Annotated in this window: 230 protein-coding genes, 2 pseudogenes and 1 riboswitch (2 of these 233 cut by a window edge); of the genes and pseudogenes, 94 read left to right on the top strand and 138 right to left on the bottom strand. The window is 70.6% G+C overall.

Going from position 1 to position 225,914, the window contains the following annotated elements:
- From FHR82_RS40815 to rplM, 5 genes are all read right to left on the bottom strand, one after another.
- Positions 1-947 carry the 5' portion of a hypothetical protein gene (locus tag FHR82_RS40815; protein WP_184816012.1) on the bottom strand. It extends 1,087 nt beyond the left edge of the window, so only the first 947 of its 2,034 coding nucleotides appear in the window; it begins with the start codon at positions 945-947; its stop codon lies beyond the left edge, outside the window.
- Entirely contained in the window at positions 944-1,270 is a 327-nt protein-coding gene (locus FHR82_RS40810) for a hypothetical protein (RefSeq protein WP_184816011.1), read from the bottom strand. Before FHR82_RS40810 ends, FHR82_RS40815 begins: the two co-directional genes overlap by 4 nt.
- A 141-nt stretch (positions 1,271-1,411) precedes the next feature.
- The gene (glmM, locus tag FHR82_RS40805) at positions 1,412-2,746 is read right to left on the bottom strand and encodes a phosphoglucosamine mutase (RefSeq protein WP_184816010.1); all 1,335 of its coding nucleotides are present in this window, start codon (positions 2,744-2,746) and stop codon (positions 1,412-1,414) included.
- Between the two features lie 135 nt (positions 2,747-2,881).
- Positions 2,882-3,325, bottom strand: a complete 444-nt coding sequence (rpsI, locus tag FHR82_RS40800) for a 30S ribosomal protein S9 (protein ID WP_184816148.1) — start codon at positions 3,323-3,325, stop codon at positions 2,882-2,884.
- Between the two features lie 82 nt (positions 3,326-3,407).
- Positions 3,408-3,851, bottom strand: a complete 444-nt coding sequence (rplM, locus tag FHR82_RS40795) for a 50S ribosomal protein L13 (protein WP_184816009.1) — start codon at positions 3,849-3,851, stop codon at positions 3,408-3,410.
- Between the two features lie 193 nt (positions 3,852-4,044).
- Between rplM and FHR82_RS40790 the strand changes: the two genes are divergently transcribed.
- Entirely contained in the window at positions 4,045-4,941 is an 897-nt protein-coding gene (locus FHR82_RS40790) for a hypothetical protein (RefSeq protein ID WP_184816008.1), read from the top strand.
- 123 nt (positions 4,942-5,064) lie between these two features.
- Here the strand turns inward: FHR82_RS40790 and FHR82_RS40785 are convergent, their stop codons facing one another.
- From FHR82_RS40785 to eccCa, 5 genes are all read right to left on the bottom strand, one after another.
- On the bottom strand, positions 5,065-5,355 hold the full coding sequence (locus tag FHR82_RS40785; protein ID WP_184816007.1) for a WXG100 family type VII secretion target: 291 nt from the start codon (positions 5,353-5,355) through the stop codon (positions 5,065-5,067).
- A 54-nt stretch (positions 5,356-5,409) separates the two neighbouring features.
- Positions 5,410-5,721 carry a WXG100 family type VII secretion target gene (locus FHR82_RS40780; RefSeq protein WP_184816006.1) on the bottom strand — a complete coding sequence of 104 codons (312 nt, stop codon included), beginning with the start codon at positions 5,719-5,721 and terminating at the stop codon, positions 5,410-5,412.
- 197 nt (positions 5,722-5,918) lie between these two features.
- Positions 5,919-6,554, bottom strand: a complete 636-nt coding sequence (locus tag FHR82_RS40775; protein ID WP_184816005.1) for a hypothetical protein — start codon at positions 6,552-6,554, stop codon at positions 5,919-5,921.
- 18 nt (positions 6,555-6,572) lie between these two features.
- Entirely contained in the window at positions 6,573-8,354 is a 1,782-nt protein-coding gene (locus FHR82_RS40770; protein WP_221464888.1) for a type VII secretion-associated protein, read from the bottom strand.
- Between the two features lie 61 nt (positions 8,355-8,415).
- Positions 8,416-12,420, bottom strand: coding sequence for a type VII secretion protein EccCa (eccCa, locus tag FHR82_RS40765; protein WP_184816003.1), 4,005 nt, complete (start codon positions 12,418-12,420; stop codon positions 8,416-8,418).
- 175 nt (positions 12,421-12,595) lie between these two features.
- Here eccCa and eccD point away from each other — a divergent pair, with 175 nt between their 5' ends.
- Together eccD and mycP are read left to right on the top strand one after the other, a co-directional pair.
- A complete protein-coding gene (eccD, locus tag FHR82_RS40760) occupies positions 12,596-13,966 on the top strand; it encodes a type VII secretion integral membrane protein EccD (protein ID WP_184816002.1) in 1,371 nt (456 codons plus the stop codon).
- A 14-nt stretch (positions 13,967-13,980) separates the two neighbouring features.
- Positions 13,981-15,438: a type VII secretion-associated serine protease mycosin gene (gene mycP, locus FHR82_RS40755; protein ID WP_184816001.1), complete on the top strand. Its 1,458-nt coding sequence runs from the start codon at positions 13,981-13,983 to the stop codon at positions 15,436-15,438.
- 15 nt (positions 15,439-15,453) lie between these two features.
- Here mycP and FHR82_RS40750 read toward each other — a convergent pair whose 3' ends face one another.
- The 6 genes from FHR82_RS40750 to FHR82_RS40725 all read right to left on the bottom strand — a co-directional run bounded on the left by FHR82_RS40750 (position 15,454) and on the right by FHR82_RS40725 (position 21,140).
- Entirely contained in the window at positions 15,454-16,248 is a 795-nt protein-coding gene (locus FHR82_RS40750; RefSeq protein ID WP_184816000.1) for an ESX secretion-associated protein EspG, read from the bottom strand.
- Positions 16,249-16,252: 4 nt separating this feature from the next.
- Positions 16,253-16,606, bottom strand: coding sequence for a hypothetical protein (locus FHR82_RS40745; RefSeq protein ID WP_184815999.1), 354 nt, complete (start codon positions 16,604-16,606; stop codon positions 16,253-16,255).
- 13 nt (positions 16,607-16,619) lie between these two features.
- Positions 16,620-17,918, bottom strand: coding sequence for a WXG100 family type VII secretion target (locus FHR82_RS40740; protein WP_184815998.1), 1,299 nt, complete (start codon positions 17,916-17,918; stop codon positions 16,620-16,622).
- Positions 17,919-18,015: 97 nt separating this feature from the next.
- Complete coding sequence (locus FHR82_RS40735; protein ID WP_184815997.1) at positions 18,016-18,831, bottom strand: ESX secretion-associated protein EspG; 816 nt, start codon at positions 18,829-18,831, stop codon at positions 18,016-18,018.
- Complete coding sequence (locus FHR82_RS40730) at positions 18,831-19,991, bottom strand: hypothetical protein (protein WP_184815996.1); 1,161 nt, start codon at positions 19,989-19,991, stop codon at positions 18,831-18,833. The genes FHR82_RS40735 and FHR82_RS40730 overlap by 1 nt, the downstream gene beginning before the upstream one ends.
- A gap of 18 nt (positions 19,992-20,009) precedes the next feature.
- Entirely contained in the window at positions 20,010-21,140 is a 1,131-nt protein-coding gene (locus FHR82_RS40725; RefSeq protein ID WP_184815995.1) for a PPE domain-containing protein, read from the bottom strand.
- A gap of 103 nt (positions 21,141-21,243) precedes the next feature.
- Here FHR82_RS40725 and FHR82_RS40720 point away from each other — a divergent pair, with 103 nt between their 5' ends.
- The 5 genes from FHR82_RS40720 to FHR82_RS40700 all read left to right on the top strand — a co-directional run bounded on the left by FHR82_RS40720 (position 21,244) and on the right by FHR82_RS40700 (position 25,191).
- On the top strand, positions 21,244-21,882 hold the full coding sequence (locus tag FHR82_RS40720; RefSeq protein ID WP_184815994.1) for a metallophosphoesterase family protein: 639 nt from the start codon (positions 21,244-21,246) through the stop codon (positions 21,880-21,882).
- Positions 21,879-22,724: a ParB N-terminal domain-containing protein gene (locus tag FHR82_RS40715; RefSeq protein WP_184815993.1), complete on the top strand. Its 846-nt coding sequence runs from the start codon at positions 21,879-21,881 to the stop codon at positions 22,722-22,724. Before FHR82_RS40720 ends, FHR82_RS40715 begins: the two co-directional genes overlap by 4 nt.
- Before the next feature lie 135 nt (positions 22,725-22,859).
- Positions 22,860-23,219, top strand: a complete 360-nt coding sequence (locus FHR82_RS40710; protein WP_184815992.1) for a peptidase inhibitor family I36 protein — start codon at positions 22,860-22,862, stop codon at positions 23,217-23,219.
- Positions 23,220-23,342: 123 nt separating this feature from the next.
- Positions 23,343-24,095 (top strand): DUF998 domain-containing protein, encoded by a 753-nt coding sequence (locus FHR82_RS40705; protein ID WP_184815991.1) that lies wholly within the window; start codon positions 23,343-23,345, stop codon positions 24,093-24,095.
- Positions 24,096-24,285: 190 nt separating this feature from the next.
- Complete coding sequence (locus tag FHR82_RS40700; protein ID WP_184815990.1) at positions 24,286-25,191, top strand: DMT family protein; 906 nt, start codon at positions 24,286-24,288, stop codon at positions 25,189-25,191.
- 112 nt (positions 25,192-25,303) lie between these two features.
- On the opposite strand, the gene FHR82_RS40695 is transcribed toward FHR82_RS40700, so the two are convergent.
- The 7 genes from FHR82_RS40695 to FHR82_RS40665 all read right to left on the bottom strand — a co-directional run bounded on the left by FHR82_RS40695 (position 25,304) and on the right by FHR82_RS40665 (position 32,298).
- Complete coding sequence (locus FHR82_RS40695; RefSeq protein ID WP_184815989.1) at positions 25,304-26,485, bottom strand: ABC transporter ATP-binding protein; 1,182 nt, start codon at positions 26,483-26,485, stop codon at positions 25,304-25,306.
- A gap of 6 nt (positions 26,486-26,491) precedes the next feature.
- A complete protein-coding gene (locus FHR82_RS40690) occupies positions 26,492-27,385 on the bottom strand; it encodes a carbohydrate ABC transporter permease (RefSeq protein WP_184815988.1) in 894 nt (297 codons plus the stop codon).
- Entirely contained in the window at positions 27,385-28,362 is a 978-nt protein-coding gene (locus FHR82_RS40685; protein ID WP_311771516.1) for a carbohydrate ABC transporter permease, read from the bottom strand. Before FHR82_RS40685 ends, FHR82_RS40690 begins: the two co-directional genes overlap by 1 nt.
- The gene (locus tag FHR82_RS40680; protein WP_184815987.1) at positions 28,359-29,621 is read right to left on the bottom strand and encodes an ABC transporter substrate-binding protein; all 1,263 of its coding nucleotides are present in this window, start codon (positions 29,619-29,621) and stop codon (positions 28,359-28,361) included. The genes FHR82_RS40685 and FHR82_RS40680 overlap by 4 nt, the downstream gene beginning before the upstream one ends.
- 157 nt (positions 29,622-29,778) lie before the next feature.
- Entirely contained in the window at positions 29,779-30,306 is a 528-nt protein-coding gene (locus FHR82_RS40675) for a YflT domain-containing protein (RefSeq protein WP_184815986.1), read from the bottom strand.
- A 59-nt stretch (positions 30,307-30,365) separates the two neighbouring features.
- Complete coding sequence (locus tag FHR82_RS40670; RefSeq protein WP_184815985.1) at positions 30,366-31,049, bottom strand: hypothetical protein; 684 nt, start codon at positions 31,047-31,049, stop codon at positions 30,366-30,368.
- 55 nt (positions 31,050-31,104) lie between these two features.
- Positions 31,105-32,298, bottom strand: coding sequence for an acyl-CoA dehydrogenase family protein (locus tag FHR82_RS40665; RefSeq protein ID WP_184815984.1), 1,194 nt, complete (start codon positions 32,296-32,298; stop codon positions 31,105-31,107).
- A 150-nt stretch (positions 32,299-32,448) separates the two neighbouring features.
- Here FHR82_RS40665 and FHR82_RS40660 point away from each other — a divergent pair, with 150 nt between their 5' ends.
- A complete protein-coding gene (locus FHR82_RS40660) occupies positions 32,449-32,697 on the top strand; it encodes a hypothetical protein (protein ID WP_184815983.1) in 249 nt (82 codons plus the stop codon).
- A gap of 45 nt (positions 32,698-32,742) precedes the next feature.
- On the opposite strand, the gene FHR82_RS40655 is transcribed toward FHR82_RS40660, so the two are convergent.
- The 4 genes from FHR82_RS40655 to FHR82_RS40640 form a co-directional block, all read right to left on the bottom strand.
- Positions 32,743-33,660, bottom strand: coding sequence for a hypothetical protein (locus tag FHR82_RS40655; protein ID WP_184815982.1), 918 nt, complete (start codon positions 33,658-33,660; stop codon positions 32,743-32,745).
- A gap of 10 nt (positions 33,661-33,670) precedes the next feature.
- The gene (locus FHR82_RS40650; RefSeq protein WP_184815981.1) at positions 33,671-34,444 is read right to left on the bottom strand and encodes a slipin family protein; all 774 of its coding nucleotides are present in this window, start codon (positions 34,442-34,444) and stop codon (positions 33,671-33,673) included.
- A 433-nt stretch (positions 34,445-34,877) separates the two neighbouring features.
- The gene (locus tag FHR82_RS40645; RefSeq protein ID WP_184815980.1) at positions 34,878-35,723 is read right to left on the bottom strand and encodes an HpcH/HpaI aldolase/citrate lyase family protein; all 846 of its coding nucleotides are present in this window, start codon (positions 35,721-35,723) and stop codon (positions 34,878-34,880) included.
- The gene (locus tag FHR82_RS40640) at positions 35,720-36,778 is read right to left on the bottom strand and encodes an HpcH/HpaI aldolase/citrate lyase family protein (protein ID WP_184815979.1); all 1,059 of its coding nucleotides are present in this window, start codon (positions 36,776-36,778) and stop codon (positions 35,720-35,722) included. The genes FHR82_RS40645 and FHR82_RS40640 overlap by 4 nt, the downstream gene beginning before the upstream one ends.
- A gap of 92 nt (positions 36,779-36,870) precedes the next feature.
- Between FHR82_RS40640 and FHR82_RS40635 the strand changes: the two genes are divergently transcribed.
- The 4 genes from FHR82_RS40635 to FHR82_RS40620 are packed head-to-tail and all read left to right on the top strand — an operon-like array spanning position 36,871 to position 41,271.
- The gene (locus FHR82_RS40635) at positions 36,871-37,713 is read left to right on the top strand and encodes an aminoglycoside phosphotransferase family protein (protein WP_184815978.1); all 843 of its coding nucleotides are present in this window, start codon (positions 36,871-36,873) and stop codon (positions 37,711-37,713) included.
- Between the two features lie 19 nt (positions 37,714-37,732).
- Positions 37,733-39,478 carry a serine/threonine-protein kinase gene (locus FHR82_RS40630; protein ID WP_184815977.1) on the top strand — a complete coding sequence of 582 codons (1,746 nt, stop codon included), beginning with the start codon at positions 37,733-37,735 and terminating at the stop codon, positions 39,476-39,478.
- 19 nt (positions 39,479-39,497) lie between these two features.
- Entirely contained in the window at positions 39,498-40,763 is a 1,266-nt protein-coding gene (locus FHR82_RS40625; protein ID WP_184815976.1) for a magnesium transporter MgtE N-terminal domain-containing protein, read from the top strand.
- Entirely contained in the window at positions 40,756-41,271 is a 516-nt protein-coding gene (locus tag FHR82_RS40620) for a DUF1003 domain-containing protein (protein ID WP_184815975.1), read from the top strand. Before FHR82_RS40625 ends, FHR82_RS40620 begins: the two co-directional genes overlap by 8 nt.
- A 46-nt stretch (positions 41,272-41,317) precedes the next feature.
- Here FHR82_RS40620 and FHR82_RS40615 read toward each other — a convergent pair whose 3' ends face one another.
- The gene (locus FHR82_RS40615) at positions 41,318-41,776 is read right to left on the bottom strand and encodes a MarR family winged helix-turn-helix transcriptional regulator (protein ID WP_311771515.1); all 459 of its coding nucleotides are present in this window, start codon (positions 41,774-41,776) and stop codon (positions 41,318-41,320) included.
- 37 nt (positions 41,777-41,813) lie between these two features.
- Here FHR82_RS40615 and FHR82_RS40610 point away from each other — a divergent pair, with 37 nt between their 5' ends.
- Positions 41,814-42,941 carry an Mrp/NBP35 family ATP-binding protein gene (locus FHR82_RS40610; RefSeq protein WP_184815974.1) on the top strand — a complete coding sequence of 376 codons (1,128 nt, stop codon included), beginning with the start codon at positions 41,814-41,816 and terminating at the stop codon, positions 42,939-42,941.
- Between the two features lie 767 nt (positions 42,942-43,708).
- Here the strand turns inward: FHR82_RS40610 and tatB are convergent.
- Genes tatB through sigE form a run of 4 tightly spaced genes read right to left on the bottom strand, consistent with a single transcriptional unit; the run spans position 43,709 to position 46,914 of the window.
- Positions 43,709-44,095, bottom strand: a complete 387-nt coding sequence (gene tatB, locus FHR82_RS40605; RefSeq protein WP_184815973.1) for a Sec-independent protein translocase protein TatB — start codon at positions 44,093-44,095, stop codon at positions 43,709-43,711.
- A 54-nt stretch (positions 44,096-44,149) separates the two neighbouring features.
- Entirely contained in the window at positions 44,150-45,691 is a 1,542-nt protein-coding gene (locus FHR82_RS40600; RefSeq protein WP_184815972.1) for a trypsin-like peptidase domain-containing protein, read from the bottom strand.
- A gap of 42 nt (positions 45,692-45,733) precedes the next feature.
- A complete protein-coding gene (locus tag FHR82_RS40595; protein ID WP_311771514.1) occupies positions 45,734-46,330 on the bottom strand; it encodes an anti-sigma factor family protein in 597 nt (198 codons plus the stop codon).
- Positions 46,327-46,914: an RNA polymerase sigma factor SigE gene (gene sigE / locus FHR82_RS40590; RefSeq protein WP_184815971.1), complete on the bottom strand. Its 588-nt coding sequence runs from the start codon at positions 46,912-46,914 to the stop codon at positions 46,327-46,329. The genes FHR82_RS40595 and sigE overlap by 4 nt, the downstream gene beginning before the upstream one ends.
- A gap of 296 nt (positions 46,915-47,210) precedes the next feature.
- On the opposite strand from sigE, the gene FHR82_RS40585 reads away from it, so the two are divergent.
- Entirely contained in the window at positions 47,211-47,786 is a 576-nt protein-coding gene (locus FHR82_RS40585) for an O-methyltransferase (RefSeq protein ID WP_184816145.1), read from the top strand.
- Between the two features lie 248 nt (positions 47,787-48,034).
- On the opposite strand, the gene glgC is transcribed toward FHR82_RS40585, so the two are convergent.
- Positions 48,035-49,255: a glucose-1-phosphate adenylyltransferase gene (gene glgC / locus FHR82_RS40580; RefSeq protein WP_184815970.1), complete on the bottom strand. Its 1,221-nt coding sequence runs from the start codon at positions 49,253-49,255 to the stop codon at positions 48,035-48,037.
- A 48-nt stretch (positions 49,256-49,303) separates the two neighbouring features.
- On the opposite strand from glgC, the gene glgA reads away from it, so the two are divergent.
- From glgA to FHR82_RS40565, 3 genes are all read left to right on the top strand, one after another.
- On the top strand, positions 49,304-50,464 hold the full coding sequence (glgA, locus tag FHR82_RS40575) for a glycogen synthase (RefSeq protein ID WP_184815969.1): 1,161 nt from the start codon (positions 49,304-49,306) through the stop codon (positions 50,462-50,464).
- A gap of 3 nt (positions 50,465-50,467) precedes the next feature.
- Complete coding sequence (locus tag FHR82_RS40570; protein WP_184815968.1) at positions 50,468-51,001, top strand: GNAT family N-acetyltransferase; 534 nt, start codon at positions 50,468-50,470, stop codon at positions 50,999-51,001.
- A 62-nt stretch (positions 51,002-51,063) separates the two neighbouring features.
- The gene (locus FHR82_RS40565; RefSeq protein WP_184815967.1) at positions 51,064-51,507 is read left to right on the top strand and encodes a GtrA family protein; all 444 of its coding nucleotides are present in this window, start codon (positions 51,064-51,066) and stop codon (positions 51,505-51,507) included.
- Between the two features lie 133 nt (positions 51,508-51,640).
- On the opposite strand, the gene FHR82_RS40560 is transcribed toward FHR82_RS40565, so the two are convergent.
- Complete coding sequence (locus tag FHR82_RS40560; RefSeq protein ID WP_184815966.1) at positions 51,641-53,143, bottom strand: leucyl aminopeptidase family protein; 1,503 nt, start codon at positions 53,141-53,143, stop codon at positions 51,641-51,643.
- A gap of 51 nt (positions 53,144-53,194) precedes the next feature.
- Positions 53,195-53,362, bottom strand: a complete 168-nt coding sequence (locus FHR82_RS40555; protein WP_075127418.1) for a DUF3117 domain-containing protein — start codon at positions 53,360-53,362, stop codon at positions 53,195-53,197.
- Between the two features lie 115 nt (positions 53,363-53,477).
- On the opposite strand from FHR82_RS40555, the gene FHR82_RS40550 reads away from it, so the two are divergent.
- Both FHR82_RS40550 and FHR82_RS40545 read left to right on the top strand, forming a co-directional pair.
- On the top strand, positions 53,478-54,344 hold the full coding sequence (locus tag FHR82_RS40550; protein WP_221464885.1) for a PaaX family transcriptional regulator: 867 nt from the start codon (positions 53,478-53,480) through the stop codon (positions 54,342-54,344).
- A 10-nt stretch (positions 54,345-54,354) separates the two neighbouring features.
- Complete coding sequence (locus tag FHR82_RS40545) at positions 54,355-55,134, top strand: enoyl-CoA hydratase-related protein (protein ID WP_221464884.1); 780 nt, start codon at positions 54,355-54,357, stop codon at positions 55,132-55,134.
- A gap of 325 nt (positions 55,135-55,459) precedes the next feature.
- Here FHR82_RS40545 and FHR82_RS46965 read toward each other — a convergent pair whose 3' ends face one another.
- From FHR82_RS46965 to FHR82_RS40525, 4 genes are read right to left on the bottom strand one after another with little or no spacing between them, the layout of a single operon-like run.
- Positions 55,460-55,678, bottom strand: coding sequence for an exodeoxyribonuclease VII small subunit (locus tag FHR82_RS46965; protein ID WP_311771513.1), 219 nt, complete (start codon positions 55,676-55,678; stop codon positions 55,460-55,462).
- Positions 55,675-56,112 (bottom strand): sugar ABC transporter substrate-binding protein, encoded by a 438-nt coding sequence (locus FHR82_RS46960; protein WP_311771512.1) that lies wholly within the window; start codon positions 56,110-56,112, stop codon positions 55,675-55,677. The genes FHR82_RS46965 and FHR82_RS46960 overlap by 4 nt, the downstream gene beginning before the upstream one ends.
- Positions 56,093-57,358, bottom strand: a complete 1,266-nt coding sequence (gene xseA, locus FHR82_RS40530; protein ID WP_184815964.1) for an exodeoxyribonuclease VII large subunit — start codon at positions 57,356-57,358, stop codon at positions 56,093-56,095. Before xseA ends, FHR82_RS46960 begins: the two co-directional genes overlap by 20 nt.
- Positions 57,355-57,966, bottom strand: coding sequence for a lipid droplet-associated protein (locus FHR82_RS40525; protein WP_184815963.1), 612 nt, complete (start codon positions 57,964-57,966; stop codon positions 57,355-57,357). Before FHR82_RS40525 ends, xseA begins: the two co-directional genes overlap by 4 nt.
- A 65-nt stretch (positions 57,967-58,031) precedes the next feature.
- Here FHR82_RS40525 and FHR82_RS40520 point away from each other — a divergent pair, with 65 nt between their 5' ends.
- A complete protein-coding gene (locus tag FHR82_RS40520; protein WP_184815962.1) occupies positions 58,032-59,000 on the top strand; it encodes a 4-hydroxy-3-methylbut-2-enyl diphosphate reductase in 969 nt (322 codons plus the stop codon).
- Between the two features lie 61 nt (positions 59,001-59,061).
- On the opposite strand, the gene FHR82_RS40515 is transcribed toward FHR82_RS40520, so the two are convergent.
- Both FHR82_RS40515 and rmuC read right to left on the bottom strand, forming a co-directional pair.
- A complete protein-coding gene (locus FHR82_RS40515; protein ID WP_184815961.1) occupies positions 59,062-60,012 on the bottom strand; it encodes a DUF6542 domain-containing protein in 951 nt (316 codons plus the stop codon).
- Positions 60,013-60,161: 149 nt separating this feature from the next.
- Positions 60,162-61,154, bottom strand: coding sequence for a DNA recombination protein RmuC (rmuC, locus tag FHR82_RS40510; protein WP_184815960.1), 993 nt, complete (start codon positions 61,152-61,154; stop codon positions 60,162-60,164).
- A gap of 207 nt (positions 61,155-61,361) precedes the next feature.
- On the opposite strand from rmuC, the gene FHR82_RS40505 reads away from it, so the two are divergent.
- Entirely contained in the window at positions 61,362-62,546 is a 1,185-nt protein-coding gene (locus tag FHR82_RS40505; RefSeq protein WP_184815959.1) for an exonuclease SbcCD subunit D, read from the top strand.
- A 100-nt stretch (positions 62,547-62,646) separates the two neighbouring features.
- Positions 62,647-65,931, top strand: coding sequence for an AAA family ATPase (locus FHR82_RS40500; RefSeq protein ID WP_184815958.1), 3,285 nt, complete (start codon positions 62,647-62,649; stop codon positions 65,929-65,931).
- A gap of 3 nt (positions 65,932-65,934) precedes the next feature.
- Here the strand turns inward: FHR82_RS40500 and FHR82_RS40495 are convergent, their stop codons facing one another.
- Genes FHR82_RS40495 through FHR82_RS40485 form a run of 3 tightly spaced genes read right to left on the bottom strand, consistent with a single transcriptional unit; the run spans position 65,935 to position 68,416 of the window.
- Positions 65,935-66,381 carry a GerMN domain-containing protein gene (locus tag FHR82_RS40495; RefSeq protein ID WP_184815957.1) on the bottom strand — a complete coding sequence of 149 codons (447 nt, stop codon included), beginning with the start codon at positions 66,379-66,381 and terminating at the stop codon, positions 65,935-65,937.
- Positions 66,381-67,748, bottom strand: a complete 1,368-nt coding sequence (locus FHR82_RS40490) for an ATP-binding protein (RefSeq protein ID WP_311771511.1) — start codon at positions 67,746-67,748, stop codon at positions 66,381-66,383. Before FHR82_RS40490 ends, FHR82_RS40495 begins: the two co-directional genes overlap by 1 nt.
- Complete coding sequence (locus tag FHR82_RS40485) at positions 67,745-68,416, bottom strand: response regulator (RefSeq protein WP_184815956.1); 672 nt, start codon at positions 68,414-68,416, stop codon at positions 67,745-67,747. The genes FHR82_RS40490 and FHR82_RS40485 overlap by 4 nt, the downstream gene beginning before the upstream one ends.
- Before the next feature lie 112 nt (positions 68,417-68,528).
- On the opposite strand from FHR82_RS40485, the gene FHR82_RS40480 reads away from it, so the two are divergent.
- Positions 68,529-69,074, top strand: coding sequence for a M15 family metallopeptidase domain-containing protein (locus tag FHR82_RS40480; protein ID WP_184815955.1), 546 nt, complete (start codon positions 68,529-68,531; stop codon positions 69,072-69,074).
- On the opposite strand, the gene FHR82_RS40475 is transcribed toward FHR82_RS40480, so the two are convergent.
- From FHR82_RS40475 to FHR82_RS40455, 5 genes are all read right to left on the bottom strand, one after another.
- Positions 69,031-69,588 (bottom strand): nucleoside/nucleotide kinase family protein, encoded by a 558-nt coding sequence (locus FHR82_RS40475; protein WP_260418194.1) that lies wholly within the window; start codon positions 69,586-69,588, stop codon positions 69,031-69,033. The genes FHR82_RS40480 and FHR82_RS40475 overlap by 44 nt on opposite strands.
- Before the next feature lie 47 nt (positions 69,589-69,635).
- Complete coding sequence (locus FHR82_RS40470) at positions 69,636-70,475, bottom strand: PfkB family carbohydrate kinase (protein ID WP_184816140.1); 840 nt, start codon at positions 70,473-70,475, stop codon at positions 69,636-69,638.
- Positions 70,476-70,710: 235 nt separating this feature from the next.
- A complete protein-coding gene (locus tag FHR82_RS40465; protein ID WP_184815953.1) occupies positions 70,711-71,517 on the bottom strand; it encodes an ATP-binding cassette domain-containing protein in 807 nt (268 codons plus the stop codon).
- Positions 71,514-72,482, bottom strand: coding sequence for an ABC transporter permease (locus FHR82_RS40460; protein ID WP_184815952.1), 969 nt, complete (start codon positions 72,480-72,482; stop codon positions 71,514-71,516). The genes FHR82_RS40465 and FHR82_RS40460 overlap by 4 nt, the downstream gene beginning before the upstream one ends.
- A gap of 4 nt (positions 72,483-72,486) precedes the next feature.
- Positions 72,487-73,473: a substrate-binding domain-containing protein gene (locus tag FHR82_RS40455; protein ID WP_184815951.1), complete on the bottom strand. Its 987-nt coding sequence runs from the start codon at positions 73,471-73,473 to the stop codon at positions 72,487-72,489.
- A gap of 77 nt (positions 73,474-73,550) precedes the next feature.
- On the opposite strand from FHR82_RS40455, the pseudogene FHR82_RS40450 reads away from it, so the two are divergent.
- Both FHR82_RS40450 and FHR82_RS40445 read left to right on the top strand, forming a co-directional pair.
- A pseudogene (locus tag FHR82_RS40450) lies at positions 73,551-74,583 on the top strand (LacI family DNA-binding transcriptional regulator).
- A 98-nt stretch (positions 74,584-74,681) separates the two neighbouring features.
- Positions 74,682-75,833 (top strand): polysaccharide lyase family 7 protein, encoded by a 1,152-nt coding sequence (locus FHR82_RS40445; protein ID WP_184815950.1) that lies wholly within the window; start codon positions 74,682-74,684, stop codon positions 75,831-75,833.
- 4 nt (positions 75,834-75,837) lie between these two features.
- Here FHR82_RS40445 and FHR82_RS40440 read toward each other — a convergent pair whose 3' ends face one another.
- Positions 75,838-77,289 carry a DNA-3-methyladenine glycosylase 2 gene (locus FHR82_RS40440; protein ID WP_221464882.1) on the bottom strand — a complete coding sequence of 484 codons (1,452 nt, stop codon included), beginning with the start codon at positions 77,287-77,289 and terminating at the stop codon, positions 75,838-75,840.
- A 96-nt stretch (positions 77,290-77,385) separates the two neighbouring features.
- Positions 77,386-80,604 (bottom strand): S8 family serine peptidase, encoded by a 3,219-nt coding sequence (locus FHR82_RS40435; protein ID WP_184815948.1) that lies wholly within the window; start codon positions 80,602-80,604, stop codon positions 77,386-77,388.
- 211 nt (positions 80,605-80,815) lie between these two features.
- Here FHR82_RS40435 and ychF point away from each other — a divergent pair, with 211 nt between their 5' ends.
- Positions 80,816-81,898: a redox-regulated ATPase YchF gene (ychF, locus tag FHR82_RS40430; RefSeq protein ID WP_184815947.1), complete on the top strand. Its 1,083-nt coding sequence runs from the start codon at positions 80,816-80,818 to the stop codon at positions 81,896-81,898.
- Between the two features lie 173 nt (positions 81,899-82,071).
- Here the strand turns inward: ychF and FHR82_RS40425 are convergent, their stop codons facing one another.
- Positions 82,072-82,290, bottom strand: coding sequence for a hypothetical protein (locus FHR82_RS40425; RefSeq protein WP_184815946.1), 219 nt, complete (start codon positions 82,288-82,290; stop codon positions 82,072-82,074).
- 54 nt (positions 82,291-82,344) lie between these two features.
- Positions 82,345-83,040: an NIPSNAP family protein gene (locus FHR82_RS40420; RefSeq protein WP_184815945.1), complete on the bottom strand. Its 696-nt coding sequence runs from the start codon at positions 83,038-83,040 to the stop codon at positions 82,345-82,347.
- Positions 83,041-83,111: 71 nt separating this feature from the next.
- Between FHR82_RS40420 and FHR82_RS40415 the strand changes: the two genes are divergently transcribed.
- Positions 83,112-84,758 carry an alkaline phosphatase D family protein gene (locus FHR82_RS40415; RefSeq protein ID WP_184815944.1) on the top strand — a complete coding sequence of 549 codons (1,647 nt, stop codon included), beginning with the start codon at positions 83,112-83,114 and terminating at the stop codon, positions 84,756-84,758.
- Here FHR82_RS40415 and FHR82_RS40410 read toward each other — a convergent pair.
- Positions 84,755-85,054 (bottom strand): 4a-hydroxytetrahydrobiopterin dehydratase, encoded by a 300-nt coding sequence (locus FHR82_RS40410; RefSeq protein ID WP_184815943.1) that lies wholly within the window; start codon positions 85,052-85,054, stop codon positions 84,755-84,757. The genes FHR82_RS40415 and FHR82_RS40410 overlap by 4 nt on opposite strands.
- A gap of 47 nt (positions 85,055-85,101) precedes the next feature.
- Positions 85,102-85,214: riboswitch (TPP riboswitch) on the top strand.
- Between FHR82_RS40410 and FHR82_RS40405 the strand changes: the two genes are divergently transcribed.
- The 3 genes from FHR82_RS40405 (at position 85,207) to FHR82_RS40395 (ending at position 88,855) form a co-directional block, all read left to right on the top strand.
- Positions 85,207-86,256, top strand: a complete 1,050-nt coding sequence (locus tag FHR82_RS40405) for a thiamine ABC transporter substrate-binding protein (protein ID WP_225943993.1) — start codon at positions 85,207-85,209, stop codon at positions 86,254-86,256. Its footprint overlaps the riboswitch before it by 8 nt.
- Positions 86,232-87,827, top strand: coding sequence for an ABC transporter permease (locus tag FHR82_RS40400; protein ID WP_311771510.1), 1,596 nt, complete (start codon positions 86,232-86,234; stop codon positions 87,825-87,827). Before FHR82_RS40405 ends, FHR82_RS40400 begins: the two co-directional genes overlap by 25 nt.
- Entirely contained in the window at positions 87,827-88,855 is a 1,029-nt protein-coding gene (locus tag FHR82_RS40395) for an ABC transporter ATP-binding protein (RefSeq protein WP_184815940.1), read from the top strand. The genes FHR82_RS40400 and FHR82_RS40395 overlap by 1 nt, the downstream gene beginning before the upstream one ends.
- Here the strand turns inward: FHR82_RS40395 and FHR82_RS40390 are convergent.
- From FHR82_RS40390 to FHR82_RS40380, 3 genes are read right to left on the bottom strand one after another with little or no spacing between them, the layout of a single operon-like run.
- Entirely contained in the window at positions 88,817-89,689 is an 873-nt protein-coding gene (locus FHR82_RS40390) for an ABC transporter permease subunit (protein WP_184815939.1), read from the bottom strand. The two genes, FHR82_RS40395 and FHR82_RS40390, sit on opposite strands and share 39 nt — an antisense overlap.
- Positions 89,686-90,693, bottom strand: coding sequence for an ABC transporter ATP-binding protein (locus FHR82_RS40385; protein WP_184815938.1), 1,008 nt, complete (start codon positions 90,691-90,693; stop codon positions 89,686-89,688). The genes FHR82_RS40390 and FHR82_RS40385 overlap by 4 nt, the downstream gene beginning before the upstream one ends.
- A 14-nt stretch (positions 90,694-90,707) precedes the next feature.
- Positions 90,708-91,787, bottom strand: a complete 1,080-nt coding sequence (locus tag FHR82_RS40380) for a LolA family protein (protein ID WP_184815937.1) — start codon at positions 91,785-91,787, stop codon at positions 90,708-90,710.
- A 268-nt stretch (positions 91,788-92,055) separates the two neighbouring features.
- Between FHR82_RS40380 and FHR82_RS40375 the strand changes: the two genes are divergently transcribed.
- The 3 genes from FHR82_RS40375 to FHR82_RS47835 are packed head-to-tail and all read left to right on the top strand — an operon-like array spanning position 92,056 to position 94,834.
- Entirely contained in the window at positions 92,056-92,769 is a 714-nt protein-coding gene (locus FHR82_RS40375; protein WP_184815935.1) for a response regulator transcription factor, read from the top strand.
- Complete coding sequence (locus tag FHR82_RS40370) at positions 92,766-94,112, top strand: sensor histidine kinase (RefSeq protein ID WP_311771509.1); 1,347 nt, start codon at positions 92,766-92,768, stop codon at positions 94,110-94,112. Before FHR82_RS40375 ends, FHR82_RS40370 begins: the two co-directional genes overlap by 4 nt.
- Entirely contained in the window at positions 94,094-94,834 is a 741-nt protein-coding gene (locus tag FHR82_RS47835) for a (deoxy)nucleoside triphosphate pyrophosphohydrolase (protein WP_311771508.1), read from the top strand. Before FHR82_RS40370 ends, FHR82_RS47835 begins: the two co-directional genes overlap by 19 nt.
- On the opposite strand, the gene FHR82_RS40360 is transcribed toward FHR82_RS47835, so the two are convergent.
- Genes FHR82_RS40360 through trpS form a run of 3 tightly spaced genes read right to left on the bottom strand, consistent with a single transcriptional unit; the run spans position 94,810 to position 96,956 of the window.
- Positions 94,810-95,325, bottom strand: a complete 516-nt coding sequence (locus tag FHR82_RS40360; protein ID WP_184815933.1) for a GNAT family N-acetyltransferase — start codon at positions 95,323-95,325, stop codon at positions 94,810-94,812. The genes FHR82_RS47835 and FHR82_RS40360 overlap by 25 nt on opposite strands.
- A 6-nt stretch (positions 95,326-95,331) precedes the next feature.
- Entirely contained in the window at positions 95,332-95,931 is a 600-nt protein-coding gene (locus FHR82_RS40355; RefSeq protein WP_184815932.1) for a hypothetical protein, read from the bottom strand.
- A gap of 47 nt (positions 95,932-95,978) precedes the next feature.
- Entirely contained in the window at positions 95,979-96,956 is a 978-nt protein-coding gene (trpS, locus tag FHR82_RS40350; RefSeq protein ID WP_184815931.1) for a tryptophan--tRNA ligase, read from the bottom strand.
- 182 nt (positions 96,957-97,138) lie between these two features.
- Here trpS and FHR82_RS40345 point away from each other — a divergent pair, with 182 nt between their 5' ends.
- Positions 97,139-97,453, top strand: a complete 315-nt coding sequence (locus FHR82_RS40345) for a hypothetical protein (protein WP_184815930.1) — start codon at positions 97,139-97,141, stop codon at positions 97,451-97,453.
- Here FHR82_RS40345 and FHR82_RS40340 read toward each other — a convergent pair.
- The gene (locus FHR82_RS40340) at positions 97,450-97,617 is read right to left on the bottom strand and encodes a hypothetical protein (protein WP_184815929.1); all 168 of its coding nucleotides are present in this window, start codon (positions 97,615-97,617) and stop codon (positions 97,450-97,452) included. The two genes, FHR82_RS40345 and FHR82_RS40340, sit on opposite strands and share 4 nt — an antisense overlap.
- A gap of 143 nt (positions 97,618-97,760) precedes the next feature.
- Between FHR82_RS40340 and typA the strand changes: the two genes are divergently transcribed.
- From typA to dapC, 12 genes are all read left to right on the top strand, one after another.
- Entirely contained in the window at positions 97,761-99,665 is a 1,905-nt protein-coding gene (gene typA / locus FHR82_RS40335) for a translational GTPase TypA (protein ID WP_311771507.1), read from the top strand.
- A 108-nt stretch (positions 99,666-99,773) separates the two neighbouring features.
- Entirely contained in the window at positions 99,774-101,453 is a 1,680-nt protein-coding gene (locus FHR82_RS40330; RefSeq protein WP_184815928.1) for an ABC transporter family substrate-binding protein, read from the top strand.
- A 520-nt stretch (positions 101,454-101,973) separates the two neighbouring features.
- Entirely contained in the window at positions 101,974-103,680 is a 1,707-nt protein-coding gene (locus FHR82_RS40325; RefSeq protein WP_184815926.1) for a peptide ABC transporter substrate-binding protein, read from the top strand.
- A gap of 121 nt (positions 103,681-103,801) precedes the next feature.
- Complete coding sequence (locus FHR82_RS40320; protein WP_184815924.1) at positions 103,802-104,734, top strand: ABC transporter permease; 933 nt, start codon at positions 103,802-103,804, stop codon at positions 104,732-104,734.
- A 13-nt stretch (positions 104,735-104,747) separates the two neighbouring features.
- Positions 104,748-105,704, top strand: a complete 957-nt coding sequence (locus FHR82_RS40315) for an ABC transporter permease (RefSeq protein WP_184815922.1) — start codon at positions 104,748-104,750, stop codon at positions 105,702-105,704.
- Positions 105,705-105,732: 28 nt separating this feature from the next.
- Positions 105,733-106,776, top strand: a complete 1,044-nt coding sequence (locus FHR82_RS40310; protein WP_221464881.1) for an ABC transporter ATP-binding protein — start codon at positions 105,733-105,735, stop codon at positions 106,774-106,776.
- A complete protein-coding gene (locus FHR82_RS40305; protein ID WP_184815921.1) occupies positions 106,773-107,834 on the top strand; it encodes an ABC transporter ATP-binding protein in 1,062 nt (353 codons plus the stop codon). The genes FHR82_RS40310 and FHR82_RS40305 overlap by 4 nt, the downstream gene beginning before the upstream one ends.
- A gap of 64 nt (positions 107,835-107,898) precedes the next feature.
- Entirely contained in the window at positions 107,899-108,849 is a 951-nt protein-coding gene (locus FHR82_RS40300) for an ABC transporter permease (protein WP_184815920.1), read from the top strand.
- On the top strand, positions 108,849-109,691 hold the full coding sequence (mshB, locus tag FHR82_RS40295) for an N-acetyl-1-D-myo-inositol-2-amino-2-deoxy-alpha-D-glucopyranoside deacetylase (RefSeq protein WP_184815918.1): 843 nt from the start codon (positions 108,849-108,851) through the stop codon (positions 109,689-109,691). The genes FHR82_RS40300 and mshB overlap by 1 nt, the downstream gene beginning before the upstream one ends.
- Positions 109,688-110,083 carry a hypothetical protein gene (locus FHR82_RS40290; protein WP_184815916.1) on the top strand — a complete coding sequence of 132 codons (396 nt, stop codon included), beginning with the start codon at positions 109,688-109,690 and terminating at the stop codon, positions 110,081-110,083. Before mshB ends, FHR82_RS40290 begins: the two co-directional genes overlap by 4 nt.
- A gap of 86 nt (positions 110,084-110,169) precedes the next feature.
- A complete protein-coding gene (fdxA, locus tag FHR82_RS40285; protein ID WP_184815915.1) occupies positions 110,170-110,496 on the top strand; it encodes a ferredoxin in 327 nt (108 codons plus the stop codon).
- 163 nt (positions 110,497-110,659) lie between these two features.
- Entirely contained in the window at positions 110,660-111,757 is a 1,098-nt protein-coding gene (dapC, locus tag FHR82_RS40280; RefSeq protein ID WP_184815913.1) for a succinyldiaminopimelate transaminase, read from the top strand.
- Here the strand turns inward: dapC and FHR82_RS40275 are convergent.
- On the bottom strand, positions 111,746-112,552 hold the full coding sequence (locus FHR82_RS40275) for a CHAD domain-containing protein (RefSeq protein WP_184815912.1): 807 nt from the start codon (positions 112,550-112,552) through the stop codon (positions 111,746-111,748). The two genes, dapC and FHR82_RS40275, sit on opposite strands and share 12 nt — an antisense overlap.
- Positions 112,553-112,566: 14 nt before the next feature.
- Positions 112,567-113,538 carry a 2,3,4,5-tetrahydropyridine-2,6-dicarboxylate N-succinyltransferase gene (gene dapD, locus FHR82_RS40270; protein ID WP_221464959.1) on the bottom strand — a complete coding sequence of 324 codons (972 nt, stop codon included), beginning with the start codon at positions 113,536-113,538 and terminating at the stop codon, positions 112,567-112,569.
- 43 nt (positions 113,539-113,581) lie between these two features.
- On the opposite strand from dapD, the gene dapE reads away from it, so the two are divergent.
- From dapE to FHR82_RS40230, 8 genes are all read left to right on the top strand, one after another.
- On the top strand, positions 113,582-114,646 hold the full coding sequence (gene dapE, locus FHR82_RS40265; RefSeq protein ID WP_184815910.1) for a succinyl-diaminopimelate desuccinylase: 1,065 nt from the start codon (positions 113,582-113,584) through the stop codon (positions 114,644-114,646).
- A 126-nt stretch (positions 114,647-114,772) separates the two neighbouring features.
- On the top strand, positions 114,773-115,126 hold the full coding sequence (locus FHR82_RS40260; RefSeq protein WP_184815909.1) for a DUF6235 family protein: 354 nt from the start codon (positions 114,773-114,775) through the stop codon (positions 115,124-115,126).
- 21 nt (positions 115,127-115,147) lie between these two features.
- Positions 115,148-115,705, top strand: a complete 558-nt coding sequence (gene ybiA / locus FHR82_RS40255) for a riboflavin biosynthesis intermediates N-glycosidase (protein WP_184815907.1) — start codon at positions 115,148-115,150, stop codon at positions 115,703-115,705.
- A 10-nt stretch (positions 115,706-115,715) separates the two neighbouring features.
- The gene (locus FHR82_RS40250; protein ID WP_184815906.1) at positions 115,716-116,492 is read left to right on the top strand and encodes an LOG family protein; all 777 of its coding nucleotides are present in this window, start codon (positions 115,716-115,718) and stop codon (positions 116,490-116,492) included.
- 81 nt (positions 116,493-116,573) lie between these two features.
- Entirely contained in the window at positions 116,574-117,443 is an 870-nt protein-coding gene (gene folP, locus FHR82_RS40245) for a dihydropteroate synthase (protein WP_311771505.1), read from the top strand.
- Complete coding sequence (locus tag FHR82_RS40240; RefSeq protein ID WP_184815905.1) at positions 117,443-118,363, top strand: glucosyl-3-phosphoglycerate synthase; 921 nt, start codon at positions 117,443-117,445, stop codon at positions 118,361-118,363. The genes folP and FHR82_RS40240 overlap by 1 nt, the downstream gene beginning before the upstream one ends.
- A 111-nt stretch (positions 118,364-118,474) precedes the next feature.
- Positions 118,475-118,789 (top strand): DivIVA domain-containing protein, encoded by a 315-nt coding sequence (locus FHR82_RS40235; RefSeq protein ID WP_184815904.1) that lies wholly within the window; start codon positions 118,475-118,477, stop codon positions 118,787-118,789.
- Positions 118,786-119,361: a DNA-3-methyladenine glycosylase I gene (locus tag FHR82_RS40230; RefSeq protein WP_184815903.1), complete on the top strand. Its 576-nt coding sequence runs from the start codon at positions 118,786-118,788 to the stop codon at positions 119,359-119,361. Before FHR82_RS40235 ends, FHR82_RS40230 begins: the two co-directional genes overlap by 4 nt.
- Here FHR82_RS40230 and FHR82_RS40225 read toward each other — a convergent pair.
- On the bottom strand, positions 119,350-119,943 hold the full coding sequence (locus FHR82_RS40225) for a DUF4245 domain-containing protein (RefSeq protein WP_184815902.1): 594 nt from the start codon (positions 119,941-119,943) through the stop codon (positions 119,350-119,352). The genes FHR82_RS40230 and FHR82_RS40225 overlap by 12 nt on opposite strands.
- 177 nt (positions 119,944-120,120) lie before the next feature.
- On the opposite strand from FHR82_RS40225, the gene glpX reads away from it, so the two are divergent.
- The 4 genes from glpX to FHR82_RS40205 all read left to right on the top strand — a co-directional run bounded on the left by glpX (position 120,121) and on the right by FHR82_RS40205 (position 123,348).
- Positions 120,121-121,188 (top strand): class II fructose-bisphosphatase, encoded by a 1,068-nt coding sequence (gene glpX / locus FHR82_RS40220; RefSeq protein ID WP_184815901.1) that lies wholly within the window; start codon positions 120,121-120,123, stop codon positions 121,186-121,188.
- 137 nt (positions 121,189-121,325) lie between these two features.
- Positions 121,326-122,093: a S1 family peptidase gene (locus FHR82_RS40215; protein ID WP_184815900.1), complete on the top strand. Its 768-nt coding sequence runs from the start codon at positions 121,326-121,328 to the stop codon at positions 122,091-122,093.
- 106 nt (positions 122,094-122,199) lie between these two features.
- Complete coding sequence (locus FHR82_RS40210; protein WP_184815899.1) at positions 122,200-122,766, top strand: L,D-transpeptidase; 567 nt, start codon at positions 122,200-122,202, stop codon at positions 122,764-122,766.
- Between the two features lie 69 nt (positions 122,767-122,835).
- Positions 122,836-123,348, top strand: a complete 513-nt coding sequence (locus tag FHR82_RS40205; RefSeq protein WP_184815898.1) for a L,D-transpeptidase — start codon at positions 122,836-122,838, stop codon at positions 123,346-123,348.
- On the opposite strand, the gene FHR82_RS40200 is transcribed toward FHR82_RS40205, so the two are convergent.
- Together FHR82_RS40200 and FHR82_RS40195 are read right to left on the bottom strand one after the other, a co-directional pair.
- Positions 123,305-123,682, bottom strand: a complete 378-nt coding sequence (locus tag FHR82_RS40200; RefSeq protein ID WP_311771504.1) for a DUF2784 domain-containing protein — start codon at positions 123,680-123,682, stop codon at positions 123,305-123,307. The genes FHR82_RS40205 and FHR82_RS40200 overlap by 44 nt on opposite strands.
- A gap of 49 nt (positions 123,683-123,731) precedes the next feature.
- A complete protein-coding gene (locus tag FHR82_RS40195) occupies positions 123,732-124,727 on the bottom strand; it encodes an NAD(P)/FAD-dependent oxidoreductase (RefSeq protein WP_184815897.1) in 996 nt (331 codons plus the stop codon).
- Between the two features lie 89 nt (positions 124,728-124,816).
- Here FHR82_RS40195 and FHR82_RS40190 point away from each other — a divergent pair, with 89 nt between their 5' ends.
- Positions 124,817-126,211, top strand: coding sequence for a class II fumarate hydratase (locus FHR82_RS40190; protein WP_184815896.1), 1,395 nt, complete (start codon positions 124,817-124,819; stop codon positions 126,209-126,211).
- A gap of 11 nt (positions 126,212-126,222) precedes the next feature.
- Here the strand turns inward: FHR82_RS40190 and FHR82_RS47830 are convergent, their stop codons facing one another.
- Entirely contained in the window at positions 126,223-127,137 is a 915-nt protein-coding gene (locus FHR82_RS47830) for a DMT family transporter (RefSeq protein WP_311771503.1), read from the bottom strand.
- 47 nt (positions 127,138-127,184) lie between these two features.
- Between FHR82_RS47830 and pdxR the strand changes: the two genes are divergently transcribed.
- The gene (pdxR, locus tag FHR82_RS40180) at positions 127,185-128,585 is read left to right on the top strand and encodes a MocR-like pyridoxine biosynthesis transcription factor PdxR (RefSeq protein WP_184815895.1); all 1,401 of its coding nucleotides are present in this window, start codon (positions 127,185-127,187) and stop codon (positions 128,583-128,585) included.
- Here the strand turns inward: pdxR and FHR82_RS40175 are convergent.
- The gene (locus FHR82_RS40175; protein WP_184815894.1) at positions 128,572-129,591 is read right to left on the bottom strand and encodes a MerR family transcriptional regulator; all 1,020 of its coding nucleotides are present in this window, start codon (positions 129,589-129,591) and stop codon (positions 128,572-128,574) included. The genes pdxR and FHR82_RS40175 overlap by 14 nt on opposite strands.
- A 129-nt stretch (positions 129,592-129,720) precedes the next feature.
- Between FHR82_RS40175 and FHR82_RS40170 the strand changes: the two genes are divergently transcribed.
- Positions 129,721-131,232, top strand: a complete 1,512-nt coding sequence (locus FHR82_RS40170; protein ID WP_184815893.1) for an ATP-dependent DNA ligase — start codon at positions 129,721-129,723, stop codon at positions 131,230-131,232.
- Positions 131,233-131,245: 13 nt separating this feature from the next.
- Positions 131,246-132,718 (top strand): GuaB1 family IMP dehydrogenase-related protein, encoded by a 1,473-nt coding sequence (locus FHR82_RS40165; protein WP_184815892.1) that lies wholly within the window; start codon positions 131,246-131,248, stop codon positions 132,716-132,718.
- Positions 132,719-133,447: 729 nt separating this feature from the next.
- Here the strand turns inward: FHR82_RS40165 and FHR82_RS40160 are convergent.
- The 3 genes from FHR82_RS40160 to FHR82_RS40150 form a co-directional block, all read right to left on the bottom strand.
- A complete protein-coding gene (locus tag FHR82_RS40160) occupies positions 133,448-134,128 on the bottom strand; it encodes a DUF998 domain-containing protein (RefSeq protein WP_184815891.1) in 681 nt (226 codons plus the stop codon).
- A gap of 74 nt (positions 134,129-134,202) precedes the next feature.
- On the bottom strand, positions 134,203-135,453 hold the full coding sequence (phoH2, locus tag FHR82_RS40155) for an RNA 5'-3' helicase PhoH2 (RefSeq protein WP_376706488.1): 1,251 nt from the start codon (positions 135,451-135,453) through the stop codon (positions 134,203-134,205).
- 831 nt (positions 135,454-136,284) lie between these two features.
- A complete protein-coding gene (locus tag FHR82_RS40150) occupies positions 136,285-137,076 on the bottom strand; it encodes an isoprenyl transferase (RefSeq protein ID WP_184815890.1) in 792 nt (263 codons plus the stop codon).
- Between the two features lie 48 nt (positions 137,077-137,124).
- Here FHR82_RS40150 and FHR82_RS40145 point away from each other — a divergent pair, with 48 nt between their 5' ends.
- The 3 genes from FHR82_RS40145 (at position 137,125) to FHR82_RS40135 (ending at position 138,865) form a co-directional block, all read left to right on the top strand.
- Positions 137,125-137,562 (top strand): CoA-binding protein, encoded by a 438-nt coding sequence (locus tag FHR82_RS40145; protein WP_184815889.1) that lies wholly within the window; start codon positions 137,125-137,127, stop codon positions 137,560-137,562.
- 103 nt (positions 137,563-137,665) lie between these two features.
- Positions 137,666-138,292, top strand: a complete 627-nt coding sequence (gene trhA / locus FHR82_RS40140; protein WP_260418187.1) for a PAQR family membrane homeostasis protein TrhA — start codon at positions 137,666-137,668, stop codon at positions 138,290-138,292.
- A gap of 42 nt (positions 138,293-138,334) precedes the next feature.
- Positions 138,335-138,865 (top strand): pyridoxamine 5'-phosphate oxidase family protein, encoded by a 531-nt coding sequence (locus FHR82_RS40135; RefSeq protein ID WP_184815888.1) that lies wholly within the window; start codon positions 138,335-138,337, stop codon positions 138,863-138,865.
- A gap of 14 nt (positions 138,866-138,879) precedes the next feature.
- On the opposite strand, the gene FHR82_RS40130 is transcribed toward FHR82_RS40135, so the two are convergent.
- Positions 138,880-139,731: a LysR family transcriptional regulator gene (locus tag FHR82_RS40130; RefSeq protein WP_184815887.1), complete on the bottom strand. Its 852-nt coding sequence runs from the start codon at positions 139,729-139,731 to the stop codon at positions 138,880-138,882.
- Between the two features lie 73 nt (positions 139,732-139,804).
- Between FHR82_RS40130 and FHR82_RS40125 the strand changes: the two genes are divergently transcribed.
- Complete coding sequence (locus FHR82_RS40125) at positions 139,805-140,953, top strand: MFS transporter (RefSeq protein ID WP_225943994.1); 1,149 nt, start codon at positions 139,805-139,807, stop codon at positions 140,951-140,953.
- On the opposite strand, the gene abmR is transcribed toward FHR82_RS40125, so the two are convergent.
- Positions 140,927-141,529: an ATP-binding transcription factor AbmR gene (gene abmR, locus FHR82_RS40120; protein WP_184815885.1), complete on the bottom strand. Its 603-nt coding sequence runs from the start codon at positions 141,527-141,529 to the stop codon at positions 140,927-140,929. The two genes, FHR82_RS40125 and abmR, sit on opposite strands and share 27 nt — an antisense overlap.
- A gap of 116 nt (positions 141,530-141,645) precedes the next feature.
- Positions 141,646-143,652 carry a thioredoxin domain-containing protein gene (locus FHR82_RS40115; RefSeq protein ID WP_184815884.1) on the bottom strand — a complete coding sequence of 669 codons (2,007 nt, stop codon included), beginning with the start codon at positions 143,650-143,652 and terminating at the stop codon, positions 141,646-141,648.
- 472 nt (positions 143,653-144,124) lie between these two features.
- Between FHR82_RS40115 and FHR82_RS40110 the strand changes: the two genes are divergently transcribed.
- Genes FHR82_RS40110 through FHR82_RS40100 form a run of 3 tightly spaced genes read left to right on the top strand, consistent with a single transcriptional unit; the run spans position 144,125 to position 147,158 of the window.
- Positions 144,125-145,588 carry a serine hydrolase domain-containing protein gene (locus tag FHR82_RS40110; protein WP_184815883.1) on the top strand — a complete coding sequence of 488 codons (1,464 nt, stop codon included), beginning with the start codon at positions 144,125-144,127 and terminating at the stop codon, positions 145,586-145,588.
- Positions 145,585-146,505, top strand: a complete 921-nt coding sequence (locus FHR82_RS40105) for a sensor histidine kinase (protein WP_184815882.1) — start codon at positions 145,585-145,587, stop codon at positions 146,503-146,505. The genes FHR82_RS40110 and FHR82_RS40105 overlap by 4 nt, the downstream gene beginning before the upstream one ends.
- Entirely contained in the window at positions 146,502-147,158 is a 657-nt protein-coding gene (locus FHR82_RS40100; protein WP_184815881.1) for a response regulator, read from the top strand. The genes FHR82_RS40105 and FHR82_RS40100 overlap by 4 nt, the downstream gene beginning before the upstream one ends.
- A 32-nt stretch (positions 147,159-147,190) precedes the next feature.
- Here FHR82_RS40100 and FHR82_RS40095 read toward each other — a convergent pair whose 3' ends face one another.
- Positions 147,191-147,595, bottom strand: coding sequence for a hypothetical protein (locus FHR82_RS40095; RefSeq protein ID WP_184816168.1), 405 nt, complete (start codon positions 147,593-147,595; stop codon positions 147,191-147,193).
- A complete protein-coding gene (mca, locus tag FHR82_RS40090; protein ID WP_184815880.1) occupies positions 147,592-148,473 on the bottom strand; it encodes a mycothiol conjugate amidase Mca in 882 nt (293 codons plus the stop codon). The genes FHR82_RS40095 and mca overlap by 4 nt, the downstream gene beginning before the upstream one ends.
- A gap of 140 nt (positions 148,474-148,613) precedes the next feature.
- On the opposite strand from mca, the gene FHR82_RS40085 reads away from it, so the two are divergent.
- Entirely contained in the window at positions 148,614-149,054 is a 441-nt protein-coding gene (locus tag FHR82_RS40085) for a DUF4307 domain-containing protein (protein ID WP_184815879.1), read from the top strand.
- 177 nt (positions 149,055-149,231) lie between these two features.
- On the top strand, positions 149,232-149,729 hold the full coding sequence (gene greA, locus FHR82_RS40080) for a transcription elongation factor GreA (protein WP_184815878.1): 498 nt from the start codon (positions 149,232-149,234) through the stop codon (positions 149,727-149,729).
- 36 nt (positions 149,730-149,765) lie between these two features.
- On the opposite strand, the gene FHR82_RS40075 is transcribed toward greA, so the two are convergent.
- Positions 149,766-150,251 (bottom strand): Lrp/AsnC family transcriptional regulator, encoded by a 486-nt coding sequence (locus FHR82_RS40075; protein ID WP_184815877.1) that lies wholly within the window; start codon positions 150,249-150,251, stop codon positions 149,766-149,768.
- A 147-nt stretch (positions 150,252-150,398) separates the two neighbouring features.
- Between FHR82_RS40075 and hppD the strand changes: the two genes are divergently transcribed.
- Positions 150,399-151,562 carry a 4-hydroxyphenylpyruvate dioxygenase gene (hppD, locus tag FHR82_RS40070; RefSeq protein WP_184815876.1) on the top strand — a complete coding sequence of 388 codons (1,164 nt, stop codon included), beginning with the start codon at positions 150,399-150,401 and terminating at the stop codon, positions 151,560-151,562.
- A gap of 68 nt (positions 151,563-151,630) precedes the next feature.
- Here the strand turns inward: hppD and FHR82_RS40065 are convergent, their stop codons facing one another.
- From FHR82_RS40065 to FHR82_RS40045, 5 genes are all read right to left on the bottom strand, one after another.
- Positions 151,631-151,900, bottom strand: coding sequence for a hypothetical protein (locus FHR82_RS40065; RefSeq protein WP_225943995.1), 270 nt, complete (start codon positions 151,898-151,900; stop codon positions 151,631-151,633).
- A gap of 79 nt (positions 151,901-151,979) precedes the next feature.
- Positions 151,980-153,137 (bottom strand): cystathionine gamma-synthase, encoded by a 1,158-nt coding sequence (locus FHR82_RS40060; protein WP_184815875.1) that lies wholly within the window; start codon positions 153,135-153,137, stop codon positions 151,980-151,982.
- A gap of 67 nt (positions 153,138-153,204) precedes the next feature.
- Positions 153,205-153,795 (bottom strand): hypothetical protein, encoded by a 591-nt coding sequence (locus FHR82_RS40055; RefSeq protein ID WP_184815874.1) that lies wholly within the window; start codon positions 153,793-153,795, stop codon positions 153,205-153,207.
- Between the two features lie 95 nt (positions 153,796-153,890).
- Positions 153,891-155,186: an MFS transporter gene (locus FHR82_RS40050; protein ID WP_184815873.1), complete on the bottom strand. Its 1,296-nt coding sequence runs from the start codon at positions 155,184-155,186 to the stop codon at positions 153,891-153,893.
- A 174-nt stretch (positions 155,187-155,360) separates the two neighbouring features.
- A complete protein-coding gene (locus FHR82_RS40045) occupies positions 155,361-156,746 on the bottom strand; it encodes a cystathionine beta-synthase (protein WP_184815872.1) in 1,386 nt (461 codons plus the stop codon).
- Positions 156,747-156,942: 196 nt separating this feature from the next.
- On the opposite strand from FHR82_RS40045, the gene FHR82_RS40040 reads away from it, so the two are divergent.
- Positions 156,943-157,788 (top strand): SGNH/GDSL hydrolase family protein, encoded by an 846-nt coding sequence (locus FHR82_RS40040; protein ID WP_184815871.1) that lies wholly within the window; start codon positions 156,943-156,945, stop codon positions 157,786-157,788.
- Positions 157,789-157,801: 13 nt separating this feature from the next.
- Positions 157,802-159,022, top strand: a complete 1,221-nt coding sequence (locus FHR82_RS40035) for an acetyl-CoA C-acetyltransferase (RefSeq protein ID WP_184815870.1) — start codon at positions 157,802-157,804, stop codon at positions 159,020-159,022.
- Here the strand turns inward: FHR82_RS40035 and FHR82_RS40030 are convergent.
- Positions 159,019-160,149 carry a glycosyltransferase family protein gene (locus FHR82_RS40030; protein ID WP_260418186.1) on the bottom strand — a complete coding sequence of 377 codons (1,131 nt, stop codon included), beginning with the start codon at positions 160,147-160,149 and terminating at the stop codon, positions 159,019-159,021. The genes FHR82_RS40035 and FHR82_RS40030 overlap by 4 nt on opposite strands.
- 48 nt (positions 160,150-160,197) lie before the next feature.
- Here FHR82_RS40030 and FHR82_RS40025 point away from each other — a divergent pair, with 48 nt between their 5' ends.
- Positions 160,198-160,719 carry a SigE family RNA polymerase sigma factor gene (locus FHR82_RS40025; RefSeq protein ID WP_184816127.1) on the top strand — a complete coding sequence of 174 codons (522 nt, stop codon included), beginning with the start codon at positions 160,198-160,200 and terminating at the stop codon, positions 160,717-160,719.
- Between the two features lie 3 nt (positions 160,720-160,722).
- Complete coding sequence (locus tag FHR82_RS40020) at positions 160,723-161,082, top strand: hypothetical protein (RefSeq protein WP_184815869.1); 360 nt, start codon at positions 160,723-160,725, stop codon at positions 161,080-161,082.
- Positions 161,083-161,104: 22 nt separating this feature from the next.
- On the opposite strand, the gene FHR82_RS40015 is transcribed toward FHR82_RS40020, so the two are convergent.
- Both FHR82_RS40015 and FHR82_RS40010 read right to left on the bottom strand, forming a co-directional pair.
- Positions 161,105-161,698 carry a histidine phosphatase family protein gene (locus tag FHR82_RS40015; protein WP_184815868.1) on the bottom strand — a complete coding sequence of 198 codons (594 nt, stop codon included), beginning with the start codon at positions 161,696-161,698 and terminating at the stop codon, positions 161,105-161,107.
- Positions 161,695-162,990, bottom strand: a complete 1,296-nt coding sequence (locus FHR82_RS40010; protein WP_184815867.1) for a geranylgeranyl reductase family protein — start codon at positions 162,988-162,990, stop codon at positions 161,695-161,697. Before FHR82_RS40010 ends, FHR82_RS40015 begins: the two co-directional genes overlap by 4 nt.
- A 138-nt stretch (positions 162,991-163,128) precedes the next feature.
- On the opposite strand from FHR82_RS40010, the gene FHR82_RS40005 reads away from it, so the two are divergent.
- A complete protein-coding gene (locus tag FHR82_RS40005; protein WP_184815866.1) occupies positions 163,129-163,800 on the top strand; it encodes a DUF4328 domain-containing protein in 672 nt (223 codons plus the stop codon).
- A gap of 32 nt (positions 163,801-163,832) precedes the next feature.
- On the opposite strand, the gene FHR82_RS40000 is transcribed toward FHR82_RS40005, so the two are convergent.
- The 8 genes from FHR82_RS40000 to FHR82_RS39965 all read right to left on the bottom strand — a co-directional run bounded on the left by FHR82_RS40000 (position 163,833) and on the right by FHR82_RS39965 (position 170,080).
- Positions 163,833-164,525: a demethylmenaquinone methyltransferase gene (locus FHR82_RS40000; protein ID WP_184815865.1), complete on the bottom strand. Its 693-nt coding sequence runs from the start codon at positions 164,523-164,525 to the stop codon at positions 163,833-163,835.
- A 21-nt stretch (positions 164,526-164,546) separates the two neighbouring features.
- On the bottom strand, positions 164,547-165,665 hold the full coding sequence (locus tag FHR82_RS39995; RefSeq protein WP_184815864.1) for a glycosyltransferase family 4 protein: 1,119 nt from the start codon (positions 165,663-165,665) through the stop codon (positions 164,547-164,549).
- A gap of 75 nt (positions 165,666-165,740) precedes the next feature.
- Positions 165,741-166,796 carry a 1,2-phenylacetyl-CoA epoxidase subunit PaaE gene (gene paaE, locus FHR82_RS39990; protein WP_184815863.1) on the bottom strand — a complete coding sequence of 352 codons (1,056 nt, stop codon included), beginning with the start codon at positions 166,794-166,796 and terminating at the stop codon, positions 165,741-165,743.
- Positions 166,797-167,300, bottom strand: coding sequence for a 1,2-phenylacetyl-CoA epoxidase subunit PaaD (paaD, locus tag FHR82_RS39985; protein ID WP_221464923.1), 504 nt, complete (start codon positions 167,298-167,300; stop codon positions 166,797-166,799).
- A gap of 102 nt (positions 167,301-167,402) precedes the next feature.
- On the bottom strand, positions 167,403-168,296 hold the full coding sequence (paaC, locus tag FHR82_RS39980) for a 1,2-phenylacetyl-CoA epoxidase subunit PaaC (protein ID WP_184815861.1): 894 nt from the start codon (positions 168,294-168,296) through the stop codon (positions 167,403-167,405).
- A 73-nt stretch (positions 168,297-168,369) separates the two neighbouring features.
- Positions 168,370-168,657 (bottom strand): 1,2-phenylacetyl-CoA epoxidase subunit PaaB, encoded by a 288-nt coding sequence (gene paaB, locus FHR82_RS39975; protein WP_184815860.1) that lies wholly within the window; start codon positions 168,655-168,657, stop codon positions 168,370-168,372.
- The gene (gene paaA / locus FHR82_RS39970; RefSeq protein WP_184815859.1) at positions 168,654-169,583 is read right to left on the bottom strand and encodes a 1,2-phenylacetyl-CoA epoxidase subunit PaaA; all 930 of its coding nucleotides are present in this window, start codon (positions 169,581-169,583) and stop codon (positions 168,654-168,656) included. Before paaA ends, paaB begins: the two co-directional genes overlap by 4 nt.
- Before the next feature lie 41 nt (positions 169,584-169,624).
- A complete protein-coding gene (locus FHR82_RS39965; protein ID WP_311771501.1) occupies positions 169,625-170,080 on the bottom strand; it encodes a DUF3592 domain-containing protein in 456 nt (151 codons plus the stop codon).
- 221 nt (positions 170,081-170,301) lie between these two features.
- On the opposite strand from FHR82_RS39965, the gene FHR82_RS39960 reads away from it, so the two are divergent.
- Positions 170,302-172,683, top strand: coding sequence for an immune inhibitor A domain-containing protein (locus tag FHR82_RS39960; RefSeq protein ID WP_184815858.1), 2,382 nt, complete (start codon positions 170,302-170,304; stop codon positions 172,681-172,683).
- 138 nt (positions 172,684-172,821) lie between these two features.
- On the top strand, positions 172,822-173,796 hold the full coding sequence (gene add / locus FHR82_RS39955; protein WP_184815857.1) for an adenosine deaminase: 975 nt from the start codon (positions 172,822-172,824) through the stop codon (positions 173,794-173,796).
- 249 nt (positions 173,797-174,045) lie between these two features.
- On the opposite strand, the gene FHR82_RS39950 is transcribed toward add, so the two are convergent.
- From FHR82_RS39950 to FHR82_RS39930, 5 genes are all read right to left on the bottom strand, one after another.
- A complete protein-coding gene (locus FHR82_RS39950) occupies positions 174,046-174,354 on the bottom strand; it encodes a hypothetical protein (RefSeq protein ID WP_184815856.1) in 309 nt (102 codons plus the stop codon).
- Between the two features lie 42 nt (positions 174,355-174,396).
- Complete coding sequence (locus tag FHR82_RS39945; protein WP_311771500.1) at positions 174,397-175,251, bottom strand: aldo/keto reductase; 855 nt, start codon at positions 175,249-175,251, stop codon at positions 174,397-174,399.
- Entirely contained in the window at positions 175,227-175,406 is a 180-nt protein-coding gene (locus FHR82_RS39940; protein ID WP_184815855.1) for a DUF397 domain-containing protein, read from the bottom strand. The genes FHR82_RS39945 and FHR82_RS39940 overlap by 25 nt, the downstream gene beginning before the upstream one ends.
- A 117-nt stretch (positions 175,407-175,523) precedes the next feature.
- A complete protein-coding gene (menD, locus tag FHR82_RS39935; protein WP_184815854.1) occupies positions 175,524-177,209 on the bottom strand; it encodes a 2-succinyl-5-enolpyruvyl-6-hydroxy-3-cyclohexene-1-carboxylic-acid synthase in 1,686 nt (561 codons plus the stop codon).
- Positions 177,210-177,237: 28 nt separating this feature from the next.
- Positions 177,238-178,404, bottom strand: coding sequence for a hypothetical protein (locus tag FHR82_RS39930; protein WP_184815853.1), 1,167 nt, complete (start codon positions 178,402-178,404; stop codon positions 177,238-177,240).
- A 63-nt stretch (positions 178,405-178,467) separates the two neighbouring features.
- Here FHR82_RS39930 and FHR82_RS39925 point away from each other — a divergent pair, with 63 nt between their 5' ends.
- On the top strand, positions 178,468-179,379 hold the full coding sequence (locus FHR82_RS39925; protein ID WP_311771499.1) for a 1,4-dihydroxy-2-naphthoyl-CoA synthase: 912 nt from the start codon (positions 178,468-178,470) through the stop codon (positions 179,377-179,379).
- On the opposite strand, the gene FHR82_RS39920 is transcribed toward FHR82_RS39925, so the two are convergent.
- Complete coding sequence (locus FHR82_RS39920) at positions 179,373-180,257, bottom strand: arylamine N-acetyltransferase family protein (protein ID WP_184815851.1); 885 nt, start codon at positions 180,255-180,257, stop codon at positions 179,373-179,375. The two genes, FHR82_RS39925 and FHR82_RS39920, sit on opposite strands and share 7 nt — an antisense overlap.
- A 29-nt stretch (positions 180,258-180,286) precedes the next feature.
- Here FHR82_RS39920 and menE point away from each other — a divergent pair, with 29 nt between their 5' ends.
- The 4 genes from menE to FHR82_RS39900 are packed head-to-tail and all read left to right on the top strand — an operon-like array spanning position 180,287 to position 183,893.
- Positions 180,287-181,408 (top strand): o-succinylbenzoate--CoA ligase, encoded by a 1,122-nt coding sequence (gene menE / locus FHR82_RS39915; protein ID WP_311771533.1) that lies wholly within the window; start codon positions 180,287-180,289, stop codon positions 181,406-181,408.
- A 43-nt stretch (positions 181,409-181,451) separates the two neighbouring features.
- A complete protein-coding gene (locus tag FHR82_RS39910) occupies positions 181,452-181,751 on the top strand; it encodes a DUF6191 domain-containing protein (protein ID WP_184815849.1) in 300 nt (99 codons plus the stop codon).
- 46 nt (positions 181,752-181,797) lie between these two features.
- Positions 181,798-182,982: a DUF8814 domain-containing protein gene (locus tag FHR82_RS39905; RefSeq protein WP_184815848.1), complete on the top strand. Its 1,185-nt coding sequence runs from the start codon at positions 181,798-181,800 to the stop codon at positions 182,980-182,982.
- A 35-nt stretch (positions 182,983-183,017) separates the two neighbouring features.
- Complete coding sequence (locus FHR82_RS39900) at positions 183,018-183,893, top strand: 1,4-dihydroxy-2-naphthoate polyprenyltransferase (protein ID WP_184815847.1); 876 nt, start codon at positions 183,018-183,020, stop codon at positions 183,891-183,893.
- On the opposite strand, the gene cds1 is transcribed toward FHR82_RS39900, so the two are convergent.
- Genes cds1 through FHR82_RS39885 form a run of 3 tightly spaced genes read right to left on the bottom strand, consistent with a single transcriptional unit; the run spans position 183,879 to position 185,797 of the window.
- Entirely contained in the window at positions 183,879-184,976 is a 1,098-nt protein-coding gene (cds1, locus tag FHR82_RS39895; RefSeq protein ID WP_184815846.1) for an L-cysteine desulfhydrase Cds1, read from the bottom strand. The genes FHR82_RS39900 and cds1 overlap by 15 nt on opposite strands.
- On the bottom strand, positions 184,977-185,306 hold the full coding sequence (locus tag FHR82_RS39890) for a DUF4229 domain-containing protein (RefSeq protein WP_260418185.1): 330 nt from the start codon (positions 185,304-185,306) through the stop codon (positions 184,977-184,979). It abuts the gene before it with no gap.
- Between the two features lie 26 nt (positions 185,307-185,332).
- A complete protein-coding gene (locus FHR82_RS39885; protein ID WP_184815845.1) occupies positions 185,333-185,797 on the bottom strand; it encodes an Lrp/AsnC family transcriptional regulator in 465 nt (154 codons plus the stop codon).
- A 303-nt stretch (positions 185,798-186,100) separates the two neighbouring features.
- Between FHR82_RS39885 and FHR82_RS39880 the strand changes: the two genes are divergently transcribed.
- Positions 186,101-186,316, top strand: a complete 216-nt coding sequence (locus FHR82_RS39880) for a BldC family transcriptional regulator (protein ID WP_184815844.1) — start codon at positions 186,101-186,103, stop codon at positions 186,314-186,316.
- A 77-nt stretch (positions 186,317-186,393) separates the two neighbouring features.
- Positions 186,394-186,627 (top strand): hypothetical protein, encoded by a 234-nt coding sequence (locus tag FHR82_RS39875; RefSeq protein WP_184815843.1) that lies wholly within the window; start codon positions 186,394-186,396, stop codon positions 186,625-186,627.
- Positions 186,628-186,854: 227 nt separating this feature from the next.
- On the opposite strand, the gene FHR82_RS39870 is transcribed toward FHR82_RS39875, so the two are convergent.
- The 20 genes and pseudogenes from FHR82_RS39870 to FHR82_RS39775 all read right to left on the bottom strand — a co-directional run bounded on the left by FHR82_RS39870 (position 186,855) and on the right by FHR82_RS39775 (position 207,185).
- Positions 186,855-188,210: a MinD/ParA family ATP-binding protein gene (locus FHR82_RS39870; protein ID WP_184815842.1), complete on the bottom strand. Its 1,356-nt coding sequence runs from the start codon at positions 188,208-188,210 to the stop codon at positions 186,855-186,857.
- Between the two features lie 220 nt (positions 188,211-188,430).
- Positions 188,431-189,201 carry a hypothetical protein gene (locus FHR82_RS39865; RefSeq protein ID WP_184815841.1) on the bottom strand — a complete coding sequence of 257 codons (771 nt, stop codon included), beginning with the start codon at positions 189,199-189,201 and terminating at the stop codon, positions 188,431-188,433.
- A 102-nt stretch (positions 189,202-189,303) separates the two neighbouring features.
- The gene (gene ccsB / locus FHR82_RS39860) at positions 189,304-190,272 is read right to left on the bottom strand and encodes a c-type cytochrome biogenesis protein CcsB (RefSeq protein WP_184815840.1); all 969 of its coding nucleotides are present in this window, start codon (positions 190,270-190,272) and stop codon (positions 189,304-189,306) included.
- Positions 190,272-191,858, bottom strand: coding sequence for a cytochrome c biogenesis protein ResB (gene resB, locus FHR82_RS39855; protein ID WP_184815839.1), 1,587 nt, complete (start codon positions 191,856-191,858; stop codon positions 190,272-190,274). The genes ccsB and resB overlap by 1 nt, the downstream gene beginning before the upstream one ends.
- A 40-nt stretch (positions 191,859-191,898) precedes the next feature.
- Positions 191,899-192,651: a cytochrome c biogenesis CcdA family protein gene (locus tag FHR82_RS39850; RefSeq protein WP_376706487.1), complete on the bottom strand. Its 753-nt coding sequence runs from the start codon at positions 192,649-192,651 to the stop codon at positions 191,899-191,901.
- A gap of 73 nt (positions 192,652-192,724) precedes the next feature.
- Entirely contained in the window at positions 192,725-193,300 is a 576-nt protein-coding gene (locus FHR82_RS39845) for a TlpA disulfide reductase family protein (protein ID WP_184815838.1), read from the bottom strand.
- Positions 193,297-193,929 (bottom strand): histidine phosphatase family protein, encoded by a 633-nt coding sequence (locus FHR82_RS39840; protein WP_184815837.1) that lies wholly within the window; start codon positions 193,927-193,929, stop codon positions 193,297-193,299. Before FHR82_RS39840 ends, FHR82_RS39845 begins: the two co-directional genes overlap by 4 nt.
- 73 nt (positions 193,930-194,002) lie before the next feature.
- Positions 194,003-195,298 carry a glutamate-1-semialdehyde 2,1-aminomutase gene (gene hemL, locus FHR82_RS39835; RefSeq protein ID WP_184815836.1) on the bottom strand — a complete coding sequence of 432 codons (1,296 nt, stop codon included), beginning with the start codon at positions 195,296-195,298 and terminating at the stop codon, positions 194,003-194,005.
- A 52-nt stretch (positions 195,299-195,350) separates the two neighbouring features.
- Complete coding sequence (locus FHR82_RS39830) at positions 195,351-195,671, bottom strand: hypothetical protein (protein WP_184815835.1); 321 nt, start codon at positions 195,669-195,671, stop codon at positions 195,351-195,353.
- Positions 195,672-195,684: 13 nt separating this feature from the next.
- Positions 195,685-196,242, bottom strand: coding sequence for a hypothetical protein (locus FHR82_RS39825; RefSeq protein WP_184815834.1), 558 nt, complete (start codon positions 196,240-196,242; stop codon positions 195,685-195,687).
- A gap of 4 nt (positions 196,243-196,246) precedes the next feature.
- The gene (gene mce1N, locus FHR82_RS39820) at positions 196,247-196,693 is read right to left on the bottom strand and encodes a transport-regulating membrane protein Mce1N (protein ID WP_184815833.1); all 447 of its coding nucleotides are present in this window, start codon (positions 196,691-196,693) and stop codon (positions 196,247-196,249) included.
- A complete protein-coding gene (locus FHR82_RS39815) occupies positions 196,690-197,415 on the bottom strand; it encodes a hypothetical protein (protein WP_184815832.1) in 726 nt (241 codons plus the stop codon). Before FHR82_RS39815 ends, mce1N begins: the two co-directional genes overlap by 4 nt.
- Positions 197,416-197,444: 29 nt before the next feature.
- A complete protein-coding gene (gene hemB, locus FHR82_RS39810; protein ID WP_184815831.1) occupies positions 197,445-198,416 on the bottom strand; it encodes a porphobilinogen synthase in 972 nt (323 codons plus the stop codon).
- Between the two features lie 63 nt (positions 198,417-198,479).
- Entirely contained in the window at positions 198,480-200,024 is a 1,545-nt protein-coding gene (locus tag FHR82_RS39805) for a bifunctional uroporphyrinogen-III C-methyltransferase/uroporphyrinogen-III synthase (RefSeq protein ID WP_184815830.1), read from the bottom strand.
- Positions 200,025-200,050: 26 nt separating this feature from the next.
- On the bottom strand, positions 200,051-201,016 hold the full coding sequence (hemC, locus tag FHR82_RS39800; RefSeq protein ID WP_184815829.1) for a hydroxymethylbilane synthase: 966 nt from the start codon (positions 201,014-201,016) through the stop codon (positions 200,051-200,053).
- A gap of 260 nt (positions 201,017-201,276) precedes the next feature.
- Positions 201,277-202,548: pseudogene (locus tag FHR82_RS39795) on the bottom strand (glutamyl-tRNA reductase); the annotation flags it as partial.
- A complete protein-coding gene (locus FHR82_RS39790) occupies positions 202,545-203,432 on the bottom strand; it encodes a redox-sensing transcriptional repressor Rex (protein ID WP_184815827.1) in 888 nt (295 codons plus the stop codon). The pseudogene FHR82_RS39795 and the gene FHR82_RS39790, both read right to left, overlap by 4 nt.
- Positions 203,433-203,534: 102 nt before the next feature.
- On the bottom strand, positions 203,535-205,094 hold the full coding sequence (locus FHR82_RS39785) for a molybdopterin-dependent oxidoreductase (protein WP_311771498.1): 1,560 nt from the start codon (positions 205,092-205,094) through the stop codon (positions 203,535-203,537).
- A 347-nt stretch (positions 205,095-205,441) separates the two neighbouring features.
- The gene (locus FHR82_RS39780; protein ID WP_184816122.1) at positions 205,442-205,672 is read right to left on the bottom strand and encodes a glutaredoxin family protein; all 231 of its coding nucleotides are present in this window, start codon (positions 205,670-205,672) and stop codon (positions 205,442-205,444) included.
- Positions 205,673-205,676: 4 nt separating this feature from the next.
- On the bottom strand, positions 205,677-207,185 hold the full coding sequence (locus FHR82_RS39775) for an AMP-binding protein (protein ID WP_184815825.1): 1,509 nt from the start codon (positions 207,183-207,185) through the stop codon (positions 205,677-205,679).
- 179 nt (positions 207,186-207,364) lie between these two features.
- On the opposite strand from FHR82_RS39775, the gene FHR82_RS39770 reads away from it, so the two are divergent.
- The 5 genes from FHR82_RS39770 to FHR82_RS39755 all read left to right on the top strand — a co-directional run bounded on the left by FHR82_RS39770 (position 207,365) and on the right by FHR82_RS39755 (position 210,763).
- Positions 207,365-208,000 (top strand): sigma-70 family RNA polymerase sigma factor, encoded by a 636-nt coding sequence (locus FHR82_RS39770; protein WP_184815824.1) that lies wholly within the window; start codon positions 207,365-207,367, stop codon positions 207,998-208,000.
- 40 nt (positions 208,001-208,040) lie between these two features.
- Positions 208,041-209,201: a DUF5667 domain-containing protein gene (locus FHR82_RS39765; protein WP_184815823.1), complete on the top strand. Its 1,161-nt coding sequence runs from the start codon at positions 208,041-208,043 to the stop codon at positions 209,199-209,201.
- A 147-nt stretch (positions 209,202-209,348) separates the two neighbouring features.
- Positions 209,349-210,254, top strand: coding sequence for an HAD family hydrolase (locus FHR82_RS39760; protein WP_311771497.1), 906 nt, complete (start codon positions 209,349-209,351; stop codon positions 210,252-210,254).
- A 55-nt stretch (positions 210,255-210,309) separates the two neighbouring features.
- Positions 210,310-210,432 (top strand): hypothetical protein, encoded by a 123-nt coding sequence (locus FHR82_RS46945; protein ID WP_260418184.1) that lies wholly within the window; start codon positions 210,310-210,312, stop codon positions 210,430-210,432.
- Positions 210,433-210,436: 4 nt separating this feature from the next.
- Positions 210,437-210,763: a hypothetical protein gene (locus tag FHR82_RS39755; RefSeq protein WP_184815821.1), complete on the top strand. Its 327-nt coding sequence runs from the start codon at positions 210,437-210,439 to the stop codon at positions 210,761-210,763.
- 193 nt (positions 210,764-210,956) lie between these two features.
- Here the strand turns inward: FHR82_RS39755 and FHR82_RS39750 are convergent, their stop codons facing one another.
- The 5 genes from FHR82_RS39750 to proC all read right to left on the bottom strand — a co-directional run bounded on the left by FHR82_RS39750 (position 210,957) and on the right by proC (position 214,458).
- Positions 210,957-211,892 carry a lysophospholipid acyltransferase family protein gene (locus FHR82_RS39750; RefSeq protein WP_184815820.1) on the bottom strand — a complete coding sequence of 312 codons (936 nt, stop codon included), beginning with the start codon at positions 211,890-211,892 and terminating at the stop codon, positions 210,957-210,959.
- 44 nt (positions 211,893-211,936) lie between these two features.
- Positions 211,937-212,860 carry an NAD-dependent epimerase/dehydratase family protein gene (locus FHR82_RS39745; protein WP_184815819.1) on the bottom strand — a complete coding sequence of 308 codons (924 nt, stop codon included), beginning with the start codon at positions 212,858-212,860 and terminating at the stop codon, positions 211,937-211,939.
- 180 nt (positions 212,861-213,040) lie between these two features.
- On the bottom strand, positions 213,041-213,142 hold the full coding sequence (locus FHR82_RS39740; RefSeq protein WP_018684825.1) for a 30S ribosomal protein bS22: 102 nt from the start codon (positions 213,140-213,142) through the stop codon (positions 213,041-213,043).
- A gap of 147 nt (positions 213,143-213,289) precedes the next feature.
- On the bottom strand, positions 213,290-213,508 hold the full coding sequence (locus tag FHR82_RS39735) for a helix-turn-helix domain-containing protein (protein ID WP_184816121.1): 219 nt from the start codon (positions 213,506-213,508) through the stop codon (positions 213,290-213,292).
- 134 nt (positions 213,509-213,642) lie between these two features.
- Positions 213,643-214,458 (bottom strand): pyrroline-5-carboxylate reductase, encoded by an 816-nt coding sequence (gene proC / locus FHR82_RS39730; RefSeq protein ID WP_184815818.1) that lies wholly within the window; start codon positions 214,456-214,458, stop codon positions 213,643-213,645.
- Between the two features lie 33 nt (positions 214,459-214,491).
- Between proC and FHR82_RS45430 the strand changes: the two genes are divergently transcribed.
- On the top strand, positions 214,492-215,181 hold the full coding sequence (locus FHR82_RS45430) for a ribosomal protein L7/L12 (RefSeq protein ID WP_221464874.1): 690 nt from the start codon (positions 214,492-214,494) through the stop codon (positions 215,179-215,181).
- A gap of 163 nt (positions 215,182-215,344) precedes the next feature.
- Here FHR82_RS45430 and FHR82_RS39720 read toward each other — a convergent pair whose 3' ends face one another.
- The 8 genes from FHR82_RS39720 to FHR82_RS39685 form a co-directional block, all read right to left on the bottom strand.
- On the bottom strand, positions 215,345-216,193 hold the full coding sequence (locus FHR82_RS39720) for a thioesterase family protein (RefSeq protein ID WP_184815817.1): 849 nt from the start codon (positions 216,191-216,193) through the stop codon (positions 215,345-215,347).
- Positions 216,194-216,251: 58 nt separating this feature from the next.
- Complete coding sequence (locus FHR82_RS39715) at positions 216,252-217,178, bottom strand: proline dehydrogenase family protein (protein WP_184815816.1); 927 nt, start codon at positions 217,176-217,178, stop codon at positions 216,252-216,254.
- A 134-nt stretch (positions 217,179-217,312) separates the two neighbouring features.
- Complete coding sequence (locus tag FHR82_RS39710; RefSeq protein WP_184815815.1) at positions 217,313-218,092, bottom strand: sugar phosphate isomerase/epimerase family protein; 780 nt, start codon at positions 218,090-218,092, stop codon at positions 217,313-217,315.
- Complete coding sequence (locus tag FHR82_RS39705; protein ID WP_184815814.1) at positions 218,089-219,339, bottom strand: NfeD family protein; 1,251 nt, start codon at positions 219,337-219,339, stop codon at positions 218,089-218,091. The genes FHR82_RS39710 and FHR82_RS39705 overlap by 4 nt, the downstream gene beginning before the upstream one ends.
- Positions 219,340-219,457: 118 nt before the next feature.
- Positions 219,458-220,396, bottom strand: coding sequence for a Ppx/GppA family phosphatase (locus tag FHR82_RS39700; RefSeq protein WP_184815813.1), 939 nt, complete (start codon positions 220,394-220,396; stop codon positions 219,458-219,460).
- A 79-nt stretch (positions 220,397-220,475) separates the two neighbouring features.
- The gene (locus FHR82_RS39695) at positions 220,476-221,162 is read right to left on the bottom strand and encodes a response regulator (RefSeq protein ID WP_184815812.1); all 687 of its coding nucleotides are present in this window, start codon (positions 221,160-221,162) and stop codon (positions 220,476-220,478) included.
- Complete coding sequence (locus tag FHR82_RS39690) at positions 221,159-222,307, bottom strand: sensor histidine kinase (protein WP_184815811.1); 1,149 nt, start codon at positions 222,305-222,307, stop codon at positions 221,159-221,161. Before FHR82_RS39690 ends, FHR82_RS39695 begins: the two co-directional genes overlap by 4 nt.
- Positions 222,308-222,414: 107 nt before the next feature.
- Complete coding sequence (locus FHR82_RS39685) at positions 222,415-223,281, bottom strand: oxidoreductase (protein ID WP_184815810.1); 867 nt, start codon at positions 223,279-223,281, stop codon at positions 222,415-222,417.
- Between the two features lie 95 nt (positions 223,282-223,376).
- Here FHR82_RS39685 and FHR82_RS39680 point away from each other — a divergent pair, with 95 nt between their 5' ends.
- A complete protein-coding gene (locus FHR82_RS39680; protein WP_184815809.1) occupies positions 223,377-224,009 on the top strand; it encodes a helix-turn-helix domain-containing protein in 633 nt (210 codons plus the stop codon).
- Between the two features lie 106 nt (positions 224,010-224,115).
- On the opposite strand, the gene FHR82_RS39675 is transcribed toward FHR82_RS39680, so the two are convergent.
- From FHR82_RS39675 to mshA, 3 genes are all read right to left on the bottom strand, one after another.
- Positions 224,116-224,877 carry a phosphoglyceromutase gene (locus FHR82_RS39675; RefSeq protein ID WP_225943999.1) on the bottom strand — a complete coding sequence of 254 codons (762 nt, stop codon included), beginning with the start codon at positions 224,875-224,877 and terminating at the stop codon, positions 224,116-224,118.
- 397 nt (positions 224,878-225,274) lie between these two features.
- Complete coding sequence (locus tag FHR82_RS39670; RefSeq protein ID WP_184815808.1) at positions 225,275-225,778, bottom strand: type III secretion system chaperone family protein; 504 nt, start codon at positions 225,776-225,778, stop codon at positions 225,275-225,277.
- A 112-nt stretch (positions 225,779-225,890) separates the two neighbouring features.
- On the bottom strand, positions 225,891-225,914 hold the final stretch of the coding sequence (gene mshA / locus FHR82_RS39665) for a D-inositol-3-phosphate glycosyltransferase (protein WP_184816118.1). Its footprint extends 1,257 nt past the window's final position; only the last 24 of its 1,281 coding nucleotides appear in the window; its start codon lies off the right edge, out of view; the stop codon is at positions 225,891-225,893.

Raw genomic sequence — 225,914 nt, 5'->3', positions numbered from 1 at the left:
GGGCCGGGCGAACCGCCGCCTGCTCCCGGGCCGGGGTCGCCGCTCGGCGCTCCGGCCGGGGCCGTCGCGCCCGGCACCGACAGGGTGGAGAAGACCTTGACCTCGGCGATGATCCGGAGGTTCTCCAGTGCCGCGTCGAACGCCTCCCCGACCCTGGTCTTCAACTCGTCCGTCGCGACGTACCAGTTGTGGATCTTGCCGCTGATGTGCGTGCGCTCTTCGTACGCCTCGTCGACGAGGTAGTTGTACTGACCGATCACCACACCCGGGTTTCGGGTGCAGTCCCACTGCGTGACCTGGTCGAACAACCGACGGTTGGTCAGCTTCCCATTGATGACCCCGACCTGTTCGTCGTTGTTGTACAGGCAGTCCGAGATGGCCGTTTGCGAACCGCAGTTCTCGACCAGGAATTCCGCGTCGTTCGCCGACAGGCGCCACCAGTCGTCGGGTTTCGAAACCTTGTCGAAGACCAGGTGCTTCTCGACCGTGTCGTCGCGGTAGGTGGTGAACATCTGCCGGGTGCCGTCGGTGGCGGCCTTCATCCCGGCCGCGGTGGTCTCGACGGCGGCCGCGTAGTCGTCGAGGGTCTTCTCGACCTTCTCGATCTGCAGGCGGAACGCGTCGTACGACTCGCCCTTCCACTCGTGGGCGATGGTGTCCTTGCCACTCTTGATGACCGCCGCGACGTTCCGGATGGCGGCGACGAGACCGTTCAGCCGCGCGACGTCCTTGTCGATCTTCCCCCAGCGGACCGTACAGACCTCGGCGCGCTTGTTGCCCGCGGACGGGTCCAGCTTCAGGTCGAGCTTCTCGTTGTAGGCGGGCACAACCTCGTCGACGACCTTGGTCAGCGGGTCACCGATGAGCTCCCAGGAGTCGCCGTCGTCCCCGACCGCGGCTACCGCGTTGTTCATCGCGGCGACGGCGTTCGGCAGTTCGAACTTCATTCGCCACCTCGGGAGTCGATCTCCACGGCCTGGACGTTCTGCAGCCCCGTGGTGTCGGCCTGGACCGTCAGGTCGGCGCCCTGCGCGATCTGCCCGCCGATCTCGGCGAGGTGCGTGGACAACTTCCCCAGGTCCTCGGCGATCGCCGCCATGTACGTGTCGAAGTCGGTCCCCTGCTCCTCCCAGGCGCGGCCGAAGTCGCCTGCCTTGGCAGAGGTCTGGGCCACCGTGGCCTGGACTTCCGCCATCTGGGCGCCTGCCTGGTTGAAGACCTCCGCGAACGCGCGCATCGCCTCGGGGTTGTACTCGAAGCCGTCAGACATGTGCCGTGACCCCCTCCTGGTCAACGAACCCCCACAGCGCACGCAGACACGGATCGTACGCCTGCGCACACTGCTGGCAACATACCGATCCGATGTTGCGATCGGGGGTGGATTGGGGGATTTGTAGACGGAAAGTGCTGGTCAGACGGCTGCGCTGACGACGCCGACCAAGCGTTGGGCTGCCTTCTCCGCCACCTCGTGGGACGGGGCCTCGACCATGACGCGGACGAGTTGCTCGGTGCCGGACGGGCGAAGCAGGACGCGGCCTGTCTCGCCCAGTTCGGCTTCCACTTCGGCCACCGCTTCGCTGACCGTCGTGGAACTGGTCACCGCTGACTTGTCGGCGACCTTCACGTTCACCAGGACCTGTGGGAGGCGGGTCATGACGCCCGCGAGGTCGGACAGGGGGCGGCCGGTCTCGGCTACCCGGGCCATCAGGCGCAGGGCGGTCAGCAGGCCGTCGCCGGTGGTGGCGTGGGCCGGGAGGACCACGTGGCCGGACTGCTCGCCGCCGAGGGAGAAGTTGTTCTCGCGCAACGCTTCCAGCACGTAGCGGTCGCCGACCGCGGTGGTGCGGAGGTTGACGCCGTGTTCGCGCATCGCCAGGTGCAGACCCAGGTTGCTCATCACCGTCGCGACCAGGGTGTCCTCGACCAGGTCGCCGGACTCCTTCATGGCCAGTGCCAGCACGGCCATGATCTGGTCGCCGTCGACGACGTTGCCCTCGGCGTCGACCGCGAGGCAGCGGTCGGCGTCGCCGTCGTGGGCGATGCCCAGGTCCGCCTTCTCGGACAGCACCGCGTCGCGCAGGACGTCGAGGTGGGTGGAGCCGCAGTCCTGGTTGATGTTCTCGCCGTCGGGCAGCGCGTGGATCGCGATCACCTCGGCGCCCGCTTCGCGGTAGACCCTCGGCGCGGCGGCCCACGCTGCGCCGTTCGCGCAGTCGACCACGACACGCAGGCCGTCGAGGCGGTGCGGGACCGCCTTCAGCAGGTGCTCCAGGTACCGGTCGAGCGCGTCGGCGATGTCGTACACGCGGCCGACACCGGCGCCGGTTGGGCGCGTGAACGCGACACCCATGTGGGACTCGATCTCGTCCTCGATGAGGTCCGGCAGCTTGTGCCCGCCCGCGGCGAACAGCTTGATGCCGTTGTCGGGCATCGGGTTGTGCGAGGCGGAGATCATCACGCCGAGGTCGGCGCCCAGCTCGCCGACGAGGTGCGCGACCGCGGGGGTCGGCAGCACGCCGAGCTGCATGACGTCGGCGCCGGCGGAGGTGAGCCCGGCGGACACGGCGGCCTGCAGCATCTCACCGCTCGCCCTCGGATCCCGGCCGACGACGGCGATCGGGCGGTGCGAGCTGTCGTGCTCGGCCAGCACTCGCGCCGCGGCCGCCGCGACGGACAGTGCCAGCTCAGGGGTCAGATCGGAGTTCGCCAGCCCGCGAACACCGTCGGTACCGAACAGCCGAGCCATCGTTGGCGATTCCTCCAAGTGGGGTCCGGAAAGCAGCGAACGCCGCGCCCGGTGCATCGCACATCCCGGACGCGGCGTTCCACTACAAAGCCAGCGTGTTCGCCGAGCAGGCCAAGCCCACCCGGCCGCTCCGCATCAGCGCTTCGAGTACTGAGGCGCCTTGCGGGCCTTCTTGAGGCCGTACTTCTTGCGCTCCTTGACCCGCGGGTCACGGGTGAGGAAGCCGGCCTTCTTCAGTGCCGAGCGGTCCTCGAGGTCGAGCTCGATGAGCGCACGCGCGATCGCGAGGCGCAGCGCACCGGCCTGACCGGTGATGCCGCCGCCCTTGAGGTTGGCGCGGACGTCGAACGCCTCGGGCTTCTCCAGGATGACCAGGGGCTCACGGATGAGCTGCTGGTGCACCTTGTTGGGGAAGTAGTCCTCGAGGGACTTGCCGTTCAGCGTGAACTTGCCGCTGCCCGGGGTCAGCCGCACGCGGACGACGGCCTCCTTGCGGCGGCCGACGGTCTGGGCGGTCTCACCGCTCACACGCACGGGACGCGGTGCTTCGGTCGCCTCGACCTCGACATCGACCTCCACCTCCACGGGGGCGGTTTCCTCGGTGGTCTCAGGGGTGCTCAATGATCCTCGCTTTGTCCGACTTGATGGCTAGCAAGTCCATTTACCTGCTGACCTTGGCGATCTCGAACGGCTTCGGCTGCTGCGCGGCGTGCGGGTGCTCCGGGCCGGCGTAGACCTTCAGCTTCTTGCCCTGGGCACGGCCGAGCTTGTTCTTCGGCAGCATGCCCTTGACGACCTTCTCGAGCAGCCGCTCAGGCCGGGTGTCCAGCAGATCGCCGAACGACTGCTTGCGCAGACCGCCCGGGTAACCGCTGTGCCGGTACGCGAAGGCCTGGTCACGCTTGTTACCGGTCAGCACGACCTTGTCCGCGTTGACGATGACGACGAAGTCGCCGGTGTCGACATGCGGAGCGAAGGTCGGCTTGTGCTTGCCCCGGAGCAGCGTGGCGACGTTCGAGGCGAGCCGGCCGAGGACAACGTCCTCCGCGTCGATGACATGCCAGGTGCGGGCCACCTCACCTGGCTTCGGGCTGTACGTGCGCACGGATCTACCTCGTCGTCATTTGCGTCAGGGTGCATGTGCGCTCATACGGGCATACGCCCGCGCCGCGCAACAACACAGAAAGATACCCGCCGTCCCGAGCGAGGGTCAAAGCGGCCCCCACACAGCGGGTGGTACCGCGCACTATCGTGCACGTCGACGGCGTGTTCCTGCTGTTCTGCGAGGGGTATGTGAGATGAGGGTCACCAGGGTCACCCGTCGGCTGGCGTGCGTGGTCGTGTGCGCCGCCGTGGCCGCCGGCTGCGCCCAGCCGACGACGGGCAGGCCGGTGGCGGACCGCGCGAGTGCCGAGCAGGCCACCGCGGCGGCCGTGAAGCGCGGCATCGACGCGTTCCAGGACCATTTCACGAACCTCGGCGACGAACACGCCAGGGTCTACAACTACCTCAACTTCGGCGACACGAAGATCACGACCGAGCACGAGTCGTACAAGGTGGGCGACCCGGTCGGGATCCTCCAGAAGCGGCGGTTCGCGGCCGACGGCGACTGGTCGGAGCGGGTCACGCCGCCCGGGTCGAAGGTGGACTTCATCAAGCTCGACGCCGACCACGCGTTCATGGCGCCGACGCCGTGGGTGTCGGTGCCGTCGATCTACGCGGACGGGTTCGAGACGTGCTTCCTGCTGACCGCGTGGGCGGCGTGCAATGTGGACACCTCGATCGGGCAGACGGCCCTGGACGTGCCGGACGAGCAGCCGAGCGAGGCACGGGCCACCGACGACGGTTTCGAGGTGACGACGGGTGCGCTGCTCGGCGTGATGCTCGACGAGGGCATCGTGTCGGTCCCGGAGGACCAGCGTGACGCGCTGACCGAGCGGATGCGCAAGACCGTGGTGCCGGTGACGATCCGGCTCGACCACGCGATGGAGTTCACCGGCCTGGTGGTCCGCGGCACGGTCACCGACGGCGACGCGCCGAAGCTGGAGATCCAGCTGGAGTACGAGGTGCTCGGGGAGGCGGCGGAGTCGGACATCCCCGACGCGCCCGACGCGGCCGAGGTGACCGCCATCACCGGTCAGGCGGCGCTGGACGCGTTCTGGGAGAAGTTCAACGACCGCACGCCGCAGGAGTGACCACTTCCGACAGTGCACACGGAACGACACAGTGCACACGGAAACATCTGGTGCACACAGCGAGTGGGGCCCAGGATTGCTCCCGAGCCCCACTCGCAGTGTTCAGTTGACGAACGGTCGAGCTCACTCCCAGCGGGAGGCGTTCTTCTTCTCGGCGTCGCCGTAGCCCTGGGTGGACTGGACCACCGCGGTCTCGATCCGGGCCAGCGTGCCACGGAGGCTGTCGGCGGCGTCGAACCACTTCTGCTTGGTGACCTGGAAGCCCTCGCTCGCGCCACCGCGCCAGTCCTGCTCCAGGTTGCGGATCTGCGACCCGAGGTCGGTGAGGTTGCCCTCGATCGCCGAAACCTGGCCGCGGATGTCGCCCGCGAGCTGCTCCATCGAGCCGAATGAGACCTTGATGCGATCAGTCATTTCTCTTTCTTTCTCCTGAGTTTGGAAGACGAGGGTGTGCTGTTACTGCCTGGCTCAGCCGTCGAGCGTCGCGGCGATCGCGGAGACGTCAGCAGCCGCTGCGTCTTCCTGCTGCTGGTACAGGGTGGCCGAACCGGTGACCTGCTCCGAGATGGTGCTCAGAGCGGTGTTCAGGTTCGTGAAGTCGTTCTGGTACGCCGTCATCAGGTTGGTGAAGGCCATCGCGGCGGCACCGACCCACTGACCGGCGATGGCGTCGACCGCCTGCGCCAGCTTCCGGCCGTTGTCCATCAGCAGCTCGTTGGTGTCCATCATCTGACCGGCAGCGGTCAGAAGTTCGGCTGAGCCTGTCTCGAAGTCACTCATTAGAAAGAAACCCCCTTCATCGGGTCTTATGGTCGTACAAGCTCTTGGGTTCGTACGCCTCCTGCGACGTAGACCCTGCCACGTTCGGTTCCACGTTGTCGTCATCTGCTCGGAGGTCGTTGCGAGCGTGAACGCGCATCGCGATCGCACAAGGAAATCACTGGGCTGAACGGTGGCCGGACCCGTGCGGGGCGGGGTCAGTCCGACCCTTCGCGGCGACGCTCGGAGAAGGTCTCTGACCTGCTGGTTTCGGGTTCCACGGGCTCGAACACGGCACCCAGCATGCCGTCCGGACGATAGGATTCGACGGTTGCGTCGAGGAGGATTCGCTGTTGCGAAAAGTCCTCGTCGTCGTCACTCGTCCGAGCCGGTCCGGCACTCGGTGAATCGATCCGGCCCATTTTCTCGTCGTCGGCCGGTTCGGCGACCCCGGTTTCGGTTTCGGCCGGTTCCCCGTGCGCGTCGACATCGAACAGGACCCGGTGCTGGGAGAAGTCCTCGTTCTCCCGCACGGGTTCGGCCGCAGGCTCTGGCAGGCGGGCGAGCAGGGCGTCCGGACCGGGCAGCTCATCGACGGGCAAACCGTTGGCAGCGCGGAACTCCACGGCCTGTGCCCTGGCCTGCTCCGACGTGGGTGTGACCTCGCCGCGGCGAACTCCGCGCAGTTTTCCGGTCTTCGCCTGCGCGCCGAGCTCGCCGGTGCTGCGGCGGAACTGCTCCGACGTGGCTCTCGCCTCACGCGCCGCCCGCCGGGCCCTGGTCAACGCAGTGTCGACCTCCGCCATGAAACGCCGTGCGGCCTGGGGGAAACCGCCGCCATCCTGCCCGGTCATGCGGGCAGCGTACCCAGCTCACTCGGTGATGGTCACTGTTCGCACGATCGTCTCGCAGGCGGTGGCCACGGCGTCGGCTCGGGTGCCGCCGTTCGCGCTCTGGCACCCGATGCTCACCTGGGTGCGGCCTTCGAAGAGGACGTACCAGTCGACGGTGGCGTCCTTGTTGGGCAGCGACTGCCGGTAGTGGATCACGTCGCGGCCCGCGAACGTCGCGGCCGCGTCGAACCCGGAGAACGCCGCGCCCGCGGCCTGGAAGTCGCCGCGCAGCTTGTCCACGGCGCGGGCCCGGTCCTGGGTGCTGTCGAACGACAGGCGGATCTCTTCGACGAACACCACGTCGTCGCCGGTCTTCGCCTCGGCGGGCTTGATCTCGGTGCGCAGCTTGGCGGCCTCGCCGCCGGTCTGCACCCAGCCGTCCGGCAACGCGAACTGGTACTCGTACTGGGCGATCACCCTGCTCGGCTGCGTGGTGGCGGCCGACCCCTTCGGGTTGTGTTCCGTCCTGTTGTCGCCGAGCAGGACGACCACCACGCTCGCGACGGCGGCGAGCAGCGCGGCCGTGCCACCCACGACCAGCAGCTGTGTGCGGCGCGAGCTGGGCGGGGCGGGTGGCGGGGGCAGCACGGCGCTCGGCCGCGGCGGTGCGACCGGGCGGTGCGCGGGTGCGAGGCGGCGAGTCTGCTGCTGGTCGCGGGGCACCAGCACCACCCCAGAACCGGGGGTGTCCTGGGTCGCGGTGGGGGCGACCGCGAGCAGCGCGCCGCGCGCCACCACGGTCTCGGGCTGGTCGAGGGTGGTCGGCACGACCCCGCACCGCTGGTGCACGAGCCGCGACACCAGCGGGATCCGGCTCGACCCGCCGACGAGGAAGATGCCGGCGAGGCCGGCGGGGTCGAGGCCGGCCTCGGCGATGGTGGCGGCCGTGAGCCGGGCCGCGCGGTCCACCGGTGCCGTGATCAGCCGTTCCAGGTCGGGCCTGGTGACGTGCACGTCGGGGAACGGCGGCGGCATCGGCACGTCGGTGTAGGTGTGCCGGGACAGGGACTCCTTGGCGCCCTGCACGTCCTGGTGGATGACCCGTCTGCGTCTTCGGTCGGCCAGCTCACGGCCCTCGACGAGGGTGCGCCAGCCGTCCGGGTCGGTGGCCGAGACGACCGAGCCGACGTGGTCGAGCAGCAGCTGGTCGACATCGGCGCCGCCGAACGTGTGGTCGCCCCTGGTGGCCAGCACCTCGTACGCCGGGTGACCACCGCGGACCACGCTGACGTCGACGGTGCCGCCACCGAGGTCGAGCACGGCGAGCGCGGCCCCCCGCCCGCCCTCGGCCGGGAACCGCGCGGCGTGGAACACCGCGGCCGCGACCGGTTCCGGCACGAGCACGATCCGGCCGGCGAGCCCGTTGCCCGCCTGGCGGAGCACCCGCGTGCGGATGCCGCCCCAGTCGGCGGGGTGGGTGAGCACCAACTGGTCGACGGCGCCGCCACCACCGACGCGGCGGGCCTCGTCGACCGCGCGGCGCAGCACGGCCCGGACCACGTCGCGCACCATCACCACGCTCGCGCCGAGCAGCAGCTCGGTCTCGTCGATGCGGCGCTTCGGGTGCGGCTCGTAGCGGGACGGGTCGATCGCGGCCTGCCGGTCCGCCTCCGGCCCGACGAACACGCGTCCGTCCGGCCCCGCGTACACGGCCGAGGGCAGCAGCGGCTGCCCGTCGAACGTCACGACCTGCGGTTCGCGACCCGGAACCGCGATCGCGACACAGGTACTCGACGTGCCGAAGTCGACCGCCACCCGCATTCGCACCCCTGACCGTCACCGCCAGTGCCCAGTCCGGATGGTAGTGCGAACGCGGGGCGCGTCAGTTGTCCGGCTGGATCCAGGCCACCTGCATCAGCTGCTGGCCCGTCTTGCGGCTGACCATGGTGCCCCGGCCCGGCGGCAAGGCCGACGGCTTGACGGTGCCGATCAGCGCGCCCTCGGACTTGTCGCCGCTGCCCTGCAGAGCGGGCTGTGCGATCTCCTTCAGCTTGCCGAGCACCGGGTCGTACATCGCGCGGGACGCACCACCGGTGCGGCGCGCGGCGATGACGTGCAGGCCGACGTCCTTGGCCTGCGGGATGAACTCGGCGAGCGGCTGGAGCGGGTTGTTGCCCTGCGGGCACACCAGGTCGTAGTCGTCGCAGATGATGAACAGCTCCGGGCCCTTCCACCAGGACCGGGTCTTGAGCTGTTCCTGCGTGACGTCCGGGCCGGGAAGCCGTTTCTGCAGCGACTTCCTGATCTCGGAGATGGTGCCGGTGAGCTGGTTCGACGACACCGCGTACGCCAGCAGGTGCTTCGTCTCGATGAAGCCCAGCATCGTGCGCCGGTAGTCGATGAGGACGATGACCGCTTCCTTGGGCGTGTACCGGTCGGTGATGCCCCGGACGATCGTGCGGATCAGGTTCGTCTTGCCGGACTCGCCGTCCATCAGCGCGAAGAAGTGCGGGTCGGAGTCGAAGTCCAGGTACATCGGCGCGAGCTCGTCCTCGTTGACACCGATCGGGACGAGCTTGGTGTCGCGGAACTTGTCCTGCGCGAGCAGCTCCTCGTAGGGCAGCTGGTCGGGCAGCAGCCGCACCTGCGGCGCGCGCCTGCCGCGCCAGCCGTGGTTGATCTTCGCGATGGCGTCCTGGACGCCCTGTGCGACGTCATCGGCACTGCTCGACCCGTCGATGCGCGGCAGGCCGACGAGGAAGTGCAGCTTGTCGCGGGACAGACCGCGGCCGGGATGGCCCTCCGGCACGTTGACCGCGACCCGCCGGTCGACCTCGGACTCGCTCGCGTCACCGAGGCGCAGCTCGAAGCGGGTGCCGAGGAGGTCCTTCATCGCGGGCCGGATCTCCGCCCACCGGTTGGCGGTGACGAGCACGTGCACGCCGTAGGACAGGCCCTGCGCGGCGATGTTCAGCACCTGCGACTCGATGGCCTCGAACTCCTGGCGGAAGTTCAGCCAGCCGTCGACGACGAGGAACACGTCGCCCCACGGGTCCTCCCGCAGCTCACCGCGGCGCTTGCGGTTGCGGAAGTCGGTCATGGAGTCGATCTGGTTGTCGCGGAACAGCTGCTCGCGGGCGCCGACCAGGCCCGCGACCTCGGCGACGATGCGGCGCACCTTGTCCGGGTCGAGACGGCCCGCGACACCACCGACGTGCGGCAGCCCCTGCAGCGTGCCGAGCGTGCCACCGCCGAGGTCGACGCAGTAGAACTGCGCTTCCTCGGCCGTGTGCGTGAGCGCCATCGACATGATCAACGTACGCACGAGCATCGACTTGCCGGACTGCGGACCACCGGCGATCGCCGCGTGCCCGGCGGCTCCGGAGAAGTCGGCCCACAGCAGGTCACGGCGCTGCTCGAACGGCTTGTCGATCAGGCCGAGCGGCGGCTGGAGCCTGCCGTTGCCGAAGAAGCCGGCCGGCGACAGGCCGCGGTCCTCGGTCGGCTGCAGCGGTGGCAGCAACGTGTCGAGCGAGTTCGGGGTCTCCAGCGGGGGCAGCCACACCTCGTGCGCCGGCGGGCCCTGGCCCTGCAGCCGGGACACGATGACGTCCAGCTCGCTGGGCTCGGTCGGCTGGTTCTGCTCCGGCCGCGGTGCTTCCTGGACCTGCTCGACCGGCTTCTCCGGCTCCTTCGGGATCTCGATGTAGTCCGGCACGAACAGCTTCGCGCGCCGGTCACCGGAGACGACCGCGGCCGGGCCGACGGTCTGGATGCCCGCCGGGCGGTACGGCCCGGACACGTAGGACGCCTTGAACCGCACCATCGTCGACGTGTCGAACTTCAGGTAGCCGGAGCCCGGGATCGACGGCAGCTCGAACGCGTCCGGCACGCCGATCGCCGCGCGGGACTCCGCGGCGGAGAAGGTCTTCAGACCGATCCGGTAGGACAGGTGCGAGTCGAGACCACGCAGCTTGCCCTCCTCGAGGCGCTGCGAGGCGAGCAGCATGTGCATCTGGAGCGAGCGGCCCAGCCGGCCGATGGCGACGAACAGGTCGATGAAGTCGGGCTTGGCGCTCAACAGCTCGGAGAACTCGTCGACCACGATGAACAGCGCGGGCAGCGGGTCGAGGTCGGCGCCGTTCTCGCGGGCCTTCTCGTACTCCCACACGTTCTTGAAGTTGCCGCCGTTCTTCAGGGCCTCCTGGCGCCGGTTCATCTCACCGGCGAGCGCGTCCTTCATGCGGTCGACCAGGGTGAGCTGGTCCTGCAGGTTGGTGATCGTCGCGGCGACGTGCGGCGCGGAGTCGAGACCGAGGAACGTCGCGCCACCCTTGAAGTCGACGAGGACGAAGTTGAGCGTCGTCGACGAGTGGGTGGCGAGCATGCCGAGCACGAGCGTGCGCAGGAACTCCGACTTGCCGGAACCGGTCGCGCCGATGCACAGGCCGTGCGGGCCCATGCCCTCCATCGCCGCTTCCTTGATGTCCAGCTCGACGGGCTGGCCGAACTCGCCGACGCCGAACGGCACGCGGTACCGGTCGCGGATCGGCCTCGGCCGCCACGCCTGCTGCACGTCGAAGGTCATCGGGTCGCCCGGGATGCCGAGCAGCTCGAGCAGCGTCGGGTTGGACAGCAGCGGCTCCTCGCCGCCATCATCTGCTGCCGCCGCACCCAATCGGTACGGCGAGAGCTTGCGGGCCAGCGCCTCCGCCTCGGCCACGGTCATCGTGTCCGGGTCGGCGAACCACTCGACACCGCTCGCGGAGCGGGCGCCGAGCCGGTCCTCCTCGACCACGAGCCGCAGGCCGCGGCGGGCGGTGAGGTTGCCGAGGCTGTCGGACAGGTCCATCAGCGTGACGCCGACGAGGCCCTCCTCGAGGATGATCTGCTCCTCGCGGGTCACCTCGCCGTCGTCGATGACGATCACGACCTGCGGCTGGTCGGGCTGCGGCGGCGCGTTGCGGGTGAACCGCTGCCGGTCGCGCAGCTCCTCGTCGAGCCAGTCCTCCACCTGGGCCAGCGAACCGGCCATCATCCGCATCGGGCCGATGCCGTCGACCATCGTGGGGTGCTGGGAGTGGGGCAGCCACTTCGCCCACTCCCACTCGGCCTTCGCACGGCCGGAGGTCACCACGGCGATCAGCACGTCGTCGGGCGTGTGGAACGTCACGAGCTGGGCGAGCAGGGCCCGGGCGAGCCCTCGGGTCAGCTCCTTGTCGCCGGAGAGCCCCACGGCCGCGAAGCCGCGGATCGCGATCTGGATCGGCAGCTCGGGGACGATCGAGTGCGCGCGCACGAACCGGCGCAGCGCCAGCGTGGCGATCGGCTCCAGCTCGTCGACCGGGCCGGTCTGCGGCGGCACGAGCCGGGTCGCGAGGCGCTGGCTGCCGCGGCCCGCGCGCAGGTGGCAGAAGTCGGGGTCGGACTGGCGGCGCTCCCACATGCGGCGGCTGGTGGCCATGGACCACAGCGCCTGCGGGTCGGGGTGCACCCACTCGAGCGCGGAGCGCTGGTCGAGCGAGGCCTCGCGGGCCCGGTCGCGCATCTGGCCGAGGTAGCGCAGGTAGTCCTTGCGGTCCTCGTTCATCTCGGCCTTCTTCTGGCCGCCGCCGCGCCCGCCCTGGCCCATCATCCCGACCATGGAGAACATCATCATCATCGGGAACAGCAGGGTCACCGGGTTGCGGCCGATGGCGCCGCCCGCGGTGAACATCAGCGCCATCATGCCCAGCATCGCGACGACCATCACGACGGGCATGAGCTTCATCAGGATGTTGCCGGGGATCACCCGTGGCACCTCGGGCGGCGGCTCGAGATGGACCTCGCCGCCTGGTTGCCGCGGCGCGGCAAGCCGGGGTGAACGCTTGAACTGAAGCGTGCTCACCGATGTCCCCTCAATCCTGTCGATCCCCAACTTGTCCGAACCCGCGCACACGCCGGGAACGGCAAGGCCATACTAGGGGCCGCCACCGACAGCGATGGGTGGTTATCGAAAGACGAAGAGTCGTGAGCGTTGAGGGGGCTGCGGGGTGGCTACCGGTACGACAGTGTTCAGCCGGGTGACGGTGGTTGCGCCGAGAACACGCATCGACGTCGCCCTGCCAGCCGGGGTCGCGGTGGCAGACCTGCTGCCCATGCTGCTCGAGATGGCCAAGGAGGCCACTCCGGACGGTGGCGCGCGGCACGGCGGCTGGTGCCTGGCGAAGCTGGGCGACTCCCCGCTGGACCCGAGCCGCACGCTCGCGTCGCTCGGCGTGGTCGACGGTGAGCTGCTGCAGCTGCGCAAGCGCGCGGAGAACCCGCCGCCGCCCCTGTACGACGACGTGGTGGACGCGATCGCCGAGTCCTCCCCGGACAGCTACCGGCCGTGGACGAAGCAGACCGCGAACCGCATCGGCTACATCGCGGGCGCGCTGGCGCTGGTCGTCGCGGCCATCACCGTGCTGATGACGGGCCCGCTGTTCGGCGGCTCGCACGTCGGTGCGGCGGTCGCCGCCGGTGCCGCCGCGGTCGTGTGCGTCGCGCTCGGCGCCGTGATCGCCCGCGGCTACCAGGCCGAGACCGCGGGTGTGCTGATCGCCGCGGCGGGCGGGCTGCCCATGGCGTTCGTCGCGGGCCTCTACATCGTGCCCGGCGCGACCGGGCGGGCCAGCCTGCTGCTCGCGTGCGCGCTGGTGCTGATCGTGGCGTCGGCGTCGATCATGCTGATCGGTGCCGGGGTGACCACGTTCGTCGCGGCCGGGTCCGCCGCGCTGATCGGCGTGCTCGCGTTCGCCATCGGCACCCTGATCGCACACCCGGCGGCGGGCATCGCCGCCGGTACCGCGGCCGTGTCGCTCGCCGCGCTGTCGGTGCTGCCCAGGGTCACGATCCAGCTGGCGCGGCTGCCGCTGCCGAACGTGCCGGGCAGCGCGGAGGACCTCAAGGAGGACTCGGGCTTCCCGGACTACCGGTCCATCGAGCGCCGCGCCGGTCTCGCGCACGAGTACATGACCGGCATGATCATCGGGCTCGGCACCGCCGCGGCGATCGCGTCGATCATCACCGCGAGCAAGTCGGACGTGTGGGCCATCAGCATGGCCATCGCGGCGACGCTCGTGCTGCTGCTCCGCGCCCGGACCTACGCCAACGGCAGCCAGGCCATCGCGCTGCTGGCCACCGGCATGCTGTCGGCGGCCGGGATCATGGTCGGCTGGCTGATCGGCGCGGACACCTTCGACCGGCTGCTGTGGGTGTTCGGCACGCTCGTGCTGATCGCGGCCGCCGCGCTCGTGCTCGGCGTGATCTTCCCGGAGCAGCGGTTCTCGCCGCCGCTGCGCAGGACCGTGGAGATCATCGAGGCCATCTGCATCGCGGTGCTCCTGCCACTCGCGCTCGCCGTGATGAACCTCTACGCCACGCTCCGGCACGTGAACATCCTGCGCAACTGAGGAGACCGCCCGTCATGGCCGCTACCCGACGCACTCGGGTCCTGTCCGTGCTCGCCGCCACCTCGCTGGCGCTGGTGACGGCCGCTCCCGCGGCCGCGCAGCCCGCCGGTTCCACCGAACCGTCGAGCCCGCCGTCGGCGGCCGAGGAGCAGGGGCTCGCGACACCGCCGCCGCTCCCGCCGGACTTCCCGACGCCTGCCGACTCCGGTGAGCCGGACCGCGCGTACACGCCGAAGACGCAGTGCGTCGCCTCCAAGGGGTCGACGGCGCCGCTCGAGCACAAGCCGTGGGGCCAGGACCTGCTGCGGTTCGAGGACGTGTCCGACTTCGCCACCGGCAAGGGCCAGAAGGTCGCCGTGATCGACACCGGCGTGTCGCCGCACAACTACTTCCAGAACCGCCTCGAGGGCGGCGGCGACTACGTCATCAAGGCCGACAACGGCCTCAAGGACTGCGACGGCCACGGCACCGAGGTGGCGGGCATCATCGCCGCGAACCCGCAGGACGAGACGATCGGCTTCCGCGGCATCGCGCCCGACGCCGGGATCGTCAGCATCCGCCAGTCCAGCGCCAACTACGAGTTCAAGGACCCGGACACGAACACGAGCGTGTCGGCGGGCAACCTGGGCACGCTCGCGCAGGCGATCGTGCGCGCGGCGAACACGCCGGGCGTCACCGTGATCAACATGTCGGTGGACTCCTGCCGTCCCGCCTCCTTCGGCCCGATCGCCGACCCGGAGCGGCAGGTGCAGGCCGCGCTGCGGTACGCGGTCGAGGAGCGCAACGTCGTGCCGGTCGCGTCGGCGGGCAACCTGCCGGAGGGTGACTGCAAGCAGCAGAACAGCCCGGACCCGAAGAACCCGACGTGGCTCGTGATCCCGCCGTGGTTCTCCGACTACGTGCTGTCGGTGGCGGCGATGACCGAGGACGGCAGCGTCGCGGAGTTCTCCATCACCGGCCCGTGGGTGAGCGTCGCCGCGCCGGGCACGGACATCATCTCGCTCGACCCGGCGAACCCGGCCGGTCTCGCGAACCAGACGGTCGACGAGAAGGGCAACGCGCAGCCGATCCAGGGCACCTCGTTCGCGGCGCCGTACGTGGCCGGGCTGGCCGCGCTGGTGCGGCAGCGGTTCCCCGAGCTGAACGCGAAGCAGGTGATGGACCGGATCAAGGCGACCTCGTCGCACCCGGCCGCCGCCGGCGGACACGACAACCTCGTCGGCTACGGCATGATCAACCCGATCGCGGCGCTGACCGCGTTCATCCCGGCGGAGGAGAACATCGAACCGGACGCGGCGGTCGACGTCCCGTTCGAGATGCCACCGCCGTACGAGCGCAACTGGACCCCGATGCAGGTCGCGATGATCGGGTCCGGCGGCGGTGTCGGAATACTGCTGCTGACGCTGTTCGTGGTCCACACGGTCAAGCGCAACCGCCGCGACGAGGAAGAGCAGCCCCGCTCCCGGATGTAGTGGGCGCCTTGGCTTTCAGCGGGTTTTCAGTGCCAGCTTGCGGACCGCGTCGCGGATTTCCTGGCGGGGCAACGGGTTCACGCTCATCCACTCCGCGTCGCCTGCCAGCCGGTAGCGGCCGCGTTCGGTGTCGAGCCAGCGCAGTTCCTCACCGACGCGCTGCCACTGGTCCTCGGTGTCGTCGCGGCGCGCGACGCCGACCTGACCGTTGCCCAGCACCGGCTGCAGGTGCGACACCATCCGCCGCGACACGCGGTCGTCGATCCCCTGTGCCGCGAGGACCTCGTCGATCTCCTGCGCCAGCAACGGTTCGCCGCGGTCGACGAGCGCGCTGAACGCCGCCTCCAGCGCCCGCCTCGGCAGGCTGAACGGCGCGGTCACCGGGGCCTCCAGCCGGGGCACCAGCCGCACGAGGTCGTCGATCGCCTCGTCCAGTGTCGCGGCCTTCATCGCGATCATGCCGTCGTCCGACGCCAGGTCCTGCGTCACCAGCAGCGCCTCGTCCCGGTGCACCAGCACGGCGGCGGCCAGCAGCACCTCTTCCTTGGCCAGCACCATGTCCAGCACCCCGGTGCACGACCGCAGCAGGAACACGAAGTCCTCGGCGACCCCCAGCGGGCCGTTCTCGTCGGCGAGCCCGCGGGCGGTCAGCTGCTCACGCGCGGACCGGAACAGGGACCGCTGTTCTGCGTCGCTCGTCCCGGATGCCGGGATCTCCAACGGGAAGGGGGCTTCGACCTCGGCGAACACGCACAGCAGGTCCACCTCGACCGGGTGCAGGGGCGTACCCGCGTTGACGCGCAGTTCCATCGGGTCAGGTGTACCGGTGTCTGGTCGCGTTGTCTGCGTCCGTCTGGAGGTACGTGCCGGCGGTGTGTTCTGCCGCGAGCACGAACTCCTCCATGTGCGCGACCGCGACGTTCAGCTGGCCGCGCAGTCCCTTCTCGCTGCCCATGCGGTCGGTGAACTTCTCGGCGAGCTCCTGCCCGGTGGGGCTGGTGCCGAGCATCGGCGCGTAGTCCGGGGTGGACAGGTCCTCGACCTCGCGGGTGATCGCGTCCAGGTGCCTGCGCACCTCGGCGACCGCGTCCGCGAACGCCCGCACCTGGCCGGGGTCCACGGCCCAGCCAGCACCCGACCCGGACGGCTGCGACTCGTCGACGTACATCCGTACCTTCCCCTCAGAGCCCGATCACCGGCGGCGCGGCCTTGAGGTCCGACGCGAAGATGTCCTCCTCGATCGGCACCCTCCTGCGGTGCTCGCCGTCCTCCTCGTCCTCGCCGCGACGGCCGGCCGGACCACCGCCCATGCCACCGCCGAGGGCACCGGTCTTGCTGAACCGGCCGCGACCGCGGTACTCGCGGTCGCCACGGCCACCGACGCCACCCATGCCACCGCCGGGGAAACCCGCACCGCCACGTCCGGCACCGCCACGACCGGCACCCGCGCCACCTCGGCCAGCCGCACCGCCGCGACCACCCGCGAGCGGGCCCACCGCGCCCGCACCGCGACCGCCCATGCCCGGCATCGCGCCGAAGGGACCGGTACCGAGGCCACCGCCCGTGCTGCCGCCACCGCCACCGAAGCCGGGGAGACCGCTGTTGCCCGGCGTGAGCCCGGTCAGGCCCTGCCAGCGGCCTTCCGGTGTGCCGGCGAACGAGGGAGCGGTGACGTTGCCGGGGTCGATCGGCGGACGCGGGATGGTGATGCCGCCGCCGCCCGCCCCGGGTGGCAAGGGCGGGCCGCCCGGCCTGCCGATGCCGTTGTCCGGGTCCGGCAGCGGGCCGGTGCCCGGGTTGCTCCCGTCGGACGGGACGCCGAACTGCGGGGTGGTCTGGTCGATGCCGAGCAGGGCGCCTTCGTAGCGCTGCATGGTCTGCACGGCCTTGCGCTTCATCTTCTTCTTCTTGGACCCGAAGCCGAACACGCTCGCGATGCCGCCGATGGCGGCGCCGAACGCCGCGCCGATCGGCCCGGCCACCATGAACCCGGCCGCCGCGCCGCCACCCGCGGTGCCCAGCCAGTTGTTCTTCGGCATGCCGGGCATGGTGTCCTGCGCGGACCGCAGCGCGCCGCTCGCGTCCATGATCGGACCGGACATCCGCTGCGCGGTCTCGCCGAGCTCACCGATCCAGCGCGCGTTGGTGGTGACCTTGCGGACCGCGTCGTCCGCGGCCGTGCCGGTCCAGAAGTTCATCAGCTTGTCCAGCGCCCGCGACAGGTCGTCGGACGCCTTCGACACCGCGGTGCCGTGCCTGCTCCACTCACCCGCGAGCGCGTTGAGCTGGGCAGGGCTCGACCGCTCGGCCACCATCTTGATCAGTGTCTCGAGGCCGAAGCCGTTCCAGTTCACGCCGCCGTTGACCCACAGGTCGTTCTCCTCGCGCCTGCGCCTGCGCTCGTCCTGCGCATGCTGCGCGGCCTCCTGCGCACGACGCCGCGCTTCCGCGACCTGCTGGAGGATCTGCTCGAAGCCCACGCCCCTGCCCCTCCCACCATCGATTCCGATGGTCACGGTAGCGGATGGCACCGACGGAGAGCAGGCGAACAGGTCTCAACTTTTCGCAGGCAAATACCTAACCGCGAAGTGACCGTGCCAAACCGCGCACCGCGGCCGCGAGGTCGTTCCCGTGCATCGCGTTGACCGACAGCCAGCCGCCATCAGCGCCCTCGCCCGAGCCTTCGACCAGCTGGAACCGGCCGCGCCCGGTGTCCAGCCAGCGCAGCTCCTGCCCGACGCGCTGCCACTGGTTCGCGTAGCCGCCCCTGGTGGCGAGGCCCATCTGCCCGTTGCCCAGCACGGGCTGCAGGTGGGTGACGAGCCTGCGCGCGAGCCGGTCGTCGATGCCGTTCGCGACGAGCAGCTCGTCCCACTCGTCGCGGCCAAGCGGGTCGTTCCCCCGGCTCAGCAGCACCCGGTAGACGCGGTCCAGCGCGGCCTTGGGCAGGGAGAAGGGCGCGGTCAGCGCGGCCCCGTGGTCGGGGATGAGGCGCAGCAGCTCGTCGACGGCGTCGTCGAGGGGCAGCTCCGCCATGCACAGCTTGCCCGCACCGGTCAGCTCCTGGGTGGTGAGGACGGCGAGGTCCTGCCTGGCGAGCAGCACCGCGCCGAGGGTCTCCCCGCCGACGGACAGGACGAGGTCGAGCGTCATCGCGGCGTCCTGCAGCAGGTAGGCGAAGGCCTCGGCCACGCCGAGCGGACCGCGGGCGTCGGCGAGGCCGCGGGCGGCGAGGCTCTCACCGGCCGCGCGCAGCACGGCACGGCGTTCAGTGGTGGTGGCACCGGCCGAGGGCACGCGAAGGGGGAACGGCGGCGCGGACGCCGCCGCCGAACACAAGAGGTCGACCTCCGCCGCGCCCACGGTCACGGCCGACCTGGCGCTGATGATCATCAGCCAGGCTTGCCCCGGCCGTGCCCGGCCGGCTGCTCGTCCTGCCGCTCACCAGGCTTTTCCTCCTGGTCACGGTCCTGGTCACGGTCCTGGTCACGGTCCTGACCGTGGTCCCGGTCGCCCTGGTCCTGGCCGTCCTGCCCTTGAGCAGGGTCGTCCTGATCGTGGCCGCGACCGTCTTCTCCGCGATCCTGGCCACGGTCGTCCCGGCCCTGGTCCTGTGCCTGGTCGTCCTGGCCCTGGCCGCCCTGGTCGCGGTCGGTCTCTTCGCGGTCCTGGCCGTGCTCGTCCTGGCCGTCCTGGTCGTGCCCGTCCTGGTCGTGCCCGTCCTGCTCCTGCCCGTCCTGGCCGTGCCCGCCCTGCTCCTGCCCGTCCTGGCCGTGCCCGTCTTGGTCCTGCTCGTTCGGGTCCTGCTCGTTCTGATCGTGGTCTTCGTCGTGGTCCTCGGCCTGGTCGTCCGCGGGCTCCCCGGGCTCGTCCTGCCCGTGGTCCTGGCCGTGCTCCTGCCCGTGGCCGTGGCCGCCCTGGTCGTAGTGGTCGTCCCAGGGTTCGTCGGCCCACTCGACCTCGAACTTGAACTTGTCGACGTTCTCGACGGCGTTCTCCTCGGACGTCTCGTACGCGCGGGACGCCTCCTCCGCCGTGGCGACGAACCGCTCCATGCGCGCCATCGCCTCGGTGAGCATGGCGCGCAGGCCCTGCTCGGCGTTGAGCCGGTCGTCGAACTTCTTCGCCAGCTGCTGGCCGACGGGGCTGGTGCCGAGCTGCGGGGTCAGTTCCGCGCCCTGCATGCGGTCGACCTTCATCCGCACCGCGTCGAGGTACGAGCGGGCCCGCAGGACCGCGTCGCCGAACGCGCGGATCCGGTACGGGTCGACCTCCCAGCCGCCGGTGGACTTCTCCGCCGGGGCGGCCATGGTGGTCGCCGGCGCGGCCGTGGTCGCGGGCGCCGGGTCCGGCATGGCCGGAGGCGGCGGCGGTGTCGCCACGTCCGGCGCCGGGGTGGTCGCCTCCGGCATCGGTGGTGGCGGTGGTGGCGCGGCCGCGTCACCGGTCACCTGTGCGACCCACGCGTTGCCCTGGTCCCCGTGCGCGATCGGCTGCGTGACGTCGCTCGCCTTGTCCCCCTGTAAGACCGCGAACATGTTCTCCGTGGACATGTGTATCCCCTTGGTTCCCTAGAGACCGATGACCGGCGGTGACGCCTTCTCGCCCGTGTCGAACGGGTCGTCCGCGTCGAAGGGAACTCGTCTGCGGTGAGCCTGGCCCGCCCCCTGGCCGCCCATGCCCATGCCCGCCATCGGGGCCATGGGCCCCATCATCCCGCCGGCCCCCGGCGTCCCACCGGACGCCGGGAGCACACCCGCGGCGCCGGTCGGGAACCCACCGCCACGGGCGCCGCCGCCGAAGCCTGCTGTGTCACCGATGGTGCCGCGGCCGCTGACCGCGCCACCGGGCAGCGCACCGAAGCCGCCGGACGTGCCGGAGCCGCCGTAACCGCCGGACAGGCCGCCGCCACCACTGAAACCGCCGCCACCGCCACCGCCGTCGAACCCGCCGGGGCCGTGCACGGACGAGGTCGTCGTGTCGTTCATGCCGGTCAGCAGCTGCCAGCGCAGGTCCACGCCGGCCGCGATGTTCACGGTGCTGATCCACACGTCGCCATCCGGCGTCACCTCGACGTCGTCGACGCGCGGCCGCAGTTCGGTGCCCCGGCCCTCGAACTGCGGCGTGGCCTGGTCGATCCCGACCGCCGCCTGCTCGAAGCGCTGCATGGTCTCGATCGCGACCCGCTTCAGCTGCTCCTGCTCGGCCTGCGCCTGGAAGGCGCTCTCCGAACCGGCCGCGGTCGCACCGACGGCGGCGCCGAGCGGGCTGCCCTCCGTTACGAGCTGGGCCCGGCCCGCGCCCTCCGGCGCCGAGCCCGGCACCACCGCGGGCGGGGTCGGCGGCAGCTTGGGCATGGCCTCCTGCGCGGACTTCAGCGCGCCCGCCGCCTCCTCGATGGGATCACCCATGTCCTTGGCGGTCACGCCGAGGTCCCCGACCCACTGCGCGTTGAGCGCGACCGCGTAGCGGGCCTTGTCCGCCGACTCGCCGGACCAGAAGTCCATCAGGTCGTCGAGGGCCTCGGCGAGGTAGTCGGCCGCGTCCGTGACACCGTCACCGGTCAGGCGCCAGTCGTCGGCGAGTCTCTCCAACTGGGGCACGCTCGCCTTGTCGACGACCATGTTGACCAGCTGTTCCAGCGTGAACGCCGACCAGTTCACGCCTGCGCTGACGTAGTAGTCCGACCCCTGTTCTGCCATGGAGTTCCCCGTCCCTCTTCCCCGACTTGCAGTTCCTGACTGTAATGGGTCGTGTGCGGCGAGGGCACTAGTCTGATCAGACGCGCGCCGTACGCTCGATGGTGTGCCGAAGCTGCTGACCGTGTCGGACGAGATTGTCGAGTTCCTGTGGACGGAACGGGTAGCGGAACGTTTCGGTTCCGTCGACCTGGTGCTCGCCGCTGGTGACCTGCCATTCGACTACCTCGATTTCCTGGCGTCCGCGCTCGACCGGCCGCTCGTGTTCGTGCCGGGCAACCACGACGCCGACCTGTCCGGGTATTCGCGGCGGCGCGGTCTGTGGTTGGCCTCCGGTTTTCCCGCCCGCTACCCGGGCCCGGACGGTGCCGTGAACGCCGACGGTCGCGTGGTCGAGGCGGCGGGGCTGCGGATCGCCGGGCTCGGCGGGTCCATCCGGTACAACGACGGGCCCAACCAGTGGACGGAACGGCAGCAGGCACGCCGTGCGGCGAAGCTCGTGCGGTCCGCGCGCGGCCGGCCGGTGGACGTGCTGCTGACCCACTCGCCGCCGCTGGGCGTCGGCGACCGGGACGACCCGCCACACCGCGGGTTCGCCTGCCTGCACACGGTGGTCGAACGGCTGAAACCCACGATTTTCGTGCACGGCCACATCCACCCGCACGGGCAGCCCGTTCCTGATCGGTCCATGGGCGAAACCCGGGTGCTGAACACGGTCGGATACCGCATCCTGGACGTGCCATGAACCGAGACACCGGCTTCCCTGTAGCCGACGCCGAGAACGACTTCCTGCGGGCCCGCCGCAGGCAGGTCCTGTCGCGCCTGGCCGCGTGGCTGCGCCGCCAGCCCGACGACGTCAACATCATGCTGCCGTTCGACGAGGTGGTCGCGGCGCTGTCCCGTACCGGGGAACGCCGCCTCGGGCTGCAGGTGATCACATTGGACTCGATCGTCGGCAGTGTGGACCGGCAACGGGAGTTCGACCGGCGGTTCCGGCCGACGTCCGGGCAGGTGCGGGAGCGGTGGCAGCGGCTCGCGCTGGCGCAGCGGCGCGGCGAGTCGATCCCGCCGATCGAGGTGTACCGGGTCGGCGACATGCACTTCGTCGTCGACGGGCACCACCGGGTGTCGGTGGCGCACGCGCTGGGGCTGAAGACGATCGACGCGTACGTCACCGAGGTCATGACCCGGCTGTCGCCCGGCGGGATCCGCTATCGCGGCGACCTGCTGGTGAAGGACTACCGGCGGATCTTCCTCGACCGCGTGCCGCTGATCGGCGAGGCGCGGCGGGCGGTGTCGCTGACCGACCCCTGGGACTACGCGGAACTGGCGGAGTCGGTGGAGGCGTGGGGTTTCCGGCTCATGCAGGACGAGGGGCGCCACCTGGACCGTCCCACCGTCGCACAACGGTGGTACGACGAGGAGTTCGTGCCGGTGGTCCGGATGCTGCGCCAGGCCGGGATGATCGAGACGCAGACCGAGGCCGAGGCGTACATGTGGGTCGCGTGCGAGCGGTACCGGCTCATCAGGACACACCGCTGGGACGACGACGTGATCACCGCGGTGCGGGAAGGCAAACGTCGCTGACTTTGTCAACTCGAGTTTGCCCAATTGTGGACAACTCGACCCTGTGGACAACTTTTTTTGCCATTCGCGGCACCTGGGCGATTCTCGTGGTGCGCCGCATTCCGCTGCGCGCCACACAGAGGGAGCCCACAGGAAATGAAGAAGATCGTCATCCTGATCGCGGTGGTCGCTGGTTTGTTCGCGGGTGCCGCGCCCGCTTTCGCGCAACCCGAACCGGAACCGTGCGAGCGCGGGGAGTTCTGCCTGTGGCCCGGCGAGAGTTATCAGGGTGCGATTCAGCGCATCGCGCTCGAGAACACCAACCCGGGGGAATGCGTGTCGTTGCCGGAGGGAGTCGACGCGCGGTCCTTCGCCAACCGCACCAAACGCCCCATCACCGTCTACCAGGGACGCGACTGCGCGACGGAAGGCGAGTTCGACACCTATCCCGGCGGCGGCACGTTCGTGCCCGCGGCGCCGTACGTGGTGAGAGGGGTGCAGATCTGGGAAAACTGACTCACCGAGTGCACCCGGACGAGTGGCTCGGCTGAATACCTGAGGCCGGTCTCAGCCCTGATGCGGGAACGTGTAAGCGCGTGCGCGCGTTGATCCACGTGGTGATCCGCTAGGGGGTGGGCGATGGACCGCGACCCGAGCACGACCGGGGCCCGGCGGGGTCCCTTGCTGGGCGGGTTCGTGGTCCTGACCGCCATCCTGTCGGTGGTGTCGATCGTCGCGATGGTGCGGTCCCTCGCGACGATGACGTACCTGAACATCCACTTCCGCACCGAGGTGGACCCGTTCTCGCGCGCGGTCAGCTACTACGTGTTCTACGGCGACGGCCGCGAGGAGTTCGCCACGTCGGCGATCGTCCTCGCGGCCGGGACACTGACGACGCTTTCCGGGTTGCGGTCCGCGGGCCTGACCCTCGGTGTACCCGCGACCACGTTCTTCGCGATCTGGTGCACGAGCCTCACGCTGTGCGCGGTCTTCCCGACCGACAACAGCAAGTCGATCACCAGCGTGTCGGGCCTGATCCACCAGATCGCGGGCGCGTCGCTGTTCGTCAGCCTGCCGCTGGCCGGGCTGTCGCTCGCGAAGCGGCTGGTGGCGCAGGTGCACTGGGCCCCGGTGGGGCGTGCGGTGCGGCGCATGGCGGTGGTGGCGATGGCCCTGGCGGCCACGTACCTGGCCACGCGGCTGCCGGACGTCTTCCCAGGTCTGGCGATACCAGGCATGCTGGACGGACGGGGCATCTCCGGCCTCGTGCAGCGCGCGCTGTTCGGGCTGGAGATGCTGATGTTGATGGCGCTCGCGGTCCACCTGTTGCGGGTCACGGTCAGCGCGGCTCGCGAGCGAGGCACAGCAGCACGAGCCGAGGTCGCCGGATGATCGCACTCACCACCCAGGCCGCGATCTCCGGCGCGCCCGAGAACCGCGGCCACCCGGCAGCGCCCCCGACAGGCGCAGAGCGAGGTCACCGCACAGCCGAACCCACCAAGTCCCGGGGCACAGGGAACACCGCCCAGAACCCCCATGACCTGGCGGCGCCCGCCAGGACGGCACGAGCCGAGGTCGGCGGATGATCGCGCTCGCCATCGTGTTCGCGGTGCTCGGCGCGTGTTGCAGCGCGATCGGGGCGCACCTGCAGCACAAGGGTGTGCGGGCGGAGACCAGGGACACCGGCCTGAAGTTGCGGGGCGCGGCCGCGCTCGTGCACAACCGCACGTGGCTGGCCGGGTTCGCGGTGCTGTTCGCGTGCGCGGTCCTGCAGATCCTGGCACTGGCACTGGCGCCGGTGACGATCGTCGCGCCGATCGTGGTGCTCGCGCTGCCCGCGGTGGCCGTGCTGAACGCACGGTCGTCCGGCGAGCGGCTCGACACGACGGCGATCGTCGCGATCGGGGCCAGCACGCTGGGGGTGGCGGTGTTCGTGGCGCTGGCGTCGAGCCGGGCGACGGCCGTGCACTTCCCCAGCCCGGCCGTGCTGCTGGCGTGCCAGATCATCGCGGGCGCGGTGCTGCTGTTCGGCGTGATCGGTGCGACCAGCAGCGGGCTGGCCCGCTGCGTGGCACTGGCGACGGGTGCGGGCGCGGCGTACGGGCTGGTGTCGGTGCTGGTCAGGGACGTGACGTACACGTTCCAGACCGACGGCGTCCGCGACATCCCGCCACTGTCGGTGACGGGTCTGGTGCTGGCGTTCGCGGTGGGTTCGTGGTTCATCCAGCTCGCCTACGCGAGCGGCCCGCCGGACATCGTCGTCGGCTGCCAGACGGTCCTGAGCCCGCTGGTGGCGACGGCCATCGCGATCGGCCTGCTCGACGAGACGGCCGACGCGGGCGGGTGGGCCGGCGCCGGCCTGGTGGCCGGTGCGGGGGTGGCGGTGGTCGGTGTCGCGTTGCTGGCGCGCCACCACCCCGAGGCCACGTCCCGGGCGACCCCGCACTCCGCGGAACGCCGCCTGTTCCGCGCGTCCTCCCGCCGCTGACCAGCCCATTTCGGTTGTCCACGCCGGAAGGCGCGTTCAGGGCACGGCCGACGCCGTGAAAGGCGCGTTCGCGGCACTCGACGACCTGAACGCGCCTTTCACGGCAGCCGGGTCACTCCGCGTACGTCAGGTTCTTGCCCGACGACGGGTCGAACAGCTGGATCTTGTCCGCGTCGAACCAGACCTCCGCCTGTGCGCCTTCCTGCGCGGCGGACGTGGCCGACAGGCGGGTCACCAGCTGCGTGCCGCTCGCCGACACGTCCCCGGTGCCCGCGTCGGCCGCCAGCTCCTCCAGCTCGGCGGACGTGGCCGCCTCACCTTCGACCGTGAAGTACGCGAACTTGTCCGAGCCCATCGACTCCAGCACGTCCACCGTCGCGGTGAAGGTGCTGCCGCCCGACAGGGTGTGCTCGTCCAGCACGTGCGCGTCCTCGAAGTGTTCCGGGCGGATACCCGCGATCACCTCGCGTGGCGCCTTCGCCGACTCCGCCAGCCTGCGGACGCGGTCGGACAGCGTCACCGAGCCCAGGCCCGTCGACAGGCTGCCGTTCTCCAGCGTGCCCGGCATGAAGTTCATCGAGGGCGACCCGATGAAGCCCGCCACGAACAGGTTCGCCGGGTTGTCGTACAGGAACTGCGGCGAACCTATCTGCTGCACCACACCGCCGCGCAGCACCACGACGCGGTCGCCCAGGGTCATGGCCTCGGTCTGGTCGTGCGTCACGTACACCGTCGTCGTCGCCAGCTGCTTCTGCAGCTTCGACACCGAGGTGCGCATCTGCACGCGCAGCTTGGCGTCCAAGTTGGACAGTGGCTCGTCCATCAGGAACGCCTTCGGGCTGCGCACGATCGCCCGGCCCATGGCCACGCGCTGGCGCTGGCCACCGGACAGGTTCGCCGGTTTGCGTTCCAGGTGCTGGGTCAGGTCGAGGATCTTCGCGGCCTCGTCCACCTTCTGCCGGACGATCTTGTCGTCGACCTTCGCCAGCCGCAGCGGGAACGCCATGTTCTCCCGCACGCTCATGTGCGGGTACAGCGCGTAGGACTGGAACACCATCGCGATGTCCCGGTCCTTCGGCGCCTTCTCGTTGACCCGCTGGCCGTCGATGCGCAGCTCGCCCGCGGAGATGTCCTCCAGGCCGGCGATCATGTTGAGCATCGTCGACTTGCCGCAGCCGGACGGGCCGACCAGGATGATGAACTCGCCGTCCTTGATCTGGATGTCCACTTCGGACACGGCGAGGGCACCGTCCGGGTACCGCTTGGTGACTTTGTCCAGAACGATCTCTGCCATATCCCCTCAGCCCTTCACGGCACCGGACGTCAGCCCCGCGACGATGCGGCGCTGGAAGAACAACACGAAGATGATGATCGGGATGGTGATCACCACGGCGGCCGCGGAGATCGTCCCGGTCGGGGCCTCGAACTGCGAGGCACCGGTGAAGAACGACAACGCGGCCGGCACCGTGCGCGACGCCTCCGTCGACGTCAGCGAGATGGCGAACAGGAAGTCGTTCCAGCAGAAGATGAACACGAGGATCGCGGTGGTGAACACACCCGGCGCGGCCAGCGGCGCGATGACCCGGCGGAACGCCTGCGCCGGCGTGGCGCCGTCCATCTTCGCCGCCTTCTCCAGCTCCCACGGGATCTCCCGGAAGAACGCCGACAGCGTGTAGATCGCGAGCGGCAGCGCGAACGTGATGTACGGCAGGATCAGGCCCGGCCACGTGTCGAACAGGCCCAGCTGCCGCTCCATCTCGAACAGCGGCGAGACGAGCGACACCTGCGGGAACATCGCGATCAGCAGCGAGACCCCGACGAGGATCTGCTTTCCGGGGAAGTCCAGCCGCGCGATGGCGTACGCGGCCATCGTGCCGAGCACCACCGCGATCAGCGTCGCGATGATCGCGATGCCGATCGAGTTGACCAGCGCGCGGATGAACTCGTTGGTGGTGAAGATGTCCCGGTAGTTCTGGAACGTCCACTCCGTCGGGAAGAAGCTCTTGTCCGTCTGGGTCTCCGCCGTCTTGAACGACAGCGACAGCGTCCACAGCACCGGGACCAGCGCGTAGACCAGGATCACGATGTCCACGAGGGTCCACCGCAGCTTGCGGCCGGTGAGCTTGCTCGCGGCGGCCTTGCTCTTCTTGCCCTCTGTGGAGGGCGGGACGTAGACGAAGGTGGTGTCGCTCATCAGCGCTTCCCTCCCGGGTCATTTCCGGGCGCCGAAGCGCCGAACAGCTTGATGAAGATGAACGCGATGATCGCCACCGCGATGAAGATCAGCACGGACATGGTCGACCCGATGCCGAGGTTCAACCCCTTGATCAGGTTGTTGTACGTCTGCATCGACACCGACGACGTGTCGTTCGCGCCCTTGGTGAGCACGAAGATGTTGTCGAAGATGCGGAACGCGTCCAGCGTCCGGAACAGCAGCGCCACCAGGATCGCCGGCTTCATCACCGGCAGCATCACCTTCGTGAACCGCTGCCACGCGGTCGCGCCGTCCATCGACGCCGCCTTCAGCAGGTCGTCCGGCACCAGCGCGAGACCCGCCATCAGCAGCAGCGCCATGAACGGCGTGGTCTTCCACACCTCGGCGAGGATGATGATCGCGAGTGCCGAGAACCGGTCGGTCAGCGGCGACTCCGCGTTGAACAACGCGGACAGGTAGCCGGTGTTGGAGTCCCACGCGTAGAACCACGAGAACGCCGCCACCACGGTCACGATCCCGTACGGGATCAACGACACCGTGCGGATGAGTCCCCTGCCGACGAGCGTGCGGTGCATCGCGAGCGCCAGCAGCATGCCGAGCACCAGCTCGATCACCACGGACACCACGGTCAGCCCTGCTGTGACCCCGAACGCGGTCCACCAGTACCCGTCCGACAGCACCGCGGCGTAGTTCTCGAACCACACGAACTCGCGCTGGTCTGGGAACCGCAGGTCGTAGCGCTGCAACGACAACCAGACCGAGTAGATGATCGGCCAGCCCGTCACCGCGAGCATCACGATCGCGGCGGGGGCGCACAGCAGGAGCCCGAGCTTGCGCTCCGCTTTCTTGCCTTCGCTGAGCGCCGCCTTGCCCTTCCGGGGCGGCGGCGCCGCGACCGCGGGTCCACTCTCGACTGTCTGACTCCGAGTCGACGGTTCGTTCGCGAGCTCACTCACGGCAGCACCCCCTTGGATTCCAAGGCTTTCTGCAGTTGGTCACGCAGTTCGGCCGCGGTGGACTCCGGGTCGATGTCCTGTGGTGGGGACAGCACCTTCGACGTGATCGTGGACAGGTTCTGGTACACCACGGTCAACGGCCGGACCGCCGCGTCCTGCAGCTCCTCGACGATCGTCTCCCACATGGGGTACGCCTCGACGAACTCCTTGTCGTCCCCGGCGTAGACCGACTCGATCGTCGGCGGCACACCGTCGTTGATCGCCGAGTAGCGCTGGCTTTCCGCGCTGCGCAGGCACAACGCGGCCTCGAACGACTCCGGCTTGTGCTCCGAGTACGCGCTGACCGCCAGGTTGTAGCCACCGATCGTGACCCGGCCCGGTCCGTCGATGCCCGGGTAGCGCGCCCACTTGAAGTTCTTGGCGCGGTCGGGGTTCCCGTCCTGCATGGCGGCGTAGACGTACGGCCAGTTCAGCTCGAACGCGGCCTTGCTGTCTGGGCTCTCGAAGCCCTGCTGGACCTGCTGTTCCTGCGCGTTGGTCAGCGACGGGTCGGTGATCCCCGAACTGGAGACCTCCTTGAGCAGCTTCAGCGCGTCGACGGCACCGGCGTCCATCACGACGCTCTTGCCGTCGTCGGAGAGGATCTTCCCGCCGTAGGACGCGACCAGCGTGTTGTAGGTGACCACGAGGCCCTCGTACTGCGCGCCGGTGAAGAGGACCTGGTACGGCTTGCCCTCGCCCTTCAGCTGCTTCGCCATGTCGATCATCTCCCGCCAGGTCTTCGGCGGGGTCGGCGTGACCGTGTCGTCGTACCAGAGGAGCTGGACGTTCGTGTTCTTCGTGGCGGCGTACAGCTTTCCGTTCCACTCGGCCGTCGTGAGCGGCCCCTCGAGCACGTCCTGCTCGGCTTGCTGCTTGTCCTGGCCCGTCCACTCCTCGAGCCACTTCGCCTCGGCGAACTCGGGCACCCAGGTGACGTCCAGACCGAGGATGTCGAGGTCGGTGTCGCCAGCGGCGAGGCGGCGCACCATCTGTTCACGCTGGCCGTCGGCGTCCCGCGGCAGCTTGCGGTAGACGATCTCGTAGCGGCCGTTGGCCTCTTCGTTGCACCGGTCGATCACCGACTGGAAGTTCTCTTCCGGCGCGTAGTAGACGTTGATCTGCATGCCGTCGTCCGAGCCGCAGGCCGCGACCGTGGACGCCGTCATCAGCGCGGCCCCGCTTACGGCGAGCATCCGCCAGCGGGCAGTACTGCCCATGTGAACCCTGCCTCCCTATCCCTCCGGCACGGAGAAGGAGGCGTGCGGCACCTCGGCGTGCCAGGGGGATGCGTTTGTCACGGTCCACTGAACCTAGGCCCGATGATCACGGCCCGCAACCTGCATCGGTCACGATCCGATCAACACCTGTAACGGCCTAGTCGGTTGCTCCGGACGGGCGCATCGCGAGCTTCGCCAGCAGGTCACGACCCTTCTCCGCGTTACGCGGCTGGGCGAGGACGTCGTAGCGGCCCGCCACCAACTGGCTCGCCGACGCGATCTCCCTGCCGGTACTGCGCGTGGTCGCATACCCCACCGCGGCGAAGATCAAACCGAAGACGACACCCGCGACGAGGCCGACGAGGATCGGCGCGAACGACATGGTCTGGGAACTGAACAACCCGAGCAGCAGGCCGACGAACAGACCGAACCACGCACCCGACAGCGCCCCGGTGCCGAGGACCTTCGGCCAGCTCAGCCTGCCGATGACCCGCTCGACCAGCATGAGGTCCACCCCGACGATCGTGACCTCCTGCACGGGGAACTCGTTGCCTGCCAGGTACTCGACCGCGCGATGGGCCTCCTGGTACGTGCCGTAGGACCCGATCGGCCACCCGGATGGGGGCGTCGGCACCTTGGGGAGCGCTTGGCTTCCCTTCGCCGAGCCGGAGAACGCGCCACTCACCGTTCGCTCACCTCATGTTCAGCAGTTGACACCATCCTGCCAACAAGGGGCAATCCGTGCTAACCCCGCCCAACCGGAATGTCGGTGACCCGGTGGAACGCGTCCGCGAACTCGCCGTCGACGTGGATCTCGACCGTGTCGTCCTCGCCGTACCTCGTGATGGCGGAGAACTCGCCACGGTTCCACCAGTACAGGTGCCTGCTGATCGGCTTGTGCCCATCGTCGAACGCGCCGCCGGTCATGGCGACCATGGACTCGATGGCGTCGTGCATGCTCTCGTCACGCAGCACGTGGTAGAGCAGGACGGACCGCTCCGGCATCGACACCAGTACGCCGTTGGGGAACTCGGTCTCACCGCTGGCCCTGGCGATCATGGCGGGCAGCACCAACGCGGTGGACGCCGTGTGAACCGAGCCGGTCAGGCAGTGCACCGCTCCGATGACCTCGACGTCCGGCTCCTCGCGAGCCAGGTTCGCGAGTCCTGCCGCGCACAGCCGCTCGTGCCCGTACCGCGCGACCTGTTCGTCGGTGAGGATGCTCACCAGCACGGGGTAGTCGAACACGACGACCTCGAGCGTGCCCGGCACCGTCTCCAGCGCGTACTGCCACCAGTCCGGCCCTGGCCGGAAGCCCTCCATGAGCCGCAGGTACGTCCGTGACAACGCCTGATCCACTGACATCTCGGCGCCGCCGGTGCTGTCGGTTGCCGGGTCGTCGGGGTTGTCGAAACCAAGATCAACCATGCCCCGGCACCGTAGTGGCGGGCCGGGGCACGGGTGGGCTGTTCGGCCCGATCGGTCAGCGGGCCTTGTACTCGCGCAGCAGGCCGCGGCTGATGATCGTCTTCTGGATCTCGCTGGTGCCCTCGCCGATGAGCAGGAACGGCGCCTCGCGCATGAGGCGCTCGATCTCGTACTCCTTGGAGTAGCCGTAGCCGCCGTGGATGCGGAAGCTCTCCTGCGTCACCTCGGCGCAGTACTCCGAGGCGATCAGCTTCGCCATGCCTGCCTCGACGTCGTTGCGTGCGCCGGAGTCCTTGAGCCGCGCCGCGTTCACCATCATCAGGTGCGCCGCCTCGACCTTGGTGGCCATCTCCGCGAGCTTGAACGCGATCGCCTGGTGCTGCGCGATCGGCTTGCCGAACGTGCTGCGCTGCTGGGCGTAGTCGATGGCCAGCTCGAACGCGCGGATCGCGATGCCGCACGCGCGGGCCGCCACGTTCACGCGGCCGACCTCGACGCCGTCCATCATCTGCGCGAAGCCCTTGCCGGGCGCGTCGCCGAGGACCTTGTCGGCGCCGATGCGGTAGCCGTCGAACACGGCCTCCGTGGTGTCGACGCCCTTGTAGCCCATCTTGTCGATCTTGCCGGGGATGGTGAGGCCGGGCGCGACCTCGCCGAAGCCCGCCGGCTTCTCCACCAGGAACGCCGTCAGGTTCTGGTGCGCCTTCTCGGCGCCCTCGTCGGTCTTGACCAGCAGCGCGATGAGGTTGGAGCTGCCGCCGTTCGTCAGCCACATCTTCGCGCCGTCGATGACGTAGTCATCACCGTCGCGCTTGGCGCGGGTCTTGATGGCCGCGACGTCCGAGCCGAGGTCGGGCTCCGACATCGAAAACGACCCGCGCACCTCACCGGTCGCCATCCGTGGCAGCAGGCTCTGCTTCTGGGCGTCCGTGCCGTGCTGTTTCACCATGTGCGCCACGATGAAATGCGTGTTGATCACGCCCGACACGCTCATCCAGCCGCGGGCGATCTGTTCGACCACCAGCGCGTAGGTGAGCAGCGACTCGCCGAGCCCGCCGTACTCCTCCGGGATGGTGAGGCCGAAGAGCCCCATCTCCTTCATCCCGTCGACGATGTCCTGCGGATACGTGTCGCCGTGCTCGAGCGTCTGCGCGTGCGGGATGATCTCCTTGTCCACGAAGTCGCGGACCGTGGCCAGGATTTCCTGCTGGATCTCGGTCAGGCCTGCGGTCTGAGCAAGGCGGGCCATCGTCGGTGCTCCCTCCGAGCGAGGTGGTTACCGGCGAGTATCCACCGGTTAACGCTCGTTCGCCCGACACCTGTGCGCAGTGCCACTACGGGGCCACCAGCGGGACCGTTTCAGTTCGCCGACGCTCGAAGCTCCGGCTCAGCTCACTCGGTGACCGCAGCCGCGGCAGTCGCTGGCGAGGACGTAGACATCGGCGCCGCAGCCCCGGCAGGAGGAGAAACTGCGTTCGAACAGGTCGTCGCGAGGGGGACGGCCGCCGAACAGACGGGGCCCTCTTCGCCCCTCCTTGCCAATGCGATGTTTACCCATGCCCGACACTTCACCTGCGGAGACGGCCGCGAGGCAAGCAAACCGCCGTTATCTGTGCGTTATCTCACCGCAACCTTCGACGATCCGTGACGTCGCCGACCTGCAGAGTAGTAATTCTGACGTTCTGTAGTCAGATCACGACTCGGGAAACAACCGCGAGAACATCTCCGCGAACGCACCCTCTACGCGAATTGCTATACCACCGTCGTCGTCGGCGTGGGTGATTTGTTCGAACTCGCCGTCGTGCCACCAGTAGACGTGCGGGCTGATCGGCCCGACCTCCTCCGCGTAGGCGTTGGCGGCGACCGCGGCCATCGTGTGCAGCGCCTCGACCACGTTCTCGTCGCGCGGCACGTGGTAGAGCAGCTGGTGGCGGAACGGGATGGCGACGAGCACCCCGTTGGGCAGCGACGCCTCACCGGTGGTGCGCAGCACGACCTCCGGCAGCACGAGCGCGGTGGACGCGAAGAACATCGACCCGACGAGGATCTCCACCCCTCGGTGCGTGACCCGGTCGTCGGCCTGTTCCTTGCGCAGGTTCGCGAGGCCCGCGGCCCGCAGCCGGGCCAGCCCGTGCTGGGTGACCTGCTCGTCGTTGAAGGTGGCGACGGAGTCCGGCAGGTCCAGGGCGAGGAGCTCGAGGACACCGGGCAGGGCTTCGCGGCCGTAGGTCCACCACTGGGTGTCCGGCAGCGCGTCGGCCTCGTAGAGCCGCAGGTAGGTGTGGCCGAGGAGGTCCTCGGTGGGCACGTCGAACTGGTCGGGCCCGTCGACCGCGGACAGCAGTCGGCGCAGGTGGTCGTCGACCAGGCGGCCCCAGCGCCTGGCCGGCACGTCCGGGTCGGACAGCCTGCGGGCGAGCGTGCCGAGCCCGAACTGACGGCCGTCGGCGTCCTCGACGTGCCCGGCGTACACGGTGACCTCGTAGCCGGCGCCTGCCATGCTGGTGCGGACCAGGTGACGCAGCCGCTGCGCCTCGCTGACCGTCAGCTCCGGCAGTGTCTCGTCGGCAGGTTCGTCCGGCCTCGGCCTGCCACGGTTGAACAGCCCCACCCACGCAACCCTATGGGTTGTCCTTCTTCTCGGTGGAGGTCGCCCGGTCGAGGAACCGCAGCAGCTCGACGGGGAACGGCAGGACGAGCGTCGAGTTCTTCTCGGCGGCGACCTCCACGACCGTCTCCAGCAGGCGCAGCTGGAGCGCGGCCGGGGTGTCGGCCATGACCCGCGCTGCGTCGGAGAGCTTCTGCGACGCCTGGAACTCGCCGTCGGCGGAGATCACGCGTGCCCGGCGCTCCCGTTCGGCCTCCGCCTGCCGCGACATGGACCGCTTCATCGACTCGGGCAGCGCGACGTCCTTGATCTCGACGCGGTCGATGTGCACGCCCCACTCCAGCGCCGGGCTGTCGATCATCACCTCGAGCCCCTGGTTGAGGCGTTCCCGGTCGGACAGCAGGTCGTCGAGGTCGCTCTTGCCGATGATCGAGCGCAGCGAGGTCTGCGCGACCTGCCCGACCGCGAACCGGTAGTCCTCGACCTTGACCACGGCACTGACCGGGTCCACGACGCGGAAGAACACGACCGCGTCGACCCGCACGGTCACGTTGTCGCGGGTGATGCCCTCCTGCGCGGGCACGGGCATGGTCACGACCTGCATGTTGACCTTCTCCATGCGATCGGCGACCGGCACCAGCACCGCCAGCCCCGGCGACCGGATCCCGGCCCGCACCCGCCCGAACCGGAACACGAGCCCCTGCTCGTACTGCTTGATGACCCGCAGACTGGACGACGCGCCCAGCACGACCACGACGAGGATCAAGAGGATCAGGTAGCCGACCATGGCACCTCCCCGAGGCGTCCCCCTCGCAACCGATGCTACGCCTGGGAAAGGCGAACGAAAGTCCCATTCGCGCGGCGGGGGCCCCCCGGTTTCCACGCTACCGGCGAGCACCGACAACCGGGCTCCGCGAACCCGTCCGGCCGCCGGGTTGTCCACAGCTTCGGCGGTTGTCCACAGGCCGTCGCCGCACGCACCGTTCTCGTCGGTGCCAGCGACTACGCTGGAATTCGGGGGGCCGAGGGCCACCGCCGCCAGGCCGTTGAACACCGCCGGCAGGCCGCTAAACACTGCAGGCAGGCCGCTCAGCACCGCCGGCAGGCCGATGAACACCGCCGACGCGCCGCTGAAACACCGCCGCCAGACCGCTGAACACCGCCGTCAGGCGCCGAGGGGCACCACCGGCAGGCACCGCCGAACACCGCCCCGAACGCCGTCAGCCGCCGCTGATCGCCGCCGCCAGCGCGAGCGTCCGTTCCGCGTTGGCCACATGCAGGTTCTCGATCATCCGGCCGTCCACAGTGGCCACGCCACGGCCCTCGCGCCCGGCCTCCTCGAACGCGGCGATCACCCGGTGCGCGTGCTCGACCTCCGCCGCCGACGGCGCGAAGATCTCGTTGCACGGCTCGACCTGGCCCGGGTGGATCAACGTCTTCCCGTCGAACCCGAAGTCGCGGCCCTGCCGGCATTCCTCGGCGAACCCGGCCGCGTCCCGCACGTCGTTGAACACGCCGTCCAGGATCACCCGCCCGGTCGCCCGTGCCGCCAGCACGCACATCGACAGCGGCCCGAGGAGCGGCCCGCGACCGGGCACCTGCGCCGCCACCAGCTCCTTCGCCAGGTCGTTCGTCCCCAGCACCAGCACGGTCAGCCGGTCGGACGCCGCCGCGATCGCCGAGCAGTTCAGCACCGCCACCGGGGTCTCGATCATCGCCCAGATCGCGGTGTGGTCCGGGGCGTGCGACAGCGCCTTCTCGATCGCGTGCACCTCGTCGACCGAGTTGACCTTCGGCACCACGACCGCCGACGGACCAGCCTCGCCGGCCGCACGCAGATCGTCCGCGTGCCACGGCGTTCCCGCGCCGTTCACGCGAATCGTCACCTCGCGCGTGCCGTAGGACCCGACCGCCGCGCACACCCGTTCCCGCGCCGCGACCTTCGCGTCCGGCGCGACCGCGTCCTCCAGGTCCAGGATCAGCGCGTCCGCGGGCAGTGTCTTCGCCTTCTCCAGCGCGCGCTCGTTCGCGCCCGGCATGTACAGGACCGACCGGCGGGGCCTCATGCGGACGCCTCCTTGTACGCCGCCGCCAGTTCCGGGTCGCGGGCGGCGAGGTCATCGGCGAGCGCCACGATCACCTGGCACTGCTTCACGGTCGCGTCGTCCTGCATCTTCCCGTCCAGCATGACCGCGCCCGTGCCGTCGCCCATCGCCTCGATGACCCGCCGCGCCCACACCACCTCGGACGCCTCCGGCGAGAACACGCGCCGGGCGATCTCGATCTGTTTCGGGTGCAGGCTCCACGCACCGACACAGCCGAGCAGGTACGCGTTGCGGAACTGGTCCTCGCACGCCACCACGTCCCGGATGTCACCGAACGGCCCGTAGTACGGCAGGATCCCCGCCGCCACACACGCGTCGACCATCCGCGCCACCGTGTAGTGCCACAGGTCCTGCTGGTAGGTGGTGCGGCCGTCCTCGATGGAGTCGCCGACCGGGTCCGTCCGCACCAGGTAGCCCGGGTGGCCGCCACCGACGCGGGTCGTCTTCATGCGGCGCGACGCGGCCAGGTCGGCCGGACCGAGGGAGATGCCCTGCATGCGCGGGCTGGCGAGCGCGATCTCCTCGACGTTCGCCACGCCGCTCGCGGTCTCCAGGATCGCGTGCACCAGCAGCGGTTCGGTCAGCCCCGCCCGCGCCTCCAGCTGGGCGAGCAGCCGGTCGACGTAGTGGATGTCCTCCGGCCCCTCGACCTTCGGCACCATGATCACGTCGAGCTTGTCGCCGATCGCCGTGACCAGCGTGAGCAGGTCGTCGAGCACCCACGGCGAGTCGAGGCTGTTGACCCGCGTCCACAGCTGGGTGTCGCCGAAGTCCACCTCGCGCGCGATCCGCACCAGCCCGTTCCGGGCGGCTTCCTTGCGGTCGGCCTGGATGGCGTCCTCGAGGTTGCCGAGCAGCACGTCGGCCTTCCCGGCCATGTCGGGCACCTTGGCCGCCATCTTCTCGTTGCCCGGGTCGAAGAAGTGGATCATCCGGGACGGGCGGAAGGGGATCTGCCGCAGCGGCTCCGGCGCGCCGACGGCGAGCGGGCGGAAGAAGTCCTTCGGTGACCTCATCGAGCCTCCTGACAGTGAAGCTACCTGCGGGTAACCCTAGGGCGTTCGAAACCGGCTCGCCGTGCACGTGTCAGCTACGCCACCCTGGGCGCATGTCCTTGACCGTGCCAGAAAGCTTCGCCGGGCAGTTCGACGACGAGGCCGGCGAGTGGCTGGCCGGGCTGCCCGCGCTCACCGAGTCGTGCCTCGCACGCTGGGACCTGACCGTCGACGGCCCGCTGATGCACGGCGTGTGCGCGCTCGTCGTGCCGGTCCGCCGCCCGTCCGGCGAACCCGCGGTGCTCAAGGTGACCTGGCCGCACGACGAGGCGCGGCACGAGGCGCTCGCGCTGTCCCTGTGGGACGGCGACGGCGCGGTCCGGCTGCTCGCGCACGACGACGACGCGTGGGCGCTGCTCCTGGAGCGGCTCGACCCGGCCACCACGCTGCGGAACGTGCCGATCGACGAGGCGCTGGCCGTGGTCACGGGCCTGATCACGCGGCTCGACCGGCCCGCGCCACCCGGTGTGCGGCACCTGCGGGACAACGCGGCGCGCTGGGTGCGTGAGCTGCCGGCGGAGAACGACGGCAGGGTGCCCGCCGGGCTGGTCGAGCAGGCCGTCGCGTACTGCCGCGAGCTGACGCCCGGAAACCACCTGGTCAACGAGGACCTGCACTACGACAACGTGCTGCGCGGCGAGCGTGAGCCGTGGCTCGTGATCGACCCGAAGCCGATCGCGGGCGACCGCGAGTTCGGGCTGGTCCCGTTGCTGTGGAACCGGTTCGACGACGTGCAGGCCGCGGGCGGGCTCGCGGCGATCGCGGACGCCGCCGGACTGGACCGGGAGCTGGCGCGCAAGTGGACGTTCGTCAGGGCCGTCGACAACTGGCTCGACAGTGGCGAGGACCACTGGCTGGGCGCGGCCTGTGCGCGAATCGCGGCGGCGACGGCCTGATCCCGCTACGTTCCGTCAGGTGTCTGAGTGGACGGTGCCGGGGTACACGCAGCTGACCGTGCTCGGCGAAGGCGGTTTCGGGCGTGTGGTGCTGGCCCGCCACGACGCGACGAGCCGGGTCGTCGCGATCAAGTACCTGCACGTGACCGACGAGGCGTCGCGCGCGCAGTTCCGCCACGAGGCGGCGATCCTGCACCGCGTGGTGAGCCCGCACGTGGCGCGGCTGTACCAGTTCGTGGAGACCGGCGAAGGCGCCGCGATCGTGATGGAGGCCGTGCCCGGGGCGTCGCTCAAGGACATCCTGGCGCGGCACGGGACGCTCACGCCGGAGGCGGCGCTCGCGATACTGAAGGGGTCGCTGCTCGGGCTCGCGGCCGCGCACCAGGCAGGCACCGTGCACCGCGACTACAAGCCGGGCAACGTGCTGGTGCAGCCGAACAACCAGAGCAAGCTGGTGGACTTCGGCATCGCGCTGCTGTCCGGCCACAGTGGACATTCCGGTGGCACGCCCGCGTACATGGCACCCGAGCAGTGGCAGGGCGCACCCGCCACACCGGCGACGGACGTGTATGCGGCGACGTGCGTGTTCTTCTTGTGCGTCACGGGTTTCCGCCCGTTCACCGACACCGACACCGAGCGGCTGCGCCACGCGCACCAGTTCGCCGCGCCGCCGGTCGCCGCGGTGCCGGAGCCGGTGCGGGCGCTGGTGGCACGCGGCATGGCGAAGGACGTGGCGACCCGGCCCGCGAGCGCGGCCGCGTTCGTGGCCGAGCTGGAGTCCGCCGCGGTCGCCGGGTACGGCAAGGACTGGGAGTCGAACGGGTGGCGGCGGCTAGGCGGGTACGCGGGGACCCTGCTGGCGGCGTCGCCGATGGCGTGGCTGGTGTCGTCTACGGGCGTGCTCACGGCGACCGGCGGGACCGCGGCGGCGGGTGCGGGTGCCGCCGGAGCCGCGGGCTCGGCGGTGGCGGCGAAGACGGCGGCAGGGGCACTGGCCGCGAAGGCCGCGGCAGCGGTCGTGGGCGCGGCGGTGGTCGTCGGCGCCACCGTGATCGTGGTGAACACGACCGGCGACGACCCGCCGCCCGCGCAACCGTTCGCGGTGAGCGTCGAGACCGAGCAGGCGAGCTACGACGTGAACATGGACGTGTCCGCGCAGGTCGTCGAGCTGTCCGGGTCACCGCGAGCCGAGGAGCTGAACGCGGCGCTGCGCGCGCCCGTCGACTCGGCGGTGCGCTACGTCCGGGACAGCGTCGCCTCGATCCGGCAGGACCTGCGGGACTCCGGCGACGAGCGGTGGGACGACCCGACGTCGATCGAGGTCACGGCGGACGTGCTGCTGCAGAACGAGAGGTACGTGTCCGTCCGCTACGACAACCTGCCGCGGCTGGGGCAGCTGTCGGACTCGTCGTGGCAGAGCTACCGCACGGTGACCGTGGACCTGGACACCGGCACGGCACTCACCCCGGCCGAGATGTTCCAGCCGGACGGCGCGGGGATGCTCGCCAACCGGTGGATGAAGGTGGAGTCGATCACCGGGTGCCCGGACATCGGGACCGGCGCCACGCGGTTGGACCTGACCGACGAGAACATCGGCAAGGAGGTACTGGTGGCGTTCACCCGTGACCACGCGTCCTTCACCGTCGAGCTGTCGAAGTTCGGCAGCAGGGCCACCGCGTGCGGCACGCAGATCGTCGACATGCCCTACGACGAGCTGACCGACGTGCTCGACCCGGCCCTCGTCGACGGGCTCACAGCAGGGTGAACCGGATAGCCTTGCGCGCGTGGGAGCCGTGAGCAGGGTCTTCGTCGCACAGCTCGCCGGACTGCCGGTCTTCGGACCCGACGGCGAGTCGATCGGCAAGATCCGGGACGTGGTGGTGGTGCTGCGCACCGACCGCGAGCCACCCCGGGTCCTCGGCCCCGTGGTGGAGCTCGCGACCCGGCGCCGGATCTTCGTCCCGATGCTGCGCGTGACGTCGATCGACGCGAACGCGGTGACGCTCGCGACGGGTTCGGTCAACCTGCGCCGGTTCACCCAGCGCCCCAACGAGGTGCTGGTGGTGGGCCAGCTGCTGGACGCGCGGGCGGTGATCGTCGGCACCGGCGCGCACGCGGTCCTGGTGGACGCGGCGATGGAGACCAGCAGGACCCGCGACTGGGTGCTCAGCCGCGTCGCGATCCGCGAACGCACCGGCAGGCTGTCCAGGCGCGGCCCGATCCAGGTGCTGCGGTGGGAGGAGATCGAGGCTCCCGGCGTCACGGACCTCGCGTCGGCGCCCCAGGGCGCGGCGCACCTGTTGAGCGTGTTCGAGGGCATGCGAGCCGCGGACGTGGCGGCGGCCCTGCGGGAGCTGCCCGCGAAACGCAGGTACGAGGTGGCGGACAGCCTCGACGACGAGCGGCTCGCGGACGTGTTCGAGGAGCTGCCGGAACAAGACCAGAAGGAGCTGCTGGCACACCTCGACGAGGAGCGCGCGGCGGACGTCCTGGAGGCGATGGACCCCGACGACGCCGCGGACCTGCTGGCGGAGCTGTCGGAGATGGAGCAGGCGCGGCTGCTGGGCCTGATGGAACGGCAGGAGTCCGACCCGGTCCGGCGCCTGCTGGCGTACTCGGCGGACACGGCGGGCGGCCTGATGACCCCGGAGCCGATCGTGCTGATGCCGGACGCCCCCATCGCCGAGGCGCTGGCGATGGTCCGCAACCCCGACATCACACCCGCGCTGGCCAGCATGGTGTTCGTGTGCCGGCCGCCGTCCGCGACGCCCACGGGCCGCTACCTGGGCTGCGTCCACCTACAACGCTTGTTGCGCGAACCCCCGGGCGAACTGGTGGCCAGCGCCCTGGACACGGACCTGGCGCGCCTGCCCCCGTCGGCGACGCTGAACGAGGTGACCAGGTACTTCGCCGCGTACGACCTGGTGTGCGCCCCGGTCGTCGACGACACCGACCACCTGGTGGGCGCCGTGACCGTGGACGACGTACTGGACCACCTGCTGCCACACGGCTGGCGGGAGTCACCGAACGAGGAGCCAGCGGATGCCTGACCGACGGCTGGACCAACCCCGCCGCCCGGGCTTTCGGGTCTCCATCGACCCAGAGACGTTCGGCCGCCTGTCCGAACGCCTGGCCAGATTCCTGGGGACGGGCAAGTTCCTGTTCTGGCAGACGCTGCTCGTGATCGTGTGGATCACGCTGAACCTGGCGGCGGTGACGCTGCGCTGGGACCCGTACCCGTTCATCCTGCTCAACCTGGCGTTCTCCACCCAGGCGGCGTACGCGGCCCCGCTGATCCTGCTGGCCCAGAACCGCCAGGACAACCGTGACCGGGTGTCACTGGAGGAAGACCGGGCGCGCGCGGCCCGCACGAAGGAGGACACGGAGTTCCTGGCCCGCGAGCTGGCGGCACTGAGGTTGGCGGTAGGCGAGGTCGCCACCCGCGACTACCTCCGCAGCGAACTGGACCGCCTGCGCACCGACCTGAACGCCAAGCCCCGCAAACCCCGCCCGAGCGCGGACACCCTGCGAGAAGACGCCCGCTGGGCGGAGAACTGACCCGCCGGTTCAGCAGGGCGGTGCCCTGAAAGCGTCTTTCAGGGCATCAGCACTGGTCGGCCAGGCGGGAGCACATCGCGCCGAACGAGGCCAGTTCGTCCTCGTTCAGGTGTTCCACGAAGTGGCGGACCACGCCCGCGAGGTGGGTGCGGGCCGCGGCGCGGAGGGTGTCGACACCCTTCGTGGTGAGAACCGCCACGATGCCGCGACCGTCACCGTCGAAGCGTTCGCGGGTGACCATGCCTGCCATCTCTAGCCGGTCCACCAGCCGGGTCACGCCGGAGCGGGACAGCAGCACCGCGTCGGCCAGTTCGGCCATCCGCAGCCTGCGTTCCGGCGCCTCCGCGAGCTGGACCAGCACGTCGTAGCCGCCGAGTGTGATCGGGTGGTCGGCCACCAGTTCCGCTTCGAGCACCCGGGACAGCCGCGCGTGGGCGCGCAGGAATGATCGCCAAGCGTCGAGCTCTTTCCCGGTGGGCATCCGGGTCACCGCAGGCTCCGGCACGAAGACGATGTTACGGAACGGCCCGTAGCATGGTTGCGTGACCACTCCAGATGTCGAGGCCGTGCGTGCCGCGCTGGCCACCGTGCAGGATCCGGAAATCCACAAGCCGATCACCGACCTGGGCATGGTCAAGAACGTGTCGATCGGTGACAACGGCACTGTCCACGTAGAGATCTACCTCACCGTGTCCGGTTGCCCGCTGCGCAACAAGATCACCGAGGACGTGACGAACGCGGCGTCCGGCGTCGACGGTGTGCGGCACGTGACCGTCGAGATGGACGTCATGTCCGACCAGCAGCGCACCGAGCTGCGGCAGAAGCTGCGGGGCTCGTCGGAGGAGCCGAAGATCCCGTTCGCCGAGCCCGGCTCGATGACCCGCGTGTACTGCGTGGCGTCCGGCAAGGGCGGCGTCGGCAAGTCGAGCGTGACGGTGAACCTCGCGGTCGCGATGGCCGAGCGCGGCCTGTCGGTCGGCATCGTCGACGCGGACATCTACGGCCACTCCGTGCCGAGGATGCTCGGCGCCCACGGCAAGCCGACCCGCGTGGAGAAGATGATCCTCCCGCCGGCCGCCAACGGCGTGAAGGTCATCTCGATCGCCATGTTCACCCCGGGCAACACCCCGGTGGTGTGGCGCGGCCCGATGCTGCACCGCGCGCTGCAGCAGTTCCTGGCCGACGTGTTCTGGGGCGACCTCGACGTGCTGCTCCTCGACCTGCCCCCGGGCACCGGGGACATCGCGATCTCGGTGGCGCAACTGCTGCCGAACGCCGAACTGCTGGTCGTGACCACCCCGCAGCAGGCGGCGGCCGAGGTCGCGGAGCGCGCGGGTGCCATCGCCATGCAGACGCGGCAGCGCATCGCGGGCGTGATCGAGAACATGTCGTGGCTGGAGCTCCCGGACGGCTCGCGCATGGACCTGTTCGGCGCGGGCGGCGGCCAGCGGGTCGCGACGTCGCTGACGAAGACCATCGGCGCGGACGTCCCACTGCTCGGCCAGGTCCCACTGGACCCGCGCCTGCGCGAAGCGAGCGACGACGGCAAGCCGATCGTGACGTCGGTCCCGGACTCGGCAGCCGCACAGGAACTGACAAAGATCGCGACGAAACTGTCGAGCCGCGCCCGCGGCCTGGCGGGCCGCATGCTGTCGGTTTCCCCGGCCTGACGTGCGGGTTTGGCCTCCGGCCCCCGGTTTCCAGCCTACGGCAGACCACCGACAATCCCGGCCCTCGCGCACCCCGCGAGGGCCGGTTTGTCCACAGCACACCCGGTTGTCCACAGCTTCCGCTCAGCGCACCGTTTCTGTCGGTCCCCGCGACTACGCTGGATTTCGGGGGGCCGAGGGCCACGTCCGCGCCGGACGCCATCACACGACCGACCTGGCAACGCCCTCCACGAGGACATCCCAACCCGGCTGAGCCGCACAACAGCCCTGCTGACCAGCGGAAACACCTCGCCGTAGCCACTCGCTGAGCGGTTGTCCACAACCTCCGCGCAGCACGCCCGTTTCTGTCGGTCCCCGCGACTACGCTGAATTTCGGGGGGCCGAGGGCCGCGCCGGACCCGCCGGGTGAAGCTGGCGACGCCTTCGGCTGAGCCGCATAAACAGCCCTACTGACCAGCGGAGACATCTCGCCCCCAGCTGCCCCGAGCAATTGTCCACAGCCTCGCTCCAGCGCACCTGTTTTGTCGGTGCCGCGAACTAGGCAGGATTTCGGGGGCCGACGGCCACCCCAACCAGCGACGCCACCCAGTTGTCCACAGCCCATGCCTCGGCGCCCCGTTCTGTCTGCGCGACGGCTTACGCTGGATTCGGGGGCCCGGAGGCCGCCCAACAAGCGACGCCAGCCAGTTGTCCACAGCCCGCGCCTCGGCACGCCGATCCTGTCGGTGCCGCGCTCTACGCTGGAAATCGGGGGCCGGAGGCCGCCCTCAGGTCGCGTCCGGGTCGAAGGACGGCTTGCCCGACGGCGGCTTCGGGTCCTCGCGCGTCGGTGCGGGGGTCGGCGGCGGGGTGTGGCCGTTCGGCTTGGTGCCGCCGTTCGGTGTGTCCACGTCGTCGAACAGGTGCCTCGTCACCGCGCGCCGCGGGTCGAAGTTGCGCAGTTGCTGCAGGTCCTGCAGCGGCTTGCGCAGTTCGTCGAAGTCGTCGCCCATCTCGTTGCGCAGCTGGTCGCGTGCGCCGGTCGCGTACTCGCGGACCTTCCTCACGTTCTGGCCGAGCCACGCCGCCGCGGACGGCAGCCGCTCGGGACCGAGGATGAACAGGCCCGCCACGACCAAGATGAGGATCTCGGCCCAGCCGATGCTGTCGAACACTGTGGCCTACCTCCGAAGCAACGCAAACCCGACGTCGCCATCCAGCGTAGCCGGTCAATCGGACTGCAACGTCACCTGAACTGTCAGCTCTCGCCCATCACGCGCCAGCACGACCGGCACGGTGTCGCCGACCTTGTAGTGGCGCACCGCGACGATCAGCTCCGCCGCGTTCGCGATGGGCCGGTCACCGACCTTCCGGATGACGTCGTTCTGCTTGATACCCGCCTTGGCGGCGGCGCCGCCTTCGCGGACGTTCTGGACCCGGGCGCCCTCGGCCGTCTCCGCCGACACCGACGCGGCGTTCACACCCAGGTCGGCGTGGTTCACCTTGCCGGTCTTGATCAGCGACTCCGCCACCGGTCGCGCGTCGTCGATCGGGATGGCGTAGCCGAGACCGATGCTGCCACCTTCCTCCGACGTCGAGATGATCGACGTGTTGATCCCCACAAGCGCGCCCGTCGAGTCGACCAGCGGGCCGCCCGAGTTGCCGTGGTTGATCGCCGCGTCGGTCTGGATCGCGTCGTACACCGCGGGCACGCCGTCTTCCTCGCCGACCACGATCGGCCGGTTCAGCGCACTGACGATGCCGAGCGTCACCGTGTCGGTCTCGCCCAGCGGCGAGCCGATCGCGAGGACGGTGTCGCCGACCGCGAGGTCCGCGGACTTGCCGAGCTGGATCACCGTGGACACGTCGGAGTCGACCTTCACGACCGCGAGGTCCATCTTCGGGTCCGCCCCGACGAGCTTCGCCTCGGCGCGCTGACCGTCGTTGAACACGACCGTGATCTGCTGGCCTTCGGTCACCGCACCGCCGAGCGTCACGACGTGCTCGTTGGTCAGGATGTAGCCGCCGCTGTCGATCACCGCGCCGGACCCGACGCCCGCGCCCTGTTCGGAGCGCACCTCGATGGTCACGACCGCGGGCCGCACCCGCTGCGCGATGTCGGCGACCGAACCCGGCGGCCGTTCCTTGCCTGCGGTCACCTCGGCGAGCGTGGCGTCGCTCGTGAGCTGGTCGCCCCGGTCGGCGATGAAGTACGCGGCCACCCCGCCGCCGACGCCGATGACCAGCGCGAGCACGGCCAGCAGCACGAGCGCGGACACCTTCACCCGGCGGCCGAACAGCACCTCCGGCAGGCTCAGCAGCTGCGCGGCCGGCCTGGGGGCCGACTCGCCGTCGTCGTCGGTCTTCTCCGGGCCGACGGCAGGCGGGCCGATGACCGCACCGGCCGACGGGTCACGCCACGGGTCATGCGCGGCATCCGCGTCCCACGGGTCGACGCCGTCGGCGCCGTGCTCGTCCGAGGGTGGGCGCTGCAGCAGCTCCTGGTTGCCTTCGGGCCTGCCGAACGCGGACGCCAGTGCCTCGGGCGCGGGTGGCGCGGTCTTCAGCTCACCGAACGTGGGCTGCTGCTGCGGTGAGCGGGGGGAAAACGCCCCATCGACGCCGGACGGGCGGCCGAACGCGGCGGCCGCGCCAGGGTCGACGGGAGGGTGCACAGAAGGGCGTGGCCCGAGCCGGGGCCGGTCGTCACTACCGGGAACGGCACTGCCGTTCGACAGCTGTGCCGGCTCGGGGTTCCACTGGTTGTTCATCGTCGCCAAGCCTGCCGGACGAGCGGTGAAGTCGGCGTTGCGCTAGCGGTTGGTGACGTGCAGCGTCGCGGCATAACCGGCCTGCTGCATGGCACCGCCACCGATCACCGCGGGCCGCTCGCCGTTGGCGGGTGCACGCGGTGGTTCGTCGCCGCTGCTGGACGTGGTGACGAGTGCGAGCGCGCCGAGCACCAGCCCGGACACGACCACACCGGCGCCCTGCGCGGCGCGGCGCCCAGACCTACGCCCGAGGACCGTGCGGCCCTCGCCGAGTTTCGCCGAACTTCCCAACGGCGCGGTGCCCCCGAGCTGCGGGACCCGGTCGGGGCGCTGCACGGCGACCAGCTGGCCGTCCTTGGTCATGGCGAGACCGTCCGGCACCGACGGCATCTCCACCTGGTCGGGGATCGCCATCAGGTTCGCGAGCAGCCCGGCCGGTGCGGAGAACGCGTTGGCGGACTGGACGGCGGAGGCTGCCTGGCGCTGTGCCGTGATCTCGGCAGCGCACGAGGCGCACCTCGCGAGGTGCGACGAGGCGCGGTCATACGCCAACGCCGACAGCTCACCGTCGACGAACGCCACCACAGCGTCCGGGAGCAGATGCTGTTCGGACAGACCCCAACCGCGCTCGTCGGTCACGACCTACCCTCCCGTACCAGTTCGCGGCGGCGCTCCAGCGACGCGCGCAGGGCCTGCCGTCCACGGTGGATCCTGCTGCGAACAGTACCCAACTTCACGCCGAGGGTGGCGCCGATCTCCTCGTAGGAGAGGCCTTCCACGTCACACAGCACGACCGCCGCCCGGAACTCCGGGGGCAGCTCGTCCAGCGCGGCCTGCAGGTCGGGGTCGAGGTGCGTCTCGACATAGACCTGCTCCGGGCTCGGGTCGTCGCCCGCCAGCCGGTCGGTGTCCTCCGGGAGCCCCTCCATGCGCAGCCGGGACCGGCGGCGCGCCATGTCGAGGAACAGGTTCGTGGTGATGCGGTGCAGCCAGCCCTCGAACGTGCCCGGCTTGTAGTTCGCCAGCGACCGGAACACCCGGATGAAGGTCTCCTGGGTGAGGTCCTCGGCGTCGTGCGCGTTGCCGGTCAGTCGGTAGGCGAGCCGGTAGACACGGTCGGCGTGCTCGCGCACCACCTCGTCCCACGACGGGGGCGTCCAGGCGGCTTCGTCAATGGTGACGGGCGCGGCGTCGGCGGTCTGCGGGGCAGTCGTCACTGGCATCGGGCGGTTTGCCACCTCTTCCGGGTCAGTAAACCCACTACCCTTCTCAACGCTTGTCGCGCTCATCCTGTTCCCCATCCCCCGGGACCTGTGTCCTACTGTCACCACGGATCATGTCGGCCGTCGATATGAAGCTAGTGAGAGTCATCTGAGAAGCGCCTGAGAATCGACAGGGGCCTTATCACCCGGTCCTGGGTCGGACAACGCTAATCTCACACTTCGTGGCACCCGATACGCCGACGGTCGACTCGGAAGCGCTGAACGCGTACACCGAGGGCTACCTCACCGAGGACGACATGCTGGCCGCCGCCCGCAGGCGGGGAACGCAGCTGGGCTGCGCCCCCGTCACGCAGGCAGGCGGCGCCGCGCTGCGGTTCCTGGCCGCGGCGACCCAGGCGAAAGCCGTGGTCGAGGTCGGCACCGGCGCCGGCATCAGTGGCCTCTACCTGCTGCGCGGCATGGCGCAGGACGGCGTCCTCACGTCCATCGATGTGGACCCGGAACCCCAGAGCGCGGCGAAACGCGCCTTCCGGGACGCGAAGATCGCTCCCGGCCGCACCCGGTTGATCATGGGACGCGCGCTCGACGTGCTGCCCCGGCTGACCGAGGAGGCGTACGACCTGCTGTTCGTCGACGCGGCGAAGCAGGAGTACCCGGGGTACCACGAGCAGGGCGTGCGACTGCTGCGTCCTGGCGGCGTGATCGCGTTCGCGAGCGTGCTGTGGTCGGGCGGGGTGGCGAACCCGGCCCGCAGGGACGCCGAGACGGTCGCGCTGCGGGAGGTCGCGAGAGCGGTGCGGGACGACGACCGCCTGGTCCCGGTCCTGCTGCCACTGGGCGACGGCCTGCTGGTGGCCGCCAAGACGGGGTGAGGTCGCCGTTCCCTCGACTGCCGGGCTGCCCCTGGTGAGGCCGCTGGGCGACTCCACGAGCTGAGCCAGAACGACTCCGAACCGCTGCCCCGGCTCGCGCGCGCGTTACCCAACCCCCACCCGATCCCGGGGGCGTCCCGCCGTGCCAGTCTACCGGCTGCCGCCGGAAATTTCTCGCGCGTGAGCCCAACTGTGGACAACTACCCCTGCTGTGGACAACTCCGGTAGGCCGGACCGCGGGACCGGAATCACTCGACCCGTTCGCCCTTGCCGAGCACGACCACGCCGCCCGCCGACACGGTCCACCGCTGCCGGTCCGCGTCCAGGTCGATACCGATCTCCGCACCCTCGGCGACCTGCACGTTCTTGTCGAGGATCGCCTTGCGCACCACCGCGCCCTTGCCGATCCGCACGCCCGGCAGCAGCACGCTCCCCTCGACCTGCGCACCGTCCTCGATCACGACGTCCGCGCTGATCACCGAGTCCCGCACCGACGACCCGGACACGATCGACCCCGGCCCGATGATCGACTCGACCGCGCTGCCCGAGTTCACGAACTTCGCGGGCGGCAGCGGCGGGGTCGCCGTCCGGATCGGCCAGCGGTGGTTGTAGAGGTTGAACACCGGGTGCACCGACACCAGGTCCAGGTGCGACTCGTAGTACGCGTCGAGTGTCCCCACGTCGCGCCAGTACCCGCGATCCCGCTCGGTCGCGCCGGGCACCTCGTTGTCGTCGAAGTCGTAGACGCGCGCCTCGCCACGGCCCACCAGCATCGGGATGATGTCGCCGCCCATGTCGTGCATCGACTCGGGGTTGGCTGCGTCCTCCCGCAGCGCGTCGAGGAGCGTCTCCGTGCGGAACACGTAGTTGCCCATCGACGCGAACGTCACGTTCGGGTCGTCCGGCACCGACGGCGGCGACGACGGCTTCTCCAGGAACCGGGTGATCTTCCCGGACGCGTCCGAGTCGATGCAGCCGAACGCCTTCGCCTCGCTGCGCGGCACCCGGATCCCGGCCACCGTCACGCCCGCACCCGCGTCCACGTGCTCGGCCACCATCTGCGACGGGTCCATCCGGTACACGTGGTCGGCGCCGAAGACCACGATGTGGTCCGGTTTCTCGTCGTAGACGAGGTTCAGCGACTGGTAGATCGCGTCCGCGCTGCCCGTGTACCACCGAGGGCCGAGCCGCTGCTGAGCGGGCACCGGGGTGATGTACTGCCCCAGCACGCTGGACAGCCGCCACGTGGTCGAGATGTGCCGGTCGAGCGAATGCGACTTGTACTGGGTGAGCACGCACAACCGGTGGTAGCCGGCGTTCACGAGGTTCGACAGCACGAAGTCGATCAGCCGGTAGTTGCCACCGAACGGCACCGCGGGTTTCGCTCTGTCAGCGGTGAGCGGCCACAGCCGCTTTCCTTCGCCCCCGGCGAGCACGATCGCGAGCACGTGTGGCTGCTGGCCCTTCACGTGGCTGACCCTAACCGCGTTCGTACAGGTACGGCTACCTTGAGCCACGTGCGTATCGGGCTGTTAACTCGAGAATGGCCGCCGGAGGTTTACGGCGGCGCGGGCGTTCACGTCGAGTTCCTCGTGCCGAGGTTGCGTGAACTGATCGATGTCGACGTGCACTGCTTCGGCGGGCCGCGCTCGGGGGAGGGTGTTCATTCCCACAATCCCGCGGCCGGGCTCGAGCGGGCGAACCAGGCGTTGCGGACGTTGTCGGCGGACCTGTCGATCACCGCGGCCGTCGACGGCGTGGACCTCGTGCACTCGCACACGTGGTACGCCAACCACGCGGGGCACCTGGCGAAGATCCTTTACGACGTGCCCCATGTGGTCACGGCGCACTCGCTCGAGCCGCGCAGACCGTGGAAGGCCGAGCAGCTCGGCGGCGGCTACCGGCTGTCGTCGTGGGTGGAGAAGACGGCGTACGAGTCGGCGGACGCGATCATCGCGGTGAGCGAGGGCATGCGCACCGACGTGCTCGACTGCTACCCGGCGCTCGACCCGGAGCGGGTGCGGGTGGTCCGCAACGGCATCGACTCGTCTGCCTACCACCCGGTGACGGAGTCCGACGCCCTGCGGCACTACGGCGTGGACCCGGACCGCCCCATCGTCGTGTTCGTGGGCAGGATCACGCGGCAGAAGGGCGTCGGTCACCTGATCGCGGCCGCGCACCAGATCGACCCCGACGCGCAGCTGGTGCTGTGCGCCGGCGCGCCGGACACGCCGGAGATCGCGGAGGAGACGACCCGGGCGGTGTCGGAGCTGGCGGCGGCGCGGCCGGGCGTGTACTGGATCCAGAAGATGCTGCAGCCCGCGGAGGTGCGGCAGTTCCTGAGCCACGCGACGGTGTTCGTGTGCCCGTCGGTGTACGAGCCGCTGGGCATCGTGAACCTGGAGGCGATGGCGTGCGGCACGGCGGTCGTCGCGTCGGACGTCGGCGGCATCCCGGAGGTCGTGGACGACGGCAGGACAGGTCTGCTGGTGCACTACGACGAGGCGGACACCTCGGCGTTCCGGGTGGGGCTGGCGGACGCGGTGAACAGCCTGCTGGCCGACCCGTACCGGGCGAAGCTGATGGGTGACGCGGGCCGGGAACGGGCGGTCACGGAGTTCTCGTGGGCTTCGGTGGCCGAGCAGACGGTGGCGGTGTACCGGTCGGTGATGGGCTGACCGGTGCGCGCGCAGCTCGGGTCCAGCGGGGTGACGCTGCGGCGCTGGCGCGAGCAGGACGCGCCGGTGCTGCACCGCGTCGTGCAGGAGTCAGTGGCGCACCTGAGGCCGTGGATGGCGTGGGTGGCGGACGGCTACCCGCCGGAGGCCGCCGACGCGTTCGTGGCGAGCACGGTGGCCGACTGGGACAAGGGCGCCGCGTTCAACTACGCGATCTTCGTGTCGGGCCGGCTGGCGGGCGCGGCGAGCCTGATGGCGCGGATCGGTCCTGGTGGGCTGGAGCTGGGTTACTGGTTGCGCCCGGACCACGTGGGCCGTGGTGTGGCGACGCGGGCGGCGTCGCTGCTGGTGGCGGAGGCGTTCCGGAGGGGCGCGCAGCGGGTGGAGATCGTCACGGACGCGGCGAACACGAGAAGTGCGGCGATCCCGAAGCGGCTGGGTTTCACGGTGGTGGACCGGAGGCCGCCGCAGGAGCCGATCACGTCCGGCGAGGACGGTCTGGACGTCATCTGGCGGCTCGACCCTGACCGGGGTTGATCCGGGGAAGCTCAGGGAAGTTCCTGAGAGCCTGTTCAGCGCGGGCGCAATAGTTTCGGTGCATGGCACCTCCGCGCATCAGACTGGCCCGTTTCACGATCGCGTCCGCGATCGCCACGGGGATCAGCCAGATCGTGCTGCTGGCGGTGTACGGCTGGACCAGCGTGGATGCGACGACGGCGAGCACGGTGGCTTTCCTGGCGGGCTCGGTGCCGCACTTCCTGATGGTCCGGTACTGGGCGTGGCCGGCGGGCAAACTGCGCTCCCAGCTGACGACGTACCTGACGGTCACCTTGATCGGCGGTGTGGCGTCGATCGCGCTGACGACGGCCGCGGAGAAACTGGTGCTGCCGCTGTTGCCGAGCGGCTGGCAACCGATTGCGCTGACGCTGAGCTACCTCGCGGCGAGCGGCCCGGTCTTCCTGGCGAAGTTCGCGGTCTTCGACCGCGTGTTCGCGACCCGCACCCGCCGCAACTACCTGCCGACCGCCGCAACGGCAAGCTGACCCAGCTCGCGCGCGCGTTACCCAACCCCCACCCGATCCCGGGGGCGTCCCGCCGTGCCAGTCTACCGGCTGCCGCCGGAAATTTCTCGCGCCCGAGCCCAACTGTGGACAACTACCCCTGCTGTGGACAACTTCAGGCGTGAGCCGCGACCAGCTCCACCAGCGTGCGCGCCGCGAAGCCGGTCGCACCCGCGCTGACCTCGTCGTATGTGCGATCTGCACGCGCGGGGCCCGCGATGTCAAGGTGCGCCCACGGCAACCCGCCCGTGAACTCGCGCAGGAACATCGCCGCCGCGATGCCGCCCGGCCCCGGCGGGCACTGGCGCACGTCCGCGATCTCGCTGCGCACCGCCTCCGCGAACTCGTCCGCCACCGAGCCGACGTCCGACGCCAGCGGCATCCGCCACCAGCGTTCGCCCGCCACCTCGCCCGCAGCCAGGACCTGCGCCGCGATCTCGTCCGTCGATGCGAACAGGCCGCCCGTCCGCAGTCCCAGCGAGATCTTCATCGCGCCGGTCAGGGTCGCCACGTCGACGATCAGGTCCGGTGACAGCCGTTCCACCGCGTACGCGAGCGCGTCCGCCATCACCATGCGGCCCTCGGCGTCGGTGTTCGTCACCTCGGTCGTGCGGCCGCCGTAGTGGCGCACGATGTCGCCCGGCCGGTACGCGGACCCCGACAGGTGGTTCTCCGCGCACGACACCAGCCCGGTCACCCGCACGTTCAGGCCCAGCCGCGCGATCGCCTCCACCGCCGCGATCACCGCCGCGCCACCGGCCATGTCGGTGCGCATCAGGTGCATGCCGTCAGCGGGCTTGACCGAGATGCCACCCGTGTCGAACGTGATGCCCTTGCCGACGAGCACGATGTGCGGCGCCTTCGCGGAGGGCCGCCACGTCATCTCGACGAACCTCGGCGGGCGGACCGAGCCACCACCCACCGCCAGCACCCCGCCGAAGCCCTGCGCGGCGAGCCACTTCTCGTCCCGGACAACGACGTCGGCGACCTTGCCCGCGGTCCGCGTCGCCATGCGTGCGAGCCACGCCGGGTCCTTCACGTTCGACGGCGTGTTCGCGAGGTCCCGCGCCAGCGCGGTCGCCTGCGCGAGCACCGCCGCCCGCCGCACCGGCTCGTCGAGGGCCGGGTCGGACGTCACGAGCCGGATCGTGCGCACCGTCGGCGGCGCCGCCTCCGACGTCACCGCGTACCGGTACCCGCCCAGCCGCAGCCCGCGCACCAGCTCGCTGACCTCGTCCGGCCCGACGGACGACGGCAGCTCCAGCTGCACCGTGCGCTCCGGGGTCCGGCCCGCGTCGGCGTCCTTCGCCATCCAGGCGTTGAGCGCCTTGGTCAGCGCGGCGCCCGCGGTGCGCCACTGCGCCGGGGTGCCGTCCCCGACACCGGCGACCCACCGCACAGACGAACCGGCCGGACCTGGCTGGATCTCACCAGCCTTGCCGGTCAGCGCGACCGCGTCGACCCACTCCCCGGTCAGCTCGTCCCCCCGAGCTGACAGCGACGCGGGTGCCGCCTCTCCCAAGCGGCACACCACGGCGAGCGGGATCGCCCGCCGCGCCGTGGTGGTCACCTCTACGTCGGGAAGTGTCGTCGGTAATGCCGGCACCGAGGATTGCAACGGACCTCCATACTCGACGGATCACCTACCCAGAGAATCCACTCTGGACCGTCAGCCAGCCGCGGCCTTCAACGCGTCACCCAGGGCACTTGCCTCCTCAGCCGACATCTCGACTACGAGGCGTCCACCCCCCTCGAGTGGGACGCGCATCACGATGCCCCGACCCTCCTTGGTCACCTCGAGGGGACCGTCCCCGGTCCGGGGCTTCATGGCCGCCATAGCGTGCTCCCTCCGTCATAGCCTGCCACCTCGGCCGGACTCACCCGGCCAAAGACCCTGACATTCTCCCCTATGGCATCTCGGCGGTGAAATCGAACCGATCACTTGCGTGTCGATGACCGGCCAAGACGCGTGGGGCGCACTGGCGCACGGCCGCCCCGCACTGACAGACTCGAACATCGTGCGAGCCCGGTCCGCGCTGTTCGACGTATACGGCAGCTACCTCAGAGCCAGAGGTGGCTCTGCCGCGATCGCCGCACTCGTGCGCCTGCTCGAGCCGCTGGGCTTCGAACCGCCCGCCATCCGCACGGCCGTGTCCAGAATGGTCCGGCAGGACTGGCTGCGTCCGGTGCGGCTGACCGACGGGCCCGGCTACGCGCTCACGAAACGCGCCGAACGCAGGCTGGACGACGCCGCCGCCCGCATCTACCGCACCCGTCCCTCCACTTGGGACGGCCGCTGGCACGTGCTGGCGCTGGAGGAGCTGCCCACGCGCGGCGCCCGCGACCGGCTCGACTCTTCCCTGCGACTGATCGGTTACGGACCGTTGGGACCCACGACGTGGGTCGCGCCCCGTCCGTCGGCGGAACTGGCGGACATCCTCGCGGCGGAGCGCGTCGCGGGCAGGCTGTTCCACGGCGAGCACGTCGGCGACGACACCGAACTGGCGGCCCGCGCGTGGGACCTGGACACGCTGGGCGCGAACTATGCCGAATTCGTGACCGAATGGCTACCCATCGTGTCCGCAGTGGACGGTTCACAGCCCGCGGAGGCGTTCGCGGCGTCACAGCGGCTGCTGCACGCGTGGCGGAAGTTCCTGTTCCGCGACCCCGGCCTGCCGGAGAAGGTGCTGCCCAGGGACTGGGCTGGCACGGCGGCCGCGGAGTTCTTCGACGAGCACACCGCGCGGCTCGCACCCGCGGCGGAGAGTTTCCTGTCGGAATGCCTCACCCGAGGCACACGCACCAGGTCGAGTGCATGAGGAGGACGTCTTGACGTCGTTGCTGGTCGACGATCGCGAGGGGGTTCGCACGTTCACCCTCAACCGCCCGGAGGCGTACAACTCGCTGACGGTGGAACTGAAGGAGTCGTTGCGCGACGGTCTGGCCGACGCGGCGGCGGACCCGGCGGTGCGGGCGGTGGTGCTGACCGGCGCGGGCAAGGCGTTCTGCGCGGGCCAGGACCTGAAGGAGCACATCGCGGCGCTGCAGGCGAACGACCCGGCGCCGTTCCGGACGGTCGAGGAGCACTACAACCCGATCGTCCGCACCCTCACGACGATGCCCAAGCCGGTGATCGCGGCGGTGAACGGCATGGCGGCGGGCGCGGGCGCGTCGTTCGCGTACGCCTGCGACCTGCGCGTGGCGGCACCGGCAGCGAAGTTCCTGATGGCGTTCGCGACGATCGGCCTGACGGCGGATTCCGGCGCGTCGTGGACGCTGCCGAGGCTGATCGGCTACGGCCGCGCGATGGAACTGATGCTGCTGGCAAAGCCGGTCACGGCGGAGCAGGGCCTGTCGATCGGCATGGTGACCGAGATGGCGGACGACGCACTGGCGACGGCGCAGGAACTGGCGTCGCGCATGGCAACAGGCCCGACGACGGGCTACGGGAAAATCAAGGAAGCGCTGCTGGCAGCGGCAGGCGCGGACCTGGAAACCGCACTGGCGAAGGAAAACGAAGGCCAGTCACTGCTGGGCGGCACAGCGGACCACCGAGAGGCAGTGGACGCGTTCGTAGGAAAACGAACCCCGACTTTCAAAGGCCACTGACGGACCGGCTCCAAGCTTCCTACCGTTAGGAGGTGGCCGACGGCCGCTTCCTCACGCTGTTGGACGACGGCCGGGTGCGCTTTCCTCGTCGATCCGCGTCCTGACCGGCACATCCGAGTGGTGAAGACGAACACCAGCAACCGCCCGGGCGCGAAACCACGTTCAGGTGCACACAACAGAGCCGCCCTGCGATCCCCGGCTCGCGCGCGTTACCCAACCCCCACCCGATCCCGGGGGCGTCCCGCCGTGCCAGTCTATCGGCTGCCGCCGGAAATTTCTCGCGCGCGGGCCCAACTGTGGATAACTGCCCGGGCTGTGGACAACTTCAGCTCGCCGCGTTCTCCGAGTCCGCGGCCGCCAGTGCTGATTCGATGCGTTCCTTCGCGCCTGCCAGGTGGCGGTCGCAGAGTTTCGCCAGTGCCTCGCCGCGTTCCCACAGAGCCAGCGAGTCCTCGAGGGACAGGCCTCCCGCTTCCAGCTTGGCCACCACCTCCGCCAGCTCGTCGCGGGCGGCCTCGTAGTCGAGGGTCGGGTCGTCGCTCACTGGGCGTGGGTCTCCAATCGGCTGTGGGCGTTGACCAGTGCGGCGGCCACCGCCTGGTCGTATCCGACGAACGCCTCGGCGAAGTCCGCGCCGTCGCGTTCGGCGACCGCCTCCTCGATGCGTTCGATCGCGGCGCCCACACGGTGCCGGTGCTCTGAGCCGCGACCCAGCCACCAGCGCATCCCCGTGTAGTCGGACGTCGCCTCGGACAACGCGCGCAACCGTACCGGCAGCGTGCGGCAACCCGGTGCGTCACAGCCGGCGAGGAGTGCGGCCCAGCACTCGGCGGCGGCCGCGTCGGCTTCCTTCGCCCTGCGGGACACGACGTCGGCGGGCGCGCGCAACGCGGGTTCGGTGGCCGTGGCCCTGGCGACCGCGTTCGTGGTCTCGATCGTCAACGGCAGGAAGGTGGGCTCACGATCCAGTCTCGGCACCGCTACCTCCGCTCGCGTCGCCCCAGTCGGACGCGATCGCGTGCACCGCGCCGTCGGCAACGCGGACCCGGAGCCGGGTCCCTTCCGGCGCCTCTGCCGTCGAGCGGAGTACTCGCGGGTTTCCTGCTTCGTCCACCCGCTGCACGACCGCGTACCCGCGCGCAAGCGTGGCGGCTGGTCCCAGCGTCGTCAAGCGGGCCCTGGTGTGGTCGAGGGCCGCCCGTTCGGCTGCCACGAGGGCGGCCACGGCCCGCCGTGATCGCTCCAGGAGCACGCTGACCTGCGCACTCCGTTGTTCCAGCGGCGTGAACGGATCGGCGAGAACCGGCCGGCTGCGCAGCGCGTTCAACAGGTGCCGTTCGCGATCCACCCATCCGTGCAACGCCCGCCGCGCCCGGTCCCGGAGTTGGCGCACCCGCGCGGATTCCTCGGCGATGTCCGGCACGACCCGCTTGCCCGCGTCGGTCGGCGTCGAACACCGGACGTCGGCCACGTGGTCGAGCAGCGGCGTGTCCTGTTCATGCCCGATCGCGCTCAGCACCGGGGTGCGGCAGTCCGACACCGCGCGCAGCAGCATCTCGTCGGAGAACGGCAGCAGGTCCTCGACGCTGCCGCCACCGCGGGCGATCACGATGACGTCCACGTTCTTGTCGCGGTCGAGCGCACCGAGCGCGTCGACGATCTGCGGCACCGCGAACGCCCCCTGCGTGGCGACGTTCTCCACCCGGAACCGCACCGCGGGCCAGCGGACGCGGGCGTTGACCATCACGTCGTGCTCGGCGGCCGACGCGCGGCCGGTGATCAGGCCGACGGTCCGCGGCAGAAAGGGCGGCTTCCGCTTGCGGCGCGGGTCGAACAGACCCTCCGCGGCGAGCAGCTTCCGCAACCGTTCGATCCGCGCGAGTAGTTGGCCGATGCCGACCGCGCGGATCTCGTCGGCCCGCAACGACAGCGTGCCGCGACCGATGAAGAACGCCGGCCGCGCGTGCAGGATCACGCGGGTGCCGTCGGTCAGCGGCGGCTGGTGTTCGCGAAGCATGCCCGTCGGGCAGGTGACGGTCATCGACACGTCCGCGGCCGGGTCCCGCAGCGTGAGGAACGCGGTGCCGGTGCCCGGCCGGTTGGAGATCTGCGTGACCTGACCCTCGACCCACACGTCACCGAGGCGGTTGATCCAGTCGGCGACCTTGCGTGCGACGGTCCGCACCGGCCACGGCTTCTCCGGACTGGTAGCGGGTTCGGTCACGTCTGGTCGCGAACGGTCGCGATCCGCCTGGTCAGCATGCCCACGAACGACGGGCGGTTGCCGTGCGCGCGTTCGTACTCGAGTAGTTCGGCGAGTTCGTCGGCGCTGTACCGCCGCAGGCGGGCCCGCAGCTGCGGCAGCGACAGGTCGTCGTAACCGGTCGCCTCCGGCAGCGCGCGGCCGTCGCTGTCGAGTGCCTCGGCCTCCTCCGCGATCGCCTGCTCTTCCTGCGTCCACGGGTCGGGTGTGGCGAACGTCTCGGCGTCCTCGGTGTGGTGACCGTTACGCCGTTCATCCGCGTCGTCGACCCGGTCGAACGCCGACTCGAACGGCATCGGCTTGCTGAAGTCGAAGCGGTCGTCCTCGACGTCCTCGTCGAAGGTCGCCCATTCCGGCGTCTCCTCGACCGGGCGGAGGCCGGCGAGGACCTCGTCTCCGCGGATCGCCAGCTCGGTGACCTGCTGTTGGACGCGCATGGAGACCTGCAGGGCCTGGCTCGCCACGGTGACCGGCAGTCCGGCGATCTTGGCGGGCAGCGTGCGGGCCTGTTCCACGGCGGTGACGGCGAGGCCGGCCGCAACCCGGATGGGGAGCGGGAGTGACTTCATGTGTCTAGCCTGCACCAGTCCAGCCGATCTGCCTACACAGGTGTCCGGTACGTACGCTGGGTGCCATGACCAAGCGAGTTCTGCTGGCCAAGCCGCGTGGGTACTGCGCAGGGGTAGACCGCGCCGTCGTGACCGTGGAGAAGGCTCTCGAGACCTACGGCGCCCCCGTCTACGTGCGCAAGGAGATCGTCCACAACAAGCACGTGGTCGAGACCCTGACCGAACGCGGCGCCATCTTCGTCGACGAGGCGGACGAGGTGCCGGAGGGCGCGCTCGTGGTGTTCTCCGCGCACGGCGTGTCGCCAGCGGTGCACGAGGAGGCCGCGTCCCGGCAGCTGCGCACCATCGACGCGACGTGCCCGCTGGTGACGAAGGTCCACCAGGAGGCCAAGCGCTTCGCCCGCGACGACTACGACATCCTCCTCATCGGCCACGAGGGCCACGAGGAGGTCGAGGGCACGGCCGGCGAGGCGCCGGAGCACGTGCAGCTCGTCGACACCGCCGAGGACGCCGCGAAGGTCACCGTCCGCGACCCGTCGAAGGTCGTGTGGCTGTCACAGACCACGCTGTCCGTCGACGAGACGATGGTCCGCGTCAACCAGCTCAAGGGCCGCTTCCCCGAGCTGCAGGACCCGCCGAGCGACGACATCTGCTACGCCACCCAGAACCGCCAGGTCGCGGTGAAGGCCATGGCCCCCGAGTGCGACCTGGTGATCGTGGTCGGCTCCCAGAACTCGTCCAACTCGAAGCGGCTCGTTGAGGTGGCGCTCCAGGCGGGCGCGAACGCGTCCTACCTGGTCGACTACGCCCGCGAGGTCGACGAGGCGTGGCTCGACGGCGTCGAGACCGTCGGCGTCACGAGCGGCGCGTCGGTGCCGGACATCCTCGTCATGGACGTGCTGTCGTGGCTCGCCGACCGCGGCTACGGCGAGGTCCAGGAAGTCACCACCGCCAACGAGAAGGTCGCGTTCGCCCTCCCGCGCGAGCTCCGCAAAGCGTTGAAGGACAACGACCTGCAGGACAGCGTCCGCTGATCGGTCGGGGCCGCTCAGCGACAGCGACCATCGCCGCGGCACCGCACACGTGGTGCCGCGGTCAGCGATCCTCCGGCGGACGACGGCGCGGCTGACGCCCTGACGTCCCACCCCGCCCTTCACGGCCACCGTCCCGGCCTGTGTCGCGGCGACCGCGCTCGTCCCGGGACCTGCCACCTTCGGCACCCGGCTCCCGGCGACGCGGCGACGGCTCACCGCCACGGCCCCGGCCGCGACCTGACGCCTCAGCAGGCGGCTCACCCCGGCCACGCTCCGGCCGCCCGGCCGCGGAGTCCCGGCGCCGCGCCTCACGACCGCCCTCGCGGCCCGGCGCGGGCTCCCGCGTGGGACGCGGCGTACGCCCCGGCGTGCGGCGTGCGGCGCGGTCGTCCGGCGGCGGCAGCTCTTCCATCTCCGGCCGGCTGCGACGTGGTGGCGCCGCGGCCCGGTCCTTGCCCGACCGCTCGCGCCCGCGCCCGCCGAGGCCCTGCCCGGGCTCGTCGTCGAGCCCGATGTCGGCCCCGCGCTGCCTCGGCGTGTTCGGGCGCATCTCCGGGTCGGGGTCGCGCTCGCGCCACCACCGGAACAACCCGATGAGGACGACCACACCGGTCGTGATGCCCATCGTCGGGAAGTTGCTCGTCAACGGAAGCGCCACTGACACCAGCAGCTTCATCCCGCCGCCGGACGCCTTGTCGCTCAGCAGCGCCACTGCGCCCACGGCCGTGATCGCGAAGATCAACGGCGGCTGCACCATCGGGCCGAACAGGCTTCTCCTACGCACGAGACACACCGCGCCGACGCAGCCGACCGCGAAGGCACCCTGGTAGATCTTCCCCAGAGTGTCCTGCAGCTGCATGTCGACGAACGCGGCGATCGCCGTCAGACCGAAGGCCAGCAGGACGGCAGCCCACCATGGCAGTCCACGGAACTGCCCGACGATGGGACGGTCGTCCCATGCCAGCTCGGCGTCTACTTCGGGATCGCTCCTGCGATCGCGGGTCGCGGTCACGGCGCACACGTTAGTAGGTTTGTGGACATGTCCGGCCAGCGTTCTGAAAACGGCATCCAGGTTGCCACACCATGATGTGAATCAGGACACAGTCGATCACTATCCGCTGCCGGAGGTCCGCAAACGGGCCTGTATTGAGTTGTGCGTGGTCAACGGTCCAATGGCACCTCCACATCGGGCAGTTCGTCGTACTGCTCGCCCTGTAGTGCGTCACGCGCTGTAGGCGACTGATTCACGGCGACCTCGTCGGACCGCCGCACCGACGGCAGCGGTGTCGGGCTGGCCGCGGCCTCCGTCAACGGCACGACGGCGGTCGCGAACTGGTTCAGTGCGTCCAGCTCACGGCGCCGCGCCTGCAGGAACCGCTGCAGGTGCGTGCTCGACACGTTGACCGCGTCCACCGCGTTCTCCGCCGCCCGGTGCGCGGCGAGGGCCTGCCCCCGCAACGCGTCGATGTCGGCGGCCAGCACCCGCTCACTGGCCGCGAGCATCGCCGCGGACGCGATCACCGCGAACCCCGTCGGCCCGCACACGAAGACCCGGCGGTCCAGCAGCCAGCGCAACAGGTCGGGGTCGGTGTCCAGCGCGGCGACGACCGCCGCGTCGGACGGGACGAACATGATCGTGCCGTAGATCGCGTCCGCCCACCGCTGGTAGCCCTTGCCCGCCAGTTCGGTTGCCCTGGACCGGATGTTGCGCACGTGCACCCGCAACGCGTCCGCGCGCTCCTCCGGGTCGTCCGTCTCGACCGCCTCCACCCAGCAGGCGATCGTCATCTTCGCGTCGACCGGCACGAGCCTGCCGTCACCGACCGACAGCAGCATGTCCGGCCGCACGGACCCGCCGCCCGCGACGTCGGTCTGCAGCGTGAAGTGCAGGCCTTCGCGCAGACCGAGCGACCGCGCGGTCTCCACGAGCACCTGTTCCCCGAGTTCACCCCTGCCGCTGATGGACGCGAACAGGACCTCGTAGCGACGCAGGGCGGCGGCATGGGCGTCCGACCGGTCGCGTTCCTCGCGCACGGCCATCACGGCGTCGTCCAGCCTGCGCTGGCTGTCGTTGTACAGCCGCCGGAACAACGCCGCTCCGCCGACGAGGAGGAGCACCAACACGAACGCGACGGTGCCGAACACCGCTTCCACTGACGTCCCCTTTCCTGGGCCTGCCGGGTGCTGAGAATCATGAACCAGACCACCGACAATTCCGGGGACGCGCGGCGCGGAACTCGCGCCGATCGAGCGAATGGACCATTCGCACGGAGTCACTTTTCGCGTCCTTCCTGGGACCTTCACTCGTCCGAGTGGCGCGCCTGCTGGGCTTTGTCGGTGCCTCCCCCTAACTTGGCTGCCATGCGAGTGCTGCACACCTCCGACTGGCACGTGGGACGAACGTTCCACGGCCGGGACCTGCTCGCCGACCAGGAGTCCGTGCTCAGCGGGCTGGCGGACCTGGTGGCCGACGAGCGGGTCGATGCCGTCGTGGTGTCCGGTGACCTCTACGACCGCGCGGTCCCGTCCGGCGAGGCGGTTTCGGTCTGCACCCGGGTGCTCGACCGGATCCGCCAGGCAGGCGCGCGGTTGGTGATCACGCCGGGGAACCACGATTCGGCACCGCGGCTCGGCGCGTTCGCCGAGTTCGCGGCGGCTGGTGGGTTGCACCTGCGCACCCGGGTGGCCGAACTCGACCGGCCGGTGGTGCTGGAGGACAGGCACGGACCCGTTGCGCTCTACGGGATCCCGTACCTGGAGCCAGAGCCCGCGCGGCACTCGCTGGGCATCGATGCGGCTGGGCATGCCGGTGTGCTGACGGAGGCGATGCGGCGGGTGCGCGCCGATCTCGTCTCACGCGGCGCTGGTGTGCGGTCCATCGTGCTCGCCCACGCGTTCGTCACCGGTGGCGCCCCGAGCGCGTCGGAACGAACGATTTCCGTCGGCGGAGTCGAACAGGTCGCCGGCGCGGTGTTCGACGGCGTCGACTACGTGGCGCTCGGCCACCTCCACGGGCCCCAGCGGCTGGCCGAGCACCTGCGCTACTCCGGTAGTCCGCTCGCGTACTCGTTCTCCGAAGCACGGCACCGCAAATCCGTGTGGCTGGTGGACCTGGACGCGGGCGGGCTCGCCGGGGTCGAGCGGCGGGAACTGCCGGTCCCGCGCGTTCTCGCCACGGTCACGGGGAATCTCGACGAGTTGCTCACGGCTGACGAACACGAGCGGCTCGCCAACTGCTACCTGTCGGTGGAGCTGACCGACCGGGTGCGGCCGACGGACGCGTTGCGCCGCCTGCAGAAGCGGTTCCCCCATGCCGTGCACGTGGACTGGCGACCGGTCAGCGGGTCGCTCGCCACCTCACTGCGCTACGCCACGACCGTGCGAGACCGGTCCGACCACGACGTGGCATGCGACTTCGTCACCGACTGCCGGGGCGCGGAGCCCACCGAGAGCGAGAGCGCACTCCTGCGTGAGGCTTTCGCGGCGGTGGCGAACGACGAGCGCGCGGAACCCGCGCGGCAGCGTGGGAGCAGGGAGGCCGCATGAGCGACACCTGCTTACCGTGGGCCGTCCGTGGCCGGCGCCGAGCATGCGCGGCGCCGGCCGCGGCCGGGACCCCGCCCGCCTCCGACGTGAACGGAGAGCGGTGAGGCTGCATCGGCTGGAGCTGACCGCGTTCGGGCCGTATGCCGGTCGTGAGGTGGTGGACTTCGACCGGCTGGGCGCGGACGGGCTGTTCCTCCTGCACGGCGACACGGGCGCCGGCAAGACGACTCTGCTGGACGCGGTGGCGTTCGCCTTGTTCGGTGCCGTGCCCGGAGTGCGCGACCAGGCGAAGCGCCTGCGGTGCGACTACGCGGAACCGGACGTGGTCACCGAGGTGCGGCTCGAGCTGACCGTGCGCGGGCACCGGCTGTTGCTGGTGCGGAGCCCTGAGTACCTGCGTGCCAAGAAACGAGGTGATGGCACCACAAAACAACATGCGAAGGCGTCGCTGTCGTGGGTCGGTGCCGCGCCGAGCGGGCACGCGCCGGACGGGCTGACCCGCATCGACGAGGTCGCCCGGACGATCGAGCGGCTGCTCGGGATGAGCAAGGAGCAGTTCTTCCAGGTGGTGCTGCTGCCGCAGGGCGAGTTCGCGCGGTTCCTGTGCGCGGACACGGCCGAGCGGGAGAAGCTTCTGGAGAAGCTGTTCGGCACGCAGCATTTCGCGTTGGTCGAGCAGTGGTTCCGGGACCGGCGGACCGAGCGGCACCGGGCGCTGGACGCGGGGCGGCTGCGGTGTGTGCAGCTGGTCGCGCGACTGGCTCAGGTGGTCGGCACCGAACCGCCCGACGACGACGCGGCGGACGAGGCGTGGCTCTCGTCGCTGGTCGCCGCGGCGGAGGCGGGCGCGGAGGAAGCCGTCGCGCGGGAGCTGGCGGCCGCGGTCGAGCGGGATCGGGCCGAGGCCGAGCTGTTGGCGCGGCGGGAGCTGGCTGAGCGGGTACGCCGGAAGGCGGCCGCGGAGGCGGAGCTGGTCGTGTTGTCGGCGGAAGTCGACGCGCGGGCCGCTTGGGCTTCGGAGCTGGCCGCTGCCCGGCGGGCGGCACCGGTGGTCACGGCTCATCGCGAGTCGGAGCGGGTGGCGGTGCTCGCTCGCGCGGCGGAGGACAAGGTGGCCGCGCTGGCCGCCGACGTGCCTGCGCTCGTTGAGCTGCGTGGTCTGGTCGCCGGTTACGGCACCGGCGACCAGACCGCAGGGCTGGGACGGTTCGGGCTCGGCGAGCTCGGGCTGGGCAGGCTCGGGCCGAGCCCGGCCGGGACCATCGGATCGGCCGACGAGGACTCAGCCAGCCCGGGCTCCACCGACGGGGACCCGGCCAACCAGGACTTGATGGGCGAGGGCGCGGTCGGTCGGGGTGTGGTCAGCAGCGACGCGACCGCCGAGAACCCGAGCGGCAAGGACTCGGCCGGCGGGAGCATGGCCGGCGGAGACGCCGTCGGTGAGGGCATGGGCGACGGTCGTTCTGGTGCTGCTGGTGTCGGGGGCTCGCGGGCGGACGGGATTCGGTGGTGGGCCGGGGCGTTGCGGGAGGTTGCCGGGGCGCTTGCCGGGCTCGTCGACGAAGCTCGGGAGCAGCGGGCCGACCAGAAGCGGGTCGACGAGCTTCAGGGGCTTGAGGAGCGTGCGGCTGAGGTCGTCGACTCCTGCGCCGCGCGGCTTGAGCTGGTGCCGGCGGAGCTTGTCGCTGCTCGGGAGGCGCTTGCCGAGGCGGCGCGGGCCGTGGCGGAGCTGCCTGCGCTCGTGACCGCCCGGGAAGAGCTGACCGCGTTGGTCCGGGATGCTCGGCAGGTGCCGGTGGCTCGGCGGGTGGTGGCCGAGCGGACGGCTGCTGTCCAGGCGGCTGTCGACGCTCACCTCGTTGCCCGGGAGTCCACCCTGGACATTCGGGAGCGGCGGTTGGCGGGGATGGCGGCCGAGTTGGCCGGGGAGCTTGCTGACGGGGAACCCTGCCCGGTTTGTGGTTCCGGCGACCACCCGGCGCCTGCTGTCGGGGAGGCCAGTTCGGTGACCGCCGCGGATGAGCGGGCGGCTGTTCGACGGGAGCAGGAGGCCGACGGCGAGCGGCAGAAGGCTGGGCGTCGGTTGGCGGCTGCCGAGCAGGGGCTGGCCACGTTGCTCGATCGGCTGCGGGGGCGGGAGAGCGACGAGCTTGACGACGATCTCCGGGCCGCTGTCGAAGCGCATGAGCATGCTGTCCGGGTCGCCGGTGAGCATCGCGCGCTGCGGGAACGGGTGCTCGGGCTCGAGCAGGAGTCCGACCGGGTGCTCGCTCGGTTGCGGGACGCTGAGAAGGAGGTGATCGGGTACTCGCGAGAACGGGTTGCCCTGCTGGAGCGGATGGGCGCGCGGGCTGAGCGGTTGGCGTCCGCGCGTGGTGGGCATCGGGACGTGGGGGCTCGGCGTGCCTACCTGCTCGACGTGGCTGGGCGGCTGGAAGCGCTCGCGTCGGCTGAAGCGGAACTGGCGGTGGCTCGGGCGCGGGTTCGCGAGCAGCAGGCTGTGGTTGACGACGCGCTTGGTGCCGCCGGGTTTTCCGGCCTCGCCGCGGCGCTTGCCGCGGGTGGGGTGGACAGCGGGAGCATCGAGCGGCGACTCGCGGACGCGGCGGCTCGGGAAGCCGGTGTGCGGCGGGTGCTTGACGATCCCGATCTCGCGGGGGTGGACGCCTCGGTTCGGGTTGAGGTTGGGGTTGCCGCTGACGCCTACTCCGTCGCGCGGGTGGAGATGGAGACGGCCGTCGCCGCGGTCCGGGTGGCTCGGCAGCGGGTGCTTGACGTTGGTGGGCTGGCTGCTCGGTTGCGGGCTGCCTGGACCGAGCTGGGGCCTGTGCTCGCGGAGTTCGCCGAACTGGCGGAACTCACCGACGTGGTGAACGGGCGGGGGCAGAACGCTCGGAAGATGTCACTTCGGGCTTACGTCCTCGCTGCTCGGCTGGAGGAGGTCGCTGTCGCCGCCACGGCTCGGTTGCAGAAGATGAGCGACGGGCGCTTCTCGTTCGTGCACACCGATGTCGCCGATCCCCGCGGAAAGCGGGGTGGGCTTGGGCTGGACGTGCTCGACGCCTATTCCGGGAACGTCCGGCCGGCCAAGACCTTGTCCGGTGGGGAGACCTTCCTCGCGTCGCTCGCGCTGGCGCTCGGGTTGGCCGACGTCGTGGCTTCGGAGACCGGTGGAGCGTTGCTCGACACCTTGTTCGTGGACGAGGGGTTCGGGATGTTGGACGCCGCCACGCTGGACGAGGTCATGGACACACTCGACGAACTCCGTGCCGGGGGGCGGGTTGTCGGGTTGGTGTCGCATGTGGAGGAGCTGCGGCACCGGATTCCCACGCGGTTGCGGGTGCACAAGGCGAGGACCGGGTCACGGGTCGAACTGATCGCCTGATTCTCACGCCCTGAACGGGCACAGCTGTGGGGGCAACGTCTCCGTCGGGTCTGTCAGGGTGACCTCGATGGCCATGTCCTGGTCCTGGCCGAGCGCTGTGCAGACCAGTTGGGACTGTGCCGCCGGTGACAGGTCCTTCAGGGCCGACGAGATGCGTACCGTGATGCCGGTCGTGGACAGGACCGCGGTGATCGGCGACACGTGCGGTGGGACTTCCGTCGTCAGGCCTTCCTCCAGCTCGCGGCTGGTCGGCCCCTCGGCCAGGAGTTCCAGTGGGGTTGTCGGAGTGGGGAAGCGCATCACTCTTGTGAGGGTTTCACCGTCCAGCAGGTACAGGACCGGCCCTTGCGTGAGTTCCTCGGTCGGGGCCGAACCACCTTCGATCGGGACTGACGGGCGGACACCGCACGCGGTGAGTGCCAGCAAGAGCAACAGGAGCAACGGTTTCATCAGGCGCTACCTCTCGGCAGGGTGAGTGTGAAGACCGCGCCTGTCGCGTTGCTCGCGGTGAGGGTGCCGCCGTGCAGGTGTGCGTTCTCCCGCGCTATCGCCAGGCCCAGGCCGCTGCCCGGGGAGCGGGTCCGGGCCGTGTTCGCCTTGTAGAAGCGGCTGAAGACGTGGGGTAGCACTTCCGGTGGCAGGCCTGGGCCTTCGTCGGTGACCTGGATCGTCAGCCAGTGCTCTTCCGCTGTCAGGATCACGCGGACCGGGGCGGCGCCGTGGGTCAGGGCGTTGCCGACCAGGTTCGCGACGATGACGTCCAACCGCCTGGGGTCCAGGCGTGCCGTGATCCCTCCTGGGAGCGTGGTTTCCACCTGGTCCAGCCAGCCTCGGGTGCTGAGCGTGGACATGACCGCCGCGGCCACGTCCACCTCGTCCGTCAGGAGCATCGCGCGGCCGGAGTCGAACCTGGTGATCTCGATCAGGTCGGTCACCAGCCTGGTCAGGTTCTTCGTCTCCTGGCTCACCAGCCTCGCCGCCTGCGCCGCGTCCGGGGGCAGCGACGCGGCTTCCTCGTCCAGCACGTCTGTCACCGCGGTCATCGCGGCGAGGGGGGTGCGCAGTTCGTGGGACACGTCCGCGACGAAGCGGCGGGCCTCCGACTCCATCCGCCGCAGTTCGCCGACGTGGTGTTGCAGTGCACTCGCGGTGTCGTTGAACGTCGCTGACACACCTGCCAGCTCATCCGTGCCGCGGACCGTCAGCCGTGTTGTCAGGTCGCCCGCGCCGAGCCTTGCCGCGGCGCGGCGGAGTTCACGGACCGGGCCCAGCACACCCTCGGCGGCCAACAGGGCCAGCAGTATCGCCCCGCCCAGTGCGACACCGCCGATCAGCCATGCGCGGACTGCCAGGCCATCGATGCTGTTCTCTTCCGGGACCAGGCTTCGGGCCGAGTACACCGCCAGACCCGTGCCACCGATCCTGGTGCCGGTTATCAGTCCGGGTCTCCCCGCGTACTCGATGCGCTGCCACGCCACATGGCCGCGGTCCACCGTCGCACGCAGCTCTGCCGGGACCTGGTCTCGCCGCAGGTCTCCCAGCCACCGGTCGCCGTAGGCCGCGGCCGCCGCATCGGTCCGGTTGGACAGGGCGCCGGCCAACATCATCAGCTGGCTGTCCGTTGGTGGCAGGGTGCGCAGGGGTAGCTGCGCCTGCAGGCCGCTCAGCAGGGACGCGACCGCCGCGTCCTGGGACCGTTGCAGGATCTCGTTGCGTGCCTGCACGTACATGGCGCCCGCCACCGCGACCGCCGTCAGCACCACCAGCGCCACGAACGCGGCGAACAGCCGCGCCCGCAGCCCCCACCAGCGGGTCACAGCGGGCCGAACCGGTACCCGAAGCCGCGCACCGTCTGCACGTACCTCGGGTTCGCCGGGTCGTCCTCGATCTTGGCGCGCAGGCGCTGCACACACGCGTCGACCAGCCGCGAGTCGCCGAGATATCCGTGGTCCCACACCGATTCGAGCAGTTGCTGCCTGCTCAGCACGCGGCCCGGTGACGACGACAGCTCCAGCAGCAGCCGCAGTTCCGTCGGGGTCAGGCTCACCGGTTCACCGGATTTCGTGACGACCAGCGCGGTCCGGTCGACGGTGAGGCCGCCGTACTCGTCGGCCTGCGCGGCCGGACTCGCGTGGGCGCGGCGCAGCACCGCGCGGATCCGGGCTTCGAGGACCCTCGGCTGCACCGGTTTCACCACGTAGTCGTCCGCGCCCGCCTCCAGGCCCGCCACCACGTCCATGTCGTCACTGCGGGCGGTCAGCATGATGATCGGCAGCTCACCGGTGGCGCGGATACGCCTGCACACCTCGAAGCCGTCCATGCCGGGCAGCATCAGGTCCAGCACGACCACGTCCGCCGCCGGCAGCAGCGGCAGGCCCGACTCGCCGGTCGCCGCGGCCCGCACGGTGTGGCCCTGCCTGGTCAGCGCCAGTGTCAGGCCGTCGCGCACGGCCTCGTCGTCCTCGATCAACAGCACCCGGGGCATGGCCACCACGATCGCAGCGCCCGGCGCCGCGCGCCTCCTCGGGGGCGAACTGTTACACGTTCATCGAATTACCGTCGAAGCACGCCGACGTGCGGTCGCCACCGTGGTTGTCATGCGACGAGATGCCCTCTACGCCCGGCTCACCACCCTGCTCGCCCGTTTGCTGCTGCCCGTCGCCGCCCTCCGGCACCGGCGGCGGGGACGGCACGTCGCCGCCCAGTGGGCGCTCGGGCTCCGCTTCCCTCACGAGGACCTGCGCGGCCTCGCCCCCGGGGCCCACGCCGCGTTCACGGCCGCCCGCACCGAGGCGCTGTGGCGGGACCGCCAGCTCATCGGGCTGACCTCCGGGCACCGGGACTCCGCCGTGCAGTGGCGGATGTTCCTCACCGAGATCGCACGCACCGGTTCCGAGGCGGTCGCGCGGCAGCGGGTGCTGCCGCCGGCGGAGTCCGCGCACGTCGTCGGGATCGCCATGGACGTGCGGCCGGTCGAGGGCGCGCGGTGGCTCGAGGCGCACGGGTGGCGGTTCGGGCTGTACCGCCGCTACGACAACGAGTGGTGGCACTTCGAGTACTGGCCGGGTGAGCCGCCGCAGCGGCTGCCGCACGCCGGCGTCAGCCGACCGAACCGAGCACCAGGTCGGCGGCCCGCCGCGTAGCGTTGATCAGGACAGCGTTGCGTTCGTCGGAACCCAGGGTGCGTTCGCGGGCCTCGTCGAGGCTGCGGCCGAACGCCCGGTGCCGCGCGATCAGCCGGTCACGGCGCAACGTCTCGTCCGGTGCCAGGAACCACGTCTCGGTCAACAGTGTCCGCACCTCACGCCACGGGTCCTCGTCCACCAGAAGGTAGTTGCCCTCGGTGACGACGTAGCGGTGTTCGGGGCGGACCGGCACCGCACCCGCGATCGGCTCCTCGATCTCCCGGCGGAACTCCGGCGCGTACACGGTTTCGCCGTCCTGGTCGCGGACCCGCCGCAGCAGGTGCACGTAGCCCGCCGCGTCGAACGTGTCGGGGGCGCCCTTGCGTGCCGCCCGGTCCAGCCGTGCCAGCTCGACCTGCGCGAGGTGGTAGCCATCCATGCCGATCAGCACGGCCTCCGCGCCCAGGGCCGTCACCAGCCGTTCGGCCAGCGTCGACTTGCCGGCGCCGGGTGCCCCGCAGATGCCGATCATCGGGCGGCCCGGCAGCCCGCGGACCCGGGCCACGAGGTCGTCGAACCTCACAACATCAAACCCAGCATCGGTCGCACCCATGCTCTCGCTCCTTCGTGCCGGATCCGCACCGCCGCCGCGCGGTTCGCGTACTCGACCAGTGCGGGCACGTCCGCCGCCCCCGGCGCCCGGCCGAGCCGGGCCACCGCCAGCGCGAACGCGCCGTGCCACACGTCGCCCGCGCCCGCGGTGTCGCGGGCCTCGACCGGCGGGACCGGCACCTCGCCACGCGTCCCGCCCGCCTGCCACGACACCGGGTCGGGGCCGTGCGTCCTGATCACCACCGGGTTGTCCAGCGGCACCCGCGGCTCGAACGCCGACGAGCACGCGCAGACGTCCACATAGGACAACAGCTCGGTCAGCACCGGTTTCCAGCTGCCCGCGTCCAGCACCACGGGGATGCCCCGCGCACGGGCCGCGCGGGCGGCGGCCAGCGCCAGCTCCGGGTGGTGGCCGTCGAGCAGCAGGACGTCGGCGCCCGACAGGTCGGTCGCCGGTGGTGCGGACACGCCCGCCGCGTTGTGTGACACCACGGTTCGCTCGCCGTCGCCCGTCCGCACCGACACCGCGCTCACCGCGGGCGGGGCGGTCCGGTCCGGTAGCACGTCCGCCAGTTCGACCCCGCACGCCGACAGGTCCTCGGCGGCGAGGCGGGCCAGCGGATGCGCACCGAGCACAGTGGACAGCCGGGCCCGGCCTCCGAGCGCGGCGACCGCGACCGCCGCGTTCGCCGCCGGGCCACCCGCCGCGACCTCGACGGACTCGGACTGCACCTTCTGGCCCGGCGCGGGCAGCTCGGCCACCCGCTGGACCAGGTCGACCGTGCACAGGCCGACCGCGACGACCAGGCTCACGGCGCCCCCTCGGGGGCCGGATGCCGCCGCTCCACCGGCTCGTTCCGGGCCGGCGGCCCGGCCTCCGGCCCCCGATCACCATTCTCCCAGGCGGCACCGACAATTCCGCGGGCGCGACGGCCGGCCTGTGGACAACTCGGGAGTCGAGGGTGGCGGCATCGGTGGCCTGCTCGGGGTTGCCGACGGTGGCCACGGGCGCTCACGGCTGGACGGTCCCGTAAGTGCCCAGTCACGAGCGGCCGAGGCCGGTTGTCAGGCCGACCTCCTCGATCGTGCCGTCGTCGCCCATTCGGAGGGCGCCGGTCAGGAGGCCGACGACCGCGTTCATGGAGTGCGTCTTCGGTGACACGACCGCGACCCGCTTGCCGAGGCGGTGCACGTGGACGCGGTCGGCGATCTCGAACACGTGCGGCATGTTGTGGCTGATCAGGACAACCGGCAGCCCTCGGTCGCGGATGCGGTCGATCAGTTCGAGGACCCTGCCGGACTCCTGGACACCGAGCGCCGCGGTGGGCTCGTCCATGATCACCACGCGGGAGCCGAACGCCGCGGCGCGAGCCACCGCGACCGCCTGCCGCTGGCCGCCGGACAGGGTCTCCACCAGCTGGGTCATGGACTTGACGTCGATGCCCAGCTCGTCGAGCACCCGCCGCGCGTCGCGGCGCATGCCCTTCGCGTCCAGGCGGCGGAACAGCGCCCCCAGCGGACCGCTCCGCCGCCGTTCCCTGCCGAGGAACAGGTTCGTGGCGATGTCGAGGGCCGGCGCCAGCGCCAGGTCCTGGTAGACGGTCTCGATGCCGTACCGGCGGGCGTCGAGCGGGCCGTGGAACCTGACCGGCTTGCCCTCCACGAGGATCTGCCCGGCGTCCGGGACCACGGCACCCGACAACGCCTTGATGAGCGTCGACTTGCCTGCCCCGTTGTCGCCGACCACGGCCAGCACCTCGCCCGCCGACAGTTCGAAGTCGGCGCCGTCCATGGCCGTCACGCGGCCGTACCGCTTGACCAGGCCGTGGGCCTCCAGCACTGGTGTCATCGCTGCCTCCCCCGCGAGAACCGGTCGACGGCGACGGCCGCGATCACCAGCGCGCCGGTCGCGACGTCCTGGTACAGGTTGTCGATCCCGGCCTGGGTCAGCCCGGATCTCAGCACCGCCACGATCAGCGCGCCCACCAACGTGCCGAGCACGCTGCCGCGCCCGCCGAACAGGCTCGTGCCGCCGATGACGACCGCGGTGATCGAGTCGAGGTTGCCGAGCTGGAACGCGTTCGGGTCGGCGTTGGGCACGCGGCCGAGTGCCTGCCACGCCGCGATCCCGTAGCAGAGCCCGGCGACCACGTACACCGACAGGACCGTGCGGCGGACGTGGATGCCGGACAGGCGCGCGGCTTCGGGATCGTTGCCGACGGCGTAGACGTGTTTGCCCCACGCGGTCTTCGTCAGCGCGTACCAGAGGCCGACGAACATGGCGAGCATGACCGCCATGCCGTAGGTGACCTCGATCTGCCCGAACAGGTACTGCGTGGTGCCGAGCCACCCGAGCGTCGGGTCGGTGACCGGGAAGCTCTGGCCCTGCGCGTACAGGCGGCTGGCCGCGGTGACGATCGTCAGCAGGCCGAGCGTCACGATGAACGGCGGCAGCCGCAGACCCGTGACGAGACCGCCGGTGACCGCGCCGATCAGCGCCGCCGCGACGATGCCGACGACGAGCGCGATCGGCGCGTCGGTTCCGTTGATCGTCAGTTTCGCGATCAGCAGCGTCGAGAGCACCGCGATCGCCGCGTTGGCGAGGTCGATGCCCGCGGTGAGGATGACCAGAGTCTGGCCGAGCGCGAGCGTGCCGATCACCAGCGACTGCTGGACGACCAGCGACAGGTTGTCGACGTTGAAGAAGGTGTCGGTGGTCAGCCCGAACACGACCACGGCGACCACGAGCGCGATCGCCGGGCCGATGGCCGGGGTGCGGAGGATGAACTCGCTGGGGGAAACGCGGGTCGTCATCCGGTCAGCCCCAGCAGTTCTCGAGACCCCACGCGGTGTCCTCGCTGTCGATGCCGGCGAGCGGCTTGTCCGTGATCACGGCGGTCTCGGTCTCCACGAACCCGGTCGGCTTCTTCCCGGACTTGGCGAACTCCACGGCGAACCGCACGCCCTGTTCCGCCATCTTCTTCGGGAACTGCATGACGGTCACGGCGATCTCACCGCTCTTGACCGCCTCGACGCCGTCACAGGAACCGTCGATCGACCCGATGACCACCCTGTCCGCCAGGCCTTTCGCCTTCAGCGCGCTGTAGGCGCCGCGTGCGGCCGGCTCGTTCAGCGTGTAGATGGAGTTGACGGTCGTCGCGCGCTGCAGCAGGTTCTCGGTCGCCTGCTGCGCCTTGTTCTGTTCGCCGTTGGTGGCCTCGGTGCCGAGGTTCTCCGGCTGCGCGGCCTCGACGAACCCGGCGTGGCGCTGCTCGGACACGGTCGAGCCGGGGGTGCCGTCGAGCAGGATCGACCGCGCGGGCTGGCCGTTCAGCGCGGCCTTCACGTACTGGCCCTGCAGGCGGCCCGCGTTCGTGTTGTCGGTGGCGATCGTGGCGTCGACCGCGTCCTGCGGGTCGGTCTCGGTGTCGAGCGCGATCACGAGCACGCCGCGGTCGCGTGCTTTCTTGATGGCACCGAGGATGCCGGTGGAGTTGTTCGGTGTCACCAGGATCGTCTTCGCGCCCTGCTGGACCAGGTTCTCGATCGCGGCGACCTGGCCGTCGTTGTCACCGTCGAACTTGCCCGCGAGCGCGACGAGTTCGGCGCCGTTCTTGTCGGCCTCCGCCTTCGCGGCGTCCCGCAACGCGACGAAGTACGGGTTGCTGTCGGTCTTGGTGACCAGGCCGATCTTCGTCTTGCCGTCTCCGGTGGACTCCTCGGAGCCGGACTTGGTGCTCGTGCAGCCGACCGCGAGCGCGACGACGGCGAGTGCGGCGAGGAGAGCAGGACCTCGGCGTCCCATGACTACCTCCGTGGCAGGGCTGGTTTGCGGGGAAGTTATTGCGGTCAGTACCGTGACGCAACCGTTTGCGCAAACGCTTGCGCCTTCCTCGATCAAGGAGCCTCCGTGGTCACGATGAAGGACGTCGCCGAACTGGCCGGCGTCTCGATCACCACCGTGTCGCACGTGGTCAACTCCACCAGGTCCGTCGCGCCCGAGACGAAGGCGCGGGTCCTGGCCGCCGTCGAGCGGACCGGGTACACCGGAGACGCTATCGCGCGCTCTCTCGTCACCGGCGGCACCCGCACCCTCGGCGTGGCGATTTCCCTGGTCGCCAACCCGTACTTCGCGGAACTGCTGCGGTCCATCGAGCACGAGATCACCCGATCCGGTTACACGCTGGTGCTCGCCGACACGCACGACGAGCCCGAGGCGGAACAGTCGGCGGTGCGGACGTTGCGGTCGCGGCGCGTGGACGGGTTGATCCTGACGCCGTCGCCGCGGGCGTCCGGGACCGTGCTGCCGGAGCTGAAGTCGCTGGGGATCCCGATCGTGCTCGTGGACCGGCTGACGACCGCGCAGGACGTGGACCAGGTGGGGCCGGAGAACATCTACGCCACGTCCGGGCTGGTGCAGCACCTCGCGTCGGTGGGGCACCGGCGGATCGCGATGATCAGCGGCACCGAGGGGCTGGCGACCACCACCGAGCGGGTGCTCGGGTACCGGCTCGGGCTGGGGCGCGCGAAGCTGACGTGGGACGAGTCGCTGGTGGTGCCCGGTGAGTCGGCCGCCGACCCCGCGGCGCTCGCACTGGGCAAGCTGCTGGAACTGCCGTCGCCGCCCACCGCGGTCGTGGCGGCCAACAACACGATGCTGTCCGGGGTGCTGCACGAGTGCAGGCGGCGTGGGGTGCGGGTGGGCCGGGATCTCGCGGTCGTCGGCTATGACGAGGTCGAGTGGGCCGACCTGGTCGATCCGCCGGTGACGACGGTGGCGCAGCCGATCGCCGAGATGGGGCGCACGGCGGTGCGGATGCTGCTGGAGCGGATCGCCGACCCGTCCCGGAAGCCACAGACCGCACGGCTGGCCACGACGTTGATGCACCGCAACTCGTGTGGGTGCGGCCTGTAGGCGGGGTTGGCAGGATTCGGTCAGGGCGGTGAGGTCGTCGGGGTGGCTTCCGTAGCTTCCGGTGTGACGGACTGTGCCGGACATGGAGGTTCAGGGGTATGAGGCTCATACGAGTTGTGGCCGCCGCGGTTGTGGTGCCTGCCGCGGCCGCGGTGCTCACCGGGGCGGTGGCGCAGGCAGAGCCGGTGGCGGTCCAGTCGGTGGTGGCCAGCGGGGATGACGGCAACGTCCCCGCCAACACGCTCGACGGGGATCTCGGGACGCGCTGGTCGGACGAAGGGGACGGGGTCTGGATCCGGTACGACCTCGGGTCGCAGGTCGACCTCGGGTCGCTGTCCGTCGCCTGGCACAACGGGGACCAGCGCCGGACGACCTTCGCGGTCCAGACGTCCGGGAACGGGTCCGACTGGTCCACTGTGGTCAGCCGGCGGGCCAGCAGTGGCACCACCAGGCAGCCCGAGACGTACGACTTCGCCGACCGCGGCGGCCGGTACCTGCGGATCGTCGGGTACGGGAACACCGTCAACGACTGGACCAGCATCACCGAGGTCGGCATCTTCGGCGCCGACTCCGGCGGCGGCGACTGTGCCTACCCGGCCGACGTGCTCGACCTGACCGCCTGGAAGGTCACCCTGCCGACCGGCGGGGACGAGGACCCGGACGAGATCACGCAACCGCGGCTCGACACCTTCGCCGCCGACCCGTGGTTCGTCGCGACCGACGCGTGCGACGGGGTGCGGTTCCGGGCCGCGGTCAACGGCGTGACCACCGGTGGGTCCAGCTACCCCCGGTCGGAGCTGCGGGAGATGAACGCGGACGGCTCGGACGAGGCGGGCTGGTCCGCCACCGAAGGCACGCACACCATGGTCATCCGGGAGGCGATCACCGCGACGCCCAACGACAAGCCGGACGTGGTCGCCGGGCAGATCCACGACGGTGACGACGACGTCTCGGTCTTCCGGTTGGAAGGCACCAGGCTCTACGTCACCAAGGGCGACACGTCCGACCACAAGCTCGTCGACGACGACTACGTGCTCGGGACGCCGTTCGAAGCCAAGTTCGTCGTGAGCGGCGGCTCGATCAAGGCCTACTACAACGGCGTGCTGCAGACCACGATCAGCGCGAGCTTCCCGGACGGGTACTTCAAGGCGGGGGCCTACACCCAGGCCAACTGCGACCGGTCGGACCCGTGCGCCGACAGCAACTACGGCGAGGTCGTGATCTACGACATCGACGTGACGCACTCCTAGGGCACTAGGACGCCGACCAGAGGTGCATGCCGACGTAGCTGCGCCACGGGCGCCACGCGCCGGCATGCGCCTCCAGGCCTTCCGGTGTCGACGGCAGGCCCAGGTTCGCCGCGCCCTTGCGCAGTGCGACATCGCCGGTCAGCAACACGTCCGGGGAACCCAGCACGCGCATCAGCACGTAACCGGCCGTCCACGGACCGACGCCCGAGAACTCCTGCAGCGTGCGGGAAAGCTCCTCCGGGTCCGCTCCCACGTGCACGTCCAGGTCGCCAGCCGCCAGTGCCGCGTTCACCGTCAGGATGGTGTCGACGCGGCGGCGGGGACCGCGCAGCACCTCCGCGCCCCGCTCGGCGATCGCGGCCGGGTCAGGGAACAGCATCGTCAGGTCACCGTCCGGTGTGGACAGTGGCTCGCCGAGGGCGGCGGTCAGCGTCGACAGTGCGGTGCGGGCGGCCGAGACCGTGATCTGCTGGCCGATCACCGCCCTCGTCACGATCTCCGCGCCGTCCACCGCGCCCGGCAGGCGCAGGCCGGGGTTCTTGCGCACCAACGCTTCCAGTGCCGGGTCCGCACCCAGGACGTCACCGACCGCACCCGGGTCGGCGTCCAGGTCCAGCAGGCGCCGCAGGCGCGACACCGCGCTGCCCAGGTCGCGCATGTCGGTCAGCGACAGGGTGCAGTCGATGTGGCCGTGCGCCGGCGTGAGCCACGCCGTGCCGGTGCCGTGGGCCAGGCGCATCGTACGGCCGTACGCACCGTCCACTATGGACTCTACGCCCGGGATCGCGCGCGCCGCGAGGAAGTCCAGCAGGCCGTCGTAGTCGAACGGCTCCCGGTACGGCAGCCGCAGCGTCACCTTGCCGGGGGCGGTCGGGGTGGCGCGGCGCTTCGCCGCGGTCCGCAGGCCCGTCGGGGTGGTCGCGAACACCGCGCGGATCGTGTCGTTGAACTGGCGGACGCTCGCGAACCCGGCCGCGAACGCGATGTCGGCCTGCGACAGCGTCGTCGTCTCGATCAGCAGGCGGGCCGAGTGGGCCCGGTGCGCCCTCGCCAGCGCCAGCGGGCCCGCGCCCAGCTCCGCGGTCAGGACCCTCGTCAGGTGACGTTCCGAGTAGCCCAGCCTGCAGGCCAGCCCCGGCACGCCTTCGCGCTCGACCACGCCGTCGGTGATCAGGCGCATCGCGCGGCCGGCCAGGTCGGCCCGCAGGTTCCACTCCGGCGAACCCGGCACGGAGTCCGGCAGGCAGCGGCGGCACGCGCGGAAACCGGCCTGCTGCGCGGCCGCTGCGGTGGAGAAGAACACGACGTTGCCGCGTTTCGGCATGGCGGCCGGGCAGGACGGGCGGCAGTAGATGCCCGTGGTCCGCACGGCCAGGATGAACTGGCCGTCGAAGCGCGCGTCGCGCGACGCCGACGCCCGGTAGCCCTGGTCCTCGTCAATCAGCACCTGACCCATGCTGCCAGCGGCGATCCGGCGACGCTCGCGGTATTCGGACATGGCAACGGCCGGCCCCCGCACGAGGGACCGGCCGCCGCCAGGTACTGCGAGGTGTTACGAGGTGACCGCCTGCACGATCACGTCACCGGTACCGACCAGCGCGTTCGTGTCCGTGCGGACCTCGACGTTGCCGAGGAGCACGCGGCCGGCGGCCGGCACCACCATCGGCGTCACCGTGCCGTTGACGGTCCACTCGGCGCCCGCGGCGCGCTCCGCGTTCGCGTCGGTGACGGCGACGGTGCCGAACGACGCGCCGCTGAACACGTCCAGGTAGTCGAACTCCGTGGTGCCCGCGGGCACCGCGAAGCCGTCCACCAGCGCGATCCACACACCCGCTGCCGGGTTGCTCACGGTGACCGCCTCTTCCGAGTCGGCGTCCGCGGCCTGTGCGGTCAGGACACAGCTGCCGCTGGTGCAGTTGTAGAGGAACAGGTCGAGGTCGGCACTGCGATCACTCGTGTTGCCGATCTTGACCCGCAGCTGCTGCGCACCAGCCGTCACCGGGATCTGGAACTGCGAGGAGCCCCCGTCCGCGATCGACGGCCGGTCGACCTTCGCACTGCCCAGGTTCGTGCCGACGGCCCGGCCGCTGAACGGCCCGAAGGCGTTCTTCAGCGTGTAGGACCGCGACACCGGCTGGTTCACCTGCGCCGTCGCGATCGTGTCCGGGTTCGGGGACACGGTCGCGCCCAGCACCGACACCGACAGCGTGTACGGCGCCGCGACGGCGTCCGACGTGCGACGGCCCTCGACCACGATCTCCCACACGCCCGGCGTCGGGTTCGTCGCCGTGCGGCTCGTCGGGCTCTGACCGCCGTTGCAGGCGTTGCCCGGCGGAACCGGCGGGTTGTAGCAGTTCGTGGTCTGCGTGTTGCTCTCGATCGCGACACCGTACGGGTGGTACCGCAGGAAGCGGACCTGGCCCGCGCCCGGCGCCGTGCCGCCGCCCTGCAGGTCGACCTTCAGCGCGGGCGTGCCGGCCGGGACCCGGACGAAGTAGCTCTTGAACTCGTTGCGGCCGATCTCGCCACCGTGCTTGACCTGGAAACCGTTGGCCGAGGTGAAGTCCTCGGCCGCGATCACCGTGTTCAGCGTCTGGTACTCGATGCCGGTCGACATCGGGCTGTCGAGGTTCAGGATCGCCGAGTGCACACCCGCGCCGCGGACGTTCACGTTCACCCGGAACTTGACCGCCGAGTTCAGCGGCAGGGTGATCGTGGGCGCCGAGCTGAACGTGCCGTCGTTGCCGACCCACTTGACCTGGTAGGTCAGCGGGCTCGCCTTGCCGGACGTCCGCTTGAACGTGTACTCGCGGACGAACTTGTCACCGGACTTCACGCCCTCGCGGTCGTGGATGCCGATGCCCACCCCGGGGGTGGTCAGGAAGTCCGACAGCGACGTGCTGATCGGCACCGACGAGGAGATCTCGGTGGTGGCGATGTCCGCCTTCAGCAGGTTCCAGGCCTTCTTGACGTCGATGAGGCCGTTGCCCTGCTCGTAGGCCTGGTAGTTCTTCAGGTACCGGGCCGAGGACTTCATCGCCGTCCGGATCTGCTCCGGGTCGTGCGACACGTTCTTCTGCACGGCCGCGCTCACCAGCAGCGCGGCGGCACCCGCGGCCTGCGGGGACGCCATCGAGGTGCCCTGCAGCATGCCGTAGCCGGGGGGCAGCGCGTAGGTGCCCGCGACCGGGGCGCCGTTCTGCCACGTCGGGACCGACGAGATCGCCGAGCCCGGCGCCACGATGTCCGGCTTGAACCCGCCCGCCTCGGTCGGGCCGCGGCCCGAGAAGGGGTGCAGGTTCTCCTCGTTGACCGTGTCCGAACCGTAGTTGCGCTGCCACGAGGCCTTCGTGATGTACGAGCCGACGCTCATCACCTTGCCGGCCAGCGACGGGCGGCTCACCGTGTTGGAAGCCGGGCCGTCGTTGCCAGCGGAGATGAAGATCTGCACGCCGTACTCGTCGATCAGGCGGTTGTAGAGGATCTCGGTGTCGGACTCGCCGTCGTTGATCGGGTCGAGGCCGCCGACCGACATGTTCAGCACGTCGACGCCCTCGCGGGCGGCGTAGTGCATGCCCTCTTCCATGGCGTGGCGGGTGCAGCCCGCGACGAACAGGCAGACCCGGACCGACACGAGCTTCGCGCCGGGGGCCGCGCCGTTCATGGTGCCGCCGAACAGCTTGTTGGCCGCCACGATGCCCGCGACGTGCGAGCCGTGCGCACCGGACACGATGCCGATGTTCACCGACTGGTTCGCGGCGTCGGTCTGCACGACGAACGGCATCGACTCACGCACCGGCGTGGCCGCGTTGTCGTTGCCGAACTCGTCGGAGTCCTGCTTGACCTTGTAGTCGGTCATCGCCTTCTCGTCGGCGAACGACTTGTCCTGGTCGGTGTCGACCCAGACCGTGTTGGTGGCGGTGTCCCACAGCACGCCGAACGTGCCGATGCTGCCCGCCGGGTTGCCGTCGCGGTTGACGTCGTTGCCGACCTCGCCGCCGAGGCGCGCGTCCCGCTCGTTGAACACGCCGTACCGGTACGTGGCCGGCTGCCCCGGGGCGGGGCTGCGCATGTCGATCCACGTCGGGTCGTTGTCGTTGTTGACGCCGTTCGTGAAACCGGAGTCGGTCGCCGTGATCCAGTCGACGATCTTCTTCTCACCGGTGCTGGTGGTCGCCAGCGACGGGTGGCCGATGTCGACACCCGAGTCGATGATGCCGACGGTCACGCCGCGGCCGTCGAGCTTCGGGTTCTGCTGGACGAACTGCGCGGCGCCGGTGTCACCCGTCGGCATGTAGGCGTTGACGGCCGGGGTCGACGGGCCGGGCGCGGGCTGCGGGTCCGGGTTGTCGATGCCCAGCGGGCGCGGCTCGCCGAAGCCGTACACGCGGTCGAGGTCCAGCGCGATGACCGACGACAGCTTCGCGAACTTCGCGACGTCCTTGGTCGGCACCTCCGCGCGGACGTAGCCGAGCTCGTCGGCGCGGTACTGGATCTTCGCGCCGGCCGCCTCCAGCTGGTCGACGCTCTGCTTCTCCTGTCCGGCTTTCGCGAGCACCAGGATCTGGACCGTCTGCTCGCCCGCCTCGATGGCCGCTGCGATCAGCTCCTGGTCCTGTTTCCCGAGGAGGTCGGCCCCCGAACCAGGTGCCTGCGGTGCCACCGGTGGGGCGGCGGTGGCGGTCGACGGCAGGGCGGTCAGCGAGAGGCCGACGACCGCCGCCGTGAACGCCGCGCCGAGGCCACGCCGGCGCGATTCACGATGGGTCATCCCAGGTCCTTCTTCTGTAATGGGGGTGGTGCCTGATCGAGTCCACAGGTGCTCACGGAGTGTTGTTGAGCTGGTCCGAACTGACTAGCGTCCAAACGGGGTAATCCTCCTTGCGGGGCAACATTTCGTCAGTTATGTCGCTGAGCGTGGCAAATTCGCTACCGACCGGTCTCTTCTATTCACCGGAACGGGAGGCCGTACAGTTGGTCCAGTGAGTTTGACCCTCGGGATCGTCGGGCTGCCCAACGTCGGCAAGTCCACCCTCTTCAACGCCCTGACCAGTAACAACGTGCTCGCGGCGAACTACCCGTTCGCGACGATCGAGCCGAACGTCGGTGTGGTGCCGCTGCCGGAACCGCGGCTGGACGTGCTGGCCACGATGTTCGAGAGCGCGCGCGTGGTGCCCGCCACTGTGTCCTTCGTGGACATCGCGGGTCTGGTGCGCGGCGCGTCGGAGGGGCAGGGCCGCGGGAACCAGTTCCTGGCGAACATCCGTGAGGCGGACGCCATCTGCCAGGTCATCCGGGTGTTCGACGACCCGAACGTGGTCCACGTGGACGGCAAGGTGGACCCGTCCTCGGATATCGAGACAATCAACACGGAGCTCATTCTGGCCGATCTCCAGACGGTGGAGAAAGCACTGCCCCGGCTGGAGAAGGAGGCCCGCACCCGCAAGGAGGCGCGGCCCGCCCTGGAAGCCGCCACCACGGCGCGCGACATCCTCGACAGCGGGCGGACGCTGTTCGCCGCACAGTCCGAAGTGGATGGCGCGCTGCTGCGCGAGCTGTCACTGATGACGACCAAGCCGTTCCTGTACGTGTTCAACGCGGACGAGGCGGTGCTGTCCTCCGCCGAGCGGCGCGAGGAGCTGACCGCGCTGGTGAAGCCCGCCGCCGCGGTGTTCCTGGACGCGAAGGTCGAGGCGGAACTGCTCGAGCTGGACGACGAGGAGTCGGTGCGGGAGCTGCTCGAGTCGATCGGGCAGGAGGAGCCGGGGCTGCACTCACTCGCGCGGGCCGGGTTCGCGACGCTGGGCCTGCAGACCTACCTCACGGCGGGGCCGAAGGAGTCGCGCGCGTGGACCATCCACACGGGATGGACCGCGCCGCAGGCCGCCGGCGTCATCCACACGGACTTCGAGCGCGGGTTCATCAAGGCCGAGATCGTGTCGTACGACGACCTCGTCGAGGCGGGCTCGATGGCGGCCGCGAAGGCGGCGGGCAAGGTCCGCATCGAAGGAAAGGACTACGTCATGGCCGACGGGGACGTGGTGGAGTTCCGCTTCAACGTCTGAGCCACACCACCGGGCACTGTTCGGTGTTCGGTATTGACCGAACACCGAACACGACATCGCTGGTGACCGCCGACAGCGCGGCGCCAGCTCGACCTGAGTGGCCACCTGAAGCAGACCGGACCGGGGTTGTTCGTCGACGCGGACGTCCCGCGGCTCTCAGCGGCTGACGACGGTCAACCAGCCACGCGGCTGCCGTTGCCGGCCTTCATCGCGACGATGGCGGCCGCTCGGACCGCCTCGTGGAGCTGCCAGACGGACTGGGCCGGGAGGTAGAAGCCCTCGCCAGGGGGCGGGACCACCGCGACTCGGCCGTCGGACACCGTCACCACGAGCGTGCGTTCGCGGTCGAGGGCGTCGACCACCGGCACTTCCCACGTCTCCTGCGCACTCATGGCGCGACCTCCTGTCGGGTACTGACCGGAGGGTCGTCCGAATGGGGTTCCCCGTTACCGGATAAGGGAACGGGATGTGGGCGACAGGTGCAGCTGCTCCGGGGGGCGGCTCAGCCGGCTGGTGAGCGCAGGCAGCGTGTCGTGGGTCCAGCGGGTCTCGCGGCCCAGCAGGCGCACGTGTTCCGCCAGGGCGTCGGGGCCCGCGAAGCCGCCCACCCACGCCACCACGTTCGCGTCCTCGCGGATCGGCAGCGCCGGGAAGGTGTTCTCGACGCGCAGTGTGCGCAGCACGGCCAGCGGCGGGGCGCCCGTGTCCGACAGCAACGGCTGGACCGACGACGCGAAGAAGGACAGGAACGCGTCCTCGCCGCCGGCAGGCAGGTGGTAGAGCGTCACCGTGACGAGCGTGGTGTCGCCGCCACGCGTGCGGCCCGACAGGTCGAAGTCGGTCACGGGACGTAGCAGCAGCACGTCGTCCGAGTCGATCATCGTGTCGTTGGCCTTGTCGCGGTGTGCCGCCCAGACCGGGCCGCCGTAGAACGCGGCCAGTGCCTCGCGCCGGGCCGCCATATCGGTGAAGCCGCGCAGCCACACGAACCGGTCCTCGGCGTCCAGGTCGCGGAACTGGCCGAGGACGTGCGCGCCGACCGCGTCCTGGGTCTCCACGAGCTCCCGGTCGAACAGCTCGATCAGATCTTCCCTCCGACCTGGGTGGAGGGTGTACTGCCGGAGCTCGAGAACATCGGCCATCGCCGCTCCCCCTTCGCGGTGGATCACCTGGGCGGGTGTCACCTTATTGGGGCGACGTGTTTGATGTCAGGGTGCCCAGACTGCTCATCGGACCGCTGCTGCGACATGTCGACACGCGCTCCGCCACCCTGTGGGTGGAGACCGACGAACCGTGCACCGTCTCCGTCGGGCAGGCCACCGCGCACACGTTCACCGTGTCCGGCCACCACTATGCGCTGGTCGTGGTCACCGACCTCGAACCAGGCACCGCGACGCCCTACGAGGTGACGCTCGACGGGGAGACGGTGTGGCCGCCCCAGGACTCCGCTTACCCGCCCAGCCGGATCCGCACCTACCCCGAGGGCGGCGACCCCGCGTTCCTGATGGTGTTCGGTTCCTGCCGGATGCCCGAGACCGACGACCCCGGCGAGCAGAAACGCATGGGCACCGACGCGCTCGCGGCGTACGCCCGCCGCATGCTCGCCGAGGACGAGCTCGACTGGCCGGACTCGCTGATGCTGCTCGGCGACCAGGTCTACGCCGACGAGACCACCAAGGGCACCCAGGCCTGGATCGCGCGGCGGCGGTCGCTCGACGAGGCGCCCGGCGTCGAGGTCCGCGACTTCGAGGAGTACACCCGGCTCTACCACGAGGCGTGGACCGCGCCGCTGACCCGCTGGCTCATGTCCACCGTCCCCACCTCGATGATCTTCGACGACCACGACGTGCGGGACGACTGGAACACCTCGCAGACGTGGCGCGACGAGAAGGAACAGACGTCCTGGTGGCCGAAGCGCGAACGGCACGCGCTCGCCACCTACTGGATCTACCAGCAGCTCGGCAACCTCAGCCCGAGCGACCTCGAGACCGACGACCTGTACAAGGCGGTCCTCGAGAAGGGCCGGGACGGGGACGCGGCCGACCTGCTCGACGAGTTCGCCGAGCAGGCCCGCCAGGAGGTCAACGGCGCCAAGGGCACCCGGTGGAGCTACCGGCGCGACTTCGGCAACGTGCGGCTGCTCGTGGTCGACACCCGCTCCGGCCGCATCCTGTCCGGCGGCTCGCGGTCGATGGTCAGCGACCAGGAGTTCGACTGGATCGAGGAGAACGCCACCGGCGATTTCGAGCACCTGCTGATCGGGTCGTCGCTGCCGTGGCTGCTGCCGCACGCGATCAACCACGTCCAGTCGCTGAACGAGATCGCGTGCAGGCGGCCGGGATGGCGCGGGAAGCTCGCGGAGAAGCTGCGGCAGGAGGCCGACCTCGAGCACTGGGCGTCGTTCCGCGCGTCGTCGGACCGGCTGGCGCGGCTGATCGAGCGGATCGCCGACACCGAGACGTCCACGGTGTGCGTGCTCTCCGGTGACGTGCACCACGTGTACGCGGCGAAGGTGCGGTACCCGAAACCCACGACGGCCGCGGTGTGGCAGCTGGTGTGCTCACCGGTGCACAACCGGGCGCCCGCGTTGATGCGGCCCCTGTTCCGGATGGGCTGGTGGCGTCCCCTCGCGGCGGTGCTGAAGTGGTGGATGCTGCGGTCGCCGCACATCGAGCCACCGCCGGTCGAGTGGGACAAGGTCGCCGGGCCGTACTTCGGCAACGCGATCGCGACCCTGCGCATGGCGGGACGCGAGGCACGGATGGTGGTGGAGCGGGCGGAAGGCGGTACGGAACCAGTGCTGAAGCCGCTGGTCACACTACCGCTGACCAGCGGAAACCAACCCTCGCGGAGGAGCTAGCCCTCGCGGATGGCGTCGACGACGCCGTCGATCTCCTCCGCCAGCGACGTGTCGTTGGCGGTGATGCCGCCTTCCGAGTGGGTGACGCAGCGGAACGTGAGGGTGCGCCACCGGATGTCGATGTCCGGGTGGTGGTTGTCGTTCTCCGCGATCTCCGCCACCCGGTTCACCACCTGGATGGCCTGCGAGAAGCTTTCCAGCTCCACCTCGCGGACCAGCGCGCCGTCCCCACGGCGCCACTCCCGCAGCCGACCGAGGGCCTTGCCGACTTCTTCGTCACTGAGCAGCTCGGGCATGTGTCCATGGTGACGCCTCGCGCCGCTGAACGCACGGGTACGCTCGGTCAGATCAACACGGGAGTCCGGTGTGCGCCGGGCTGAGAGGAGGGCTCGCAGCCCTCGACCGTTCGAACCTGATCCGGGTCATGCCGGTGCAGGGAGGAGGCGTCTTGCGGTTACGCACATTTCTGCTGGTCGGCGCGCTGGGTGTGACGCTCGCCGGGTGTTCGCTCAGCAGCGGAGGAGACAGCGGTGGCGGTCAGGGCGAGCGGAAGGTCGTGCTCGTCACCCACGACTCGTTCGCGATGGGCGACGACGTGCTGAAGAAGTTCACCGACGACACCGGCATCACGATCGACGTGCGCAGGGTCGGGGACGCGGGTGCGCTCACCAACCAGCTCGTCCTCACCAAGGGCAGCCCGATCGGCGACGTCGCGTACGGCGTGGACACCACGTTCGCGTCCCGTGCGCTCGACGAGGACGTGTTCGCCGAGTACGCACCGGACGCGCCGTTGCCGGCTGGGCCCGCCGACCACGCGATCGACGACACGAACCGGCTCACCGCCGTGGACATCGGCGACGTGTGCCTGAACATCGACCCGGCCGCGCTCGCCGCCAAGGGCGTGCCGGAGCCGACGGGCTACGCGGACCTCGCCAAGCCCGAGTACAAGGACCTGCTGGTCGTCGAGGACCCGGCCACGTCCTCGCCGGGGCTCGCCTACCTGCTCGGCACCATCGCGCAGCTGGGTGACGGCTGGCAGGACCACTGGCGGGCGCTCAAGGCCAACGGCGTCCAGGTGGTCAGCGGCTGGGAAGAGGCCTACACGCAGGAGTTCTCCGGTTCGTCCGGCAAGGGCCCCCGGCCGATCGTCGTGTCCTACGCGTCGTCGCCGTCCGCCGAACTGGACGAGGCGGGCAACCCGCGCACCAAGGCCGTGCTCGGCACGTGCTTCCGGCAGGTCGAGTACGCGGGCGTGCTGAAGGGCGCCGCGCACGCGGACGACGCGGAGAAGGTCATGGACTTCCTGCTGTCCGACGAGTTCCAGTCGCAGGTGCCGGAGCAGATGTACGTGTACCCGGCCCGCGCCGGGGTCACCCTGCCGGAGGCGTGGCAGAAGGCCGCGCCGCTGCCGACCGCGGCCGCGGAGCTGCCGTCGGAACAGATCCAGCAGAACCGTGAGCGGTGGATCGGCGAGTGGCGCGCGATCGTGCGGGGCTGAGGACCTCACCCCGGGGCCTGGCGCTGATCGCGTTGGTGCCCTTGGGTTTCCTCGCCGTCTTCTTCGTGTGGCCCGTCGTCGCCATCCTGCGGCTCGGGCTGCGCGAAGGAGGCGTGCTCGACACGCTCGCGTCCCCGGACGTGTGGCAGCTCGTCGGGTTCACGGTCGCGCAAGCGGCCGGGGCCACGGCCGTGTCGATCGTCGCCGGGCTGCCGGTGGCGTTCCTGCTCGCCAGGACGAGGCTGCCCGGTCTCGGGCTCGTGCGGGTGATCATCCTCGTGCCGTTCGTGCTGCCCAGCGTGGTCGTGGGCCTGGCGTTCCGGGCGTTGCTGCCCGACGGCGGGGTGTGGGCGATCATCCTGGCCAACGCGTCCTTCAACGTCGCGGTCGTCGCGCGGACCGTCGCCGGGCTCTGGACACACCTCGACCGGCGCGCGGAGGACGCGGCACGGGCGCTGGGCGCGTCGCGGCCGCGCACGTTCACCGGCGTCACCCTGCCCGCGCTGGCACCGGCGATCGGGTCGGCGGCCGCGGTCGTGTTCCTGTTCTGCGCCACCAGTTTCGGCGTCGTGCTGATCCTCGGCGGGGCACGGCTGAAGACCCTCGAGACCGAGATCTACCTGCGGACCGTCGAGCTGCTCGACCTGTCCGGCGCGGCCGCGCTGTCACTGCTGCAGCTCGGTGCGGTCGTCGCGGCCCTGTCGATCGGGGCGGTCATGCGGCGGCGCAGGGAGACCGCGCTGAGACTGCGCGGTCAGGCCGAGTCCGCGCGCAGGCCGGCAGGCGGCGAGTGGTGGGTCGTCGCGGCCGCGTTCGCGGTGGTCGTCGCCTTGCTGGTACCGGTCGCGACCCTGGTCGCGCGGTCGTTCCAGTCCGGGCTCGACGGGTACCGGGCGCTCACCGGCATCGGGTACGAGGGCTCGCTCGACATCTCCGGTTTCGACGCGGCGCGCAACTCGCTCGCCGCCGCCACCGACGCCACGCTGATCGCGGTCACGCTCGGCACGATGGCGAGCGTCGTGCTGGTTTCCCTGGCACGCAACCGGGTCCGTTACGTCGAGGTGGTCGACACCGCGTTCATGCTGCCGCTCGGGGTGTCCGCGGTGACCGTCGGCTTCGGCTACCTGATCACCCTCGACCTGCTGCCGGGCGACCTGCGCACCTCCGCCGCGCTGGTGCCGCTCGCGCAGGCGCTCGTGGTGACACCGCTGGTCATCCGCATCATGCTGCCGGTCCTCCGCTCGATCGACGAACGGCTCCGGCAGGCCGCCGCCACGCTGGGTGCCGGCCCGTGGCGGGTGTGGCGCGAGGTGGACGTGCCGATGGCGGGCCGGTCGCTCGGGACCGCGGCCGCGTTCGGGTTCGTGGTGGCGCTGGGCGAGTTCGGCGCGACGAGCTTCCTCGCCCGCCCGGACACGGCCACGCTGCCGGTCGCGATCGCGCGGCTGGTCTCGCGGCCAGGTGAGCTGAACAACGAGATGGCGTACGCGGCGTGCACGCTGCTGATCGTGGTCACGGTCGCCGTGGTCGCGGTGGTCGAGCGGGTTCGCGTGCCGGTTGGGGAGTTCTGATGCTGGCAGTCGAGGGTCTGACCGTGCACTACGGCGCGCTGGCCGCCGTGGACGACGTCGACGTGACGGTCGCGGACGGTGAGGTGCTGGCGCTGCTCGGGCCGTCCGGGTGCGGCAAGTCGACGCTGCTGCGCGCGGTCGCGGGCCTGGAACCGGCGGCGGGCGGCACGATCCGGTGGGACGACACCGACCTCGCGGACGTGCCAGTGCACCGGCGCGGCTTCGGGCTGGTGTTCCAGGACGGGCAGCTGTTCCCGCACCGCGACGTCGCGGGGAACGTGGCGTTCGGGCTGCGGATGAAGCGGATGACCGGGCGGGCCGAGCGGGTCGCGGAACTCCTCGAACTGGTCGGGCTCGCCGGGTACGAGCGGCGCAAGGTCACCGAGCTGTCCGGTGGTGAGGCGCAGCGGGTCGCGCTCGCGCGGGCACTGGCGCCCCGCCCCCGGCTGCTGCTGCTGGACGAACCCCTGTCCGCGCTGGACCGCGCGCTGCGCGAGCAGCTGGCCATGGACCTCGCCGGGCTGCTGCGGGTGGCCGGCGCGACCGCGCTGGTGGTGACCCACGACCACGACGAGGCGTTCACGCTCGCCGACCGGGTCGCGGTGATGCGGAAGGGCCGCATCGTCCAGACCGGTCCGCCGGAGGAGGTGTGGCGCCGCCCCGAGGGCGAGGCCACCGCCCGCTTCCTCGGCTGCGGCCTGTTCCTGCCCGCGACCGTCACCGACGGCACCGCGACCTGCGAACTCGGGTCGGTCGACCTGCCGTGGGCGCCGGCGGGCGAGGTCACGCTCGGCCTGCGGCCCAACGCGTTGCGGCTGACCGAGAACGGCGAGGGCGGCCCCGCCGGGAAGCTGCTGCGGTCGGTGCACCGCCGCGACCACGTGCGGCTGCAGGTCCGCCTCGACGGGAGCGACCAGGTGGTCGACGCGGTGGCCGCGATCGCGGAGACCCCCGGCGACCGCGTCCACCTGCGGCTGGACCCGGACGGGTTAGCCGTCCTTCGTCGAGATGCGCGCCAGGGCGAGTGAGTAGCCGATCACCAGGTAGCAGACGGCACGCAGGACCGAGTTGACCATCCCGTCCGTCGGCATCGGGTCGCGGATCACGTCGCCGAGGGACTCCCACGCGTCGGTCAGCAGCACCGGGTGCAGCCAGTCCAGCGCCGGGATGTTGCCGAGGATCGTGAACACGATGATGCCGCCGAGCGTGGACGCCAGCACCACCAGCGGGTGGTCGGTGGCCGCCGAGATCGCCAGCGCGACCGCCGCGACCGCCCACACCTGCACGGTCACCAGCGCCGCCAGCAACGCGATCCGGCCGAGCGACTCCCCGAACGGCAGCACGTTGCCCGACATGGTGAGCATGCCGTCGCCGCCGAGGATCGCGAGCCCGGCGACGATCGACACGACCGCGACGATCACCACCGCGAGCAGCGACAGCACCGCCACGCCGAACGCCTTCACCGCGAGCAGCCGCAACCGCCCGACCGGCGCGAGCAGCAACCCGCGCAGCGCACCGGTCTGCGACTCGCCGGCGAGCGCGTCCGCCGACCACATGGCGCCCAGCATCGGCAGCAGCATCGCGAGCGACAGCAACAGCAGGAACACCGGCAGGATCAGCCCGTTGCCCGAGACCAGCGAGGCGACGCTCTCGACGGCCGGGCCGCCGTTGCCGTTCTGGGCCGTCGTGGTCGCCACCGACATGGCGATGGCCGCGATGACCGGTGCCACCGCGAGCACGCCGAGCGCGACGAGCGTGCGCGGCCTGCGGATCATGAACCGCAGCTCGGACCGCAGCAGCCGCCCGACCGGCGCCTTCGTCCGCTGCTCGGTGACGATGGGCGCGTCGACAGCGACGGTCATCGCGCCTCCTCGAAAGTGTCTACTTCGGACAGACCGGCGCCCTGGTCCGCGGACTCGGTGAGCCGCGCGAACAACTCCTCGAGGCCCGTCCGCTGCCTGCGGACCTCGTGCACGGCCACCCCGGCCCGCACCAGCGTCGCGACGACGTCGGGCGCGGTCGTGACCGCGAGGTCCACGTGCACCCCGGACGGCGCCTCCCTGGCCGGGATCCGGTTGTCGCGCAACGCGTCCACGGCCACCTTGACGTCCGGCGTGGACACCAGCAGGCCCGAGTCACCGGCCTCCAGCAGCTCGGTCAGCTCCCCCTGAGCCACGACCGACCCCTGGTGCAGCACGGCGACGTGCGTGCAGGTCGCCTCCACCTCGGCCAGCAGGTGCGACGACACGAGCACGGTCGTGCCCGCCGCGTGCAGGTCGGCGATGACCGCCCGCACCTCGCGCGTGCCTGCCGGGTCGAGGCCGTTGGTCGGCTCGTCCAGGATCACGAACCTGCGCGGGATCAGCAGCGCGGACGCCAGGCCCATCCGCTGCTTCATGCCGAGCGAGTACCCCTTGTACCGCCGGTTCGCCGCCGCCGACAGGCCGACCCGCTCCAGGGCCTGCCCGACCGCACGCGGGATGTCCTTCGACGCGAGCCTCGGCTCGGCGGCCGCGACCCGCATGAGGTTGTCCCGGCCCGACAGGAACGGGTGGAACCCCGGCCCTTCGACGAGCGCCCCGACTTCCGGCAACGCCCAGCCCGCGCCCTCCGGCATCTTGTGGCCGAGCAGCTCCACCGACCCCGCCGTCGGCAGGACCAGGCCGAGCAGCATGCGGATGGTGGTGGTCTTGCCAGAACCGTTCGGGCCGAGCATGCCGAGCACCGCGCCCACCGGCACGTCCAGGTCGACATGATCGACCGCGACCGTCTTCCCGTACACCTTCCGCAGGTTGCGGGTACGGGCGGCCAGGCGGGCGGGGGCCCCCGCGGCGCTCGCCGCGGGGGCCTCCGACTCGATCGTCATGCCGGTGACGGTACTCACCTGACCGTCTTGACGGCGTCCAACACCACCTGCTCCGGCACCGCGCCGACCGCGACCTTGCCGTCCTCGGTGATCACGGCGGTGCCGACACTGGCCGAGATCACGTAGCCGGTGCCGAAGTCACCGTGGACCTCCTTGCCGAACGTGCCGAGCAGCGCGAACATGTCCTGCCCGCCCCGCTCGGACATGCCCTCGGCCGCCGTCAGCGCCTCGGCGGGCACCTTGCCGGTGGCCACGATGTCCCAGCCGCGGCCGACGGTCTTCAGGTCCGCCTGCGACAGCCAGTCGTCGACCGCCTCGCCATGCATCTCCTCCGGCACGTCCTTCTCGGACACGGTCGTCCCGGCGGGCGGCGTGAACTGGAACAGCTTCGGGTCCTGCGCGCCCGAGCTGAACTCGGTGAAGCCCACCTTCACGGCCGGGTCGGACTGGCCGTTCGCGAGGACCTCCAGCTGCAGCGGGATCCGCAGCTCGGAGTCCACCGAAACGCGGATCTCGCGCAGCAGCGTCTTCTCCGTCGGCTTCGGCGCCAGCACCAGCTGGTACACCGGCCGCTCAGCGACCCGCGCGGTGCCGTCCACCGACACCGTCGAGTCCTGCTGCATGGCGGTCACCAGCTCCTTCGCGGCGGCCGCCGGGTCGGCGAACTTGCCCTCCACGGGCTTGTCCGCGACACCGCCCTGGTGCGGCACCTTGGTGACCGACCGCTCCGCCGAGTCCCACACCCACACGGTGGCACCGTCGTCGACGATCGTGGTCTCGCTCCGCCCGCCCGCCAGCGCGAGCCTGCCCTTGCCGGTGCCGTCGGACCACACCTGGATCGAGTCGCCCTCACCGCTGCTCGCCGGCATGCCCGGGATCGGCAGGCCGAGGTTGTTCTCGACCGCCACCGAACCCGTGAGCGCCGGGATCGCGTCGGTGTTCAGCACCGACTCGACCAGCGCCTCCGCGCTGACCGGCGGAAGCGCCGGCGGTGCCTCCCCAGCACCTGCCGGCGTCGCCAGCACCACCAGCCCGACGACCCCCGCGGCAGTGCCCGCTGCCGCGAACGACAACGCGGTCTTCCTGGAGTTCATGAACCCCTCCTCCGTTACATGGGTCGCTTCGTTCCTCCGCTAAGACGCCTTCTTCCCTCCTGCGCGCGGATGCCCCTGGGCTCGTTCCTCGCGCAGGGACCTCCGTGCTCGTCAGTCCAGAAGGCGCCCGCTCCGTCTCTCCGCTCCCATTGCCTGTGACACAGAGGTTGCCCCATGGTTACTGAGATGGGACTGAGAGCGGCCTTCAACCTGAGAGTCCGCTGAGACGGTCCCCCACTGAACAGCGGTTACCGGGCATGCTGTGCGCATGAAGCCGCGCGTGCTGGTGGTCGACGACGAGCTGGGGGTCAGACGGGCGTTGCAGCGCGGGCTGGGGGCGGAGGGCATGGACGTCGTCACCGCCGCCGACGGCCCGTCCGCCCTGGACATCGCGCGCACCGGCGCGTTCGACGTGATCCTCCTGGACATCATGCTGCCGGGGCTGTCCGGCTACCGGGTGCTCCAGGCCCTGCGGGGTGAGGGCGTGACCACCCCGGTCCTGCTGGTGTCGGCGAAGGACGGCGAGATCGACCAGGCCGACGGGCTCGACCTCGGCGCCGACGGGTACGTGGTGAAGCCGTTCTCGTTCGTCGTGCTGGTCGCGCAGGTCCGGGCCGTGCTGCGGCGCGGGCAGGCGGAGGGCGCCGAGCGGCGGCTCAAGGTCGGTGAGCTGACCGTGGACCGGGCCGTGCGCGAGGTGCGGTTCGGCGGTGAGCTGGTGCCGCTGTCGCCGCGCGAGTTCGCGGTGCTGGAGGTGCTGGTCAGCCGCGCCGGCGCGGTCGTGACGAAGGACGAGCTGCTCAGGACCGTGTGGGGGGACGAGCTGGCCGCCACCCGCAACGCCGTCGAGGTCTACGTCGGCTACCTGCGGCGCAAGCTGGACGCGGCGGGCGCGGGTGGCATCGTGCGCACCGTGCGCGGTCACGGCTACCTGGCGTCCTCCATCGAGCTGGACGCCGTCCTGGAGCCCAAGCCGCGGTGAGCGGAGTGTTGGGCCGGGTGTTCGGCCGGCTGTGGCTGCGGCGGTCGCTGCGGTTCCGGATCACCACCGTCGGCACGGCGGTGACGCTCGTCGTGTTCCTCACGCTCGCCGTGGTGACAAGCCGGCTGATCGGGCCGCTGCTGGTCACGGCCGCCGACGCGCAGCTGCGGCCGATCCTGGCCGAGGCCCTCGCCGACGTGCGGTCGGGCGCCCCGGTCGACGCCGGGCCCGTCGGCATGGAGGCACGGGTCCTCGACACCGCAGGCACGCCGGTCGACGGCGACGACCCGCCGCCGCTGTCGCCGGGCGAGCTGCGGGTGCTCAAGGCGGGCGAGCCGGTGCTGCGGCTGTCGGAGGACCCGCCCCGCCGCTGGGTCGGGACGGTCGCGACCGCGCCGGGCGGCGAGCAGCGGCTGGTCGTCGTCGGCACGATCCTCACCGGCTACTGGGCCGCGCAGCACCGGGCGTTCAACTGGCTGGTGGTGGCCGCGCTGATCGGATCGGCCGCGGGCGGGATCGCCACGTGGCTCGGGGTGCGGTCGTCGCTGCGACCGGTGGAACGGATGCGGGCCGCGGCCGCCGGGCTCCCCGCCGGGCGGCGCCTGCCGCTGCCCGGCGCGCACGACGAGCTGCGGTCGCTGGCCGCCGCGCTCAACGGGCTGCTGGCCAGGCGGGACGAGGCGTCGGCGCGGCTGCGCAGGTTCACCGGCGACGCCGCGCACGAGCTGCGCTCGCCGGTCGCGTCGATCCGGGTGCAGGCCGAGGTGGCCGTGGCCAATCCGGACCCGGAGCTGTCGCAGGAGGTGCTCGCGGACGTGGTGGTCGAGTCGGAGCGGCTGTCGCTGCTGGTCGACGGGCTGCTGGCGCTCGCGCGGTCCGACGCGGGCGAGTGGCCCGCCGCGCTGCCCGTGGACGTGGTGGCCGCCGCCCGCTCCGCGATCGACCGGCTCCCCGACGACGCGCCCGTGGTCGGCACCCACCTCGCGCCGGGGGCGTGCTGGGTGGAGGCCGCGCCCGCGGAGGTCGACCTGGTGCTGGACAACCTGCTGCGCAACGCGGCCCGGCACGCCCGCGCCCGCATCACCGTCACCGTCCTGTCCAGGGCGAACACGGTGTGGCTGGTGGTGGACGACGACGGGCACGGCATCGCGCCCGAGCACCGCGAGCGGGTGTTCGACCGGTTCTACCGCGTGCAGGACGACCGGTCCCGCGACTCCGGTGGCGCCGGGCTCGGGCTCGCGCTGGTGGCGGAGGTCGTGCGGCGGCGCGGCGGCACGGTGAAGGTCACCGAGTCGCCGGAGGGCGGCGCGCGGTTCCAGGTGCGGTGGCGGGCGCTGACGTGATCCTCCGGACGACCGCTCTTGTCGACGTGCCGCGGCGGATCGTGTCCGCCGCGCTGCCCGTCGCCGACTTCCCGTCGCTGGGCGGGCACTTCCGGGTCGTCGAGGTCTTGGCGGACGGCTGGTCGGCGGTGGCCGTGCGCGGCCCTCGGGCGTACCGGCTCGACGTGCGGCTGGCCCAGACCCCCGCCGGGACGCTCGTGACGTGCTCGGCCGACTTCCGTGCGCGCGGCGGGATGCTCGCGCACCGGTCGCGGGTGCTCGCGGTGCTGGCGGAGCTGGCCGGTGGGGTGTGCTCGCGCGCGCTCGCGCTGGCCGGCGCGCCGGTGATCGTGGGGACGGCGATCGTGCGCGGCCGGTGCCTGCTGGCGCAGCAGCGGTCATACCCGGCGGACGCGGCCGGGCTGTGGGAGCTGCCCGGCGGGCGGGTCGAGCCCGGTGAGTCCGATGTGGACGCCGTCGCGCGGGAGTGCGCCGAGGAGCTGGGCGTCACGGTCGCGGTCGGTGCGGCGGTCGGCCCGGATGTGGCGCTGCCGAAGGGAAAGCTGCTGCGGATCTACCGCGCCACCCTCGTCGGCGACGCCGAGCCGCACCCGCACGACCACGCCGACCTGCGGTGGCTCACGGCCGGGCAGCTGGGTTCGGTGCCGTGGCTGCCCGCGGACCGGGTGCTCATCCCCGCCCTGCGGCAGCTGCTGCGTCAGAGCACGGCTGTCCGCTCGTAGAGGCTCGTCGGCCACCGCGCGTGCGGCGGATCGGCGACGTGGACGAACCCCGCGCGTTCGTAGTACCGCCGTAGCGCCGGGTTGTCGGCGGCGGTGGCGAGCCGGACGTGGCGAACGCCGCGCGCGGCGGCCTTCGCGGCGACCCAGTCGATGACGCGGTGACCGAGGCGGACGCCGTGCCGTACGACCGCGAGCCGGGAGACGTAGTAGGCCGGTGCCGCGTCCGCGCCCCAGAGCTCGCGGTCCTCCTCCGCGACGACGAGCGTCGCGACCGGCTGCCCGGCCTCCTCGGCCAGGAGCGCTTCACCCGCGTCGATCCGCGCCCGGACGGACCCCGCGGGGAACAGCTCGGGCCACTGCTCGACGCCCCGACCACGCAGCCAGGCCGCGGCCGCCGCCAGCAGGTCCAGCACGACGTCCTCCTCGCCGGGCCGGGCGGGCCGGATCAGCACGTCGCCGGACAGCGCCTCCGGACGGGCGAGGATGGCCATCGGCCGTCACGGCATGAACGCGGCGAACAGGGCGGGCATCAACCCGGCGTTGGGGTGGCGCAACGGCACGGTCAGCACCGGCTTCTCGATGCCGGCCTGGTAGATCCACACCATGCCCTGGTACGGCACGACACGGGTGATCGACTGCCAGGACGCGGAAACCGTCGGCTTGCGGCACACGATGCCGTCCTGGTTCACCTTCACGCTGCCGCCGACCGTGACGGTCTCGCCGCGGCGGACCCGGTCGACGAGGTCGGCGAGCAGCCGCGGCACCAGGTACCGCTCGGCCAGGTTCACGAGGAACGTCCAGACCTCGGGCGGGTCCTCGCTCTTGCCGGGGACGTACTCGTGCACGATGATCCTGCGCCCGACCGGGTACGGGTCCTTGCCCACCTCGAAGCTGTACTCGCTGTGGTGGGACGTCGGGGTCAGCATCCGCTTCGTGGCGGTGTGGGCCGCCCAGAAGGCGACCCACTCCACCTCGTCGAGCGCCATCGAGTGTCGGCCGTAGGTGATCACCCGAGGGTCTGCGTGGAGCTGTTTGCCCCGCAGCCTGGTGTCGAGTACCGGACCCTGATCGGGCTGCGCTGCCTCCGCTGGGCTCATGCGCCGACACTCTAGGTGAGACGGACCCGCTTCTTGAGCGGTTCGCGTCAGCCCACCCCCGCCAGGCGCAGGACCGTGCTCAGCCGGTGGCCGCCGCGTTCCGCCGCCCGTTCGCCGCCGAGCGCGCGGATCCGGTCCAGCTCCGCCGGATCGGCCAGCAGCTCACTGGTGCGTTCCCGCAGTGGCCGCAGCTCCTCGACCACCGCCTCCGCGACGGCGTCCTTCACCTCGCCGTACGACGAGTACCCGGCCACCACCTCGCGCGGGGACTTGCCCTGGCACGCGGCCAGGATCTCCAGCAGGTTCGCGAGACCCGGCTGGTGGTCCGGCCGGTACTCCAGCCGCCCGAGACTGTCGGTCACCGCGCGTTTCACCTTGCGGCGCAACAGGTCCGGCTCATCCAGCACGAACAGCACCCCCGCGGCGTCGCGGGCCGACTTGTCCATCTTGCGCGTCGGGTCGGTCAGGTCCTTGATCCGCGCGCCCGCGGGCGGGGTGACGGCCCTGGGCACCACCAACGCGTCCCCGTACGTGCTGTTGAACCGGCGGGCCAGCACCCGCGCCAGCTCGACGTGCTGGGCCTGGTCGTCGCCGACGGGCACCTCGTCGGCGCCCTGCAGGAGGATGTCGGCGGCCATCAGCACCGGGTAGGTGAACAGGCCGACCCGGACCGGCGTGCCCTCGTGCGTGCGGTCGGCGCTCTTCTCCTTGAACTGCGTCATCCGCGCCGCCTCCCCGAACGCGCACGAGCACTCCAGCACCCACGTCAGCGGCCCCAGCTGGTGCAGCAGGTCGGACTGGACGAACACGGTGTCCGGCTCGATCCCGGCCGCGATGAGGATGGCGAGCAGCTCACGGGTGCGCGACCGCAGCTTCTGCGGGTGGTAGGGCGTGGTCATGCCGTGCAGGTCGGACACGAAGTACAGGTCGTCCGGACCGCCCTCCCGCGTCCAGCGGCGCACGGCCCCCAGGTAGTTGCCGACGTGGGTGGGCCCGGACGGGGTGATGCCGGAGAGGCGGGTCATCGCTCGAACGCTCCTCGAGTTCGCGGCCACCCGCCGGGACCCCTGGAAAAGCAGAAGGCCGCCCGGTCGGGCGGCCTGTGGTCAACGCAACAGGAATTCGGCCGCCGTCAGGCGGCCCACCACATGGATGTTGTGACGTTGCGCATGCTCCCGACTATACGGGCCCGCTACTGTCCGCGGCCATGACCATCGTGATCCGCCTCCTCCAGCAGGTGCTGCTGCTCCTCGCGGTCGGCGCGGCGGTGACGGCCTTCCTGGTGGGCGCCGGCGTCGTCGAGGACGTCGACACCTGTGTGCTGACGCCCGAGGACGGCGACCACGAATCGTGCGGCCAGTACGAGGCGCAGGCCTCCGCGGCGTTCGCGATCGGCTCCTCGGGGGTGGCGGCGGCGCTCGTGGTGGTGGCGCTGAACGGGATGGTCCGGCCGAAGACGCAGGTCCAGGCCCCGCAGTACCCGCAGCAGCCGTCCGGTGCGTACCCGCACCAGCCGCACTAGGCGGCGTGCTTCAGCTCGCGCTTCGCGACCTTCACCTTGGCCCGCTTGAGCGCCAGCACCGGGCACTTCTTGCAGCGGGACTTCGACCGGCAGCACTTCTTCTTGACCTTGCCCGCCTTCGTCCACTTCCGCACGTAGTCCGCGGGCGTCTTCCGCTTGCCCAAAGTCGACTCCAACTCGAGGGGAACCGACTAAGGTTAAGCTAACCTTTGACCGGGCCGCCACTCCGGCCAGCTATCCTCGACATCGCGCGCGCCTTCTCTCGTGCGCAGCCAATGACGCCAGACCATGAATCAGGAGCACGCGCGTGCCCGCCACCGACACGATCACGCCCGCGATCGCCAGGACCGACCTCCGCAACGTCGCGATCGTCGCGCACGTCGACCACGGCAAGACCACGCTCGTCGACGCGATGCTCCGCCAGACCGGCGCCTTCTCGGCCCGCGCCGAACCCGTGGACCGGATCATGGACTCCGGCGACCTGGAACGTGAGAAGGGCATCACGATCCTCGCGAAGAACACCGCCGTGCACCGCGAGACGCCCGACGGGCCGGTCACCATCAACGTGATCGACACCCCTGGTCACGCGGACTTCGGCGGCGAGGTCGAGCGCGGGCTGTCCATGGTGGACGGCGTGGTGCTGCTCGTCGACGCGAGCGAGGGCCCGCTGCCCCAGACCCGCTTCGTGCTCCGCAAGACGCTCGCCGCCGGCCTGCCCGTCCTGCTCGTGGTGAACAAGGTCGACCGGCCGGACGCGCGCATCGAGGAGGTCGTCGCCGAGACGCACGACCTGCTGCTCGACCTCGCCACCGAACTGGACACGATCGACACCAACATCCTCGACCTGCCGGTCGTGTACGCCTCGGCCCGCGCAGGCCGCGCGTCGCTGACCGCGCCCGCCGACGGCGACCTGCCCGACAGCGAGAACCTCGACCCGCTGTTCGACGTGCTGCTCCAGCACGTGCCGCCGCCGTCGGGCGACCCGGAGGCGCCGCTGCGCGCACTGGTCACGAACCTCGACGCGTCCAGCTTCCTCGGCCGCATCGCGCTGTGCCGCGTGCACGCGGGCACCATCAGCAAGGGCCAGCAGGTCGCGTGGTGCCGCGCGGACGGCAGCATCACCAACGTCAAGATCACCGAGCTGCTGATCACGCAGAACCTCGAGCGGATCCCCGCCACCCAGGCGGAGGCAGGCGACATCGTCGCGATCGCGGGCATCCCCGAGATCACCATCGGTGACACGCTCGCCGACCCGGCCAACCCGCAGCCGCTGGAGCGCATCCACGTCGACGAGCCGGCCATCTCGGTCACCATCGGCGTCAACACCTCCCCGCTCGCCGGCCGCGGCGGCGGCACCAAGCTGACCGCGCGGATGCTGAAGAACCGGCTCGACTCCGAGCTGGTCGGCAACGTGTCGGTCCGCGTCCTGCCGACCGAGCGCCCCGACGCCTGGGAGGTCCAGGGCCGAGGCGAGCTGGCACTCGCGATCCTCGTGGAGACCATGCGCCGCGAGGGTTTCGAGCTGACCGTCGGCCGCCCCGAGGTCGTCACCCGGCACGTCGACGGGCAGCTGTGCGAGCCGTTCGAGCGGCTCACCGTGGACGCGCCGGAGGAGCACCTCGGTGCGATCACCCAGCTGCTCGCCGCCCGCAAGGGCCGCCTGGAGCACATGGGCGGGCACGGCACCGGGCGCGTCAAGGTCGAGTACGTCGTCCCGTCGCGCGGCCTGATCGGCTTCCGCACCGACTTCCTCACCGAGACCAGGGGCACCGGCATCGCGAACGCGATCTTCGAGGGCTACTTCCCGTGGGCGGGCCAGATCCGCGGCCGCCACTCCGGGTCGCTGGTCGCGGACCGGACCGGCTCGGTCACCAGCTACGCCATGATCCAGCTGGCCGACCGCGGCACGTTCTTCGTCGAGCCCGGCGCGGACGTGTACCAGGGCATGGTCGTCGGCGAGAACCCGCGCGCCGAGGACCTGGACGTCAACGTCACCAGGGAGAAGAAGCTCACCAACATGCGCTCCTCCACCGGTGACGAGCTTGAGCGCCTCGCCAGGCCGCGCAAGCTGGTGCTCGAGGAGGCGCTCGAGTTCTGCGCCACCGACGAGTGCGTCGAGGTCGCGCCCGACGTGGTGCGGATCCGCAAGGTCATCCTCGACAGCACACAGCGCGGCCGGGCACGGGCCCGCGAGAAGTCACGGGATGCCTGACAGACACCCGATGGGCGCTCCGCATGCTCCGCGCCGGTGCCGGAATGGCGCTCCGCATGCTCCGCGCCGGTGGAACCCACTGGCCCACTGACACGTCGATCCGGAAGGATGGCAGGGTCTCGGGGTGGGGAGGTGAGGCTGTTGCGGAAGCTGCTGGCCGCGTTCGTCGTGCTGGTCGCCATCGCAGGCTGCACCCCGGCGCCCCGCCTGAGCAACGCGCCGATCTCCTCACCTGCGAACACTCCGGTGGACACGGGTGAGGTCGTGGTCGGGGTCGACACGATCGCGGGTGGCTACAACCCGCACAACTTCGCCGACCAGTCCGCCATCACGACCGCGCTCTCGACGCTGCTGCTGCCGTCGGTGTTCCGGCCGGGCCCCGACGGCACGCCGCGGCTGGACCGCACGCTGATGACGTCCGCCGCGGTCACCCGCACCGAGCCCTACACCGTCACCTACCAGATCCGCGCCGACGCGTCCTGGTCCGACGCGGCGCCGATCGCCGCGGAGGACTTCGTGTACCTGCGCGAGCAGATGACGAGCCAGCCCGGCGTGGTGGACTCGGCGGGCTACCGGCTGATCTCCGACATCACCGCCCGCGACGGCGGCAAGGTCGTCGAGGTCGTCTTCGGCAAGCCCTACCCCGGCTGGCGGACGCTGTTCGACAACCTGCTGCCCGCGCACATCCTCAAGGACGCGCCCGGCGGCTGGACCGGCGCGCTGCAGACCAACTTCCCGGCCACCGGCGGCCCGTTCACGGTCAAGACACTCGACAACGACCGCGGCGAGGTCGTGCTGGAGCGAAACGACCGGTACTGGGCGGGCCCCGCGAAGCTCGACCGGATCGTGCTGCGCCGCACCGAACAGGACACGCTGGTCGACGCGCTCGAACAGGGCCACGACCAGATGGCGCTGGTGCGCACCGACTCCGTCGGCGCCGACACCATCGGCGAGCTCGCGCCCGCCGTCACCACCTCCACGGTCGCGCGCCCGTCCGTGACCACCGTCTACCTGCGACCCTCGCAGCGGCTCGCCGACCTGCCGGTGCGCCAGGCGCTGGTCGCGATGATCGACCGCGACCAGCTGGTCACCGTCGGCACCGGCAACGGCCCCGCCGCCCAGCTGCGCGCCGACGCGCAGGTGCTCGCGCCGACCGCACCCGGCTACCAGCCGACCAGGCCCGGCGCCGTCGGCTTCAACACACCGGCGGCGCAGACCCTGCTGACCGGCGCCGGGTACACCAGGACCAGCGCGGGCTGGGCCCGCGACGACAGGCCGCTCGAGCTGGTCATCGGCGCCGCCGAGGAACGGCCGGCCGACGTGCGGATCGCGAAGGACGTGCAGCGCCAGCTCGCGGCGGGCGGTGTGGTCGCCGAGGTCGCGGAGATGCCAGGGCAGGAGCTCTACGAGCGCCTGTACTCGACCGACACCGCCGACGCCATCGACATCGCGGTCACCTCCCGGCCCGCGGGCGGCGACCCGGCCACCACGCTGGCCACCGACTTCGGCTGCGTCACCGACGCCACCCCGCCGGAGCCGGTCAACCCGGTGGGCTACTGCGACCCCGCCGTCCAGCCGACCATCGACGCCGCACTCACCGGCTCACTGTCCGTGACCGAGGCGTTGACCTCCGTGGAGCCCGCGCTGTGGCGCGCGGCGGTCGCGATCCCGCTGTACCAGGAGGCGGATGTGCTCGCCGTGCGCGGCGAACTGTCGGGGGTCACCGCGGGCGCCGGGTTCGCGGGGCCGTTTGCCGGCGCGGCATTCTGGGTGCGTTCGACGAGTTAACGGAAAGCGGCGCGGTTACGGCGCTGTCACATTTGCCGCACACGCTATTCCCGGATTTACCACTTTCACGTTCCCGTTTCACGGCCGGGCGGACGTTCCCAGGTGGACATCCATGTGTAACCGCCCTTTTGAGTCACCACGTCAAATGTTCGCTTCGCAAGCTCCGCTCAACCCCCCGTTCGTTGGTTGCCGGTGACGGTTTTCAGCGCGCCGTAATCACGGCATCGCCCGCCGCCACCACCGTGTCACCCTTTGGTCACGATCAAGGCCAATCCCGTGACGGGACCAGGCGGAGTTCCTACCGTCCTGCAACGGTGCGTCAGCGACAGGACTCCGACGCGTCACAAGATCGACATGACACGTGGTCCGCACCTAACAGGGAGACGATCACGCGGCGGCACGGTGCTTCCCCCGACTGGCCCCCGCCGCGCGGTACCCACCGGCTCCGTGCACGATGTGTCACGACAACACCGGGCGCACGCTCGTCGAGTGCGTGCTCGCTCATGGAGGAACTATCTTGATGAGGAAACAAGCGTGGCTCCGGGCCGCGGCCGGCCTCACGGCTGCCGCGCTGGTGCTCACGGCGTGCTCCCAGAAGTCGAACGAGGGCTCCGGCGACTCGGACGGCGGCGACTCCGCCCCGTCCGCCGGCTGGCCGGAGACGCCGGATGTGGAGATCAAGGACGGCAAGCCGGGCGGCACCTTCCGCTTCGGCATCACCGAGCCGACCGCGATCGACCCCTACAACGGTCAGGAGTCCGAGGGCCTGCTGGTCACCAAGCAGCTGTTCACAGGCTTGGTGCAGGCTGACCCCGACGGCAACATCGAGCCCGGTGTCGCCGACAAGTGGGAAGCGAACGACGACTGCAGCCAGTGGACCTTCGACCTGAAGACGGGCACGAAGTTCCACAACGGTGAAGAGGTCAACTCCGAGTCGTTCAAGCGCGGCTGGGAGCGAGTCTCCGCCAAGGCGTCGGCCTCCGAGGTCGCCTACCACCTGACCGGCATCGAGGGCTTCGACGAGATGCAGGCCGGCACCGCGAACGCGCTGTCCGGCGTGGACGCCTCCGACCCGGCCAAGCTGGTCGTCAAGCTGACCGACCCGAACTGCGAGTGGTACGTCCGCACGGTTCACCCGGTGTTCAGCCCGGTGCCGTCGACCGCGGGCGCGCCCGCGACCAACACCGCGTACGTCGAGGCCCCGATCGGCAACGGCCCGTTCATGATGGACGGCCCGTGGCAGCACGACGTGGGCATCAAGCTCAAGCGTTTCGAGGACTACTCGATCGGTCACAAGGCGTACCTGGACTCCGTCGAGATCACGATCACGGCGAACGGCTCACAGGACGAGTACGCCGGCTACCAGAACGGCACCTTCGACTGGGCTCGCATGCCGACGCCGGTCCTGGAGCAGGCGCGCGCGACCTACGAGCCGCAGAACCAGTGGATCACCCGTAACACCAACGGCATGAACTACCTGCTGGTCATGGGGACGCAGAAGCCGCTCGACGACGTGAAGGCCCGCAAGGCCCTCTCGATGGCGATCGACCGCGACGCGATCATCAACGGTGTGTTCAAGGGCTCGATGACCCCGGCGACGGCGTTCGTGCCGCCGGTGTTCCCGGATGCCTTCCAGGAGGGCCTCTGCGAGGCGTGCACCTTCAACCTCGACGAGGCCAAGAAGCTCGCCAAGGAAGCCGGTCTGGCCGAGGGCACCGAGCTGAACTTCCAGTTCAACGTCGACGCGGGTCACGAGGAGTGGACCGCGGCGATCAAGGACCAGCTCGAGACCAACCTGGGCCTCAAGGTCAACCTGTCCGGTGTCCAGTTCCCCGACCTGCTGAACAACGAGCAGCAGCCGGGCGCCAGCGGCATCTACCGCGCGGCGTGGGGCGCCGACTACCCGACGCCGTCGAACTTCCTGCAGCCGCTGCTCTCGACCGAGGCCATCGGCGCCGGCCCGAGCGAGCCGACCACCGGTGACAACCGCGGCCGCTACAGCAACGAGAAGTTCGACCAGCTCCTCAAGGATGGTTTCGCCACCAAGGACGAGGCCGAGCGGATCAAGAAGTTCCAGGAGGCCGAGAAGATCGCCATCGGTGACGACCAGGCACTGATCCCGCTGTGGTACCGCACCCAGCACCGTCTGGCGAACACGGAGAAGTTCATCAACCTTCGTATGGACTTCAGCGAGAACCCGGACCTCTACGAGATCAGCATCAAGTAACTGAATAACCTGGGTGGCCGTGGTCTGAGTACTCAGACCACGGCCACCATCGGGTTGGGACCTCGATCCCGACCGGGGATGAGGTTTCGGAACGCTACGCTCAGAAAGCCGGCGCTAACCAATGGGGAAGTTCGTAATCCGCAGGCTCGCCCAGGCCGTCATGGTCGTGATCGCGGCGACGATCCTGCTGTTCATCGGCCTTTTCGTGCTCGGGGACCCCTTCGCCTCCAGTGGCGACAAGGTGGTGCCGCCTGAGACACAGGCGATCCTGCGTGAGAAGTTCGGCATGGACCAGTCCCTGCCGATGCAGTACCTGACCTACCTGGGCAACCTGGTCACCGGTGACCTCGGCATCGACCTGAACCAGAGACGCCCGGTGGCCGACATGATCGGCGCGGCCCTGCCGAACACCGCACGACTGGCGCTGATCGCGATCATCATCGACGTCATCATCGGTGTGGTCGCCGGCATCATCGCCGCCGTCTGGCGCTACTCCTTCTGGGACGTCCTGGTCACCATCATCACCACGCTCGCCATCGGCGTGCCGACCTTCGTGATCGGCGTCTGGCTGCGGCAGACCGTCTCCGGCGTCTGGATCTTCCCGCAGGTACCGAGAAGCTTCACCGAACTGGCACCGTGGTACACGGAAGTGCTGCTCCCCGCAGTCACCCTCGCGATCGTCGACGCGGCGTTCATCGCGAGGCTCATGCGTGGCTCCATGCTCGAGGTGCTGCGGATGGACTACATCCGCACCGCCCGCGCCAAGGGCCTCGGCGAGCGCACCGTGATCATGAAGCACGCCTTCCGGAACTCGATCATCCCCGTGGTCACCTACGTCGGCATCAGCATCGGCATCCTGCTGGGCGGCGCGATCATCACCGAGACGCTGTTCCAGTACAACGGCGTCGGGTATCTGCTGTACAGATCGATCCTGCAGAACAACAACCCGGTGATCATGGCCATCGTGACGTTCGCCGTCCTGATATACGTGCTGCTCAGCATGATCGTCGACATCTTGTACGCGTATCTGGATCCACGGATCAGGTTGAGCTGAGCGAGGAACTGACATGACCACCACACCCGACCCGGCCACGGCGGCACAGGCGGTGTTCGTCGAGTCGGCCGAGCACGCCGGCCCCGGCGAGGCACCGGAACCGCAGCAGCAGGGCAAGCAGAAGTCGCACGGCCAGTTCGCCGACATGTGGCGGCGGTTCCGGCGCAACAGGCTCGCCATGGCGGGTCTTGTCGTCGTCGTCATCCTGATCGTCCTGGCGCTGCTGCAGCCGGTCATCTCGCCGTACGACCCGTACGACCAGAACCTGCTGAACACGCTGGCGTCCCCCGGTGGCGACCACCTCATGGGCACCGACGCGCTCGGCCGCGACCTGTTCTCCGGGTTGCTGTACGGCCTGCGGCTCGCGCTGCTCGTCGGCCTGCTCACGATGCTCGGCTCGATGACCCTCGGCGTCACGCTCGGCGCGCTGGCCGGTTACCGCGGCAAGATCGCGGACGGGCTCGTCATGCGGACCACCGACATCTTCCTGGCGTTCCCGTTCCTGATCGGTGCGATCCTCGTGGTCCGCACCTTCGGCACCGGTGTCTTCCAGGTGATCATCGCGCTGGTGATCCTGGGCTGGCCGACCGCGGCCCGGCTGATGCGCGGCCAGATCCTCGCGCTGCGAGAGTCGGAGTACGTCGAGGCGGCGCGCTCGATCGGCGCGTCCGACTGGCGGATCGTGACCCGGCACATCCTGCCGAACGCCATCCAGCCGGTGTTCATCTACTCGTTCACCAGCATCGGTGTCGCGGTGGTCGCCATGGCGTCGCTCGCGTACCTCGGCGTCGGCGTCCCGCCGGACACCCCGGAGTGGGGCCGGATGATCAACATGGGCATCGAGCAGGTTCAGGTGGCAGGCAAGGACTTCCTGTGGATGTTCCCCAGCGCCGCGATCTGCCTGACCACCCTGGTGTTCGCGTTCGTGGCCGACGGCCTGCGCGACTCGCTGGACCCGAAGCTGCGATAGCCAGCCACACGCAAGGAGAACCACCCAGATGACCGGCTCTGCCGACATCGACCTCGACGGGCCACCAGCCCCACTGCTCGAGGTACGTGACCTGCGGGTCCACTTCAAGACCGACTACGGCACCGTCAAGGCCGTCGACGGCGTCTCGTGGAGCGTCAACGAGGGCGAAACCCTCGCGATCGTCGGCGAGTCCGGCTCCGGCAAGTCGGTGTCCGCGATGACGATCCTCGGCCTGGTGCCGTCGCCGCCTGCGACGTTCCCGTCCGGCGACATCTTCCTGCGCGGCCGATCGCTGCTGAAGATGCCGGAGCGCCAGCAGCGCAAGCTGCGGGGCAGCCAGATCGCGATGATCTTCCAGGACCCGCTGACCGCGCTGAACCCGGTGTTCAAGGTCGGCGACCAGATCGCGGAGATGGTGCGCACACACCAGGACGTCTCCAAGCACACCGCCAAGAAGCGGGCGCTGGACCTGCTCGGCGAGGTCGGCATCCCGAACCCGGCGGTGCGGATCAACCAGTACCCGCACGAGTTCTCCGGCGGCATGCGCCAGCGCGCGATGATCGCGATGGCGCTCGCCAACGACCCGCACGTGCTGCTGGCCGACGAGCCGACCACCGCGCTCGACGTGACCGTGCAGGCGCAGATCATGGCGCTGCTGGAGAAGCTGCAGGAGGACCGCAACACCGCGATCGTGCTGATCACGCACGACCTCGGCGTGGTGGCGTCCTACGCGGACCGGATCAACGTCATGTACGCGGGCCGGATCGTCGAGTCGGGCACGGCGGACGAGATCTTCTACTCGCCCCGGCACGCCTACACCTACGGTCTGCTGTCCTCCCTGCCGAGGATGGACCAGTCGCGGCAGGCGAGGCTGCAGCCGATCAAGGGCATCCCGCCGTCACTGGCGAGGGTGCCGCAGGGCTGCCCGTTCCACCCGCGCTGCACGTTCGCGACGGACGCCTGCCTGCCGCAGGTGCCCGAGCTGATGCCGGTGGACGGGGCCGGGCACAGCGCGGCGTGCGTGCACAGTGATCGAGTGGCGATCGCCTATGACGAGAGGGTGACCCAATGACCGCGGCAGCTCCGCAGGGCGGGCTTGGGACGGCCGACGCGGCCCGGCAGCCGATGCTCGAGGTGCGCAACCTCGTCAAGCACTTCCCGATCCGCTCCGGCGTGTTCTTCAAGCGCACGATCGGCCAGGTCAAGGCGGTCGACGGCGTCGACCTGAACGTCTACCGCGGGCAGACGGTCGCGCTGGTCGGCGAGTCCGGCTGCGGCAAGTCGACGACCGCGCGGGCGATCCTGCGCCTGCTGGAGCCGACGGCGGGCGAGGTCGTGCTCGACGGTGTCAACGTGACCGGGCTCGGCAAGCAGGACCTGCGCAAGGCGCGCCGGGACATGCAGATCGTGTTCCAGGACCCGTACGCGTCGCTGAACCCGCGCATGACGATCCGGCAGATCCTCTCCGAGAAGTTCCAGCTGCTCGGACAGGAGGTGAACCGCAAGACCATCAGCGACCTGCTGGACACGGTCGGCCTCGCCGAGGAGTACGCGGACCGCTACCCGCACGAGTTCTCCGGCGGTCAGCGCCAGCGCGTCGGCATCGCCCGCGCGATCGCGATGAACCCGAAGTTCATCGTGCTGGACGAGCCGGTGTCGGCGCTGGACGTGTCGATCCAGGCCCAGATCGTGAACCTGCTGGAGGACCTGCAGGACGAGCTGGGGCTGACGTACCTGTTCATCGCGCACGACCTGTCCGTGGTCCGGCACATCGCCGACCGCGTCGCGGTGATGTACCTCGGCAGCGTGGTGGAGATCGCGGACCGGGACGACCTGTTCGACCGGCCGTACCACCCGTACACCCAGGCCCTGATCTCCGCGGTGCCGATCCCGGACCCGAGGCTGGAGCGGCGGCGCGAACGCATCGTGCTGCGCGGCGACGTGCCGAACCCGGCCAACCCGCCGTCGGGCTGCCGGTTCCGCACCCGCTGCTGGAAGTTCGAGCAGTTGTCCGAGTCCGACCAGCGGCGCTGCATCGAGGAGCCGCCGCCGCTGTACGACGTCGGCGACAACCCTGGGCACCAGGCGTCGTGCCACTTCGCGTCTCTCCGCGAGGTCGTGCGCGCCTGACCGGTCCGGGAAAGGCGCGTCCGGGCGTTCCCGGGCGCGCCTTTCCCGGGCATGAGGGGGCGAGATGGGCAAGTTCCTGGTCCGCAGGGCCGCGCAGGCGATCCTCGTGCTGCTGGTCACCACGTTCGGGTCGCTGGTGGCCGTGACGGAGTGGGGCGACCCGTTCCGGATGATCGGACCGCGGGTGCAGACGCCCGAGGCCAGGGCGATGCTGAACGAGACGTTCGGTCTCGACAAGCCCCTGTTCGTCCGGTACCTCGTCTACATCGGCAACCTGTTCACCGGCGACCTCGGCGTGGACTACGAGCGCAGGCGCCCGGTGGTCGACCTGCTCGCCGAGGCGGCGCCGAACTCGTTCCGCCTCGCGCTCACCGCGCTCGCGATCCAGGTGGTCCTCGGCGTGGTGCTGGGGATCGTCGCCGCGCGCATGCGGCGCACGTTCGTCGACACCGTGATCACGTTCACGTCCATCACGGTCACGGTGATCCCGCTGTTCGTGATCGGCGTGTGGGTCCGCAACGCCTTCTCCGGCAAGTCGATCTTCGGGTGGGACGCCTTCCCGCTGATACCGCGGTCCATCGGCGTGGAGACGACCTGGTTGCAGGAGCTGATCCTGCCCGCGTTCACGCTCGGGGTCGGCGCACTCGCGTTCACGGTGGTGCTGGCCCGCGGCGCGATGATCGAGGTCCTCGACGCCGACTACATCCGCACCGCGCGGGCCAAGGGCCTCTCCGAGCGGAAGGTCGTGTTCAAACACGCCGCCCGCAACGCGCTGATCCCGGTCGCCGAACTGTCGGCGGTGCAACTCGGCGCGCTGATGGGCGGCACGGTCCTCGTCGAGGCGGTGTTCCAGTACAACGGCCTCGGCTACCTGTTCGTGCGGTCCATGACCGAGAACAACCACCCGGTGATGCTGGCCGTCGCCGTGTACTCGGTCGCCTTGTTCGTGATCGTCCTGATGCTCGCCGATATCCTGACCGCCTGGCTGGACCCACGGATACGGATCTTTGACTGATGACCCTCTCCACAGCGCCACGACTCCTGCTCGTGCACGCGCACCCCGACGACGAGAGCCTGTGGACCGGCGGCACCATCGCCCGGTACGCGGCCGCCGGTGTGCAGGTCACGCTGGTCACGTGCACGCTGGGTGAGGAGGGCGAGGTCATCCCGGACAGCCTGAGAGGGCTGGCCACCGACGCCGCCGACCAGCTCGGCGGGTACCGCATCGGCGAGCTGCGGGCCGCGTGCGCCGCACTCGGCGTCTCCGACCACCGCTGGCTCGGCGGGGTGGGCCGCTGGCGCGACTCCGGCATGGCCGGTGTCGGCGCCAACGCCCACCCGAGGGCCTTCGCGGGTGGTGACCTGGCGGAACAGGCCGCCGCGCTGGCCGAGGTGATCGCGGACGTGCGGCCGCAGGTCGTGGTCACCTACGGCCCGGACGGCGGCTACGGCCACCCCGACCACATCCGCGCCCACGAGGTCACGATGGCCGCGTGCGGTGCCGAGGTGGACCGGGTGTTCTTCGCGGTCACGTCGCGGCGCGCCACCGAGGAGGGCGTCGCCGCGCTCGCCGGCCGTGACGGGCTGCCGTTCCGGTTACCGGGGCCCGGCGAGCTGCCGGTCACCGACGACGCGGCGATCACCACCACCATCGACACCGCCGACGTGCTGTCGGTGAAGCTCGCGGCGCTCGCTGCGCACTCGACGCAGGTCAGCGTGTGGCAGGGCCAGGACGGCGCGCAGGCGTACGCGCTGTCCAACGGCATCGCGCAGCCGCTGCCGCCGGCCGAGTTCTACCTCCTCGGCCGCGGCGCGGGGGACGGCGCGGGGACCGACCTGTTCGGCGGGCTCCAGTGACGGTGCGGAACTGGCTGACCCTCGCCGTCCTCGTGGTGGACGCCGCGGTGCTCGCGGTGGTGGAGCTGCTGTTCCTGCCGCTGCGGTTCGACGGCTACGTGCTGCCCAACGCGCTGGGCGGCGTGCCCGTGCCCCTGAGCGCGCTCGTGGCCGCGCTGACGACGCCGTGGCTCGTGTCGGTGGCGGGTAGGCTGTCGCCGAAGCTGCTGGTCGCGGCCGCTCCGCTGCTCGCGTGGATCGTCGTGGTGGCGATCTTCGGCATGTTCGGCCCCGGCGGTGACATGGTGCTGATCTCGGACTGGCGGTCGCTGCTGCTGTTCGCGTGCGGGGCTCTGCCGTCGGCGATCGTGCTGGGCAGAGTGCTCGCCACCACACTCACCGCCCCACAGTGATGCGAGGCGATCGCTGAGAGGGATACTAGCGGCGGCCGGTAACCTCGTGCCTTGCTGGACACGCTGGACATCAAACAGGAGAAGCAGTGACCTACGTGATCGCTGAGCCGTGCGTCGACCTGCTCGACAAGGCATGCATCGAGGAGTGCCCGGTCGACTGCATCTACGAGGGTGACCGGATGCTCTACATCCACCCCGACGAGTGCGTGGACTGCGGCGCGTGTGAGCCGGTGTGCCCGGTGGAGGCCATCTACTACGAGGACGACGTCCCCGACCAGTGGAAGGACTACACCAAGGCCAACGTCGACTTCTTCGACGAGCTCGGCTCGCCGGGCGGCGCGGCCAAGGTGGGCAAGACGCCCAACGACCCGCAGTGGATCAAGGACCTGGCACCCGTCCAGCACGACGAGTGAGCAGGACGCTGCCCTCTGGGCCCGGCCTGCTCGGTGGCTCCGCCACGTTCGCCGGATCGGTCCGCCGTCGTGTCGCGGGGCGGACCCCGGACGCGACGGTGCGTGCTCCTCGCCTCCCCGGCGTGGGCACGCCGGGGTGTGACCGGCGCCGGACTGGTTCGCGATGAGCGGTGCCCTCGAAGCCCGGCTCCCGGACTTTCCGTGGGACACGCTGGCCGAGGCCGGCGCGAAGGCAGGCGCGCATCCGGACGGCCTCGTGGACCTGTCCGTGGGCACGCCGGTCGACCCGGTGCCCCCGGTCATCCAGGAGGCGCTGACCGGCGCCGCGTGGATCCCCGGCTACCCGACCACCCACGGCACCCCCGCCCTGCGCCAGGCCGCAGCCGACGCGCTCGCGCGGCGGTACGGGGTGCTGGTCGATCCGGTCTCGGTGCTGCCCACGATCGGCTCGAAGGAGCTGGTCGCGTGGCTGCCGACGCTGCTCGGCGTCGGCGCGGGCGACCTGGTGGTGCTCCCGTCGCTGGCGTACCCGACGTACGAGGTCGGGGCACGCCTGGCCGGCGCGGACATCCTGCGGACCGACAGCACGGTCGCCGCCGGGCCCGCCAGACCGAAGCTGCTGTGGCTGAACTCCCCGTCCAACCCGACCGGCCGGGTCCTGCCGCCCGAGCACCTGCGCAAGGTCGTCGACTGGGCCCGTGAGCGCGGCACCGTCGTGGTGTCCGACGAGTGCTACCTGGCGCTGGGCTGGGAGTCAGAGCCGGTGTCGGTGCTGCACGAGTCGGTGTCCGGCGGCTCGCACGACGGCCTGCTGGCGGTGCACTCGCTGTCGAAGTCCTCGAACCTCGCCGGGTACCGGGCGGGGTACGTGACCGGCGACCCGGCTCTGGTAGAGCGGTTGCTCGCGGTCCGCAAGCACGCGGGCATGATCGTCCCGCACCCGGTGCAGGCGGCGATGACGGCCGCGCTCACCGACGACGAGCACGTGGCCACGCAGAAGGCCGCCTACGCGGCGCGCAGGGCGGTGCTGCGGCCCGCGCTGGAGTCGGCCGGGTTCACCGTCGACCACTCCGAGGCGGGCCTGTACCTGTGGTCGACCCGCGGCGAGGACGCGTGGACCACCGTGGACTGGCTCGCGGCACGCGGCATCCTGGCCGCGCCCGGCACGTTCTACGGCCCGGCCGGCGACCGGCACGTCCGCGTCGCGCTCACGGCGACCGACGAACGCGTCGAGACCGCCGCGGCGCGCCTACTCGCGTAGCGCCAGCGCCCGCCGGTCCACAGCCAGCCACGCGCTGTACCAGGCCGCGCGCATCTCCAGCTGCTTGACGCGTTCCCGCTCGACGAGCCGGCCCGCCACGAACGCCTCGTCCAGGTCGCCAGGAGTCAGTGCCCGCAGCCGTTCCTCGGCGACACAGGCGTCGTGGAACTCACCCAGCACGTCCTGGAACCTCCTGGTGGCCTTCACGAGCGCCCGCGCCTGCCTGCCGGTCGCCATCTCCGCGACGTACCGCAGCTTCTTCCCGAGGATCCGCAGGTCGTGCAGCTGCTCGTCGGAGGGGTCGGTGCCGATGGCCGCGATCTCGGCGCGCAGCCGGTCGTGCGGCTTCGCGATCTCCGCGACCAGGTCCGCACCGGCCTCGCCACCACCGGACGGCGCGACCGCGGCCAGCTCATCGAGGAGCTTCGCGTACCGCTTCCCCCGCAGGGTCCTGGTCACGCGCCGCAGCGCCTTCTCCCGGTCCTCCACCAGCCCGTGGAGCAGCCGCTCGAACGCCGCCAGCTCGTCCGGCGAGAACCCGGACGTGTCGCCGCGGAACCGCATCAGCAGCACGTCCAGGTCACGCAGCGTGCCGAGCCGCCCGAAGAACCAGCGCAGCCCGGCACGCAGCTCGTCGAACCCGCCGGACGTCTTCAGCACGGCCCGGGCCCGCCGGACGGCGACCCGCAGCTGGTGCACGCCTTCCGGGTCGGTGTCGGCCAGGGCGACCTCGGCGTGGACGCGCAGTTCGGTCAGTTGCTCGTCCAGCCGGGCACGCAGCAGGTCAACGGGCATGCACCCGATGCTAGTTAGTTCGCGTGCAACGCGGCGTTGAGTTCGACGCCGGCCCCGGTCCGCTCCACGACCTCGACAGCACCGGTCGAGGAGTTGCGGCGGAACAGCAGGTTGTCCATTCCGGACAGCTCTCTGGCCTTCACGAGCGTCCCGTCCGGCCGCGTCACCTTCGTCCCGGCCGTGACGTACAGCCCGGCCTCGACGATGCAGTTGTCGCCGAGCGAGATCCCGATGCCCGCGTTCGCGCCGATGAGGCAGCCCGCGCCGAGCGCGATGGTCTCCTTGCCGCCGCCGGACAGCGTGCCCATGATCGACGCGCCACCGCCGACGTCGGACCCGTCACCGACCACGACGCCAGCCGAGATCCGGCCCTCGACCATGGACGCGCCCAGCGTGCCCGCGTTGTAGTTGACGAAGCCCTCGTGCATGACGGTCGTGCCGGTGGCGAGGTGCGCGCCGAGCCGGACCCGGTCCGCGTCGCCGATCCGCACCCCGGCCGGGATCACGTAGTCGACCATCCTGGGGAACTTGTCGACCCCGTACACGGTGACCGGCCCTCGGGCCCGCAGCCGCAGGCGGGTGGCGGAGAAGCCGTCGACGCGGCACGGCCCGTGGTTGGTCCACACGACGTTGGACAGCAGCCCGAAGACGCCGTCGAGGTTGCACCCGTGCGGCTGGACCAGGCGCGCCGACAGCAGGTGCAGGCGCAGGTAGACGTCGTAGGCGTCGGCGGGCGGCGCGGACAGGTCGGTCGTGCCGGTGCGCACCGCGACCACCTCGACGGCCCGGTCGTCGTCCGGGCCGAGCAGCGCCGAAACCCCGGCGCCGAGCTCGTCCGCCGCCTGCTGCTCGGAGAGGCGCTGGGTGCCGGGCACGGCGTTGTCGTCCAGCTTGGGGTTCGGGAACCAGGTGTCGAGCACGGTGCCGTCGTCGGTGACCGTCGCGAGGCCGACGCCGATCGCTCCGGTGGTGTCTGCACTAGTCACGGCCGCAACGGTAGCCGCAGGCGTGCGCGGTAGCGTCTCGGGCGTGCCCGTTGAACTCGATCTTGCCGGTGACCCTGTCGAGCTGACCGCCGCACTGGTGGACATCCCCAGCGTGTCCGAGGACGAGGCGCTGATCGCGGAGTCCGTCGAGACCGCGCTGCGCACCCAGGCGAAGCACCTCGAGGTGATCCGATCCGGCAACTCGGTGCTGGCCCGAACCACGCTCGGCCGCCCGTCGCGGGTGGTCCTGGCCGGCCACCTGGACACCGTGCCGGTCAACGACAACCTGCCGCTGACGCGGACCGACGGGTTCCTGCACGGCCTCGGCACAGTGGACATGAAGAGCGGTGACGCGGTCCTGCTGCACGCCGCCGCGACGCTGCCGGACCCGCGCCACGACGTCACGTTCGTGTTCTACGACTGCGAGGAGATCGAGGCCGACCGCAACGGTCTCGGCCGCATCGAGCGCGACCTGCCGGAGTGGCTGTCCGGCGACCTGGCGATCGTGGGCGAGCCGTCGAACGCCGTGGTGGAGGCGGGCTGCCAGGGCACGATGCGGATCGAGGTCCGCACGACCGGCAGGCGGGCGCACACCGCGCGCGGGTGGATGGGCGACAACGCGATCCACGCGCTGTCCGGCGCCCTGGCGACACTGACCGCCTACGAGGCCCGCACGGTCGACATCGACGGTTGCGTCTACCGGGAGGGCCTGCAGGCGGTGCGCGTCGGCGGCGGCGTGAGCGGCAACGTGGTCCCGGACGCGGCGGTGCTGACCGTCAACCACCGGTTCGCGCCGGACCGCGGCCCGGCGCAGGCGGAGGCCCACCTGCGCGAGGTGTTCGCGGGCTACGACGTGCACGTGACCGACGTGGCGCCCGGTGCGCTGCCCGGTCTGTCGGCGCCCGCCGCGGCGGAGCTGGTGGCCGCCGCCGGTGGTGAGCCGGTCGCGAAGCTGGGCTGGACGGACGTGGCCCGCTTCGCCGCGCTGGGCATGCCCGCGGTGAACTTCGGCCCCGGCGACCCGACGCTGGCCCACACGCAGCAGGAGTTCGTGCCGGTCGCGGACATCACCCGCTGCACGGAGGTGCTGGTCAGCTTCCTGTCCTGACCTCGGATTTCTTCGATCGTGCGGTCCCCGCGTTTTCGCGCTGCCTTTCGTTGACGGTGTTATGCAACGCCGTTATCTTTAGAAGTGTCAGGCAGCGAGCACCTCCGGAAGAAAATGGGTACCGAGATGAGCGACTTCCAGAACCAGCCCGAAGCCTCCGAAAACGACGCTGCTGACGCCGTCGCCAGCACCCCGTTCCAGATGCACTCCGGCGCCGAGATCCTCGCCGAGTGGAGCGAGACCGCCACCCCGACCCGCCGCAACGCCGTCTACGCCGCGCTCTTCTCGATGGTCGACCGGACCCTGTTCCGCACGCACCAGCTCGTCGACGACTACTGGCGGCCTGCCGAGCTCTTCGTCTCCATCAAGGACGACCTCGTGCTCAAGGTCCGCATCAACAGCTTCGACTCGTTCGACGTCATCTACGTCGGCGAGTGGGAGCAGGCGCCCGGTTTCGAATTCGTTCGCCCCCGGCCGTGACCGTGGGCCACCATGTGCCGCATGCGTGCCACCGCTCGTTCCGCGGCCGACGTGGAGAAGGCCATCGCCGCCGGTGAACAGGTCCGTTTCCTGTTCTTCTGGGGCCACCAGGGTCCCGCCTCCGGCAAGGGCTGTCTCAGCCAGTGGTTCCCCTCGCCGTTCACCGAGGACGAGCACACCTTCGCGACCGCGGAGCACTACATGATGTGGCGCAAGGCGGTCATGTTCGACGACCAGCGCACCGCGGCGCGGATCCTCACCGCCGGCCACCCGAAGCAGGCCAAGGACCTCGGCCGCCAGGTCAGGAACTTCGACCAGGCCACCTGGGAAGCCCAGCGCTCCGACATCGTCGTCGACGGCAACACCCTCAAGTTCTCCCAGCACCACGAGATGCGCGCGTTCCTGCTCGGCACCGGAGAACGCGTGCTCGTCGAGGCCAGCCCGCTCGACCGCGTCTGGGGCATCGGCCTGAAGGCGGACGACCCACGCGCCGGGGATCCCGCGAAGTGGCGCGGTCTTAACCTGCTCGGCTTCGCACTGGGTGAAGTGCGCAACGTTCTCGTCGGGGACAACGCATAGAATCGCGCGGATGAGCATCGAGCACGAGGACGAGGACAACGAGCACCCGGCGGAGAAGCAGCGCGGACCGGTGGTGCTGCGCAGGTCACGGCGCGACGAGGCGTCGACGACCGACCAGCGGCTGCTCGACTCCCGGGGCAAGGGCGACTGGGTGCACACCGACCCGTGGCGGGTCCTGCGCATCCAGGCCGAGTTCGTGGAGGGGTTCGGCGCGCTGGCGGAGGTACCGCGCGCGGTGACCGTGTTCGGGTCCGCCCGCACCCAGCGGGACCACGCGGAGTACAAGCTCGGTATGGACATCGGCTCCGCGCTCGCCAAGGCCGGTTACGCCGCGATCACCGGCGGTGGGCCCGGTGCGATGGAAGCGGTCAACCGCGGCTGCTCGGAGGCGGGCGGGCTGTCGATCGGCCTCGGCATCGAACTGCCCTTCGAGCAGGGCCTCAACCCGTGGGTGGACCTCGGCGTCAACTTCCGGTACTTCTTCGCCCGCAAGACGATGTTCATCAAGTACTCGCAGGCGTTCATCTGCCTGCCCGGCGGGTTCGGCACGCTCGACGAGCTCTTCGAGGCGCTGACCCTGGTGCAGACCAAGAAGGTCACCAAGTTCCCGGTCGTCCTCTTCGGACAGTCCTACTGGGAGGGGCTGTACAACTGGCTGCGCGACAGCCTCCTGACCGAGGGCAAGATCGGCGAGAAGGACCTCGCGCTGCTGCACCTCACCGACGACGTCGACGACGCCGTGCGGGTGGTCGAGGAGGCCTACCAGGCCTGGGAAGAGACGCACTGAGGGTGTTTCCCCGAGGTCACCAATTGTGACCTCGGTGTATCGCGTCCGGTTTTCCCCCGCGCCCCGTGGCACCCTTGCGACGTGAGCACTCTTCGCTTCGGTGGCCGGGAAGTCAGCCAGGACCGCGCACTGGTGATGGCGATCGTCAACCGCACCAGGGACTCCTTCTACGACCGGGGCGCCACCTTCGGTGACCGCGAGGCACTCGCCGCGGTGGACCGGGTGGTCGCCGAGGGCGCCGACATCGTCGACGTCGGCGGCGTCCGGGCGGGCGCGCACGGCGAGCACGTCGACGCCGACGAGGAGATCCGCCGGGTCGTGCCGTTCGTCGAGCAGGTCCGCGAGCGCCACCCGCGGCTCGTGATCAGCGTCGACACCTGGCGGCACGAGGTCGGCCGCGCCGCGTGCGCCGCCGGCGCGGACATCGTCAACGACACGTGGGCCGGCGCCGACCCCCGGCTCGCCGAGGTGGCGGCCGAGTTCGGCGCCGGCATCGTGTGCTCCCACACCGGCGGCGCCACCCCGCGCACCGACCCGCACCGCGTCCGGTACCTGGACGTGGTGGCGGAGGTGACCGCGGAACTCGTCGCCCGCGCGGAGCGGATGGTCGCCATCGGCGTACCACGGGAAGGGGTGCTGATCGACCCGACGCACGACTTCGGCAAGAACACCTGGCACGGCCTCGAGCTGCTGCGGCGGCTCGACGAGCTGGTGGGCACCGGCTGGCCGGTGCTGATGGCGTTGTCCAACAAGGACTTCATCGGAGAGACGCTCGGGGCGGACGTGACCGACCGGGTGGACGGCACGCTCGCGGCGACCTCCGTCGCGGCAATGGCCGGCGCACGCGTGTTCCGCGCGCACGAGGTGGCCAGGACCAGGAAGGTAATCGAGATGGTGGCGAGTATCCGGGGCACCCGCCCGCCCGCCCGATGCCTGCGGGCACTGGCGTGATGCACACCGACGCGCGCACGTGGTTCGCGGAGCGGACCTGGCAGAGTCCATCATGGACGGTCGAGGAACTGGTGGCGGCCAAGGGTTCCCGCACCGTCAGCGTCGTGTTGCCGGCACTGGACGAGGAGGCGACGGTCGCCGACGTGATCGCGTCGGTCCGGCCGCTGCTCGGCTCCCTGGTCGACGAGCTGGTCGTGGTCGACTCCGGGTCGACGGACCGCACGGTCGAGGTGTCGCTCGCGGCGGGCGCGCGCGTGGTGCGCCGCTCCGATGTCCTGCCGGAGCTGGAACCCGTGCCCGGCAAGGGCGAGGTCCTGTGGCGTTCCCTGGCCGCGACCACCGGTGACCTGCTGGTGTTCCTCGACTCCGACCTCGTGGACCCGGACCCGGAGTTCGTGCCGAGGCTGCTCGGCCCGATGCTGCTGGAGCCGGACATCCACCTGGTCAAGGGCTTCTACCGGCGGCCGCTGACCTCGGAAGGTGCCTCGGGCTCCGGCGGCGGCCGGGTGACCGAGCTGATGGCGCGGCCGCTGCTGTCGACGCTGCGGCCCGAGCTGACCGGCGTGATCCAGCCGCTCGGCGGCGAGTACGCGGGGACGCGGCAGCTGCTGGAGTCGGTGCCGTTCGCGTCCGGCTACGGCGTGGAGATCGGCCTGCTGCTCGACGCGCACGGCATCGTCGGGCTGAACGGGATCGCGCAGGTCAACCTGGGTGTGCGCAGGCACCGCAACCAGCCGCTGCGCGCGCTGGGCCTGATGGCGCGGCAGATCCTGGGCACGGCACTGGCGCGCTGCGGCATGCTCCCGTCGCACGCGGGTGAGCTGACGCAGTTCGTGCAGGTGGCCGACGAGTGGCTGCCGGACACGTCCGGTGTGGTGGTCGCGGACCGGCCGCCCATGCGTTCGCTGCTCGTGCGCTGATTGTCGGGACGAGGACAATTTGCAGCGAGCCGGCTACCCGACGCACCTGTCGCGTTGCCGTCGCCGGCAATGCTGGGAATTGTCCTCGGCACGTATGACACCATCCCTCGCGTGACAACGGCACTGATCTACCTGGTCGTCATGATGCTCGTGGCGGCCGTGGTGTTCCTGCTGGCCTCGGTCGTCTTCGGGCGGGGAGAGGAGCTGCCCGCGCTGCCGCCGGGCGCCTCACCCACCCGGCTGCCCTCGTCGGGGGTGACGGCCGAGGACGTGCGGAACGTACGGTTCCAGCTCGTGCTCCGCGGCTACAAGATGACCGAGGTCGACTGGGTCCTGCGCCGCCTGTCCGGTGAGCTGGAGGACTTGCGCGCCGAGAACGCCGAGCTGCGCGAACGCGCGGCCCGCGGCGACGTGGACGCACCGTGACCGCCGCACTGCCCGGTGCGGACGGCGTGGCCCGCTGCCCGTGGGGCAACTCGACGGAGGACTACGCGGCCTACCACGACGAGGAGTGGGGCGTCGAGCTGCACGGCGAGACCGCGCTGTACGAGCGGCTGTCGCTTGAGGCGTTCCAGTCGGGGCTGTCGTGGCTGACGATCCTGCGCAAGCGGGAGGGCTTCCGCCGCGCGTTCGCGGGCTTCGAACCGAAGAAGGTCGCCGAGTACGGCCCGGCCGACGTCGAGCGCCTGATGAACGACGTCTCGATAGTCCGCAACCGGGCCAAGATCGACGCGACGATCCGCAACGCGCGGGCCATCGCCGAACTGGACGTGCCGCTGGACGAGCTGCTGTGGTCCTTCGCCCCGCCCCGCAGGCGCCGCCGCCCCAAGCTGACCTCGGAGATCCCGGCGATCACCGACGAGTCGAAGGCCATGGCGAAGGCGCTGAAGAAGCGCGGCTTCGCGTTCGTGGGCCCGACGACGGCGTACGCGCTGATGCAGGCCACGGGCATGGTGGACGACCACCTGGCGAGCTGCTGGCGAGCGTCAACGCGGTAGCGGCGCCGCTTCCTGGGCTGCGGTGGCGAGCTGCCGGAACTCGGCTTCCCGCGCACTGCCGGTGACGAGCATGACCACACCGTCGAGATCGGCGACCCAGGCGTCCTCGTCCCGACGCCCCGGGTAGGTGGTCCAGGTCACGCCACCAACGTCGACGGTCCCGGTGGCCGCGGGCGGTTCTGCCTGCCCGGTCTCCTTGGCGACAACCTCACCCGCGTCCCCACCGGACTGGCTGAGCTGCAGAAACGCCCCCGCGGTGGTCACGTACCCGACCCGCACGACGACGCTGGCGGTGGCCCCGGCCCCGACGGCGGTGGTGGACGTCGAGTTGGGCCGCCACCCGTCGGGCACGTCCGGCTCCCGCACCGCGAACGCCGCCGACCGCGCCGCCCGCTCCAGTTCCCCGGAGGCGTCCGCGCTGGGAGCGGTGTCCGGGTCGACGGTCGGCCCACCGGGACTGAACTCACAGCCCCCGTAGAACGCGAGCACGGCCCCGATGATCAGGAGCAGCACGACGACGGCGCCGATCATGTCGCGCATCCGCAGGCTGGCCCGATCCGGCTTCTGGGGTAGGTCACTCACCGGAACCGCCTCCACTGCTCTCCTGGCACGGCCCCATCGTCGCAAACCCCGCGAGACAACCCTCACGCGCGCTCACCGACCACGGCATCCCGAAGTCTGGGAGGATCGAGGGGTCCGTGACGTGCGCGACTGCGTCTACTGATCGCTCCGCAAGCTCCGCGATTCCGGGAGGACGGCATGACTACCACGACCGAGCCCAGAAGCCAGGAACGCAGGCCGGAGGAGCCGGACCGCAACCTCGCACTGGAGCTGGTCCGGGTCACGGAGGCCGCCGCGATGGCCGCGGGCCGCTGGGTCGGCCGCGGTGACAAGAACGGTGGCGACGGCGCGGCGGTGGACGCCATGCGCAAGCTCGTCGGCACCGTCTCGATGCGCGGCGTCGTGGTCATCGGCGAGGGCGAGAAGGACGAGGCGCCGATGCTCTACAACGGCGAGCACGTCGGCAACGGCGAAGGCCCCGAGTGCGACGTCGCGGTCGACCCGATCGACGGCACCACGCTCATGGCGAAGGGCATGCCGAACGCGATCGCGGTCCTCGCGGCCACCGAGCGCGGCGCCATGTTCGACCCGTCGGCCGTGTTCTACATGGAGAAGCTCGCGGTCGGCCCGGAGGCCGCCGAGGTCATCGACATCACCGCCCCGGTGGCGGAGAACATCCGCCGCGTCGCGAAGGCCAAGCACACCGACGTGTCCGACGTGACCGTGTGCATCCTCGACCGCGCCCGGCACGCCGACCTGGTCAGGGCGGTCCGCGAGGCGGGCGCCCGGATCCACTTCATCTCCGACGGCGACGTCGCGGGCGCCATCTCCGCCGCCCGTCCCAACACCGGTGTCGACATGCTGATCGGCATCGGCGGCACCCCGGAGGGCATCATCACGGCGTGCGCGCTCAAGTGCATGGGCGGCGAGATCCAGGGCCGCCTGTGGCCCAAGGACGACGCGGAGCGCGAGAAGGCGATCGGCGCGGGTCACGACCTCGACCGCGTGCTGCGGACCGAGGATCTGGTAAGTGGTGACAACGCGTTCTTCTGCGCGACCGGCATCACCGACGGCGACCTGCTGCGCGGGGTGCACTACCGCAGCGGCGGCTGCACCACCCAGTCGATCGTGATGCGCTCGAAGTCCGGCACCGTACGGATGATCGATGGCTTCCACCGCCTGGAAAAGCTCCGCAAGTACTCCACAGTGGACTTCGACCGGTTGTCGGAGACCACGACGGAGCATCCCATTCCGCCATTGCCCTAGAACGTCTATAAAGGACCGACCCGACGATGGTAGGGAATTCGGGCCGGTCCTACTTTCGACGGTGCCTGACGTCCGCGTAGGCCAACTACCTTCCGCTGAGTGCCCAGATCGGGCACGGGGCAGTGGAAGGAGAGAGAATGCGGGCACGTTCTCTGGTCGTGGGCCTTCTCACCGGCGCGGCGACGGTACTGGCGGGGATGGGGACGGCGGCAGCCGACGAACCCGGCGTGACGCCGATGATCGTTGGCGGCGGCGACGCCGACCAGACCTACTCGTTCATGGTTTCCCTGCAGGACGGCGGAAGTCACTTCTGCGGCGGTTCGCTGATCAGCGCCGACTGGGTGCTGACCGCGGCGCACTGCGTCGAGGGCACGTCGGCGGAAAGCGTCGGTCTGCGCATCGGCAGCAACGAGTACGCATCGGGTGGCGAGGAGGCGCAGGCCGCCGAGATCATCGTCCACGAGGGCTACGACGGCGTCTCCGCGGGCAACGACATCGCACTGGTCAGGCTGGCCGCACCGGCCACCTCCGCGCCGGTCTCGCTGGCGGGCGACGCACCGGCCGGCACCGCGTCGCGCCTGCTCGGATGGGGCCAGACCTGCCCGGAGCCGGGCGGCTGCGGCGCCCCGGACTTCCTGCAGCAGCTGGACGTGTCCGTGCTCGACGCGGGTGACTGCACCGGCATCGACGGTGCGCTGGAGCTGTGCACCAGCAACCCGGGCGGCAACGCGGGCGCCTGCTACGGCGACTCCGGCGGCCCGCAGATCGTGGGTGACGGCAGCAGCTGGCAGCTGATCGGCGTGACCAGCCGCAGCGGCAACAACGACCCCACGTGCGCGACGGGCCCGTCGATCTACACGGACGCGACCGCCTACGCCGACTGGATCGCCCAGCACACCGGCTGACCATTTGTCCCGAAATGCCGCGTTCGCCCAGGCGAACGCGGCATTTTCGTGTGTCACGGTTGGATCACCACGACAACGTGCCCGTGTCCTGTGACGTCTTCACCACATGCGCACGAGAGTGTTGGCAGGCCTCGCGATCGCGAGCTTAGGGCTGGTGTCGGCGTGTGCGAGCACCCCGACCGCCGCACCCGCACCGACCACCCCACCGGTGACGACGACGCCGACTACGTTGTCGACGGTGCCGTCCGTCCCGATGCCACCACTGCCGAAGGTGGCGGCGGCGAACGAGACGATCGTGAAGGAAGCACCTCCGCCGCCCGCCGGCGTCCCGTGTGACGCGGGCGTCGACGCGTGCATCGACCTGTCGGCCAACAAGTCGTGGCTGCTCGCCGACGGTGTCGTGACCTTCGGCCCGGCCCAGATCACCCACGGCCGCCCCGGCTGGGAAACCCCGCCGGGCACGTTCCACGTGGGCTGGAAGGACATCGACCACAAGTCGAGCCTATTCGACGACGCACCGATGCCGTTCTCGGTGTTCTTCAACGGCGGGATCGCCTTCCACCAGGGCAGCCTGAGCGATCCGTCGCACGGCTGCATCCACCTGTCGTGGGCGGCCGCCGAGGCGTACTACAACGGGCTGGCCGTGGGCGACACCGTGCAGGTGGTGCCGTAGCCGTGCAACCATTTTCCGTGGCGGGTCGTGGGTAAGAGGTGGTTCCCACACACGCCGCGGAAGGTGGACATGAGACGAGGACTGGCCGGCCTGGCGCTACTGGCGGTCGCGCTGCTGTCGGGCTGCGCGACCCAGGCAGCGGCAGGCCCAGTGCCGACCGACCCCAAGCCCACCACGACGACGACCACGACCGCGCCCGTCACCACGACGACCACGGTCACCCCGCCGCCCCCGCCGCCGTGCGCCCCGAACGTGAGCGCCTGCGTGAGCCTGTCGACGAGACAGGCGTGGTTGCTGGCAAACGGCGCCGTGACGCTGGGCCCGGTGCGCATCACCCACGGCGGCACGACGAACCCGACCCCGACCGGCACCTGGCCGGTGGCGTGGAAGGACCAGGAACACACGAGCAGCATCTACGGCGACCCGATGCCGTACTCGGTGTTCTTCGCCCCGGACGGCATCGCCTTCCACGAGGGCCGGTTGGACGAGGACTCCCACGGCTGCATCCGCCTCGAGATGGCCAACGCCCAGGCGTTCTTCACCGCCCTGCCGGTGGGCGCAGTGGTTCAGGTGGTGCCGTAGCCCGGCGGCGACGCCACAGCACGACCGCTCCCGTGTAGGACGCGACCACCACGACGGCCGCGAGCACCCGCGACGCCACCAGGTACTCGTCCGGGTACAGCACCCCGTCCAGGTACTCCGCGATGAACCCGTCCGGGTCGCCGTCGCGCCCGCGCAGCCAGTTCTCCAGCTCCGTCAACGGGCAGACGAACCCGAGGAACGCGATGCCCATGCCCCACAACAGAAACGGCACGTGCACGACCAACGCGCGCGGCCACCGCCACGCGAGGAACGCACCCAGGACGATGTAGGCCAGCACCAGGAAGTGCACGGCCATCACCGCCGTGGCGAGCACTGAGTCCTCCTCCCCGCATGTGGTCCCGACCCAGCGATACCCGCAGGTCCTAACTCACGTCGCTCGAATGGCCAGGGAACAGGTGCGCGTCCGGGTTGAGCGCCACCGCGATGTTGTTCACCGCCGTCGCCGCCTCGCCGAAACCGGTCGCGATCAGCTTCACCTTGCCCGGGTACGCGGCGATGTCACCCGCCGCGTAGATCCGCTCCCGCGCCGTCTTCATCGTGGTGTCGACGGTGACCGCGCGCCGCGTGATCTCCAGGCCCCACGACTCGATCGGGCCGAGGTCGGCGGTGAACCCCAGCGCCGCCACCACGGTCTGCGCGGGCAGCACCACCGGCGCCGGATCGGACGCGACCGCCAGCTCGACCTCGACCAGGCCGGCATCGTCGCCCCGCAGTGCGGTGACCTGAGCGTCGGTGATGATCGGCACGCCCAGCTCCCGCACCTGGCGCACGGTCGCCGCGAACGCACGGAACTTGTTGCGGCGGTGGACGATCGTCACCGACTTCGCGATCGGGTGCAGCGACAGCGCCCAGTCGAACGCCGAGTCGCCACCGCCGACCACCACCACGTGCTGGTCGCGGTGCTCCTCCAGCGCCGGCACGAAGTGCACCATGCCGCGGCCGAGCCACCCGTCGCCCGCGGGCAGCGGGCGCGGCGAGAACTCGCCCATGCCCGCGGTGATCAGGATCGCACCGGCCCGCAGCTCGGCGCCGTCGTCGAGCCCGACGAGGTACCCGCCGTCGTCCAGTTCGGTGACGGTCCGTGCCTTGCGCCCCAGCAGGTAGGCGGGCTTGAACTGGTTCGCCTGCTCCACGAGCGCCGACACCAGGTCGCGGCCGATGATCGACGGGAACCCGGCCACGTCGAAGATCTGCTTCTCCGGGTACATGGCGGTCACCTGACCACCCGCCTCCGGCAGCGAGTCGACGATCGCCGTGGACAGTTCGCGGAAGCCCGCGTAGTAGGCCGCGTACAGGCCGGTCGGACCCGCTCCCACGATCAGCAGGTCAACCTCGGACGGGGTCTCTACGGAACTCATGCGCACCTACCCGGCGTGGTGGGAGAACGTGTCCGGCAACACCACAAGCTACCCGGGCGCACGCCGGGTTGGGCGATCAAACTGGTTACATGACCGAGAATCAGTTCAGGATCGAGCACGACACGATGGGCGAGGTCCGGGTTCCGGCCGACGCGCTCTGGCGGGCCCAGACCCAGCGCGCCGTCGAGAACTTCCCCATCTCGGGCCGCGGCCTGGAGCGCGCACAGATCCGCGCGCTCGGCCTGCTCAAGGGCGCCACCGCGCGCGTCAACGAACGCCTCGGGGTGCTGGACGCCGACGTCGCGAAGGCCATCGCCGCCGCGGCGGACGAGGTCGCCGAGGGCCGCCACGACGACCACTTCCCGATCGACGTGTTCCAGACCGGCTCCGGCACGTCGTCGAACATGAACGCCAACGAGGTCATCGCCACCATCGCCACGCGCACCCTCGGCCGCGACGTGCACCCGAACGACCACGTCAACGCGTCGCAGTCGTCGAACGACACGTTCCCGACGACCATCCACGTCGCCGCGACCGAGGCCGTCGTCCGCGACCTCGTCCCCGCCCTGACCCACCTCGCGGAGGTCGTCGAGGGCCGCGCCGCCGAGTGGGCCGACCTCGTGAAGTCCGGTCGCACGCACCTGATGGACGCCGTGCCGGTGACGCTCGGTCAGGAGGCGGGCGCGTGGGCCGCGCAGGTCCGCTACGGCATCGAACGCCTCACGGACACGCTGCCCAGGCTCGGCGAGCTGCCCATCGGCGGCACCGCGGTCGGCAGCGGCCTGAACGCGCCGGACGGCTTCGGCGCGGCGGTCGCCGAGGAGCTGGCGCGGCTGACCGACCTGCCGCTGACCGAGGCGCGCGACCACTTCGAGGCGCAGGCGTCGCAGGACAGCGTCGTCGAGGTGTCCGGCCAGCTCCGGGCCGTCGCGGTGGCGCTGTTCAAGATCGCCAACGACGTGCGGTGGCTCGGCTCCGGCCCGCGCACCGGCCTCGGCGAGCTGGCCCTGCCGGACCTGCAGCCGGGCAGCTCGATCATGCCGGGCAAGGTGAACCCGGTGATCTCCGAGGCCACGATGATGGTGGTCGCGCAGGTCATCGGCAACGACGCGGCAGTCGCGTTCGCAGGCTCGCAGGGCAACTTCCAGCTCAACGTGATGCTCCCGGTCATCGCGCGCAACGTGCTGGAGTCGGCCCGCCTGCTGTCCGCGGTCGCGCGGCTGCTGGCGGACAAGGTGTTCGCCGGTGTCGAGGCCAACGTCGAGCGCATGCGTGAGCTGGCCGAATCGTCCCCGTCGATCGTCACCCCGCTGAACCGCTACCTCGGCTACGAGGAAGCTGCGGCCATCGCGAAGCAGTCGCTCAAGGAACGCAGGACCATCCGCGAGGTCGTGCTGGAACGCGGCCACGTCGAGAACGGCAAGCTGACCGAGGCCCAGCTCGACGAGGCACTCGACGTGCTCCGCATGGCACGCGGCGGCTGACCGAACCACGCTCAGCCCACCGAGGCCACCACCGGATCGCGCACGGCACGCGGCGGACGCGCGAGCCCGAGCGCACAGCCGGCGGCGACCAGCAGCGCGCCGCCCGCCGCGACCACGGTCAGTGGCTGCCGCCCCAGCACCACGGCAGCCACCAGCCCCGCGACCGGCATCAGCCCGACCAGCACCCCGGCCCGGTCGGCGCCGAGCACCGCCACCCCGGTGTACCAGCACCCGAACGCGACCGCGGTGACCAGCGACCCGAGCACGACGATCGCGGTCGCCTCGGTCGCGGTGGGCGTCCGCCACGCCGAGGTGCCGTCCAGGAACGTCGCGACCACGGCCCCGCCGACCGCGGCGAGCACGCACGACCACATCGACGCGGCGACCGCGCCCAGCCGGGCCACCACGCCCACGCCGCCGAGCGTGAACGCCACCTCGCACGCCATCACGAGCAACGCGAGCGCCAGCCCCGGCCCGTGCCACGACCCACCGCCGCTCAGCACGACCACACCGAGCCCCACGACCACCGCCCCGCCGACGGCGTACGACGACGGCCGCCTGCCACGCAGCGCGGGCGCGACCACCGCGAGCACCAGCGGCGACGCGCCGAGCATGGCCGCGATGAACCCGGGCGTCGCGTACCGCTGCCCCACGAGGATCGCCGCGTTGAACCCGAGCATGCCGAACCCGACCATCACGGTCAGCCCGACCAGGTCCTTCGCGGTCGGCACCGGCACGCGCCGACCGGTCGCGAGCAACCAGCCCAGCAGCAGCACGGCACCGATGCCGTAGCGAAGGGCCTGCGCGGACAGCACGGGATAACCGTCGAGCAGACCGGTGACCGGCACGGCGGCCCCGACGAGCACGCAGGCGGACGCGGCGAGCCCCACGGCACGCCCGGCCCGGGGAGTGGTCTCGAGTTGCACGACCACACCCTCGCCGAATTATTGGTACATACGTAAGCTCCACTTCGATGAGTGCTAACTGGACCACTTTGCGGGAACTGCTGCTCCCCGACGGCACGTCCGGCCGGGGCCGCGCCGTCGAGTCCGCCCTGCGCGGGGCCATCCGCGACGGACAGCTCGCGCCCGGCCTGCGCCTCCCGTCGAGCCGCGACCTCGCCGCCCAGCTCGGCGTGGCTCGCGGCACCGTGACCGCCGCGTACGGCCAGCTCACGGCCGAGGGCTACCTGACCGCCAAGCGTGGCTCGGGCACAGCGGTCGCGGCCACGCTGGCCGCGCCTGCGCCGGCCCCACCCCCGGCGCCCACGGCCAGGCAGTGGCGCTACGACCTGCGTCCAGGCCTGCCCGCGCTGAGCGAGTTCCCCCGCGCCGAGTGGGTGGCGGCCACCCGCGCCGCCCTGGCCGAGCTACCGGACGAGGCGCTGGGCTACCCCGACCCGGCAGGTCTGCCGGAGCTGCGCACGGAACTGGCCGCGTACCTGGGCCGGGTCCGCGCGGTCACCGCGACCGCGGACGACGTGGTGATCACCCACGGCGGCGCGGAGGCCCTGTCGATGCTCACGGCCGTGCTGCGCACTCATGGCCACGACGCGATCGGCATGGAGGACCCCGGCCACCCCGGGCAGGCGAACCTGCTGCGCGAGCACGGCCTGCGCCCGGTCCCGGTGCCGGTGGACCGCGACGGACTGGTGGTGTCCGCGCTGCCATCGTCTGTCCACGCCTCTGTCCACGCCTCGGTCCGGGCGGTCGTGGTAACGGCCGCACACCAGTTCCCGCTCGGCACGACGCTCCACCCGGCACGCAGGCACGCGCTGCTGGCCTGGGCTCGCGAGCACGACGGCGTGATCATCGAGGACGACTACGACGCCGAACACCGCTACGACCGCCCCGCGCTACGCGCGATGCAGGCCATGGACCCGAACCACGTGGCGTACCTGGGAAGCGTGAGCAAGACGCTCGCACCCGCTCTGCGACTCGGCTGGCTGGTGCTGCCCGCCGCGTTGCGCGCGAACATCGTGTCCCGCAAGCAATTGACTGACCTCGGTTGTTCTCCTCTCCCTCAGGCCGCGTTCGCGAGGCTGCTGCGTGGCGGTGGTTACGACCGCCATCTGCGCCGCACACGTGCCGCCTACCGCCGCCGTCGAGATGCGTTGTTGACGGCGGTGGCCGAGCACTTGCCCGCGTGGCAACCGGTCGGCGTCGCAGCCGGCCTTCATGTTGTGCTCAGGCTACCTGCGGGGACCGACGATTCCGTTGTGTCGCAACGATTGGATGATGCGGGCATCCACGCACCCGCCCTTTCCAGCTACACGCAGTTGGGCACGTACCCCGGACTGGTGATCGGGTACGCCGCCACCTCACCCGATCGATTACGGGAAGCAGTAAGGGAAATCGCGGTCACTGTGCGATGAGGTGAGCGACGACGCAGCTGATGTTGTCGGGCCCGCCCGCCTCGTTGGCGAGCCGCACCAGCCGGTCGACGGCCTCCTGCGGTTCCTCGTCGGCGAGCACGCGCCGGATGGTGCCGAGGTCCAGCACGGTGTGCAACCCGTCGGACGAGAGCAGGTAGCGGTCCCCCGCCTGGACGTCCCGCACCTGCACGCCGGGGCTCACACCACCGGTGAGCGCCTTGAGCAGGATGGCCCGCCGCGGGTGCGAAGCGACCTCTTCCGGCATCAGCTTCCCCTCGTCCACCATGGACTGGACGACCGTGTCGTCGTGCGTGATCTGGAAGAGCTCGCCGTCGCGCAGGAGGTAGGCGCGCGAGTCACCGATGTGGACGAGCCCGAGCTGTGACCCCTCCCAGATGAGGGCCGTGAGCGTGGTGCCGCTGTCGTCGAGCCCTTGCACGGCCTCGCTCGCGCTCCGCGCGGCGTCGTCCATGGCGTTGAGGAGGTCGCCGACCGCGACCTGCCGCACGGCTTCGACCGCGGCCCGGGAGGCCCGGGTCCCGTGGTGCCCGAACCCGTCGGCGACGGCGAAGACCTTCTCCCCGGCGAACGCGAAGTCCTGGTTGGCGGACCGGACCAGGCCGCGATCGGTGCGTACGGCGTACTTGACAGCAAGAGATGTGGACACGGCAACGCCCTTCCCGGACAGATACTCGACGAGGACGGCCGCGAGCTGGCGCTTGTCGTCGGTGTCGGCCTCGACCTGCCGCCAGTACCCCGCGACGGCCTCCGCGGCCTGGTCCCCCGGCATGGCGACCACGGCCCGGATCTCGGCGAGCGGCATCCCGATCCGGCGCAGCCAGGCCACGACGCGCGCGGTCTCCAGCTGGTCGGGCGAGTACCGCCGGTACCCGTTGAACGGGTCGACGACGGCGGGCCGCAGCAGCCCGAGCTCGTCGTAGAGCCGCAAGGCCTTGGCGGACAGACGGGACGCCCTGGCGAACTCGCCGATGGTGAGCAGCTCCACGACCCCTCCTCGTTTGGACGTCGCCAGCCTGCGCCTTGCCCCTTGGTCAAGGTCAACGCGCGGCCCGGTTGTCCACAGGCCGGATCCGCTCCCCGGAAATTGTCGGTGCCGCGGTGCATGATGGCTGACGTGTTGCTGAACGACGTGGTTGCCACCTCATCGGTGGTCTCCGCGACCCGATCCCGGTTGGCCAAGGTGGACGCCCTGGCCGACCTGCTGCGCCGTGCCGGTGACCAGGTCCGCGCCGTCGTCGCGTTCCTGGCCGGGACGCCGCTGCAGGGCCGTATCGGCGCGGGCTGGCGGACGTTGGTCAAACTGCGTGAGACCCCCGCCGACCAGCCTGCACTCACGGTCGCCGAGGTCGACCGCACCTTCGACGAAGTGGCCGAGACCAGCGGGAAAGGCTCCACGACCAGGCGGGCCGAGTTACTGAGCGCCCTGTTCGGCACCGCCACCAAGGACGAACAGGACTTCCTCTTGCGCCTGCTCACCGGCGAGCTCCGGCAGGGCGCGCTCGAGGGCATCATGCTCGACGCCATCGCGAAGGCGGCCGAGGTCGACAAAGGGACCGTCCGGCGGGCGTTCATGCTCTCCGGGCAGTTACCCGACACCGCCGCGGCCGCGCTCACCGGCGGCGCGGCGGCCCTGGACACGTTCGGGCTCCAGCTCGGCCGTCCGATCCGGCCCATGCTGGCCTCACCCGCCGAGAACCTCGAGGAGGCGCTCGCGGGCGGCCCGTGCGTGGTCGAGTACAAGCTCGACGGCGCCCGCATCCAGGTGCACAAGGACGGCGACGACGTCCACGTGTACACGCGCACGCTGCGGGAGATCACGGCCGCGGTGCCCGAGCTGGTGGAGCTGGTGCGGAACCTGCCCGCGCGGCAGGTCGTGCTGGACGGCGAGACGCTGGCACTCACCGACGACGGCAGGCCACGGCCGTTCCAGGAGACCATGAGCCGTTTCGGTGCGACCACCGAGACGGAGCTGCTGCTGCACCCGTACTTCTTCGACTGCGTCCACCTCGACGGCACCGACCTGATCGACGCGCCGCTGCGGGAGCGCAACGTCGCGCTCCACAAGGCGGTCGGCGACCTGGTGATCCCGGGTGTGCTGGAGCCGTCGCAGGAGGAGGCCGACGGCGTGCTGGCCGACGCGCTGCGGCACGGGCACGAGGGTGTGGTGGTCAAGACGCTGGACTCGGTCTACCAGGCGGGCAGGCGCGGCAAGTCGTGGCGGAAGGTCAAGCCGGTCCACACGCTCGACCTGGTCGTGCTGGCCGCGGAGTGGGGTCATGGGCGGCGCACGGGCAGCCTGTCGAACCTGCACCTGGGCGCCCGCGACCCGGACGGCGGCCCGCCGGTCATGGTCGGGAAGACGTTCAAGGGCCTCACCGACGAGCTGCTGGCGTGGCAGACCAGCGAGTTCCCGAAGTACGAGGACCACAGGGACGACTGGACGGTGTACCTGAAGCCGCACCTGGTGGTGGAGATCGCGCTCGACGGGGTGCAGGTCAGCTCGCGGTACGACGGCGGCGTCGCGCTGCGGTTCGCGCGCGTGGTCCGGTACCGCCCGGACAAGGAGCCACCGGAGGCCGACACGATCGACACCGTGCGCGCGATGCTGCCGGAGGGAGGTGCGTAAGTACGCTCAGGGCGTGCGCTTCTACTCGGACACCCCTCCGTTCGACCTGACCTACGACGACGTCTTCCTGATGCCGAACCGCTCGGCGGTGGCGTCACGGTTCGACGTGGACCTGTCCACGTCGGACGGCACCGGGGCCACCATGCCGGTGGTCGTCGCGAACATGACGGCCGTCGCGGGCAGGCGGATGGCGGAGACCATGGCACGGCGTGGTGGGCTGGTCGTGCTGCCGCAGGACGTGGACACGGCGGCGGTCGGCGACATCGTGGCGTGGGTCAAGTCGCGGCACCCCGTGTGGGACACGCCGCTGGTGCTGACCCCGGGCGACGCGGTCGCGGACGCGATGAACCTGCTGCCGAAGCGTGCCCACGGCGCGGTGGTGATCGTCGACGAGGAGGCCCGCCCGGTGGGTGTGGTCGACGAGGCGGCGTGCGCGGGTGTGGACCGCTTCACCCGGCTGAGCGAGGTCGCGGACCCCGAGGTGCTGACGATGCCGATCAGTGCCACACCCCGGGAGGTGTTCGACCGGCTGCACGGCCGCACCGCCGGGATCGCGTTGGGCGTCGACGAGCAGGGCAGGCTGGCGGGTGTGCTGACCGGCGTGAGTGCGCTGCGGGCCGAGCTGTACCGGCCGGCACTGGACGCGCGGGGCCGTTTGCGGGTGGCGGCGGCTGTCGGTGTGAACGGCGACGTGTCCGGCAAGGCGCAGGCGTTGCTGGACAGTGAGGTGGACACGCTCGTCGTCGACACCGCGCACGGCCACCAGGAGAAGATGATCTCCGCGCTGAAGGCGGTGCGTGCCGTCGTGGACGCGGCGGGCAGGAGTGCCCAGCAGCTCGGGGACGGCGGGGTCGCCGTGGTGGCGGGCAACGTGGTCACCGCGGAGGGCGTGCGTGACCTGGTGGAGGCGGGCGCGGACGTGGTCAAGGTCGGCGTCGGCCCCGGCGCCATGTGCACGACCCGCATGATGACCGGCGTTGGTCGCCCCCAGTTCTCGGCGGTGTTGGAGTGTGCGCGGGCGGCACGCGAACTGGGCGCACGCGTGTGGGCGGACGGCGGTGTCCGGCACCCGCGTGACGTGGCGCTGGCGCTGGCGGCGGGCGCGTCGAGCGTGATGGTGGGTTCGTGGTTCGCAGGCACGTACGAGTCCCCGGGTGACCTGCTGCGCGACGAGCAGGGTCAGCCGTACAAGGAGAGCTTCGGCATGGCGTCGAAACGCGCGGTGACGGCCCGCACCCGCGGCGACAGCGCGTTCGACCGTGCCCGCAAGGCGCTGTTCGAGGAAGGCATCTCGACGTCGCGGATGAAGCTGAACCCGGCGGCGCCGAGTGTGGAGGACCTGCTGGACGCCATCTGTTCGGGCGTCCGCTCGGCCTGCACCTACACCGGCGCCACCACGCTGGAGGAGTTCCACGCGAAGGCGATGATCGGCATCCAGTCCGCGTCGGGTTTCGCGGAAGGCGCACCTCTGCCCCGCGGCTGGTAGCCGACGAAGTCCGCCACCCGACCACCGCTGGTGGTGGAAGCCACGGGCGAGGAAACCTGCCGAGTGGCCTGGCAGAATCCAGTCCTTCGGCGTCGAGACCAACGCACATCAACGGTTTCGCTACCGAGTGGCTGGAGATCAGCCGTGAGAACGCATCCTCAACCACTGCGCATCCCACAACTGTCTGATCTGGTCACACAGGACCGCCGGGGTAAGCCTGACGACCGCACTTGGTTCCGCGAACGGACGTCATGACCACCCACGAACCCCCAACTGACCGATCACCGAGTGATGCGAACGACCCCCGCTGACCGATTGAAAGGACCTTTCAATCGGAGTACACACCATCGAGCAATGTTTCCGACGACAAGGCCCACACGAGCGGAAATTGTCGGTGCTCGCCGCTACCATGAAAGTACGGGGACCCCCGTGCCGATTGAACGGTCCATTCAATCGGTGACCACACGATCAGGCACACATCGCCCCACAACGGCTCAACAGAGCCAAAAACATCGGTGGCCGATGGTACCGTGAAATCAGGGGTCCCCCTGGGCGATTGAATGGGACTTTCAATCGGAGATCACACCATCGGACGGTGTTCCGACGTTCCCGACCTGAGTGGGCCGGAAATGTCGGTGCCCTCCGGTAGTGTTGAAGAACGGGGGACCCCCGGGTCGATTGAATGGACCGTTCAATCGGTCCGGCGAGTCCGCGAGACCGTGTCGGCGGTCATGCGGCCAGTGCGTACTCGACCGGCGCGCGGGACGCGACCCACACCAACTGCCCCAGCACCGCCAGCTCCGCCACGAACAGCAGCCGCTGCAGCAAGCCGCTCAGCTCGCCCAGTGCGTCCGGCATCGGGCCGAGGTGGCAGGTCAGGAACAGTGCCAACAGCACCGTCGCGACCGCGGCACCCAGGTAGAGCGCGCGTCGCCCGGCCATCCGTCGTGCCACCAGTACCGCCGTGATCGGTACGCAGAAGAACACGACTCCGGCCGCGTAGCGGTGGATCTGTGCGGACAGCGTCACCGACTGGTCACCCAGGTCCGTCTCGAACGCCGCTGCCAGCACCAAAGCCAGCATCGCCAGGCCGAGCGTCAGTTTCGGCAGCACCCCGCTCAGCAGTCCGCGAGCCGACAGTCCAATGCCGACACCGGCGCCCGCGACGCACATCGCCAGCAGGGCGGCCGGGAACATCCAGCCCGCGCCCGGGACGAACACGTAGTCGGACATCGTCGTGTTCAGGGGGTTCATGTGGTTGGCGGCGACAACGTTGAGGCCGCCCATCAGCAGTCCGGCGAAAACCAGCCCGGCCACACCAAGGAAGACACCGACGGGCGCCGGCCGCGGCGCGGTGAGGACCACGCCGCGGACCGGCAGCGAACGGGAGGTGAGAGCCAGGTTTGCCATGGCTCAACGGTCTCGTTCCGACGACCGTCAAACCATCAGGGAAACTCCCGAATCAGACCGGGGGTTACCCCTACCTATGCCCCGTGGTCCTCCAGCATCTCCGTCACCAGCGCGGCGATCGGCGACCGTTCGGACCTCGTCAACGTCACGTGCGCGAACAGCGGATGACCCTTGAGTTTCTCGATCACCGCCGCCACGCCGTCGTACCGGCCGACGCGCAGGTTGTCGCGCTGGGCGACGTCGTGCGTGAGCACCACCCGCGAGCCGGAACCGAGTCGCGACAACACGGTCAGGAGCACGTTGCGTTCCAGTGACTGCGCCTCGTCGACGATGACGAACGAGTCGTGAAGGGAGCGGCCGCGGATGTGGGTCAGCGGCAGTACCTCGAGCATCCCGCGGTCGAGCACCTCGTCGATCACGGGCTGGCTGACGAGCGCGCCGAGGGTGTCGAACACCGCCTGCGCCCATGGCTGCATCTTCTCGGTCTCGGAACCCGGCAGGTAACCGAGGTCCTGGCCACCGACCGCGTACACCGGACGGAACACCACGACCTTGCGGTGCAGGTTGCGCTCCATCACCGCCTCGAGGCCCGCGCACAGCGCGAGCGCCGACTTGCCGGTGCCCGCGCGGCCGCCGAGCGAGATGATGCCGACCTCCGGGTCGAGCAGCAGGTCCAGCGCGATCCGCTGCTCCGCGGAGCGGCCGTGCAGGCCGAACGCCTCCCGGTCGCCGCGGACCAGCTGCACCTGCTTGTTGTTGGTGACCCGGCCCAGCGCGCTCTGCGACCCGGACAGCAGCCGCAGACCCGTGTTCGTCGGGAAGTCGACCGGGGACGTGACGCCGAAGTCGGACAGCTCGGCGGTGCCCTCGCGGTAGAGCACGTCCAGCGTCTCCGCCGCGACGTCGAGGTCCACCATGCCGGTCCACCCGGACGGCGTGACCTCGTGCGCGCGGTACTCGTCGACGTCCAGGCCCACCGACGCCGCCTTGATCCGCAGCGGCATGTCCTTGGTGATGAGCGCGACCCCCTGCGTGTGCGCGGCCATGTTGAGCGCGCACGCGAGGATCCGGGAGTCGTTCGTGTCGGTGCGGAACCCGGACGGCAGGACCGCCGGGTCGGAGTGGTTCAGCTCGACGTGCAGCGTGCCGCCTGCCGTGCCCACCGGGACGGGCGCGTCGAGTCGCCCGTGGCGTTTCCGCAGGTCATCCAGTATCCGAAGGGCCTCTCTGGCGAACCAGCCAAGCTCCGGGTGATGACGTTTGCCCTCCAACTCGTTGATGACCACCAGCGGCAGGACAACCGCGTGCTCGTCGAATCGGGACATCGCCCATGGGTCCGACAGCAGGACAGAGGTGTCCAACACGTACGTCCGGCGCTGGTCGCCAGGATCGGGAGAAGAGGAATGCGAAGCAGTCACGGCAACTCCTCGGCGAACGCGCACCGACGTCCGCGTGTTCCTCGAAGGGCCAGGCACCTCCCTGAGCAGGCGATCCGTCTGCGCCGAAGCGTCAGCCGCACCGCCCACGAGGGCCGGGTGCCGGCCCCCTCGCGATCGTTGCCGTCACGACCAGGGCCTCCCGGGACGGACCGCGTGGGCACGACCCGTCACTTTGGACGCTACCCGTGGATCGGCTTCTCGGACAGGCAGCCACGCAGGTGATTTTCGTTTCGTGACCGAGACACCAGATCCACGCTAATGCCGCTTGCGCGCACCGACCCGACTACCCGGAGTGATCAACTTGCCAGTTCGGATCATCCGTCAACTGGGCGACACCTGGCGGCCACATGCCGTCTACCTGCGAAAAGACGAGAGGACTTGATCACGCAGTGATCGAGAAGCAATGACTTCAAACCCAGAAATAGTGAATATTTCGGAGCTTTGTCGCACGATGGAGTATTGACAAGGCGAACGGCGGAACGTCGATTGCTTCATGCCCGACGGAGTGCAAAGAAACGGACCCGTGACGTTTCCCGATACCCCTGATGTTGAAGGAGATGGAGCGTGTCGGCCTCTCGATGCTCGCCCCGGCGGTCGCCAGCGCGAGCCCGGCCGAGCAGCGTGACGTGCTGCGGTGCCGCCTCCCTCGTGGTCGGTGCCCATTTCCGCGGCAATCAACAACGCGGACCCCGGTTTTCCGGAGCCCGCGTTGTTGTGTTATGAGCCGAAGCGTCGATGGCGAATGGCGTAGTCGCGCAACGCACGCAGGAAGTCGGTGCGCCGGAAGTCCGGCCAGTACGCCTCGCAGAACCAGAACTCCGAGTGCGCCGACTGCCACAGCAGGAATCCGGACAGCCGCTGTTCCCCGGACGTCCTGATCACCAGGTCGGGGTCCGGCTGCCCGGACGTGTACAGGTGCTCGGCGATGTGGTCAACGTCCAGGACCTCGACCAGCTCCTCGATGGTCTTCCCGGACTCGGCGTGGCTCTGCAGCAGCTTGCGCACGGCGTCGGCGATCTCGCGACGGCCGCCGTAGCCGACCGCGATGTTGACCTCCATGCCGGTGCGGTCCTCGGTCCGTCGCGCGGCGGCGGACAGGCGGGACGCGGTCTCCTCCGGGAGCACGTCCAGCGCGCCGATGACGCGCAGCCGCCAGTTGCGGCCCGGCTCGGCCAGCTCGTCGGCCACACCCTCGATGACCTGCAACAACGGCTTCAGTTCCGCCTCGGGCCGCAGGACGTTGTCGGTCGACAGCAGCCACAGGGTGACCAGCTCGACCTCGGCCTCGACGCACCAGCCGAGCAGGTCGGCGATGCGGTTCGCGCCCGCGATGTGCCCGTGCTTCACGTCGGTGAAGCCGGCCTCCCGCGCCCATCGTCTGTTGCCGTCGAGCACGACCCCGACATGCCGCGGATGGCGGCCCGCGGCCTGCTGGGACAGACGCTTGTCGTAGAGGCCGTAGACGAGCTTCGCCGCTTTCTTGCGGAATCTCCGCCAGGCTGGTGTCACGTCCCCGCAGAGTACGCCGGTCCGCTGTGGGTGGAGCACACTGGAAGCATGCGGCGAACCGAGATCGACGAGCGCTGGCAGGACCTCGCGGTGATCGAACGACTCGTGCACGAGTCACGCACCGTGGCCGTCGTGGGGCTCAGCGCCAACCCCGCACGCCCCAGCTTCGGCATCGCCAGGTACCTGGTGAGCGCAGGCCTGACGGTGTTCCCGGTGAACCCGGCGCTGACGTCGTGGCAGGGCCTGACCGCGTACTCCTCGCTCGCGGACGTGCCGGAGCACATCGACGTCGTGGACGTGTTCCGCCGCCCGGAGCACGCGCCGGGGATCGCGAAGGACGCGGTGGACGTCGGCGCTGGCGCGCTGTGGCTGCAACTCGGCGTGATCTCCCCGGAAGCCGCCGTGATCGCCGCCGACGGCGGCCTGGACGTGGTCATGGACCGCTGCCTCGCGGTCGAGCACCGCGAGGTCGTGGGTTGGTCGTGAGCCGTTTCACAGCGTTCTGAAGGTCTACCTACGGTCCCGTAACCTGGGTTGTGTGCCAGCCACGACGATGAACCAGCCTCCAGCCAAGCATGTGAAGCCCCGCATGCGGGGCGTCATCCACTACTGGTCGTTCTGGGTGTCCCTGGTGCTGGGCGCCACCCTGATCTCGGTGTCGGCATCCACCGTGTCCGCCACCGCGGCGGTCGCCACGTCGGTCTACGGCGTGACCGTGCTCGGCCTGTTCGGCGTGAGCGCGCTGTACCACCGGCGGTGGTGGGTGAGCCTGCGCGTACGCGCGTGGATGAAACGCCTCGACCACTCGATGATCTTCATCTTCATCGCGGGCACGTACACGCCGTTCTCCCTGCTGGCGATGCCCCAGCCCACGGGCTACATCGTGCTGGGCGTCGTGTGGGGCGGCGCGGTGCTCGGCGTGGCGCTGAAGATGCTCTGGCCGCACGCGCCCCGCTGGCTCGGCACACCGATCTACATCGCGCTCGGCTACGTGGCGGTCTTCGTGCTGCCGGAGCTGCTGGCACACGCGGGCGTGGCGGCACTGGTGCTCCTGCTGGTCGGCGGCGCGTTCTACACGCTGGGCGCGGTCTTCTACGCGACCCGCTGGCCCAACCCGTGGCCCACGATCTTCGGCCACCACGAGTTCTTCCACGCGGCGACCGTCCTCGCCGCGGCGTCGCACTACATCGCGATCTGGCTCGCCATGTATCCGTAAAACCGGGTGTCGATTCCGGTTGGGGTCGTTCGACGCGTTGGCATGACTCACACCACGAACGAGCCCATCTCCTCCACCAGTCTCGATCAGTACGGGTCCGCTGCACTGCCCTGGAGCAGGCCGCGGGACATCCTTGTCGCCGATTCGGCCAACGTCGACCTCACGTTCTTCGTCGGGACCGTGCGGCCTGACGGGCGGCCGCATTCCGCTGGGGTGGGGGCCGTCTGGGTGGATGACGCGCTGCACTTCGTCAGTGGGCCCGGTACCCGGCGGGCGCGGAACCTCGAGAAGAACCCCGCCTGCACCGTGTCGACCCGGTTGCGGGGTATCGATCTCGTGCTCGAAGGCGAGGCGTTCCGGGTCACCGACTCCGAGACGCTCGAGCTGGTGGCCGCTGCCTACCGGGGAGGGGGCTGGCCAGCCACGGTTGAGGGCGACGCCCTGACCGCGCCCTTCACCGCGCCCAGTGCCGGGCCGCCGCCGTGGCACCTGCACCGCCTCGTCCTGCACACCGCGTTCGGGGTGGCCAGTGCCGACCCGCACGGGGCGACTCGCTGGGAGTTCGCGCACTGAGGCGCCCGCCCTCGCTAGCCGGCCCTGACCAGTTCCGTGAACGCCCGCACTGACGGGCGGTCGGCGCGGTCTTTCGTGGTGGCCACGTAAAGGGGCCAGCGCAGCTCCGCCAGTTGTCGCTTGTGGACGGTCTCGGGGATCGCGATTCCCGTTGGTACGAAGCCGATCCCCAGACCGGCCGCGACGAAGCCCGGGACCCAGCTCGAGTCCGCCACCTCCAGGGCGACCTCCCTCGTGAAGCCGGCCGCGGTGAACGCGGCGTCCACGATCGTGCGGTTTCCGAAGCCTTCCGGGCCGTCGATCCACGTCTCGTGTGCCAGGTCGGCCAGGGACAGTGGCGCGTCGGCCAGTGGGTGGCCGGGCGGGAACAGCAGGAACATCGGGTCGCGGGCGATCAGCGTCAGTGCCAGGTCCGGGGTGGCCGGGGCCGAGATGAACGCGACGTCCAGGCGTCCGGTCCGCAGTGCCCCGGACAGGTCCGCCGAGCCCCTCGGCATCACCTTCACGTGGACCCTGACCCGAGGATGGACCGCCCGATAGCGCGCCAGCACCCCGGGCAGGTCGACCGGGCCCACCGACGACATGACGCCCACACGCAGCTCACCCGTCAGCTCGGTCCGGACGGCCTCGGCCGCGGTCGCCGCCAGGTCGAGCATGCGGCGGGCCTCGGGGACCAGGCGGTGGCCTGCGTCGGTCAGTGCCGGGCGGCCCGGGCCGCGGTCGAACAGGGACACGCCCAGCGACCGCTCCAGCGCCTTGATCGTGCTGCTCACCGCCGACTGCACCACCCGCAGCCGGGCCGCGGCCGCCGTGAACGTGCCCTCGTCGACCACCGCCAGGAAGCACTCCAGCTGTCTCAGCTCCACCATCTCAATTCTAGATGGTAATCATCGGAAATCATCGCTTTTCAGGATGGCTCCGCGAGCACACGCTGGAGGCATGAAATCCGGGTTCTGGATCGTCGCGGCCACGTTCCTCGTCGCGATGGCGTTCTCCACCGTGCCGACGCCGCTCTGGCCGCTCTACCAGGCCGTCGACGGGTTCCCCACCTCGATGGTCACCGTCGCGTTCTCCGCCTACGCGATCGGCGTGCTGATCAGCCTCTTCCTCGCCGGGCACGTGTCCGACTGGGTCGGCCGCCGCCGGGTGCTGCTGCCGGGCGTGCTGCTCGAAGTGCTCTCCGCAACACTGTTCCTCTCCGGGCACGCGCTGCCGCTGCTGATCGTCGCCCGGGTCGTCTGCGGGTTCGGCATCGGGCTCATCACCGCGACCGCCACCGCGCACCTCGCCGAGCTGGCGCCCGGCACGCGGCGGGCCGGGCACGTCGCCACCGCCGCGAACCTCGGCGGGCTCGGGCTCGGGCCGCTGGTGTCCGGGTTCCTCGCGCAGTACGTCAGCGGGCCGCTGACCACCGTGTACGTCGTCTTCCTCGTGCTGCTGGTGTCGAGCGCACTGGCGATCGGGCTGGTGCCCGAAACCGTGACCGCGACATCGCGGCGCTACCGGCCACAGCGGGTGTCCGTGCCGCGGCCACACCGGCGGCGCTACGCCGTGACCGCGGCCGGGGCGTTCACCGCGTTCGCCCTGTTCGGGCTGTTCACGTCGCTGACGCCGAAGATCCTCTCCGCGAGCGTCGGCACCACGTCGGCCGCGCTGGCCGGGGCGGTGACCGCGGTCGTGTTCCTCGCCGGAGTGCTCGCACAGCTCTGGTCCGGGCGGCTGGACCTCGGCAGGCAGCTCACCGCCGGGGTCGCCGCGCTCGTGGCCGGTGTGGTGGCGCTGCTGCTCGCCGGGGTCGCCGGATCGCTCGTGTTGTTCGTCGTGGCCGGGGCGCTCGCCGGGGCGGGCGCGGGCCTGTTGTTCAAGGGCGCCATGGGATCGGCGGCCCGGATGGCCGAGCCGACCGCGCGTGGTGAGGCGGCGGCGGGCATCTTCCTCGCCGGGTACGTCGGGCTGACCCTGCCGGTCCTCGGGCTCGGCGCGGCCGCCCGGTGGGTGTCGCTCACCACCGGGCTGACCGCGTTCTGCCTGGTGATCCTGGTCGTGCTGACCGGGGTCGGGCTACAGCTCCGGGCCCTTCGCGCGTAGGTCGTCGACCTTCGACATCGCCTCGCGCAGTTCTGACAGCCACTCGTCCGCGTGTTCGCCGACGAGGCGGACCGCCCAGGCCAGGGCCTCGGACCGGGATCGCGCGACGCCCGCGTCCACCAGGATGTCGAGCACGAGCCGCTCCTCCTGCCGCAGCCGGGTCATCACCGGCACGGACAGGGTCGTGAACAGTTCCTCCGTGCTGCCGAGCTTCGCGCCCCACGCGACCTTGCGGCCGTAGCGGTGCTCGGCCTGGCGCGCGATCTCGATGCGCTCCTCGCGGGTGTCCTCGCGGAACCTGCTGATGCGGCCGGACTCGGCGGCCGCGCGGGCCGCGTCGTCGGCGAACTCGCCCTCCAGTGGCGGCAGCGTGCCGACCACGGTGATCTCTTCCCGGTCGACGACCACGACGGGCGACTCGGTGAACCAGCGGTCCGGCAGCCTGCCGGAGAACCAGGCGGACGCGTCGTCCGCCGACGGCAGGTCGGCCTGCTGCCAGCCGCCCCGGCCGCTACCCCGGCCACCAGGACCGCCCCAGCCGCGCCCCGGACCCCAGCGGTGTCCTCTCGGTCCCATGTCGCACCTCCTTGTTTACATGATTACACCGATACCGAGGTTACGGAAGGCGTGCTGAGAGTGGGCACAGGTTCACTGTCGGCGGACGGAACCCGCCGACTCGGTAGAGAGGAAGCTCAGGCCAGGGCCGCGGCCAGGTCGGCTACAGCGGTCACCGGGCGGTCACAGACGTAACCGTGGCAGACGTACGCCGCCGCGTTGCCGTCCACCAGGGGGCGGTCGGCCAGCAGCGGGGTCTCGTCCGGTTCCCCGGCGAGGACGACCGAGCCGCCCGGGGCGTGGTGCAGCGCGGTCTCCCGCAGGGCGGCGCGGCAGGCGTCGTCCACCGGGCCGACGATCGCGATCTGCAGCGGGCCCTTCGCCATCGCTTCGGCGACGCTCAGCCAGTGGCCGGCGAAACGGGGCGCCCTCGACGCCAGCTGGCCCGCCCGCGACACCGCGTCCTCGGCCGCCGTGCGGTAGCGGGCCGCGTCTTCCGGGCCCACCAGCGAGGACGCGGTCAGCAGTGCGCCCGCCAGCGCGGACGCACCCGACGGGCTCGCGTTGTCGCTCGGGTCGGCAGGGCGCCACACCAGCGCGTCCGCGTCGTCGGCCGTGTCGTGGTAGGCGCCGGGGGACTCCGGATCCGCGAAGTGCGCCAGTGCCGTGTCCAGCAGCGAGGTCGCCGCGGTCAGCCAGCGCTGGTCGGCCGTCGCCTGGTGCAGGGTCAGCAGGCCCTCGGCGAGGCAGCCGTAGTCCTCCAGCACGCCGGCCGCGTCGCCGACGACGCCGTCGCGGGATGCGCGGCGCAGCCTGCCGTCCACCAGGTGGGCCGTCGTCACGAACTCGGCCGCGGCCACCGCCGCCGACAGCCACCTCGGCACGTCGAACGCGATGCCCGCAGCGGCCAGCGCGCCGATCGCCAGGCCGTTCCACGCGGTGATCACCTTGTCGTCGCGTGCCGGCTGCGGACGTTCCAGCCGGGCCTCGAGGAGCTTGCGGCACACCTCGTGGAAGCGTTCGTCGTCGTCCGGCGCCGACAGCAGCCGCAGCGTCGACGTGCCGTGCTCGAACGTGCCCTCGGCCGTGACCCCGAACAGGTCCGCCGCCCACGAGCCGTCCTCGGCGCCCAGCACCTCGGTCAGCTGCGCCGGGGTCCACGCGTAGGTCAGGCCCTCGACGCCGTCGGTGTCCGCGTCCAGCGACGCCGCGAACCCGCCCGCGTCGGTGCGCAGGCGGTGCAGCAGGAAGTCCGCGGTCTGCTGCGCGACCACGCGGTACCGGACGTGCCCGGTGCGCAACGCGAGCCTGGTGTACAGGCGCAGCAGCAAACCGTTGTCGTACAACATCTTCTCGAAGTGCGGCACCACCCAGCCCGCATCGACGCTGTACCGGGCGAAGCCGCCGTCGAGCTGGTCGTAGATGCCGCCGGCGGCCATCGCCTTCGCCGTACCCTCCACAATGGACAGCGCCTCCACGGAACCGGTGCGTTCGTGGTGGCGCAGCAGGAACTCCAGCACCATCGACGGCGGGAACTTCGGCGACGAACCGAACCCGCCGTTGCGGCGGTCGTACTCGGCGAGCATCGCGGCGGCCGACGACGCCAGCACCTCCTCGTCCACAGTGGACGACGGCAGCACAGCGGTCTGCTTGCGCAGCTCGGCGACGATCCGGCCGCCCGCGTCCCGCACCTCCGCGTCGCGGGTCCGCCACGCCTCGTCGACCGCGCCGAGCAGCTGCCGGAACGACGGCATGCCGGGCCGCGGCCCTGGCGGGTAGTAGGTGCCGCAGTGGAACGGCTCGCCGTCCGGGGTGAGGAAGCACGTCATGGGCCAGCCGCCCTGCCCGGTCATGGCCTGCGTCGCGGTCATGTACACCGCGTCCACGTCCGGCCGTTCCTCCCGGTCCACCTTGATGTTCACGAACCGCTCGTTCATGACCGCGGCGACTTCCTGGTCCTCGAACGACTCGTGCGCCATCACGTGGCACCAGTGGCAGGCGGCGTACCCGACCGACAGCAGGATCGGCACGTCCCTGCGCCTGGCCTCGGCGAACGCCTCCGGTGACCACGGCCACCAGTCGACCGGGTTGTCCGCGTGCTGCAGCAGGTACGGGCTCGTCGCGTGTGCCAGCCGGTTCGCCATACCACCAGCCTGCCACTTGCCTGCCGGTGCCGCCGCGCGCCCCGTCGGGCGCCGATTGGTGCGATCAGGGCAGTGGCCGTGCCGCCGTCTCGTCCATGCCCGCCGCATGGACCCCGCGCTCGCGAACGTGCGCAACAACCATGGCGGAAGTCCGTGCGGCGCAACCGAACACGCGGTTCGGGATCGCCGAGGACAAGGAGCAGCGGGACGGGCCGCGCGTGTTCCGGGGCCCCCGCTCTCCTTGCTCGCCAACGGCATCAGGGTCGTCGCGATGACGGCCACGTGTGGGGCCGCGCCGGGCGGGGTGACGCCTGCGTACGCGGGGGTCGCGGCTGGCGTGGTTGACGGTCAACGGGGTGACGGTGTCGATCTTGCCTGTGGATAACTCGGCGCCACCCCCGACGATCGTCAGGGGTGGCTGTGGACGAATGGCGGATCCGGCGCTGACCTGCGGGTTCGTACCGTCGGCGGCATGAGGTCACTGGTGGTCGGGCTGGTGTTGGCGGTTTCGCCCGCACCGGCGCCGACGTCGATCGACAACTTTCTCGCCCAGGCCCTGGACGACACGGGGCTGCCCGGCGTGTCCGTGGCCGTCACCCACGGCGACCGGGTCGTGCACGCGACCGGTGCCGGGCACGACTCGACCGGGCGGCCGGTCACCGCGGACACGCCGATGCGGGTGGCGTCGGTGAGCAAGTCGTTCACCTCGGCGGCGGTCATGACGCTCGTCGAGGACGGGCGGCTCGGCCTGGACGACCCGGTGCGGCTGCCGAACGTGCCCGGCGGGGTGACCGTGCGGCAGCTGCTGAACCAGACGTCCGGGCTCGCGGACCCATCGGTGAACATCGGCGAGCTGGAGTCGGCGCGGACGCTCGCCGAGTACGCGGACCTCTTCGACGCGACCCTGGCGGCGCCGCCCGGCACGGCCTGGTCGTACAGCAACGCGAACTACGACCTGGCGGCACGGCTCGTGGAGGTCGTGTCGGGCCTGCCGTTCGACGAGTACGTGCGGGAGGCGGTGTTCGAGCCGCTGGACATGCGTGACTCCACGGTCGGCGGACCGGCGGCGGACGGCTACAACTCGCTGTTCGGCCTGTGGTTCTCGCGGCCGGAACTGGACGGCGGGCCCGAGGTGAACGGTTCCGGCGCGGTCGTGACGACAGCGGCCGACATGGGCAGGTGGCTCGTGGCGCAGAACGGCCACGGCCCGTTCCCCGGCTCGATGCTGACGGCGATGCACGAGCCGTCGGAGGTGGACGAGTACGGCATGGGCTGGTCGCCCGGCGAGAACGGGCTGCTGGTGCACAGCGGGAACCTGTGGACGTACAACGCGATGCAGGCCATCGACCCGGCGACGGGTCACGGGTACGCGGTGATGACCAACGGGGCGGGCCTGACCGACGAGACGGGCGACATCCTGGCCGGGCTGGTGGCGCTCACGAGAGGCGAGGCCCCGGGGACACCGGGCGGCTCGAGACAACTGTTCGAGTGGGTGCTGGCGGCGATCGGCGTGGCGGCGCTGACACTGGGCACACTAGGCGTGACCAGGGCAAACAGGTGGGCAACCCGCCGCATGAAGATCACGACCGCAAACACCCCGACCCCCACCCTGTCCCGGGGGCGTCCCGCCTTGCCAGTCTATCAGGTGGTGGGGGTGAACGCCATGGGGCAGGGCTCAGCTGTGGATAACTCGGTGGGCTGTGGACAACTTCGGCGCTGGGGGTGGATCTGCCTGCGGTTGGTGCCTTGTCTGGTGCCCGCGCTGCTGTTCGTCCTCTACCCGCAGGTCGTCTCGTTCATCAGCGCCGGACGCGCGGTGTTGTGGGCGCAGCTGTTCTACTTCGCGTTGCCGTTGACCGTGGTGCTCGGTGCCGCGGCCGTGTCCGGGCTCGCGGTCTTCGTCGCGCGGGTCGTGCGGTTAAGGTCGGCCTCGTGAGCCTCGGGGTGCTCGCCGTCCTCGGGCTGGTCGGCGGGCTGGACGTCGAAAGCATGCCCGTCTGGCGGGCCGCCGCCTACCTCCTGCTCGGCGTCCTCGCCTACCTGCACGGACGCCGTGTCGAAGAGCGGTACGCCTGGCGGATCCTCGGTGGCGTCGCGGTCCTCGGCGGGGGCGGGGTCGTCGTCCGCGTGAGCTTCCCCGAAGGTTTTTCCACGTTGCTGCTCCTCGGCGTCGTCGTGGTGCTGCCGTGGCTTGCCGGGCGGTACCGGCGGCAGCAGGCGCTCCTCGTCGAGACCGAGCGGGAGCGGGTGCGCCAGCTGGAGCGCGAGCAGGAGCACGTCGCCGAGCGGGCTCGGCTCGCCGAACGCGGCCGGGTCGCCGCCGACCTGCACGACTCGCTCGGGCACGAGCTCGCGCTCATCGCCCTGCGGGCCGGGGCGATGGAGTTGTCGCCCGATCTCCGAGTCACGCACCAGCGCACCGCCGGTGAGCTGCGGGCGCTCGCCGTCTCGGCCACCGACCGGCTCCGGCAGACCATCGCGATGCTGCGCGACCGGGACGACGCGCCACCCGTCGCCGACACCGTCGAACGAGCCCGTGCCGCAGGCATGACCGTGCACGTCGAGGAGTTCGCACCCCTGCCCGACCTCGTCGACCAGGCCGTCCGCCGCGTTGTCCGGGAGGCGCTCACCAACGCCGCCCGGCACGCGCCAGGGGCGCCCGTCACCATCACGCTCGCGGTGCGGGACCGGGTCGCCCGGCTCATCGTGTCGAACACGGCCGACGGGCCGCCAGGACTGGCCGGCAGTGGGCTCGTCGGGCTGCGGGAACGGCTTCGGCTGCTCGGCGGCCGTCTCGACACCACCCTCGGCGACGGCCGCTTCGACCTGACCGCCGAGGTGCCGCTCACGTGATCCGTGTCCTGCTCGCCGACGACGAGGCCATGATCCGTGCCGGGCTCACGGCCGTGCTCGCCACCGACCCCGGCATCACGGTGGTCGCGGAGGCGGCCGACGGGCGCGAGGCCGTCGAACTCGCCCACGCCCACCGGCCCGACGTCGTGCTCATGGACATCCGCATGCCGCGGCTCGACGGGCTCGCCGCCGCGGCGGAGCTGGCCGGGGTGGTGCCGGTCGTGATGCTGACGACGTTCGACGAGGACGCCTACGTCGCCAGGGCCCTCGCCGACGGGGCCAGCGGGTTCCTGCTCAAGGCAGCCGACCCCCGGGAGCTGCTGATCGCGGTGCGTGCGGTGGCCGACGGGGCCGCCTACCTGTCACCGAGGGTCGCGCACCGGGTCATCGCCGGGTTGCGCACGAACGAGCTGACCAGGCCGGCCACCGCGCGGAAGAAGGTCAGCTCGCTCACGCCGCGGGAGCGGGACGTGCTCGCGCTCGTCGGGCGCGGGCTGTCGAACCAGGAGATCGGGCGGGAGCTGCACCTCGCGGAGGGGACCGTGAAGGCCCACCTGACGTCGATCCTGCGGAACCTGGACGTGCAGAACCGCGTCCAGGCGGCCATCACCGCGTACGAGGCGGGGATGGCCAGCCCGCCTCCCCGGATTTGAGAGTGTGGGTCCCGACCCAGGGCCACCAGGCGCTAGCTCCTCTTGTCGTCGGCGGGTGCCTCGGCGACCTGATCGGGCTTCGGCTCCGCGTCGGCTTCGGCGGTGTCGCCGTCCTTGGTGTCGCCGTCCTTGGTGTCGCCGTCCTTGGTGTCGCCGTCCTTGGCGTGGCCGTCCTTGGTGTCGCCGGGCTCCTTGTCGAACGACTCCGGCACCCGCTTGAGGTGCTTGGTCATCGAGCGGACCAGGAACGCGACCGCGATGAAGAACAGCAGCAGCACCAGCAGGCCGACGGGCGACGACTTGCCGAAGTCCTCGCCCCGCCCACCCGGCTCGTTCGGCTCGGAGGGCTGGGCGACGACCTCGGTGGTCGCCTGCCAGTCGGCCTGCTGGTAAACCGAGTCCGGCCCGAAGAACGATGGGCCGGAACCTGAAGTCATGCGCTTACCTTCTCCGTAATCCCCGAGAACAGGTCGTCCTCAGGCAGCGTGGTGTCCACCAGGGACCGCACCAGCTCGTACTCCTCGTACGGCCAGACCTCCCGCTGGACCTCGAGCGGCACGAAGAACCAGCGGCTGTTGGGGTCGATCTGCGTCGCGTGGGCGAGCAGCGCGGCGTCCCTCTTCTCGAAGTATTCCCCACACTCGACACGCGTCGTCACCCGGTCGGTGACATCACCGCGGGTTTCGTCCCATTTCTCCAGCCACTCGGCGTACGGCGACTCCATGCCGCGTTCCAGCAGCGCGTCGTGGAGGAGCTGCATCCGCTTCCGCGAGAAGCCGTGCGAGTAGTACAGCTTCAGCGGCGTCCACGGCTCGCCCGCCTCCGGGTGGAGGTCCGGGTCGCCCGCCGCGTCGAACGCCGCGACCGACACCTCGTGGCAGCGGATGTGGTCCGGGTGCGGGTAGCCGCCGTTCTCGTCGTAGGTGATGACGACGTGCGGCTTGAACTCACGCATGAGCTTCACCAGCGGCGGCACGGACTCCTCGAGCGGCACCAGCGCGAAGCAGCCCTCCGGCAGCGGCGGCTTCGGGTCGCCCTCCGGCAGCCCGGAGTCGACGAAACCCAGCCAGCGGTGCTCGACGCCCAGGATCTCGGCCGCGCGGGCCATCTCCTTGCGCCGGTACTCGGTCATGTTCTCGAGCACGTCCGGCCGCTCCATGGCGGGGTTGAGGATGTCGCCCCGCTCACCGCCCGTGCAGGTCACGACCATGACCTCGTGCCCGTCGACGCCGTACTTGATCAACGTGGCGGCGCCCTTGCTCGACTCGTCGTCGGGGTGTGCGTGCACCGTCATCAGACGCAGCTTCTCAGCCATGACCCTTCGGTTCCTCCCTGAACGTCCCCCGGAGTCACCCGCCGTCGGCGGGGCGCTCATACTCGGCTCGGACATACGAACCACTCCGGCGGGGTGCATTGTTCCCGCCGGGACCGACATTTTGTCGCGGAGGTCTGAGGATGACCGCCCCCGGTAGCACGATGCTCGAGGACCGCTACGGCACGAAGCCGCGGCGCGCCTCGAAGCGGAGCTATTGGGTCATCGGCGCGATCGCGCTGGTCGTGGGCGGCGTGGTGGCCTGGATCGGCTACCAGAACATCGGGTCCGCCGCCATCGAAACGCAGACCACCACCTTTTCGAACCTGCCGGACGACCGCATGAAGATGACGTTCGACGTCACCAGGGACACGCCCGGGCGGCCCGCGGTGTGCATCGTGCGCGTACGGGTGCTCGACGGCAGCGAAGGTGGTCGCAAGGAGGTGTACATCCCGCCTGGTGCGGGCACCACGACCGTCTCCACGGTTGTCACGAGCAGGGGCGAACCGGTCACCGCCGATGTTTTCGGGTGCTCCTATCAGGTACCGGCCTATCTGTCCACGCACATGCCGCCATCAGGGTGAACTAGACCAACTCCCACGGCCAATCGGACATAACGGACAAGCCTGCAGCGGCATCCGTGGTATTGTGGCGTACCTGCACGGCCCCCTTGGCGGGCCGTGTTTTTCCATTCCGGGTGTCCGCCGCCCACCCGGGACTACCGCCCCGAATCCCCGGGATCCGGAAGTATTCATGAGGAGTTGGTGACCGTGAGCGACACCCAGGTGACCTGGCTGACCCAGGAGGCCTACGGTCGGCTCAAGCAGGAGCTCGACGAGCTGATCGCGAATCGCCCGGTTCTCGCCGAGAAGATCAACACGAGCCGCGAAGAGGGTGACCTCAAGGAGAACGGCGGGTACCACGCGGCCCGTGAGGAGCAGGGGCAGAAAGAGGCGCGGATCCGCCACCTGCAGGAGCTGCTGCGCAACGCCAAGGTCGGCGAAGCGCCCCGGAACGACGGTCTGGCCGAGCCCGGCAAGGTGCTCACCATCCGGTACGAGGGCGACGACGAGGACGAGAAGTTCCTGCTCGCCACTCGCGAGGAGGGTGCGGAAGGAGAGCTGGAGGTGTACTCGCCGGAGTCACCCCTGGGGAAGGCTCTTCTCGGCGCCAAGGAGGGCGAGACCCGCTCCTACGAGCTGCCGAACGGGTCCACCCAGAAGGTGACCCTCGTCAAGGCCGTCCCGTACGCCGGCTGATCTCGCGCTGAACGTCTTCGAAGGGCCTGGGTGTCGTCACCCGGGCCCTTCGTCGTTCGCGGCCACCTTCTCCAGCAACGGCCGCACCCGCGACGGGATCGGCGTCGACAACGCGATCGACGTCGACGTCCTGCTCACCCACCTGACGTCCACCACCTCGTCGATCACGCGCTGCAGGTCCGCGTTCGACGTCGCCACCATGCGCACCAGGAGATCGCCCTCGCCGGTCGTCGCGTGGACCTCGCAGACCTCGTCGATCGCGCGCAGCCGCTCCGTCACCTCGGCCCGCTTGCCCTGCGCGATCTCCAGCACCGCGAACGCCGTCAGGACGTAGCCCATCGCGGCCAGGCCGACCTCCGGCGGGAAGCCCGTCAGCACGCCCCGCTGTTCCAGCCGCTCCATCCGCGCCTGCACGGTGCCCCGCGCGACCCCGAGGCGACGCGAGCACTCCAGTACGCCGAGCCTGGGCTCGTCGGTGAGCAGGAGCAGCAACCTCGCGTCGAGCCGGTCGATTTCTCCCATCGTGCTCTCTCCCTGCGCATACTGCTCAACTTGCCCGCCAACCCTTGCCGACAAGTATGCAGATTGTCCAGAGAATCGGACCACTGTTGCGCAAACTGCCCGGCGCGAACAAGCTGCGGTTACCGCAGCAGCACCGGGAGGACGCCCATGACCGACACAATCGACGACGTCACCTTCGACCAGATGCGCCAGCTCGTGGGGCTGGTCGACTACGACGAGACGAAGGATCCCTTCCCCGTGAAGGCGATGGACGCCGTCGTCTTCGTCGCGGGCAACGCCACGCAGACCGCCTGGTTCTACCAGCACGCCTTCGGCATGACGCTCGTCGCGTACTCGGGCCCCGAGACCGGCATGCGGGACCACAAGTCGTTCGTGCTGAAGGCGGGGTCCGCCCGGTTCGTCATCAACGGCGGCGTCGCGCCTGACAGCCCGCTGCACGACCACCACCGCAAGCACGGGGACGGGGTCGTCGACCTGGCGCTCGAGGTCGCCGACGTCGACCAGTGCATCGCCCACGCCCGTGCGCAGGGCGCGACGGTCCTCGAGGAGCCGCACGACGTCGCCGACGAGTTCGGCACCGTCCGCATGGCCGCCATCGCCGCGTACGGCGAGACCCGCCACACGCTGATCGACCGGTCCCGCTACTCCGGCCCGTACCTGCCGGGGTACGTCGAGAAGGCCGGGCGCCCGCGCAAGCGCCTCTTCCAGGCCGTCGACCACTGCGTCGGCAACGTCGAGCTCGGCAAGATGGACTACTGGGTCGAGTTCTACAACCGCGTGATGGGCTTCGTGAACATGGCGGAGTTCGTGGGCGACGACATCGCCACCGACTACTCCGCGCTGATGTCGAAGGTCGTCTCCAACGGCAACCACCGGGTCAAGTTCCCGCTCAACGAGCCGGCGATCGCGAAGAGGAAGTCGCAGATCGACGAGTACCTCGAGTTCTACGACGGTGCGGGCTGCCAGCACATCGCGCTCGCCACCAACGACATCATCGGGACCGTCACCGCCATGCGGGAGGCGGGTGTGGAGTTCCTCGACACCCCGGACTCCTACTACGACGACCCGGCGCTGCGGGCCCGCATCGGCGAGGTCCGGGTGCCGATCGAGGAGCTGAAGCGCCACCGCATCCTGGTCGACCGCGACGAGGACGGCTACCTGCTGCAGATCTTCACGGCCCCCATCGGCGACCGGCCCACCGTGTTCTACGAGCTGATCGAGCGGCACGGCTCGCTGGGCTTCGGCAAGGGCAACTTCAAGGCGCTGTTCGAGGCCATCGAGCGTGAGCAGGAGCGCCGCGGCAACCTCTGAGGACGGCAGGACGACAGTGGCGGCGACCGGAAACGGTCGCCGCCACTTTTCGTCTCACACCGTTCGTCTCACGGAGCCTGGTCCACCTTCTTGCCGAGGTTGTTCAGCGCGGGTGCGACCTCGTCGCTGTCCGGGCCGGGCGGGGCGGGCGGCAGGTGCTCGGGATCGACACAGCTGCCGACCAGCTCCACCTGACCGTCGTCGCGCTGGACGTAGCGGCCCGGGTCGGCGCAGCCCGCCTGCTGAACGGTGAACACCGCGACCCCGGCCAGCGTGACGGCGGCCAGCGTCGCCCCCGCCAACGGAAGCGCACCCGCGACCCGTGCCCCGACCGCCATGCTCGTCTCCTGCGTCCGCGATCCCAGCTCTGTTGTTGCAATCGAGAATACCCGGCCTTCGAACAGCCGTGGTGCCCGATCAGCCGAGGGCGGTCAGGAGGTCCTGCACCAGGTCGGTGGCCTCCTCGATGCCGACCGACAGGCGCAGCAGGTCGTCCGGCACCTGCAGCGGGGAGCCGGCGGTGCTGGCGTGCGTCATCTTGCCTGGGTGCTCGATCAGCGACTCGACACCGCCGAGCGACTCACCGAGGATGAACAGCTTCGTGCGGGCCGCGACCGCCAGCGCGGCCTCCTCACCGCCCGCGACCTCGAACGACACCATGCCGCCGAACCGGCGCATCTGCTTCGCCGCGATCTCGTGCCCAGGGTGGTCGGCGAGGCCCGGGTAGTAGACCTTCGTGACCCTCCGGTGCCCCAGCAGCGCCTCGACGACCCGCTCCGCGTTGTCGCTGTGCCGCTCCATGCGCAGGGCGAGGGTCTTCGCACCGCGCAGCGTCAGGAACGCGTCGAACGGGCCGGGCACCGCGCCGACCGCGTTGCGCAGGAAGGCGAACTGCTCGTGCAGCGTGTCGTCGGACGTGATGAGCGCGCCGCCGACGACGTCGGAGTGGCCGCCCAGGTACTTGGTGGTCGAGTGCAGCACCACGTCGGCGCCGAGGCCCAGCGGCGACTGCAGGTACGGGGTCGCGAACGTGTTGTCGACGACCAGCCGCGCGCCCGCGCCTGCCGCGACCTGCGCGAGCGCGGCGATGTCGGCGATGCCCAGCAGCGGGTTGGTGGGCGTCTCGGTCCAGATGACCTTGGTGTTGGGGCGGACCGCGTTGCGCGTGGCCTCGATGTCGGCGAGGTCGACGCTCGTGTACTCGACACCCCACAGCGTGAGGACCTTGTCGAGCAGGCGGAACGTGCCGCCGTAGGCGTCGCCGCCGAGGATGATGTGGTCGCCGGGACGGGTCACGGCGCGCAGCGCCGTGTCGGCGGCGGCCATGCCGGAGGCGAACGCGAGCGCGTGCCTGCCGCCCTCGAGCGAGGCCAGTGCCTCCTCGAGCGCGGTGCGGGTGGGGTTCGCGGTGCGCGAGTACTCGTACCCGCCCTCCCGCAGCCCACCGACGCCGTCCTGGGCGAACGTGGACGTGGCGTAGATCGGGACGATCACCGATCCGGTCCGCGGATCAGGGCGCTGACCAGCGTGGATAGCGCGCGTCTCGAATCCCCATCGACTCGTGTCCTCTGCCATGACCCAAGCCTACGGTTCCCCGGTCACCCGCCCACCATCTGGGACTGGAGCCCGAACGAGGGAATACCTACCAGCCCTGGTTATACGGGTTGTAGTTGTCGCGGCTCGAGCCACGCAGCCAGTTGAGTGACGGCGGCAGCGCGGACATGATCAGCAACAGGACGCCGAGCACGAGCGCGATGAACCGCAGCACGGCCTGCTCGTTGCCGAACTCGAACATCGCCGTGAAGTAGTTGCCGTAGTCGCCGGACGGTTCGAAGTCGGGCAGCGCGCCGAGCATCGACATCCACACGCTGTCCGCGAGCATCGGGTCCAGCAGGATCGCCGCCGCCGTCAGCAGCCCGCCGAACACGAGCAGGAACGCACCGGCGACCTGCCGCGCGAACACCAGGACCGCGCCGAGCAACGTGACGCCGACGACCACGAAGTGCGCGATGTTCATGACGGTCCAGCCCGTCGGCAGGTCCGCCCCGTCCGGGATGTCGGACAGCAGCATGATCGTCTGCGTGAGCAGCACCCCCGCCGCCCCGAGACCGACGATGCCGGACGTGACCGCGAGACCCGGCCCCGACCGGTTGGGGACCGGCCCCTGGTAGCCGGGCTGCGGCTGGTAGCCACCGCCCTGCCAGTTCTGCTGCTGATACCCCGGATAGCCCATCCCGTTACTCCCTCCCCGAAATAACAGGCCCCCATCAAAGCAGAACGCCGGCCGGCCCGAGGGCCGACCGGCGAAATTCGATGATCAGTGCCGCGTCACCACTGCGGTGGCTGCCCACCCTGCGGCGGCTGACCGAAACCACCCTGGGGCGGCTGCTGTCCGTAGCCCTGCTGCGGCGGCTGACCGAAGCCCTGCTGCGGGGGCTGACCGAAACCCTGCTGGGGCTGGCCGAAACCCTGCTGCGGCTGGCCGAAGCCACCGCCGGGCGGCGGGCCGAAGCCGCCACCGCCACCGGGACCACCCAGCCCGGGACCACCGGTGAAGAAGCTCTTCGTCTGCGGGATGAACGCCATCGCACCGACCGCGCCGATCAGGATCGCGGCGATGATGCCGAACACCGGGCTGTTGATGTCGGCGTCCTCGGAACCCTCACCGATCATCGTCAGGATCGACGCGATCAGCAGCAGGCCCGCCGCACCCACGACGACCATGGCCGCCAGCTTGTGCTTCAGGTAGATCAGGACGCCGCCCCCGATGGCCCCGACCGCCGCGATCAGCATGACGATCGCGCCGATCCACAGGAGACCGACCGACGGCGCCGTGACGTCGTTCGCCTCCTCCATCGCCTTGATCTGCTCGTCGGAGATGCCTTCGAGCAAGTCGGAGATGTCGCTGATGTCACCGAAGTCGGTCAGCGTGATGATCGCCGAGATCAGGCCGAGGATCGCCACCAGGCCGGCGAGGCCCCACGCGATGAACTGGGTGTTGAAGCCCTGGCCACCGAATGACGGGCCCTGGCCGAGACCCTGCTGCTGCGCGAACCCGCCCTGCGGCGGGTAGCCCTGCTGCTGGGGCGGCTGCCCGGGGAAACCCTGCTGCTGCTGGCCGAAGCCCTGCGGCGGTGACTGCTGGCCGAAGCCCTGCTGCGGCTGCCCGGGGTACCCCTGCGGCGGCTGCTGCTGGCCGTACCCGGGCGGGGGCTGCTGCCCCGGGAAGCCACCGGGAGGCGACGCGTCGGCACCGGGCGGCGGGGCGTACGGCGGCTGCTGGGGAGGAAGCGACCCCGGCGGCACCATCTGCGTCGCGTCCGGGGTCTGCCCCGGCTGCGTCTGCTGCCCGAACGCACCGGGCGACACGACCTGCGTCGCACCGGAGTCGCCCTGGTCGCCGGGCAGCGGCTGGCCGGGCTGGATGTGCTGCGTGCGCTCCACACCGTCAGCGCCGGTCTGGCCGCCCGGGGGCGGCAACGGCTGGCCAGGCTGAATCGCCTGCGTCGGGCCCGCGTTGGTCAGTGCCGGGTTCTGGCCGGAGTCCGGCGACTCCCCACCCTCCCCCTGCTGCGGTGGCTGGCCGCCCTGCCACGGTTGGTTCGGCGGCTGCGGAGCGCTCATCGGGTACAACCCCTCTTCACTTCAACTTCACATCAACCGGATGTCGACTTGCGTGGGCGCCAACGCTAGTGCATGGTCCGAGGCTTTGCCTGTAACGCCCGGAATGACACGGACGATTCAGTAACGATTCCTCGCTCCGCAACCTGCGCTCAGTACGATTCTTCGCTCCGCGAGCTAGCGGCCCGCAAGGAAGCCCAGCAGGTCCTGCCTGGTCACCACCCCGGCGGGCTTGCCGTCGACCAGCACCAGCGCACCGTCCGCCGCGGACAGCGCGTCCATGGCCGCGTTGACCTGCTCACCTGCGCCGATGGTGGGCAGCGGCGGCGACATGTGCAGGTCGAGCCGGTCCGCGAGCGCGGCCTTGCCGGTGAACAGCGCCTCCAGGAGGTCCCGCTCGTTGACGGCGCCGACGACCTCGGCCGCCATCACCGGCGGCTCCGCGTTGACGACCGGCATCTGGGACACCCCGAACTCGCGCAGGATCGCCACCGCGTCCGCCACGGTCTCCCCGGGGTGCGCGTGCACCAGGTCCGGCATCGCGCCACCGATTCCCTTGCGCCGCAGCACGTCGCCCACGGTCGCGCCGGAGTGCTCCGGTGGCAGGAAGCCGTAGGAGGCCATCCAGTCGTCGTTGAAGACCTTCGACAGGTAGCCGCGGCCGCCGTCGGGCAGCAGCACGACGACCACGGCGTCCTTGGCGTCGGGGCCGAGGCGCCGCGCCAGCCGGATCGCGGCGGCGGCCGCCATCCCGCACGAGCCGCCGACCAGCAGGCCCTCCTCACGGGCGAGGCGGCGGGTCACGTCGAAGGACTCGGCGTCGGAGACCGGGATGATCTCGTCGGCGATGTCCCGGTCGTAGGTGGTCGGCCAGAAGTCCTCGCCGACACCCTCGACCAGGTACGGGCGACCGGTGCCGCCGGAGTACACCGAGCCCTCCGGGTCCGCGCCGATGATCTGCACGCGGCCCTCGGAGATCTCCTTGAGGTAGCGGCCGGTGCCGGAGATCGTGCCGCCCGTGCCGACACCGGCGACGAAGTGCGTGATCCGCCCGGCCGTCTGCTTCCAGATCTCGGGGCCGGTCTGCCGGTAGTGGCTCTCCGGGTTCTCCGGGTTGGAGTACTGGTCGGGCTTCCAGGCGCCCTCGATCTCCTTCACGAGCCGGTCGGACACGTTGTAGTAGGAGTCGGGGTGCTCCGGTGCGACCGCGGTCGGGCACACCACGACCTCCGCGCCGTAGGCCTTCAGCGCGTTCCGCTTGTCCTCGGACACCTTGTCCGGGCACACGAACACGCACTTGTAGCCCCTGCGCTGCGCGATCATGGCGAGACCGACACCCGTGTTGCCGGAGGTCGGCTCGACGATCGTGCCGCCCGGCTTCAGCTCGCCGGACGCCTCGGCCGCGTCGATCATCCGCAGCGCGATGCGGTCCTTGACGCTGCCGCCCGGATTGAAGTACTCGACCTTCGCGAGCACGGTCGCCGACACCCCCTCCGCCAGCGATCCCAGTTTGACCAGGGGCGTGTTGCCCACCAGATCGGTCACATGCTCGACGTACTCCACCTGCGCTCCTCGTGAGAACTCGTCCCCCCGGCCCGCGAGCCTAGCCCGCATTACCACGGGCCCATCTCTTCACCTAGCGGAATCGAGCCTTCTTCGAGTTACCCCCGAGTGACCGGGCACACACTCGATAACGACCGAGCGATATTCATCGCAGAAGCGGTCACTGGCTGCGACACTGGTAGATGGGAGGACGGCGATGGCTGGAGCGCGAGCACTCAAGGCGCTGATCTTCGCCGCCGGCTCGATCGGCGGGCTGTCAGGCGCGGCGTATGGCCTGCTCACGGGCCAGTCGAAGCGTGCGCGGACGATCATCGGCGCGCCACGGGACCTGCCGCTGAACGCCGACGGGCGCTATCTGCCGGACGGCACCGGGCCCCTGGATCCCACACGTGGTGACGCTCTGTCATTCGCCATGTTGGGTGACTCGCTGGCCGCCGGCCTCGGGGCGGAGGCGCCGGACCGCCTCCCCGGTGTGCGGCTCGCCACGGCGCTGGCCGACGAGCTCGAGCGGCCGGTGCGGCTGGTGACCCACGCGATCAGCGGCTCCCGCACGCCGGAGCTCGAGCCGCAGGTGGACCGCGCGCTGATCGACCCGCCGGACCTGGCGCTGGTGATCATCGGCGGCAACGACGTGACCACGCGCCTGTCCATCGGCGCCTCCGCCGCGCTGCTCGCCAGGCAGGTCGAGCGGCTGATGGCGGCCGGCACGACGGTGGTCGTGGGCACCTGCCCCGACCTGAGCATCATCGTGCCGATCCCGCAGCCGCTGCGGACGATCGCGAGCCGGTACGGGCTGTCGCTGGCCCGTGCGCAGCGCCGCGAGCTGGACCGGATCGGCGCGCGTGCGGTGTCGATCGCCGCGCTGCTGTCGCCGGAGTTCCTCGCCCGCCCGCACGACCTGTTCTCCGACGACCGCTTCCACCCCAACGGCGCGGGCTACGAGCTCGCGGCGAACGTCCTGCTCGCCCCGTTGTGTGATGCTGTGCGGCAAGCACAAGGCTTCACCGGGGCAGGCCGCGTAGCCTCCTCGTCAGGTACCTGACGAAGGAGTTGGCATGCCAGAGGCCGTCATCGTTTCCGCGGTCCGTTCGCCGATCGGGCGGGCCGGGAAAGGTTCCCTGATCGACATCCGGCCGGACGACCTGGCCGCGCAGATGGTGCGCGCGGCGCTGGACAAGGTCCCGGCCCTCGACCCGGCGGACATCGACGACCTGATGCTCGGCTGCGGGCTGCCAGGTGGCGAACAGGGCTTCAACATGGGCCGCGTGCTCGCGGTCCTGCTCGGCTACGACCACCTGCCCGGCTGCACGGTCACGCGGTACTGCGCGTCGAGCCTGCAGACCACGCGGATGGCGTTCCACGCGATCAAGGCGGGCGAGGGTGACGTGTTCATCAGCGCCGGCGTGGAGACCGTGTCGCGGTTCGCGAAGGGCAGCTCGGACAGCTGGCCGGACACGCACAACCCGGTGTTCGGCGACGCCGTCGCGCGCACCGCGGCCACCGCCGAGAAAGGCGCGGACGAGTGGCACGACCCGCGCGGTGACGGCACCGTCCCGGACGTCTACATCGCGATGGGCCAGACCGCGGAGAACCTGGCGCTGACGAAGGGCGTGACCCGCCAGGAGATGGACGAGTTCGGCGTCCGGTCGCAGAATCTCGCCGAGCAGGCCATCAAGGACGGTTTCTGGGCGCGGGAGATCACGCCGGTGACGCTGCCCGACGGCCGCGTCGTCGACACCGACGACGGCCCCCGGCCGGGTATCACCTATGAGAAGACGGCGACGCTGAAGCCGGTCTTCCGCCCCGACGGCCGCGTGACGGCTGGCAACTGCTGCCCGCTCAACGACGGCGCCGCCGCGCTGGTGATCATGTCCGACACGAAGGCGGCCGAGCTGGGTCTCACCCCGCTCGCGCGCATCGTGTCGACCGGGGTTTCCGGGCTGTCGCCGGAGATCATGGGCCTCGGCCCGGTCGAGGCGTCGAAGCAGGCGCTGGCCCGCGCTGGGATGACCATCGACGACATCGACCTCGTGGAGATCAACGAGGCGTTCGCGGCGCAGGTCATCCCGTCATACCAGGACCTCGGCATCGACATCGACCGGCTGAACGTCAACGGCGGCGCGATCGCGGTCGGCCACCCGTTCGGCATGACCGGCGCCCGGATCGCCACCACGCTCGTCAACTCCCTGCAGTACCACGACAAGCAGTTCGGTCTCGAGACGATGTGCGTCGGCGGCGGGCAGGGCATGGCGATGGTCCTGGAGCGCCTGAGCTAGATCGCGTACGGCCACGCGGTCAGCGCGTAGCCGCCGAACCACCCGGACAGCAGCGCGGTGGCGGCCAGCACGGCGAACACCGTGCCGGTCCGCCGCCGCGCCAGCCCGGCCGCGACCGGGAGCAGCAACGTGAACGCGGGCACCAGCAGCCGCATCTTCGAGTAGGTCACGCCGCTGGACCCGGCCGTCATCACGACGAGCCCGATCCCGTACGCGGCGAGAGGCCACGGCACCCTGCTCACCACCACGACCACGCACAGCACCACCGCGCCCAGCACCGTCAGCACGTTCGCGGTCTCCATCAGCGGCGCGTCCGAGGTCAGCACGCGCCCGACGAACTCGCCGGTGTTCACGCCGCCGTCGAACGCCGTGCCCCACCCGGCTTCCTGCAACGCGAACCAGCCGAACAGGTCTCCCGTCCGGTCCGCGACGAACAGCAGGAACCCGGCCAGTCCCAGCGGGGCCACGATCGCCGCGAACACCCCTCGGGACGTGCGCCCGTACAGGATCACGGCGACGATCACGATGACGATCAGCACACCCGCGCTCGGCCGCACCAGGCCGGCGCCGGCGCAGCACAGCGCCGCGAGCCACCAGCGCCGCTCCAGCACCCCGACCAGTGCCCACGCGGCGCACGCGCTGAACAGCGCCTCGGAGTAGACCATCGACAGCGTCACGGCCATCGGTGTGGACGCGAACAACGCGACGAGGACCAGCCCGGTGCGGCGGTCGTCGGCGAGCCGGGTGATGCCGTACGCGGCGGTGATCCCGGCGGCGAGGCTGATCAGGAGACCAGCCGCCACGGGCGCGACGGTGAACAGGCTGATCAACATCGGGTAGCCGGGGAAGAACGCGAGCGTGGTGTTCTGCGTGAAGTTGCCCGCCGCGTCGACGAGCCCGCCGGTGTGGCCGTACCCGTGCTCGGCGATCGAGAGGTACCAGTCGCCGTCCCACGACTTCAGCACGTCCAGCAGCGTCCTGTCGTGGGCGCCCGCCATGATCGCGAGCACGACGAGACCGGCCAGCCGCACGGCGAGGTACACCGCGGCCGGGGCGAGCGCGTGCCGCGTCAGTGGCTTCCGCCCGGGGGTCTGGGGGTCGCTCCCCGGATTTCGCAGGGTCTGCACGTGGGTACCTATGCCGCGAGCACGCCCGCGGGTTGCACGGAGTTCGCGCTGGCATACTCGGCTCCGGTGGCCACCCATGACGACTTCAGCGAGTACTTCGCGGCGCGGGCGCACGCGTTGCGCGCCACGGCGTACCTGCTGTGCGGTGACTGGCACCGCGCGGAGGACATCACGCAGGTCGCGATGACGAAGCTGTACCTGGCGTGGCCGCGGCTGCGTGAGGCAGGCATGGACGCGTACGCGCGGAAGGTGGTCGTGCGCACGTTCCTCGCCGAGAACCGCAGGCTCTGGCGCAAGCGCGAGCACCTGACGACGTCACTGCCCGAGCCACCCGTGGCCGACGGCGACACCGACCAGAGGTTGCTGGTGGAGGCTGCGCTGTCGTCCGTGCCGCCTCGGCAGCGCGCCGTGCTGGTGCTGCGGTACTGGAACGACCTGTCCGTGGAGGACACCGCGGAGGTGCTCGACTGTTCGACCGGGACGGTGAAGAGTCAGGCGGCACGCGGCATCGCGGCGCTGCGCAAGCGGCTGGGCCCGCACTTCGACGTGCTGTCCAGGGGCGGGAGGTGAGCGATGACCGACGACGACGAGCAGATGAAGGCGTTGTTCACCACCGTCGGTGAGCAGCCGGGCCCGCCACTGGGTTTCACGGCGGACGGGATCGCGCGCCGCGGCCGCCGGATCCGGCTGGCGCGCTGGGGCGCGGGGGTGGGCGCGAGCCTGGTCGTCGCCGCCGCCCTCACGACCACGATCGCCCTGACCGCGAACCGCGAGGTGGAGCCCGGCACCCCACTCCCCGGCCCCGGGATCACGACGACGGACGTCCCGACCACGCCAGATGGCCCCGTCACGACCACCACGACAACGACCACCACGACAACGACCAGCACCACGACGACCACGACGACGCCGCTCGTGACGACGGACGGGTAGGCGACGCCGTTCCGCTGCCCGGTCACCACGCAGCGGTGCGCTCCGCCGGGAAACCCGTCCACCGCAAGGAATCCGGCAGGTGTGACTGGTCGTTGAACACCACCAGGTTCGGCGGCCAGCCCTGCCGGTACTGGATCACCGTCAGCGCCGCGTTGGCCGCGTTGACGCCCAGCCACCGCGCGGCGGGCGCGCCCAGCGCGGCCCGCACGAACCACGTCACGATCTGGCTGTGCGTGATCAACAGATCCACCCGCGGCACCGGCGCGGTGAACTCCGCCAGCGCGCGTTCCGCCAGCCCGGGGCCGGTCTCGTGCTGCAGCGTCGTGAAGTCCGCCACGTGCGCCAGCGCGACCGGCGCGAACTCGGGCGCCAGCTCGGCAGCGGTCGGCGCGTAGGGCAGGTAGTCACCGACGAGCGGCGACACCGTCACCGGCACGTCCGGCAGCGCGGCCGACACCAGCGCCGCCGTCTCCGCCGCCCGCTGCACGGGGCTGTGGAACACGCCGTCCACCCGCTTGCCGGCGAGCCGCTGCCCGAGCAGCCGCGCCTGCTCGCGACCGGCAGGGGTCAGCGCACCCGACGCCTCCCCGTGCCGGGCCAGGCAGAGCGTCCTCACGCGCTCGGCGCCATCCGGGTGGCCGCGGTGATCATGCGGTCGAACGCGTCGCCGTCCTTCGGGTCGTACAGGCCGGCGAGGAGCTTCAGCACGAGCTTCATGAGCGTCTGGCGCGGCAGCCCGTACTTGGTGGCGGTACGCATCACGAGCGGGTTGCCGATGAGCCTGGAGAAGATGTTCCCCAGCCGGTAGTAGCTGCCGAGTGCCTGCTTCATCGCGACCGGGTACCCGTACAGCGCCTTCTCCCGCGCGGGCCCCTCCGCCCGCGCGAGCGCCTGCACGACGACCTCCGCGGCGATCTTCGCGGACTCCATCGCGTAGCCGATGCCCTCGCCGTTGAACGGGTTCACCATGCCGCCCGCGTCGCCGACGAGCAGCATGCCGGGCGAGTAGTGCGGGGTGCGGTTGAAGCCCATCGGCAGCGCGGCGCCGCCGATCTTGCCGAGCGCGTTGTGCTCGCGGAAACCCCACTCCTCCGGGGTGCCGTCGAGCCAGGACCGCATGAGCTGGCGGTAGTCGGTCTTGCCGAACGCCTTCGAGGTGGACAGGATCCCGAGGCCGACATTCACGGTGCCGTCGCCCATGCCGAAGATCCAGCCGTAGCCGGGCAGCAGGCGCGGGTCGTCCGGGTTGGACCTGTCCCACAGCTCCAGGTGCGACTCGAGGAAGTCGTCCTTGCTGCGCGGCGACGCGTAGTAACGGCGGACGGCCACCCCCATCGGGCGGCTCTCGAGCTTCTCGATGCCGACCGACAGCGCGAGCCGCGCGGACACGCCGTCACAGGCGAGGACGAGCGGTGCGCGGTAGGTGACGGGTGAGCGCTCCGGCCCGACCTTGGCGGTGACGCCGACGACCCGGCCGTCGCGCTCGTCGGTGACGGCGCCGGTGACGTTGGTCTGCTCCAGCAGGCGGGCACCCGCGCGCTGGGCGGTGCGGGCGAGCATCTCGTCGAAGTCCTGGCGCGGGCGGACCACGCCGTAGGGCGGGAACGTCGCGAGGTCGGGCCAGTCCAGTTCGAGCGTGACCCCGCCGCCGACGACCCGCAGGCCCTTGTTGTGCAGCCAGCCGGCCTGCTCGCGGGTGTCGATGCCGAGGTCGATGAGCTGTTTCACACCGCGGGGGGTGAGTCCGTCGCCGCAGACCTTCTCGCGGGGGAAGGTGCTCTTCTCGAGCAGCAGCACGTCAAGCCCGGCGCGGGCCAGGTAGGTCGCCGCTGTCGAGCCGGCCGGACCGGCGCCGACCACGATTACCTCGGCGTCCTCGGCCGGCTTGCGTCGGCTGGGCGTTCCCATGACGGCTCCTCGCGCTTGTGAAAACGTTCACGAACTGAGTGCATTTTATCCCGGGGAGAACAATCCCCGCGGTGTGCCGAAACAGACACCTGTCGACGAACGATTTCAGAGTGTCGCAACGCACACCTGGGGGCCGATTTGACGAGTCAGGACGCACGGGACCTGGCGCTGCTCCCGGTACGTCCGATCGCGACGGTGGCGACGACGATGGTGTTCACGAACTGCGCGGCGAACCTCTTCGCCACGTGGACCGACTGGCACCGCTACCAGGTCGCGGCGGACTACGTGGCCGGTGAGCCGGACGTCGGGGTCGCGGACCTGGTGAGCGCGGACAACCTGGCGATGGGCACGGTGTGGCTGACGGTCCTCGCGCTTGGCGCGGCGGCGACGGTGTTCCTGACGTGGCTGTGGCGGGCCCGGGTGAACGCGGAACGCCTCTGCCGGGCCGAGCACCGCTGGTCACGCGGCTGGACGGTCGGCGCCTGGTTCGTGCCGGTCGTGAACCTGTGGTTCCCCCGCCAGATCGTGGACGACGTGTGGCGCACGAGCAGACCGGGGGTGCCCGAGGACACCTACCGGGTGGACGACCTGGGGACGAGCCCGCTGGTGGGCGCGTGGTGGTACTCGCTGCTGGCGAACGTGCTCGTGGTGCTGGCGCTGCGCGTCGAGACCCGCGGCGAGGTGACGGCCGAGGTCCTGCGGGCGGCCGCCCTGTACGGCACGGTCAGCACACTGCTCCTGCTGGTGTCGGCGACGCTGCTGAGCCAGGTGATCCGCCAGATCACCCACTGGCAGTCGATGCCGCGCTGAGAAGGGACCCGGCCCGGCCTCACCGGCTTTCCTCAACGCTGTGGCTTGACCGCCCGGTGCAGCGCCACCACCCCGAACGTCAGGTTCAGCCACTCCACCTCGTCCCAGCCGGCCTCCGCGATCAGCAGCGCCAGCGCGCGCTGGTCGTGCCAGTCGCGCATGGACTCGGCCAGGTACGAGTACGCGTCCTTGTTCGACGAGAACGGCCGCGTGATGCGCGGCAGCAGGCGCAGCACCACGTTGTAGTGCAGCCACCGGATCGGGCGGAACGGCGGTTGTGACACCTCACAGATCACGAGCCGTCCGCCGGGGCGCACGACGCGGCACATCTCACGCAGCGCGGCGACCGTGTCGTCCATGTTGCGCAGCCCGAAGGACACCGTGACCGCGTCGAAGGAGTCGTCGGCGAACGGCAGGTGGAACGCGTCGGCCGCGACCTTCGGGACGTCGCGGTGCCTGCCGCTGCTGAGCATGCCCAGCGAGAAGTCCGCGGCGACGCACCACGCGCCGGACTTCGCGTACTCGCTCGTCGACACCGCGGTGCCCGCCGCCAGGTCGAGGATGCGCTCCCCGGGGCTCGCCTCCAGCACCTTCCTGGTCAGCCAGCGCCAACGACGGTCGAAACCCATCGTCATCACCGAGTTGGTCCGGTCGTAGCCCTTGGCCACGCCGTCGAACATCTCGGCCACGTCGCGGGGGTTCTTGTCCAGTCCGGCACGTGACATGACCGAACCCTACGACACCCTCTACGCCGCCAGCACGCTGGCGCTCACCTGCTCGTAGTGCCCCAGCAGCTCGTCGCACACCGCCGTCCACGTCCGTGCCAGCACCGACTCCCGCGCCGCCGCACCGAGCCGCCTGCGCAACCCGCGTTCCCGCAACAGCTCGACACAGGACCACAGCTCGCCTGCGAACCGGTTGTCGTCGTACGGCTCCAGCAGGTAACCGGTGCGGTCGTGCGTCACCAGGTCCCGAGGGCCGCCCGCGTCCGGCGCCAGCACCGGCAGCCCGGACGCCAGCGCTTCCTGCGCCGCCTGGCAGAAGGTCTCGTACGGGCCGGGGTGCACGAACACGTCCAGCGACGCGTACGCGGTCGCGAGCTCCGTGCCGGTGCGGAAACCGAGGAACGCCGCGTCGGGCAGCAACCGCCGCAGGTGCTCCTCTTCCGGGCCATCGCCGACGACCACGACCCGCACGCCGGGCAACCCGTTCAGCGTCGCGAGGCGGTGCACGTGCTTCTCCGGCGCGAGCCTGCCGACATACCCGACGAGCAGCTCGTTCCGGGGCGCCAGCAACGACTTCAGCCGCAGGTCCGCGCGGTGCGGCGCGAACAGCTCGGTGTCGACGCCCCGTGCCCAGTGGTGCACGCGCGGCACCCCGTGGTCGGTCAGCGCACGTACCGAGGCGCGCGACGGTGCCAGTGTGCGGTCCGCACCCGCGTGCACCTTGCGGATCCACCGCCACGCGGCGCGCGCACCGTGCTTGAGCCCGTACGCGGCGGCGAACCCGGCGACGTCGGTCTGGTAGACGGCGACGGTCGGCACACCGAGGCGCCGCGCGGATCTCAGCCCGGAAGCACCGAGCACGAACGGCGACGCGAGGTGCACGACGTCCGGTTCGAACTCCGACAGCGCGGCGTGCACCTTCGGTGACGGCACGCCGATCGGCAGCGAGCTGATGACGGGCAGGTCGACCGCGCGGACCCGGCGGACCTCCGCGTCCCGGTACCGCTCCGGGCCAGGGCCGGGTGCCACGACCATGGCGTCGTGCCCCCGCAGCTGCAGGTGTTCCACGACGCGGAGAACGGAGTTCGTCACGCCGTTGACCTGCGGCAGGAAGCTCTCTGTGACGATGGCGACTCGCACGTCACGAACCGTCGCAACCCGCACTGCCGTGGGGAGAACGCCTGCGTGACGTCCCGGCGAACGTTGCGCCAAGAGTTATGCGTCGTAATCCACGGTGACCTCGGCGGACAGCGGCACGGCCTGGCAGGTGAGCACGAACCCGGCCGCGACCTCGTGTTCCTCCAGCGCGTAGTTGCGGCGCATCTCGACCTCGCCCGCGGTGACCCTGGCGCGGCAGGTGCCGCACACGCCACCCTTGCAGGCGAACGGCAGGTCGGCCCGCACGCGTTGCGCGGCGTCGAGGATCGGGGTGTCGGCGGGCAGGTTGAGCGTGGTCTCGCGGCCGTCGAGCACGACGGTCACCTCGGCGACCGGACCTTCCACTGTGGACTCGTCGGCGCGCTTGGGCTCTGGCGGCGGCTCGTCGACGTAGAACAGCTCGCGGTGGATCCGCCGCCGGGGCACGTCGTACGCGGCGAGCGCGACGTCCGCGTCCTGCAGCAGGCCGTAGGGGCCGCACAGCCACCAGTGGTCCACATCGGACGTCGGGACGACGGCGCCGAGCAGCTTGTGCAGGCGGTCGGCGTCGAGGCGGCCGGAGAACAGCTCAACGTCCCTCGGCTCGCGGGAGAGGACGTGCACGAGCTGGAACCGTTGCGGGAAGCGGTCTTTGAGATCGGCCAGCTCGTCGGCGAACATGACGGTGTCGGTGCGGCGGTTGCCGTAGAGCAGGGTCACGTGCCCACCCGCCCTCAGCACGGTGTCCATGATGGACAGTGCGGGCGTGATGCCGGACCCGGCGACGATGAAGCCGTGGTGCCCGGTCACCTCGTCGGGCGTGAACTTCCCCAGCGGGGGAAGGACTTCGAGGGTGTCGCCGGGCTCGAGGTGGTCGACGAGCCGGGCGGAGAACAACCCGTTCTCGACGCGGCGGACACCGATGCGGGGCGCGGCGCCCGCCGGTGCGCAGATGGAGTAGGAGCGGCGTTCCTCGGCGCCGTCGACGTCCTGGCGGAGCGTGAGGTACTGGCCGGGCCGGAACGCGAAGGTGTCGGCCAGGTGCGGCGGGACGTCGAAGGTGACGGCGACCGCGTCCGCGCACAGCCGGTCGACGCGGGCGACCGGCAGCTCGTGGAAGGCGGGGCGGGCCATTCAGATCTCCTTGACGTGCTCGAACGGCTCGCTGCAGTCCTCGCAGCGGCGCAGGGCCTTGCAGGCGGTGGACGAGAAGCGGGAGAGCTCGGTGGTGCGGGCCGACCCGCAGCGGGGGCAGCGGACGCGCGTCACGGGCGGCGTGAGGTTCAGCGTGACCGGCCCGGCCTTGTGCTGCGGCGGCGCGATCCCGTGCTCGGCGAGCTTGCGGCGGCCGTCGGCGCTGATCCAGTCGGTGGTCCAGGTGGGCGTGAGCGCGGTGCGGATCTCGACGCGCTCGTAGCCGGCGTCGCGCAGCGCGCGGTGGAGGTCGGCACGCATCTCGTCGAGCGCGGGACAGCCGGAGTAGGTGGGCGTGATGGTGACGGTCACGCGACCACCGTCCTCGCGCACGTCGCGGAGGACCCCGAGGTCGGCGAGGGTGAGGACGGGCAGCTCGGGATCGAGCACCCGCTCGGCGATGGCCCGGGCCTGTCCACAGGTCGGTGAGTTATCCACAGGCAGCACCACCCCTCTGGCTTTCGCCACCCCCACCTGGTAGCCTGGCAAGGCGGGACGCCCCCGGGACAGGGTGGGGGTTGGGCAACGTGCGTGCGCGAGCGGGTTTCACCACTTCGCCCCTGGTAGGGAGCGCGCCAGGTGTTGCATCTCCGCCAGCAGGAAGCCCATCGCCTCCGTGTGGACGCCGTCGCGGCCGCTCTTGCCCGCCACCGCCGACATCGGCGCCACGTCCGGTCGGTCCAGCGCCGCCGCCGTGAACACCTGGTCCAGCACCTCGTCCACCTCCGCCCGCACGTCCGAAGGCGGCACCGCCACGTCCGGCAGCGACCGCTCCACCTCGTGCGTCGTGAACAGCTCGTCGTACAGCGGCCACACCCGCGCCATGCCCGCGACCATCCGTTCCCGCGAGAACTCCGTCCCGCCCGCCAGCCGCAGCGTCCACTGCGCCGCGTGGTCCCGGTGGTACGCCAGCTCCTTCACGCCCTTCGCCGCGATCGCCGCCAGCACCGGGTCCTTCGACGCCACCAGCCGCTCGAACACCGCGAGCCGCCACGTCGAGAACACCAGCAGCCGCGCGATCGTCACCGCGAAGTCGCCGCCGGGGCCGGGGCCGCAGTCGATCTCCACCAGCCGCACGTTGCGGAACTCGTGCTCGTCGCGCAGGTACGCCAGCGCGTCCTCGTCCCGCCCACGCCCCTCGACCTCACCGGCCCGCGTCAGCAGCAGCCGCGCCTGCCCGAGCAGGTCCAGCGCGATGTTCGCCAGCGCGACGTCCTCCTCCAGCTCCGGCGCGCGCGAGCACCACTCCGTCAGCCGCTGCGACAGGACCAGCGCGTCGTCGGCCAGCATCAGGCAGTACGCCGTCAGGTCCGCGGTGGACACCCCGGCAGGCACCGCGCGGTCCACTCCGGACAGTGGGTCGTCGAAACCGGTGCCGAACGCCCAGTGCTTGTCGTCACTCGCGTCAGTGATGGCGTCATACGCGTTGTCGAAACTCACGACGACCCCTCGCAGGCTCGGGGTCGCCGCTCGCGGTCGCCCCGCATTCGATGGTTCACTCCGCAAGCTCCGTTCACAGGTGCGGCACGTCCTCCGGAATCGCGTAGAACGTGGGATGCCGGTACACCTTGTCGCCGGCCGGCGCGAAGAACGGGTCCTTCTCGTCCGGCGACGACGCGGTGATCGACGCCGCGGGCACGACCCAGATCGACACGCCCTCGTTGCGCCGCGTGTAAAGGTCACGGGCGTTGCGCAGCGCCATCTCCGGGTCCGGCGCGTGCAGCGACCCGACGTGCACGTGGTTCAGCCCGCGCTTGCTCCGCACGAACACCTCGTACAGCGGCCACGACGACCTGGTCATGCGACCTCCTCCACGGAAGCGGACTTGGCGGCGTACGCCGTCGCCGCCTCCCGCACCCACGCGCCGTCCTCGTGCGCCTTGCGCCGGTGCTCGACCCGCTGCCTGTTGCACGGCCCGTCGCCGTTCACGACGCGCCAGAACTCGTCCCAGTCGATCTCGCCGAAGTCGTGGTGCCCACGTTCCGGGTTCCACCGCAACGACGGGTCCGGCAGCGTCACACCCAGCGCCTCGGCCTGCGGCACCGACATGTCCACGAACTTCTGCCGCAGCTCGTCGTTGGTGTGCCGCTTGATCCGCCACGCCATCGACTGCGCGGTGTTCGACGACTCGGCGTCCGACGGGCCGAACATCATCAGCGACGGCCACCACCAGCGGTTCACCGAGTCCTGCACCATCCGCCGCTGCTCGTCGGTGCCCCGCATCATCGTCATCAGCAGCTCGTAGCCCTGCCGCTGGTGGAACGACTCCTCCTTGCAGATGCGGATCATGGCGCGCGCGTACGGCCCGTACGACGTGCGGCACAGCGGCACCTGGTTGCAGATCGCGGCGCCGTCGACCAGCCAGCCGATCACGCCGACGTCCGCGAAGTTCAACGTCGGGTAGTTGAAGATCGACGAGTACTTCTGGCGGCCCTCGACCAGCTTCTGCGTGAGGTCCGCGCGGTCCGCGCCGAGCGTCTCGGTCGCCGCGTACAGGTACAGGCCGTGCCCGGCCTCGTCCTGCACCTTGGCCAGCAGGATCGCCTTGCGGCGCAGCGACGGCGCGCGGCTGATCCAGTTTGCCTCCGGCTGCATGCCGATGATCTCGGAGTGCGCGTGCTGGGCGATCTGGCGGATCAGCGTGCGCCGGTAGCCGTCGGGCATCCAGTCCCTCGGCTCGACGCGCTGCTCGGCCTCGACCAGACGCGTGAAATCGTCGTCACTCACGACCCGATGTTACACGCGAACGCGCCGATTGAGGAGAAGTGTTACAAGCGGCTCTGCCGATCCCGACTGCGCTGATCCCGGCGGAGCCACCAGACCACCGGTATCAGCACCGCCCACACGACCAGCAGCGTGAGGCCCACCGGCAGGAGCGTGATGACCGCGCCGCGGCCTGCCACGCGGACCAGCTCGGGGTTCCCCTGGCTGTACTCGACCTCGACGACGTCGCCGATCTTCAGACCGGACGGGTACAGCACGCCGACCTGGGGAATGTGCTCGGCGCCGTCGGGTGTGTAGAAGCGGACGAGCGTGCGGGAGAAGTCGTCGGAGACGACCTCCGCGTTGACGCGGCCGAGGTCGCCGTCGATCGAGATGTCCTCGGTCCACGCGGCGACCACGAGCACGACACCCAGGAACGTGATGACCGCGCCCAGCGCCAGCAGGCCGCGCGTCACCCACCGCCGCACCAGCGGTTTCCGGCCGTCCGTCACCTGGGTCACGAGGCTGAGCCTAGCCCGCGACGTCACCCGATCGGCGGCACGTCGGCACCGCGGTACCCATCTCGGACCGTTTCCTTCGACCACCTGGCCCAACCCGAACTGCCTACTCCTTTTGGATTACTCCTTTCGTCGGGTCCGAAAGATATTCGCTGTACGTAATATCTCGCAGCGCGCGTGGTCAGCCCATCGGGTGATCAGCGCCGAGGATCCTGGAGGATGCGTTGCAACGAAGAATTCTCGTCGGCCTGACGAGCGTCGCCGTGGTGGCGGCTGGGCTGACGGCACTCGGACCGACCGCGCAGGCGGCGCCACCGGCCGGGGACCAGGCGAAAGCCGTGGCCGCGCCGGTGGACGACCTGCCAAGCCCCGCTGAGGAGAAGCGCCGCGCACTGCGCCAGGAAGCTCTTTCCGATGTGCTCAGCGGCGAGAAGAAAACCGAGAAACGCGGCAGCAGCACCGTCGTCAAGATGGGTGAGAAAGCCGCGCCGAAGACCAAGAACCGGTCGAAGACGGGCAAAGTCGACCAATACGTCGAACTGGGCCGCGAGAAGACCGACAAGATCTTCGTCGTGCTCGCCGAGTTCGGCAACGAGCGGCACCCGAACTACCCCGACCAGGACACCGACCCCAACACGGTCGGCCCGGTCAAGTTCGACGGCCCGCTGCACAACGAGATCCCCGAGCCGGACCGCTCGAAGGACAACTCCACGATCTGGCAGGCCGACTACGGCCGCGAGCACTTCCAGGAGCTGTACTTCTCGACCGACCCGGGCGCGGACTCGGTCGCGAACTACTACGACAAGCAGTCGTCAGGCCGGTACTCCGTCGAGGGCTACGTCACCGACTGGGTGAAGGTCCGCTACAACGAGGCCCGGTACGGCCGCTCCAACGGCTACCCGTGCACCGGCAACGTCTGCAGCAACTCGTACTCGCTCGTCGCCGACGGCGTGAACCAGTGGTACGCCGACCAGATCGCGGCCGGTGTGCCCGAGGCCGAGGTCAAGGCCCAGCTCGCCGAGTACGACGTGTGGGACCGCAACGACTACGACGGCGACGGCAACTTCGACGAGGCCGACGGCTACATCGACCACTTCCAGATCGTGCACGCGGGCGGCGACCAGGCCGACGGCGACCCGATCCAGGGTGAGGACGCCGTGTGGAGCCACCGCTCCTTCGCGTTCTCGAACACCACCTCCGGCCCGGACGGCAACCTCCAGGGCGGCGTCCAGATCGGCACCACCGGCCTCTGGGTCGGCGACTACACGGTGCAGCCGGAGAACGGCGGCATCGGCGTGTTCGCGCACGAGTACGGTCACGACCTCGGTCTGCCGGACCTGTACGACTTCTCCGGCAGCGGCGGCCAGAACCACGTGAACTGGTGGTCGCTGATGGCGCAGCAGCGCGTGTCCGGCCCCGGTGAGGTGCTGGGCTCGCGGGTCAACGACATGGACCCGTGGTCGAAGCTGCAGCTGGGCTGGCTGGACTACGAGGTCGTGGTGGCCGGTCAGTCGAAGACGCTCAACCTCGGCCCGCACGAGTACAACTCGTCGAAGCCGCAGGCGGTCGTCGTGGTGCTGCCGGACAAGCCGGTCGAGTTCGACCACGGCCAGCCCGCCGCCGGTGAGAACCAGTGGTGGAGCACCAAGGGCGACGACATCGACACCTCGATGACCCGCACGGTGGACCTGACCGGCAAGACGAGCGCCACGCTCGACCTGCAGGCCAGGTACTCGATCGAGGTGGACTTCGACTACCTGTACGTGCAGGCGTCGACCGACGGCGGTGCCACGTGGCAGACGCTCGACGGCACCGTGGACGGCCAGCCGTTCTCGCGTGACGCCGACAACCAGCCCGCGCTGACCGGCTCGTCCGAGGGCCAGTGGGCCGACATGAACGTGCCGCTCGACTCGCTCGCGGGCACGTCGGCCCAGCTGCGGTTCCGGTACAAGACCGACGGCGCCGTGGCCGAGGACGGCTTCTTCGCCGACGAGATCACGATCACCGCCGACGGCGCACCGGTCTTCACCGACGGTGCCGAGGACGGCGCCAACGGCTGGACGCTCGACGGCTTCCGCGCCGCGCAGGCCACCGAGACCGTGCTGTTCGACAACTTCTACATCGCGTCGAACCGCACGTACGAGTCCTACGACCAGTACATGAAGACGGGCCCGTACAACCTGGTCAACCCGGCCAACCCGGACTGGGTGGAGCACTTCCCGTACGAGACCGGCCTCGGTGTCTGGTACTGGGACACGTCCTACTCGGACAACAACACCAGCCAGCACCAGGGCAGCGGCCTGGTCCTGCCGGTCGACGCCCACCCGGCGCCGATCTACAACCTGGAAGGCCAGCCGTGGCGTGAGCGGGTCTCGGGCTACGACGCGCCGTTCTCGCTCAACAAGGCCTCGTCGTTCACCCTCCACGTGAACGGCAAGCCGAGCTACATCCGCGGCCAGGCAGCGGTCCCGCTGTTCGACGACACCAGGAAGTACTGGTACGCCGAGCAGCCCAACGCGGGCGTGAAACTCCCGGCCACCGGCACGACCATCCGGGTCGTGTCGACGAACGGGACGTCCATGAAGATCAGGATCGGCACGAAGTAACTCCCACGGCGAAGGGCCCCGCACAGCGTGCGGGGCCCTTCGTCTGTCCACAGCCGAGTCGCCCCGGGACAGCCGCGCCGGTTCCGTGCACGCAGCGCGACCACGGGCACGTCCACCGTCACGTCCTACGCTCCTCCCATGGAGGACTTCATCCGGCAGATGCCGAAGTGTGAGCTGCACCTGCACATCGAGGGCACGTTGGAGCCCGCGCTGCGCGACCGGCTCGCCGCGCGCAACGGTGTCTCGCTGCCGCCGCGACCCGACTACGACTTCCACGACCTCACGTCGTTCCTCGTCGGCTACTACGAGGGCATGTCGGTGCTCGTGCACGAACCCGACTTCTACGAGCTGGCGTACGCGTACTTCGAGAAGGCCGCGGCCCAGGGCGTCGTGTACGCGGAGATCTTCTTCGACCCGCAGGGCCACACGTCCCGCGGCGTCCCGTTCAGCACGGTGATCCGCGGGCTGCGCCGCGCACAGCTCGACGCGCGCCGCATCCTCGGTCTCCACTCGCAGCTGATCATGTGCTTCCTGCGGGACTTCCAGGCCGAGTACGCGATGGCAACGCTCCTGGAGTCGTTGCCGTACAAGGACTGGATCGTCGGCGTCGGCCTGGACTCGGACGAGCGCGGCAACCCGCCGGCCAAGTTCGCCGCCGTGTTCGCGCGGGCGCGGCAGGAGGGCTACCTGCTCACCATGCACTGCGACGTCGACCAGCAGGACTCGGTCAAGCACATCCGGCAGGCGGTCATGGACATCGGGGTCGACCGCGTCGACCACGGCGTCAACATCCTCGCCGACGCCGAGCTCGTCGCCGAGGTGAAGCGCCGAGGGATCGGCCTGACGCTGTGCCCGGTGTCGAACCGGTTCGTCACCGACGGCACGAAGTCCGCGGAGCTGCGGCGCCTCCTCGACGAAGGGGTGCGCGTGACCGTGAACTCCGACGACCCGGCCTACTTCACCGCGTACGTGCTGGAGAACCTGGTCACCGTGCAGCAGGAGCTGGACCTGACCCGCGACGAGATGATCACGTTGCAGCGCAACGCGATCGAGGCGTCGTGGGCACCGCCCGCCGTGCGGCAGGAGGTGCTCGACCGGCTCGCCGCGCTGTGACCTCAGCGCAGGTGCACGACTGAGGCAGGCACGTGTCGAACAGCGCGTCGAGGTCCTGGTGGGACACCTGCTCCGCCATCGCCTCGAACTCGGCTGCCGTCGCGTTGCCGAACTTCTTCCCCGCCGGCCACTTCTTCAGCAGCTCGAAGAACGGGCCGTCGCCGATCGTCTCTCGCACGGCCTGCAACGCCATCGCGCCGCGGCGGTAGACGGCGGTGGCGAAGTTGGCGTCGCCGGGCCCGGGGTCGGTCACGACGGTCTGCCAGAACGCGTTGTCCGCCGGGTAGAGGTCGTAGTAGTACCGCGCGACCTCGGCGGCGGTGCCTTCGGCACGGCGATCGAGACGTCGTAGGTGGCCTTGTCGCGCGGGTGGTCGTCGCCGGGGAACCACCAGCGGGCGATGTGCGGTTCACCGAGCGCGGCGGCCCCGCCGGGGATCCGGCTCCACCCGACGCGCCCGTCGAGCTCGCGGCTGCTGGGGACGTCGCGGTAGGTGACGACGACCAGCAACCGGCTGTCGTCCGGCACCAGGGACTTCGGCCGCGCCGAGTAATGCACGCATTCCCCGGCGCTACGCACGAACCGCCCGCGGGGAGATCGTCATGCGCTCCCTGTGCGGTGCAGTTCGTCGAGCCTGGCCAGCTCTTCGTCGGACAACCGCAGCTCAGCCGCGGCGACGTTCTCCGCGAGGTGCCCCGGATCGCCGGTGCCCGGGATCACGAGGACGTGCGGACCGCGTGCGAGTGTCCACGCGAGACGGACCGCCGCGTCGGTGCCGCCACCGGCTTCGCGATTGGCGCCCGCGATGGAGAAGAACGGCACGAACGCCACGTTCTGCTCACCGCACAGGCGGATGAACTCGTCCTGCTGTGCGCGGTAACCGAGACCGTACGAGTTCTGCACGGCCACCACCGGCGCCACCGCCCGCGCCTGCGCGAGCTGCCGCGGCCCGACCGCGGAGATGCCCAGGTGCCGGATCAACCCGGCCTGCCGCAGCTCGGCGAGCGCGGCGAACCGGTCGGTGATGTCACCCGGTCCCTCGGCGCGGAGGTACACGAGGTCGAGGTGGTCCCGCCCGAGCTGGCGGAGGTTCTCCTCGACCTGGCCGCGCAGTTCACCAGGGCCCGCGGGCGACCGCCACTCCCCGGACGGCTCCCGGCTCGGCCCCACCTTGGTGGCGATGACCAGGTCGTCCGGGTACGGCGACAACGCGGAGTTGATCAGCTCGTTGGCCGACCGCAGCGCCGAGAAGTAGAACGCCGCGGTGTCGATGTGGTTGACGCCGAGTTCGACCGCCGTGCGCAGCACGGCGATCGACTGGTCGCGGTCCCGCGGCGGGCTGCCGGGTTCGAACGCGGCACCGGTCTGGGGCAGCCGCATGGCCCCGAACCCGAGACGGTTGACGCGCCGGTCCCCGAGAAGCCAGGTGCTCACCTCGACAGGAACGACGTCCACGACGACACCGGGAATGCCAGCACCGGCCCCGCCGGGTCCTTCGAGTCCCGCACCATGGCGAGCACGCCTTCGATGGACGCGACCTCGACGCACCGGCCGCCACCACTCCGGCTGCTTCTGTGCCACACGAGCCTCGACAGATCCGGTGCCATCATCCGATGCTCCTCAATCCGGTCAATTCGCCGTGACCCTAGCCGACCCAGCCCATGACGATCCTCCACTGCCTGCACGAACGCCGCCTGTAGGAACGCCGCCTGTACGAAACACCGCTGTCAGCGCAGCGCGGCGTCCGCCACCGTGGCACGGAGGCGGGCATGCAGGTCACGCAACAACGCCCGGTTCGACCTGACCTCGACGACACGCAGCCCTCGCCCGGGAGCGAGGGCCTCGCGTAACTCGTCCGAGGTGCGGACCCGGGTGTGGGCCACGTGGTAGCCGCGGCACAACGACTCCAGGTCCGCGCCGTGCGGTGTGCCGAACACGCGCTCGAAGCTCGGCTGGTACTCCGCCGCGCCCTGTTCCAGCAACGCGAAGATGCCGCCGCCGTCGTCGTTGTGCACGACGATCGTCAGGTCCGGGCGTCGTTCCGGCGGGCCGACCAGCAGTCCGTTCAGGTCGTGCAGCAGCGTCAGGTCGCCGATCAGCGCGTACGCCGGGCGGTCGGTGGCCAGTGCCATGCCCGCGGCCGTCGACACGTTGCCGTCGATGCCCGCCACACCGCGGTTGGCGTGGATCGCCACGTCCGACCTCGGCTCGGCGACCAGGTCCACGTCCCGCACCGGGTTCGACGAACCGATGAACAGCGCCGCCCCGGCGGGCACCGCGTCCATCACCTCCGCCGCGATCTGCAGCCCGGTCGGCCATTCCTGTTCCGCCAGCAGCTTTTCCACGGCGTTGACCGCGGCGGCGTCGGCGTGCCGCCAGGCCGGTAACCACTCCGGGTCCAGACCGTCCACCCGCGACATGTCGTCGAGGTCCAGCCAGCCCCGCACATGTGTGGCGACGTACTGCGGGTCCGTCCACTGTGGATGGTCGCCGATGCCGTACACCGGCGCGCGGCCCATGAGGCCACGCACACCGCGCGACAGCGTGGGACGGCCGACCACCACGACGGCCTCCGGACGCAACGACTCCGGCAGCTCACCCGCCGCGAGCAGCAACGCGCCGCAGCGGAGCACGCCGACGCCACCCGCGAGCGCCGCCGCCTGCCCGGACGGCTCGGCGACCGCGGGCCACCCCGCACTCGCGGCGACGGCGGCCGCGGCACTCGCCCGGTCGTCGCGACCACTGCCGAAGACCATCAAGGTCCTCGCAGGCAGCGGGAAGTCGACTCGGCTGCCCGCCATCGAGACCGGCGCGGCCGAGGTCGTCCAGCGCAGGCCTGCCGGCCTGCCGTCGAGCGCCTCTGGCCAGCGCGGCTCGAACGTGGGCACCAGCGGCTCGCGGAAGGGCATGTTGACCTGCACCGGTCGCCCCGCCTCGGCCTGCGCGACCGCACGGCAGACAAGACCACGCCACACCTGGTTCTGGCCGTCGCGCCGCTCCGCGACGGGGAACTCGACCGTGACCGCGGCCGGGCCGAACAGGCCGCGCTGGTCGATGGTCTGGTTGGCGCCGCTGCCGTGCAGCTCCGGCGGGCGGTCGGCGGTGAGCAGGAGGATGCCGACACCCGAGTGGAACGCTTCGAGCACCGCGGGGTGCAGGTTGGCGACGGCGGTGCCGGACGTGCAGGCCACCGCGGCAGGCCGCCCGCTCGCCTTGGCGAGCCCGAGCGCGAGGAAGCCCGCGGACCGTTCGTCGATGCGGACGTGCATGGTGAGCCGCCCCGCTCCGGCGGCCTCGTGCAGCGCCATGGCGATGGCCGCGTTGCGGGACCCCGGGCACACGACGACGTGCCGCACGTCGTTGCGGATCAGCTCGTCGACGATGACCGTGGCCTGGGCTGTGGAGGGGTTCACGCGCCACCCGCCCCCACGGTTCGCACGCTCATTGGTCCACTCCCTGCATCGCCCGCGCCCGGATCCCGGTCACCGCCACCCGCCTGCCGTAGTCGGTCAGGCGCTGGTGCTCGCCGGGGGCGGTCAGCACGCCTGCCGTGTGCATGTCGGCCAGCAGCTCCGCGACCACCTCCCGCACGGTATCGCTCGGCTCGGGAAGGTCGTGCGTGCCTGTCTCGAAGAACACTATGCCCAGGCGGTCGACCAGCATCTCGACGTCGACGGTGTCCGCGAGCACGAGCATGGCCAGCAGCGGCAGCGCCGCCTGCCGCGCCAGCGGGTCGGCCGGTGCCGCGACACCGTTCACCACCGCCTCGAACAGCTGCACCGGGTGGCCCAGCGCGCGGTCACCATCGCCGGTACGCTCCCCGTCGCCGTCCAGCAGCCCGAACTTCCTGGCGACCGCTGTCATGCCCGGCGGGCCGTCGCCCTCGTGCACCACCTGGGCGAGCGGCCGCGTGCCCGCCAGCAGGACCTCCGGGGTCAGGTCCACCGGGTTCGCGACGTCCGGCGCGACCCTGACCAGCAGCTCACGCAGGGTCTGGCTGCCGCTCATGGCGTGCAGCCGGGCCAAGCGCTCGGCCAGCATCAGCTCCTGCATCGTCTCCGTGTGGCCGTCCGGCGGCTGGTCGAGCACACCCACCGCCACCGCGAGGCGTTTCGACTCGTCCGCCGGGTCCAGCTCACCCGACGCGATGGCGCGCTCGAGCGCCCTGGTGATCGCGTCGTACAGGGCCTCCTCTCGCGGCCCTGGCCGGTCCAGCCAGGTGATGCTCAGCCCCGAGGGCGGCATGATGCCCGACTCGTGGGTGGCCATCGCGTACAGCTCGAAGCTGTACAGCGGGTCGTCCCCGGCCTCCAGGATCTCCCGCGTCCGGTCGGCGCGGCACAGCGCCGCGTACCGGGGCTGGTCGAGCTGCTCGAAGAACCACGCCGCCGCATCGACGACCGGCTGCCAGCCGGGCATCGGGTCCAGGTCGGCGGGCGGCTCGCGGAGCAGCTGCGGCAGCGTGAGCCACAGGAAGTTCTGCACGTCGAACTGCGACATGAGGTAGTTCGGGCGGTCGTTCGAGACGTCGTACCAGCAGGCCGCGACCACCAGCCCGGCGTCGTCGCGGTCCGCGAGCTCCGCCACGACCGCCTCGACATCCCGCATGGCCCCAGCTTGGCACGACGGTCCGAAACCCCGCGATCGCGGCGCACCCATATGCTCGGTTCCGTGGCTACCCCGACCGTGTCCGAGCTGTTCGACCCGACCGCCTGGCAGGTCGTCGAGGGGTTCGACTTCACCGACATCACCTACCACCGGGCCGTCTCGACCGGCGCCGTGCGGATCGCCTTCGACCGCCCCGAGGTGCGCAACGCGTTCCGGCCCCACACGGTGGACGAGCTGTACCGCGCGCTCGACCACGCCAGGATGACCCCCGACGTCGGGTGTGTCCTGCTGACCGGCAACGGCCCATCGCCGCGCGACGGCGGCTGGGCGTTCTGCTCCGGGGGTGACCAGCGGATCCGCGGGCGCACGGGCTACCAGTACGCGGCGGGCGAGACGGCGGAGACGGTCGACCCAGCGCGGGCCGGGCGGCTGCACATCCTCGAGTGCCAGCGGCTCATCCGGTTCATGCCGAAGGTCGTGATCGCGGTCGTCCCGGGCTGGGCCGCCGGCGGCGGCCACAGCCTGCACGTCACCTGCGACCTCACCATCGCGAGCGAGGAGCACGCTCGGTTCAAGCAGACCGACGCCGACGTCGGCAGCTTCGACGGCGGCTTCGGCTCCGCCTACCTCGCGCGGCAGGTCGGACAGAAGTTCGCGCGGGAGATCTTCTTCCTCGGCCGCACCTACACCGCCGGCGACATGCACCGGATGGGCGCGGTCAACGCGGTCGTGCCGCACGCGGAGCTGGAGGCGACGGCCCTGGAATGGGCGGCGGAGATCAACGGCAAGTCGCCGACGGCGCAGCGGATGCTGAAGTACGCGTTCAACCTGATCGACGACGGGCTGGTCGGGCAGCAGCTTTTCGCGGGCGAGACGACACGCCTCGCGTACATGACCGACGAAGCGGTCGAGGGCCGCGACTCGTTCCTGGAGAAGCGCGGGCCCGATTGGTCGCGCTTTCCGTACTACTACTGACGTGAACCGGCGAGCCATTTCTCGTGGGCTGCCGTGACTCTGTTCCACAACAACGTCTTTCTCTCTGTGTCCACATCGGACAGCGGAAGGCCGAACACGTCGGCGAGGCAGGTGTGCCACTCGGGGGCGGAGGTCAGCTCCCGAGTGGTTTCTCCAGTGGTGTCAAGGCGTTTGAGCACGCGGCCGCGTAAGAAGTCGACGCCGCCCACGTCGCGGCGAAACGCCACCAGCGTGCGCACGAAGCTCGAGTCGGGCGCCGACTGGAGGCGCTCGTGCTCGGCCACGAGGTCGGCCGCGGTCGCTTCGCCGGGCGTGAAGTCCATGCCGTGCAGGGACATCGACTCGTCGGCGTCCAACCGCCAGCCACCCGGCGCGATCTCCGACGGGCGTAAGCCGTAGGTGTGCGGACCCTGTGTATAGGTGCCGGTGCGTAACGGCACCGGCTCGATCAGCCCGTCGCCGAGGCCGACGTCCATGAACCACTCGCCGCCGGGGTTGTCGTCGGACGGCAGGCCGCTCACGGTCAGCGCCAGGTGGTTGCCGTCCACGTTCGGCTTCGCGTCCGGGTGCCCCTGCACGCCGCCGGCGTGCCAGTGCACGCGGAAGCCCAGCCAGCCAAGGAGCGTGGCCAGCGCGCCATTCTGGTGGTAGCAGTAGCCGCCCCGGCCGCTCACCAGGTAGCGGACCGAGTCGAGCGGCTCGATCGTGCGGCGCTCGCCCAACCAGACCCACACGGACTCGTACGGCACGCGCTCGACCTGCGCCCTGTGCACCGCGTGGAGCGTCTCCACGGTGGCGGGTGGCGGCGTGCCGAAGCCCAGTCTGCGCAGGTAAGCGTCCCTGAGCGACTCGTCGACAGCCGGCCTGGTTGATGTCATGGCGCGGAGCTTATGTGCGGTGACCGACAATCTCGATTGTGTTGCTGACGCCTGTGGACAACTCCGCGATCGTGACCGCGCTGGCCGCCGCTCTGAACGGCGGACCCGCGGTTTTGCCGTTGTCACCCTTTGATCCGCGGTCGACCGGGCTGCGTGTTGCCATGAAACCGGAAAAACCGGTTCGTGCCGGGACCGCGGTCGTCGTCGCGACGTCCGGGTCGACCGGCGCGGCCAAGGGCGTTGAGCTGTCCGCCGCCGCGCTGTCGGCGTCCGCCGCCGCGACGCACGCGCGGCTCGGCGGGCCAGGCCAGTGGTTGCTGACCCTGCCCGCCCACCACATCGCGGGCGTGCAGGTGATCGTCCGGTCACTGCTGGCGGGCCTGCCGCCGGTACTCCGTGGCACGCAAGCGTTTGCCGACGCGGTGGCCGCGATGACCGGGCCGCGCCGCTACACCTCGCTCGTGCCGACACAACTGCTGCGGCTCCTCGACGACCCCGCGGGCCTGGACGCCCTGCGGACGTTCGACGCCGTCCTCCTCGGTGGTGCGGCGACGCCAGGCCCACTGCTCGCTCGTGCGCGCGCGGCCGGGGTGACGATCAGCACGACCTACGGCATGTCCGAGACCGCGGGCGGCTGCGTGTACGACGGCAGGCCACTGGACGGCGTGCGGGTGCGGCTCGCCCACGGCGTGATCCACCTGGCCGGACCCGTGCTCGCGAGCGGGTACCGGCTGGACCCGGCCGCGACGGCGCAGGCGTTCATCGACGGCTGGTTCCGCACCACGGATCTCGGCGAGCTGCGGCCGGACGGGACGCTCGACGTCCTCGGCCGCGCCGACTTCATGATCAACACGGGCGGGGTGAAGGTGGCACCCGCCGCGGTCGAGGAGGTGCTGACCGCCCAGTCGGGTGTCGCCGAGGCGTGTGTCGTGGACCTGCCGAGCGAGGAGTGGGGGCAACTGGTGGCCGCCGTCGTCGTACCCGCCGATCCCGCGAACCCGCCCGAGGTCAGCGCGTTGCGCGCCGCGGTGCGGGAGCGGCTCGGCGGGCCCGCGGCGCCGAAGCTCGTGCGGTTCGCCGATCACCTTCCGTTGCGCGGCCCCGGCAAGGTGGACCGGAACGGGGTAAAAGACCTGCTGCGCGGAACATGACCGCCGCGCCACGCGTTGGGACGGCATGGGAGTTCTGTGGGCCATGTCACTACCCGGGCTGGTGTTCCTGCTCGTACTGGTGGCTGCCCTCGAACGGTTCGGCCTCTGGGCGACCAACCGCAGCTGGCTCCCGTGGCGGCGCAAGCGCGAGGGCACACCGGTGTCGGCAGCCGGGTTCGAGGAGCTCGACGCGTTCATGGGTGCGGGCAAGCGGCACGACCTTGACCAGCGGAACCACTCACTGATGATGCGGGAGGACGAGGATGACGGGGCGCCGCCCGCGATGAAGGTCGACCTGGACGGCAACCGGATCGTGCTGAGGGACCGATTACCCGATCGGTGATTCCTTCCGGTTGCGAGATCAACGAGAGCCGTCTTGGCTCCATTGCATGAAGCTGAGCCGTTACCTGCTGGTCGGCATGGTGCTCACCAGCTCGTTTCTCGCGGTCCCCACGGCTTCCGCCGCCACCGGCTGGCAGGTCGACCTCGCCGAGCCCGCCGCGGGCAGCACGAACGTCGAGACCGGCCCGGTCCGGCTCGGGTCCGACGACAACCGCGCGGCGAGCGCCGACTCGGCGGCACGCACCGGCATGGCCGTGTACCCGCACACGCTCGCCACCGCGGCGAACGCCTTCACGGCCACGGTCACCAGCACCGTGCCGGACGGTGCCGAGGTGGCAGTGGACGTGCGCGGGCGGGCCGCCGGGCGGTGGACCGAGTGGGCGGAGATCCGGCCCGGCGCGCCGGGCGTGCTGACCGGCGCGGCGAAGGACGTCGAGGTCCGGGTCGTGCTCAGCGCGCCGGACGGGGTGGCGTCACCCACGGTCGACGCGCTGACGATCACACCGGCCGCCGGACAGCGGGCACCGGCACCGCAGCCGGGGCTGACGTACCGGGTGTTCGCGACGCGGGAGGGTCTGGTCGGCCACACCACGGCCAACGGGCACAAGATCGTGGCGCGGGACCACTTCGTGGCGCTGCCCTCGCGGCGGGGGCTGTCGGCGAAGGGAGCCGGTGACTACAGCGTGCGGGTGTGCGCGGCCAACGGCCGGTGTGAGTGGGCACCGACGTGGGACGTCGGCCCGTGGAACACGCGGGACGACTACTGGGCGGCGCCCGAGGTGCGGCAGCAGTGGGGCGACCTGCCGCAGGGCAAGCCCGCGTCACAGGCGGCGTACGAGGACGGCTACAACGGCGGAAAGGACCAGTTTGGCCGGAAGGTGAAGAACCCGGCGGGCATCGACCTGGCGGACGGCACGTTCTGGGACGGGCTGAAGCTCAAGAACAACGCGTGGGTCACGGTGACCTACCAGTGGACCGGCACGCACCCGCACGGGTTCGTGGACACACCCGGTCCGGTGTTGAACGTGCGGCCCGGGCCGAACAGCCAGTCGCCCAACGTGGGCCTCGCGGCGAAACACGCTCAGGTACGCATCGAGTGCGTGGTGGCCGGTGAGCAGGTCACGGGCTCACAGGGCACGACGAACCAGTGGTACCGGCTCGCCGAGGGCATGTTCGTGTCGGCTGCCCACGTGGCCTACGGACCTGGCGCGTCACCAGTGCCGACCTGCTGATCAGCACCGCACGGCCCTGCTAGTTAGATGGGGCCATGGCCGCAACCGCAGGACAGTGGGTTGCCGGTGCGCGGGTTCGGACGCTGCCGAACTCGGTCGCGCCGGTGATCGTGGGGGCAGGCGCCGCGGGCGCGATCGGCGAGTTCAACTGGTGGGCGTCGCTGCTCGCACTGGTGGTGTCGCTGGCGTTGCAGGTGGGCGTGAACTACGCCAACGACTACTCCGACGGCATCCGGGGCACGGACGACACACGCGTGGGTCCGCTGCGGCTGGTGGCGTCCGGTGTCGCGTCGGCGTCCGCGGTGAGGCTGGCGGCGTTCGTCTGCTTCGGCGTGGCCGGCGTGGCCGGGCTGGTGCTCGTGGCGCTGACGGGGCACTGGTGGCTGATCAGCATCGGCGTCGTGTCGGTGGCGGCGGCGTGGTTCTACACGGGCGGCCCGAGGCCATACGGGTACGCGGGCTGGGGTGAGGTCGCGGTGTTCGCGTTCTTCGGCCCGGTCGCCGTTCTCGGCACGCTGTACGTGCAGGCGGGCGAGCTGACCTGGCCGGGCGCGGCGGGCGCGGTGGCGCTCGGCTCGATCTCGGCAGGCGTCCTGGTGGCGAACAACCTGCGCGACCTGCCCACGGACCAGACCGCCGGCAAGATCACGATGGCCGTCCGCCTCGGCGACCGCGGCACGCGCGTCCTGTACGTCGCCCTGGTCGCGATCCCCTTCGTGGTGAGCGTGCTCACGGCGATCGCGCACCCGTGGCTGTTGCTCGGCCTGCTGGCGGCGGTGCTGGTGGCCCCGGCCGTGCGCACGGTCACCCGCGGCAGCGACGGGATGGCGCTGATCCCCGTGCTGCGGGACACGTCGCTCGCGATGCTGGCGTGGGCCGTGCTGACCGGGGTGGCGCTAGCCCTGTCCTGACCACTCGCCGGTGGTCAGGAACTTGGTCACGATTTCCTTGTGGGGAGCCAGGTCCAGGTTGTGGGCGGCGAGCCAGTCGGCGTCGTAGTAGGTGTTCGCGTAGCGCTCGCCGCCGTCGCACAGCAGGGTCACCACGCTGCCCGCGCGGCCTGCGGCGCGGAGTTCCGCCACGATCTGGAACGTGCCCCACAGGTTGGTGCCGGTCGAGCCGCCCACGCGACGGCCAAGGATCGGCTCCACGGCGTGGATGGTGGCCAGGGACGCCGCGTCCGGGACCTTCATCATGCGGTCGATGACCTGGCCGACGAACGACGGCTCGACGCGGGGGCGGCCGATGCCCTCGATCCGTGAGCCCTGGCACGCGGTGAGGTCCGGCACGGTGTCGCGCCATGCCTCGAAGAACACCGAGTGCTCGGGGTCGACGACCGCGAGGCGGGTGCGTCGGCGCTGGTAGCGGATGTAGCGGCCGATCGTGGCGCTGGTGCCGCCGGTGCCGGCGCCGACGACGACCCACTCCGGCTCCGGGTGCGGCTCGAGCGCCATCTGCTCGAAGATCGACTCGGCGATGTTGTTGTTGCCGCGCCAGTCGGTGGCCCGCTCGGCGTGGGTGAACTGGTCCATGAAGTGACCGTTCAGCTCGGCGGCGAGGCGGTGCGACTCCGCGTACAGCTGGCTCGGCTCGTCGATGAAGTGGCACCGGCCGCCCTCGCGTTCGATCAGCGCCACCTTGCCCGCGCTGGTCGTCCTGGGCATGACCGCGATGAACGGCAGGCCGAGCAGGCGCGCGAAGTACGCCTCGGACACGGCCGTCGAACCCGAGGACGCCTCGATGACGGGTGTGCCCTCGACGATCCAGCCGTTGCACAGCGCGTAGAGGAACAGCGACCGCGCGAGCCGGTGCTTCAGCGAGCCGGTCGGGTGGGTCGACTCGTCCTTGAGGTAAAGGCGGACGTTCCATTCGGCCGGGAGCGGGAACGGGAGCAGGTGCGTGTCGGCACTGCGGTTGGCGTCCGCGTCGATGATGCGGACCGCCTCGCACACCCAGTCGCGGGTCTGCTCGCAACAGCGGTCGACCTCGGCCATCTAGCCGGCGTCCGTGTCGCGGCCTGGCTGGTCGCCGCGCAGTTCGGCGCGGAGGCGCTCGCGCGTGTTCATGCGGTCCTCGCCGCGCTCGGCCAGGGCGGCCGTGACGCGGTGGTTGAGGCCCCGGAACACCAGGAGCCCCAGGGGGAACCCGACCACGACAGCGACGGCGACGGCCACCAGCAACGGCACCTCGAACAGCATCAGCAGGACCGTGACCACGGCGATCAGCGCGATCCTGCCCACCGTGTACAGCGTCAGGTCGCGTGCGAGGTTGTGCTCCGCCACGGGCATGACGTTACTCGTCATCGTGACCTCGTCGTTCGTCATGTCGTTCGTCGTGTCACTCGTCGCCGTCATTCCTCGCTGTCACCGACCTCCGAGGTGTTCGGCCTGCCCTCGAACCTGGTGGAGAGCACGAGCGTGGTGCGGGTGCGGGCGATGCCCTCGATGCGGCGCAGGCGTCCGAGCGTGTGTTCGAGGTCGTCGACGGTCGCGACGCGTACCTTGACGATGAAGGACTCGTCACCGGCGACGCGGTAGCAGGACTCGACCTCGTCGAGGCGGGCGAGTTCTTCGGCCACGTCCTCATCGTCCGCGGTGTCGGTCGAGTAGATGCCGATCAGCGAGGTGACGCCGAGACCGACCGCGCTGGGGTTGACCACGGCGTGGTAGCCGGTGATGACACCGCTGGTCTCGAGTTTGCCGACGCGCTCGTGCACGGCGGACGCGGACAGGCCGACCTGCCGCCCGAGTTCGGCGTAGGTCGCCCGGCCGTGCTCTCGGAGTGCGGCGATGATGCGGCGGTCGACGGCGTCCACGGCGGGCACTCTAGCGGGTGGCTGAGCGAAGCTTGCCGGAGCGAACATCGCTGTTGGCGGAGCTTGCCGGAGCGAACCTCGCTGTTGGCGAAGCTTGCCGGAGCGAACATCGCTGTCGGCGGAGCTTGCCGGAGCGAACACCCCTGTCGGTGGAGCTTGCCCGGAGCGAACATCGGTGTCGATCGTGTCCGATCCCGCCGTTTTGTCCCTTACTACCTCTTTACCATCAGACAACCGTTCGAGTACCCGATGGTCGAGATGCAACGATTGGTGTGTCCAGTTCAGACCTACTGAGGAGGACACGTGACAGTGGCACATGTCGGCGAGCGGCTCCTGACCCCCGGTGAGGTGGCGGCGCTGTTCCGCGTCGACCCCAAGACGGTGACGCGGTGGGCGACCGCGGGCCGCATCGGTTCCATCCGTACCCCTGGCGGACACCGCAGGTTCCGCGAGTCCGAGGTGAAGACTCTGCTCGCCGAACTGACGACCGAGGCGAATCTCGGGAACGGTCACGCCTGATTCAGCGTTAACACCCCGAGGACCCTAAATCGGTACAAAAGGGCTAGCCTCGACTGCAGGACCTCGGGAGGTGGCAGATGCTGTACTTGCTCGCCGCGATCGGCGCGATCTGCGTCGTTGTGCTGCTGTGGCGGGCGTTCGTGGCGAACCCCACCACGGTGAGCGAACGTCGCGTGACCCGTCCGACCCGCCCGAGCCGTCCGAGTCGCCGTACAGGGCCGATCGCGCCCGACGACGACCCGGAGTTCCTGCGCAGCCTCAACGAGCGGAAGAACCCGCCGGACACGGACGACAAGCAGCCGCCCGCCTGACGGGCAACATCCCGCGAGTCTCCTTTTCGCGACCCGCGAGCTCTCCCGGCCGCGACCGCCGAGTCGGCGGCGCCCAAGGGGTGACTCGCGTGTTCCGAGAGGGAGACTCGCGTGCGTGTGCGGCCCGCTGAGCCGGAGCCGGGGCGTCGCAGCAGCGGTTCTGAGGGAAATCGGCAGGGTTGGCTGAGGCCAGGCTGTTGGCAGCCTGGCCGGAACGTCCTTGCGGGTCAGCGCATGTAGTAGAACTCACTCGGGAAGCCGTCCGCCACTGTGGCCGCCAGCTCGAGCAGGGCCAGGCGGGTGTCGGCGCCCAGGCGGTCCAGCTCGATCTCCGCGCCCTCTTCCAGGTGCGGGTCGAACGGGATGCGGCACACCGCCCGGCAGCGGGCGCCGAAGTGCTGCGCCAGCTTGTCGAGGTCCACCGAGCCCGCGCGGGGGCGGACCGAGTTGATGACCGCCACCGAGCGGGAGACCAGGTCGCGGTAGCCGTGGACGTCCAGCCAGTCAAGGGTGGCCGACGCCGAGCGGGCGCCGTCCACCGAGCCCGACGACACGACGACCAGCGCGTCCGCGATGTCCAGGACACCCTTCATCGCCGAGTGCATCAGGCCGGTGCCGCAGTCGGTCAGGACGATGTTGTAGAAGTGCTCCAGCAGGGCCACCGTGCGGCGGTAGTCGTCCTCGCTGAAGGCTTCCGAGACCGCTGGGTCCTGCTCGCTCGCCAGCACTTCCAGGCGGCTGGGGCCCTGCGACGTGTAGGCGCGGATGTCGCTGTAACGGTGGATGCGGTCGGCGTCACGCAGGAGGTGGCGGACCGTGGCCGTCGTCTCGAGCGGGATCTTCTGGCTCAGGGTGCCGCGGTCCGGGTTCGCGTCCACCGCGATCACGCGGTCGCCGCGCAGGGACGAGAAGGTGGAGCCCAGGGTGGTGGTCGTCGTCGTCTTGCCGACGCCGCCCTTCAGGCTCAGCATCGCGATCTTGTAGCAGCCCCGGAGGGGCTGGTTCACCCGGCCGATCAGCTCGCGGCGGTGCGTCTCCGCCGGGCTTTCCCCGACGTTGATCAGGTGCCCGCTCGCCACGAAGACCGCCTTGCGCCAGCCCGACTGCGGGGCGCGCTTCGTGTGCTTGATCAGCTTGGCGGACGACAGCTCCTCGCCGTGGGCAGGCGGCGGGCCGTGTCGCGGCGGACCGGGGTGGCCCGGGTACTGCTGCTGGTACGCGGCAGCGGGCGGGTACTGCTGCGGCGGCACGTGGTGCGGACCGGAGATCCCCGCCACCGGCTGGGAGCCGGACGGGGTCTGGTCGATGTAGTGCTGTGGCACCTGCTGCGAGCCCGACGCGCTCGGATCCGCGTACTGCGGCGACACGGGCTGGGAACCCGACGGCGTCTGGTCCACGTAGTGCCGCGGCACGGGCTGCGAGCCCGACGGTGTGGGGTCGGAGTACGGCACCTGGTGCGGGCCCGACGCGTCCGGGTACGGGGTCGAGTCGGTCCTCTCCTCCTCGTCGTACTTGGACACGAGGGGATTGGGGCCGAAGTCGTGGGTGGGTCGCTCGGACTCCTCCTGCGCCTCCGGCGGCATCCAGGCGAAATCGCTCCTCGGTGCGGGTTCCTGCCCGACACCTGCGCGGGGAACGCCCCCCTCCGGCTCTCCTTCGCGCGCACTCACCGCTGGATTCCTCCCAAAAGCACCGACCTGGACCGCCTCCGCACGCGACGGTAGTCGCAGGTGTTCGACACAGTCGACACGGGGCCTTCCGGTGTTCGCACCAGCAACCGGTGCGGGTCAGCGGCGAGCGGTGTCAGACACCGAGCAGGTCACCCAGCGGATTGATCATGGTGAGCGCGGGACCGGACGGTGCCGGGGCGCTCGTCGTCGACGCCGTGCTGCTGCCGGTGAGCGGCGACAGGATCCCGCCGACGGTGTCCGTGACCGGCGTGAGCACGTCGCCAACGGTGTCCGTCACCGGCTCGAGCACGTCACCGAGGCCGCCGCCGCCACCCTGCTCGGGAGCGGGCGCCGGGGCCGGCGCGGGCTGCTGCGGGGCGGGCTGCTGCGGGGCGGGGGCCGGCGTCTCGACGCTCGTACCACCCGCGGAGCCACCGCTGCCCTGGTCGCTGCCGCCACCCTGGCCGGTGCCCGTCGGGTCCGAGGTGACCGGCGCACCGGCGGCCGGACCGCCAGCCGACGCGGGCGTGGTCTGCTCGGCGCGCGGATCCTGCTGCTTCTGCTTGGCGTCGTCCTTGCCTGGCGACGGGGAACCCACGACCGGGCCGCTGCCGCCGGGGTTGTGACCGGGCGACGCGGGGGCGTGCTCTGGCGCGGAACCCGCTACCGGGGTGGCGCCACCCGAGATGCCGAGCGCGCCCGCGGCGAAGGTGCCCGCGACGAGCAGCGCACCCGCGGCCGCACCGAAGGTCCAGCGCTTGCTCGAGGAGGCCGCCTCGGCGGCTTCCTCGGTGGCGATCTTCGTCGCCTCGTTCCGGCGAACCCCCAGCGGGTGGTTCTCACGGCGTAGCAGCCGGTCCACCGGCAACCGTTCGTCACGTCCGTAAGCACCTGCGTACGTCAAAACGCCCTCCTGGCCCCAATCAGCGTCACCCATATGGATGAAACTCGGCGAACCCCGCAGCGGAGAGTACTGATAACGACGCAGGTTGTCCAACGATCGAGGTCAAACCCCCGCGTAAGAATGCAACCCAGCCGTTACCAGGTTGATGAAGAACAGGTTGAAGATCATGGCCGCGAAGCCGACGACGTTGATCACCGCGGCCCGGCCGCCGCGCCAGCCCGCGGTCGCCCGCGAGTGCAGGTACGCCGCGTAGACGACCCATGCGATGAACGCCACGGTCTCCTTGGGGTCCCACCCCCAGAACCGGCCCCACGACTGCTCCGCCCAGATCGCGCCGAAGATCACACCCGCGGTGTAGATCGGGAACGCGAACACGGTCGTGCGGTAGGCGACCTGGTCCAGCACGTCCGCGGCGGGCAGGCGGGTCGCCCACTCCGGCTTGCGGACCTTCAGCAGGTAGAGAACGCTCACCACGCCGGGCACCAGCACCATGCCGCTGCCGAGCGCGATCGCGAACACGTGGATCACGAGCCAGTAGGACTGCAGGGCGGGCTGCACGGGTGCGGCCGTCGTGTACAGGACGACACCGCCAAGGAACATCAGCACGATGACCGGCAGCAGCACCCACACGCCGAGGTGGCGGACCGTCGGGTACTTGCGCAGCACCACGAGCCAGGTCCCCACGGCCACGAGGCACAGCGTGGCGCCGAACTCGTACATGTTGCCCCACGGCGCACGGCTCGTCGCCAGCGCGCGCAGCACGAGCGAGCCGAAGTGCAGCAGCGCCCCGAATGTGGTGAGCGACACGGCCAGCTTGCCGATCCGCACGGCACGGGCGGTGCGGGACCGCGAGTCCGGGTCGTCGGAGTCGTCGAAGCCGTCGGAGTCGTCGGCCGGCTCCGCGACGAGCGTGTCCCCGGCGCCGACGGCGACCAGTTCCTTGGCGGCCCTGCGCTCGCGGTACCCGAAGGCCTGCTCGTACAGGTAGAACAGCATCGCCACGACGTACGCGCCGACGGCGATGCCGTAGCACCAGTCGCTGTAGCTGGACAACGTCTCGTTGACGTCCATCAGGACTCCCTCGAAGCGGTGGCGCCTTCACGTTCTTCTTCGCGCGGGGGCAGGTCGGCGAGCAGGCCCTCGGTCACGCGGCCGAACTCCTCGCCGTATCCCGCCTGGTCAGTGCGGGCGAGACCACCGAGCAACAGCACGGTGGCGCCGTCTGCCCTGTCGTCGCCGCCGGGTACCGCCCGCACCCACAGCCTGCGCCGTTTGATCACGAGCGACATGCCGAGACCGAACACGACCAGCACGGCGAACAGCAGCACCCAGCCCTGCGCGGGGTCGTGCGAGACCTGCAGGTACACCCAGCGCTGCACGTCGTCGAAGCGGACCTTCGTGCCGTCGTCGAGGGTGATCTCGTCGCCGGGCCGCAGGTTCTCGCGCGCGACCCGGTCCAGGCGCCCGGACTCGACCATCTCCTGGTTGACCTCGAAGATCGACTGGCCGCGGCCGGAGTCGTTGCCGAGGTCGCCCTTCAGCACGTCGATGGCGACGGCCGGGTCCCGCAGGTCCGGGAAACCCGAGGTCAGGATGTTGTTGTGCAGGACAGCGGTCGGCGCGAGCAGGCCGGTGATCGCGAGCTGGCGCTTGCGCCGCTCGACCGGGTCGGTGACGCCCGGCGGGTCGAACTTGGTGGCGCCCTCGGACAGGTAGGTGAGCTGGTCGACCGGCCGCCACTGGATGGTCTGGGTGCGGGTCTGACCGTCGGGGAAGGTGACGGTGAACGTCGGCGAGTAGCCGTGGCTCAGCAGGTAGACCCGGTCGCCCGCGGTGCGCAGCGGGGAGTTGACCTCGAGCGTGTACGGCCGCCAGGTGCCGTTGTCGAGGTCGGCGCCGGACTGGTACTCGATGTCGGCGCGGTAGTAGTCGGGCTGGCCGGTGCTCAGGAAGTGCGCGTCGAACCCGTTGACCTTCACGCAGAACGGGTTCAGGTCGGTGCCGTCGACACGCAGGCCGGGGCGGAACGAGTCGTAGCCGACGGTGCCGATGTTGCAGAACTCCGAGCCGTTGGCAGCCACGATGACCTGGCCCTCGTACTGGAACATCTTGCCGATGGCCAGCGCGACGATGAGGCCGAGCATCGCGAAGTGGAAGACCAGGTTGCCGGTCTCACGCAGGTAGCCGCGCTCGGCGGAGACGCTGCGGGCCCCGTTCTCCTCCTCGCGCACCGCCAGCCGCCAGCCCTTGAGACGTTCCGTGGCCGTCGCCATCACCTCGTCGGGCGTGGCGGTGGTGGTCGACTCGTGGTGGTGCGGCAGGCGGGACAGGTTGCGCGGCGTGAGGACCGGCTTGCCGCGCAACGCGCGGGCGTACTCGAGGGTGCGCGGCAGCAGGCAGCCGACGAGCGAGATGAACAGCAGCAGGTAAATCGCGGAGAACCAGACGCTGCCGTAGACGTTGTAGAACTCCAGCCGCCCCAGCAGCTCGCCCCACCAGCCGTGGCTCGCGATGTACTCGTCGACCTTCTGCGTGTTCAGCGACCGCTGCGGCAGCAGCGCGCCCGGCAGCGCCGCGACGGCGAGGAGGAACAGCAGCACGAGCGCCGTGCGCATGGAGGTGAGGCCGCGCCACGTGTTGCGCAGGAGGGCGATCATGCCGCCACCGAGTGTCGACGGTTCGCTTCGCAAGCTCCGCTCACAGTGGCAGCTCCGTAGTGGTGACCACGGTGTACTTGAGCCAGGTGGTCAGCTCGGCCCACAGGCCGGTGACGAGCAGCACACCGACGACGAACAGCAGGCCGCCGCCGACGAGCTGGATGGTGCGCGCGTTGCGGCGCAGCCAGCCGTTGGTGCGGACCGTCCACCGCGCGCCGAGCGCGATGAGCAGGAACGGGATGCCGAGGCCGAGGCAGTAGACGAGGACCAGCAGGAACCCGCGGGCCGCGGTCCCGCCGGTGCTGGCGGCGATGACCATGACCCCGGACAGGGTCGGGCCGATGCACGGTGTCCAGCCGAGACCGAAGATCGCGCCGAGGACGGGTGCGCCCGCGAGGCCCATCCTCGGGACCTTGTGGAACCGGAGGTCGCGCTGCAGGCCGGGGATGAACCCGACGAACACGAGCGACATCGCGATGAGCACCACACCGCCCCAGCGCTGGAGCGTCTCCTGGTTGGCGAACAACGAGTCGGCGAGCCACACGATGCTGCCGACACCCGCCGCGAAGACGACGGTGAACCCGAGGATGAACAGGCCGACGGCGCCGAGCACCTTGGCCTTCTTGCCGTTCTCGTCCCGGGTGTCGGCGCCGACCAGCGCGGCGAGGTAGGCCAGGTAGCCGGGGACGAGCGGGACGACGCACGGGGACGCGAAGGACACCATGCCCGCGAGCAGCGCTACGCCAGCGGCCAGCAAGAACGGCCCGCTGATGGCGATGGCGGTCGGGTCCACGGCGACCAGGGTAGGCGTGGGACTTAGGTCCTACTCAGCACGGGGTCGGTGGTCCGCCGCCGCGTAGTGCGGGTCACTTCTCGGCGAGCAGTCTGTCGATCAGGGGCGTCAGGTCCTCGGCGAGCAGGTCGCGCAGGAAGATGGCCGCCACGCGGTGGTCCTTGTCGAGGACGATCGTCGACGGGACGGTCGCGCGGGGGTAGCCCTTCAGCGGCAGCAGCGAGCGGCCGGACGGGTCGTAGATCGACGGGTACGTGAGGCCGAAGTTGCGCATGAAGTCGGCGGGGGCGTCGCGGTCGTAGTCGCGGAAGTCGATGCCGAGGACCTGCACGCCCTTGTCCTCGTAGTCCTCGTGCACCTTCTGCAGTTGTGGCGCCTCGGCGCGGCACGGCGGGCACCACGCGCCCCAGATGTTCAGCACCACGACCTCGCCCTCGTAGGAGGACAGCGTGAGCTGCGTGCCCTCCTCCATCAGCGAGTCGCCCCGCATCTCGGGGATCTGCTGGCGCTCGTCGCCCTCGTAGGTGATGTCGGTCTGGCCGCCGGGGCTGACGAAGTTGAACTCGCTGCCCGTGGCGACCGCGTCGGTGCCGGTCGAGCAGCCGGTCACCGCCAGCACGGCGGCAAGAAGCACTGCGATGCGTTTCATGCGCCGGTCACCTTCGGACTGCTGGCGCCCGCCGGTTCGCGGTACCGGATCGCGACCAGGCTCTCGTTGTCGAACATCAACGACGTGACCGACGCCAGGGAGCACTGCCGCCGACGGGGGTCGTGCCACAGGCGCTTGCCCTCCAGGAACCGCCGCAGCGTCCAGATCGGCAGCTGGTGGGACACGCACACCGCCTCGTGGCCCGCGGCGGCGGCGCGGGCGCGGTAGACGGCGCCGAGCATGCGGCGGGCGATGTGCAGGTACGGCTCGCCCCACGACGGCAGGAACGGGTTGTGCATGTGCGGCCAGTGCCTCGGTGAGCGCAGCGCACCGTCGCCGATGGACACGCGCTTGCCCTCGAACACGTTGTCGGCCTCGATCAGCTGCTCGTCGGTGACGAGGTCGAGCTGGTGCGAGTCGACGATGGGCCCGGCGGTCTCCTGCGCCCGCTGCAGCGGCGACGCGACGACGTGCGCGATGTCGCTGCCCGCCAGGTGTTCTGCGACGGTCAGCGCCTGGCGCTGCCCCAGCTCCGACAGCTTGAACCCCTCGAGGCGGCCGTAGAGGATGCCCGTCGGGTTGTGCACCTCCCCGTGCCGCACCAGGTGCACGACCGTCCGAACGCTCATGACTCCCCCTCGCAGGCTCCGGGGAGCCGCTCGCGGTCGCCCTGTGCCCGATGGTTCGCTCCGCAAGCTCCGTTCACTGCTCCCCCTTCGCGGCGGCTCTCGCGGCGGCCGGTAGTGCCGCGCCGATGACGTCGAACGCGTCGTCGTCCATGGCGGCGTTGACGAACCACGCCTCGAAGGCGCTCGGCGGCGGGTACACGCCGCGTTCCAGCAGTGCGTGGAAGAACGCCGGGAACCGGCCGGTGTCCGACGCCTTGGCCTCGGCGAAGTTCCGCACCGGTGTCTCGGTGAAGAACACGCTGACCAGGCTGCCCGCGAACTGCACGCGGTGCGGCACCCCGGCCGCGGTCAGCTCGGTGCCGATGAGCGCGCCGAGCCGGGCCGCGTTCGCGTCGAGCGCGCGGTAGGTGTCGGCGGTGGCCTCCCGCAGCGACGCGAGGCCGGCGGCGACGGCGACGGGGTTCCCGGACAGGGTGCCCGCCTGGTAGACCGGGCCCGCCGGGGCGAGGTGCGCCATGACGTCGGCGCGTCCGCCGAACGCCGCGGCGGGCAGTCCGCCGGACATGACCTTGCCGAACGTGTACAGGTCACCGGGTACCGCGTCGATGCCGAACCAGCCCGCCGCGGACACGCGGAAGCCGGTCATCACCTCGTCCATGACGAGCAGCGCGCCGTGCTGCCGGGTGATCTCGCGGAGGCCTTCGTTGAAGCCGGTGAGCGGCGGGATCGCGCCCATGTTGCCGGGTGCGGCCTCGGTGATCACGGCGGCGATCTCGGCGCCGTGCTCGGCGAAGGCGGCGCGGACGGCGTCGAGGTCGTTGTAGGGCAGGACGACCGTGTCGCCCGCCTGCGCGCCGGTGACGCCGGGCGAGTTGGGCAGCGCGAACGTGGCGACCCCGGAGCCGGCTTCGGCGAGCAGCGCGTCGACGTGCCCGTGGTAGCAGCCCGCGAACTTGACGATCTTGGACCGGCCGGTGAAGCCACGCGCGAGGCGGATCGCGCTCATGGTGGCCTCGGTGCCGGAGTTGACCAGCCGCACGGCGGCGACCGGTTCGACGCGGGCGATGATCTCCTCGGCGAGGTCGATCTCACCGGCGGTCGGCGTGCCGAACGACAGCCCGGACACGGCGGCGGCGCGGACGGCCTCGACGATCGGCGGGTGCGCGTGCCCGTGGATCATCGGGCCCCACGAGGAGACGAGGTCGACGTAGCGGTTGCCGTCGACGTCCCACAGGTAGGGGCCCTCGCCGCGGACCATGAACCGCGGGGTGCCGCCGACCGCCTGGAACGCGCGCACCGGGGAGTTGACGCCGCCGGGGGTCACCGACTGGGCTCGCTTGAAGAGGGCTGAAGACTGCTCGGTCGTCACAGCCCCCAGTCTTACATCGCCTCTCGGGGGTCTGGGGGTCGCTCCCCAGGTGTCACCGTCCGCGCTTCGGACGGGCACGGGCCGCGAGCACGACCTGCCGCACGGCGTCGACGACGAGCACGGCCGCGACGGTGCCCAGCAGGATCGCGAGCGCCATCCAGCTGCCGATGAAGCGGGTGGACTCGAACACGATCCCGTCGGGGTAGCGCTCGACGATCTTCGCGATGCCGCGGGGCCAGAAGTCGAACGCGAACCACACCGCGACCCCGGCGACGACCAGCTCGGCCAGCGCGACGAACGCGCGCCACGGCTTGTTCAGCCTGCCGGGCTCGGTCGGCGGCGGGGCGACGAGCTCGTCGGTGGCAGCGGTCACGCTGTCTACTTTCTCACGGTCGCTGCCGGGCCTGCAGGCGGCGCTGCTTGTGCTCGGCGAAGTACTTGGTCGACTCGGGGCGGAACATGTAGACCACGGCGGTGACGCCGAACGCGACCTCGGCGAGGCTCCACATCAGTTCCAGCTCGGCGCCGGACGACGCCATGGCCGTCAGGAAGCTCCACACGCCGACACCGGTGTAGGCGGTGAGCAGGATCCGGGCCCAGTTGCGGCCCGCGCGCATCTTGAACGCGAACAGCAGCATGAGACCGGCGAAGATCGCGATGCTGAACGCGAGGATGACCTGGAACGCGCCGACCGTGCCCGACACCGGCACCTGGTTCACCGAGCCGGGCGCGTCGGACGGCCCGGCCTGGCCCTCGGGCATGCCGGCCATCATGTCGGTGACCATGCTGGTCAGCAGTGCCTTGTCGAGCAGGACCGTGAAGACGGTGCCGAGAGCGCTGATGGCGATGCTCGCGAGGACCGCCTGGAACGCCGAGTCGACGGCCTTGGGCCGGGTGATCGGGCCTTCCGAGGCCGGGATGGGCGGCGGGGGCGGCATGCTCACGGTGTCAATCTTCCTCTACTTCGCCGACGAGGCGGGCGAGGGCCGCTTTGAGGGCGTCGTCGTCGCGGGCCCACGCGAGGACGGTGCTGCCGTCGTCGAGGCGGAGCGGGACCTCGTAGGTCTTGCGGGGAACGCTCCAGCCGCCGCCGAGGATCTTGGCACCTGGTGCGGCGCCGACGTCGGTGACCTGCTGGATGTCTTTGACGGGCAGGGTTTCGCGGCCCTGTCGCAGTTCGGCCGGGGTCAGTTCGACGCGGTACACCTTGCGGCGCACGTTGGTCCACAACGCGAAGATGCCGAACAGCCCGATGCCGACGATCAGCCACGCGACCGTGTGCACCGGCCCGGACAAGGCCTCGACGCCTGCGCCGATGCCCGCGAAGGCCGGTCCCCAGAGCAGCGGCCACCGGGTCGAGCCCGGTTCCGCGTAGAGGACCGGCCCGTCGGTCATCGGAGCTCGCGCGGCGGGAAGTACCTGCGTGCCGACGGCGACCACAGCAGCGCGAGGCCGACGAGGCAGAACATGGCGGACAGGATGCCGGGCGGCGTGCCGTTGAGCAGCAGGTGGAACAGCACGAGCACGACGCCGAAGATCGTGACGAGTGTGCGTGCGCGGCGGGTGCCCTCGGTGGCCTTGTAGCCGAACAGGCCGAGGAACACGGTGAACGTGACGGCCGCGATGGTGACGATCCACAGGATCTGCGTGACACCGTTCGCGATCTGGTCCGGGGTGAGGTCGGTGCCCTTGCTCGCCTCGATCTGCGCGTCGATGATGTCCTGCTTGTAGATCATCGAGACGACCATGCTGGCGAGCCAGATCAGGCCAGACGCGACGAAGAAGTAGAACGAGATGCGCAGGGTGCGCGGCGCGGGCTCGGAGAAGCGGCGCTTGGCCTGTGCCCGTGCGGCCGCCTCGCGGGCGGTGGGCATGACGGGTTCTTCGGCCGGGATCGGCGGGGCCTTCTCCAGCTTGGGCTTGGCCTTCGGCTTGGGCGCCGGCTCCGGCTCCGGCTTGGTTTCGGCCTTCTCCGGCTCGGGCGGTGCGGCGGCCGCCGGGTCGGCGGGCTCGACCGGGTCGGGTGCGAGCGACGATGTGGTGTCGTTGTCGGACACGGTCTCGTCCGGCACGGCCTTGGCGGCGTCCGCGGGGTCCGAATTGCCTGGCTTCGTCACGGCGGGCAGGTTACCTGTGCCTTTCGGCGTCAGCGCAGCCAGCCCGCCGCCTCGACCGCCCAGTAGGTCAGGACGACGTCCGCGCCCGCGCGCCGGATGGACGTGAGCGACTCGAGGATCGCGGTCCGCCGGTCGCACCAGCCACCTGCCGCGGCGGCCTCGATCATCGCGTACTCACCGGAGATCTGGTACGCGGCGACGGGCACGTCGGACTCCTCGGCGACCGCGCGGAGCACGTCGAGGTAGAGCATGGCCGGCTTGACCATGACCATGTCGGCGCCCTCGTCGAGGTCGAGCCGCACCTCGCGCAGCGCCTCGCGGACGTTCGCGGGGTCCTGCTGGTAGGTGCGGCGGTCGCCCTGCAGGGACGACTCGACGGCGTCGCGGAACGGGCCGTAGAACGCCGAGGAGTACTTGACCGCGTAGGCGAGGATGCCGGTGTCGACGTGCCCGGCCCGCTCCAGTGCGGAGCGGATGGCGCCGACCTGGCCGTCCATCATGCCGCTGGGGCCGAGGAGGTGGGCGCCTGCTTCTACCTGGGCGACGGCCATCTGCCCGTAGATCTCGAGGGTGGCGTCGTTGTCGACGCGGCCGTGTTCGTCGAGGACGCCGCAGTGGCCGTGGTCGGTGAACTCGTCGAGGCACAGGTCGGACATGAGGACGGTCTCGTCACCGAGCTCCGCCTTGAGGTCGCGAAGTGCCACGTTGAGCACGCCGTCGGGGTCGATGCCGCCGGAGCCGACCGCGTCCTTGTGCTCCGGGACGCCGAACAGCATGAGGCCGCCGACACCCGCCTCGACCGCTTCGATGGCGGCCTTGCGCAGGCTGTCGCGGGTGTGCTGCAGGACGCCGGGCATGTTCGCGATGGGAACCGGCTCGGTCGCGCCCTCCTTGACGAACATGGGCAGCACGAGCTGGCTCGGCCGCACGGTCGTCTCGGCCACCATGCGGCGCATGGCGGGGGTGCTGCGCAGGCGCCGGGGCCGGTGCGCTGGGTACATGGTCGGCTCCTTCGTGCCGTGAAGGCGCGTTCGCGGTACGCCGCGAACGCGCCTTTCACAGCATCAGCGGCGGGCCCGCTTGGTCTTGCGGGGCGGCGGAAGCGCACCTTCCGCGCGGAGGCGGGCGGCGTGCTCGGCGAGCGCGTCGACCAGCGCGGGGACCTGGGCGATCTCCGGCTGGACGTCGACCCGGAGGCCGAACTCGCGCGCGGTCTCGGCGGTCTTCGGGCCGATGCACGCGACGAGGGTGCGGGTGTGCGGCTTGCCCGCGATGCCGACCAGGTTCCGGACGGTCGAGGACGAGGTGAAGCACACCGCGTCGAAGCCACCGGTCTTGATCATCTCGCGGGTGTCGGCGGGCGGCGGCGCGGCGCGCACGGTGCGGTACGCGGTGACGTCGTCGATCTCCCAGCCGCGGTCGCGGAGACCGGCGGCGAGGGTCTCGGTGGCGATGTCGGCGCGCGGCAGCAGCACGCGGTCCACCGGGTCGAGGATGTCGTCGTAGGGCGGGAACTCGTCGAGGAGGCCCTCGGACGACTGCTCACCGGACGGGACGAGCTCGGGGATGATGCCGAAGCCGCGCACCTTCTCCGCGGTGGCCTCGCCGACGCAGGCGATCTTCACACCGGAGAACGCGCGGGCGTCCAGGCCGAACTCCTCGAACTTCTCCCACACCGCGCGGACCGCGTTGGTGGAGGTGAAGATCAGCCACTGGTAGCGGCCGTCGACGAGACCCTTGACGGAGCGCTCCATCTGGGCGGGGCTGCGCGGCGGCTCGACGGAGATCGTCGGCACCTCGGACGGGATGGCGCCGTGCAGCCGCAGCCGCTCGGACATCTCGCCCGCCTGGTCCTTGGTGCGGGGCACGAGCACGCGCCACCCGTAGAGGGCGCGGGACTCCCACCAGGACAGCTTGGTCCTGGCGGCGACTGCCTGGCCGACGGTGACGACGAGGTTGCCCGCGATCTCGCCCGCGTCCTGCGCGAGGGTGGCGAGGGTGGTGTCGAGCGTGCGCTGCCCGGCGCCGGTGCCGTCGGCGGTGACCGCGACGGGTGTCTGCGGCGCGAGGCCGTGCTCGACGAGCGCGGACGCGGCCTCGGCGAGGTGGCTGGAGCTGGCGAGCAGCACGATCGGGCCCGGGGTCTTGGCGAGTCCGGCCCAGTCGACCTCACCGCGGACGTCGACCTCGGTGTGGGTGCCACCGAGCGCGATGCCCGCGTAGGCGGGGACCGCGGTCGCGGCAGGCACTCCTGGCACGACGTCGAACACGGCGGCGGTCTTGGCGACGGCCTGCGCCTCGGCCACGAGACCGGAGTGCGTGAGCGGGTCGCCGGAGACCAGGCGGATCACGACGCGGCCTGCCTTGGCCTCGTTGACGAGGTCCTTCGCGACGTCGGCCGGTTCGCCGACGGCGGGCCGGACCTCGACCTCGCCTTCGATGTCGCGGCCAGCGAGCTCGAGCACGCCTGCCGGCACGTCCGGGTCGATCACCACGAGCTCGGCGCGCGCGATGAGCTCCAACGCCCGGACGGTGAGAAGCCCGGCATCGCCGGGCCCCGAGCCCACGAACGCGATGCGTCCGGAGGACTTACGGGTACGGGTGGTCATTCCTGGGCCACTTCCCTCTTGATTACTTATTGCTCGTCACCGGCGAGCGCGCCGGCGCCGAGCTCGAGCAGTTCGGCGGCCAACGCACGCCCGAGCTGCTCACCTTCGGTCAGGTCACCGGTGGCCGACGCGCGGATCAGGTCGACAGCCGGCCCCTCGGCCTGGCTGCCTGCCGTCCAGTTCGCGGCCGCGACCCCGCGGAGCGACAGGCGGTGCACGACCTGGTCGCATCCGTCGAGGTCCTCGACCACGTCGGCCAATGCGCCGACCGGGGCCTGGCAACCCGCCTCGAGCGCGGCAAGCAAGGCCCGCTCGGCGGCGACCGCGGCCCTGGTGGCGGCGTCGTCCACAATGGACTGGAGGAGATGTTCGGTATCAACGTCCTCGACCCGGCACTCCACGGCCAGCGCCCCCTGCGCCGGCGCGGGAAGCACCTGGATCGGGTCTAGCACCTCGGTGATCACGTCGAGCCTGCCGAGCCGGGCGAGCCCGGCCCTGGCGAGCACGATGCCATCGAGCTCGCCGTCGTGGACCTTGCGGATCCGCGTGTCGACGTTGCCCCTGATGGGCACGATCACCAGGCCCAGGCCGAGCGCCTGGATCTGCGCCGCCCTGCGGGGCGACCCTGTGCCGACCCGGGAGCCGGCAGGCAGCTCGCCCAGCGTGAGCGAGTCCCGCGCGACCAGCGCGTCCCTCGGGTCCTGCCGCGGTGGCACCGCGGCGAGGGAGAGACGGGGGTCGGGTGCGGTCGGCAGGTCTTTGTAGGAGTGGATGGCGACGTCCACCTCACCGGCGGCGAGCGCGTCGCGCAGCGCGGAGGTGAAGACACCGACCCCGATCTCGGCGATGGGCGCGGACGACCGGTCGCCGGGCGTCACCACGGTGACGATCTCGACCTTCGCACCGGCGGCCTCGAGCTGGGCGGCGACGGTGCCGGTCTGGGCGAGCGCGAGCGCGCTGCCCCGGGTGCCGATGCGGATGGTGCGGCTCATCGCGCTTCACCGCCGGTGGTGTCGGCGCCCTGCGCCAACGTGGAAACGGGGCGACCCCCCTGGCGAACGAACGGACCGTTCGCCCGGGCTTGGGCTGCCGAGTTGTCCACAGGCGCGTTCGCGGCACCCGAACTGTCGGTGCCCGCCGGTAGCGTTGACATCGGGGGGCCCCCTGCCGTGCGAATGGGACTTTCGCTCGGGGTGGCCGCCATCACGGGGTTGACAGACGCAGGGTTGACGGTGGCGGCGGTTTTCGCGACCAGCGCGGCGGGGGTGGCCGGGTCGAGGCCGAACAGCTCGCGCAGCGCTTCCGCGTACTCGACGCCGTTCGGGCCGGACGCCAGTTCCTTCACGCGCACGGTCGGCGTGTGCAGCAGCTTGTCGACCACGCGCCGCACGGTCTGCGCGACCTCCGCCCGCGTCGCGGGGTCCAGCTCCAGCCGGGAGTTCAGGCGCAGCAGCTCGGCGTCCACGACCTCGGCGGCGCGCTTGCGCAGCGCGGTGACGGTCGGCGTGACCTCCGCGGACCGCTGGGTCGCGAGGTACGCGGCGACCTCGTCGGCGACGATCGTGGCCGCGCGCCGGGTGTCCAGGCCGCTCGGCGACTCGGCCAGCCGCCGCTGCAGGCTCTCCAGGTCGACGATCGTCACGTCGTGCAGGTCGGCCATGTCCGGGGCGACGTCCCTCGGCAGGCCGAGGTCGCACACGACCAGCGGCCGCACCCGTGCGCCCACCATCGTCGCGTCGATCACGGTGCCGGCCGCGCCGGTGCAGGCGACGACCACGTCCGCCTCGGCGATGTGCGCCGGCAGGTCCGCCAGCCCGACCGCGCGAGCCGGGGTGCCCTGCTCGAGCTGCAGCTCGGCGAGCCGGGCGCCGGTGCCCACGGTGCGGTTGGCGATCACGATCTCGCCGATGCCCGCGCGGCGCAGCGCCGCGGCGGACAGCCCGCCCATCGAACCCGCGCCGACGATCAGCGCGCGGCGGCCCGCGAGACCGCCGAGCACGCGGTCGGCGTCGGCCAGCGCCTCGGACACCACCGAGCCACCGGCCGCGTCCAGGCCCGTCTCGGCGTGGACGCGCTTGCCGACCCGCAGCGCGCGCTGGAACAGCTCGTGCAGCGTGCGGCCCGCGGTGCCCGCCTCGCGCGCGGAGTTGTAGGCGTTGCGGACCTGGCCGAGGATCTGCGCCTCGCCGACGACCATCGAGTCGAGACCGGCGCTCACCTGGAACAGGTGCTCGGCCGCGGCCGCCGCGTAGTGCACGTAGAGGTGCTCGTACAGTTCGGCCACGTCGAGCCCGGAGTGCCTGCCGAGGACGCCGACGACGTCCGCGAGACCGGCGTGGAAGGCCTGCACGACCGTGTAGACCTCGACCCGGTTGCACGTCGTGACCAGCGTGGCCTCGACGACGTTCTCACAGCGCATGAGCTCGTCGAGCACCTTGGGCACCTCACTGGCCGGCACCGTCGCGCGCTCCAGCACGCGTACGTCCGCTGACCGGTGTGAGACACCGACCGCCAGCACACTCATCGTCTGACCACCGCCCCGTTCGGCCTGTTCTCGACACTGTGGCGCGGCGAACCGTTGACTCGACCGTTGCTCCTCGGCTGCGGCGCGGTCTCCCCCGAGGGAGCGCTGTCCGCACGCCTGGCCTGGTGGAACGACAGGATCTGCAGCTCGACGGCGAGGTCCACCTTGCGGACCTCCACCGTCTCCGGCACCTGCAGCACCACCGGCGCGAAGTTCAGGATGCACTCGACCCCGGCCTGCACCAGCCGGTCGCACACGACCTGCGCGGCGGCAGGTGGCGTGGCGATGACGCCGATGGTGATCTCCTTGGCCGCGCACACCGAAGCGATGTCGTCGATGTGGTTGACCGGGATCCCACCGACGGGCACGCCCATCAGATCGGGGTCGACGTCGAAGAGTGCGGTCACCGGGAAGCCTCTGCCAGGGAACCCGCCGTAGTTGGCGAGCGCATGTCCGAGGTTACCGATGCCGACCACTGCCACGCTCTGTTCACGGGTGAGGCCGAGAACACGTTCAATCTGGTCGATGAGAACCTCGACCTCGTACCCCACGCCACGCGTGCCGTAGGTGCCGATGTAGGAGAGGTCCTTGCGGAGCTTCGCGGAGTTGACGCCTGCCGCGACCGACAGCTCCTCCGAGGACACCGTGGTGATGCCCTGCTCCTTCATGCCGGACAGAACGCGCAGGTAGACCGCGAGGCGCGCGACAGCGGCCTCGGGGATCGCCCGCGGGGAGAGCGCGCCCTGACCGTTGGTCAGGGGTGGCATGGGGGCGGTGACCTCCGCAGCGTTCTCAGCGGGCACTGGCCTTCTACCGTTCGCGCCAGTCTGGCCACGCTGCGCCACGCCGATACTCCTCGAAAGACTCGCCCCTGGGATTGTCATAACGGTAGCCGCTTGTGAACGCAGGCACAAAGTCGCCGGTGAGCGGCGGTTTTGCACCCCTCCCGAGAGTCTGTCAATCACCAGTAACGGATCTCTGGTCGCTCAGTTGACCGAGACGTGGACCGTGTGCCAGCCGGTGGCGCCGTCGGGTGCGGGCGGAGCCTCGTCCTCGGTCTGCGTGTGGCCGCGGTTGTCGGTGGCGCGGACCTGGATGGTGCGCTCGCCGGCCTCGAGGTCGAGCGTGACCCGCCACATGCGCCACGTGTTGAGGCCGACCTCCGTGCTGAGTTCGGCGGGGTGCCAGTCGCCTTGGCCGTCGAAGCGGACCTCCACCTCGCGGACGCCGATGGTCTGGGCCCACGCGACGCCCGCGATGGTGTTCCGGCCCTTGGCGAGGACGAAGCCGTCGCGGGGGCTGTCGATGCGGGACTGGGTCTTGATCGGCCCCTTGGCGGACCAGCCGCGCGGGATCCAGTAGCCCTGCTTGTCCGCGAACGTGGTCAGCTCCATGTCCACGACCCATTTGGTGGCGGAGACGTAGCCGTACAGGCCGGGGACGACCATGCGGGCGGGGAAGCCGTGCTCCTGTGGGAGGGGTTCGCCGTTCATGCCGATGGCGAGCATGGCGCCCCGGTTCTGGTCCATCACCGCGTCGACGGGCGTGCCCGCGGTGAAGCCGTCGGTGCTGGTGGAGAACAGCTGGTCGGCGCCGGGTTTGACGCCGGCCTCCGCGAGCAGCTCGCGCAGGGGGACGCCGATCCAGTTCGCGGTCGAGATGAGGCCGCCGCCGACCTCGTTGGACACGCAGGCCAGCGTCACGGGGCGTTCGATGAGGCGGCGGCCGCGGATGTCGGAGAAGGTGAACTCGACGGGTTTGTCGACCAGGCCGTGGATGCGCAGCCGCCAGTCCTGCGCGGCGACGCGGGGCAGCGTGAGGGCGGTGTCGATGCGGTAGAAGTCCCTGTTGGCGGTGATGAACCTGGCGGTCCCGTTGGCGGCGAAATCCGCGCCCGGCGGGAGCTTCGGCGCGGGGCTGACAGGCGTCAGCTTGCCGACGGCGGCCCGCGAACCCTCGACGTCGACCCGGCTGCCGACCAGCTGCCCGACCGTGCCCAGCGCGGCGGCGCCGATGACGGTCCCCGCGCCGGCCCGGAGGAACCGCCGACGGCTTTCGCGGTCCTGCTCGACGGGCCAGGCCCTGCCGTGCAGCCAGCTGAAGACGACCAGTCCGACGACCAGGCTGGCGGCGGGCGCGGCGATGGCGAGCTGACCGAGGTCGGGCCGGGTGAGCACGGCGACGATCCCGAGGACACCCTGCGCGGCCGCGATGACGAGGCCGGGGGCGGGCCGGGTGCGGGACAGCAGCCCGGCGGCGGCGGTCACCCCGAGAACGACGACCGTGACACCGATGAACAGGACGGTCTTGTCGGCGGTGCCGAACGTGGCCTTGGCCCACTCGACCACGGCGTGCGGCGAGTTGTCCCGCACCCAGTCGCCGACCGCGAAGAACGGGGACGCACCGGGTCCGACCAGCCCGGCGACCAGGTGACCGACGCCGAGCGCGGCGAGGAGCGAGACGTAGGCGACGGCGAGCACGCGGCCGCCGGGGAGACGGCCGGAGGGCGTGGGGGCACCGGTGGTCGTTCGGGTATCGAGCTGCACACCTCTACGTTCCGCGCGGAGGGCCGTTCGGTTCAACTCCATCTCGATTACGGAGTTCTTACCTGGGGGTCGGCCTCCGGCCCCCGGTCACCACGCTACGGGCGAGGACCGACATTTCGGGCGCCGCGAACGGCCCTGTGGATGGACCGGAGCAACGAACCCGAACGAACGGTCCATTCGCTCGCCCAGGGGGCCCCCGAAATCAACGCTACCGGTAGGGACAGACAGTTCCGGGGGCGTTGTTCCTGGCTGTGGACAACTGCCTCGCCTGTGGACAACTGCCTGTTCAGCGGGGCTGTCCGTCGGTGCCCGTGACTACGCTGGAGATCGGGGGCCGACGGCCGCAGTCAGCGCGTCGCCAGTGCCGCGCGGAAGCGTTCCTCCTCCACGCGCCAGTAGCCGTGTTCCTGCCCGTCGATCAGGATCACCGGGACCTGGTCGCCGTACTCGGCACGCAGCTCCGGGTCCGCGTCGACGTCCGTGACCTCCCACGGCACGTCTAGCTCGCCGCAGATGCGGGCCACCTCGGTCTCCGCCACCTCGCACAGGTGGCAGCCCTGCCTCGACACCACAGTCACCACGTCACGCGACGCTACCCCGCAGCGACGCGCGGCGAACCTTCCCCGTCGCCGAGTGGGGCAGTTCGTCGACGAACCGCACGGTGCTCGGCACCTTGAACCGTGCGAGGCGTTCGGTGCAGTGGTCGCGGACCTCGTCCTCGGTGAGTGTGGCGCCGTCGCGGAGCACCACGACCGCGATCACCTGCTCGCCCGTGCGTTCGTCCGGGACGCCGACCGCCGCGGACTCCGCCACCTGCGGCAGCTCGTCCAGCACCCGCTCGACCTCCTTCGGGTACACGTTGAAGCCGTTCACGATGATCAGGTCGTTCGCGCGGTCGACGAGGCGCAGGTCGCCGTCGGCGTCCAGGTAGCCGACGTCGCCGGTGCGGAACCAGCCGTCCTCGTCGGGACCGTGCGCGCCGTCGGGCCAGTAGCCGCTGAACAGGTTCGGGCCGCGGGCGGCGACGCGGCCGGTCTCCGTCTCGTCGCCGTCGAACCACTCCGTCTCGTCGGGGTCGGTGGGCGCGCCGACCGGGCGGCCGTCGCTGTCGACCAGCAGCAGTTCGACACCGGGCAGCGGACGGCCGACCGACCCCGGCTTCGCGATGCCGCCGACCAGCGTCGACGTCAGCACCGGGCCGGTCTCGGTCAGGCCGTAACCCTCGTACACGGGCAGGCCCGTCGCCTGCGTGATCGCGGACAGGACCGCCGGGGCCAGCGGCGCGGCACCGGACGTGAACAGGCGGACCGTGGACAGGCCCTCCGCGAGCCGGTCCGGAGTGGCGGCGGACAGCGCCTGGTACATGGCGGGCACGCCGACCAGCGTCGTCACCCGGTGCTCGGCGCACACGTCCAGCGCGCGTTCCGTGCCGAACGCCTCCAGCAGCACCGCCGTCGCGCCTGCGGCCGCCACCTGCAGCAGGCCGGGGCCGAGGCCGTAGAGGTGGAACAGCGGGACCACCAGCAGCACGCGGTCGTTCGCGGTCACCGGCGTTGGCTGGAGCCGCGCGCACTGGTCGACGTTGGACAGCAGCGCGCGGTGCGACAGCATCACGCCACGCGGCACGCCCGCCGTGCCCGAGGTGTAGCAGATGACCGCGATGTCCTCGCCGCCGCGCATGGCCGGGCGGACGTCGGCGGCCGCCTCCAGGTCCGGGGCAGCCAGATCCGGGGCAGCCAGATCCGGGGCAGCGAGGTCGGCACCCACGACGAACCGGGCGCCGCTGTCGCTCAGCAGGCCCGGCAGTTCGGGTGACTTCGCGGCCGCCGGGACCGCGATGCCGCCCGCGCGCAGGATCCCGAACACCGCGACGCAGAACTCGGCGCTGTTGGGGAGCACGATGGCGACCCGGTCGCCTTCTTCGAGACCGGCGGCCAGCAGGCGCGCGGCGAACGCGTCGACCGCGCGGTCCGTCTGCTCCCAGGTGAGGTTTCTGCCCGACGCGGTGTCGACGAGCGCGACCCTGCCGGGCACCTTCGCCGCCGCGTCCGTCACCAGGTCGGCGACGTTGCCGCTCAGCGTGTCGACCATGGGGATCCCTCCTTCAGCCACCCTTTGGGGAAGTGTGGCACGGCTCACTCACGTCATGGTTGACCACATCATGCGTCCTGAAGGTACGAGCACTACCTACTATTGAGTAACCACACGTATGCTGCTGGGGTCTCTTCGGGCGGTGCGGCCCGTGGAGGACCCAGCCGAGGGAGTCGAGCATGCCGTCCGTGCGCCCAGTTCAACGGGACGCAGTGGGTGTGCAGGATGCCCGGGTCCCGCGACAGGAGTCCGCCGTGGAGGCACTGGAGGCCGGTGGGTCGTGGGAGCTCGTGCACGCCGCCCAGGAAGGCGACCGATCGGCGTTCGCGCTCCTCTACGACAAGTACGTCGACATCGTGTTTCGTTATGTCCTCTTCCGGGTCGGGGACCGGGAACTGGCCGAGGACGTCACCAGTGAGACGTTCCTGCGCGCGCTGCGCAAGATCGCGACGATCACCTACCAGGGCCGCGACGTCGGCGCCTGGTTCGTGACGATCGCCCGCAACCTGGTGCTCGACCACGTGAAGTCCAGCCGGTACCGCCTCGAGGTGACCACCGCGGAGGTGGACGACTCGCGGCCCGTCGACGGCGGCCCCGAGCAGCAGGTGCTCGCGGGCGCGACCAGGGACGCGCTGCTCGAATGCGTCCGCCAACTGGGCGATGACCAGCGCGAATGCATCGTGCTGCGGTTCCTGCAGGGCCTGTCGGTGGCCGAGACGGCGGCGGTGATGGAGCGCAACGAGGGCGCGGTGAAGGCCCTGCAGCACCGGGCGGTGCGCAGGCTGGCGCAGCTACTGCCACCGGAGCTGCGGTGAAAGCCGTAACTTCTGTGCACACGGAATCGTTTTCCCAGACGTGAGCAGCGAGAGTACGGACGAGCACGACCGCACCGTCGTGCGTGCCCTGCGCTCGCTGGCGCCGTTGACCGCGCCGACCGGTGACGAGCGCAGGAGCATGCGCGACCGCATCCTGCTCGCACTGGACGACGAGGCGACCACGCCGTCGGCGTCCGACCGACCCGTCAGGTCCAGACCGAGCCCGTCGCCGCGGGCCGGGGAGAGACCCGGGGACAGGAGACCGGCTGCCAAGCCGGGGCCGTCCAGCCCCCACAGCCGAGCGACCGGCCGCGCGTCCCGCCGTGCGGCGTTGTCGGGGGTGCGCGGCCGGTTCGCCGTCGCCGCGGTGGCCGTGCTCGCGCTGGTCGGGTCGCTTGCCGGGATGAGCCTGTTGCTGGCAAGGGACGCCCTGCCCGGCGACGCGCTGTACGGCGTGAAGCGCAGCGCCGAGGCCGCGGCCCTCGGCCTCACCTTCGGTGACGAGCCCAAGGCGCTCAAGCACCTCGAGTTCGCCGCGGCCCGGGTCAGCGAGATCGAGACCATGGCCCGCCGCTACCCCGACCCCGACGACGCACCCGTCGGGGCCTACCTCACGGCACTCACCGACTTCGAGAACGACGCCACCGCCGGCTCCCGCCAGCTGATCGCGCTGGCCACCGGCACCGACGGCAGGCTCCTCGGCTCGCTCCGCGACTGGTCGACGCAGCAGGCGTCCCGGCTGGCGGACGTGGCCCCGCGCCTGCCCGCGGCCGCCCGCAACCGGGAGGGCGCCAGCCGCGCACTCCTCGACAAGATCACCGCCAGGGCCGAGTCACTGCTCGCCCGCATGGACTGCTTCCAGATCACCTCCGGCTCCTACGACGACATCGGTGCACTCCCGGCCACCAGCGAGTGCGCGCGGCCACCACTCGCGCCCACGTCCGGTGTGCCGGCGCCGAGTGTGCCCGCACCCACCGACAATTCCGTGCCCGCGACCGGCCCTGAGGTGCCGAGCCCGCCGCTGCCGTCGGCGGCACCGACCCAGGAGCTGCCGCCAGTGCCGGTGCCGGGGGCGACCGTGACGGTGCCCGCGCCCACGGAGGCTCCGACCGCGCCGCCGAGTACCGAGACCCCGCAGCGACCGCCGTTGATCGAGTTGCCGCCGCTGCTGCCCGGACTGCCTGGTTTGAGCCTCGGCTGATGCCCTGGAGGACGCTTTCAGGACACTGAACGTCCCGAAAGCGTCTTTCCAGGCAACGCGTCGGATGAGGCGAAATCCAGGCAGGGTGGCTCGCTACGCTGTTGGATGGAGTTGCTGGATTTTCCGATCGACCGCGGAGGCGATGCCGTGTCCCTGTGGCGTGGCCGTGGGAAGGAGCCCGCGCTCGAGCAGATCGCCACCATCGCGGGTGAGGCGTCTGCCGAGGCGGCCGTCGCGCTGGAGCAGGCCGAGCGCGAGCGGGAGCGGATCCCGCCGCCGGTCGACCTGACCGCCGCGGCGTTCTTCGACGTCGACAACACCATGATGATGGGCGCGTCGATCTTCCACTTCGCGCGCGGGATGGCGGCGCGGAAGTTCTTCACCAGTTCTGACCTGGCCAAGTTCGCGCTGCAGCAGGTCGTCTTCCGGATCGGGGGACGGGAGACCAACGACGGGATCCGCAACGCCAGGGAGTCCGGGCTCTCCTTCGTCGCCGGGCACTCCGTCGCCGAGTTGATGTCGCTCGGCGAGGACATCTACGACGAGCTGATGGCCGACAAGATCTGGCCCGGCACCCGGTCGCTCGCGCAGATGCACCTCGACGCCGGGCAGCGGGTCTGGCTCGTCACGGCGACCCCCGTCGACCTGGCGACGATCATCGCCAGGCGGCTCGGGCTGAGCGGGGCACTCGGGACCGTGCTCGAGAGCGAGAACGGCATCTACACCGGACGGCTCGTCGGCGAGATGCTCCACGGGCCCGCCAAGGCCCACGCGGTGCGCGCACTCGCCGCCCGTGAGGGCCTCAACCTGCGGCGGTGCACCGCCTACTCGGACTCCGCCAACGACGTCCCCATGCTGTCGGTCGTCGGCACCGCTGTGGCGGTCAACCCCGACGGCAGCCTGCGGGAGGCCGCCAGGAAGCGGGGCTGGGAGATCCGGGACTTCCGCACCGGCCGCAAGGCAGCGAAGATCGGGGTGCCATCAGTACTCGGCGCGGGTGCGCTCGCCGGGGCCGTCGCGGCCGGTCTCGCCTACCGGAAGCGGGGCACGTGAGCGGAGCAGGTCGTCGTCGACAACAGCGGGCGCCGGGCGCCCGCGAGGAGCGCCCATGATCGCCTTCATCGTCCTGGTCGTGGCCGTGATGTGCCTCGGCGTCGGGTTCTTCATGGGACGGCGCAGCGGGATCGAGTCGGAGATCCGGCGCCAGCTGCGCGACCGGCCCGACTACTGACGCTGTGGCCGACCCGCACATCCACGTCGAGCGGCAGGTCGTGCAGGCGGGCGCCGACTACCGCAACCTGATCGCGGCCACCCTGGGTGCCGTGCCCGACGAACCCGCCGAGGTCACCACTGGCTGCGGCACCCGGGTGCCCTACGCGATGACCTCACCGCACCCGGAACGCGTCACCTGCCTGCCCTGCCGCGAGCACGCCCAGCGCGAGTACCGGCAGTTCGCCGACAACGTGGCGAACCTGGGCCGCACGCCCGGCCTCGCCGTCAGCGCGGAAGACCTCACCAAGGCCGTGCGACGGCTCCGTGACCTGGCCGAGCGGTTCGGCTAGCGCGGTGTCCACCCACGTTTGCCGGGTACGGCCAAGCTGGCGGTAATTGCCGTACGGGGGTGGGCTGGTGTGCCGTGAAAGGCGCTTTCACGGCACACCGGACGTCGTGAGGGTGCGGGAGGCGTCGGAGGCAAAGCCCGTCCGGCGAGGACAAACCACGAACCCACCCCGGCCACCGTAAGTGGACGAAGCACTAGCCCCGGAAGACAGACTCGCGCTCGGCGACCATGCTGTCGAGCGTCCGCTGGATCGTCTCGCGGACCTCGGCCGCCATCTCCAGCACGAAACCGTGGTCGTCGGCGGTGTCCGGGGACGCCAGGTCGGTGCGGATGGGGGCGCCGAAGTCGATGCGCCACTTGGTCGGCAGCGGGATGGCGCCGAGCGGGCCCAGCAGCGGGAAGAACGGCGTGACCGGGAAGTACGGCAGGCCGAGCAGCTTCGCGAGCGGCTTGATGTCGGCGATCTTCGGGTAGATCTCCTCGGCGCCCACGATCGAGCACGGGATGATCGGCACGCCCGCCTTCGCGGCCGTCGCGACGAAACCGCCGCGGCCGAAGCGCTGCAGCTGGTACCGCTCGCTGAACGACTTGCCGACGCCCTTGAAGCCCTCCGGCCACACGCCGACCAGCTCACCGGACCGCAGCAGCCGCTGCGCGTCCGCGCCGCACGCGAGGGTCTGGCCAGTGCGGCGGGCGAGCGCGCCCAGCACCGGCACCTTGAACACCAGCTCGGCGCCGAGCATCCGCAGGTGCTTGCCGCGCGGGTGGTTGTCGTGGACGGCGATCGAGGTCATCACCGCGTCCCACGGCAGCGTGCCGGAGTGGTTGGCGACGATCAGCGCACCACCGTCGAGCGGCAGGTTCTTCTCGCCGGTGACCTCGACGCGGAACCACTTCTCGTAGATCATCCGCAGCGGCGGCAGCACGACGGTGTCGGTGAGCTGCGGGTCGAACCCGAACTCGTCGACCTGGTAGTCGCCGGTCAGGCGGCTGCGCACGAAGTCGGTCAGCGACTGCGGCGCGCGGCGCGGGCGCAGTTCGGTGACGGAGGCGAGCTTGCGGGTGGGCTGCGGTGGCGCGTCGGTGCGCGCCGTCGGCAGTGGGATGACGTCGGCTTCTTGAACCGGCACTGTTCTCGGCTTTCCCCTCAGAGGCGATGTTCGCTACGCAAGGTTCACTTGGCGACCGCGCGGACGAAATCGTCGAACGCGGCGGTGGTGGTCCACTTCGGCGTGAACCCGAACGTCGTCTTCAACCGGGTCGTGTCGATGACACGCCCATGGCTGAGCAGCCGGGACTGACCCGGCGACAGCGCCACCCGGCCACCGGCGAGGCGGGTGGCGGGCCCGATCGTGGCCCTCGGCACAGGCAGCGGCACACGGCCCGCGCGGCGGATGGCCTGGGACAGCATCAGCACCCCGTCGCCGCCGACGTTGAACACGCCGGGCAGGTCGTGGGTGATGGCGCGCTCCAGCACCGCGAGCGCGTCGGTGATGTGCACGAACTGCACGCGGGCGTCGAACCCGAGCACGGTCGGCACGAAAGGCAGGGAGAAGTACCTGGTCAGGGCGTTGTCGATGTGCGGCCCGATGACCTCGGCGAGCCGGACGATGGTCAGCACCAGGTCCGGGCGCCTGCGTGCGAGCCCCAGCGCGTAGCCCTCGATCTCGGCCGCGTCGCCGCCCCTGCGCTGTACGGCCTGGTCGGCGTCCTGCTCGGTGAAGACGGCAGGGGCGCCGGCGCCACCGCCGTACACCTCGGCCGTCGACTTCACGACCAGCTTGCGCACCGTGCGGGAACGCTGGCAGGCGGCAAGGAGCTGCATCGTGCCGATGACGTTGAGCTCCTTGGCACCCGCGCCGGAGCGCGGTGCGGCGTGCACGACCGTGTCCACCCGCGCCGAGTCGATGACCTTGGCGATCCTCGGGTCGCGGATGTCCGCGCGCACGAACTCGACCCGTGTGCCTCGCGGCACCGCGAGCCGGGCCGTGTCGACGCCCAGCACCCGCTCGATGTCGGGGTCGTCAGCCAGCTGCGCGGCCAACTGGCCGCCGAGCTGGTCGGCGACACCGGTGACGAGAACAACTGTGGGCGCCATACGACTCCGATGACTGATCACGAACGGGGTGCGATCCGGCTAGCACAGTGGCGGACCGTCCGCGAGCTTACATCCGAATCGTGATCGACTCGTCGTTGGCAACGAGTAGTTAACGCAGGTCACACGCCGTGTTGGTGGATGTCACTCTTTCGGCGGACATCCACCCCGGCTACCGCGGAACTACTTCTTGAGCTTGCGACGCTGAACGCGCGTCTTGCGAAGCAGCTTGCGGTGCTTCTTCTTGGACATGCGCTTGCGGCGCTTCTTGATGACCGAGCCCATGCGGAACCTCTGCTTCAGTCGGTGGTCGAGTACAACCTGGAACGGCAACGACCACACGACCAGATCCGGCCACGGACGCGCCCCATTGACACCAGGCAACGAGCGTCAAGATTACCTGGACGTCACGAGGCGCTCCGCACCGGTCTCCTAGCCTGCGTCGAAATACGCACTTCGCAGGTAGTCGTGCACTGCTTGTTCCGGTACCCGGAACGATTTGCCCACTCGCACAGCGGGTAGTTCTCCGTTGTGTACCAGCCGGTACACAGTCATCTTCGACACCCGCATCATCGTGGCCACCTCGGCCACAGTGAGGAACCGCACCTGTGCGAGGCCAGGCGGCTCCGGGTCTTTCTTGTTCGCCGGCATGCTCACCGCGTCCTTCGACACGTGTCGCGCCGTCGGCTTCCCCACCGGCGGTATCGACACGCACGTGCTTCTCCCGAGACTAGCGGGACTGGTGTGACGAATGCGATCCCGCAGGCGGAATTGACTCGGAAAGATCAGTCCTCGTCGTGCTGGCGCCCCAGCTCCTGCGAGCGGTCCCGCGCGGCCTCGATGGCGTCCAGCAACGCGGCACGCACCCCGTGCTTCTCCAGCTCGCGGATGGCCATGATGGTCGTGCCCGCCGGCGAGGTGACGGCTTCGCGCAACGTCACCGGGTGCTCCCCGGTCTTCGCGAGCATCGCGGCGGCGCCGACCGCGGACTGGATGATCAGCTTCTCGGACACCGCGCGCGGCAGCCCGAGCAGGATCCCGGCGTCGATCATGGCCTCGACCAGGTAGAAGAAGTAGGCGGGCCCGGAGCCGGACAGGGCGGTCACGGCGTCCTGCTGCGACTCGGGCACCCGCACGACCACGCCGACGACCGACAGCAGCTCCTCGACGGTCGCCAGGTGGTCGCCGGTCGCGTACCGGCCGGGCGAGATGGCGGACATGGCCTCGCCGACGACCATCGGCGTGTTCGGCATGACCCGCACCACCGGCACCCCGTCGGGCAGCCTGCGCTCGTACAGGGTGGTCGGCAGCCCGGCGCACAGCGAGACGACGAGCGTGCCCACGTCGAGGTTGGGGCCCAGCTCGTCCAGCAGCGGCTCGATGTCCTGCGGCTTGACGGCCACGACGATGACGTCGGCCTCCTTGGCCGCGGTGGCGACGTCCACGGCGCGGAAGCCGTAGCGCGTGGTCAGCTCGGCGGCCCGATCCGGGTGGCGTTCGGTGAACATGAGGTCCTCGACCCGGCGGCCGCCGCCCAGCAGCCCTGCGAGGAGCGCCTCCCCGATCTTCCCTGCCCCGAGCACCGCGATGGAATAGGTCATGCGGGACAGCGTCCCACGCTACGGTTCGGCGGTATGTCCACCGGTACGCAGATCCTGCTCGGCGTCGCCGTCGCGGTCGTCCTGTTCGCGGTCTGGCTGGGCCTGCGCCGCCGCACACCGGCCGAGCGCCGCCCGCCGCCCCCGGACCTCGACCCGAGGCTGCGCGAGCTCGTCGCGGACGGCAAGGCGATCGTCGCGATCAAGGAGCTCCGCGCGGCGACCGGCATGGGCCTGCGCGAGGCGAAGGAGCACGTGGCAGGCCTGGCCCCGGCGACGCGGCGCAGGGACGACGACCGGGTGCAGGCGCTGCTCGCGCGGGGCGAGAAGATCCAGGCGATCAAGGAGCTCCGCGAGCACACTGGCCTTGGCCTCGCCGAGGCCAAGGCGTACGTGGACCGCCTGGCCGCCGAGCCGCCCGTCCACCACGGGCCGCCGGATCTCACCCGCGTGCTCGACCTGGCCGCGAGTGGCAAGCAGATCGAGGCCATCAAGGAGCTGCGCGCGGTGACGGGCCTCGGCCTGCGTGATGCCAAGGACTACGTGGACGCCCTGGTCGCCACGGGCGAACCACCGCCGCCGCCCAGCGACGAGGTCGGCGCGGCGACCCTCGCCCGCGCCCGTGAGCTGGTGGCCGCCGGCAAGAAGATCCAGGCGGTGAAGGCCGTCCGCGACGACACCGGCTGGGCCCTCAAACGCGCCAAGGACTTCGTGGACCAGCTCTAGTGTCCCGCGCCGGAAATCAGGCAACTGAGATTCGGTGGATCCAGCTTCCTGCTGGCGGCGTTGCCGGTCCGCCCAAGTACGATCCAGTACGAGGACGAACCGGCGCCTTGCCAGCAGAAACCTGGATCCACCGACTCAGTCACCGCATTTCCGGCGCGGGACACTAGGCCTTCGCCGACAGTGCGAGCTGGCGGGTCTGGCAGATCAGGCGGCCGGTGGCGTCCACGACGGTCGCGTCGGCGTCGAACCACGGGCCGTGGACCGCGCGGCAGTCGACGTGGATGCGCAGCCAGCCCGGGGCCGGGCGGGAGCGCAGCAGGGACGTGAGCTGGACGGTCGGGGTCCAGCCGAAGCGGCCGAGGTTGAACGTGACCGGCATCGAGATGTCGCCGGCCATCAGCGCGAACATCGGGTCGACCTGTTCGCTGCGCGGCCGTGCCCACAGGCGCAGGCGCGGCGGGTCGTTGGTCTGACCGTGCAGGAAGCCCGCGCCGTTGGGGTCGAGGCGGATGTCGCAGCCCTCGGTGAGGCGGAAGACCGACGCCATGGGCAGCGAGGCCAGGTCCAGCGCGTTGCCCGGCGGCTCGGCGGGCTGGTTCGGCAGGTCCGACCAGACCGCACGTTCGCGCGGCAGGCGCCCGGTGGTCACGACGCCCTCGACACACGACTGTCCACGCTGCTCCAGCTGCACGGCGACGATCGTCGCCTGGCGGCCGGTCTTGCGGACCTCCGTGCGCAGCAGCACCGGGCCCATCTCGGGCGCGCGGAGGAACTGCGCACTGACCGACAGGGGATCGGCCACGGGCGAACCGCTGCCCGCCGCCGCGACGGCCGCGCGGGACAGGAGGGCGACGAGGAACCCGCCGTGTGGCTTGCCGCCGATCGACCACGGGCCCGACAGGGTGGCGGCGAAGGTGCCGTCACCGAGCGAGCGCACGCGCGACGCGGTCGTGAAAGGACCGGCGCCGCCGTGTCCCGGGCGCGTGTCGCCCTGGCCCGCAAGACTGCTCATGATTATTACCCTGCCACGTCCGGGGAAGCTTGATCAGATCGCGGTACCCGAACCGGGATCATTTGCGGGATACCAAGGCGCGCAAGAAGAACGCGGTGTTCGCGGGCCGTTCGGCGAGTCTGCGCATCAGGTAGCCGTACCACTGCACGCCGTAAGGAACGTAGACGCGGACGGTGTGGCCGAGCGCCGCCAGCCGCAGTTGCTCGTCCGGGCGGATGCCGTACAGCATCTGGAACTCGAAGCTCCCGGGTTTGCGGCCGAGCGACTCCGCCCGCGAGCCGACGATCTCGACCAGCCGGGGGTCGTGGGTGGCGAACATCGGGAAGCCGTCGCCGCGCAGGAGTGTGTTCGCGCAGCGGACGTAGCTCCGGTCGACGTCGTGCGGGTCGGGGAACGCGACCTCGCCTGGTTCGGCGTAGGCGCCCTTGCAGAGGCGGACCCGCGATCCCTCGGACGCGAGCCGTCCGCAGTCGCCCTCGGTGCGGTGCAGGTAGGCCTGCAGCACCGCGCCGACCCACGACCAGGTGCCGCGCAGCTCGGCGAGCACCCGCAACGTGGAGTCGGTGGTGGTGTGGTCCTCCATGTCGAGGGTGACCGTGGTGCCGCACTCGGCCGCCTTGGCGCAGATGCGCGCGGCGTTCTCCAGTGCGAGCCGTTCGTCGAGCGCCTGCCCGACCGCGGAGAGCTTCACGCTCACCTCGGCGCTCTTGGCGAGGCCGTCGCGGTGGAGGCCGTCCAGGAGTTCCAGGTAGGCCTGCACGGTCTGCTCGGCGAGGGTCTTGTCGGTGGTGTCCTCGCCCAGGTAGTCGAGGGTGACGGTCAGCCCCTGGTCGACGAGGCTCCTGGTGACCTCGAGCGCGTCGGCGGTGGTCTCGCCTGCCACGAATCGACGTACGACGTCCCGGCTCACCGGGGCGGTCGCGACCAGCCGACGGATCACGTCGTTGCCGGCCGCGGCCAGGATCAGGCTACGAAGCGGGTGCACGTGCGGGACTTTACGGGCCACCGGTCACGCGTGGGTGGGTTCCGACTGGTGGGCGAGCGGTCTTGGCGTGGTATCGACCGCCGGATGTGGGCAAGTCCACTGCGGATTGGCGGCCGCCGGAATCCACACGGGACCTACTGCCCCAGGTGGAGCCGCGCGAACAGCAACGACTCGGCCAGGTCCTTGGCCCGCTCGGCGGCGGTCCTTGCCCGCCGCGTGTTGATCTCCAACACGACCTGCCCGGCGAACCCGTCCCTGCTCAACGACTCGCACAGCGCGGCGCACGGCTGGTTGCCCCGGCCCGGCACCAGGTGCTCGTCCTTGGGCAGCCCGGTCCCGTCCGCGAGGTGCACGTGCGTCAGCCCGGCACCCATCCGCGACCGCAACGCCACCGCGTCCGCACCCGCCGCCGAGGTGTGCGACAGGTCCAGCGTGTAGTTCCGGTACCCGACGTCCGTGGGGTCGATCGAGGGGTCGAAGGCGGAGACCTGCCCACCCCACCGGCGGACCGGGAACATGTTCTCCACCGCGATCGCCACGCCGGACGACTCCTCCAGCGACGACACGAGGTCCGCGAAGCCCTCCGCGTACTTGCGCTGCCACCGGAACGGCGGGTGGATCACCACGGTCGGCGCGTCGAGGTCCTGTGCCGCCTGCACAGAACGGCGCAGACGTTCCTCGGGCCGGGGAGACCACACCCGTTGTGTGATCAACAGGCACGGTGCGTGGACGGCCATGACCGGGACCCCGTACTGCCGCGACCGCCGTCTCAGCGCGGCCGGATCCTGGCTGATCGGGTCGGCCCACACCATCACCTCGACGCCGTCGTAGCCCAGTGTGGCGGCCAGTTCGAAGGCCGTGGTCGCCGTCTGGGGCCACACGGACGCCGTGGAGACGCCGACGCGGACCGTCACTTGTTCAGCAACAGCAACGCCGCGGGTGACACCGTCACGACGAGACCGACCAGCACGGCGAGGAACGTCGTCTGCAGGTCCTCGGCGCGGCGGATCTTGCGCACGATGAGCACGAGGCCGACGATCACGGCCAGGGCGACCACGAGCGCGGCCTGTGGCATGAAGCCCCACAGCCAGTTGAAGCCGAGCCAGATCGCGGCGCCGCCGATGACGCCCAGCGCGAGCTGGCCGCCCATGATCGCCCACTCCTTGGCGGGTGAGCGGACCCGGTCGTCGTCGAGGTCGTCGAGGTCGTCGTCTTCCAGTTCGTCGAGGTCGTCATCGAGGCCGCGGTCCCGGCCGCGGTCGACGTCCTCGTCGACGCGGTCGTCGTACCCGGCCGGGTCGTAGCGGTCGTCGGGGTCGGCGGCGGGGTACGGGGAGCGGTAGTCCTCGTCCTCGGCCGGCACGTCGGAGTACGGGTCGTGCGGCGGCGGGTACGCGGGTGAGATGCGGGTGCGGCTGTCGGCGCCGGGGATGGGGCGGCGGCCGGTCATCGAGCCATCGACCGGGATGCGGCCGGGGACCCTCGGCAGTTCCTCGGTGGTGGGCTCCGCCTGCTCCACCGGCATGGGCGGTGGCGGTGGGGCCGAGTCGGCGTCCAGGCGGGACCGCAGGGACGGCTGGACGCCGCTGCGTTCGCGGGTGCCGCCCGGTGGCGGCGGGGGCAGCGGTACGCGCTGCGACGGCTGGGGGCGTGGTGGCTGCCGGTCGGGGCCAGGACCCGGCGCGATCGGCCTCGGCGTGCCGCGCACGGGTGTGGTCGGCTCGCTCGGCCGTGCGATGGCCGGGAGCTGGTTCGACGAGCGCTGGCCGGGTTGCGGCTGCGGCGGCGCGGGCTGCGGCCTGGGCAGCGGCTGCGACGGCTGCGGTGGCAGTGGCCTCGGCAGCTGCTGCGACGGCTGCGGTGCCTGGCGGCGTGGCGGCGGCTCCTGGGGCGGCGGCTGCTGCGGGCGCGGGTACTGGCCGGTCGAGTGGCCCCTGCGGTGCGAGGTGCGCTCCGGCGGCGGCATGTCGTCGCGGATGGCCTGCATCTCGCCCGACTCGGACAGGACCCGTTCGATGATCGCCTGGGCGCCGGTGTCGTCCATGTCGTCCGCACGCCGACGGCGCCGCCGGGGGGCGCGTTCGCCCGACTCGGCGCCGTACTTGGCGAGCAGCTCGGCGACGGTGCGCTGTGGCTGCTCAGGTCCGCCTTCGTGACTCATCGACTCCACCGTGCCCGGCGCCGGCCAAATCGTCCAGCGGCGACGCGTGACTGCCTTTCATGCTCGCAGGGTTCGGCCAACATTATGAACGGCCGCTCGGCGGGGACTTCCGCGAGCATCACGACTCCTCCCCATTGGCCTGGTCAAGGCGTCGCAGGATGATTCCCTCCCGCAACGCCCACGGGCAGATCTCGAGCTCCTGCCGTGACAGAGCACGCATCGTGGCCTGCGCCACGAGCGCCCCCGCGACCAGCTGGTGCGACCGGCTCGCGCTCACGCCCTCCAGCTCGGCGAGGTCGGCCGCACTCATCCGGGTGATGAACGCGACGAGCTGCCGCAGCCCCGGCTCGGTCAGCACGCGCCGCGCCCTCGGGCCTGCCGAGGACGGCGCGGCGCCGGTGAGGCGGGCGAGCGTGCGGAACGTCTTCGAGGTGGCGACGACCCGGTCCGGTTCGCCCCGTTTCGCGACCTTCCTCGCGACCGCCGCGAGCTGCTCGGTGAGCCAGTCGGCGGTCTCGGCGACCTCCTCGCGGCTGGGCGGGTCGCTCGAGAACCGTTCGCGGGTGATGCGGCCCGCGCCGAAGGGGACCGACTTCGCGTAGTCCGGCGCCTCGTCCATGCCGATGGCCAGCTCCAGCGAACCGCCGCCGATGTCGAGCACCAGCAGCCTGCCCGCCGACCAGCCGAGCCAGCGGCGGGCGGCCAGGAACGTCAGCTTCGCCTCGTCGTTGCCGGTGAGGACCTTCAGCTCGACGCCGGTCTCGGCGCGGACGCTGGCGAGCACGTCGGCGACGTTGCCGCAGTCGCGGACGGCCGAGGTCGCGAAGGCCATCAGGTCCTCGCAGCCCAGCTTCCGCGCCGTCTTCTTGGCCTGTGCGACCGTGTGGACCAGGTCCTCGATGCCCGTGTCGGAGAGGTCACCGCCGTCGGTCAGCCGCTCGGCAAGGCGCAGCACGGTCCGCTCGGAGCTGGCCGGCATCGGGTGCGCGCCCCGATGCGCGTCCACGACGAGCAGGTGGACCGTGTTCGAGCCCACGTCCAGAACCCCTAGGCGCACGGGGCGCAAGGTTACCGGGCGGTCGCGTTATGGGAAGGGGTTTCGGGGGTCTGGGGGTCGCTCCCCAGAAGTTTCCGCTTCACGATTCGAACTTGTACCCGAGGCCACGGACGGTGACGAGGTGCCTCGGCGAGGCCGGGTCCGGTTCGATCTTGGACCGCAGCCGCTTGACGTGGACGTCGAGCGTCTTCGTGTCGCCGACGTAGTCCGCGCCCCACACCCGGTCGATCAGCTGACCGCGCGTGAGCACCCGCCCGACGTTGCGGAGAAGGTACTCCAGCAGGTCGAACTCCTTCAGCGGGAGCGGGACCTCGGTCCCGTCGACGGTCACCACGTGCCGCTCGACGTCCATCCGAACCGGGCCGGCCGCGAGCACCTGCGGCAGCAGCTCGCCGTCCGGCGACTCGCCGCCGCGGCGCAGCACGGCCCGCACCCGCGCGATCAGCTCGCGCGCCGAGTACGGCTTGGTCACATAGTCGTCCGCGCCGATCTCCAGGCCGACGACCTTGTCGATCTCGCTGTCGCGCGCGGTCACCATGATCACCGGCACGGTGGAGCGCTGCCGCAGCGCCTTGCACACGTCCGTGCCGCTCATCCCGGGCAGCATCAGGTCGAGCAGGACGATGTCGGCGCCGTTGCGGTCGAACTCCTCGAGCGCCTGCTGGCCGGTGCTCGCCACGGCGGCCGTGAACCCTTCCTTGCGCAGCAGGAAGGCGAGCGGGTCGGCGAACGATTCCTCGTCCTCCACGATCAGCACCCTGGTCACGGCTTTCCTCCTGAGTTGACGCTGTGTGCGGAGTTGGGGTGGGCCGGTATGCGCAGCGTGAACGTGGAGCCGGTGCCCGGCCGGCTCCACAGCCTGACCTCGCCGCCGTGGTTGGCGGCGACGTGCTTGACGATGGCGAGCCCGAGGCCGGTGCCACCGGTGGCGCGGGAACGTGCCTTGTCCAGGCGGTAGAAGCGCTCGAACACGCGCTGCTGTTCCTCCTCCGGGATGCCCATGCCGCGGTCGGTGACCGCGATCTCGACGAACTCGCCGACGCGGCGGCGGCTGATCGAGACCGGGCTGCCCGGGGTGGAGTAGGCGACGGCGTTCTCCAGGAGGTTGGCCAGAGCGGTGACCAGCAGTGTCCGGTCACCCTCGACGAGCAGGCAGCTCTCGGCGTCGGTCGCGATGTCGATGCCGGTGTTCTCCGCGGAGAGCTTCGCGCGGCCCAGCGCGTCCCGCACGACCGCGTCGATCTCGACGGCGTTCATGTCGGGCAGCCGCTCGGCGCCCTGCAGGCGGGACAACGCGATCAGCTCGGTGACGAGCGTGCCGAGGCGGGTGGCCTCGTGGAGGATCTTGCCGGTGAACCGGCGGACCGACTCGGGGTCGTCCGCCGAGTCCAGCACGGCCTCGGCCAGCAGGGCCATGGCGCCGACCGGGGTCTTCAGCTCGTGGCTGACGTTGGCGACGAAGTCGCGGCGGGTGGCCTCCAGGCGGACCGCGTCGGACTCGTCGGCCGCGTCCACGGCGAGGAACCCGTCGCCGAGTGGACGGATCTCGCCGCGGACGGCCTCCGGGCCGCGCCCGAAGGAGCGTTCCTGCGGGCGCAGCTCGATCTCGACCGGCTCACCGGTCTCCTTGGCGAGTTCGGCGGCCTTCTTGGTGTGGGTGTCGACCCGCCGGTTGCGGACCACGCCCAGCTCCTCGGCACGCGGGTTGTGCTGCACGACGTCGCCGAACTCGTTGAGGATGACGACCGCGTTGTGCGAGGAGTGCACGAGGCGCTGGAGGAGAACGGAAATGGTCGGGCCGGCCGGAGGCTGCGCCGCCGACCGATGTCTCGCTCTGGTGATCGCCGCACCCGCGACAAGGCCGAGGAGCAGCGCACCGGCTGTCAGGACGATCCAGACCACGTCGGTCACGAGCGAATCGTAAGCAGGTCAGGGGTGGTGTGGACCAGTCCGGCACGGGCATAGGTGATTGTCCCGACACCTAAATCGGCGTTGTTCGTCCGTGCGCAAGCCCAAGTTCACCCGATCGTGTCCAAACGGGTCAGCTCGTCCTCGGTCAGCCGCACTCCGGCGGCGGCGATGTTCTCCTCGAGGTGGGCCGGGTCGCCGGTGCCGGGGATGGCGAGCACGTGCGGTCCCTTGTGGAGGGTCCACGCGAGCCTGACCTGCGCTTCGCTGACGCCGTGCGCCTGCGCGAGCTCACTCACGACCTGCTGTTCGCCGCCCGCGGCGATGGCGAAGAACGGCACGAACGCGACGCCGTGCTCGGCGCAGAGGTCCAGCAGGGCGTCGTCCTCGCGGCGCGTGGTGAGTCCGTACTGGTTTTGGACGCACACGACCTCGGCGATGTCCATCGCCTCCTTGAGGTGGCCGGCGTCGACGTTGGAGATGCCGAGGTGCCGAATGAGACCTTCCTGCTGGAGCTCGGCGAGCGCGCCGAAACCCTCCGCCAGGGAGCCCTCGCCGCGCTCCAGCGACTGTCCGATGCGGAAGTTGACGACCTCGAGGTGGTCGAGCCCGAGCTCGCGGAGGTTCTGCTCGACCTGTCCGCGCAGGGCGTCCTTGTCGCTGACGTGCAGGAAGTTGCCCGCCTCGTCCCGGCCGGGGCCGACCTTGGTGGTGATCACGAGATCGTCCGGGTAGGGCGCGAGCGCGGAGTGGATCAGCTCGTTGCTCGACAGGCCGCCGAGGAAGTAGAACGCGGCGGTGTCGATGTGGTTGACACCCAGTTCGACGGCCCTGCGGAGGACCGCGATGGACTGTTCGCGGTCGCGGGGCCCGCCGTCGGAGGTCATGGGGAGCCGCATGGCGCCGAAGCCCATGCGGTTGACGGTCCGGTCGCCCAGCTGCCACGTGCCTGCGGCGTTCGCGTTGATCGATGTCATGGCTCCACCCTGTCCACGGCGTGTGCCCGCCGCTCGGAATGGCAACTTCTTGCCGACCTCGCCAGCCGGGGTGCGCTTCGGGGAGACTCGGAGGTATGAGTGCGGTGACGACGGTCCGTGGCGAGGAGGAGCTGTTCGCGCGCACGGCCCACCTGTTCGCGACGGCCAGCGAGGTGACGTGTGCCGCGCGGGACCTGAACACGTTCGCGGTGAGCAGGCACACGCACCACGGGCTCGTCCAGGAGACGCGGCCGAAGGTGCGAAAGCTGTACCAGCCCGCGATGCTGCTCAACCCGTCCGGCGCGCAGCACGTGCGCACGGTCGCGGCACATGGCGCCCAGGTCCGCGTCACCGGCGACGACATCAACGAGACGATCATCATCGACCGGCGGTTCGCGATCCTGGCCGGTGATCTCAGCGACGGGCTGCGCAGCTACAGCGTGGTGACCGAGGCGGCTGTGGTGCAGAACGTCCAGTCGCTGTTCGACGCGGCGTGGCGGTCGGGGACCGAGCTGGCGGTGTACGACGCGCAGCACGCGGATCTGACGTCGCTCGCGCCCCGGGTGCTGGAGCTGCTGGCGTCCGGGTGCAAGGACGAGACGGCGGCCAGGACGCTGGGCCTCGGGGTGCGGACCTACCGGCGGCGGGTCGCGGAGTTGATGACGGCGCTGGGTGCGGAGTCGCGCTTCCAGGCAGGCATCCGGGCTCACGAACTGGGTCTGATCTGACCGCTGCGGAAGCGGCGTGCCGGGTGTGCCGGTGTCCCGAAAGACGCTTTCGGGGCGTTGAGCGTCCCGAAAGCGTCTTTCAGGGCAGCGCTACTCGGCTGCGAGGTCAGCGACCCTGGTTGGCCACCGCCGCCGCGGCCGCCTCTGCCGCGGCCGGGTCCAGGTACGTGCCGCCCGGCTTCAGCGGCTCCAACGCGTCGTTCAGGTCGTAGCGCAGCGGAATGCCCGTCGGGATGTTGAGCCCCGCGATCGCGTCGTCGGAAACGCGGTCCAGGTACTTCACCAGTGCGCGCAGCGAGTTCCCGTGGGCGGCCAGCAGGACGGTTTTGCCGGCACGCAGGTCCGGGACGATCTCCGCCTCCCAGTACGGGAGCATCCTGGCGACGACGTCTTTCAGGCATTCCGTACGAGGCGCGTCGATACCGGCGTACCGGGCGTCGCCGTCCTGGGAGAACTCCGAGCCGAGCTCGATCGGCGGCGGCGGCGTGTCGTAGGACCGGCGCCAGAGCATGAACTGCTCCTCGCCGAACTCCTCCAGGGTCTGCTTCTTGTTCTTGCCCTGCAGCGCGCCGTAGTGGCGCTCGTTGAGACGCCAGTCGCGCTTCACCGGGATCCAGTGGCGGTCCGCCACGTCCAGCGCGATGTTCGCCGTCGCGATGGCCCTGCGCAGCACGGAGGTGTGGACCACGTCCGGCAGCAGGTCCGCTTCACGCAGCAGCTGTCCGCCGCGTTCCGCCTCGCCCTTGCCCTTCTCCGACAGCGCCACGTCCACCCAGCCGGTGAACAGGTTCTCCGCATTCCAGAGGCTCTCGCCGTGGCGGAGCAGAATCAGCGTTCCGACCGAGGAGTCGTGCATCGATCCAGACATGCCGAGCAGCCTGCCAGAGATTTGTGAACAACACGGTCCGGGCCACCCGTTCGGGCCAACCTGAGTGCTCCGATCAACCCTGCGTCGAGAATTAACGTAAGGGTCGTGATCAGATTGTTACCTACGGAACGCAATTACCCCGTCGCGCCGCGACCAGTGGCCTTGTGTAACCGCCCGACTTCTGACAGGTTGACACCGCCCTTGCGGATCAGCTCCCACGCACTCCCTGATCCGAAAGGGCAGCAGTACGGCTCGTCTCCCCTGCCGAGCCGTACCCCGCCCGGATTCCCATGGGTGCCCCCCGCTCAGGGCTCCGACGCGGCGGGACCTAACGCGCGGCGGCTCGGGATCGCGACTCCCCCCTCGCCCGAGCCGCCGCGCGAACCTGCATACAAAATCAAACCTGCGGGCTCGACGGCGTGAGCATGTGCTCGAAGGCCTTGAGGTTCGCGAGTGACTCGCCGCGTGATACACGCCACTCGTACTCCCGCTGGATCGATGACGCGAAGCCGATCTCCAGCAGTGTGTTGAAGTCGCCGTCGGCCGCTTCCAGTACCTGCCCGAGCAGCCGGTCCAGCTCGTCCGGTGTCACCGACCCGTGCGAGACGCGCCCCACCAGGTAGATGTCGCCGAGCTGGTCGATCGTGTACGCGACCCCGTAGAGCTTCGCGTTGCGCCGCAGCATGAACCGGTACACGTCCTCGAACGCCTCGTCCGGCCGCCTGCACACGAACGCCTCGAGCACCAGCGCGTGCGGGTTCACCCGCAGCCACACGTTGGTCTGCAGCTTCTTGGTGCCGGGCAACGTCACGAAGTACCGCCCGGCCGCGGGGCTCTGGTACTTCAGCTCCCGCTCGGCCAGCGTGTCCTCGATGACCTGGTTCAGGTCCGTCAACGGCATCGGTTCACTCCGCAAGCTCCGTCAACGAGACGGTTCACTCCGCAAGCTCCGTCAACGAGACGGTTCACTCCGCAAGCTCCGTCAACGAGACGGTTCACTCCGCAAGCTCCGTTCATACCGCCACCTCCGTCTCGAA

This window comes from Actinophytocola algeriensis, assembly GCF_014203735.1.
In the GTDB taxonomy this organism is placed as follows: Bacteria; Actinomycetota; Actinomycetes; order Mycobacteriales; family Pseudonocardiaceae; genus Actinophytocola; species Actinophytocola algeriensis.
Note: the sequence above shows the minus strand (reverse complement) of the source record. Positions and strands in the feature narration are given on the sequence as shown.

Excerpts from the sequence above, each read along its gene's own strand:
- FHR82_RS40810 (WP_184816011.1), bottom strand. The coding sequence starts at position 1,270 with ATGTCTGACGGCTTCGAGTACAACCCCGAGGCGATGCGCGCGTTCGCG.
- glmM (WP_184816010.1), bottom strand. The coding sequence starts at position 2,746 with ATGGCTCGGCTGTTCGGTACCGACGGTGTTCGCGGGCTGGCGAACTCC.
- FHR82_RS40790 (WP_184816008.1), top strand. The coding sequence starts at position 4,045 with ATGAGGGTCACCAGGGTCACCCGTCGGCTGGCGTGCGTGGTCGTGTGC.
- FHR82_RS40785 (WP_184816007.1), bottom strand. The coding sequence starts at position 5,355 with ATGACTGATCGCATCAAGGTCTCATTCGGCTCGATGGAGCAGCTCGCG.
- FHR82_RS40780 (WP_184816006.1), bottom strand. The coding sequence starts at position 5,721 with ATGAGTGACTTCGAGACAGGCTCAGCCGAACTTCTGACCGCTGCCGGT.
- FHR82_RS40775 (WP_184816005.1), bottom strand. The coding sequence starts at position 6,554 with ATGACCGGGCAGGATGGCGGCGGTTTCCCCCAGGCCGCACGGCGTTTC.
- FHR82_RS40770 (WP_221464888.1), bottom strand. The coding sequence starts at position 8,354 with ATGCGGGTGGCGGTCGACTTCGGCACGTCGAGTACCTGTGTCGCGATC.
- mycP (WP_184816001.1), top strand. The coding sequence starts at position 13,981 with ATGGCCGCTACCCGACGCACTCGGGTCCTGTCCGTGCTCGCCGCCACC.
- FHR82_RS40750 (WP_184816000.1), bottom strand. The coding sequence starts at position 16,248 with ATGGAACTGCGCGTCAACGCGGGTACGCCCCTGCACCCGGTCGAGGTG.
- FHR82_RS40745 (WP_184815999.1), bottom strand. The coding sequence starts at position 16,606 with ATGTACGTCGACGAGTCGCAGCCGTCCGGGTCGGGTGCTGGCTGGGCC.
- FHR82_RS40735 (WP_184815997.1), bottom strand. The coding sequence starts at position 18,831 with ATGATCATCAGCGCCAGGTCGGCCGTGACCGTGGGCGCGGCGGAGGTC.
- FHR82_RS40730 (WP_184815996.1), bottom strand. The coding sequence starts at position 19,991 with ATGTCCACGGAGAACATGTTCGCGGTCTTACAGGGGGACAAGGCGAGC.
- FHR82_RS40725 (WP_184815995.1), bottom strand. The coding sequence starts at position 21,140 with ATGGCAGAACAGGGGTCGGACTACTACGTCAGCGCAGGCGTGAACTGG.
- FHR82_RS40715 (WP_184815993.1), top strand. The coding sequence starts at position 21,879 with ATGAACCGAGACACCGGCTTCCCTGTAGCCGACGCCGAGAACGACTTC.
- FHR82_RS40710 (WP_184815992.1), top strand. The coding sequence starts at position 22,860 with ATGAAGAAGATCGTCATCCTGATCGCGGTGGTCGCTGGTTTGTTCGCG.
- FHR82_RS40705 (WP_184815991.1), top strand. The coding sequence starts at position 23,343 with ATGGACCGCGACCCGAGCACGACCGGGGCCCGGCGGGGTCCCTTGCTG.
- FHR82_RS40700 (WP_184815990.1), top strand. The coding sequence starts at position 24,286 with ATGATCGCGCTCGCCATCGTGTTCGCGGTGCTCGGCGCGTGTTGCAGC.
- FHR82_RS40695 (WP_184815989.1), bottom strand. The coding sequence starts at position 26,485 with ATGGCAGAGATCGTTCTGGACAAAGTCACCAAGCGGTACCCGGACGGT.
- FHR82_RS40690 (WP_184815988.1), bottom strand. The coding sequence starts at position 27,385 with ATGAGCGACACCACCTTCGTCTACGTCCCGCCCTCCACAGAGGGCAAG.
- FHR82_RS40680 (WP_184815987.1), bottom strand. The coding sequence starts at position 29,621 with ATGGGCAGTACTGCCCGCTGGCGGATGCTCGCCGTAAGCGGGGCCGCG.
- FHR82_RS40670 (WP_184815985.1), bottom strand. The coding sequence starts at position 31,049 with ATGGTTGATCTTGGTTTCGACAACCCCGACGACCCGGCAACCGACAGC.
- FHR82_RS40665 (WP_184815984.1), bottom strand. The coding sequence starts at position 32,298 with ATGGCCCGCCTTGCTCAGACCGCAGGCCTGACCGAGATCCAGCAGGAA.
- FHR82_RS40650 (WP_184815981.1), bottom strand. The coding sequence starts at position 34,444 with ATGGTCGGCTACCTGATCCTCTTGATCCTCGTCGTGGTCGTGCTGGGC.
- FHR82_RS40645 (WP_184815980.1), bottom strand. The coding sequence starts at position 35,723 with ATGAGGCCCCGCCGGTCGGTCCTGTACATGCCGGGCGCGAACGAGCGC.
- FHR82_RS40640 (WP_184815979.1), bottom strand. The coding sequence starts at position 36,778 with ATGAGGTCACCGAAGGACTTCTTCCGCCCGCTCGCCGTCGGCGCGCCG.
- FHR82_RS40635 (WP_184815978.1), top strand. The coding sequence starts at position 36,871 with ATGTCCTTGACCGTGCCAGAAAGCTTCGCCGGGCAGTTCGACGACGAG.
- FHR82_RS40620 (WP_184815975.1), top strand. The coding sequence starts at position 40,756 with ATGCCTGACCGACGGCTGGACCAACCCCGCCGCCCGGGCTTTCGGGTC.
- FHR82_RS40600 (WP_184815972.1), bottom strand. The coding sequence starts at position 45,691 with ATGAACAACCAGTGGAACCCCGAGCCGGCACAGCTGTCGAACGGCAGT.
- sigE (WP_184815971.1), bottom strand. The coding sequence starts at position 46,914 with ATGCCAGTGACGACTGCCCCGCAGACCGCCGACGCCGCGCCCGTCACC.
- FHR82_RS40585 (WP_184816145.1), top strand. The coding sequence starts at position 47,211 with ATGCTGGCCGCCGCCCGCAGGCGGGGAACGCAGCTGGGCTGCGCCCCC.
- FHR82_RS40565 (WP_184815967.1), top strand. The coding sequence starts at position 51,064 with ATGGCACCTCCGCGCATCAGACTGGCCCGTTTCACGATCGCGTCCGCG.
- FHR82_RS40555 (WP_075127418.1), bottom strand. The coding sequence starts at position 53,362 with ATGGCGGCCATGAAGCCCCGGACCGGGGACGGTCCCCTCGAGGTGACC.
- FHR82_RS40550 (WP_221464885.1), top strand. The coding sequence starts at position 53,478 with ATGACCGGCCAAGACGCGTGGGGCGCACTGGCGCACGGCCGCCCCGCA.
- FHR82_RS40525 (WP_184815963.1), bottom strand. The coding sequence starts at position 57,966 with ATGAAGTCACTCCCGCTCCCCATCCGGGTTGCGGCCGGCCTCGCCGTC.
- FHR82_RS40520 (WP_184815962.1), top strand. The coding sequence starts at position 58,032 with ATGACCAAGCGAGTTCTGCTGGCCAAGCCGCGTGGGTACTGCGCAGGG.
- FHR82_RS40505 (WP_184815959.1), top strand. The coding sequence starts at position 61,362 with ATGCGAGTGCTGCACACCTCCGACTGGCACGTGGGACGAACGTTCCAC.
- FHR82_RS40495 (WP_184815957.1), bottom strand. The coding sequence starts at position 66,381 with ATGAAACCGTTGCTCCTGTTGCTCTTGCTGGCACTCACCGCGTGCGGT.
- FHR82_RS40485 (WP_184815956.1), bottom strand. The coding sequence starts at position 68,416 with ATGCCCCGGGTGCTGTTGATCGAGGACGACGAGGCCGTGCGCGACGGC.
- FHR82_RS40480 (WP_184815955.1), top strand. The coding sequence starts at position 68,529 with ATGCGACGAGATGCCCTCTACGCCCGGCTCACCACCCTGCTCGCCCGT.
- FHR82_RS40475 (WP_260418194.1), bottom strand. The coding sequence starts at position 69,588 with ATGATCGGCATCTGCGGGGCACCCGGCGCCGGCAAGTCGACGCTGGCC.
- FHR82_RS40465 (WP_184815953.1), bottom strand. The coding sequence starts at position 71,517 with ATGACACCAGTGCTGGAGGCCCACGGCCTGGTCAAGCGGTACGGCCGC.
- FHR82_RS40460 (WP_184815952.1), bottom strand. The coding sequence starts at position 72,482 with ATGACGACCCGCGTTTCCCCCAGCGAGTTCATCCTCCGCACCCCGGCC.
- FHR82_RS40455 (WP_184815951.1), bottom strand. The coding sequence starts at position 73,473 with ATGGGACGCCGAGGTCCTGCTCTCCTCGCCGCACTCGCCGTCGTCGCG.
- FHR82_RS40445 (WP_184815950.1), top strand. The coding sequence starts at position 74,682 with ATGAGGCTCATACGAGTTGTGGCCGCCGCGGTTGTGGTGCCTGCCGCG.
- FHR82_RS40440 (WP_221464882.1), bottom strand. The coding sequence starts at position 77,289 with ATGGGTCAGGTGCTGATTGACGAGGACCAGGGCTACCGGGCGTCGGCG.
- FHR82_RS40435 (WP_184815948.1), bottom strand. The coding sequence starts at position 80,604 with ATGACCCATCGTGAATCGCGCCGGCGTGGCCTCGGCGCGGCGTTCACG.
- FHR82_RS40425 (WP_184815946.1), bottom strand. The coding sequence starts at position 82,290 with ATGAGTGCGCAGGAGACGTGGGAAGTGCCGGTGGTCGACGCCCTCGAC.
- FHR82_RS40420 (WP_184815945.1), bottom strand. The coding sequence starts at position 83,040 with ATGGCCGATGTTCTCGAGCTCCGGCAGTACACCCTCCACCCAGGTCGG.
- FHR82_RS40410 (WP_184815943.1), bottom strand. The coding sequence starts at position 85,054 with ATGCCCGAGCTGCTCAGTGACGAAGAAGTCGGCAAGGCCCTCGGTCGG.
- FHR82_RS40395 (WP_184815940.1), top strand. The coding sequence starts at position 87,827 with ATGCTGGCAGTCGAGGGTCTGACCGTGCACTACGGCGCGCTGGCCGCC.
- FHR82_RS40390 (WP_184815939.1), bottom strand. The coding sequence starts at position 89,689 with ATGACCGTCGCTGTCGACGCGCCCATCGTCACCGAGCAGCGGACGAAG.
- FHR82_RS40385 (WP_184815938.1), bottom strand. The coding sequence starts at position 90,693 with ATGACGATCGAGTCGGAGGCCCCCGCGGCGAGCGCCGCGGGGGCCCCC.
- FHR82_RS40380 (WP_184815937.1), bottom strand. The coding sequence starts at position 91,787 with ATGAACTCCAGGAAGACCGCGTTGTCGTTCGCGGCAGCGGGCACTGCC.
- FHR82_RS40375 (WP_184815935.1), top strand. The coding sequence starts at position 92,056 with ATGAAGCCGCGCGTGCTGGTGGTCGACGACGAGCTGGGGGTCAGACGG.
- FHR82_RS40360 (WP_184815933.1), bottom strand. The coding sequence starts at position 95,325 with ATGGCCATCCTCGCCCGTCCGGAGGCGCTGTCCGGCGACGTGCTGATC.
- FHR82_RS40355 (WP_184815932.1), bottom strand. The coding sequence starts at position 95,931 with ATGAGCCCAGCGGAGGCAGCGCAGCCCGATCAGGGTCCGGTACTCGAC.
- trpS (WP_184815931.1), bottom strand. The coding sequence starts at position 96,956 with ATGACCCGCCTCTCCGGCATCACCCCGTCCGGGCCCACCCACGTCGGC.
- FHR82_RS40345 (WP_184815930.1), top strand. The coding sequence starts at position 97,139 with ATGACCATCGTGATCCGCCTCCTCCAGCAGGTGCTGCTGCTCCTCGCG.
- FHR82_RS40330 (WP_184815928.1), top strand. The coding sequence starts at position 99,774 with ATGGCAGGGTCTCGGGGTGGGGAGGTGAGGCTGTTGCGGAAGCTGCTG.
- FHR82_RS40325 (WP_184815926.1), top strand. The coding sequence starts at position 101,974 with ATGAGGAAACAAGCGTGGCTCCGGGCCGCGGCCGGCCTCACGGCTGCC.
- FHR82_RS40320 (WP_184815924.1), top strand. The coding sequence starts at position 103,802 with ATGGGGAAGTTCGTAATCCGCAGGCTCGCCCAGGCCGTCATGGTCGTG.
- FHR82_RS40315 (WP_184815922.1), top strand. The coding sequence starts at position 104,748 with ATGACCACCACACCCGACCCGGCCACGGCGGCACAGGCGGTGTTCGTC.
- FHR82_RS40310 (WP_221464881.1), top strand. The coding sequence starts at position 105,733 with ATGACCGGCTCTGCCGACATCGACCTCGACGGGCCACCAGCCCCACTG.
- FHR82_RS40305 (WP_184815921.1), top strand. The coding sequence starts at position 106,773 with ATGACCGCGGCAGCTCCGCAGGGCGGGCTTGGGACGGCCGACGCGGCC.
- FHR82_RS40300 (WP_184815920.1), top strand. The coding sequence starts at position 107,899 with ATGGGCAAGTTCCTGGTCCGCAGGGCCGCGCAGGCGATCCTCGTGCTG.
- mshB (WP_184815918.1), top strand. The coding sequence starts at position 108,849 with ATGACCCTCTCCACAGCGCCACGACTCCTGCTCGTGCACGCGCACCCC.
- dapC (WP_184815913.1), top strand. The coding sequence starts at position 110,660 with ATGAGCGGTGCCCTCGAAGCCCGGCTCCCGGACTTTCCGTGGGACACG.
- FHR82_RS40275 (WP_184815912.1), bottom strand. The coding sequence starts at position 112,552 with ATGCCCGTTGACCTGCTGCGTGCCCGGCTGGACGAGCAACTGACCGAA.
- FHR82_RS40260 (WP_184815909.1), top strand. The coding sequence starts at position 114,773 with ATGAGCGACTTCCAGAACCAGCCCGAAGCCTCCGAAAACGACGCTGCT.
- ybiA (WP_184815907.1), top strand. The coding sequence starts at position 115,148 with ATGCGTGCCACCGCTCGTTCCGCGGCCGACGTGGAGAAGGCCATCGCC.
- FHR82_RS40250 (WP_184815906.1), top strand. The coding sequence starts at position 115,716 with ATGAGCATCGAGCACGAGGACGAGGACAACGAGCACCCGGCGGAGAAG.
- FHR82_RS40240 (WP_184815905.1), top strand. The coding sequence starts at position 117,443 with ATGCACACCGACGCGCGCACGTGGTTCGCGGAGCGGACCTGGCAGAGT.
- glpX (WP_184815901.1), top strand. The coding sequence starts at position 120,121 with ATGACTACCACGACCGAGCCCAGAAGCCAGGAACGCAGGCCGGAGGAG.
- FHR82_RS40215 (WP_184815900.1), top strand. The coding sequence starts at position 121,326 with ATGCGGGCACGTTCTCTGGTCGTGGGCCTTCTCACCGGCGCGGCGACG.
- FHR82_RS40210 (WP_184815899.1), top strand. The coding sequence starts at position 122,200 with ATGCGCACGAGAGTGTTGGCAGGCCTCGCGATCGCGAGCTTAGGGCTG.
- FHR82_RS40205 (WP_184815898.1), top strand. The coding sequence starts at position 122,836 with ATGAGACGAGGACTGGCCGGCCTGGCGCTACTGGCGGTCGCGCTGCTG.
- FHR82_RS40195 (WP_184815897.1), bottom strand. The coding sequence starts at position 124,727 with ATGAGTTCCGTAGAGACCCCGTCCGAGGTTGACCTGCTGATCGTGGGA.
- FHR82_RS40190 (WP_184815896.1), top strand. The coding sequence starts at position 124,817 with ATGACCGAGAATCAGTTCAGGATCGAGCACGACACGATGGGCGAGGTC.
- pdxR (WP_184815895.1), top strand. The coding sequence starts at position 127,185 with ATGAGTGCTAACTGGACCACTTTGCGGGAACTGCTGCTCCCCGACGGC.
- FHR82_RS40160 (WP_184815891.1), bottom strand. The coding sequence starts at position 134,128 with ATGGCAAACCTGGCTCTCACCTCCCGTTCGCTGCCGGTCCGCGGCGTG.
- phoH2 (WP_376706488.1), bottom strand. The coding sequence starts at position 135,453 with ATGTCCCGATTCGACGAGCACGCGGTTGTCCTGCCGCTGGTGGTCATC.
- FHR82_RS40145 (WP_184815889.1), top strand. The coding sequence starts at position 137,125 with ATGCGGCGAACCGAGATCGACGAGCGCTGGCAGGACCTCGCGGTGATC.
- trhA (WP_260418187.1), top strand. The coding sequence starts at position 137,666 with ATGCGGGGCGTCATCCACTACTGGTCGTTCTGGGTGTCCCTGGTGCTG.
- FHR82_RS40135 (WP_184815888.1), top strand. The coding sequence starts at position 138,335 with ATGACTCACACCACGAACGAGCCCATCTCCTCCACCAGTCTCGATCAG.
- FHR82_RS40125 (WP_225943994.1), top strand. The coding sequence starts at position 139,805 with ATGAAATCCGGGTTCTGGATCGTCGCGGCCACGTTCCTCGTCGCGATG.
- abmR (WP_184815885.1), bottom strand. The coding sequence starts at position 141,529 with ATGGGACCGAGAGGACACCGCTGGGGTCCGGGGCGCGGCTGGGGCGGT.
- FHR82_RS40115 (WP_184815884.1), bottom strand. The coding sequence starts at position 143,652 with ATGGCGAACCGGCTGGCACACGCGACGAGCCCGTACCTGCTGCAGCAC.
- FHR82_RS40110 (WP_184815883.1), top strand. The coding sequence starts at position 144,125 with ATGAGGTCACTGGTGGTCGGGCTGGTGTTGGCGGTTTCGCCCGCACCG.
- FHR82_RS40095 (WP_184816168.1), bottom strand. The coding sequence starts at position 147,595 with ATGACTTCAGGTTCCGGCCCATCGTTCTTCGGGCCGGACTCGGTTTAC.
- mca (WP_184815880.1), bottom strand. The coding sequence starts at position 148,473 with ATGGCTGAGAAGCTGCGTCTGATGACGGTGCACGCACACCCCGACGAC.
- FHR82_RS40085 (WP_184815879.1), top strand. The coding sequence starts at position 148,614 with ATGACCGCCCCCGGTAGCACGATGCTCGAGGACCGCTACGGCACGAAG.
- FHR82_RS40075 (WP_184815877.1), bottom strand. The coding sequence starts at position 150,251 with ATGGGAGAAATCGACCGGCTCGACGCGAGGTTGCTGCTCCTGCTCACC.
- hppD (WP_184815876.1), top strand. The coding sequence starts at position 150,399 with ATGACCGACACAATCGACGACGTCACCTTCGACCAGATGCGCCAGCTC.
- FHR82_RS40065 (WP_225943995.1), bottom strand. The coding sequence starts at position 151,900 with ATGGCGGTCGGGGCACGGGTCGCGGGTGCGCTTCCGTTGGCGGGGGCG.
- FHR82_RS40060 (WP_184815875.1), bottom strand. The coding sequence starts at position 153,137 with ATGGCAGAGGACACGAGTCGATGGGGATTCGAGACGCGCGCTATCCAC.
- FHR82_RS40055 (WP_184815874.1), bottom strand. The coding sequence starts at position 153,795 with ATGGGCTATCCGGGGTATCAGCAGCAGAACTGGCAGGGCGGTGGCTAC.
- FHR82_RS40050 (WP_184815873.1), bottom strand. The coding sequence starts at position 155,186 with ATGAGCGCTCCGCAGCCGCCGAACCAACCGTGGCAGGGCGGCCAGCCA.
- FHR82_RS40040 (WP_184815871.1), top strand. The coding sequence starts at position 156,943 with ATGGCTGGAGCGCGAGCACTCAAGGCGCTGATCTTCGCCGCCGGCTCG.
- FHR82_RS40035 (WP_184815870.1), top strand. The coding sequence starts at position 157,802 with ATGCCAGAGGCCGTCATCGTTTCCGCGGTCCGTTCGCCGATCGGGCGG.
- FHR82_RS40020 (WP_184815869.1), top strand. The coding sequence starts at position 160,723 with ATGACCGACGACGACGAGCAGATGAAGGCGTTGTTCACCACCGTCGGT.
- FHR82_RS40010 (WP_184815867.1), bottom strand. The coding sequence starts at position 162,990 with ATGGGAACGCCCAGCCGACGCAAGCCGGCCGAGGACGCCGAGGTAATC.
- FHR82_RS40000 (WP_184815865.1), bottom strand. The coding sequence starts at position 164,525 with ATGTCACGTGCCGGACTGGACAAGAACCCCCGCGACGTGGCCGAGATG.
- paaE (WP_184815863.1), bottom strand. The coding sequence starts at position 166,796 with ATGGCCCGCCCCGCCTTCCACGAGCTGCCGGTCGCCCGCGTCGACCGG.
- paaB (WP_184815860.1), bottom strand. The coding sequence starts at position 168,657 with ATGACCAGGTCGTCGTGGCCGCTGTACGAGGTGTTCGTGCGGAGCAAG.
- add (WP_184815857.1), top strand. The coding sequence starts at position 172,822 with ATGGAGGACTTCATCCGGCAGATGCCGAAGTGTGAGCTGCACCTGCAC.
- FHR82_RS39940 (WP_184815855.1), bottom strand. The coding sequence starts at position 175,406 with ATGATGGCACCGGATCTGTCGAGGCTCGTGTGGCACAGAAGCAGCCGG.
- FHR82_RS39930 (WP_184815853.1), bottom strand. The coding sequence starts at position 178,404 with ATGCGGGATGTCGAGGCGGTCGTGGCGGAGCTCGCGGACCGCGACGAC.
- FHR82_RS39920 (WP_184815851.1), bottom strand. The coding sequence starts at position 180,257 with ATGACATCAACCAGGCCGGCTGTCGACGAGTCGCTCAGGGACGCTTAC.
- FHR82_RS39910 (WP_184815849.1), top strand. The coding sequence starts at position 181,452 with ATGTCACTACCCGGGCTGGTGTTCCTGCTCGTACTGGTGGCTGCCCTC.
- FHR82_RS39905 (WP_184815848.1), top strand. The coding sequence starts at position 181,798 with ATGAAGCTGAGCCGTTACCTGCTGGTCGGCATGGTGCTCACCAGCTCG.
- FHR82_RS39900 (WP_184815847.1), top strand. The coding sequence starts at position 183,018 with ATGGCCGCAACCGCAGGACAGTGGGTTGCCGGTGCGCGGGTTCGGACG.
- cds1 (WP_184815846.1), bottom strand. The coding sequence starts at position 184,976 with ATGGCCGAGGTCGACCGCTGTTGCGAGCAGACCCGCGACTGGGTGTGC.
- FHR82_RS39890 (WP_260418185.1), bottom strand. The coding sequence starts at position 185,306 with ATGACGAACGACGAGGTCACGATGACGAGTAACGTCATGCCCGTGGCG.
- FHR82_RS39875 (WP_184815843.1), top strand. The coding sequence starts at position 186,394 with ATGCTGTACTTGCTCGCCGCGATCGGCGCGATCTGCGTCGTTGTGCTG.
- FHR82_RS39870 (WP_184815842.1), bottom strand. The coding sequence starts at position 188,210 with ATGCCGCCGGAGGCGCAGGAGGAGTCCGAGCGACCCACCCACGACTTC.
- ccsB (WP_184815840.1), bottom strand. The coding sequence starts at position 190,272 with ATGGACGTCAACGAGACGTTGTCCAGCTACAGCGACTGGTGCTACGGC.
- resB (WP_184815839.1), bottom strand. The coding sequence starts at position 191,858 with ATGATCGCCCTCCTGCGCAACACGTGGCGCGGCCTCACCTCCATGCGC.
- FHR82_RS39845 (WP_184815838.1), bottom strand. The coding sequence starts at position 193,300 with ATGAAACGCATCGCAGTGCTTCTTGCCGCCGTGCTGGCGGTGACCGGC.
- FHR82_RS39840 (WP_184815837.1), bottom strand. The coding sequence starts at position 193,929 with ATGAGCGTTCGGACGGTCGTGCACCTGGTGCGGCACGGGGAGGTGCAC.
- mce1N (WP_184815833.1), bottom strand. The coding sequence starts at position 196,693 with ATGACCGACGGGCCGGTCCTCTACGCGGAACCGGGCTCGACCCGGTGG.
- hemB (WP_184815831.1), bottom strand. The coding sequence starts at position 198,416 with ATGTACCCAGCGCACCGGCCCCGGCGCCTGCGCAGCACCCCCGCCATG.
- FHR82_RS39805 (WP_184815830.1), bottom strand. The coding sequence starts at position 200,024 with ATGACCACCCGTACCCGTAAGTCCTCCGGACGCATCGCGTTCGTGGGC.
- hemC (WP_184815829.1), bottom strand. The coding sequence starts at position 201,016 with ATGAGCCGCACCATCCGCATCGGCACCCGGGGCAGCGCGCTCGCGCTC.
- FHR82_RS39790 (WP_184815827.1), bottom strand. The coding sequence starts at position 203,432 with ATGACAATCCCAGGGGCGAGTCTTTCGAGGAGTATCGGCGTGGCGCAG.
- FHR82_RS39775 (WP_184815825.1), bottom strand. The coding sequence starts at position 207,185 with ATGGTCGACACGCTGAGCGGCAACGTCGCCGACCTGGTGACGGACGCG.
- FHR82_RS39770 (WP_184815824.1), top strand. The coding sequence starts at position 207,365 with ATGCCGTCCGTGCGCCCAGTTCAACGGGACGCAGTGGGTGTGCAGGAT.
- FHR82_RS46945 (WP_260418184.1), top strand. The coding sequence starts at position 210,310 with ATGATCGCCTTCATCGTCCTGGTCGTGGCCGTGATGTGCCTCGGCGTC.
- FHR82_RS39745 (WP_184815819.1), bottom strand. The coding sequence starts at position 212,860 with ATGGCGCCCACAGTTGTTCTCGTCACCGGTGTCGCCGACCAGCTCGGC.
- FHR82_RS39740 (WP_018684825.1), bottom strand. The coding sequence starts at position 213,142 with ATGGGCTCGGTCATCAAGAAGCGCCGCAAGCGCATGTCCAAGAAGAAG.
- FHR82_RS39735 (WP_184816121.1), bottom strand. The coding sequence starts at position 213,508 with ATGCCGGCGAACAAGAAAGACCCGGAGCCGCCTGGCCTCGCACAGGTG.
- proC (WP_184815818.1), bottom strand. The coding sequence starts at position 214,458 with ATGACCTATTCCATCGCGGTGCTCGGGGCAGGGAAGATCGGGGAGGCG.
- FHR82_RS45430 (WP_221464874.1), top strand. The coding sequence starts at position 214,492 with ATGTCCACCGGTACGCAGATCCTGCTCGGCGTCGCCGTCGCGGTCGTC.
- FHR82_RS39720 (WP_184815817.1), bottom strand. The coding sequence starts at position 216,193 with ATGAGCAGTCTTGCGGGCCAGGGCGACACGCGCCCGGGACACGGCGGC.
- FHR82_RS39705 (WP_184815814.1), bottom strand. The coding sequence starts at position 219,339 with ATGAGTCACGAAGGCGGACCTGAGCAGCCACAGCGCACCGTCGCCGAG.
- FHR82_RS39685 (WP_184815810.1), bottom strand. The coding sequence starts at position 223,281 with ATGACATCGATCAACGCGAACGCCGCAGGCACGTGGCAGCTGGGCGAC.
- FHR82_RS39680 (WP_184815809.1), top strand. The coding sequence starts at position 223,377 with ATGAGTGCGGTGACGACGGTCCGTGGCGAGGAGGAGCTGTTCGCGCGC.
- FHR82_RS39675 (WP_225943999.1), bottom strand. The coding sequence starts at position 224,877 with ATGTCTGGATCGATGCACGACTCCTCGGTCGGAACGCTGATTCTGCTC.
- FHR82_RS39670 (WP_184815808.1), bottom strand. The coding sequence starts at position 225,778 with ATGCCGTTGACGGACCTGAACCAGGTCATCGAGGACACGCTGGCCGAG.